Here is a 230,686-nt window from a genome sequence, read left to right on the forward strand (position 1 = left end):
GGGGGGGGGGGGGATGCCGGTTGCTTTCAGGCAGACGTTTTACACGCCCCGGCACACATAATTCGGCAGTTTGGCGCAGAGCCCCGAGAATCTTTTCCCTCTGTTTTGTGCTCGCTTTGGTATCCGTGCTTTTTATTTCCGGCGGTCTTGCCCGCGCCTCGCAGTCGTATTGGGATTTTTCCGGCAACGGCTACGTGACCGAAAACAGCATGTTTGTGGGGGACGCCATTCACCGCGTGGACATTTTGGAACCGACAGTGAGCGATGAATGGGTTGGCGGCGAGAAAAAGCGCAAAGTGACGTGGAAGATTTACTTTAACAATCAGGATGTGATCAAAAAATACCGGGACCAGGTAAACGCCGGTGAAAATCCCGGGAATCTGCCCGAAAACGGCCAGGCATGGGGTGGGCGTTTTGATTTTTTCGTGATGCTTCCCAGAGCCGTAGACGACAGGCTGACGCGGATTTACCGTGAAACAACAAAAAGACGCGCCAAAAATATTTGGCCGGGAGGAAGACTTAAAGTAGTACACGAGTTCTACTGGGATAAAATCGAGGAGGACCGCCCGGGTATGGATATGGGCGGGTTTAACGGAAGTAATACCCGGTGGACGAGCATACCCGGCGATGGCGACTATGAGAGCATGTGGAGCGAAGCTATGGGCGGTAACTCCAACGGCTGCAATGCCCTGAACGCGGGAGAAGACAAAAAAGAACACTACCCGGACAGACCCGATTCGGAAAATCCTTTGATAAACCACTACATCCAAAGGCCGACGGAAGGCAGCGACGGTTTCTACACGGCGTGCGAACTGAGAAAGTGGAAAGCCGAGGGGCATTTCGGCAGAATCCTTAAATCCTGGGAAAAGGGAGACTACACCGTCGGTTTTATGTGGGAAATCAGCGCGTACACAGACAAAAACGTCGATCCCACAAAGCTTCCTCTGATCGCGGGCATTAAATCGAACGGAAAAACGGGCTACGCCGTCTTCGGCCCCTACGACACCGACGGCGACGGCATCACCGATTACGACGAATTCACATACCGCACAAACCCGAAAAAGGGCAACGATTTCCACAATATGTCTATCGACGATGCAATGCCGCTCACGCCGAGCACGTCGAAGGGATTTTTCCCCAAGGGGAAATGGGAAGGAGATTCCTCGCAGGGATCTTTCCAATACGATAAAGACGCCAAAGGCAGACTTGTGCCCTCCGGCCTGCATCCCCCGGGGCTGAAATTCAGGATGCGTGTGCCAAACAACGGCAGCGACAGCGGCGAATGGAAAACGCTGCTTGCCGACAGAGGCTACTATGACTGGAATAAGTATTACGGTGCGCCGATAACGATCCAAAAGCGCGATCTGCTCACGGGCGCACTGGGCCCGGAGCAGCCGTTAAAAGATGTTGTGCTGCACACCGACCGAAAACCGGCGAAATTGGAGCCCGGCCATGCGTGGGTGGATCTGCGCACCGGGGATGTGCAGTTTAACCCGAAGAAAGACCAGTTGGGAAAGATTCGTTTCCACCTGAATCTGCTTTATCCAAAACCGCAGGATTATAACTGTGCGGCGCGGCAGTTTATCCAAAACTCCGAGGCGGAATTCGATGTCTGGCCGATGTCGCACTATTTCAAACCCAAATATGACGAGACGTCCGTGCCGGCGGGAGATACGAAGCTTTCCGCTCTGCCGTACAACGAGCTTGACCGCAGCAGAGCGTTTCCGCCCAACACTTCTTTCGTCAACAGGCAGTATCAGGATCCGAAAACGAAGCGTCCCAAGGGTGAACAGGCCCTGACCTGGACGCAGGTGCGGATCGGAGATCTGCACAACGGAAAAGTTGAATTTGCCCCCTATTCGTGGCTGCGCGGCAAAAACAGGACGCCCGTGGTCGTCACCTATCCGGACGGATCTTCCTCCGAAGACCCGTATTCGGGCAACAGGGGCGAGCCGGTGTATGCGCCCGTAAACGTGACGGGAAAACAGCCGGGGAACAACGATCTGAATCTGGTGCTGCACAGCGGAAGCGGTCCGCGAAATGCGCAGGTGGGAGGCCCACTGCACATGGACGGCGATACGTTCACGCTGAACGCCGCCACCGGGAAGCCGATAGATCCGTTTGTGGTGCCCGATTCGTGGTCCACGCTGGGCCTGGGAAAAATCAGCCTGCGCACGCTGTGCAAAGAGGCGAGAACGAATAAAGTGGAAACGGGCGGGATCAACGGTATGCGCCTGGACCAAGAGCTTCAGTGGGAGCACGCCCCGGAGGACGCTATCCGAACGTGCAAAGCCGGCGGAAACTGCGAGCGCGACAAATATCTCTATCACGACGAGAGAAACACCACGGAGCGTTCGCGTGCGCTGTTCAGCGGCACACCCACGGAAACCGGCGATTACGAGTGCACGGTGTATGCGCTGAAGCCGCCGGCCCTGGCTGCTTTCGATCTTGTTGCCGGGCCGAACGTGAAAAACAAGAACTACGACGTCTCTATTTTGCCCGCCGCTCAAAAAGGCATATTGTGGCAGTCGAAGAAGATCAGAATCAAAGTGCACACGATGGCTTACTTCTATAATCCGCAGTGGGATTCCACCACGGTGAAAGCCGGGGAGTCTGCTCTTTCCCCGAAGCCGAAAAGCGTGCAGACCCGCTGGGGCGACGGCAAAATCGGCGATTTGCCGCCGGGAACAAAGTTTGAATTCGGAAAATACGGCAAATACGGTGCCGATCCGCTGCCCTGGGCGTATTTTGAAGACGGCAGCGACGGTAAAACGCCGGGAAAGACCGGCGACGGCAGAATAACGTTCCGTCCCGATAAATGGATGGATGCCCTTGGCGCTCAGACGCCCGTGATTGTGCGCTACCCGGACGGTTCGAGCTCTCTCGATCCGGATTCGGGCAACGGCGGAAATGCGATTTATGCGCCCGTAACGGTGACGCGTGATAATCCGGGCAAAGGCGATCTGCATCTGCAGCTATATGAAAACGATTCTTTTAAGTCGTTGGACACCCGGCAGGGGATAAACGTAATAGAGGGAATTGCGCTGATCGACAGGCCGTTTATCGACTCGTGGTCTGTGAATCTGCGCGGAAAAATTTCGCTGCGGATGCTTTGCACACCCAAGGGCAAAAATGCCTGGGGCGAAAAAGTGAACGGTCTGACGTTGGCGAATGTGCACGCATGGGATCATGCGGACCGCGGAGAGCAGGAGAAGTGCCGGGCGGACAGGCGCAAGTGCAATCCGGGCAAATATCTGTATGACGGTTACGTGCCCGGGGGAAACAGCGCGAACACCATGGAGCGCACGCAGGGCATTATTGACGGCACTCCCCGGCAGTCGGGTGACTACAGCTGCTCGGTGTATGCGCTGAAGCCCGGTGCGGAGAAGAAGTTTAACGAGTTTATCGCCCGAAAAACGGGCGGACAGCCGGCGGGAAATGAATTTTCGGGCATGACGCAGGGTATCGACTGGGACCGTTCCACTTTCCCCGTGCGCGTGGTGAAGAAATTCGACCTTCCGCGCACCGGCGGCATGGGCTGGAATGTGTGGCTGGGAATCTTTGTGGCAGGCTCAACGGCCTGTCTGGCAATAGCGGTTTGCGCGCGGCGCATGAAAGAATGCGGAGGAGGACGAAACTAATCAACAATCTGCACGTTTTCGTGCCGTGCGTTCCGCAGGGGGACGGAACGGCAAATAGCAAAAAGAAAAACATACAATACAAATACGGTTACAAGTTATAAATAGGAGAGAACAATGAGAAATCCAAAGCGGATCGGGGCTGCGTGCCTCACTGCTCTCGGTTTGGTGTTCGTCGGCCTGGCGGGAGTGAACGCCGCGGCTGCCGATGCCGAAAAAGCTCCCTGGGATTTGGGCGCTCAGGCGAACACCAAAAAGGGCTCGATTAAAATTCTGAAGAAAAAGGACGGCGATACCGCAAAAGCCGTTGCCGGCGCGGAGTTCACCGTTACGCAGGTGACACAGATCGACGGCGCGAGTTTCGATCTGACCAAGCGCGCAGACTGGAGCAAAGTTGCGAAAAAGGTGACGGTGCTCAACGCGCACACGGAAAAGCTCACCGCTAATGCTCCCGCAAAGCCTGATATCGCCCTCGGTACGTCGACGGCGCAGACGACCAACGGTCAGGGCATAGCCGAGTTTAAGAATCTTGCCATCGGCCTGTACAAGGTTGAGGAAACGAAAGTTCCCCAGGGCTACGACAGCGACATCGTTCCGTTCTACGTCACGATTCCGCAGATCACGGGCAAAGACGCGGCTGCTGCCACTTATAAATACAATGTGGAGGTAACGCCGAAGAACAAGGATATTACTTCGAATATCTCCAAGGATCAGAATAGCGGTGCGGTTGTAGGTGCGGGAGATACCATCACCTACACAATCAAAGCGAATGTAAACAAGTCGAACATGAGCGGCGACAATAAAAAAGATGTAAAGGCTGAAGATATTCAGGGATACGCGATTTTCGACGATGCGCAGGAAGCCGCATATACCAAAATCGAGGCCGGCAACGTGAAAAGTGTGAAGATGGGTCAGACTACTTTCACACCTGATACCGACTATAAAGTTGATATTCAGGCTAAAGATGACAGTGATGCGAACAAAAAGACTATTGAGGCCGGGCGTAAGCGTGTTCTGGTTACATTCACCGATAGCGGTCTGACTAAACTGCTGCCGGGAATCAACAAGACAACTCCCGATAAAGTGGAAGTAACGCTTGAATTCCAGCTGAAAGAGGGAAATACGACCAAGATTCAGAACAAGTACGGTTTCATCCCGGGCAAAGGCAAGAACGAACCGCCGAAACCGCCGGTAATTCCGAACACTTCCACGGATCTTGATGTGGCAAAGTTTAAGATTAAGAAGATCGATCCGAACGGCGATCAGGTGCTGCAGAACGCCAAGTTCAAGCTGTTTGCAACCGAAGATGCGGCAAAGAAGTGTGCCGCCGATCATGCGCAGTGCACCGGAGCTTCCGCTTTTGGTGAAAAAAACGACCGGCGCAGACGGTTTGACGCCTGAATACAGCGCAAAAGCCGGCGAGAAATTCTGGGCAGTGGAAACACAGGCTCCGAGCAATGACTACACGCCGTACAACCATCCGATTGAGGTTAAAATCGACAAGACGGATAACAAGCACATGCAGAATGGCGTCTATATCCTCACCGTGGAGAACATCGCCAAGGCGGACGTTGACGGTAAGTGGTTTAACCTGCCGAAGACGGGTGCTGCCGGGATCTTCATCTTTGCCGTTCTCGGTGTCGTATTCGTGGGCGCGGGCACGGTAATGGCTCTGCGTCGGCGCAACGGCAGGGAAGAGGAAAAGTAACGGATATTTGCACGCCGACCATCGGATAAGTGCATTAAACACCGAAACCAAAGCGCGGATGCGCATACCTGCCTGCTTAGCGGCAGACAGGGCGCGTCCGCGCTGCGCCGTTTTCGGCAGAAACCGTTTAACATTATTGGAGAGAAAGGGGCACAGTGATCGCACGGCTGAAACGCATCAGAATAAATCCGCTGCTGGTGATTATGCTCGGAATTCTTTCTCTCCTCTGGCCCGTCACGTCCACGCTGTGGAATAACTGGCAGGCAAAAGTAGATGCGAAAGTTTACGAAAAAAAAGTTACGGCACAGACGCGCGAAGTGCGCGAACGCCATCTGAGCGAAGCGCGCGAATACAACCGCAAACGCGATGGCTTCCTGCCCAAAGATCCCTACAGCGGCACAACGCCGCACGACAGCCCGCTCTACCGCGAATATCTGCGTGTGCTTTCCACGCCCGAAGGGCCGATGGGCGTGGTGAAAATTCCGAAGATCAACGTGGATCTTCCTTTCTGGCACGGCACCGACTACGACACTTTGCAGCGCGCAGCCGGCCATCTGTTTGAATCCGATCTGCCCGTCGGCGGGAAAAACCGCCATGCGGTAATCACCGCCCACACAGGACTTGCCTTTTCCACCATGTTCGACCAGCTTACGGAGATGAAGCGGGGAGACATGTTTTACATCTATGTGCAGGACGAAACGATGCAGTATCGCGTGGTGGAGATCAACGTGATCGAGCCCCACGATATCCGTCTGCTTCAGCGCCGCCCGGGGCGCGACCTCGTCACGCTCGTCACCTGCACGCCATACGGAATCAATTCCCATCGCCTGCTCGTCACCGGGGAGCGTGTTCTGCCCGATCCTTCCGGTCCTCCGGGATCCGGTTTCCAGTGGACCTGGTGGATGACGCTTTTCTCTTTCGGAATTGCAATGTCGCTTCTGATTCTGCTGCTTCTGGCCTTTGGCAGACGAAGGGAAAAGGATGATCCGCACGTGCCCCGGCACAGATATCAGGCACCGCAGTCTTCTTCCGCCGGTGCGAACGGGTCCGCGCGGGCGCAGTCTTTCTCCGCCGAAGATGCGCATTCTCCTTCCGGCGGGGAGGGCGTTCTTCCCTTCTGCGGCGAAGCATCCGGAGGCGGCAGTGGAACTGAGTGAAGCCTGGCTGCGCGTATTGGAAAAACAGCGCGAAATCAGGAGGCAGGGGAACCGGCAGGGAAAATTTTCCAAAGCCACTGCGGCTTTGCTGCGCCGCGGGTATGAAGAAAAGCGTGAATTTTGGAATAGCGGCGTATTTCCCGGCGTCTGCGAAAGAGAAGAAACGTTTGCCACGCGCCACGCAGATGTGCCGTGCAGATGGTTTATTCCCTCTTCGTGCCCCGATCCGTCTGTGCCGATAGTGTATTTTCACGGCGGCAGCTATGCGGTGGGAAGCACGCGCACGCACCGCCGTTTTCTTGCCTCTCTGTGCGAATCCCTGAAAATGAACGTGCTGAGCGTGGACTATGCTCTATCTCCCGATGCGCGCTATCCCGTGGCGCTGGAGCAGATCGCAGACGTGCTCACGCAGCTGTGTGCCGCGCCCGATGCCGGTTCTTCCGCGCCTGCCGGCCGCGTCTCTTCGCCTGCCGGCCGCGTTTTCCCGCCCGTCGGTGCGCGGCCCCCGTCTGCATCCGTTTCTGCGGTTGTGCCTGCCGGGGACTCTGCCGGCGCAAACCTGGCGCTCGCGGCCGCTTTGTATGCGCATAATATGTCTTTGCCGGTGAATGTGCGGGCCCTGCTTCTGTTTTACGGGGGATACGGGTTTTCCGCCGAATCCCCGGATTCCCTTTCGGATGCGGATCTGCAGTATCTGTATTGGTATCTGTGCGGGCGGGAAGTGCTTCTTCCCGGAGTTCTCGAGCCTGACCGCCCTGCGGGGTCTGCGCCTGCCTCCGCCGTGGCGCCCGCGGCTGCCTCCGGCGCCGACTCTTCTTCCCCGTCCCCCGATCTGCCGTCCCCCGATCTGCCGTCCCTCGCCCTGCCGTCCGCCGGGCCTCTCCACGCACGGCGCAGAGCAGAGGTCTGCAGCCGGATAAATGCCGTCGGCGCGCCTTATATGCGTCTGTGCCGGCAGAGCTTCCCCGCTTCGTTTGCGCCGGCACTGATTGTCTGCGCGCAGGCGGATCCGCTGTGCCAAAATTCCCTGCGGCTCTTTCGTCTCCTGCGCTCCTGCGGTGTATCCGCCCGATACTATTGCCAAAAAGGCGTGGGGCACGAATATCTGCAATACGGGAAGTGGCTGCCGGAAGTGATGCAGACCATTGCGGAATGTAAAAAATTCCTGACGGATTCTTGATCTCCGTCTTTTTTCGGGCTAGAGTTACTCTTTGACGAAAAAAATAGATCTGTTGTAAAAGTAGGTTGTCGAAATACGCAGGTCTTCGGCAGAGAGAATCGGCCCGCCGCAGAAAACATCTGCTGCCATGTGTCTCTGTGCCTTTGAATTCCGAAAGGATACCGATTTGAAACAGAGCATAAAACGCCCGTTGCACACACTCGCGGCGATGATTCTCTTTCTGCTTTTGGGACTGGGCGTATTTGCCGCCCTCGCCGTCTCGGCTGCCGCGCCCAAAGGTGCGCTCGTAAATGCCGACACCGCAGCCGCCGTCTCCGGGAAAACACTGAAACTCGGTGACGAAGTGGTAAAAGGCATGATGGCAGACCGCAATATCTCATGGGAAACTGTTGGCGCAAAAGAAGCCGAACGCGGACTGAAGAACGGCACATACACGGCATCGGTCACGATTCCCGCCGATTTCACCGCCAAAGCCGCCTCGTTCACCACAAACGACGCCTCGCGTACCCGCCAGGCAATGCTGCGGATAAAAGTCGGAAAGAACGCCACTCTTGCCGACGGCCTTGTGGCGCAGATGGTTAATTCCGCCGCCGTGGATTCCGTAAATTCCGCTCTCACGTCTGCCTACCTCGACGGTGTGATGCTCGGTTTCGGCAAAATCGGAGATTCGATGGCGTTGGTTGCCCAAGGTGCGGGGAAAATTGCCGACGGTGCCGGGGAGCTGAACGGCGGCCTGGAAAAAGCCTCCGCGGGCGGAACCAAACTGAGCGGGGGACTTTCCCGTCTGCTCGACGGTTCCGGGCGTCTGCTCGAGGGCACGGATAAGCTTTCTGCCGGTGCGCAGAGTCTTGCAGGCGGCACGCAGCGTCTTTTTGCCGGCGTGGATAAACTGGCCGCCGGTTCCGGGCGTCTGCTTGAGGGCGCGGATAAGCTTTCTGCCGGTGCGCAGAGTCTTGCGGGCGGCAGCGCAAAGCTTTCCGCCGGGTCCAAGGCGCTTGAATCGGGAATCGGCTCACTGGCTTCGGGCGCGGACCGGCTGTATCGGGGAATGTTCTACGGAGAAACGGGCAGCGACCCTGCGCGCGGGCTGCTCGGTGCGGTGGCAGGATTTGTGGACGGCGTGGACAGGGTATACACAGCCGGCGGAAAACTGCGTGAGTCGATGGTAAAGACTTCGGCGCTGTTCGGTGCGGCGTCGGCGGCTCCCGTGACCGATCCGTCTACCGGGCGGCTCATTCCCGCACTGCAAAAAGGCGCCCCGGTTGCAGGGCCGCAAAATCCCGCGCAGCAGCCTCTGCGTCTGCTGCAGGTTGCGTTAAACGGGCAGAAAGCCGCGCATGGCGTAAACGGATTTTTCAATGACCCGGCGGCTGCGGCGGCAGTAAAAGGAATGTGTGCAAAGCTGTATCCCGCACAGGCCCCCGGTGGCCAGGCTTCCCCGGCCCCCGGCAGTGCAGCGGGCAACCCGGCCGGCAACGCTGCCTCTCCGGCTGTTCCCGGCAGCGCGGGCGCGTCCCCGTCCGCCTCCGGAACGCCGTCCGCCTCCGGAGCGGCCGCCTTAAATGCCGCGCGGGCGCGGTGTGAAGCCGGTTTGGGCGAATTTGCGGCGTCAATGTTTGCCACCGGATTCCAAAAAGGACTGGGCTCGGCGGCCGGCGCGCTAAACAACGCAAAGCGCGACGGAATGAATCCCGCGCAGATCGGCGACCTGCAGGCGATGGCGGCGCACGATGCGCGCACGCCCGATCCCCTCGCCCGGCAGATGACCCTCACCAACGGTTTGGATCTGCTGCGGCACAGTCTGGGAAGCCAAATTTTGGACGGTCCGCACAGTGCCGCGCCCGGAGACCGCGCACAGGCGCTTTCGCTGGTGGATGCCGTTGCACGAATGGCCGTGGGCACTTCCGGGCTGAAAGCCGGATTTGACGGATACACCAAACAGCTCGGCGCGGGAATGCCGATCGCCGGAGATTCGGTGCCTTTCCTGAAAGGCTGGAATCCGGCGGATAAAAGTGCGTGGAAATATGATTCGGCGCGTGCGGCAATGCCGTTCGTGGACGACGCGCACCGGGTGCGCTTTACTGCGGTAACGGGTGCCGACTGCGCCGGCGGAAGGCCGTGCCCGGGCGTGCGGCAGGGTGCTGCGGCTTTGGCGGTGGGTGCGGATAAACTTGCTGGTGACGGCGGAGCTCCGGCGCTGAGCCGCGGTGCGCGGCAGCTGGCAGAAGGAGCAGCCCGGCTTGCGGGCAAGAACGGTGTTTCCGCATTGCGGCAGGGTGCTGCGGCTTTGGCTGCGGGTGCGGATAAACTTGCCGGTGACGGCGGCGCTCCGGCGCTGAGCCGGGGTGCGCGCCGGCTGCGGGACGGAATCAGGGCCGCCGGGAGCGGCGCCGGCGAGCTTTCCGCCGGATTGGAGAAACTGAGCGCCGGGTCGGGCAGACTTTCTGCCGGTGCGGATAAGCTGGCAGGCGAAGTGGATAAAGGCAAAGACAAAATTCCGCATTTTACCGCTTCCGACAGGTCTGTTATCGGCAAGGCAGGGGCCGTTCCCGTGCGCAAGCAGGCGGTTGTGAAACCCGGTGAGGCGGCTTTGGCAGGAGTCGTGTTTGCGGTTCTTCTGTGGTGCCTGGGATTGCTGGGCGCAATGTCTGCCGGCAGTGTTTACGGGATCGGTGCCGTAGGTGTGTTTGGCGCGGTGCTTGGAGGAATCGGCGCGGGTGCGGCACATCTTTCACCTGCCGGGTGGTTCGGTTTAATTGTGCTCGGCGCGCTGGTCGGTGTGTCTTTTGCCTGCCTGGGCAAGGCTCTGATCGGCCGGCTCGGCAAGCCGGGGTGGGCGGTTGCCCTTGCGCTGCCGGTTGTTACGGGTGTGCTGGGTATTACCGCCGGTGTGCACTCCGGGGTGCGTGCCGTGGGACTCTTCTCCCCGCTTGAACTGGGGGCGGCGGCGCTGCGCGCGGCGATGACCGGCGGCTCTGTGACCATGCCGCTTCTTGGGGTGCTCGCTTTCGGAGTTCTCGGTGTGCTGGTATTTTCCCTGCGGAGGCGGGAAGCATAAGGCAGTGGGCCGCGGGTTTCCCGCGGCCCCGGCTGTCCAGTGGCCTCGGCTGTCCGGTGGTCCCATTTCCCCTGTTTTCCGGCGGTCTGTCCATTTCGGGCAACCAAATGGTCTTATGTTGGCGTATATGTACACATCTTTCCTCCGGGTTGCCCGAAATGTCCGGATTTTCGGCAGATCTGGGGCAGACCGGGGGGGGGGCAGTCGCTGCGGGCGTGCACACTTGTCGGCTGCCGACAATGTTTATAAGATTTATTCCGGATAGAGAGAAACTTATGTGACCCTAAAGAGGTGTGCATGAAATACGTGTATCTGACATTTGGTTTTGCCGCCCTCGGCCTCGCCGCTCTTGGGGTTTTTCTCCCGCTTCTCCCAACCACGCCTTTTCTGCTTTTGGCGGCGTTCTGCTTTGCCCGCAGCTCGCAGCGCTGGTACGACTACCTCATGAATCATCGGATTTTCGGCAGATACCTGCGAAATTATCAGGCCGGGGAAATGACTTCCGGCAATAAGGCTTTCACTCTGACTGTGATGTGGGCGGGGATGTCGGTGTGCGCGTGGTTTATGCGCAAACGCCTGCACGTGGTGATAATTCTCGCCGTTATCGCAGTTTGCGTCACTGCCCATCTGCTTATGCTGAGCCGTCCGGGTCGGGGAAGAAAGCGTGCCGGAAAGGGCCGGCGCCGCACACCGCCTTCTCTGCGGGAGGAATCGGAATTTCGGTGAGTGGCGCGATATATTGAATACGCACGTGCCGGCGCGCGGCGAAAATTGGCGGCGGGGCAAAACAGCGGTCGGAGAATCGGCTGATCTTTCGGGAAGCAGGCTGAAAGGCAGGCTGAAAGGGCCGGTCAAAAGAGAGAGCCGAAAGGCCGTAATGTGATACGCCTTTTTTGCCCGGAAAGCGAAGATATACACTGATAGGGCAACCTAGGTTGTAAAAAATCTGCGCGTAGTATATTTATACGCAGATGCGGAATAGTTATGTGCCTGATCGGGGCCGCAGCCCCGGCGCGTGCATAAATGTTCTTTTCAGAATAAATATATGTAGATATCGAATGGGAGGAACGGCAATGGAACAGCTTGCCACGGCTATTACGACGGTTGCGGACGCAATCACTCTGTATGGCACAATCTGGTTTCTAATCGGTACGGGTCTGTTCCTCACCTGGCGTACCCGGGCGGTGCAGATCCGGCTTTTTGCCCACATGATCAGGGTTGTGCTTGGTTCGCGTGCCGGGTCTGAAGGCGGGATTTCCTCTTTCCAGGCTTTCTGTATTTCGCTTGCGGCGCGTGTGGGGATCGGAAACGTGTTCGGCGTGGCGGCGGCGCTGCTCGTCGGCGGTCCCGGGGCAATTTTCTGGATGTGGATCGTGGCTCTTGTGGGGATGGCTACCGCATTTTTTGAAGCGGTGCTGGCGCAGCTGTTTAAGGTTCCGGCCGGCGACGGCACGTTCCGCGGCGGTCCGGCCTATTATATCGGCATCGGAATGAGGGCAAAGCCGCTGGCGGTTGTATTCTCGCTGATTACGGTTGTTACCTGCGCGGTGGTAATCACCTCCGTGCAGTCCAACGCCATTGCTTCCACCATGATGAGCTCGGCAGACACCAATCCTACCGTTACTGCCGCCCTTTTGTTTGCCTTTTCCGCACCCGTGATTCTGGGCGGAATACGTTCGGTGGCGCGTGTGACCGAAATCATGGCGCCGATTATGGCACTCATCTACGTGGGAATGGTGGCTGTGATTATCGTGCTGAACATCGGTGAGTTTCCGCGTGTAATCGGAGATATTTTCAGTTCCGCCTTTTCCGTGCGTCCGCTCGTCGGCGGTCTCGGCGGAGGAATCCTGGCAGCGGTAATCAACGGTATAAAACGTGGCCTGTTCTCCAATGAGGCAGGTCAGGGAACCGCTCCGAACGCGGCGGCCACGGCGACGGTGTCCCATCCCGTTTCCCAGGGTCTGATCCAATCTCTGGGTGTGTTTGTCGATACGATTATCGTCTGTACGGCCACCGCGTTTGTGATTCTTGTGGCGGGACCGGAAGTATGGACGGCACAGGGCGTCAATCCGGCAAACCTGACCACGCTTGCCGTGGTGCACGGTCTTGGGCACTGGGCCTCGGTTCCGATGGCGGTAATGATTTTCGTACTTGCGTTTTCTTCGATTATTGCCGCGTATGTGTATTCGGAAGTTAATCTGTATTTCGTTACGCCGAGCAGAATCGGCACCTGGGCAGTGCGTGTGGTCTCGATTTTCTCGATTGTGATGGGTGCGGTTGTCAGCCTCAATGTGGTGTGGGCGACTGTGGACATCGCAATGGCAATTATGACGATCACCAATCTTGTGGCTCTGATTTTGCTGTCGAAATGGGGTTTGGCTGCTCTGCGCGACTATGAGCGTCAGCGGAAAGCCGGCGTTGCCGAGCCTGTTTTTGTGGCGGCGAAAGCAGATCTGCCCGGTGAACTGAATACGGGCGTCTGGTGATTTGACGGCGGTTAGAATATCCGCCAATCCACGGGCGCGGCTCCCTGCTCTGCGAGCAGGGAGTTTGCGCGCGAAAACGGTTTTGAGCCGAAGAATCCGCGCTGTGCGGACAGCGGGGAGGGGTGCGCCGATTCTATTACGGGTGTGTTTCCCAGAAGCGGTTTCAGCTCCTGTGCCTGTCTGCCCCAAAGAATTGCAACCAGAGGCAGACCGCGCGCCGCAAGCTGCTTTATGGCGTGTGAAGTGATCTGCTCCCATCCTTTTCCCCGATGCGAGGCGGGTGCCCCGGGGCGGACGGTGAGCACTCTGTTCAGCAGCATTACGCCCTGCTCGCACCATGAACTGAGATCGCCGTGTGCGGGAGGCGTGATTCCCAGATCGTCGTGCAGCTCCCGGTATATATTTGCAAGCGAGCGCGGAAGAGGCGACACGTCCCGCGCAACGGAGAACGACAGGCCGACCGGGTGTGCGGGCGTGGGGTATGGATCCTGCCCGACAATCAGCACTTTTACGCGTTTCATCGGGTAGGTGAATGCTTTTAGGACGTCGGTGCCGGCGGGCAGGTAGTCTCGGTGCGCGGCAAGTTCGGCACGCAGAAAATCTCCCATCTGCGCGATTTGCGGCGCTACGGGAGCGAGTGCGGCTGCCCAATCGGGGTCGATCAGTTTTTCCAGGGGCTGTCTGTGCATATTTTTATGTTACTCGGTTTTTTGGGCGGTCTGCGGGTGATTTGCGGGCCGGGCGCGGCCGCCGGCGGGCTGTGCAGGTGTGCGGTAACTTCGGCGCCGGACGAAGACGCGAGGGGCTTTGGCGTGCCATGGCCGGAGACTGCCGGAGAAGAGCGCACAGGAAACGAAAATCCTGTGGAGCGGGTGTCTATGATGAAAACATGAAACTGAAAGATATCAGAGATGAAGACGTTATCGGGTTTGAACGCAGATGGGCGCGTGTATTTGATCCGCGCGCGGCAAAAATAACACGGAATGAGGATATTCGCAGAACTTTCGGTATTGCGCCGGGCCGTTACTATCTTTTTCTTGCCTCCCGGCTGAAAAGCGAAAGTTTTTTCCGTCTCGATCCGGTATTGGCAGACAGGCTGAAAAGGCTGTGTAATAATCAGGGAAAGGAGCGTCAGCGTATCTAATTTTGCAAAATAAGTGTAGGCTGTGTTTGTGACTAACAACCAGAATTATTTTGATGAATTTGACCGCCTCGCGCAGGAACGACGGATTCGGGGCACGCACCGCAAACCGACCCGCTTCGGCAGGTGGTTCTTCGGCATATTGGTTTTGGCTGTAATTGCGGTTGTGGCCGGAATTCTGATCGGGAACTGGGTCAGTGCGGGAAATTCCGACAGTAAGACGGTTTCCGTGCGGCACCAGGAAACGAAGCAGAAGCCCGACACCGATAAAGATACGGATAAGAACACGGATGAAAACGGCAAAGCCGAAAAATCCGGCCGGAATAGCGATGCCGACGGTGAAAAGTCCGCAGACGGAGAAGTTGCGCATGCGGGTGACATGGATAAGAATTCCGATGGCGGAAAGGAAGCCGACGCCGCGCAGTCTGCGCAGCAGCAGGCCGACCGGCAGAAGGAAGAACAGGATCGGCAGGTTAAAGCCGCCCGCGGAACTGTGAGCGTGAGAATTCTCAACGGCACGAAGGTTAAGGGGCTTGCCGCCGACAAAGCAAAAGCTCTGGCGGGTTTGGGATACAGAAACGTCAGGGCAGACAATTACCGTTTTGCTTCGCCTGCGGAATCGACCGTGTACTACCGCGATCCGTCTAAAGAGGCAGTGGCAAAAGAAATTGCCGAAAAGCTGAATATCCGGGTGGTTACGCTTAATGCGGGTGCTGTTTCTGCCGGCACCGATGTTGTGGCGGTTGTGCGCTCTCGCTAAGGGTGTTCCCCATGCGGGAATGATGCGGGCACGCACAGGCCGGGTTTCCCAGGTGTGAGTCCCTCCTTTCTGTCTCTGCTTTTTCCCTCCGGAGGGGAGCCGATAATCATTCCCGTGGGGGGCGATAATCAGCTTGCGGTGAACAAAACGGCGAATATCTTTCGCCGCCTTGCACTCTCGGGCTGAGAGTGCCAGAATCTTATTAGCACTCGAAGGATAAGAGTGATAAAACATTGCCGATGAGGCAGGCTCTTCAGGCGTGACGTGAACGTCTGTTTCCTGCCGTCCGTCGCGGGCATTGGCATTAACCGTCTCCAAACAGGAGGAATGAAGAACGCATGAGTAAGATCATTGCTTTTGATGAAGAAGCACGCCGGGGTATGGAGCGCGGGCTTGATACGCTCGCCAATGTGGTGAAAGTTACACTCGGGCCGAAAGGCAGAAACGTCGTTTTGGAAAAGAAGTGGGGTTCTCCCACAATCACCAACGACGGTGTGTCCATTGCCAAGGAAATCGATCTTGAAGAGCCTTTTGAAAAGATCGGCGCGGAACTCGTTAAGGAAGTTGCGAAGAAGACCGACGATGTCGCCGGCGACGGTACCACCACCGCAACGGTGCTGGCACAGGCATTGGTGAAGGAAGGTCTGCGCAACGTGGTAGCGGGCGCAAACCCGATTGCCCTGCGCAAGGGAATTGATTCCGCAGTGGATGCGGTTGTGAAGCAGCTGCTGAAGAACGCCAAAGAAGTTGAAACGAAGGCTGAGATTGCCGCTACCGCAGCCATTTCCGCCGGAGATCCGGAGATCGGCGAACTGATCGCCGAGGCTCTCGACAAGGTCGGTAAAGAAGGCGTTGTCACCGTTGAAGAGTCCAATACTTTCGGCACGCAGCTGGAACTGACCGAAGGTATGTGCTTCGACAAGGGCTACCTGTCTCCTTACTTCGTCACCGACACCGAGCGTCAGGAAGCGGTTCTTGAAGATGCCTACGTGCTTCTTGTGGAATCGAAGATTTCCAACGTGAAGGATATGCTTCCGCTGCTTGAAAAGGTTATGCAGACGGGTAAGCCGCTGGTTGTCATCGCCGAAGACGTTGAAGGCGAAGCGCTTGCAACACTCGTGGTGAACAAGATCCGCGGTACTTTCAAGTCTGCCGCCGTAAAGGCTCCGGGCTTCGGCGACCGCCGCAAGGAAACACTTCAGGATATGGCAATTCTGACCGGCGGACAGGTTATTTCCGAAACCGTCGGCCTGAAGCTGGAAACTGCCGAAATCGATATGCTCGGCAAGGCGCGTAAGGTGGTTCTGACCAAGGACACCACCACAATTGTGGACGGAGCCGGTTCGGCAGAAGAGATAGCCGCCCGCGTGGCAGTGATCAAGAACCAGATCGAGAATTCCACTTCCGATTACGACCGCGAGAAGCTGCAGGAACGTCTGGCGAAGCTCGCCGGCGGCGTAGCCGTGATTAAGTCCGGAGCCGCCACCGAAACCGAGCTGAAAGAGCGCAAGCACCGCATCGAAGACGCCGTGCGCAACGCCAAAGCTGCCGTGGAAGAAGGTATTGTGGCCGGCGGAGGCGTAGCCCTGCTGCAGGCAGTGGATACCGCATTTGACGGTCTTGATCTTGAAGGCGACGAAGTTACCGGTGCGGCAATCGTGCGTGTTGCGGCAGCTGCTCCGCTGAAGCAGATCGCGGAAAATGCCGGCCTTGAAGGCGGAGTTGTGGCGGAGAAGGTACGCTCTCTGCCCTCCGGTCACGGTTTGAACGCGGCAACGGGCGAGTATGAGGATCTGCTTGCCGCAGGCGTGAACGACCCGGTTAAGGTAACCCGTTCCGCGCTGCAGAACGCCGCGTCTATTGCAGGACTGTTCCTTACCACAGAAGCTGTTGTGGCGGATAAGCCCGAACCCCCGGCTGCTGCTCCTGCCGCCGGCGGAGAAGACATGGGCGGAATGTACTGAGTTTTCACTGCAGTTTCCGACCGGCGAAAGACCGCAGAACCGATTGGCTCTGCGGTCTTTTGCGTGCGCGGAGAAAGCGTATCCGTACTGCGGGAAAGCCTATCCGTACTGCAAAAACATATCTGCACGCAGGTCTGCACGCAGGGATGATACGAATGCCTGCGGGTAATGGAGAAACCCGGATTCAACGTATATTCACGCAGGGGGATGCGCATACCGGATCGCGGCGCGTGCGCCGGCAGTTCTCCTTTTCCCCTCTCTTTCCCGGTGACTCTGCCCCCCCCGCGGCACCGCTGTGATATTTCATGCCAAATATCCCTCTCCGCCGGTGTTAAATGAAAAACACCGGCCGATGATTTACATTTAAAAGGTGACTTTGAAAAAACATTGCGGAAAAGAAACGCGTATCGTTTTCTCCGGTCGGGCGCTGATCACCGGGGGGACTTCCGGCATGGGGTATGAGTTTGCCAAACAGCTTGCCCGGCGCGGGCTGGACATCGTCCTCGTGGCCCGCAACGAAGAGCGGCTGCGGAAAACGGCTGCGGAACTGGCGGAGCAATACGGCGTTGAATGTACTTTTCTGAGCGCGGATCTGGCATCTGACGCCGGTGTGGCCGCCGTGAAAGAACGTCTTGTCTGTGCGGAAAATCCGATCACCGTGTTTGTGAACAACGCCGGCGGCGGGCTTTACGCCAAGATCGCATCAAAAGATTTCACCGAGATAAAGAATGCGCTGCAGGTGATGGGCACGGCACCGATGGAGCTGGGCGGCGCGGCGGCTGCCGTAATGAAAGAACGAAACGCTGGAGTCATCATCTCTACCGCTTCCGTTGCTTCTCTTGTGCCGATGGGTGCGTATGCGGCGATCAAGGCGCTGCTGCGTTATTGGTCCGAATCCCTTGCCAATGAGCTGCACGGCACGAACGTGCATGTTGTCACTTTTCTTCCCGGATGGGTACACACGGAATTTCATGCCCGTACGGGCGTGTCGAACGCGTCCATTCCCAAATGGGTGTGGATGAATGCCGCAGATGTGGTCGGCGAAACACTTGCGGCGGCGGAAGCGGGCAAAGAAGTCATTATTCCCTCCCGAAAATTTAAGGTAATCGCGTTTTTTGCAAAACACATGCCGCGAAGCGTTGTATGTGCGGCGGTAAGAAAACTGAACCGGGGGAGAAGATGAGCGCGGAACACACGGATCCGGTGCGCCCGTATCACGACCGAAAACGGCGCGTGGCGCGCAGAATAATCCGAACCCTGATCACGCGTCCGGCGGTAAAAACCGCAGTGCGCACCCGCGTGCTTGGAACGGAAAACGTTTCCCGCCTGAAGGGCGCGTATATCGTGGTCGCAAACCATTCCTCGCATTTGGACGCGCCGACGGTGTTTTCGCTTCTGCCCAAAGAAATGACGGAAAAACTCGCTTCCGGCGCGGCGGCCGACTATTTTTACAAACGGAAAGCAATATCCGCCCTGACTTCGATGTTTTTTAACACATACCCGATTGCGCGCAAAAACGGCGCCGGCAAATCCGTGGCTGTGCCGCCGGGGATGAGCGGCAGACTGCTCGAATCGGGCGTGCCTATTCTGGTATTCCCCGAAGGAACGCGCTCCCGGAGCGGAAAACCGGGCGAATTCAGACCCGGCACCGCCGCACTGGCACTTAAACTGCGGATTCCGATTGTTCCGCTCGCACTTATCGGCTGCGCGGACGCCATGCCGGTGGGGACCGTTTTCCCCAAGTTCGGCAGAAAACCCGTTACGCTGCGGATCGGGGAGCCAATGTGGGGGAACGACGGGGAAACCGCGGCGGATTTTATGGGGCGCATTAAAGCGAGAATTGAATCCATGCTTGCTTTGGGGCACGCGTAATTTCGCATACGCTCTGCGCGCGCCTGCTGCGGGGATATCGGCGAGTCCGGCCCATCGGCAGACAACCGCCGGAGCCGGCACTTGCGGCGTTAACCGAAAATCCGGGGCGTTAGCAGGGTTCGCCCTGCTTTGGGGAGGAGACCGGAGTTGGTGAGGAGACCGAAGAAGCATCAGGAGAAACGCCGGAACCGCCTGGGGAGCCATCGGAAGCACTGCCCGCAGCGCCGCTTTCGTTCTTCGTCGATACTTCGTAGTTCTGGGAAATAATTGTCGCCTGCAGTTCGGAAGGCAGTTCACTGGGCAGATGACCTTCGGAAACGCTGCGCTCGCGCGCTTTTGCCGTCGCGCATTTCAATACCGAGGGAAATACGAGACGCACGGTAAGACCCCCGCCCGGAGTGTCTTTTACCGTGGCAGTGCCTCCGTGGGCGGCAGTGATGGCGGCAACAATTGCCAGGCCAAGACCGGAGCCGCCGGAGTCGCGCGAACGCGAAGAATCGGTGCGGAAGAAACGTTCGAAGATGCGTTCCCTGTCTTCGGGTCTGATTCCCGGACCGTGATCGCGCACCTCAATTACCGCCTCTCCGGCATTTTCCGGGTTGATTCCCACGGCCACTTCCACGGGAGTTTTTTCGGGAGTGTGCGTGAGCACGTTGGAAAGCAGATTCGTGATGAGCTGGGTGATCCGGTCGTGATCGGCGTTGAGCACAATCGGCAGGAGTTCCTCTCCGTCCGGCGGGATCACGTTTGCGTGTCTGTCCGGGGCACGGATAAGAAAATCGGCCACCGCGTTCATCGCCGTGGAGACCAGTTCCACCTGTGTGAATTTCAGCTGTCTGCCTTCGTCCAGGCGGGCAAGCTGGAGAAGGTCTTCCACGAGAGACGCCATCCGGGAGGCTTCGGATTCAATGCGGGCGAAGGCGTGGGCCGTTCGGTTTTCCGGCACGCCGCCCAGCCGGTAGAGCTCGGCATATCCGCGCACGGTTGCCAAAGGCGTGCGCAGCTCGTGGGAAGCGTCAGAAACGAAGCGGCGCATATGCTTTTCGGAAAGTTTTTTCGCCTCAAAAGAGGCTTCGATGGTCTTGAGCATTTCGTTGATGGAATCGCCAAGCATTCCGATTTCCGAATCGTCGGATCCGCAATGCGGCACACGCACGGAAAGATCCCCCGCGGCAACCGTGTGCGTAACCTGCTCGATATCGCGCAGCCGGCGCAGAGACAGCTGTACCAGGGCAAAAGCGATAATTGCCCCCACAACCACGATAACGAGCGAGAGAACGGTCATCACGCGCACAACGTTGGCGGTTGTGGTGGATACGGATATCAGCGGATGGGCAATTACGGCGGTTCCCAGATGAAGACCGGAAATCTGGGAAACGAGCTGCACGGTGATCACGCGCCAGGGCACTTCGGGTTTTGTGCCGGTGACGGTGTGCGGGGTGCCCTCTATTTTCCGCGCCAGCAGCCGGGGGTGTCTCGGTGTCCCATAAATCTCGCTGACCTGCGGTTTTATTACTTCAATTGCTTTGGAATCGTTCAAGTCGAGATAAAAATAAAATTCGGAGGGAAGTACCTGCGTCTGCGAACCGTTGATAAACTGGTTCACTGTCTGCGAGGCGAGGAGTTTTCCCGACGACGTGAGAGATTTGTCTACTTCGTCAATCATATACGTGCGCAGAGTTACGCCCACAAGGGCAATAATGCCCAGAATTACCGCTCCGAGCAGCCCGAGGAAAACGAGCACCAGTTTCCACGAAAGAGTCTGATAAAATTTCGGCCTGTGGATACCCGTTTCCGCGCCCGGGGGAGGCGGGGTGTTTTTCGTCTGCCGTCCGTTTTTATTTTCGTAAAACATACCCGATTCCGCGTTTGGTGTGGATTAGGGGAATCAGTTCCGCGGCCTCTTTCGGGTCGGTGATTCCCAGTGCTTCCGGGGAGTCTATCTTTCTGCGCAGATAGGAAATATAGGATTCAACGATCGACATTTCGCCATTCCATGCGTAATCCCAGACATGATCGAGAATCTGAATTTTCGTGACCACCCGCTCTTTGTTGTCCATCAGATAGCGCAGCAGCTTAAATTCGGTGGGCGAGAGATCCACCTGCCTTCCGGCGCGCGTGACTTCGTATGAATCCTCGTTCAGTTCCAGGTCCAGATAGCGGATAACCGATCCTTCGGCGCCTGCCGAATGCGTCCTGCGCAAAACGGCACGGATGCGGGCGATTACTTCCTCAAGTGAGAAAGGTTTCGTAATGTAGTCGTCCCCGCCGACGGTTAGCCCCTGGATTTTGTCCTGCAGGTCGTCTTTTGCGGTTAAAAACAGGACGGGCAGGGAATCTTCGCGGGCGCGCAGCCGGCGCAGCACCTCAAATCCGTCCATATCGGGAAGCATGATATCGAGCACGACTATGTCTGCCGCAAACCCGGCTTCTGTTTCGAGTGCCTGCCTGCCGTTTTCTGCCGTTTCGACTTCGAATCCGGCAAATTTCAGCGATACGGACAGCAATTCGCGGATATTGGGTTCGTCGTCGACCACAAGGATCCGCGCTTCGGCATGGGGTTTTTCGTTCATGATCCGATTATTCTGCTCTCTTCCGGGAATTATCCGGGAAACGCTGGGAAAGGCTTGGGGTGCGCCGCTCTTTTCCGGGTCTCAGATGTACCGATAGGGGTCGAAATCTGCGATATCTACGGGGGAAACCCGCGACAGAGGCACGTTAAACGCATCTACGTCGTATTCCAAATCGATTATCTTCAGCCCTCTGTTTTCCAATTCGGCGAGCGGCATTGCCAGATATTCGCGGAAGCAGAGGATTGCCGCTTCGTGTCCGGCGTCCAGCAGGTCGGTGATCTGCTCCAGATAATCTACGTCATGCGAAGCAAGAATGACTTTTGCCCCGGGGCGCTCTTTCGCAATTGCTTCCAGCGTGCGCTGAATTCCGAGGTCTACAATTTTCAGTTCCGGATTTTCCGAGGTGAGAAGGATGGGCGTCCATCCGATGGCCAGCAGTGCCTGCACGAAAGTATTTGCCGTGCGCTGCGAGGAATTGATAAAAAACAGTCCGGTGTGCGTTGTTTCCTCCGCCTTTTCCCCGGCCGGTTCTTCGGCGCGGGAAGCCGGGGCGGACTGCCCTTCCGGCTTCGTTTCTTCTGCGGGCGGCTGTCCGTCCGCCGGGTGTTCGATGTGGGGGTGTTCGTCTCCGGCCGCGTTTTCCTCTTGCTCCCCGGGCCGGTTCTTTTCCCGGTGTTCTTCCGCCCAGGGATCGTATTTCAGCACGCGGTCCCAGCGCGGGCGTTCTTCGGCGCGGGGGAAGCGTTTCAGGATATTGACCCCGAGCGTGGCGTCTATATTTTCGCCGTCTACAAGCAGATAGATTACATCCATGTTTCGTTGCGTCCAATCTTTAAAAATAAATGCCGGTTTCGTCCGATTTAATTTTTCTGCCTATGATTATAGGGTATTGCGGCGCGGGATTCGGCCGGTTCAGCTTTTAGGATAAGCGGATATTTTCCGTATGGGCGGGGTGTTCGCCCGCCGTTTCGGCGCCGGAAAAAACGGGGGAGGATCCCGGTATAATAAAATGCGAACGTAATCTGTGGGATGAAATGTGCTACCATTCATAAAACCACAGGGGAATCCTGGCAATGAAACGGCCGGCGCACGGCTGCCGGCATGAAACGGAGAGAAAAGTGCCTACTGGGAAAGTAAAGTTCTTTGACGAGAAAAAGGGCTTTGGTTTTATTCTTGGCGACGACGGATCGCAGGTGTATCTGCCCGCCGGCGCCGTCCCGCTTGGCGTACGTCTGCATCCCGGGACGCGTGTGGAATACGGTGTCGGTCAGACGCGCAGAGGGGAAGCCGCCCTTTCGCTGTCTGTGATCCGAAAGGAAAAATCGCTTGCCGAGCAGGCAAGACGCAGTCCGGAAGAGATTATTCCGCTGATTGAGGATTTAATTCTGATTTTGGACCGCGCAACGAATATGCTGCGCCGCGGGCGTTACCCGGAAGGCGGTCCGCGTATTGCCCGCGCCCTGCGGACTTTGGCCGATGATTTCGATGTCTGAACAGAGAATTAAACCGGGTCCGTGCCCGGCGAGGGAAAAAGTGCTGGCGGCGGCGAAGGATGTGGCGAAAGCGGCACTGCTTGAGGTAACGCCGGCTTCGAATGTGGGCCGGCACGCCGGTTTTGTTTACGAAGGCGAACGTCTTGTAACGCACGTGTTTGAGTGTCTGAAACCGGGGTACCGCGGATGGTACTGGACGGTAACGCTTACGCGTGCCGTGCGAAAAACACACGTTACCGTGAATGAAGTGCTGCTGCGTCCCGGGCAGGACGCCCTGCTTGCCCCGCAGTGGATTCCGTGGGCGGACAGGCTCCGGCCGGAAGACGTCGGTCCTTCAGACCGTCTTCCCTATAGGCAAAATGATCCGAATCTGACGCAGAACAGCGACCCGGCACTGATGACGTCCATGGAGGCAACCGATTCCGATGCGGATGCGGTACAGCAGTGGGAACCCGGGCTGGGCAGAACGCGGGTGCTGTCTGAAGAAGGCAGGTCCAAAGCATACAGACGCTGGTACCGTTCGGATGCCGGACCGCGCAACCAGGCAACGCGCGATGCCGAAGAACACTGTTCCACGTGCGGATATCTCGTAAAAATGGCAGGTTCGGCACGGCAGGTGTTTGGCGCGTGCGCAAATGAGTGGTCACCCTTCGACGGGCGGGTTGTGTCGCTGGATCACGGCTGCGGAGCGCATTCGGAAACAGACGTGCACAAAGCACCCTCGCTGTGGGAGCATAATCCGCCCGTGGTGGACGAACTCGGAGTCGATTATCTGACCCGCACGCCGCAGTGCTGAGTGTGTGGAAATAAGCAGGGAAAGACGTCGGAATTGAAGCGGATACTGGGACGTGTGCGCGATTACCGCTGGGGATCGGAAGATGTGATTCCGCATTTTTTCGGTCTGCGGAGTGTGCAAAAGCCGATTGCCGAAGTCTGGTTCGGCGCGCATCCGGCAGCGCCTTCGCCGATCTGTGCGCAGCCCGGCGCGCAGATCGCGAAAGAATTGGCAGTCTGTGAATCCCGGCTGAAAAACGACCGTGATCCGGAAGATTGCCCGGCAGGGGCGCCGTTTTCGCTGCGGGACTATATCGCCGCCGATCCGCAGGCCGTTTTGGGAAGTTATGCCGTTTCCCAGTTTGGCGGGCGTCTGCCGTTTCTGCTGAAGCTGATTGCCCCGCGCAAACCGCTGTCTTTGCAGGTCCATCCCACTGCGGAACAGGCGTTGGCCGGGTATGCGCGCGAGAATGATTTGGGTATCCCCAAAGACTCCCCGTACCGCACCTATCGGGACCGCAACCATAAACCGGAGCTTGTTTATGCGCTTTCGCGTTTTGAAGGACTGGTCGGTTTCCGTTCCCCGCGCCGGATTTTGGGTGTGCTTGAGGATCTTGACACGGCTGTTGCGAAAAAACTGATTCGGATTATTTCCCGCACTCCGGGGCATCGGGGCGTGCAGGCGGCGTTTAACTATCTTCTTTCGGAGGAGACGCGCCCGGGCGAAGAGCAGATCGCGGAGCTGATTTTTGCCTGCGCCGCCCGCGACCCGCGCATTTCTCCCTCTCCGCGCGCCGACGCCATTGTGACCAGACTGGCGCGCTATTACCCGGAAGACCCCGGGGTAATCTGTTCGCTGCTGCTGAATCCGGTCACCCTGGATCCCGGGGAGGCACTTTTTATCCCCGTGGGCACGATTCATGCCTATCTTTCCGGGTTCGGCGTGGAGGTGATGGCGAATTCGGACAATGTGCTGCGGGCGGGTCTGACGCAAAAACACATGGATCTGCCGGAGCTGATAAACGTGGCCGATACCGTGGCGGCGCCTCCGATTCGGATTGCGCCGGAAAAAATGAGTGCCGTGCAGAAAACTTTTTATGCTCCCGTAGACGACTTCGAGCTTTCCGTTGTGCAGATAGCGCCGGGAGACGGAGTGTGCGGCTTGCGCGGGTGCGGGCCGCGTATTCTTCTCGGCTTGGAAGGCGAACTGGGTTTTGCCTGCAGCGGCGGCCGTTTTGAGCTGCGCAAAGGGCAGGCGGTTTTTCTGGGTACGGACGACGGTGCGGCGGAGGTTGGCGGCTTCGGAATCTGCGCCCAGGTCGGAGTGCCCTAAGCGCGGATACGCAAAAGCTGCGCCCCGGCAGGGGCGGATGAGACGCGCCCGGCAGAGGGCGGGATACAAAGCGATATAAAAGCGGACGGCAAAAACGGGAAAGTCTGTTGCCGCAACCAAAAATCCCCACCCTTCCAAAATGTGGACGTTTTTCGTCTGTAACGTGAGAATTTATTGAAAAATATGCAGGAAATGAGAAACTTAATTAAGTGATGAACACTGATGGGACTGCCCCGGTAAAGCAGAAAAATACAGATAATTCTTTCTCCGCACGGCTTGATTCCGTTTGCCGTCTTTCCGAACGCGGCTCCAACGTCCGCGCCGAAATTCGCGGCGGACTGGTCACGTTTCTTTCCATGGTTTATATCCTGGTCTTAAATCCGATTATTCTTTCCGGACCCGATTCGACCGGAGCCTATCTGGGAGGCGGGTCGGCTCCCAATATCCCCGCCATCGCCGCGGGAACGGCTTTGGTGGCCGGAATTATGACAATTCTGATGGGCGCGGTGGCCAACTTTCCGATGGCGCTTGCCGCAGGTCTGGGACTGAACTCAATCGTTGCCTATTCTCTGGTGCAGCTGCCCGGAATGACCTGGGCAGACGGAATGGGAATTATCGTTATCGAAGGTATCGTGATCGTTCTGCTCGTGCTGACGGGACTGCGGGAAGCAATTTTCAGGGCTATTCCGAAATTCCTGCGGGTAGCCATTTCCGTGGGAATCGGCCTGTTTATCTCGCTGATCGGATTTTCCAATGCCGGCCTGGTCAAAGGCAATAAGGAAGGCCCCACGCTGCTTAATTTCGGCACCGGCGGGTCTATCGACAGCATCCCCGTGCTCGTATTTATTCTCGGCCTGTTCCTGACGCTGATTCTGATGGCGCGCAGAATTCCCGGCGCAATTCTGATCGGAATTGTTTCTTCCACCGTGCTTGCCTTTATCGTGGAAGCCGTGGCGAAGCTGGGGCCGAAAATGGTAAACGGGGAAGTGGCCAATGCCGGCGGCTGGCTGGGATCGGTGCCCGCATTCGGCGGGAAATTGGTGCAGATCCCCGGTTTCTCCACGTTGGGGCAGTTCTCGGTCACCGGTCCGTTCCATAAACTGGGCGTGCTTGCCGTCGCCGTTCTTGCCTTTACGATTATGCTTGCCGATTTCTTCGACACAATGGGAACCATGGTGGCTGTGGCGTCGGAAGGAAAACTCCTTGACGAACAGGGCAATCCTCCGCGCACCCGCTCCATTCTGCTCGTCGATTCCCTCGCCGCGATTGCCGGCGGTATGGGCGGTGTTTCCTCCAACACCTGCTTCGTGGAATCCACCTCGGGCGTGGCGGACGGCGCCCGTACCGGTCTGGCTTCCGTGACCACGGGAATCGCTTTCCTGCTTTCCACGTTCTTCGCCCCGCTGGTGGCTCTTGTGCCGAGTGAAGCCGCTGCTCCCGCACTGGTTGCGGTGGGTGTGCTGATGATGCAGCAGGCAGCCGAAATCAAATGGAGCGATTTTGCCGTGGCGGTGCCCTCGTTCCTGGTTATCGCCTTTATGCCCTTCGGTTTTTCGATCACCGTGGGAATCGGTGTCGGCTTCATCGCCTATCCGATTATGGAAACGGTGGTGGGGAGAATCAAGAAGGTTCATCCTCTCATGTGGGTTGTTGCGGTGCTGTTTGTGATCTATTTTGCGATGGGTCCGATTCAGGCGCTGCTGCTGAAGTAGCGCGGTTTTACGCCACGTTTTCCTAATTTTGTGCGCGGACGGCCGGGTCCGCTGCCGGATTTTCGGATTTGGCAGCGGGCCCGGCGTCCGCGATAAACGTATGTTTTTGCTTGTGTAATTGGCTTTTGTGCCCGAAATTATTTGGATGGGTTAAAATAACAGTGTCTGTTGCGTGGAATGGGGTGCGTTATGAGTGGTTTGATTGATACTTCGGAGATGTATCTGAAGACGATTTACGAGCTGGAAGAAGAAGGTATTCCCGCGCTGCGGGCGCGGATAGTGGAAAGGCTGGGGCAGTCCGGGCCGACCGTTTCGGAAACGGTTGCGCGAATGGAGCGTGACGGTCTGCTGAAACTGGACAGCGGCCGGCGGATCAGGTTTACGAAAAAAGGCCGGGCGCTGGCCGGAAGAGTGATGCGCCGGCATCGTATTGCCGAGCGTCTTCTCACCGATATTATCGGCATACCCCTGCCCGACGTGCACGACGAAGCGTGCAGATGGGAACACGTGATTTCCGACGAAGTTGCCGAGCGGATTGCCGCGGTGCTCAATAATCCGCAGCACGACCCGTACGGAAATAAAATTCCCGCCGCCGACGACACGTTCGACGAAGTGAAAGACGCATATTCCCTGGGACTTTCCGATTTGGAAACCGCGGTAAAGGATGCCGCGCCGGGCACGGAGTTTACTTTTGTGCAGATTGCCGAACCGCTGCAGCTCGACCGGGAACGGATTGCGTTCTTCCGGGAGACGGGTTTTCTGCCGGGCGTAAAATTTAAGTTTAGGGACGCCGGGGAACAGGCGATTGTGCTGGAGACGGACGGCGGCAGCCTGTCTCTGCCTTATGCCGTGGCGGCAAAAGTGTTTGTGCGCTGAGTTTCGCCGGCAGCTGCCCGCTGCCGAAAGGCGGTGCGCAACTGTGCGGGGAGGGCTGCGGGGCGGCGAAAAAAACAGGGAAGAAGATCCGTTTTGCGGAAGTGACCAAAAGCATTGTTATGAAACTGTAACATTTCGTGATGTAGATGTTATACTTAACTGTGTTGAATCGGATACGCGCTTTGCGTATCGTCCCGACAGATGTTTTTGGAGTGAAAATATGGCAGGACGTCATCTTAAGCCCGGACAGGCGCCGAAACTGATCTCGCGCACAGGCTTTAAGGGGGTCGCGGGAGCTTCCGTTGCCGGTACGGTGCTGGGCGTTGCAATGCCCGCATTCGCCGCTCCGCAGCCACAGGCCCCGGCGGGTGTCGAAGTTTCCGCTTCCACGGTGCGGATTGCCGATACCGCAAAGTCTTTCTCCACTCCCAAGGTTTCGATCCGTACCGCGCTGGGCTCGGATCCGGCAGGTTTCTCTCTGCCGGCGGTAAATGTGAAGGCCGAAGCGGCACCTGCAGCGCCCGCTCCCGCTGCGCAGCCGGCTCCCGCCGCCCGCACCGACGCTGCCGCGCCTGTCGCCCGTAATGTTCCCGCGGCGAAGACCGCGCCCGCTCCCGCTCCTGTGCCCGCTTCCGGAAGAGGAGCGGCAATTGCCGCTTTTGCCGGGCGTTTCAGCGGAGTTGCCTACGTTTCCGGCGGCGAAACGCCGGCCGGGTGGGACTGCTCCGGATTCACGAAATATGTATTTGCGCAGTTTGGCGTGAATCTTGCGCACAAGGCTTCCGCACAGCGCTCCGCCGGCACGGTGGTATCCGCTTCGCAGGCGCAGCCGGGCGATTTGGTTTGGTGGCCGGGGCACATCGGAATTTATCTCGGGGGCGGGAAGCATATCGCCGCCCGCCGGCCCGGAGTCGGAACCGTTATCGGCAGTGTTTACGGCAATCCGCAGTATATCCGGGTTATGTAAAACGTAAAATTGTGTATTTCGCATCTTTCCCCTGCCGCTGCCGTGCGGCAGGGGAAATGTGTTTCCGCCCTGTTTTCGTTTTTCCCGCACTTCGCGGTATGTAAAATTATCTATTTTTCGTAACTTGTGTCACAATAAATCTGAGGAGAGGATTTGTTATGGCACACGAAAATGTTGTTGTGGTTGGCGTAGACGGCACGCCCGCTTCGCAGGCTGCTTTGGAGTGGGGATTTAACCAGGCAAAAGCGCGCGGTGCCGAACTGCGCCTGGTGTGTGTATATGAGCTGCCCTCATATGCGGCACACAGTTTGGCCCTGGGTGTTCCGGATATTGTGGCGGAAGGGAAGCTCCTCTACGAATCGGCAGAAAAAATGATCCTTGACCTGGTAGGCAAATATCAGAACAAAGGCGTAAACGTAACCTGGTCCCTGCTTCAGGGAGATCCTTCGGAAGAAATGGTGGAACTGTCGAAAACGGTTGCGCTGCTGGTGGTGGGCGGCCGCGAAAATTGGCGCGGCCGGATTGCCGACAGAATTCTGCGCACGGTTTCTTCCGCGCTGCCTGCCTATTCGCATTGCCCGACGGTCGTCGTGCCCCAAGACAGCTATCGCGACGATCTGCCGATCCGCCGTGTGGTGGTGGGCGTTGACGGTTCGGAGGCGGCAAAAACGGCACTGCAGCGCGCGGTGTGGGAGGCGGACCGCCATCACGCAACACTGGACATTGTAAGCAGCGTGAACGTGGACGCCGTTTCCTGGGTGCCGCAGTTTTCCCTTTCCAAAGAGTTTTTCGACGACGTATATCTCGGGATAAAGAACCAACTGGCAGAGGTGGACGAAGGCCGGGACATAAAAACTTCCATTACCGTGACGCAGGGAAATCCAATTACCACGCTCATCAAATTTTCCGAAGATGCCGATCTTCTGGTGCTGGGCACCCGCGGCCGCGGCGGATTTGCCGGGCTGCTTCTCGGCTCCACCTCACAGTCGGTGTTGGAGCAGGCAAAGTGTCCCGTGTTTATAGTGCCCAAACGCGTGGGACGCGCCGACGACGAAGGCCCGAAAAAAGAGGCCTGATTTCCGTTTTCGGTCTGCGGTTATGCAATTTGCCCGTCATCGGCTAAAGTAGGTACGTGTCCGCCCTCGTAGCTCAGGGGATAGAGCACCGCTCTCCTAAAGCGGGTGTCGGCCGTTCGAATCGGCTCGAGGGCACAGATCCGGCGGAGTATTTTGCCGCCGGTTTGCCCACAGCGGTCTTTTTCGGACATCTTCGGCGGGGGACTTTCACTTTGGAACTGAGATAAAGTACCGTGGAATTGTGAGTTCTTTTTTTCGTCGTAAAGCAAAAAACAGGGATCCGCAGCCGGATACGCGGGATAATGCCGCCCCGCAGCGGGAGACTGCCGCACCGCAGACCGTGCCGGATGTGTGGGATTCTCTGCCGGCCCTGCCCAAAGCAGAGGTAAAGGAAACACACGCCGTGCCCGCACACCGTGAGGCGGACGGCCCGGCGCAGTCCGTGGGCGCGTCTGTGGCAGAAAAGGACGCACCGCAGAGCGAGCCCAAAGAACGCAGAAGCGTAAAACCTTCGCGCGAAAATTTACTGAAAGCGGCTTACGGCGAATGGCACGAAACGCTGTCCCGTCTCGCACAAAACGACGAGAAACGGGCCGCCGGCGCGCGCTATGCCGGGCAGATTGAACTCACGCACGCCCACCCCAGCGGAACTGCGAGATTCTACTCGCATATGCCCACCAAGCTTTCTTCGCTGATCCGTGAACCCCGTCTGTATATGCGGGCAAAAGAGCAGCTTATGCGGCTGCATGAAATGATTTTGCAGACCGGGGAGGAGCACGGATATGCCCCGGTGTCGCTGTCCGCGGGCCGTTTTGTGTGGACGGAGCTGCCTGAAATATCGGACTCCAACACCGAGTGGCGCGAAACATACGATGCCACGGGTGAGCTGCGGCTTGACTTTACGCAGGTGCATGAGAATATGGCGGCCGAAATCCGGGAAGAAGATTCGGCTGCGCCAAAGGATCCCGGGCAGGAGCGCCCCCTGAAAGAAGCGGTTGAACGCAGCGCGCCGGCTCTGTTCAGACGGGTAAAAATAAATTTCCTTGCCGACGGCGACGCGCTGCTGCAGCTTTCCCTGCAGGCATATATCAATCCGACGGTGCTGAAGGCTTTGCGGGTAAACGGCATTTCCGAAGATCAGCTGATCCGCGTGCGTCAGCTGGCTCACCGCTCGCGCGGCATTGAAGAGACGGTAAATATGCTGGCCACGCTGGGGCGGGCATATCTGCCCGGATTCCGCTGCGAAGAGCAGAATGTGCTGGGCTGTTTCTATTCACCGGCCCGGAGTATGCTCTCCGATTTGGAGGCTGTGCGCGGCTATGTGCACGGATCGGGAATTTTGGCCGCGGTGGCGGGAGACGAAGAATGCAGAAAAGTTTCAAAAACACCGATCCCGCCCGGACTGGACGAAGACCGTGCCCCGGAAGCGGAACGCGGCGTGGGCGATCATGATGTGGCCGAACTTGATGTGGTGGAAGCCGTTGCTTCGGGGCGCTCGCTGGTGATAGATGCCGTTCCGGGCACGGAAAGGATTTCCACGGTGGCTTCGGTGCTTGCCGACGCGGCCGCTTCGGGAAAATCCGTGCTGTATGTGCCCGCAAAGGCCTCCCAGGCAAAAGCTCTGCATCGGGCTTTGGACCGTCTTGGCGTCGGGGAAACAGTGCTTGATTTTACCGACACGGAATCGGTGCCGCTGCAGCTGCGCAAGGGTCTGCGCCTGCCGCGTGCGGAATTTGATGCCGAAAAGACACTGGAAAATCGGGAGAAGCTGACGCAGGTACGCGCCAAGCTCCGGAATTTCATGAACGACCTGCACAATGAAGACCCACAGTGGGGAACCTCGGTTTATGCCCTGCTGGAGAAGCTGGCGTCTTTAACCGGCGGCGGAAAACAGGCGGGAACGCGGATTCGTTTTGACGCCTCCGTTTTGCATAAACTGAAGGACGGAGGATACGGGCAGATCCGCAGTCTCCTGCGCGAAGCCCGGGAACTGGGAGTTTTGGAAGAACGGTATCTCAGCTCCGCCTGGGCAGATTCTCCCATCTCCGATCCTGTGGAAGGCGCGAAGGCCGTTGAGCGCGCCCGGGCAGTCGGCTCCACCATGCTGCCGGCGGCAATCTCCCAGGCCACGCGCACTGCGATGAGCGTCGGGCTGACGCAGCCTCTGAATCTGAAAGAATGGTTCGAGCAGCTGACTGTGCTCGACGGAGTGGCGGAGAGTCTGGATATATTTCTGCCCAAAATTTTTGAAAATTCCGTGCGGCCGCTGATCGCGGCAACCGCCACGAAAGAATGGCGCGATGCGCACAATATGCAGATGCGCGGCAGCGAGCGGCGTGAATACCGGCGCGAGTTGGAAGAGCTGCTGCGCGCGGGGGCGGCTCCCGAAGATATCCACACGGAGCTGCTGAAAGTTGAGGAACGCCGCAATATCTGGTGTAAATTTGCCGTGGACGGCAGATGGCCGGTTCTGCCCGAGGGAATGGTGCAGATTCGTGCCACGCGCGCGGATCTGCAGCGGGAATTGGAGTGTCTGGCGCGTGAAACCGGGAAAACGGACTTTTTCACGCTCCCGTTTAACGATCTGGAACGCCGTCTGCGGGCGTTGGTCGACGATGCTCCGCACATGGACTCCCTGCCCCGGAGGAATGCGGTGCTGGCAGCGGTAAAATCGGCCGGTCTGATGCCTCTGATGAAGGATCTGCAAAGCAGAAACGTGCCCGTTGCGGATACGGACGCCGAATTTGATCTGGCGCTGACCTCCTCGATTTTTGAGCAGATTCTCGCAAAATCGCAGATTTTGGCCAGTTTGGGGCCGAAAGACGTGTCGGATCTGCTCTCTGAGTGGAAGAAGCTGGATCTTGCCCAGGTGCAGTCTCTCGCCGGTCCCGTGATGTCGGCGGTAATCGGCAATGCCCGGCGGGTAATGCAGATGCACAGGGAAGACACCCTGAAGCTGGATGCCCTGCTGGCCAGATATTCGGTGGCCGCACTGCGCGATGTGATTGCCACGTATCCGCGTCTGGTGCAGTGCGCGCGTCCGATCTGGATTGTGCCTTCCGTGCTTGTGGCCGATTACGTGCCTCCCATGCCGTGGGTCGATCTGGTTATTTTGGATACGGCGGAGAATACGGAAACCGCCTGTGTTGTTCCGACTCTGCTGCGCGGCAGACAGATTGTGGTTGTCGGCGATATCCGCCGCTGCGGGGTGAAGACGGGGAATTTTACCGGGAAAGAAAACGATACTCTCGCCCTGCGTGCCTTTGCCGATGTGCTGCCCGTGGCAGAACTGCCGACCTACCGCGTAAAGCAGGATGAACTGACCGTGAAATCGCTGGCCGCATACGGATATGCCGGGGTGTATCATTCGGTTCCGGCAAGTCCGCGCAGACACAGAACGGTGCTGCGGGTTGTGGACGGCAGGGGAGTGCCGACGCACGGCAGCGAAGGTGCCGTGGAGGCGCCGCAGGCGGAAGTGGATGCCGTGACGGAAGCGGTGAAAAAATATGCCCGGGAGGGAAACACGGATTCGCTGGCTGTAGTGACCGTCTCCGAACTTCATGCGCGCCGGATCCGCGAAGCGCTGCAGTCTTCCCGCGCCGAATCGGGGGAATTGGACCGTTTCATGCGCGCGGAAGGATATGAGCCGTTTACGGTTATCGATATTGGCCAAACGGCGGGAATTCGTCGCGACCGTATTATTTTCACGCCCGGTTTCGGGAAAACGGTGCATGGCAGAGTGCTGCACTCTTTTGGGAAGCTGCACACCGACGCCGGTTTCCTCGGTCTTTTGGATGCTATTGAAATGCCCCGCAAGTCGATGACCATCATCAGCTCGCTTGACGCGGGAGACATTGATATTTCGCGGGTGGCAACAGCCGGTCCGCAGCTGCTGGCAAAGATTTTGGATACGGCGGGCGGAGATACGGTGTCCCGGGCGGAATTTTCCGCCGAGCCTCCGGGGGCGCTGCTCGGTGATCTGGCGCGGCGTCTGCAGGCGGCAGGTTTGCGTGTCGGATTTAATTACGGCTGCGGGGATCAGGTGCGTATTCCTCTGGTTGTGGGCGATGATTCCATTCCCGGTACGTGGGCGGTTGCCGTGCTGACCGATGATGCGCAGTATGTGGCGCAGGAGTCGCTGCGCCGCCGCGACCGCTATCTCGTGGATGCCTTCACGGACCGCGGCTGGTTGGTTTATCAGACGTACTCGACTTCGCTGTTTATTGATCCGGCAGGCCGGGCGGCGGAAATTGAGAAACTGGTGCGTTCGGCGCAGAGCGGATCCGGGGAGGAAAAGCATTTGCCGAACGGCGGAAGGCCGGATGCGCGGGCTCCGCACTCCAGAGAAGAGCGGGGAAAGCGTCCGGATTTTACCGCGGGTCTGCCTCTTTCCGCTTACCGTGACGAACAGCTGGACGCCATTTTGCTGTGGATTGCCTCCGACCGCGTCCGACGCTCGGAAGAAGAACTGGTGGCTGCGCTGTATGAGCAGCTGAATCCGGCGGAAAGGAATGCGCAGACGGATGCCGTGCTGACAAACGCCGTGCGCAGATCGGGTCTTGCCGGAGAGAAACATGAGTGAAGCGCGCCGTGAAAAAAACAGATCCCGGCGGGTGGTGGCGCTGTCCAGGATTGATCGGGAACGCCTGGCCCGCGGGGAGATTTCCACGCCCGAAGAGGCTGTGCACAATACGGATGCCCCGGCTGTCTACCCGGAAAAAGGCAGTACCCCGCTGCGTGCCGTACGGAAAAAAAAGAAAACGGTTTCGCCGGGATTTACCCCCCACGAGCTGGACATACTCTCTGAAGTGCCGCCGCATTTCGGAAAGCTGTAAAATCTGACCAAAGCCCGGAGTCTGCTTTTCGGATGCATTATTTCCCCGCTGCGCTCCGGGATTTCGCGCTCCGGCCGGCGCGGAGAACGGCCCGAAGCGGCGTGGTGCCCCGCACGCCCAGTACGGCATTGAGATCTTTGGTTTTTACCGCCACATAGAAGACATTCTGTGAGGCGCTGTCGCCGAAGAACGGATGTTTTTCTTTTTTGCCGCTTTTTCCCATGATTATTGCTTCTTCTGCCAGCAGCAGCGCTCCGCGCGGAGAGGTATTTTCCGCGTTTTCCCTTTCCGCCGGCTGCCGGGAAGTTTTGTCTTTCCTGCCGCTGTCCGCTTCGGCCGTGTCTTCTTCCGTTTCCGCGGGAAGTTTTTCTCCGGGAAGATTTGCCGGGGCATAGATGTCGATTCTGTTTCCCGGAGCGGCGATTTCTTCCGGCAGTCCGAAATCCAAAGATACGGACGTGACAGCCGTGCCCGGGGGAGCCGCACGCAAAAATTTTTCATTTAGCAGCTGCGAGCGGGTAATCGGCAGACCTTTGGGGATCGCTGCGGCAACGGTGGCGCCGGCCAGTTTTTCGGCGTTGGTGAAATACCCTTCGGGAACGGCGTCTTTCCGGATATTTACCTGCTGCACGGAGGAGTCGGACAGAGATTCCCCGGCTGTCAGATCCGTTGCCGCCACGAGGATTTTTTCGGTCTGCGGATTCAGTTCGCCTGCCGCGGAGAGAATACTCTGCACAAGAAAGGCGAAAAGAATCATCCACAGCACCCTGCGCCAGCGCCACAGCGCTGCCCGCCATTTTCCTTTAATACGGTAGCTGCGTGATATCTCATGGGGATGTTTGTCCGATTCCTGCAAATCTATCAGCATATTTTCATTATCCGCACCCGGGAATGCGCATAATTAAGACCCGGAAAAATGTGGATAAACTCCCCGCAAACGCCTGCTGTGGGCAAAAGCTGCACTGCCCGGCGCGGAGCCGAATCTCCGGACGCGTGCCTAAACGGCGGTTTTCTCCGCCCGTGTGGGAAGAATGGCATACGGCACGGGCACATCCATGTCGTCCTGGGGAAGATGAAAATCCACAAACTCTCCGGGGAAGACCATGGCTCCGACAGCAGTATCCGGACGGATACACTTCAGGGCGCGGTCGTACCAGCCCCCGCCCTGCCCCAGTCTTTCCCCGAAACGGGAGACCAGAAGCGCGGGGATAATCATTGCGTCCACTTCGGATAAAATGTCGTTGTCGAATGCGGCTCCGCCCGGTTCAGGGGGTCTGCCCGGAGCAAGCTGAACCAAATCGTCGAGTCCCCGGAAATATCCCCACGAGCGCGTCAGACCCGGCCCGAGCTTAGGCAGCAGGAGTGTTTTTCCCGCGTCGGCAAGCGCTTTGCACAGCCCATACGTGGGCGGCTCGCCGGAAGTGGAAACGAAACAGGTTACCGTATGTGCCCCCGCGGTAAAATCAAGTACCGTTTTTTGCCACTGAAGTGCCAAACGGGATTTTTCCTGTGCGCAGCGTTGTCTGCGATACTGCCTGCACTGCGCCCGGAGCTGCTGCTTTGCATCTTCCGGGGGAAGAGCGCCGATATTCGGATACTTCACCGCGTCACCTGACATACTTCAATTATGGCATTTTTTGTCTGTAAATTCCGCTTCTGTACTCTCCCGGCGCAACCGCGCTTTTTCCGGTCTGCCGTTAACGGGAGGGGCCGCGGGTGCGGACAGTATATGCGCAGCCGCGCTTTATACGTTTGCGTGCGGGGCGTTATCCGAAAAATCCCCTCCCGGCCGGGAGCCCCGGCGGAGTTTATCGCGGGCGGGGATGCCGCGGATTTTTCTCCGGCCGGGATTGCGGCACCGCCTGCAGCCCTAACATGGCCGCAATTTTCCCCGTGCGCGCCCGGGAGCTATTTTTTACGGTAATGAACGGATATGATTTGAATTGGAGACAAGCGAAAGGTGATTATGAAAACCGTTGCGGAGTATAAGAATGCGTGTTTGCAGGTTTCCCAGCCGCTTCCCGTCTTTAATGTGACACTGATGGGCGCGGTGGGCTGTATGCTTGCCGACGATGTGCGCTCGCTTGTGGATCTGCCGCAGAGAAGCTGTGCGGCAAAAACGGGTTATGCGGTGCGTGCGGAAGATACTCTGGGAGCATCGGGGGTGAATCCGGTGCGCCTGATGCTGGAAAGCACGCAGGCGGAAAAAAACGGTACCGGTCTGCCGCTGCAGGCGCGTCACGCGATGAGAATTGAAGCGGGGGTGCCGCTGCCCCCGGGTGCGGACGCGGTGCTTTCCACCGTCTATGCAGGCTCGGAAAAAGGCGAGATCGCAATTATCGGGGAAGCGGAACCCGGGCTGAATGTGCACGCCAGGGCGCAGGATATTGCGGCCGGTCAGGTAATTTTGCGCGCAGGGATCCGGATCGGATCGCGGCAGGTGGCAGTACTTTCTTCGGCGGGCCAGTATTCCGTGCCCGTACACCCAAAACCGCGCGTGGTGGTGATGTCGGTAGGCGACGAGCTGCTCGCGCCGGGCAAACCGATTGAAGCGGGTAAAATTTACGACGCCAATTCCCATGCGCTGCTTGCGGCGGCAACCGATGCGGGGGCGGAGGTATTCCGTGTGGGGCCTGTTTCCGACAATCCTGCCGTTTTGCGGGAAAGTCTGGAAGATCAGCTGGTGCGCGCCGATATTATCATCACCACCGGGGGATTGGTGAAAGACGGGCATGATTCGCTGTGCGAAGTTCTGGAAGATTTTGAAACGGTTGATTTTGATTCTGTGGCCATGTCTCCCGGTGAACGGCTCGGTGTGGGAAAGATATCCGACACAACCATTTTCTGTCTGCCCGGGGAACCGGTAGCCGCGCTGATCTGTTTCGAAATTTTTATTCGTCCGGCATTGCGGAAAATGGCAGGTTATATGCACACAGAACGGCGCGTGCTGCCTGCCCGGATGGTGAGCGGATGGGAATCTCCCGAAGGGCTGCAGGAGTTTGTGCCGGCAAAAGTAGGCGGAAATCCGAGCCGGGGATATACGGCGGAGCCCGTGTGCACTGTGGGAAATTCGTTCCTTTCCGGTCTTTCGCGGGCAAACTGTCTGATTGCGATTCCCGCCGACACAGAGTTGGTGCAGGCGGGAGAAACGGTTGAATGCGTGGTTCTCGACCGCTGACGGCGTTTCGTCTGTGCCTTGTGTGAACAGTGTGAAAGCGTGACGAAATAGTTACGGTTTACTTTACAACACACCGATTCTGATGTCACTGAAAGTCTCTCCGGTTCTATATTTTTAAGGTGTGGGCGGAGAAGGATTGGCAGTTGCGGTTTTTGTGCTCCTCCTGCTTGCATATCTGATTCCGGCTCTGTTCCGCCGACGTGCGGTGATGAACGAAGCCTCGGTGGATGAAAGATTCTCGCAGGAGCTGCATCTGATACGGATACAACCCCGCTTTTCCCTATCCGCGGATCCCCACCGCGGCAGAATTTACAGGATGAGGCGCAACGTGAGTAAAACACAGTTTAAGTCGGATGAAACTACGGAACGGACTTTCGACGTGCGCGCGGTTTCCCGCGCCCGCGCCCGCGCCCGGGGAAGAATTGCCGCCCGGAATATGCTTCAGCGGCGTTTTCTTGTGTGCGGAGCGGTATTTCTTGTATTGGTTGCGGCGACCTGGATTGTATTTGCGGCAGGAGCCGCCGGTCTTGCCGTTCCGGCTGCGGGGACCGTGCTGGCGGCGGCATACGGCGGATTTTTCCACAGAATGCTGGGCAAATGGAGCCTTGAAAACAAACGTGACATCGAAAACATCGCCCGGGCGACCGACATCCTGGAATCCGGCAGGGCGGTAAAATTCTCCGAAAAGAAGGCTTCTTCCGCCTCGCGTGCTGCTGTGCAGGCAGAAAAGACGGCGGAACGAAAAACGGAAACCGTTTCCGCGAAAAATACGGACGCCGGCAAAAATCGGGAAGCCGGCGGGAAATTGCAGGCGAAGACGGCGCACACATACCTGTCGGCCGCCGCATCGGCAGATCGCAGTGCGGGTACGGCTGCGCATACGGAACGGAAAAACGAAACCGCCCCGGCCGTGTCGGAAAAGAAAGAAAAATCCATTCGGCCTGCGGCTGCATATGCGCTCGCTTTCCCCCCGGGGGAAAACTCCGCGTCTGCCTCTTCGGCTATGCCCGCTTATACGCTGAAACCCGAAATTACCCGGCGTACGGTTAAGCCCTACACCGCGCCGGAAACCGAAACCGCGCCGGTGCCATACCGGCCGAAACGGGTAGGGGAACAGCTGGGGGCGGAGAAACACTCTGCGGCAAATCCGGCGCCGGAAATGACCGGTGAAGAAGAACTGCGCACCGACGTACTCGGTTCCGGTTCCGCTTTGGACACCCTTCTGGCCCGCCGCCGCGCCTGCTGATGACATCCCTGATTCTGCTGCATGGGGCAAGTCAGACTCCGCTTGCCTGGCGGAAAACAGCCGACCGTCTGCCGTCGGTCTGGGCGGTTGCCGCGCCTTTGCTGCACGGCAGAAACAATACAGCGAATATGCTGCATGCCGCGGAGACGGAAGTGGCGGGAATATATGCTCCCGGTGAGAGAATCGTGATAGCTGCGGAAGAGGCTGCGCCTGTGGCACTGGAATTGGCGGCAAAAGGAGGTGCGGCGGGAGTACTGCTCACCGAGCCGGTATTCCGCGTGGGGAAAACCGCGCAGGTGGCGGCGTTGTGCGCCGGGCTGTTCCGGCCGCGGAAAAATTCAGACCGCGAAAGGGAATATGCCACCCGGGAGGAAAAAATTTCCTATCTGCGCGCTATTGCGCAGTCTATGCGCTCAGCCGGGAAAGGGCGGGACTGCGCGGAAAAATATATGCGGGCATGCATGGAAAAAGGGGTATCGGTCCGGATTCTGTGCGCCCGGAAAAAGCGCGGTGCCGTGCGGGAAGGACGCAGAATGGCACGGCGGTTTCCCCGGGTGGAGTACTTCACAATTGCCGGGGCAAAAAGCGGATGGAACGCCTATGCTCCTGCGCAGTACGCGGCAAATATCGTGGAATTTGCGGAAAAAATTACGGCAGAGTAATGCCGTTTTCCGCTTTTGCCGATCCTGTGTTAATATGGATGAGCTGAGGGGCATTGGCGCAGTTGGTAGCGCGCATCGTTCGCAATGATGAGGTCAGGGGTTCGAATCCCCTATGCTCCACAAAATACCCGCGCCCGGCGCGGGTATTCTTATTTCAGGCGGTTTTGCGCGCGGTTTTACCGTTTTGTTTTCGGGGCGGATATCTTTTGAGCCGGGTGAACACAGAAACAGCTGCGGCAATTAATGGCATTCCAAAAACGGGCGAAAGTTCCCGGAAGGGGCAAATTCACGGATAGGGAACGGCACACGATCTGAAGCGGTATTCACATACATGGAATCTGCCGGCACATAATTTTTCTTTTTCTTTTGTGTCTGAAAAGTATGTTGGCGTCGATACCTTAAAAACTATACCGTTGTGTGCAACAGGCATAACGAAGATAAATCGGAAAGACGGAAACCGCAAAACTCCCCGGAAGCAGATAAATTCTTCTTTCGGGGAGTTTTGTGTATAGCACGTGAGAATATGCACGACCGGTGTATTTAACGGTTAGGAGAGAGGAGTAAACCGGCAAATACTAAGGTCTATCAGTTTTTGATCCGATATTGTTGCAGGCGGTCAGTTTCGACTTTCCGCCTGCAGCAAGGTGTTTATTTCATACGTGCCAAGGGTTCGGAAACTTCTCCGGTAGTGGCATCGCGCCAGGCTTCCAGAAGTCTCAGGAACGCTGTGGCTCCCGGATCCTGGAGTCCGATTGAACGGTCCTGCAGCCAGGAAGCCCGTCCGCGGCGTGATTGTAAATTACGTGTTTCCACTACGGCTGCTGCGGCGGCTGTGATGACTGCTTCCATGGCGTCACCGTCCGCAGGGCAGTCGCGGAGAGCGTCGCATGCGGGAACAATGGCATCAAGGATAGTTTTGTCGCCTACCTTGCTCTTTCCGCGTTGAGCGATGCTGTCGGCAGCGGCGCGTATGAATGCTTCGGCGTCAGATCGCGAAATTTCTTCTTTATCATTCCAGATTTTCGATCCTGCCAAAAGCCCTCCTGCAACAAGTGCAGCCATGGTGGATGGATTCGCATTGGCGAAAGCTTTTGCACAGACTCGGGTCACCTGAGCCGGTTTCTGGTTGGAATCGGCTGACTCAAGCATTCCGATGACTGCATTTGCGCCGGCTGAAACTGTGATACCAAGATCGCCGTCACCAAGTACCTGATCAAGATCCCGTAATTCGTCGGCGGAGTTAACGAGCAGGTTCAGGGCTTTTTTGATAGTTGAGATAAGTTCGGGAGTTTTCATTAGCGTTCCTTTTGTTCGAAGAAGGGTGAGTAGGCAGGTGCGTCAAGAAGCTCAAGGAGCTCATCGTCGAGCTTGAGGAGAGAAATAGAAGCTCCCGCCATTTCCAAACTGGTTGCGTATTCGCCAATATAGTTACGTTCAATTACAACGCCTTTGGCGGTAAGCTGCTTATGTACCCGACGGTACAGGATATAGAGTTCCTCCAGGGGAGTTGCACCCAGACCGTTTACAAGGACGGCTACCCGATCACCTGAAGTGATTTCAAGGTCGGCAGCGGTCGCCTCGAGAATCTCATCAGCAATCTCATCGGCCGTGCGGAGCGGTTCCCGGCGAATGCCCGGTTCTCCGTGAATGCCGATTCCCATTTCCATCTCACCGTCAGGTAAGGTGAAACTCGGTTCACCCGTGGTGGGAAGAATTGTGGGTGAAAGCCCGACGCCCATAGTTGCGGTCCGAGATACGGTTTTTTCTGCTACTTCGGCGACAGCCTCAAGATCATCGCCCCGTTCGGCCGCTGCGCCGGCGATTTTGTATGCAAAGAAAATTCCTGCAACGCCACGACGGTCTTTCGCTTTTTCTTTAGGCTGAGAGGCAACGTCGTCTCTGCCGAGCACGGTTTTAATTTCAATATCGTCCAGTTCTGCCAAATCCGTGGCAAGGTCAAAGTTAAAGACGTCTCCGCCGTAGTTCCCGTAAAGGAACAGCACGCCCTTGCCGCTGTCTACGGCTTTAGCTGCTTCGTAGCATTGCTGTGAGGACGGTGAAGAGAAAACATTACCGATGGCTACGCCTGAGCAAAGCCCCTTACCGATGTATCCTTTGAAAAGCGGAAGATGGCCCGAGCCGCCACCCGCGACAATTCCGACCTGTCCGGCAACCGGTGCGTCTGCGCGTACGAGAATACGCGGATCGTCACCCGGAGTCTTGAGGTCGTTCGGTGCAGACAAAAGAATACCTTCGACCATTTCATCGACAAAATTATTTGGGTCATTAATAATCTTTTTCATGATAATCCTTTACGTTAGAAGGGGAATTAAACTTTTTTAGGGGTAGATTTACGTAAAATTTTCCTCCAGTCTATTTTTTCTATAACCAGTACGACAATCAGGATGACGCCTTGGGCGATCGCGTATTGGAATGGTGACAGACGCATTGCGGTAAAGCCCGAACGAACAATTTGCAAGGTGAGCGCCGCAAGGAAAACTCCGAATACCGTTGCGTAACCGCCCGCCGGATTGGTTCCTCCAAGCACCGCAATCACAATAACAAGCAGAACGTACGAGACACCGTAATCTGCCGAAGCGGTCGGATTTCGCGCGATAAAGATAACTCCTGCCAAAGCACCGATAAAACCGGTAAGCACATAGCTTCGCATCAGCAGACTGCTTGATTTAATTCCGGAATATCTTGCGGCAACCGGATTTGCACCCTGCAGCTCAAGACGTAAACCCAGCGGAGTGCGATTGAGTAAGAATCCCACGACCAGAGCAACTGCCAGGAATACAAAGAATAATGTAGGTATTCCCGCAACTGCGCTGACGCCGAAAGCCGTCAATGCGCCCGGTGAACCATAAAGCGTTTTCCCGCCGGTCCATACCACTGCAATGCCGTTGAAGATCTGCATTGTTCCCAACGTTGCCAAAATCGGCGTAACACCAATTTTGGCAATAAGAAACCCATTGACGGTGCCGGCTGCGACACCGACCAAAATGCCGAGCAGAATAATGAGAATACCAAAATTCTCAGCCATAGCCGGATTGCTGCCCGATACTGCGGTGAACGTTGTCGAAATTGTGATCGCAGTGAGGTTTGCAATGGCAACAAGGGAAAGATCAATACCGCCGGTTACCATGGAAATCATCATTGCAATCGAAAGAAGTCCGATCTCCGGCACTGCCAGAGCCATATTCTGTATGTTGACTATGGAGAGGAACGTTTCGGGATTTGCGATCGCAAATACGACAAAGGTTCCAATCAGCAGCAACAGCATTTGGGATGTGGATCTGGTCATGCGGAATGTCGAGTGAAATCTCTTTGTTGACCTGCCGACCTTTTCGTTTAGCGACGAAAACTTATCTGTTTGATCTTTAACTTCTGTTGTCATTTCACTGTCTCTTCCTGAATAAAGCCAACCTGCTTCTGTGCACGTTTAGCCGATATAGCCTGAATACTGACGCCCACAATCAGGAGGACACCCACAGCGGCACGCTGCCACGCGCTGGGTACGCCCACGAGAATAAGGGAATTATTGATGAGCTGCACAAGCAGCACACCAAGAACGGTGCCTTTGACCGATCCGTATCCGCCAAAGATGGATGCACCGCCCAGGACAACAGCGGCGATAATATCCAGCTCCCCTCCGATGAGTTCTTTCGGGCTGGCAGAACGGCCCATGACCATGTAGATGACACCGCCTATTGCAGCCATGACACCTGCTATAACATAAACCCGCATCTGAACACTTTTGACATTAATTCCCGCACGGCGTGCAGATTCCTCATCACCGCCGATGGCATAGACAAACCGTCCGAACATTGTTCTGTTCAGAAGCCAGCTGACTACTGCCGTTAATACTATCGCCGGAATAATCATGACATGGAGCAAAGCAACACCATTGGCCGTTGGAAGCGTTACGAGATTGACCGTGGAGGCTTTTGCCATTCCCACGGGAAGATCGGCAATGTAACGCGAGCCGACATAGGTCATGAGGACGCCTTGGAAAATGCCCTGTGTGCCCAGAGTGACAATAAGCGTCGGAAGTCGGAATTTGGAAATAATGTAACCGTTGATGAGCCCGAGAAGAGTTCCAAGAACCATCGCAAACAGGAAAGAACAGATAAGGCCGAAATCCTTTGCGAAGTTTAATTGCACAGTTACTGTCGTATAGGCGGAAAAGACTGCAATCGCCGCAAAAGATACATCGATTCCGCCTGAGATGATAACCAGCAAAACCCCAAGGGCAAAGATTAACGGAACAATTGAAGATCTGATAATCGCGAAAAGCGTAGAGACCTGTAGAAAATCCCTGCTCACAAGCGACATTACCACGATGAGGATGATAAGAACCGCGAGAAGGATCCCCTCGTTATTCTGTCCCTTTAATTTCGACAGGAATGGAGTTTTCCCTGTCTGTGCCAATTGCTTTTTCATGCAACTACCCGCTCTCTGATTGCTTCAACCGTTACTTCGTCATCCGCCAGCTCAGCGGTAATGCGTCCTGCCGTCGTAATAAATACTCGGTTACAGCACGCAACCAGCTCCGGGGCGTCGTCGGAAATAATGATGATCGCGATCCCGTTTTCCGCCTGTTCACGTAAGATTTGAAGAATCTCGGCCTTGGATCCGATGTCCACACCGACTGTCGGACCATTGAGAATCAAAACCTTTGGTTTGCGGGCAAGCCACTTCGCCACAACAACACGCTGTGCATTCCCGCCCGAAAGAGAGCGGACGGGTGCCGCGACGTTTGGAGCTTTAATCTTTAAGGATTTAAAGTGTCGGTCAATCGTTTCACGTATATCTTTTTTCCGAAGAGTTCCGGTTTTTGATGTGTGCCGGTCGATTGACGCCGCGATCACATTGTCGGAAATCGGTTTATCAAGGAAAAGTCCTTCGGTGAGCCGGTCTTCCGGAACATATCCGATCTGGGCTTTGAGTGAATCCTCAATCGAGTTGATTTTTACCTGTTTTCCGTCAATCAGAATTTCTCCGGAGTTGTGGGACAGGATACCAAACAAAGCTTCCGCTATTTCGGAACGCCCGGATCCGAGAAGGCCTGTAAAACCGACAATCTCTCCGGCGCGCACGTCAAAAGAAATATCCGTGAGCATACCCGGCGACGATAATCCCCGTACCTGCAGCATCGGTTTGCCTTCTTTGGGAGAAACAATATGACGTGAAACGTCGAGGGCTTTACCTGTCATGTACTCGGCAATTTTCTTATCGTCGAAATCTTCGATAGCGCTTTCGATTATGTTCTTTCCGGACCTCATGATAGAAATTCGGGAAGCAATTTGGGTTACTTCGTCGAGTTTGTGCGAGACAAATACTAAAGCAACTCCCTGAGAGCGCAGATTTTCGACCACCGCAAACAGTCTTTCTACCTCATTTTGTGTCAATGCGGTTGTCGGCTCGTCCATGATGAGCAGCCGGGCATCCGAACACAATGCTCTGCAAATTGCCGTTAACTGGCGATCCGCAACGGATAGTGATTCCACTTTGGCGTCAAGATCGAGATGGATTTTCAAACTGCCGATAACTTTTTTGGCACGTGCACGCGCTGACGACAGATTAAAAATTTTTCTGCGCTTCGATATCGAACGGGTTGCAACAATGTTTTCCGCAACCGAAAGGTTTGGAAAAAGCGAGAAGTCCTGGTAGATCACCTGGATTCCCAGTTCCATTGCTTCGAGCGGTGTCAGTCTGCCATAGGAATGGCCCGCGACAACGATTTGTCCGCTGTCGGGTGACAAGACTCCGGAAATCACTTTAATGAGAGTTGATTTTCCGCATCCGTTCTCGCCGGCCAAACACAGCACTTCACCGGATTTAACTTTCAGCGAGACGCCGGCAAGTGCAGTGACTCCGTCGAAAGTTTTTACTATATCTTTTGCTTCCAAAAAATAAGAAGTGTCGGATTGAGTTGGAGTGTCCATTTATACACCTCCCAGTGAGGTTGCGGGCCGAAGTAATATCTCGGATTGTCTTCGGCCCGCAACCGATTGGTTAACATCTAGAAATTAAACTGTTTGGCTGCCTTGGCATCTGCCTCAATTGCGGCATCGCCAACCCAAACATTGTCGTAACCTTTGAGTTTCTTAAGTGAGTGGTACCCCTCGATACCCAAGTCGTCGCCCGGCTTAATGGTCTTGCCACTTGCCAGACGTTTGGCAATTTCGAGCTGGGCTTTACCCGCAAGTGCCGGATCCCAGAAGAAAATCTTGTCGATAGAGCCGTTGGCCAGGTATTTCGAGGATGCCGACGGAATGGAGGTTCCCATCACGCATACTTTATCCTGAAGACCGGCCTCTTCAACCGCGCGCGCAATTCCGGGAACGTCATTACCCGCCGACCCCTGGAATGCTTTGATATCCGGGTACTTGCCCAGAATTTCCTTAGCTTTCTCGTACGCGGCAGTTTCATTGTCGGTACTTTCTATAGGAGTCTCAACCCGTTGCATACCCGGGAAGTTCTTCGTCTGATACTTGTATGCTGCTTCAACCCATTCCATATGTGTTTTGGCTGTCAGACCGCCGACGAATTGGACATACTTACCTTTTCCGCCGGTGCATTGTCCAATGTTTTTCATGATCCGTTCGCCGTAGCTTACGTTGTCGAAAGCTTCAATATCGATATCGACATTCTTAATTCCTGTGGCTTCGTGCGAAACTACAGGAATACCCTGCTGTTTGGCCTGTGCCAATACAGCTGACAGGGCTTCCGGAGAATTGGGGACCACCGTGATGGCGGCAGGTTTTTGCGCAATCAGATCTTGGATCACCTGGATTTGTTTCTCGGGACTGACATCGTCGCCGCCTTCGGTACGGGTATCGTAACCATTTTCTTTACCCCACTCGACGACGCCTTCGTCCATGCGGTCAAACCAAGCTATACCTTTCACTTTAACTACGGTAACCATCGTTTTATTTTTCGAGGCTCCGGAGCCTGCATTCCCTCCGGTTTTGCCTCCGGCTCCACCAACCGAGCTGCAAGCGGACAAGAGCAGGCTGCCCGTGGCGAGTATTGCGAGACATGTACGGATTTTCATGTGCACCTCCTAATTTTTGCGGAATCACCGGATTCCGATCGGTCATACCGTTATGACCTCAATATATGCGCGCACCATTGCGCGTAGTTGTTATACTACAACACATTATTGCCCGATTCCACCTTTTTTCTGCGCGATTTCGTGCAATTGATAGTTGTTTTCATGTAGAATAATTGACGTAATACATTTTTGTGTTGCCGGAATGAGTATATATTTGCGATGTTTCGCTTCGATGATGTAGTAACATATTCTGTTGAGGAACGGTAAAATTGTAGGCAGGATGTACTAAGGTCGAACCTGACATCTAACATCTATTTTGAGGGGGCTCAATGGCTCGTCGGGACCAGATCCTGCGAATTCTTCAAGACGCAGGTTTCCAGTCAGTCGTTTCACTCGCAAAACGCTTTCATGTTAATGTCTCGACGATTCGCCGTGATCTTGACTGGCTTTCCGAGCAGGGTGCGGTGCAGCGAACCCACGGAGGGGCACTCCCCATAGCAGATGATTCTGATGAAGACACTTCCGTTTCCCACCTGCGAGATAAGCGTGCTATCGGAGCAGCAATGGCCGAACGGCTTCTCGAGGGACAAACCGTATTCATTGATACGGGAAGTACATGTCTTGAAGTTGCAAAGGCGTTGCATCACAGATCGCTGACAGTTGTTACCCACGATCTTTTGGTTGGGATGGAAATACTTAAGAAGCCGTCACTTAACCTGGTTTTTGTCGGCGGTGATCTTTTGCCCATGAAAACCCATATGTGGGGGCCTATTGCGGTGGATCAGCTGGATAGAATCCGGGTCAATGTAGCCGTTTTTGGGGCCAGTTCGGTGATGGAGAGCGGTGTTTACGGAAATTCCAGTTACAATCTGGAGCTTCTGAGAAAAATTCGTTCGATTGCATCGGAAGCGTTTTTTGTTGCGGATTCAACTAAATTTGGGCGCGAAGCTCTCTATAAAGTTCTTGGTCTGGAGAGTTTCACAGCCGGTGTTACGGATATTCTCATGGATCCGCTTAAGGCTGCTTCCTATCCGATACCGCTTATTCGGGCACTGTTCCCGGTCCGGGATGAGAAAAAGAATCTATCCGAGAATTAGATTTGGATTGGACAGTAGCCTGTGTTTTACGGAAAAAATAAATCCTCCGTGCCGGCTCCCGCGCAGGTACCCCAACAGAGCCGATGAAATCCGCGGAAAAGATTCCGATGCGCGCGGTGATGGAGGCGCTTTCGCGCGCAATTCCCGATCCGGGTGTCTGGTGGCCTGCCGACACCCGTTTTGAGATGATTGCGGGCGCAGTGCTGACGCAAAATACTTCCTGGGCAGGCGCGGAAAAAGCGGTCGGGAATCTGAAAAAGGCGGATCTGCTTACCGTGCGCAATTTATCGGCGGCGGATCCCGAGCTGATCCGGCAGGCGATTGTGCCCTGCGGTTATTGGCGCACAAAAACACTTTATCTGAAAGAAATATGTGCGTGGTTTGCGGAGAATGACGCAGCGGCCCCCGCAATGGACGATGCCTCGCTGCGTGCGTCTTTGCTGGGTGTGCGCGGCGTAGGCGAGGAAACGGCCGATGATATTATTCTGTATGCGTACAGGCGCGGCACTTTTATTTATGACGCTTATGCGCGTCGGATGCTTCGGGCTGTCGGCTGGGGAGAATATAAAACTTATGCGCAGGCGCGGCGGAGTGCGGACAGCGCAATCCGGGGCGAGCGTTTCACGGTAGAAGAGTATTCCGTGCTGCACGGCCTGATTGTGCAGGCGGGAAAGGATGCGCGAAAAGCGGGCGGATGGGATGCATACCGCCGCTCGGTGCTTTGTCTGTAGCCAAAAAGGATCGATGCGGCAGCGCGCGTCTTCCCTTTGGAAAGTAACGGTTTTATGTTTCTGCGGCGAGAAAACCGTAGGCGGCTTTCTTTCCGGCTTGGATATCCAGAAAATGATGCGTATGCATTCCCACTTCTTCCGCGCCGGGGAGATTGTGCGCGGTGTCGTCAAAAAACATCACATCCTGCGCGGCGGCGTGCAGTTCTTTGCAGGCGTAGCGAAAAACTTCCGGATTTGGCTTGGCAAAACCGATTTCGCAGGAAAACATACAGGGCGAAAAATCATGCAGCCACGGATGCGTCGGGCGGATAAAAGCCAGCAGGTCAGCCGGGATATTAGACAGAAGGGCGGGCTGAATTCCCTCGCTGCGCAGCTTCAGGAGCCACTGTACCATTGTGTCGTTCTGTCTGCTCCACGAAGCGCAGTCCGCTTCCAGGAAGGCCTGTACGCTGTCGAATTCCGCGCCCAGTTCCGCGCCTACCCGCCGCAGATATTCCGCCGCCGAAATCATACCGGTATCGTAGGGGTAGCGTACTTTGCGGTACGCACGCCAAAAGTCTTTCCCGCAGATTCCCTGTTCTTTCAGATGCAAAACGCGCTCAATATTTTCCCTTGATTCGGGAGTCTGTGTTTTCATGAACAGACCGTAGAGATCAAAGAGCAGCCGGCGCATAATTTTCTCCTTCGGGGAACAGGCCTGCGAGCATGGAAATAATCGTGTGCGAAACGCGCCTGAAATCTTCCCCGCCGTCGAGAAGTTTCATTCCCGTCTCCAGCAGAGCCCGGTTGATCTGCGCGTTTATCCGTGCGTTCTCCGGTTCCACTTCAAGCCAGAGCCGGGCGATGCGCATTCCGAGTTCGCGGTGAAAATGGGCTACGGCGTCGGAAGAAAAATTTTTGTGCCGGTTTCCGAAGCGCATCACGGAAATCAGCCAGGAGTGACCGGTATTTTGCGACATTTCCAGGCTTGCCAAAGTCAGATCGAGTATCTGCCGGCGCGCATCGGATTTTTCGTCCACACGTTTGTCGATTGCCTCTTTCCACTGCGGAAGATAGCGTTCCAGCACGTGGATCCGCAGGTCGTCGACGGATTGCACGTAACGGTAAATGGAATTGCGGGCAATTCCCGCATATTTTGCCACTTCGCCGGCGGTAAGTGCGGAGGGGCCGGATTCGCGCAGCACTTTTTCTGCGGCATCCACCAGTGTGTTAAACATTTTCTCGTGATGTTCTTTGACTGTTGCTGCCGAAATTTTGGGCATATTTCTTCCCTCCGGGTGTCTCTAAGCGGTATTTTAGCCGCAATCATGTTATTTAACCAGTCCCGTAAAACTGTTCTTTGGCGAAAAACCTGCCAGAATAGAAGTATGGATTTTATGGATTGGGCGTTGGGCGAGGCCCGGGAACACGCACTGCTGCGGGACGCGGTGATTACTTCGCACGGAGACACGCTGGAGATTCTGCTCGGCGACGGGCGCGCATTCGGTTTTCGTCCCGGGGCGCTGATAGATGGGCGTGCCCCGCTGCGGGTTCGCGAAGAGCTGCTGCGCCGTCTGCTGGAAATCGGTGTGCGCAACGCGGAGTTTCCCGCCCGCGCGGAACACACGTCTGCCGCGGAACATACACCGGACGGGGAACGCCGGTCCGCGGAGGAACCGGAAGCGGAAACGGAAGAGGGGTCTTTCACCCCCGGCGACTATTTTTCCCCCGATGAACAGGCGTTCCTTCCCCTGGTGCGCGGCGCGGATTATTTTCTTTCTTCGCATGACGATTCGGATTCCTATGTGTATGTGCCGCTCACGGATTTTATTGCGGTGGGAGTGGTGCCTGCCCAAGACAGGCCCGGCGTGGAAAATTCCGCCGCGCTGCCTGCCCGCCCGCCGCAGCCGCTGCGCTATGCACAGTTGGAAGAAGGCGGCGGTGAGGTGCGCGAAATTTTACTGCAGGCGCTCAACACGCTCAGGCGCCGAACGAATTCCTACCATCATTCCGTAGACCTGGGAGTGACGACGGCGGGCGGCGCAAAGATTATGGTATTTCTGCAGCCTGAAGGGTATGAACTGAGCTGGTTCTGCGACGTGGAAACGGCAGAGCAGGTCAAAATCCGTGCGGAGGAAGAAAACAGCGACGACATCGTGCTTTTCGTGCCGGTGTCGAATACGAAACTTTATGTTGTGTTCGCCGCAGACCCGCATTTAAACGATTTTTTCCGGCTGCTTCTGGAACAGCGTGAAAGCCCGGAGGCGGTATATCCGCTGCCGTACACGCTTGCCGCGGACGGTTGGCAGGAGTGGGTTCCCCTTCCCGGAACGCCGCTTGCGGAAACGTTGGGCGCCCTGCGTAACAGCTTTCGCAAAAAAATTTATGACGTGCAGGCCCGGCAGATGCACAGGTGGGGTGATTTCGGGGCGGTAAAAGATTTTGAAGAACGGGTACTGGAAGACGGAGAACGCGTGTCAAACACGGTGTGGAGTTCTCTTGACGGAGTTGGATCCATACCGGAGACGGATTTTATCACCTTTGTGCGCGAGGCTTCCCCCCATCCGTGGGAGGACGGGAAGACAGCGAGAATTTCGCTGCGGCTGACGGTGGCCCGGGAGGTATGGCCCGACGGATTTGCGGCCGATTCCAATTTTTGGCCTCCGCGCTGGAAAGTAACGGGTTTCCCGGACGAAGAAGAGCTGGAGAAACTGAAACGGGCGGCCACGCGTCGTTTTTAGCGCAGCCGCCCGTAAAAAAGGGGTTGTTTTTACTCTCCGTCGTCGCTGTGTGCCCGTTTCCCCAAACGGATTTTGACGGAGCGTCCCTGCGAAATTTCGTCCGCCTCTTTCGCCAGTTCCGGCGAATCGGTGCCGAATGTGCCTTTTGCCATGCGGTTCACAAGGATTGCGATTGCGCCGTCGCCGGTCACATTGGCCGCGGTACCGAAGGAGTCGGCAGCCACGTACATGGCCACCATAATTGCATACATCGGATCGCTGAATGCGAGAATGCTCTGCAGCACACCCTGGGCGGCGGTGATTGCCCCGCCCGGAACTCCGGGAGCGGCAACCATTGTGATCCCGAGCATAAAAATGAATCCCACCATCGCACCCGCGTTGGTTGGGATTCCCATCATATGCTGTAACGCCAAAGCAAAAGCCGTAATCTTAATAGCCGATCCGGCTAGGTGGATCGTGGCGCAAAGAGGAATAACGAAGTCGGCGACTTCGGGCGATACACGGTTGTTGCGTGCGCAGCGAATCGTAATCGGAATCGTGGCTGCCGACGAAGCGGTTCCCAAAGCGGTGGCGTAGGCTTCGCGCATTCCCCACAGTGCGGAAAACGGATTTCGTTTGCTTACGATTCCCGCAAGAGTGTACTGCAGCACAAGCATGACCACGGTGAGCACGAAGGCAAATACGAAAATCTTTGCCATTGCCACGAGCACGTGCGCGAACTGCCCCGACTTCGACATATTTAGGAAAATGCCGAAAATATGCAGCGGCAGAAACGGAACGATGGCTTTCATGATTACCAGCATTACCAGTTCGCGGAATTCACGGAAAACATGCATCATTTTTTCCGCGCGTACCGCCGACATTCCCAAACCGAGCACGAATGCCAGAATCAGTGCCGTCGTTACCCCGAAAACCGGAGGCATGGTAAATGATTTGTCCATGATTGAGGCGACTGCGTTTTCCGGAGTTGCCAGATCGGGCACTTTTTGCCCGCTCAGAAGGGAAGGATAGAGAAGAGAGGAAATACCCCATGTGCCAAAACCTGCAACAAGCGTGGATGAGTATGCGATGCCCACTGTGATCAGTAACCATTTGCCGCCGGATCGGCCCAGCTCGAAGATTGCCGGTGTGACCAAGCCAACGATGATTAACGGAACTACGAAGGAAAGGAACTTTCCAAAGACGTCGTTAAAGGTTGCGAAAGGCATAATTGCCCAATTTGGCAAGAATTGCCCTAACAGCGCACCCAAAAATATAGCGATGACAACCCAAAACAAGAGGGTCTTCGTCATCCTCGCCCAAATACCGGGGCGGTCTGATTGCGTGTTTGCCATGATAGGTCTTCCTGTTTATATCTCAGCCGGATACGGACATATCCGGCTTGGGTAAAGTTAGCTTAAAGCGAAATATGCGGCTATATATAAACAGTCTCAGAATCCGGGACGGAAAAATAAAATCTTTTGCTTACCGTAGACTATCTCTTTTTTGCGTAGAATCTGCCCAGCGTTTCTTCCCTGAATTCTTCGTATCTGTCTTCCAGGATTGCTTTGCGGATTCCCTCCGCCAGCTGCACCGTGAAGTATTCGTTGTGGATCGTGGCCAGGGTGTATGTAATCATTTCCTTCGCTTTGAATCCGTGGTGCAGATAGGCTTTCGTGTAATGTGTGCACGTGTAGCATTCGCAGCCTTCCACAACGGGGGTGAAGCTGCGTTTAAATTCCGCGCGTGTGACGTTGAACCGCCCGTCGGGAGAGTAGATGGCGCCGTTTCGCGCCACACGCGAGGGATTTACGCAGTCGAAAGTATCGGCACCGTTTTCGACCGCGCGGAACAGATCGTCGGGTTCGGAAATTCCCAGCAGGTGGCGTGCCCGGTTTTCGGGCAGTTCTTCGCACACCCAGCCGACGATCGTTCCCAGTCTGTATTTTTCCAGCGCCCCGCCGATACCGAAGCCGTCGAATTGCTGCCCGTCAATTTCCATTGAGCCCAGGTCGCGCGCTGCCTTTCGGCGCAAATCTTCGTACTGTGCTCCCTGGATCACCCCAAAGAGCTGCTGATACGGTTTATCGGCGCGCGAGTGGGTAAGCTCTTTGTGCGCGCGCAGACACCGCTGTGCCCAGCGCCGGGTACGTTCCAGAGATTCTTCCTGGTATGCCCGTGTATTCATCAGAGTGGTCAGTTCGTCGAAAGCGAAGATAATATCCGCGCCCAATTCATGCTGGATCCGCATCGAGATCTCGGGTGTGAAACGGTGCCGGACCCCGTTGAGGTGGGAGCGGAACCAGACGCCGTCGTCGTCCACGTTTGCCAGGCGTTCTTTTCCCCGTGCAACAGCGTTGTCGTCAGCCGGTTTTCCCGCAAATTCCTGCGAAAGAATTTTTTTGAATCCCGATCCGAGGCTCATCACCTGGAATCCGCCGGAATCCGTATACGTGGGCCGCTGCCAGTTCATGAATTTTCCCAGGCCGCCGGCTTCGTCGAGCACATCGGAACCGGGCTGAAGATACAGATGGTATGCGTTGGCCAGAACCGCCTGTGCGCCCGTTTGGGCAATCGATTCGGGAAGCACGGCTTTCACGCTTGCTTTCGTTCCGACGGGGATGAACGCCGGCGTGAGAATATCCCCGTGGGGTGTATGGATCACGCCTGCCCGTCCCAGATGTCCCGTGCGGGAGACGAGTCTCTTCTGTATTTCAAAAGTCATTTTTTACCTGCTGTTTTATAGGTTATTTCATGCGCTTTTACCCACCGGATAACGGCGTAGGTCAAAGGAAGCAAAACCACTTCCACACCTACTTTATACAGGAAACCGACCACTGTCAGGTTTGCGATGGTGGCGGCCGTGCTGACGCCGATCCACGCCACGACGCAGAAAATGACGGAATCCACGAATTCTCCGGCTACCGTGGAACCGATAAGGCGCACCCACAGCCTGTTTTCCCCGAACCGGGCCTTGATTTTTACCAGCACCCAGGAGTTTAGGATCTGTCCGCACAGATAGCCGAGCAGGGAAGCGGCAACAAAACGCGGCACAACGCCGAGCACTGCCTCAAACGCCGCCTGATCGGTGTAGCTTTCGTGCGCGGGAGCCAAAATGATCAGCCAAAAGACGATCGAGGCCAGCAGGGCAATGATAAAACCGAGCACGATTGCGCGGCGGGCTTTGGCAAAACCGTACACTTCGGAGAGGACGTCGCCGATGATATAGGTGAGGGGGAAAAGGATCGCCCCGCCGTCGAATACCAGCGGGCCGAGAGCGATCAGCTTCGTGGCGCCGATATTGGAAAGCAGAAGAAAAGCCACGAAACAGACGGCGAAAATGTCATACATTGAATGTTGGGGTTTGGCTGCGTGCGTCATTTGGATACTCCTGTGCCGGGGTGTCAGATAGTCAAATCCGCTTGGCGCTGCCACCACCAGGCGCGAAGGCGAAAAGTCGCACTCCGTGGAGCAGATCGCTCAAACTCCGCCACTCAGTGTACGTGGAAAAGGATTTTTAGGCAAACTCCGGATGGCGTGCCAGGTAATCCCGGGCAAAAGAACAGACGGGAACGACTTTGTTTTCTCCCAGGCTGCGTTCGTATTCGACGGCCGCGCGCACGAGGCTGCCTCCCACTCCCTGTCCGCGAAATTCCCGCCGTACCTGCACCGAAGTGATCATCAGCTCGTTGCCGTAAATTTCGTATGTGAGGTAGCCTGCCGTTTCGCCGTTTTCTTCTCTGACAACCCATTGGCTGTGCTGCGCCTCATGCGTTGGCGTAAAACGTCCGTGAGCCGTGTTCCGGCCGATACTGTCCATATTCTTCTCCGTTTCCGATCTATCTGCACATTACGCGAATCACCGGGGAATTGTCGAACGGGGAGAGTTCTTGGGTGAGGGTTATTTTTTCTCCCTTCGACGTTCCCAGCGTCTGCCCCGGTATCAGGTAGGAACTGCCCGTGATCAGGTAGTTGGCGATGTCGGCGAGCAGCAGATAGACTTCGTCCGCGCTTTGCGCTGAATCGCGCACTTCCAAATCCAGATGCCCGAAAAGCGGCAGGCCGAGGGTTCTGCCGTAGGTCAGTCCGGCATTCTGGGTGCGGATATTGACCCACAGCGGCAGCGGAACCTGACCGGCGGTCAGGCTTTCCGACATTTCCGCAACCATCTGCGGCGGCTGTACGACGCCCAGTTCGTAGCGGAAAATTCCGACGGCCGCCTCTTCACGCATAAGCGCATCGGAAAGCTGTGTAAGCAGAATATGAGCGGAAACCATGCGTTTGCGGCGCCTGATTTCGCCGCCGGAGATCTCCGATACCTGCTGTTCGCCGGCGAGTGTGCCTTCGGCGGCGGCTTTGCCCGGTGCGTAAAGCGTGATCGGGATGTGGAACGTGTGTGCGGGCAGCGTGCCTCTGTCGGGCTGCAGGGGATAGTTCAGGGGAGTCATCATTGCCTGCACGCCCTGCGAGGAAAAATGCAGCAGTCTGCCCGCGATCAGCTGCGGGTGGGCCGGATCCGGCTCAACGGTCTGCCATTTTCCTTCCACATTCAGCGACCAGAGAGTGTTTAGGCGGGCCACGGCGGCATCGATATCTATCGGTGCCTTAAACAGTGCCACGGCGGAAAAAAATTCCGGTGCCGGGGGGTGAATTGCCGAAATCCCAAGATCTTCCATAGCTGTAAGTTTATCCGAGGAACGCCCTGCGGGGAAACGTTTCTCTGTGCCCGGGGCGGTGTTCCGCAGCCGGCCGGAGAAAAGAGAGATGCGAAACGCCCGCCTGCAGCCGTCCGCCTGCCACGCGGCGCAAAAAGACACCGCCCCGCAGCGGGAGAGGCTGCGGGGCGGAGGGGAGAGGTTTTTACATCATTTTGTCTTCAAAGCCCTTCAGCGAAGGATTCATCAGGTTTTTGTCGCTGAGAATTTCGTCGAGGAACTTTTCGTCCAAGAGACCGTGGGCAAGCACCAGTTCGCGCACCGACTTTCCGGTGGCGGCGGCTTCCCTGCCGATCATGTCTCCTGCATGGTGGCCGATAAACGGATTCAGGTAGGTGATGATGCCGATGGAATTGTGCACGAAAGCGCGGCAGACGTCCTCGTTGGCGGTGATGTCTTCCACGCACTTCTCGCGCAGTGTCTTTGCGGCGTTAGTGAGAATCTTCAGGGATTCAAACATTGCCTGGGCCGCGGCCGGTTCCATTACGTTCAGTTCGAGCTGTCCGGCTTCGGCGGCAAAGGAGACGGTGACGTCGTTGCCGAAGACCTTGAAGCAGACCTGGTTGGTGACTTCCGGAATGACCGGATTGACTTTTGCCGGCATGATGGAGGAGCCTGCCGCACGTTCGGGAAGATTGATTTCATGCAGACCGCAGCGCGGACCGGAGCCGAGCAGACGCAGATCGTTGCAGATCTTGGAGAGCTTTACCGCCAGCTGTTTCAGTGCTCCGTGGGCGCTGACGTAGGATGCCTGGTCGCTTGTGGCGGCAATCAGGTCTTCGGCGCCGACGATATTCAGACCCGTAACGTCGGCAAGGGCTTTCGTGACCGCCCGGGTAAAACCGTCCGGGGTGTTCAGCTCGGTGCCGATGGCGGTAGCGCCGAGATTGACTTCCAGCAGTCCTTCGGCTGCGCGGCGGAGATTGGGAAGTTCCTGTTTAATCCAGTTTGCGTATCCGGTGAATTCGCTTCCCAGGCTCATCGGTACGGCGTCCTGCAGCTGTGTGCGTCCCATCTTCAGGACGTCTTTAAATTCTTCGCCTTTGCGCGCAAAGGATTCCGCCAGGCGTTCAAACTCTTCGGTGAGTCTGACCATGCCGGCGTGGAAACCGAGTTTCAGGCCCGTCGGATATGCGTCATTGGTGGACTGGCTCATGTTTACGTCGTCGTTCGGATTGATAACGGCGTAATCTCCCTTTTTCTTTCCCAAATGCTCAAGGGCAATGTTGGCAATTACCTCGTTGGTGTTCATGTTGACCGAGGTGCCCGCGCCGCCCTGGAAAAGATCAATCGGGAACTGGTCCATGCACCGGCCTTCGTTCAGAATCCGGTCGCATGCCCAGACGATGGCGTCGCGTTTTTCCTTCGTCAGCGCGCCGCATTCGCAGTTGGCGATGGCGGTGGCTTTCTTGGTGTATACCATGCCTCTGATAAAATCGGGGGTGTCACGCAGTGTGACACCCGAAATCTGATAGTTTTCCATGGCACGCTGTGTGTGAATGCCATAGTAGTTGTTGTTGGAAATTTCCATCGTTCCCAGAAGGTCTTCCTCGGAACGGGTAGCCGGCGAACATGCTGTATTGGATTTATCCCCCACGGCAATTCTCTTCTTTCTGTTGTTTTCCTGATCTTTCAATTCCTTCGGGGGTGGTTTCTTTTTCTCCTCTTAGCAGGGGTTTTACGAAACCGTCCCGTTGTTTTCATTATGCACCAAAGAGGTGCAAAACACTATTTCCCTATCGCGGCAAAAACAGTCTTCTACGTGCGGAATTTTCGAAAATGGCGGCTGTGCGGGGAAAATCTCCCTTTTGTTGAATTATTCGATAGAAAATTGAAATTGTGTGCAGAAACCGGACTTCCTCCGGTTACGTTTTTTCAACTTTTCGCAGAGGTTTTACGGCGCACTATTCGGTAACGGAAAATGATTACGGTTGCGGACCGGCGGTAAAAATTACGTCCCTTTTCCGCGCCCGTACCGGCGGACGCCGGAAACCCGGTACGTAAAATCCGGGCAGGGGAAACGCGTTTTTAATTCGCCTGCGGAAAATTTTCAGCAAAAGAGAAGGAAGAATATGCTCGTTGCGTTACAGATTTTTATCGTGATCGCAGCAATCGTGCTTGGGGCGCGGATCGGCTCAATCGGAATCGGTTTTGCCGGCGGCCTGGGCGTGCTGCTCCTGGGGCTGTGCGGGGTTCCGGTCAGCAAAGACGGGATTCCTTTTGACGTAGTGGGAATCATTATGTCGGTGATCGCGGCAATCTCGGCCATGCAGCTGGCGGGAGGATTGGATTATTTGGTTCACGTTGCGGAAAGAGTTCTGCGCAAAAATCCGAAGCACGTCACCTATCTTGCTCCCGTGGTTACCTATCTGATGACGCTGCTTGCGGGAACCGGGCACACGGCCTTTTCCACACTGCCCGTTATTGCCGAAGTGGCAAAGGAGGGCCATGTGCGTCCTTCACGGCCGCTGTCCGTGGCCGTGGTCGCCTCCCAGATGGCAATTACCGCATCGCCCATTTCCGCGGCGGTGGTTTTTATGGCTTCGCTGATGGAACCGCGCGGCGTGGGCTATATCCAGCTGCTTGCGGTTTTGATTCCCGCCACTTTTCTTTCCATTTTCCCCACGGCTTTTCTCGCCAACCGTCTGGGCAGGGAACTGGACGAAGATCCGGTGTATCTCGAACGGCTGAAGAAAGGACTGGTGGCTCCGCCCAAGAATCACATGGGCAAATACGCCCCTACGCGGGAAAGCAGGCTGTCGGTGCTGATTTTCCTTGTCTCCATCGTTCTGGTGATGGTTTATGCCACTTTGATTTCCGATCAGCTCGGAATTATCTCCAATCCCACGCTGCCGCGAAATGAGGCGATTATGTCGCTCATGCTCGGCTCGGCGGCAATAATCATCGTGGTTTGCAGGCTGAAAGGCAGCGAGGTGCTCAACACGCAGGTGTTCAGATCGGGAATGTCGGCAGCTGTCTGCGTGATGGGTGTGGCGTGGCTCGGAACTTCGCTGATTAATCACTATATCGAACAGATCAAAGGTTTCTCCGGGGAACTGCTTGCAGGCTGTCCGTGGCTGCTCGCGGTGGTGCTGTTCCTTGCGGCGTCGCTTCTCTATTCGCAGGCGGGCACGACCAAGGCGCTGATGCCCGCGGCGCTGGCGGTCGGCGTCAGCCCCCTGACCGCAGTCGCCTCTTTTACCGCTGTTTCTTCGCTGTTTGTTCTGCCTACCTATCCGACGCTGCTCGCGGCGGTGGAGATGGACGATACCGGCTCGACACGGATCGGCAAATACGTATTTGACCATCCGTTCCTGATCCCGGGCGTGGTGTGCATTGCAATTTCCGTGGTGCTCGGTTTCCTTTTCGGAACGGTTATTCTCTAAGGCAGGTCTGTAAGGCAGGGAAACGCAGGGCATAAAAAGACAGTAGGTAAAAAACAGGTCCCGGCGGACAGATCCGCCGGGACCGAAAACGTTTTTAAACAGCTGTTACTTCAGCTTCCAGGATGCGGCATCTTTGTCCGAAAAGAGTCCGCCCCGGTACTGTGCTTTGATGCTGTCTTCCTTAAGAGGCACTTTCCCGGTGACTGTGCCTCCCGGATTCAGCTCTCCGCTTTGAAGCATTTTGGATCTGTCTTCAAACAGTGCAAATTCGGCATCGCTGACTGCTCCGTCTGTGTTTGTGGACTTCCAGTCAAACGAATTGAAGTCTGTTTTTTCTTTTCCGCCGTTCTTATAGGTGACCGTAATCAGGGTGTACGTTTTTTTGCCCATATCTTTGGCGGTTTCCACGGCATCCACCGACACCGTCAGCCCATTTTCCAGCGTTACCGCTTTGCCGACGGCCAGATCCTGCGTCGCTGCGGCATCCTTTTCTTTTCCGTCGTCTTTTTTGTCTGCCTTCTTTGCGTCCTTATCCGCGGCAGACTGCGAGTCGGAAACCTTTGCGGCCTTCGGCCCCGAGGTGGCTTCGTCGAAGGCTTTCGAGAAGAGGCTTTGTGTGAAGAGCGTAATTACAATGGAAAGGATGCACAGGATCAGGCCGGCTACTGCGACGCCTTTTCCCGACAGGTTCTTCTTTTTGATTCTCAGTATTGCCACGACGCCGAAGATTAACCCGATTATGCCGGCTACTGCGGAAAGGTTGTTGATAATCGGAATCCAGCAAATAATAATCGCCAATATGCCCAAAATGAGCGACACGATTCCCGCGGCACTGCTGTGCTGCGGCGCGGACATGGGTGTGTTGGTGTTCTCCATGAAAACTCGTTTCCGGTAGTGCACTTAATAAGTGTATGTCTGTCGATTTACGGTCGGTCCGCCCGCTTCCGCATAAAACGTGCGCAGAGGCAAAGCGGATCTGCTTTTCAGTTTCCGCCGGGGGGGGGAACTGTCAAGTGTTTTCGCCGAATCGGATACGAAACGGCGCGGCCGGCGTTTTCTTTTCTCCGGCGCCGGCGGGTAAACTCATCATGCTCCCGTTTTAATTCCGCGCCGCTGCCGGGATTAAAACCACCCGAATGACAATTGGCGGTCTCCTTGAACATTTCTTCTTCGATGCGAAATTACGGCGCATGCAGCTTTCTGCTGGTATTTGGGGCAGTTGCCGTATGGTGGTCTTTTTTTCAGATCTGGCTTACCGTTCCCGCCGGCGGTCTGCGCCTGTCCGGGACGCAGGTGGGCACGGTATTTTCCGTCAACGGTCTGATGCTCACCGCCGTCATCGTATTTTACGGAATTATGCAGGACTGCCTTCGCTTTCGCCGGCACCTCCTCTTTATTTCCGCTGTGTGTACGATGCTGATCGGGCCTTTCGTCACTTTTGTTTACCGCCCGCTGCTGGAACACTGTTTTCTCTTCGGTGTGCTGCTCGGTTCGGTGGAAATCGCGGCGGGTTTTGTGGGTGCAACCGCCCTGTATGAAGCCTATTTCGCGCGGCTGGCAATAAAATACGGTTTTGAATACGGCCATGCGCGCGTGGGCGGTTCGCTGGGCTTTGCTCTGGGAACGCTCGCGGCGGGCGTGCTTTTTACGGTCCGTCCGCTTCTGATTTTCTGGGCGGGGTCTTTTTTGGGGATGTGTCTGCTGCTGACACAGATTTTTTGGAAAACAGAGCCCGATCCGGCGCGAAATATGCACCCCGGTTCCCGCTCCCCGGGCGTGCTGCGGACGCTGCGCTCCCTGCGCGCCGAAATGGCCGCGTCCGCGCGGGATGCGAATTTTTGGGCACTGACCGCGTTTGTGGTTTTCGGCTGGACTGTGTATCAGGTGTTTGAATCGCAGATGTTTCCGGGGTTTTACGTCTCCCTGTTTTCCTCCCATGCCCGCGGCCAGATCATGTTCAGCGCCCTGATCGCGGTGCAGACACTGATTGAAACGTCGCTGATGGTGCCCGCTGCGGCGATCATCAGGCGGATCGGCGTAAAGACGTCAATGGTTTTTTCCGCTCTTGTAATGACGGTTCCTCTTTTGGGCAGTGCGCTGGGTGCGGATCCGGCAACGGTGGCCGCGCTGAAACTGTTTCACGGTGTGTTTGTGCCCTTTGCCCTGCTCTCTATCGTGAAATATGTATCGCTCCATTTTTCCGCCGCGCTGAGTTCCACGATTTATCTCACGGGGTTTTACGTGGCGTATTTTCTTGCGACCGCTCTTTTCTCCGGACCGTTGGGATATTTACGCGACATCTGCGGGTACCGCATTACGTTTGCCCTAATGGCGGCAGTTATTTTAGCTGACGTGCTGTTTTCCGTAAAGATTCTGAAAAAGGACGGGACCGGCGCGGCGGCCGGAAAATAATTTCGCGTCCGTTTTGTGTTAGAAACGACTCAAAGCGTTGAAATTGTTATTAAGAAAGATTATCTTTATACCTAGTTCGGTATGCCGAACCTAAGGGAGTTCGGTCTCACGATATACGGGATACACATCTTCTTTAACGAGAGACTTACTTCTGCAATTCGATGGAGCAACACTCCCGATCAAGAAATGTTTATACACGGTTAAGGAAAATAATGAATCGCAAGTTAAATGCAGTAGTTGCGATCGCTGCCCTCGCCGCCACATCGGCGTCGCTTGCAGGGTGCAGCAATGCAAAAGATGCAGGCAAGGCCTCCAAGGACGCGAAAGCCAACGTGGTCAAGGTTGTTGCGACAACCACCCAGATCTGTGATTACGTAACGCAGATCGCCACCGACAAGTCCGCGGACGCAACCCTGGCATTCACCAAGATGGATTCCGCAGGCAAGGTAACCCACACCGGTGCCAAGCCCGACAAGGCGAAGTCCGAAATTAACCTCACGTGTCTGCTGGCGCCCAACGCGAGCGCACACGAGCACGAGATGACCACCGCACAGGCCAAGGCACTTGCCTCCGCAGACGTGATGCTCGTCTCGGGTGTGGATCTCGAGCACTTCCTGGATTCCGCGGTTGAGTCCACAGGGTTCAAGGGTACAATGGGCGTCACCTCCGGTATCCTCACCGCTGCCGAAGTTACCGATGAAAAGTCCGAGCTGGACAAGGAAAAGAAGCTTCCGTACAAGGTTGACCGCGGTGTGGAAAAGGTAAAGGTTGAGAAGTGGCCTTTCCCGCCCGAGCCGGGTGAGAGCGAACCGGAGTTCAAGTATGATCCGCACATCTGGACCAGCCCGCAGAATGCCGCTATCCAGGTGCGTAACATCGGCGCAATCCTGAACAAGGTTTCGCCCGAAAACAAGGAGCTGTTCACCAAGCACGTAAAGCGCTACTCGGCAGCGATCGACGATCTGGATAAGTGGGTCAAGGAAGCCATCAACTCCATTCCGAAGGAGCACCGAGTCCTGTTCACCTCGCACGATGCATTCGGTTACTTCTCCAAGACCTACGGAATTAACTTCATCGGTGCGGCGCTGTCCGACTTCAACGAGCAGCAGGACGCCACGGCAAGCCACATTCAGAAGGCTGCCGATGAGGTGAAGAAGTCCGGTGCGTTGGCACTCTTTGCCGAAAACTCCAACAACTCCAAGTCCATCGAGGCTGTGGCCAAGGCTGCGGGAGTGAAGGCGATTATCGGCGAGGACGCCCTTTACGGCGATTCCCTCGGACCGGTCGGTTCGGAAGGCGAAACCTACACGGGTTCGATTCTGCACAACGTGACCGTAATTGTGAACGCATGGTCCGGAAAGCTTCCTCCGGTTCCCGGTTCACTGAAGTAAATGGTTTTGTGAGGTCAGGACGAGAAGATGCGGGAACAGTTCGTAGCGCGGTTTGAAAAAGCGGATTTCGGCTACCAGGGTAAATCGGTTCTCACCGGCGTAGATTTTACGATTCACCCGGGCGAGGCAATAGCACTGATCGGACCGAACGGTTCGGGCAAAACTACGCTGTTGCGGGGAATGCTGAAAGCCACGGAACTGCTTGGGGGCACAATGGAGCTAGTCGCCTCCAGTATCGGATATGTGCCGCAGTCTGCAAATCTTGACCTCACCTTTCCCATCAGCGCGAAAAAAGTTGTGGAGATGGGAGTTTACAGAGAGCTGAAGCCGTTTGGGCGCATAAGCCGTTCGCAGCGCAAAAGGGTGGAGGACGCCCTTGAGCGTGTAAGTATGAACGAGCGGGCGTCCAAACGCTTCGGTACTCTCTCCGGAGGGCAGCGGCAGCGCATTCTGCTTGCCAGAGCGCTGGTTGCCGACCCCCAGCTGGTCCTGCTTGACGAGCCGTTCAACGGCCTGGACGAACCGAATCGTCAAAAACTGCTTGAAATTATTGCGGAAATGAAAAAAGACGGTGTTGCCGTTGTCGCTTCCACACATGATCTGTCTTTGGCGCGCGAAACCTGCGATACGGCAGTGCTGCTTGCCGGGCGGCAGATAGCCTGCGGGCCCGTGACGGATGTGCTGGATGACGATACAGTGGCCTTCGTGTATGGAGATACAAGTGTTAACCGAGCTAGTTGAGCATTTACGGATTCTGCTTTCCGGAGTGTTCGGTTTTCAGACCCTCAGCTCCGAAATTTTCCTTTTCCGCCCATTTGTGCTGCTTGTGGTGCTGGGTGTGGCCGGCGGTCTCGTAAGCGTGATCGTAAACCTGCATCAGCTTGAATTTAATGCCGAGACGACAGTGCACGCGATTTTCCCGGGCATCGTGGCCGGTGCCGTTTTTTGGGGGATTGAGGCGATTAATGCCGGTGCCGTGGTTGTGGGCGTGTGCGTGACCGCTGCCCTGACCTGGAACAGCTGGCGGAAAACGGCGGCCAGTGCGCGCGCTGCCGGCCATGCGGGCTCGGAAGCCGGTACTGCCGTCATTCTGACCTCGTTCTTCTCCGTGGGCGTGGTGCTGTCTTTGAAAAAGGGCGATATGTCCGGTCAGCTGGAAGCCCTGATGTTTGGGCGGCTGCTGGAAGTGACCGACTCGCGGATGGCACAGTCCGTTCTGGCCTGCATAGTGGCAGTGGTGCTGCTTGCCCTGACCTGGCGGCGGCAGGTCTTCGTGGCTTTCGACCGGGACGGCGCAAAAGCCGCGGGTGTAAATATGCTTTTGATTGATTTGGTCGCAAATGTGGCAATTACTGCGGTAGTGATTGCCGGTTCTTCGGCAGTGGGCACTCTGCTGGTAATCGGATACCTGATCGTGCCCGGAGCCACCGGCAAAATCCTTGCGCGCAGCGTGCGCGGAATGTGCCTGATTGCCGTGGGCATGGGAGTCGTTGGCGGATATATAGGCATGGTGTTGATGAACGTGCAGAGCTCGCATCCCATTTCCCCGCAGGGCGCAGTGGCGCTGAGCGTGGTCGGAATCTTCTTCGTGGCGCTGATCATTAAGCGTCTGTGCGCAAGAATCCAAGAAGCAGTTGCGAAGAAACGGCCGCAGATATCTTCCCCGGTTTCCGAAAAGGTGGCGTGAGCATGCTCAATATCCTGATTTACCCAATCGCCGAAATTGCAGTGATCGGTATTTTGAGCGGTATTGTGGGCGTTTTGGCTCTGCTGCGCTCGCGTATCTTCTTCGCCGAATCGATAAGCCATGCCACTTTCCCGGGTGCCGTGGTCGGTGTTGTGATAGCCGCGATGATACTCAGCAAAGCGGGAAGCAAAGACCAGGCGGTACTGTCTTTCTGGCTGTTTGTCGGCGCTGCGGTAATGTGTATTCTGCTGACGGTAATAATGCACTGGCTGGCGAAAATTCCCGAGCTGTCCTCGCAGGCATCGGCCGGAATCGTGCTCACTTTCGGTTTTGCCCTGGGTTACTTCCTGAATAAGTGGTGCAGTCCGCTGCCGCTGAATATCGAAAGCTTTTTAACCGGATCGCTGATGCACGTAAATCTGGCAGATGTTGCAGCCGCGCTCGTGGTGCTGGTGTTTGTTCTGGCGGTGCTTCTCGCTTTCGGAAAGAAGCTGATTTTCTACAGTTTTGACGAAGACGGATTTGCCGCTTCGGGGCAGAGCTGCGCGTTTGCCGAAATGCTGATTCTGACGATGGTTGTGGCCACGATTGTGGTTATGATTCCCGCTGTGGGAACTATCCTTTCGATTGCGCTGCTTGCCGCGCCGGCCGCATGTATGAAGTCTTTTGTCGGTTCCGTGGGATCGTTCTTCGTTGCCGCGCCGATCGTCGGTGTGCTGATCGGTCTTGTCGGTTTGGCGGCGGCGGTTTCTTTCAATCTTTCTCCGGGCGGCACGGTGGCGGTGTGCGCCGGCGTGTTTTATTTCGCGGCACTGTTCCTCGGGCGCAAAAGGTAAGCTAAACAGCGGAAGGTAAGCTAAACGGCGGGCGGATGTGCCCGCCGTTTTTATGCCCGGAATTTAATTTCCGCATACGCCCAATTTCGCTTTTATATAACCGGCCGGGCAGCGCAAAAGGTTCGGAGCGCGTAAATCAAGACGTGCTCCGAACCTTTTGCGTGCGTGTTTTGCATTGCCTGTGCGCTGCGAAGTTTATGCGCGGTTTCTTTTCCCGAAGGGAAAAGGGGAAGCGGGCGGCGTTTTACGGCCGCGGGGCACAGGCAGATTTACAGTACGAGGGCGGCAACCCATCCTGCCAGCAGCAACGGGATGTTGAAGTGCAGGAAAGTCGGGATCACGGAGTCTTTGATGTGGTCATGCTGCCCATCGGCATTCAGACCTGCCGTCGGTCCCAGAGTGGAATCGGAGGCAGGAGAGCCCGCGTCGCCCAATGCGCCCGCCGTGCCGATGATGGACACGGTCGCAAGGGTAGAAAAACCGAGAGACATACACAGAGGCACATAAATAGTGGTGATAATGGGCAGTGTTGAGAACGAAGACCCGATTCCCATGGTCACAATCAGTCCCACCAGCAGCATGGCAAATGCCGCAGCGGCCTTGTTTCCCGCAAACATATGCGCAGCTGCCTGCACAAGCGGTTTCACGCTGCCGGTTGCGTTCATCACGGAGGCAAAGCCCTGAGCGGTGATCATAATGAAGCCGATCAGAGACATCATCTTCATCCCCTGGGTGAAGACGTCGTCCGCCTTTCTCCACCGAATTGCGCCGGTGAGCATAAATATGGACAGGCCCACCAAAGAAGCTACGAGCAGACCGTCCGCTTTGAATCCGAGAGACTGCATTACCAGCTGAATTGCAAAAGTGGCCACAATTGCCACCAGCGCAATAATGATTCTGTAGCGGGAGATGGGACCTGCCACGGAGGCGTTTTCCGCAGTTGCGGTGTCTCCCGGAGTGCTTTCGGCAATTGGGCGCGCGCCGTATCTGCGCGGTCTGCGGTAAGAGAAAAAGATGGCGATGAGCAGCCCGGCAAGCATTCCCAGGGCGGGAATCCCCATCGCTTTCATAACGTTTACGCCGCTTACGTCCAGTCCTGCCTTCTGAATGTTTGCAAGCAGAATGTCATGCAGGAATACCGATCCGAAGCCAATCGGCAGATACATATAGGTGGTTACGAGACCGAAAGTGATAATACAGGTTACCATGCGCCTGTCGATATTCAGCCGGTTGAAGACCGTCAGCAGCGGCGGAATAAGCAGCGGAATGAACGCAATATGCACGGGAATCAGATTCTGGCTGGCGACGGCCATCAGCAGGATGCAAAAAAGCATTCCCCATTTTGTCACCGCTGTGACCAGGGAATGCCTGCCTTTGGAATCGGAATCTCCGTTTTCTTTCTCCATTCTCGCCACAAGAGTGTTGGCGAGCAGTTGGGGAAGACCCGAATTTGCCACCGCCATCGCAAAAGCGCCGAGCAAAGCGTAACTGAGGGCAATTTTTGCGCCTCCCGTCAGGCCTTCCTGAAAGGCGAGCATAGTCCCGTCAAATCCCAGACCGCCCGTAAGGCCTCCGACAAGAGCTCCGATGAACAGAGCCATAACTACGTGTACCCGGGCCACGGCGAGCACAAGCATTACAATAACTGCAACCAAAACTGCGTTCATGTGGGTAAGACTAATGCAACTTCCCCCATCTTTCCACTCTTCGCGCCGGGGATTGTTCCAATTCACTTTAATTGGGGGTATTTTGGCGTTTTGTGGGGGAGGGAGGGACAGGCGCGGAGGGCGGCGGGGCGGTTTTGCACAGGTTTCGAGACGGGTATCGGCGCGGATTTTTTGTAAGGGGCGGGTTTGGAGGATCAAAAAGACGGGAGGGGATTTCTTTTCCTCCGCTTGGGAAGCGGGTGAAAAACGGAATATAATTATATGGTATCCCGCAAGGTCAGATTCTCTGCGGCGCGTGGGATAAGTGTTTGGGTGACGGAAGAATTATGTCTGTATTGGATGAAATGATTTTGGCGGCGGCCAAAGAAGAATCGGCGACGGGCGATATTGCCGTTTTCGCCGATCCGCATTTGGAACTGTCCGGATATGCCGTGCGGGAACTGCGGGAAAACGCGGATTTGCGTCTGTTTGTCGGTGCCCGGGATGTGCGGCAGGCTTTCGACACACTTCAGATGGCCGATGAGGCCGGCGTAAGCGAACGCGTATTTGTGGCGGGCTACCAAAGCGAGATTCAGCTTGACATCTTTTTTGACGACGCGCGCAGCGGATTTGGCGGAGTTATGAAACCTGCGCAAATCACGGCTGCGCTCACGCACCTGCCTAAAAGTCTGGAAGAGCTGAGATACTTTGCGCAGTGTGCGGCTTACCGCGCCCCGCAGCCGCTCTCTGCCGCAGATTCTTTCGGTGCGCACGCTGCGGCGCCCTCACCGGTGATGGTTGTGGGAGCAAACAACAAACATCTGGAGCGTTCGCACAGCGCGCTGCTGGGAAGATATTTTGCGTCCGTCCGCGCCGGGCGGGGAAAGGGAAAATTCCGGTGCCTTACCGCCCGCCTGCCGCGTGAGGACGTTGCGCCTTATGCTCCCTCTGCGCACAAAGTGCGGTTTCCCGCAGTGGAGAGGGAATGTACGCTTTTCGCCGTGGGCGGGGTGTTTTCGGGAGCAAAGCCGGATCCGGGCGGAAAATTGCTTGTGGATACCGCTCTCAAAGATTTGCGCACCGGGGGTTTTGCCGACGCTTCGTTTACCGCTGTCGATTTGGGATGCGGAAACGGGCTGGCGTCTTTGGCGTTGACCACGGCATTTCCGAAAGCGTTTGTGCATGCCGTGGATATCGCCGCCGATGCCGTGTGCAGCACGCATTTGACCTGTCTGTCTGCGATTTTGGAGAAGCGTTTTAAAGTGCGCTGGGATGACGCCGGGCAAAGTCTTCCTGCGGGTGAGGCCGATACCGTACTGCTGAATCCCCCGTTTCACCGCGGGCGTGCAGTGGATCCGACACTGGTCAATAACCTGCTGGCAGGGGCTGCGCGGCTGCTGAAGCCCGGCGGAATTTTATATTTTGTGCACAACAGCTGTCTGCGCTACCGTCCGCTGACGGAAAAAATCGGCATGGTAAGCGAGCTGGCCAGAAATCCGAAATTTACCGTACTGCGGGTAATACGAAAATAGCGGCACTGTGCGGTGACGGAGGCCGACGTGCCGCCATCGACAAAGCGGATAAGATCAAATTTTTGTCAGTTTACATTCCATTTGTCGGGTGTGTCTATAAAATGGGCGAATTGTCGAAACATGCTCCGAGGAGGGCAGCTTTGTCGTTATTCTTATCGGCGATAACCTCAGTTTCTGTCCACTTCCCGCTCATCCTCCCATATTTGATTTCTGAGATAAGAAGCTGTTGAAAACAAGGAAGCAGCCTGACAAAGTTGCCACCCAAAATTACATGGTCTACATCAATAATATTAAGTGTGTCGGCAATAGCTCGGCCCAGCGTAGTAGCAGCATTGTCTATTGCGCTTACAGCTGTGGGTACGCCTGCGTTGAAGGAATCAATTAAATCGTCCAGCGTGGATGCGATTGGCATTCCTGCTCTGCGAAACAAGGCGTCCTGTCCGGCGTATTGCTCAAGGCATACGTTCGCTCCGCAGCCGCATTTGGGGCCGGCTGGATCAACACAGATATGCCCGATCTCTCCGGCCCAGGAGTGTTTTCCACCAAATATTTCGCCGTTCAGTACAATCGCCGATCCAATACCCACTTCACTGGAAATGTATAAAAAACAGTGTTTTTGTTTTGTTTTCCCGGGCGGTCGAAAATTTGGGCATACGCAGCTGAATTTGCCTCGTTGTGCAGTATAAGATTGCCGAAAGTGGGAAGAAGCTTAAGGAAATGCATAGGTGAAATATTTTTCCACCCTAAATTGGGGGCGGTTACGATAATTTTTTGGATGTTGTCCACAAGGCCGGTTTGCCAAAATTAAACCGCTGCTTCCGTGAGAATGAAAGGTAATATTTGATGAATTCCGTACTATCTGACGGTACGGGGCAAAATGCAGGACCAAGGCGACAGATAAAAGCGGCCTCTTCCAATGAGATGCGTGCCCGTCGTCTTGGCCTTGTGTTAGCGACTCCGGCTTTGGTGTATATAGTTGTTTTTCTTCTTTTCCCGCTGATATATAACCTGTATCTGAGTATTACGGATGCGAATGGCGGAAATCTTATTTCCGGCGATATGAAATTCAACAGTTTTCATAATTATTCAGTTGTATTGCATGATTTCAATTTCTGGGAAGCATTGCTGCTTTCTGTTATTTTTACGGTTGTATGTTTGATTTTTCAGTATCTGATCGGATTCGGATTAGCCATTTTTTTCCGCAAGCCATTTCCGGGCAACGGAGTTATACGTGCTCTTCTGCTTGTAGGTTGGATTTTGCCTCCTGTGGTGACGGGAACAATTTTTAAATGGATGTTTGATTCTGATTATGGTGTGATTAATTATTTCCTATTGACCCTGGGAATTATTAATGAGCCGATAAAATGGCTGACAGTTGGATTTTCAGCAATGACAGCTGTAATTGTTGCAAATTTATGGATTGGTATTCCGTTTAATATGCTGCTTTTGCTGTCCGGTTTACATACAATTGACGATACTTTATATGAAGCTGCAGCTGTGGATGGAGCTTCGGCGTGGAAACAATTTACCATGATTACTTTTCCTCTAATGAAACCCGTAAGCATATCAGTGCTTTTATTGGGTGTGATTAATACATATAAAGTGTTTGATCTAATTTATACGATGACTAAGGGAGGGCCGGTAAATTCTACTACGACTTTACCTATTTATTCCTATCTCGAGACATTTAAAATATTTAATTTTGGAAATGGTGCAGCTGCTTCTACTCTTACGCTAATTCTTCCGCTTTTGTTGTCGTGGTTTTATGTGCGCAGTTTAAATGAGGAGGATGTTAAATGAAAATTATTGTTGATCAAAATAAAATTTTGCAGCATAAATATAAAACGCGACGCAGGATTAAAAGCCTATTCGCGTGGTGTATCGCGGTAATTTATCTTTTTCCAGTGTATTGGATGATTAACACTTCGCTTAAAACCGGTCACGAAATGTTTGATTCTCCTCCTACATTTTTCCCCACAATTTATATTTCGGATCATATAAAGCGGCTTTTACGGGAAACTATGGTATTTGGACTGCTTTATGGAATTCTGCAGTAATTGCTTTGTCTGTTTTGGTGCTGACTCTCGTAATTGCTGTACCGGTGTCTTATGCGGTAGCCAGAATGCGTGGAGTGGTCACAACGTCTATGATGGTAATGCTTACCGTCGTGCAATTGCTTCCCGCTATTGCGATTTCCATTCCCATGTTTGTGATGTTTAGACAAGTGGAGCTTATTAATACATATATTTCTATTATCATTGCCGATGTATCGGTCACATTGCCTTTTGCCGTGATTTTGCTGCGCCCGTATTTCAGGCAATTTCCTTATGAGGTAGAAGAGGCTGCCAAACTTGATGGGCTTGGTCCGGTGAAAACAATATTAAAAATTATCATTCCGACTATTCGTCCCGGAATTATTATGATTTCTTCTTTTGCTTTTTTGATGGCTTGGGGTGAATTTACTTTTGCGCTGACACTTTCCACAAGACAGGAAATACAGCCACTGACAGTTGCTCTGAATCGTCTTATTGGGCAGTATGGTACCAATTGGAATGATTTGATGGCAGTTGCTACTATTATCGCTTTACCGGTTTTAATTATTTTTATTGCTTTGCAACGTTATATTGTGGCCGGTTTGGCAGGTGGCGCTACAAAAGGATAAAAATGTTTAAGTGCGATCATGTAAAGGGCAATTGAATGTTAAGTAATTTTGACAGGACGGTAAACCGTCTTGGCACATATTCTGCGACTTGGGATTGTATAGCCCGTAAGTATGGAGAAGATATTATTTCTCTTGGTGTCGCCGAAATGGAATTCGAAACCTGTCCTGATGTGAAAAAAGCTATTTTAAGCGCAGCTGATCGCGGAATTTACAGTTATACGGAAATTTTTCCGGAATTTGGAGAATCTTGTGTGAGCTGGTTTTCACGTCGGCACAGATGGGATTTCAGTTCTAAAGAAGTGCTGTTTGCCCCACGGATTATACAACTTACGGCGGCTGTGTTTAATCATCTTTTCAGAAAGGCGAAGGTTGCCACTTTTAGTCCTTACTACGCGCCAATTATTCACGTAATAGCATCTTCCGGGGCGAAGCTAAGAAAAGTTTCGCTACGTAATGATAATGGTATGAGCCGGTGGTGTTTTGATAAAAAGAAGCTTGCCGACGCGTTTGCGGACGCTGATGTTTTTGTTCTGACAAATCCCCATAATCCAACAGGCAGAGTGTGGACTTACGATGAGCTGATGGAAATTGCCAAGTTGGCAGAAAAGCATGATGTTATGCTTTTTTCTGATGATATTCACTGCGATATTTTACGCTCTGATATGAAGTGGATTCCTGTTGCGGGAGTAGTAGCGGAAAATAATCTTAATGTAAAGGTAATTACGTGTGTATCTCCTGCAAAGAGTTTTAATATTGCGGGTATTGAAACTGCCGCCGCAATTGTCAACGATAAGGAATTGTATAAAAATGTAGCAATTTCTTTGGAGAAAACAGGAATTTTCAATCCAAATTATTTTGCGTTACCTGCCGCAATTGCGGCGTGGAGCAGTGATGGAATATGGTTAAATGAGCTAAATAGGTATCTTTCCGATAATCTCTCTTATACTGTGGAAAGATTTACGGGTAAAACGTCGGATTTTACCTGCTATGTTCCCGAAGCTACCTATTTACTTTGGATTGCGGCTTTCGATTTTCTGAAAAAGAAGAACTATCGCGAATTTCCCGGCGTCTACAATGGAGTTTCTGTAAGTCCTGGTAAGTATTATGGAAAAGAATGGTCGGAGTATTTTAGACTTAGTGTCGGCCTTCCGCGAAAAACATTGGATTTAGCTATAAACCGAATCACAGAGAGTCTATGAGTGTTTTGGGAATAGGGTGTGCATCCTGTCAAAGTTCGGTTTGCCTGTAACCGAGTTGCCGTGAAATATTGTCTGCCACTTCTTTCACTACCGGAACCAGTTCTATTACTTCCGACATGCTTTTTTCCAGTGAAAGCGTGGTTATGGAAACCGCGTGGCTCACAGTACCCAAGTGATTGTATATCGGCAGGGCAATGCAGCGAATTCCGGGAACATTTTCTTCGTCGTCTTTGGCCCAGCCCAAATTTCTTACTTCCTGTATTTCCGTGAGCAGTTTGCCATAGGAGGTAATGGTTCGCGGCGTGTGCTCGGCCAGCCCGGTTTCGCGTACATATTTGGCAATGAAAGTATTTTCTTCCTGTGCCAAGAAACATTTTCCGATGGCGGTACTGTGCAGGGGAAGTTTGTCTCCGATGCGTGAAGGTATACGGTAAGGTGTATCGCATTCCTGAATGGTGACGTATATTGCTTCTTTTCCGTTGCGTGCCCCGATATGAACCTGACAATTGATATCTTTAGCCAATTTGCTTATGAAAGGTTTCGCTTTTTCGGAAATGTCAATTTGTTTAAAGGCATTTCCTGCCAGTGACAGAACGGCCGGCCCCGCATAGTAGTTTCCGTTTGTGCTTAAGGTGAGAAATTCGTGCCTAATTAACGTCTGAAGCAGGCGGTGTACGCTTGATTTTGCCAGACCCGTGGAAGATACAATATCTGTAAAACGCGGATGGGACAGTGCTGAACGCAGAACAATAAGTGTTTTGTCCGCGGCGGTAGGGGCTGTGTTCATCGGGAGCCTTTCGGGTGTTGAAACACTAATGAACTATTATTATTGTACAGAGCTTCTGTATCGCAACATATGATTTTGCTAAGTTAAGGTTTTCTGTGTGCCGTTGACGGATATGGACAGTTATGCAAGTTAGATATTTTGTTTTTCGCGGGGGATTTTCTCTGCAGTCAACCTGACGGAGGGGATATCTGTGGATATTGCCGCAGACGTAACGCCACAGTGATATGACTTGTGTCACAATTATATAAGGGGGTCTATTATTTCTCTTCGTATGGAACTAGGGTTCATAGTGTGGAACTTCCACAATTCGGAATTGGAAAACAAAGGAGTATTCTTATGAGCAGAATTGTTGGGATCGATACTTACGATTTCCGTTTTCCCACATCCAACACACTTTCGGGATCGGATGCAATGAATCCGGATCCCGATTATTCGTCTGCGTACGTTAAAATCTCAACTGATGCGGATGACGGCATTACGGGCGTCGGTTTCGTTTTCACTATCGGCAGAGGCAATGACGTGGTGTGCGCGGCAATGAAGTCGATGGCGCACACGCTGATCGGACGTGATGTCGAGCAGCTGCTCGACAATATGCGTTTGGCCTGGGACCTGCTGGTTCACGATTCGCAGCTTCGTTGGCTTGGTCCCGAAAAGGGTGTTGAACACATGGCCATCGGGGCGCTTTTATCTGCATTGTGGGACATAAAGGCAAAACGTGCAGGACTGCCGCTTTGGCGTCTGCTTGCGGAAATGGATCCCGAAGAACTGGTTGCTACACTTGATTTTCGCTATCTGTCGGATGCCCTGCGGCCGGAAGAAGCCGTTGATTTTCTTCGGGACGGACAAAAGGGGAAAGAAGAGCGCATAGCAAATCTTCTTGCATGCGGGTATCCGGGATACTCCACAGCGCCGGGATGGCTTGGGTATTCTGATGAAAAAATGGTTTCTTTGTGCAAGGAAGAGACAGAAAAGAAAGGTTTCAAATTAGTTAAATTAAAAGTTGGCCGAAAAATTGAAGACGATATCAGGAGGCTCGGCCTTGCCAGAGACGCTATTGGCTCCGATGTGCGTCTTGCGGTGGATGCAAATCAGGTTTGGGACGTGCCTACCGCGATTTCGTGGATCAATAATTTCCATGATTTTGATTTATCGTGGGTGGAGGAACCTACGTCTCCGGATGATGTAATCGGACATTCCACCATTGCGCGAGCTATTAATCCCATTCCGGTTGCAACGGGCGAGCATTTGCAGAACCGTATCATGTTTAAACAGTATCTGCAGATGAACGCATTCTCGATTATGCAGGTAGACGCAACGCGTGTAGCCGGTCCGCAGGAAGTTATAATTGAATATCTGTTGGCAAAGAAATTTAATAAACCTGTGTGCCCGCACGCCGGGGGAGTTGGTCTTTGTGAAGCCGTGGCGCATTTTGCGATGTTTGATTATGTTGCATTGTCCGGGACTGTGGAAAACAGACTAATTGAATATGTGGATAATCAGCATGAACATTTCGTTAATCCAACCGTTATCAAAAACGGTAATTATATGCCGCAGCTTGCTCCCGGTAACGGAGCGGAAATGACGCAGGCTACCGCAGAAAAATACCTGTACCGCGGATGATCTTTTAAAATTTCTGCTGCCGCCTGCGCCGCGTTTGGGATATTTGCAGATTGATCTGCTCCAACCGTGGTTTGCAGGCGACAGCGGATTATGTGTAATCACCTCAGTTAAGGACCAAAGAGATGAATACTTCCTTATTATGTATCAAACAAACGATATTTACTAATGCGCTTTTGGCAGCCGACAAATCTCCAAAAGTAAGTCTTAACCCAACAGCCTTACTTGTCAGCATCGTTCTTGGTGTAATTATTCTCATTTTGCTTGTCAGCTGGGTAAAAATTCACCCTTTTGTTTCGATTATGATTGCGGCATTAATTACGGGGATCGGATCCGGATTCGGATTGATGAGCACGGTGCAGGCATTTTTGGACGGTTTTGGAGATACGACAAAATCTGTTGGAATATTGGTTGGTATCGGAGCGATGCTCGGTGCCGTTCTTATGATTACAGGTGCTACCGGTGTTCTCGTAGATGTACTGGTATCGAAATCTTCTCGGAAAATGCTGCCGTGGACAATGGCGTTAATCGGTTCGTTAATCGGACTTCCCCTATTTTTTGATGTCGGTTTAATTATTATGGCGCCTGTAATCATTATGGTTACCAAAAAATCGAAGATGCCGTTGATGATGATTGCCATGCCGGCTTTATCCGGTTTGTGCGCAATGCAGGCATTGGTTCCCCCGCATCCCGGTCCGACTGCCGCTCTGCAGGCGTTTAGCAACGGATCAATGGGGCTGACTATGGGTATGGGAATACTTTTGGCTATTCCGTTGGTAATAATCTGCGGGCCTTTGTTTGCAAAATATGCCACAAAAATTGTTCCCGGAGGGGCTCCCGATACTTTTGCCATGGCAGACAGGATAGGAAATGAGTACGAGGGGCGTAAACCTTCTTTTATTCTGTCGCTGTTCTGTGTTGCAATGCCGGCGATTCTGCTGCTCGTTACTTCTATAGTGATGATGATTAAGCCGGAACTGAGGAAATCCGATGCAATAGGTGCCCAAATACTGCAGTTCATCGGCAATCCCGAGGTTGCTCTTCTTATATCGTTGGTATTTTCCGTTCTGGTACTTTTTGCGACGACACGTTTCCCTTGGGAAAAACTGAATGCCGAGGCGGGAAAAGCACTTGGGCCTATTGCCGGCATCGTGTTTATTCTCGGTGCCGGAGGAGGGTTTAAGAATTTACTCATTGACACCGGCATCGGAGATATGATTACCGAGTTTGTGCGAAATACCGATATTTCAATTTTATTGGTTGCATGGGTTATTGCCGTGTTTGTGCGTGTCGCAACGGGATCTTCCACAGTGTCGGCAATTACAACAGCAGGTATTCTTGCTCCTACGGCAGAAGCTCTTGCCTATAATCAGATTCAGATCGGACTGGTTGTGCTGGCTATCGGAGCCGGATCTTTTATTTTCTCTTTCGTGAACGATGCCGGGCTGTGGTTGGTGAAAGAATACTTTGGGTTTACGTTGCCCGAAATGTTTAAAACTTGGACAGTAATGACCTGTCTCATCTCTTTCATCGGTCTTGTTTTGGTTTACTGTCTGGGGTTGGTTCTGATGTAGTGAGCGGAAAAGCAAGTAAGAATTGCAGTGCGGGGCCGACATACCGTTGGCCCCGCACAGAGCGGTGAAATAAAGGAAAAGGTAGGAATGAGCAGCGAAAAGAAACAGAAAGAAAAGATGTTTTCGGGGATTTACACGCCTTCTGTCACAATTATTGACCAATCGGGGAATATAGATTACGAATCAATGACGAAGCACGTAAATAATCTGATTGACGCAGGAATAAACGGAATACTGTTTTTTGGTTCAATAGGAGAATTTTTTTCTTTTTCTCCTACCGAAAAAGCAGATTTTCTCCGTTATATCTCCGCAGAGACAGCGGGAAGAGTGAAAGTGCTGGCCGGGATCGGCGCAGCGGGGATGAAAGAAGTACTGGATAATGCCTCTGCCGCAGAAAAGGCAGGTGTGGACGGAGTAGTGTGTCTGCCGCCGTTTTATTTCGGGCATTCGGCCGGGCGTGCGCATGATTTTTATGGCTGCCTGTGTTCGCATACCAATCTGCCGATCATGCTTTATAATTTTCCGGAACGCACAGGCGCGGATCTTACTCCCGAACTGGTAGCTGAGCTTGCTGCCAAACATAAAAATATTGTGGGCATCAAGGATACCGTAGACAGCCAGAGCCACGCCCGTAGGATTGTTTCACTGGTAAAGCAGGTGCGTCCTGATTTTTCCGTGTTGTCGGGGTTTGATGAGTATTATTTGGGAAACAGGATTTGCGGTGGCGACGGAGTCCTCTCCGGTCTGACAAATATAATTCCGGAGGTTTTTGTACGGATGCACAGAGCGTATAATCAGGGGAATTATGCTGTGTGTCAAAATGCGTTGGCAGAAATTATGCGCGTGGCCTCCCTTTATGAGATAGGCGATTTGTTTATTTCGGGAATAAAAGAGGGCGTGCGTGTCAGGGGCATTTCCTGTTCTTCGGCCATGCGTGCTCCGGCAACTGAGCTGACGGAGAAAGAAAAGGCAGAGGTGGCGGCTGTTCTTGCCCCATATCTGTAAGGCACGTTTTTGCATCTTTCGGAACGCAAATGGGATTCTGTGCATCGGTTCGGCTGGTGAAACAGTGAATGCGGTGTCACAATTGTTCTGTAATTTGTTGTCATGCCGGTTATGGCGGGAAGTTTCTTCTCACGGAATGATGTAAGTAGGTTTCAATGTCCGAAACTAAGACGGCTGTAATGCGGGACAAGTCTGATGCGGGATACGGCAAAGCACTGAAAAACCGACATATCCAGATGATTGCCATCGGTGGATCCATCGGTACGGGACTGTTCCTCGGAGCCGGCGGAAGGCTTTCGCAGGGCGGTCCCGCTTTGGCGGTTTCATACGCGCTGTGCGGATTTTTTGCCCTGATTATGGTGCGCGCATTGGGCGAGCTGACCGTACACCGTCCGTCTTCGGGTGCATTTGTGTCTTATGCCCGCGAATTTCTTGGGGAAAAGGCGGCTTACGTTACCGGATGGCTGTTTTTTCTGGACTGGTCCGTTACGGTGATGGCCGATATTACGGCGGTAGCCCTTTATCTGCGGTACTGGGCATTTTTTGATTCCGTACCCCAGTGGGTGCTCGCCACGGCTGCGCTCGCGGTTGTGTTTACCCTCAATGTGTTCAGCGTAAAATTTTTCGGCGAGTTTGAATTCTGGTTTGCGGCAATAAAAATCTTCGCAATTCTTTCTTTCATGGTTATCGCGATTTGGGCGATTCTCAGCGGTGCTGCTGTGGGGAACGAAACGGCGGGTCTGCATAATCTGGTGAATCACGGCGGATTTTTCCCGATGGGCGTGCTGCCGATGTTTACGCTGTCTTTGGGTGTGATTTTTGCTTTCGGCGGTACCGAAATGGTGGGCGTGGCTGCCGGCGAGGCTTCCGAAGCCGGGGAAGTGCTCCCCAAAGCGATTAATTCCATGATTTTCCGCATCGCTTTTTTCTATGTCGGCTCGGTAATTCTCATGACGCTGGTTCTCCCATGGACCGCGTACAGCGCCAACGAATCCCCGTTTGTGACGTTCTTCGCCGGAATCGGAATTCCGCACGCCGGCGACATCATGCAGGTAGTGGTGCTTACCGCCGCACTTTCTTCGCTGAACGCCGGCCTGTATGCCACCGGGCGCACCCTCCGTTCGCTTGCCGTGGCGGGAGAGGCGCCGAAAATCGCCTCCAGACTGAACAAACACAGAGTTCCGGTAGGCGGTATCTCGATTACCGCGCTGTTGGGGCTGGTCGGAGTGCTGATTAACTATGCGTATCCTACCCGGGCATTTGAAATTGTGATGAACCTTGCTGCGATCGGAATTGCCGGAACCTGGATTTCCGTTCTCGTTTCCCATTGGTCTTTTGTGTATAAATCCCGCCGTGGGGGAACCGCCCGCCCCGGATACCGTCTGCCTTTTGCTCCCTGGTCAAATCTGGCGGCGATTATTTTCTTCGCCGGCGTGATCGTCTCCATGGCTTTTGACGGCGGGGGCATCGGCAGGCAGACCCTGTTTCTGTTTGCCGCAGTGGCTGTGGCAATGGTGATCGGGTGGTTTGCGGTACGCAACCGTATCGATCCCGATCTGATGGATTCTCTGCTTGAGGGGGAAAACGAATCCCTTCCGTCTGCGGCGCAGGAGTGAAAATGCGAATTCAGGTGATTTATACCGGCGGAACCATAGGCATGGAACCTTCTGCGCAAGGATTGGTTCCCGGGGAAAACAGCGCCGCTTTCGCCGCCTGGTTTGGGGAACTCTGCGCGGAATTTTCCGCAGGGACGGATATTCGTTTTTCCCGGCTGCCGACGTTGATTGATTCTTCCAATGCGACGCCTTTGGATTGGCAGCGGATTCTGGACGCCATTTCCGCCGCGCCTGCCGATGCCTATGTGGTTTTGCACGGCACCGACACGATGAGCTATACGGCGGCAGCACTTTCCTATGCGCGCGCGGGCAACGACACTCCCGTGATACTCACCGGCGCCCAGCTTCCCTACAATGCGCCCGGATCGGATGCGGGCAAGAATGTGTTTGGCGCGCTGAAGGCGGCAAACACATCCCGCACGCGCGGTGTATGCCTCTATTTCGGCAACTGTCTGCTGGCGGGAAACAGAAGCACAAAAATTTCCTCCATGGGTTTTGACGGTTTTGACACTCCTTTGGTGTATCCGCTGGCTACCGCGGGAGTTCCGTGGCGGTGGGCGGAAAGTACGGCCAAGCCGCTTTCCGCCTCCTCTCCGGTGCCGCTGCCGTGGGGGAAACCGGCTCCCTACCGGTGTCATGACGTTATAATTTTGGATTTGGCTCCCGGAATGAGTGTGCAGCGGCTGCAAAAGATGCTGACTCCTCCGCCCGAAGCCCTGATTATCCGCGCTTTCGGAGTGGGAAACTGCCCTTCGGCCGAACCGGGTTTTGTGCAGGTGCTCGCCGACCTGTGTGCCGCAGATATCCCGGTGGTTGTTTCCTCCCAGTGCCAGTCGGCCGACGTTACCCTAAAGGCATACGAAACAGGGCAGGTTCTGGCAAATGCCGGCTGTGTCGGCTCTGCCGACATGACCTTGGAAGCAACCTATGCCAAACTTGTTTTTCTGCTTTCACAGGGTCTGAGCGGCAGAGAAATCCGCAGTTGGATGACGCGGTCTGTGTGCGGGGAACTGTCTTAGCTCCGTGCTTTGCCCGGTCTTCCGCCTTTCACGCCGCTCCGTTTGGGGAGATGTGAAAGGCGGAGCGGAATCAGTGATGGACCACCACGGTTGTGCCCTGCGGAGCCCAGTCGTAAAGCCACTTTGCGTGGGGAACCGGTGTGTTTACGCAGCCATGGGAAGCCTGGAATCCCCAGGAGTGCCACCACGGCGCGCCGTGGATCGCGTAGCTTCCCTTGAAGAACATATTCCACGGCACATCTTTGGTCAGATAGGGCGTGCCGTCTGGACCCGTTCCGCGCATATCCTGCTTCGCGGTCTTATGCCAGATTTTAAAAGTACCCTCCGCGGTGGGTGTTCTGTTCGTTCCCGTCACCACGGTGATTGGGCCGCGCACTACCGTTGTGCCCTCGTAAGCCGTCATTTTGAATGTGGACAGATTCACGTCAATCCATTTTTCGCCGGCGGTCGGCTGGTATGCCAGCTGTTTTCCGTCCGGGGATGTTTCGATTATCCGGTCTTCCCACTGCAGCTCGCCGGTTTTGGTTTTCACTTCCGCAGTGGCGCCGTTATTCTTTTCCAGCTGTTCAATAATTATTTTTACAACTTCGTCGCTGTTGGTTACGTGCACCTCGGGCACCGCTTTTTTGATGATGCGTATGACTACGCCGTCTTTGTCCACAGCGCGCACGCCTTTTGTGCTGCCGTGGCTGATTTCCGAAGTCTTGGCGGAAATCCACTCCTTCACTTTGTCCCGGTTAAAAGATACGTCCTTTTGGTTTATGCTGACCCACGGTATTTTTTCTTCTTTCGTGGGGGAGATGGTGTCTTCGCCCACGCGCAGCCGCACCTCGGCGGAAAGAAGCCTGTTCGCCTCGTTCGCGGCACGGCTGAATTCCTGTGCCTGCCGCTGCGGATTTATCTCTTTGACCTGCAGGGGGAAAGAAAGTGATTTCTGTGCGGCGGCAAGTTTGCGGGCTCCGGCTTCAATGTCCTGCGGGTCGACGCCCCGGCCCGGTTTTCCCTCCGTAACCGTGAATTTTCCGTTTACGGCGGAGACTGCGGGTTCGCGTACCCGGTCCTTCACCGTGGAAACAATAATTTTATCCGCAAACCGCTGCGTTTTTTCCGCGTCGGCAACCAGCAGGGGCGCAGTCGTGTCGGAAGTGAACAGACCGGTGAGATACCGTATCGGTGACCGCCCGGAGGCAAACGCCAGATCCGCGGTTTTCCGCGCGTCCAGGGTGTAGCCCATATCGGCAAGTGTTGCCTGGGTCTGCCGGATTCCCTCGCCGCTGAAAGTGACCTTTTCCGTCTGCGCGGATTTCTCCAGTTCGGCGCAAATCTGCGCCCGCGTCATGCCCGTTACGCTTACGTTTCCTATTTTTGTGCCGGGAAGCGCCCGCGCGCTCAGAGCAAAAAACAGCACGTAGGCAACAAAGGCAGCCGCCAAAATTCCGAGGGCAGCGCATAAACAAACAACGGTTTTCTTTCTTTTCGTCATTTTGTCTTCCGGGTAAAGGATTGTTATTCGGGGCAGACGGCTTCCGGCCTGCACCTATCCCAGTTTAACCCAACTTTTGGGGGCGGAACGAAAAATAATCCGCTTTCGTTCCCGGATGTGACCGTTATTGCTCTTCGGGTGTGGGATTCGTCTCCGCGTATGCCCGTACGTTTTCTTTTTCGTCTTTTTCCGCGCCAATGCGTCTGCGTTCAGCCGCAATCAGATTCTGCCGGGCGGCCGCGGCCGTTTCGGACTGTGCGGCGAAATCGCCGAATTGCGCGGTTTTCTCCTGCAGCATCCGATGGATACGGGCATCGATTCCGGTTTCCGAAATAAGCCGGAATACCTGCACGGATTCCGCCCGTCCCATGCGGTGCGCGCGGGCAACGGCCTGCCATTCCACGGTCGGTTTAAGCTGGGGTTCGCAGATAATCACCACGCCTGCCGCCTGGATATTGAGCCCGACTCCGCCCGCATTGATCTGCGCCAGAAGAATTTGCGCTTCATCTTTTTGCGTAAAATCATCCACCATCCGCTGCCTTTTCTCCGCATCCACCGCTCCGCTCAGCACGCCGACGGCGGTGGGGAAAGCTCTGTGCAGCAGGGAAAGCGTCTGCAAAAAATAGGAATAAATCAGTACTTTCCGTCCATTTGCCGCAGCTTCTTCGGTGATCTGCCTGATTCGCGCGAGTTTTACCGAATCGGGATCGCACAGCGCGGCCCGGCGCATGGCCATGAAATTACCGTCCTTCACCGCGGCTTCGTAAATTTCACGGTCCTGTGCGCCCAGCGGCAGCCATTCTTCGTATTCCAGCAGTTCGGGCAGCTCGGCAAGCACATCTTCCTGTCTGCGGCGCAGATAAACGGGCGCGATCTGGGCGCGGAAACTGCGCGGAAGAGTGGAAGCGCGCAGTGCGAGCCCCGGCTGAATATAGCGAATCAGCGTCCGAAATTCCTCGGTTCTGTTTTCCATCGGAGTTCCGGTGAGCAGTGCCGCGTAGCGCGCATTGTTCAGGATGAATCCCGTTCTGCGGGCACGTTTGGTTTCGGGATTCTTAATATAATGCGCCTCGTCGATTACCGCGCAGTCCAAAGAGGCATGTTTCGGCAGAAAACTCCCTTCAAACAGGGGCAGAAACCATCCGAGGGTTTCGTAGGTGGTGACGGCGACACCGCCTTTCTCCATCCACTGCCGCGCCTGCTCCTCCCGCCGCGTTCCGTGCAGACTCAGGCCGTTGAGGGAAGTTTTTCCTTCGATCTCGCGCAGCCAGTTCGTAACCACTGCCGCCGGGCAGACAACCAGTGTGTGTGCCGTTTTCCGCCCGTGCAGATGTGCGGCTGCGGCAAGTGCTTCCACGGTTTTCCCCAGTCCCATTTCGTCACCGAGGATTACCTTTCCCTGAGTCAGAATAAACTGCGCCCCGAAACGCTGGTATCCGCGCAGGTTGGCTTTCAGAGCGTCGGTATTCAGTGCGGTGGACTGCACTTTTTGGGCGATCTGCAGGGGAAGATCGCCGCGGATTTTCTTCGCGTCCGAGGTGAGAATCCCCAATTCCGCCAGCTGCGCGTAAAAATGCGCGGGATTTTTGCGAAATTGCGTCTTTAGGGTCTCGTCCCCGATTTTCTCCCTCCGTTCGCGCACGTCCGCGGCAATCCGGGAATAATTCCGGGCAAGATCGCGGCACTCTCCGAGCAGATCGAGAAAACTGCGGGCAGTGGCGGAGCGTCCGATAACGATTAAATGCCGGGCATGAAACGTGAGCTGGTAACTGCGCGGTTTGATGCCTGCGGCAAAGCTGAGCGCGGATCTGTGCCCGACCGCTTCCCGAAGCGTATCCCACCTGTACACCGCGCGCAGAAGTTCCGTTTCGCTGCGGTCCAAACTCTCCGGCCGCAGGCGTACGGGCGTTTGTGTAAATACATCCCTTTTCAGCGCATGCAGTGCCGCACTGAGATTTTCCGCGGTGGCGGAGCCGATACCGGGCAGTGAGCGGATTTTTCCCCCGAGGGCATATAACTCTCCGACCGTGTTAATCCCCAGATCTGCGATTTTCCCCAGTTTCAGGCGTTCGCTGCCCGCGTCTTTCAGCCTGTTCAGCGGCATGTCGCGCAGGCGGTCAAGCGTCAGACGTTCCCGCAGCGCCTCGGCGGCATTCACGCATTCTTCCCGGCAACGCTGCAGTTCATGGGTTATTTCGGAAAGTTTGGAGATAATTTTGTAAAAATCCTGAAACTGCGGCCGGGAAAGATTCAGCGCGTCGATTCCCTCTTCGCTGTCCTCAGCGGAAAACAGTGCGGCGAGAGCGAATTTTGGGTTCAGCGCATCGGCAGGATCCGCGGGAGGGGGCGTGCGGCGCAGATTTTCAAAATCTACCGCCTGTGCGTCAAAACCGATCTGTCTGCCGCGCGCGCACAGCCTGCGGAGAAAATCGGCCGCTATTTCCCCCTGCCGCAGTGCCCGCTGCGGGGGCGCAAAATCCGCGCCGGTGCCGGCTTCCGCGTGCTGCCTGCGGATGCTGCGGCGCACTTCGGGCAGCACGCCGGCGTCCCTGTATGCGCGTGCCCCGCTTTCGCAAAGAATTTCCGTAAATGCCGCCGTGCGCGAATCCGGTGCGGTGATCTGCCGCAGTCTTGCCCTGGCGGTGAGCAGAACGGAAGCCGAATCCGGCAGCGGCAGCAGCGTCCAGCGCGGCTCGGAGTGGGGAAGACTGACCGCTGTTTCGGCAAGTCTGCGTCCCGCGAGACGGCTTTCGCGTAAAATCTGCATGCGTAGGCTGCGGTAGGCGGCAGTGGCTTCCAGCCATTGTCCGACCTGCCCGTAGACGTCCAAAAAATCGTCTTCGCCCGTATTTCGGCTTTTGTTCATCCTCTTTATTATAAAAGATAAAATATCCCTCCGGGCGGCCGTTATTTCCCGGTTCCGCTTTTTTGCGCCACAATAGGTGTATGGCAGAAGATACGCACCGCGCCGGCCGCGGATGGCCGGAATTGGACCGGCGGGGCAGACAGGCACTTGCCGCTCTTATTCCCGATCCGCGGACTCTGTGCGCCGCCGGAGGAAAAGCGGCTGAATACAGACAGCAGTACGCCGCGCTGACGGGCTCGCCGATCGGCTCCCTTCCGCTGACGCAGCCCGGCGCCGTTCCCGCTCTTTTTACCCGGGCACGTGCGGCAGGGCGGAAGTGGGACGCCTTGGGTTTTCGCGAACGGCGGCGGATTATTCTGCGTTTCACGGATCTGCTGCTTGCCCTGCGCGATCCGCTTCTCGATCTTCTGCAGTGGGAAAACGGCAAAGACCGCGGCAGTGCTTTTGAGGAATACTACGACGCAGTTCAAAACTGCCTGTTTTATGCGCGGCGGGCACACAGAATTTTGCGTGCGCGAAAAGTTCCCGGGGCAATACCGCTTTTGACGTCCGTTACCGTGCGGTATCGAGCCAAAGGGGCCGTGGGAATAATCTCTCCCTGGAATTACCCGCTTTCGCTGGCGTTTTCCGATGCCGTGGCGGCACTGATGGCCGGCAACGCGGTAGTGCTGAAGCCGGATTCGCTTACTCCGTATTCGGCTTTGGCCGTAAAATCCCTTCTTTTGCGGGCAGGTCTTCCGCGGGACGTGTTTTCGGTGGCAGTAGGTTCCGGGCGTGCCCTCGGGGCGGCATTTGCCGCGAATGCGGATTATCTGATGTTTACCGGTTCGACTGCCGTCGGCCGCAGTGCCGCCGCAGCCGCGGGAGAAAATCTGATCGGTGTTTCCGCCGAGCTGGGCGGGAAAAACGCAATGATTGTGCGCGCCGACGCACCCGCCGCGCGCGCGGCAAAAAGCGCCGTAAAAGCCTGTTTTTCCTCTTCGGGGCAGCTGTGCGTCTCGGTGGAACGGATCTATGTGCACGAAAATATCTGGGATACCTTTGTGCCCGCTTTCCTTGCAGCCGTGAAGACGATGAAAACCGGTGTGTCGATGGATTGGGATACGGATATGGGGCCGCTGATATCCGAAAAACAGATGCGGAAGGTAAATGCGCATGTGCGTGACGCGCTGTCCAAAGGGGCAACCGTTCTTGCCGGAGGGATTGCGGATCCGAAAAATTCCGGGCGCATCTTCCCTCCGACCGTTTTAACCGGCGTAACGCGGGAGATGGATCTGTTTGCGCAGGAAACTTTCGGCCCCGTGGTTGCCCTTTACCGCGTTGGCGGCGACAGTGAGGCGGTAGAGCTGGCAAATGCCGTACGATACGGATTAAACAGCGTGATTTGGACCGGCGATTTCGCGGCAGGCCGGGCGCTGGCGAAAAAATTGGAAACCGGTTTGGTGAATATCAACGACGGCTATGCCGCCGCATGGGGTTCCGTGCATGCGCCTTTGGGAGGAATGAAGGACTCGGGTCTTTCCTACCGCCACGGCAGGGAAGGGATAGTGAAATACACCGACATCCAGACGGTGGCCGCGCAGAAACTGATGACCGTTTCGCCTCCCCCGCATGTCGGAGAAAAAATGTGGGCGGCCGGTCTGACGGCATATGCGCGGATCAGAAGAAAATTTGGAATCTGAAAAGAGGAAACGGGCATGATTTATCTGGCAGGGACACCGTTGGGAAACGATGGGGACGCTTCGCCGCGCCTACGGCAGATACTGGCCGAAGCCGATCTGATTGCGGCGGAGGATACAAGGCGTCTGCTGAATCTGGCTTCCAGGCTGGGGGTGGAACTTCATGCGCCGGTAACCGCCTACCACGATCATAACGAACAGGAAAAAGCCCGGGATCTGGTGGAGGCGGCGCGGTCGGGAAAAACCGTGGTGGTACTGAGCGATGCCGGAATGCCGGCGGTTTCCGATCCGGGATACAGGATTGCGCATTTGGCTGCCGGGCAGGGTGTGCCCCTGACGGTGGTGCCGGGCCCTTCCGCCGTGCTGACCGCGCTTGTGATTTCCGGGCTGGCCACCGACAGATTTGTTTTTGAGGGATTTTTGCCCCGCAGGGACGGTGAACTGGAATCGGAGCTGGAGACGCTGAAAAAAGAACCGCGGACAATGGTGTTTTTTGAATCTCCGCGCCGAATTGCGCGCGTTTTGGGGAAAATGGCAGACGCCTTCGGCCCGGGGCGGAAAGCCGCAGTCTGCCGGGAACTGACGAAAATCCATGAAGAAGTGGTCCGGGGAACGCTGGAAGAGCTGCGGGAATGGGCCCGCGGTGGTCCGCTGGGGGAAATAGCCGTAGTTGTGGCGGGAGCCGGGGAAACCGAGGGTATCTCCGCTCCCGCGGCACAGGTTGCGGAACTCGTTGAGTTGGGCCTGAGCCTCAAAGATGCGGTGAAATATGTTGCGAAACGGGAGAACGTGCGGAAAAATGCGCTCTACCGGGCGTGTCTGGAAGCTTAGCCCCCGATCTTTGCGGTGTCGTTTCAGTGCCGGAAACCGCCCCCGGGTTTGAAATCAATATCGGAAAAATCGAAATCGGACTCGTCGGCATCTGCGGAAAAATCGTATTCTTCTTCTTCCGGCAAAAGATCGATTCCGTATTCGGCCGGATCAAAGCCGTCTTCGGACCCGGGTATTTCGGGCACGCGGTCTTCGGCTCCTGCCGCGCTTTGCGTTTTCGGTGCCGGGCTGTCATATTCTTCTTCTGCGGGATGAGGATCTTCCGCCATGGGAAAAGACTCCCATTGCGTTTCGCCGCTGCCGTCCCAGACGGCGTCGTTTTCGTCCCGGTCTCCGTCGTCCCAGACGGCGTCGTTTTCGTCCCAGCCGCAGTCGTCGTGCAGGGCATTTGCGCGCCCGGCACGGCCCGTGCCGTAATCCTGCGCGGAGTCGTAATCGGGGTCGTAACCGGAGTCGCAGTCTTCGTCCCACAGATCAATTCTTCCGCCGCCGTTTTGTCTGCCGTGCGCAATTTCGTCGGGCAGCGCGCCGTCGTCTCCCGGATCGTAAAAACCGAATGCTTCCGCGGAGGGGATCTGCTCCACGCCTGCCTCGTCCATTTCCCTCCGCGCCGCGATTCCCGTCTCCTCCGATACGGGTACGGTCAGGTCGCTGAACACGCGCACATGCCATCCGGCGCGCAGGGCGTCCAACGCGGTTTCTTTCACGCAGTGCGATTCGGCGATTCCCACTACATCCACTTCCTGAATGTCGTGCGCGCGCAGAATTTCTTCCAGCGTTTCGCCTTCCGCATTGTGCCCTTCAAATCCGGAATAGGCCGCCCGGTATTCTCCCTTTTTGACTGCGTCATCCGTCTGCAGGGCGGCAATTTCTTCGTGCAGCTCCGCTTCCGGTGTGCCCGCCACGCCGTGCGGAGGCCAGGAATCGATAAAGTCCGGCTCGTCGGAGAAATGCTCTCCCGGATCTATGTGCCAGTCCTGTGTGGTCACGATAAGTTCGTATTCGTGGGCGTTTTTTGTGACAAAATCGGCTATTTTGTGTGCCGTTTCGTTGCCGCCCGCCACGCCGAGCGCGCCTCCTTCGCAGAACGTCGGCTGTACGTCAACAATAATCAGGGCGCGTCTTTCGGTTTCCACTGTTCCTCCAACCAAATATTTATGGGAATAATCGCAGACGAAACCGGATTCTCCCATTTTGGAACGGAAATCGGAAAAGGACGGCCCGCCTGGGACAATTCTAGTCCGTCCGGGCAAAAACATAAATTTTTTTTCGCAATCCCGGGGAAAATTTCTCCCAAAGCGGCAAAACGCCGTAACCTAGTAGTATGTCTAAGATTCTTTCTGCAGTTGCCTGGCCGTATGCAAACGGCCCGCGTCACATCGGTCACGTTGCCGGATTCGGCGTCCCCTCGGATGTATTCTCCCGTTACATGCGTATGGCGGGGCATGACGTGCTGATGGTTTCGGGTACCGACGAGCATGGTACGCCGATCATGGTGGCGGCGGACCGGGAGGGAGTGACGCCCGGGCAGCTGGCCGACAGGAACAATCGGATTATTGTGGAAGATCTTGTGAATCTTGGCCTGTCCTATGATCTGTTTACCCGCACAACCACCGAAAATCATCAGCGTGTGGTGCAGGAGCTGTTTGTCGGCTGCCGCGACAACGGATATCTGAAAGTGCAGGATACCCCGGTGGCGATTGACCCGAAAACGGGCAATACCCTTCCCGACCGTTACATCGAGGGCACCTGCCCGCTGTGCGGGGCGCAGGGCGCGCGCGGAGACCAATGCGACAGCTGCGGCAATCAGCTTGATCCCCAGGATCTGCTGAATCCCGTTTCGAAAGTTTCCGGCCTTACGCCCGAATTTAAAACTACGCAGCATTATTTTCTGGATCTTCCCGCGCTCGCCGACAGGCTCGGGCAGTGGCTGGACGAGGTGGAGAAATCGGGCAAATGGCGTCCGAATGTAATTTCTTTTTCCAAGCACCTTCTGGAGGATGTGCGTCCGCGGGCCATGAGCCGCGACATTACCTGGGGAATTCCGATTCCGGGTTGGGAAGACCGGCCCAATAAACGGCTCTATGTGTGGTTTGACGCCGTGATCGGCTACCTTTCCGCATCCGTGGAGTGGGCACGCCGCCGCAGTCTTGCCGGTCGGGGAGACGCAGAGGACTGGAAGATGTGGTGGACCGATCCGCAGGCTCTTTCCTATTACTTTATGGGCAAAGACAATATCGTTTTTCATTCCCAGATCTGGCCGGCCGAACTGCTGGCATATAACGGGGAGGGTGCGTACGGGGGAACGCCGCACAGGTTCGGAAAGCTGAATCTGCCCACGCAGGTGGTGGCCTCGGAGTTTCTGACGATGGAAGGCAAAAAGTTTTCTTCCTCAAAGTCGGTTGTGATCTATGTGCGCGACGTTCTTTCCCGCTACCGGCCGGATGCTCTGCGGTATTTCATTTCCATTGCGGGTCCGGAGACTTCGGATTCCGATTTCACGTGGGAAGAGTTTGTCCGCCGAAACAATTCCGAGCTGGTTGCCGGATGGGGCAATCTGGTGAACCGGACTGCGGCGATGATTGCGAAGAACTTCGGTGAAATACCGCCTGCGCAGGAACGGGAAGATGTTGACCGGGAGCTGCTCGATGAGGTGGCAGCCGGATTTTCCGTGGTGGGGAAACTGATTGAAAATCACAGGCAGCGGGCCGCGCTGGGCGAAATTATGCGTCTGGTGGGGGAAGCCAATGCGTATGTGTCGCGCACGGAACCCTTTAAGATGAAAGATGAATCCATGCGTTCCCGGCTGGGCACGGTGCTCAATACGCTGATTCAGGCAGTATCGGATCTGAACACGATGATGAGTGTTTTCCTGCCCCATTCTTCCAATACAATCGATCTGATTTTGGGCGGCAGCGGCGATATTGCGCCCATGCCGCAGATGGTGGAAACAACGGATTTGGATACGGGCCATCCCTATCCGATCATCACCGGCGACTATACGAATGTGCGGCGGTGGGAGCGCCGCTGCGTTGTGCCCGGAACTCCGATTTCCAAACCGAAGCCCGTGTTCCAAAAACTGGATGACGACGTGGCGGCCCGGGAGCTGGAGCGTCTGGAAGCGGACCGGGGATGAAAGACGGTTCGGAAAACAGAGCATGAGCCGGCATAAAAAGCGTTTTTTCCCCGAGCCGGATATTCCGTTGGCGGTTCCGACGGTGGACAACCATACGCATATCTCTCCCGATCCCGTGCCCGCGGAGGATGTGCGGCGGGAGGATACCGCTTCCGGCGGGGACGGCGAAAGCGGGCAGGGCGCTTCCAAATCCGCGGCGGATTCTGCCGGGCTGTGCCCTCCTCTGGCAGTGGACACTCTGCGTTCGATGATGCGCCGCTGCGGAGTGCGTGCGGCGGTCACTTCGGGATGCGAAATTCCTGCATACGGTTTTACGCTCGATTTGGCCCGCAGGTATCCGGAGTTTTGGGCGGCTCTTGCCGTGCACCCCAATGAGGCAGCGCTGCACGCGGGAGTGAGCGAAATTTCGCCGGACGGCATGACGCACGCTTTGCAGGAACATCACCGGCGTTATTCTTTGGAAGAAGCAATTTCCCTTACCGCCGGTTTATGCGCGGACAGGAATGTGGTGGCGGTAGGGGAAACCGGTCTGGACTATTTCCGCACGGGCGAAGCGGGGGCTGCCGCGCAGAAGGAGTCGTTTCGCGCGCATCTGGCGCTGGCGAAAGAGCTGGACAAGCCGCTGCAGATCCATGACCGCGACGCACATTCCGATGTGGTTGAGATTCTGCTGAAGGACGGCGCGCCCCGGCGGACCGTCTTTCACTGTTTTTCGGGCGACGTTACGCTGGCCGAAATCTGCGCGGAACACGGCTGGTATGCCTCTTTTTCCGGGAATCTGACCTATAAGGCGAACACGGATCTGCGCCGGGCGCTGCAGGCGCTGCCCGCGCACCTGATTCTTGCGGAGACGGATGCCCCGTATCTGACGCCGGAGCCCTACCGGGGGCATCCCAATGCCGTATGGGCCGTAGCGTACACGGTTCGTTTTCAGGCCCGGCTGCGCAATATGGATACCGACCGCTGGTGCGGCGTGCTGAACCAAAATGTGTCCCGGGTGTATGGAATCTGAGCGCGGAAATGTAATCCGGCTCATGATTATTTGCCATTTATAACATTTTGATTACAATTGATTACAGAAAGTTACCGTTTGGTTCGGTGCCGGCGCCCTGCGTCTTTCCGGGCCAAAGGTAAAAAGGGAAACCGGTATCCGCCGGTTCCGGCAACAGGAGATATTTTGGGTAAGCACAGTGCTTTGGCGGGTTCAGCTCCGTTTGTGATGAATCTTGACGCTCAGCCGAAACCGGGGTCGCGACGCGCACTGCGTATGGCGCAGCGTGCCGCCCGGGCGCAGAAAACCGCTGCCCTGCCGAATCCCGGCAGCGTGTCTGCGGTGCGGGCCCGTGTGGTACTGCCGGAAAACCGCAACGTATATGCCGAATATATGAACGAAAATCTGCTGGTTTCCCAGATTGAGCTGCACACGCCGCCGCGCGCACCGAAACTGTTCAGCCGTTCGCGCACGCTTGTGGCGGCAATTGTGGCGGCCACTTCCGGCCTGAGCGTGGCGGCAATGGCAGCCACTGCCGAAAATCCGTCCTCCGGTTCCCCTTCCGCTTTCGGCAGGAACGTCTCCGCTCCGGTTGTGGAAAAGATCAGCTACACCGTAACCGCAGACGGAAAGACCCGTTCCCTGGAAGGAATGTCCACGCTCACCGTGGCCGACGCGCTGGCGGCGGCAAAAATCAGACTGGACGCGGACGACGAAGTTTCCCTTGCCCTTGATTCGCGCGTGAAGGACGGCGCGTCCATTAAAGTGGTCCGTGTTTCGGCGCAGACGAAGACCGAGGATTACGCCGAGGACTATACGGTAAAAGAAGAAAGTGATCCCACGCTGGCAAAGGGCGAGCGCAGAGTAGTTACCAAAGGCGTCAGAGGCGAAGGCAGACGCACGGTAAAAATTGTTTTGCGTGACGGCAGGGAAGTCTCGCGGCAGATTCTGGCCGAAGCCGTATCCACGCCGCGGACAGACGAAATCGTGAAAGTGGGAACGAAAGAGACAGGCGCTCTGCCCGCTCCTGTCGCGGCTGCGGCCGATTCCGCACCCGTGCCTGCCGGTTCGGCACGCGATATTGCCCGCTCGATGCTTGCCTCATACGGTTGGGGAGCGGATCAGTTTGCGTATCTCGACCGGCTTTGGCAGCGTGAGTCGCATTGGAACCACACTGCGTCCAACCGCAGCTCCGGTGCCTACGGAATTCCCCAGGCCCTTCCGGGAAGTAAGATGGCTTCCGCCGGAAGCGACTGGCGCACAAACCCGGCCACACAGATTCGCTGGGGACTGGGTTATATTAAGGGCCGTTACGGATCCCCCGCCGCTGCCTGGGCCCATTCGCAAAGCACGGGCTGGTATTAAAATTCGGCGTAAATAGCTATAGTGGGTTTATGACTGACGAAACATTTTCCGCTGCCGATACGGAAAATCCGCCGTCCCCCACACTGCTCGGACCGACGCAGATACGCGCGATTGCCGCGGAACTCGGTGTGTCTCCGACGAAAACCCTGGGGCAGAATTTTGTGCACGATCCGGGCACGGTAAGACGGATTGTGCGCGAAGCACGGATTTCCCCCGGCAGCGCGGTAACGGAAGTGGGCCCCGGACTGGGCTCGCTCACGCTGGCTATTTTGGAAGCGGGAGCATTTTGTTCCGCCGTGGAAATAGATCCCGTTCTGGCCGGACGCCTTCGCGCGACGGTGAAAGAATATATGCCGGGTGCGGAAGAAAACTTTGCCGTGAAAAACTGTGACGCAATGACGGTCAAAAACGCCGCGGACCTGGCCGAGCCTCCCGGCTGGGGAAAACTGCATGCGCCGCATTCTTTTTCCCCCGCATACCTGGTGGCCAACCTGCCCTACAACGTTGCCGTGCCGATTCTGCTTACGTTTCTTTCCCGGCTGCCTTCCCTGGTTGGAGGAACCGTGATGGTGCAGGCGGAAGTGGCAGACCGGCTGGCGGCGCACAGAGGATCGAAAACCTACGGAATCCCATCCGTAAAAGCGGCATGGTATGCCGACGTGCGCCGGGGAATGAAAATTTCCCGCAATGTGTTTTGGCCGGTGCCGAATGTGGATTCGGCGCTCGTGCATTTCACCTGTCACGCGCCCTGTGCGGATGTGCCCCGGGAGCGTGTGTTTTCGATTGTGGATGCGGCTTTTGCCCAGCGGCGCAAAACTCTGCGCGCCGCTCTTTCCCCCTGGGCGGGAAACGCCCGCCGGGCGGAACTCATTTTGCGTCAGGCAGGCATTGATCCTGCCCTGCGCGGAGAAAAACTGTCGGTGGAGGATTTTGCGCAAATTGCCCGGGTATCTTTGGATCCGCGCTTCGAAACGCAATCCGCGGCGGGGTAAAATTGGGCAGAGACGAAAGATGGGATGAAGATGGAATATGTTTCCGCCTGCGCCCCGGGCAAAATAAACCTTGCCCTGCGGGTCGGGCAACGCCGGCCGGACGGTTTTCATGATTTGGACACCGTTTTCGAGGCAGTGGATATTTTTGACGATGTGCAGGTATATGCGGCGGACGGACTGTCCCTGTCTGTTACGGGGTTGGGTGCGGATCTGCCCACGGACTCCTCAAACATCGTAATCAGAGCCGCAAAGCTGCTGCAGGAAAGGTTCGGCGTGCGCGGCGGGGCAAAAATCGAGCTGACGAAGCGGATCCCGGTCGCCGGCGGAATGGCCGGTGGGTCTGCCGATGCCGCGGCTGCGCTGACAGCTCTGAATGAACTGTGGGAACTGGGTCTGTCCGCCTCCGAACTGCGCGCGCTTGGCGCGGAATTGGGATCGGATGTTCCCTTTGCGTTGCTGGGCGGGATTGCGCACGGCACGGGAAGAGGGGAAAAACTGACTGCGCTGCGCCCCGGGGCGCTGCACGGGTGGGTTATTCTTGCCAATCCGGAGGGACTGTCCACGCCCGAGGTATTTCGTGCATTTGACCGGCAGCAATACGGGCCTGAGTGCCGTGCGCAGTTTCCGGGCGCACAAAATACCGGCGCGGACCGGCCCGCCGACACGAAAGAGCTGCGCCGTGCCGTGCAGGGAGAGGATTTGGCGGCTGTGGGTGCGCAGATGAAAAACGATCTGCTGCGCCCGGCTCTGTCTCTCCGTCCGGATCTGGCAGATATTTTCCGGAAGATCGGAGATGAGGGCTACGGCAGTATTCTTTCGGGATCCGGGGCTTCGGTTGCCGTTCTTGTGTCTGCGCAGCGGCTGCACACCCATACTGCCGATCTGCGCAGGCGGTTCCCCGGTCTCCGTGTATTTTCGGCAGCGGGTCCGGCGGCGGGCGCACACATAAAACGGAGTCGGTAGTGGCACATATTCTCAGCCTTGAAAATGTGTCGGTTACGCTCGGATCGCGTCCGATTTTGGGGGATGTGAACCTTTCGCTGGAAGACGGGTCGCGCGTTGGAGTGGTGGGTCCGAACGGCGGCGGAAAATCAACTCTGCTTGCGCTTCTTCTGCGTCGCATTCCAAGTGATACCGGCAGGGTGACATGCGCAAACGGAACACGTTTTTCATATCTTTCCCAGCATGACACGTTTGATCCCGATATAACCGCCGAGTATGCGATTCACGGGGATAAAGCAAAATATCTGTGGGCTTCGGACGCCTCCGTCCGAAATATCCATGCCGTGCTGCTGCCGGATGTGCCGCTGCGGCGCAAAGTCTGCGAACTTTCGGGCGGTCAGCGGCGCAGAGTGGCATTGGCTGCGGCACTGTGTGCCCCGGCGGATGTGCTTGTTCTCGACGAGCCGACCAACCATCTCGATATTGAGGGGATAGCGGGTTTGGCGCGTCTTTTGCGGGAACGTTTTTCGGGCGGAAAAGGCGCACTTGTGACCGTTACGCACGACAGGTGGTTTTTGGACGCCGTGTGCGCGCAGATGTGGGAAGTAATTCCGGGCAATGACGGACCGGGAGGCGTAAATCCGCAGCCGGGATCGGTGCAGACCTATGAGGGCGGTTACGCGGCATATATTTTACAGCGCGCCGAACGTGCGCGGCTGGCACGGGCCGCGGAGGCGAAACGAAACAATTTACTGCGCAAAGAACTGGCCTGGCTGCGCCGCGGCGCGCCGGCGCGCACCTCAAAACCGCGTTTTCGGATTGAGGCGGCGAATGCGCTGATTGCCGCCGAACCTCCGCCCCGGGACACCGTTGCGCTTACGCAGATGGCAACCGCGCGTTTGGGAAAAGACGTCATCGATCTGATTAATGTTGATTTTGCGTGGAAAAACGGAGCGGAACCTGTTTTGCGCGATGTTACGCTGCGCCTTGCGCCCGGGCAGCGGATCGGAATTTTGGGAAAGAACGGCGCGGGTAAATCCTCGCTTCTGGACTTGCTGGCGGGAACGGCAAAACCCGGAAAAGGAAAAGTGAAACGGGGCAAAACCGTACGCTGTGCCGTGCTTTCGCAGGATGTAAAAGAGTTGGACGAGGCCGGCGGGCGCCGTGTTACGGAGGCGATAAGCGACATAGCCGCACGTGTTACTGTGGGAAAACGTGAGGTAACCGCTTCCCGGCTGGCGGAGCGCCTGGGGTTTACGCGCGAACGCGCCCTGACGCGCGTGGCGGAACTGTCGGGCGGGGAACGCCGCAGGCTGCAGTTTTTACGGCTGCTGATGGGCGAACCGAATGTGCTGCTGCTTGATGAGCCGACCAATGATCTGGATACCGATACGCTGGCGGCGATCGAGGATCTGCTGGATTCCTGGCCGGGCACACTTATTGTTGTTTCTCACGACCGCTATCTTCTGGAGAGAGTGACGGACCGGCAAATTGCGGTGATCGGGCACAGGGTGCGCGATCTGCCCGGGGGAGTGGAAGAATATCTGGAGCTGAGTCGGGCGGCGGAGGAAAGCGCCGCCGATGCCGGCGCCCCTGCCGCGCCGAATTTTGAAAAATCCGCGCAGGGGAACAGCAGTGCCGCGCGGGCGCGTGCGGCGCAGAAAACCATGAACCGCGTGGAAAAGCAGATGGAAAAAACCAGGGAAAAGCGCGACGGGCTTGCCCTGCGGCAGACGGAACAGGCGATGAACGGGAATTACGGGGATTTGGCCCGGTTGGGGAAGGAAATCTCCGGGCTGGACGAAGTACTTGCCCGTCTGGAAGAAGAATGGCTGAAAGCCGGCGAAGAATTCGAGCGTTACAGCCCCTCCCGGTAATTCCCGGATTCCCGGCGTCCGCCGCATCCGGAGAGTCTGCCTGCGGTCAGCGTTTCCTCAGGGCTTTGAGAATCGGAATCCGCTGCCCGGTATGGAGTACCGAATTTTCGTAGATCTTTCCGGCGACTGCGGAGATAAGCGGGATTGCCGCTATTCCCGCCGCGATCGCCACCGCGCTTTGCCACAGCGCAACCGTGCCGTAGACCTGCCGTATCGGCATCATAAACGAAGAGAATCCGGGAATGAGGGAAAGAATCTCCGTGACCGGACTGTGCGGAAAATTGGGGATAAAGAACATCGATATATAGAAGGGGATCAGTAAGGCGAAAGTGACGATCATGGTCACCGATCCCAGATCTTCCTGCCGGGAAGCGGTGGCGGCCAAACCGCCGGTGAGGGAAACAAAGATGAAGAATCCGATCACTACCCAAATCAGCATGGAGGCAATGGGGGAAATGCCGATATTTGCCTGCAGGCCCGCGATATGAACGGATACGGACAGTGCCGCCACGTAAAGGACTACCTGGAGCAGCACAAACGATCCGATTCCGAGCACTTTTCCCAAAAGAAGCGTCCGCGGGCGAACCGAAGAGAGCAGAATTTCAACCACGCGCGAGGACTTTTCTTCCACAACACCGGCGGAAACGGTTCCCACACCCGTCATGATCGCAAAAAACATAAGCATCAGCACGATTATGGCTGCGGTGAAACTGACCGGGTTCAGGTCTTTTGCGGTTTCGGAATCCGCAACCGCAACTATCTGCGGATTGCCCGCCCGTGCAATACGCTGCTGCTGTTCGGGTGCCATCTGGCCGATAATTTTTGTGGCTGTGTAGCTCATCAGCCCTTTTTTCAGGAGATCCACGGTTTTTTCGTCCGCTTCTCCGTACTCGTATATTTTCGGTTCGTCGGCTGTGCCGGCAATCGCGAGCCGTGCGGGACGGTCTTTTTCGGTCTGTGCGCCAAGCCACCGGCCGGGATCCGCATTTGGGGGAATATCTTCTGTCCGCAAAAACGGCAGCTGCGCCAAAAGCGGTTTCATGCCCGAAAATTCACTGCCCAAACCCACGGTTTGGGTGGCGGCCGGCAGCGGTCCGTTTTGCCTCCCGCCGCTCCCGCCGCTGAGAAAATACTTTCCCGCGACGCCAAAAACCAGGATCAGAATCAGGATTACCGCAGTTGAAATCTTTTGCCCCCGGTTTCCGGCCAGTGCCCGAAATTCACGCAGAATAATGTGCTTCAGCATTGCTTATTTCCTTCCGATAAATCCGAGGAGGCCTTTTCGTGCCGGTTTTTTCTCCGGCTTCGTATCTGTGCCGGGAACGGAGACGATATTTGAAAACAGTTCGTTCAGGTGCGGGCGGTAACGTGAAAAACCGTGCACGGGCGCAAGATCCAGCATTGCGTGCAGCAGGGTCTGATCGTCAAATCCCTGCGGCAAAGTGATGCGGAATGTATGCCCGCCGTGCGGTTTTACGTCTTTAAGGCCAAGGGTAAGAAGCGCTTCGCGCACGCTGTGCGCATCCGCGGAAGTGGTGACGTCGTAAATCGGGAACGGCGTTTCGCGCAGGGAATCGATGTCCCCCTCGGACACCGTTTTTCCCAGGGAGCAGATGCCGATTCTGTCGCACAGCCGTTCCACAAGATCCAGCTGGTGGGACGAGAAAATAACGGTGGTTCCCTCCCGGGCTTTTTCCCGCAGTATCGAGCCCATTGTGTCTACGGCGAGCGGATCCAGGCCCGAAAACGGTTCGTCGAGAACAAGAAAATCGGGATTGTGGACCAGGGCCGCGCACAGCTGCACACGCTGCTGGTTGCCCAGAGACAGATTCTGCACGCGGTCGTTTCTTCTGTGGGCCACTCCCAGCCGTTCCGTCCAGTGCAGAACAGCTTTCCGGGCCTCCGCCGAAGACAGTCCCTGCAGCTTGGCCAGATACTCCAGCTGCGGCTGCACTTTCATCCGCGGGTAAAGTCCGCGTTCCTCGGGCATATAGCCGAAACGGGTGCGGAGGGAAAAATCCAGTTCCCTGCCGTCGAGGCTGACTTTTCCCGAGTCGGCTTTCAAAACTCCGAGGATGATCCGCATGGTCGTTGTTTTGCCTGCCCCGTTCGATCCGACAAATCCGAATATTTCCCCGGCGTTGGCGGTAAAATCCATTCCCCGCAGTGCCTGCACACTGCCAAACGATTTATACAGATTTTCCACGGTTAAAGACATGGCATTCCTTCCGCACAGGTAATTTCGGACAGCTTCCCACCATTCTACCGGATCCCCCCCCCGTAAAAACACAAACCGGCAATCCGGCGGCGCGGAGTGCCTCTCCGGCAGTGAAAAATAACGTTTGGGAGGCCACATTTTTCGGGTAGAATGGAAAAGGCTTTGTGTTTCCCGGCACAATAGTCGAGTGGTCCGCCATGGTGTAATGGCAACACAGCGGTCTTTGGAACCGTTATTCTAGGTTCGAATCCTAGTGGCGGAGCAGTTTACAGGTAAGAGTTTTCGGAGGGCTTGTGACTGATTCATTGACTCTTTCTGCCGTTATCGTCCTGGCCGCGGGCAAAGGCACCCGTGTAGGATCACACACACCGAAAGTTCTGCTGGAAATGTGCGGACGTACGCTTGTGGGGCACGTAAACGATGCGATATCGGATCTGCACCCACGGCACACCGTATTTGTGGTCCGTCACGAACGCGAGCGCGTTGTCCGGCATCTGCGTTCGATTAATCCGCAGGCTCTGATTGCGGATCAGGATGAAATAAAAGGTACGGGACGGGCCGCGTGGTGCGGTCTGCGTTCGCTTCCGCAGGATCTGACCGGCCCGGTTCTTGTTATTGCGGCAGACAGCCCGATGTTTACCCCGGCCACGCTTCGCCGGCTGCTGAAGGCACACTGCGCTGCGGCGGAGCGGCCAAACGCCGTCACCGTGCTTTCCGTGCGTTTGGATAATCCGTTCGGATACGGGCGGATTCTGCGCCGGCCGGGTTCTTCCGCCGGTATCGCTGACGGGCCGATCTGCGGGGTTGTGGAAGAAAAAGACGCCACCGAAGAGCAGCGGCGGATAACCGAGGTAAACACCTCAACCTATATTTTCGACGCCGATTTTCTGCGCAGCGAACTTTCCTCCCTGGGCACGGACAATGCCCAGGGTGAAGTTTATCTGACCGATATGGTCGCCGCGGCGGCGGATTCGGGTAAACCGATCGGTTCCTATGTGCTCACCGACAGCGTGCAGGCGGAGGGAGTAAACGATCTTGTGCAGCTTGCCCGTCTGCGTAAAGTGAAAAATATGCGTATTTTGCAGGGGCTGATGCGCTCCGGCGTGTCGGTAACCGATCCGGATTCCACGTATGTTGATGTGGACGTCACCGTGGGCGCGGATGCCGTTATCGAACCGGGCACGGTCCTTCGCGGCGGCAGCGAAATTGCCCCCTATGCCACGGTCGGTCCGAATACGCAGCTGATAAACGCAAAAATAGGCGCGTACGCATCCGTGCCGCAGTGTTTCGTGGAAAATGCCGAAGTTATGCCGCACGAACATCTGCCGGCATTTACGGTCCGAAAAGGATGAAACACACCGGGTTTTGACTGCAGTCCATAAAAACAGAGCACAGGGAAGGGCACACAATGACGGGTATTCACAGCAACGGTAGGAAACATCTGGTTCTTGCCTCGGGGCGGGCGCACCCCCAACTTGCGGTTGCGGTGGCGAAAGAATTGGGAATCGAACTGCTTCCGACCACGATTTACGATTTTGCAAATTCGGAAATTTATGTGCGCTTCGACGAATCCGTGCGCGGCACGGACGTCTTTATCATGCAGTCGATCACCAACCCCGTGAATAAATGGATCATGGAAGCGCTGATTATGGTGGACGCGGCAAAGCGTGCCTCGGCAAAGCGGATCACGGTGGTTATGCCCTCCTACCCGTATGCCCGTCAGGACAAGAAGCATAAGGGGCGCGAACCGATCTCCGCCCGGCTGATGGCCGATCTGTTTAAAACGGCCGGTGCGGACAGAATCATGTCGGTGGATCTGCACGCCGCGCAGACGCAGGGATTCTTCGACGGTCCGGTGGATCACCTGTGGGCAATGCCGACTCTGGTGGAGTACGTGCGCACGCGGATCGATCCCGCTGCGGCGGTGATTGTTTCCCCCGACGCGGGAAGAATCAAGGTTGCCGAGCAGTGGGGAAAACGTCTGGGCGGTCTGCCTTTGGCCTTTGTGCACAAGACGCGCGATATTTCCCGTCCGAATATGGCAGTTGCGAACCGTGTGGTCGGAGACGTTGCCGGGCGTACCGCGGTAATCGTGGACGATCTGATTGATACCGCCGGCACTATCGTGGGTGCGATCCGTGTGGTTTTGGACGCCGGGGCGAAGAATGTGATCGTGGCGGCGACGCACGGTGTGCTCTCCGATCCGGCGGTGAAACGTCTCAGCGAATCCGGCGCCTGCGAGATTATCGTAACCGACACGATTCCCATCGGCTCGGAGAAACGTTTCCCGCAGCTGACGGTGCTGCCCATCGCGCCGGTTTTGGCGCACGCGATAGAAGAAGTGTTTAACGACGGTTCGGTTACCTCGCTGTTCGACGGCGCATTTTGAGATTTTCGGGCGCGGAAATCTCCGGATATTTGCGCAATTGGGCACAAAATCCGAAAAAAGAAGGCGAACGGCTCCGCCGGCGGATAGAATTATCTTTGCCTCGGCGAGGGAACAGCGCAGAGCGGCCGCGTACTTCCGTCGGCTGCCGGTCTGCGGGTAGCGGCTTGAAAGACAGCCGGTATGTTCCGTAATCGACGCGGTGTCTGTGTTCGGTTTTCCGGGCGTGGCCTCCGTTCGGGGCAGTAAACGTACAGGAAAAAGGAGAACTGATGGCAGACATCGTAAAAGCCGAAATGCGCGAATCCTTTGGCAAGGGCGCCTCGCGTCAGCTGCGCCGCGCAAACCGCACACCCGCCGTACTTTACGGCCTGGGCAGGGAACCGCGCCACATTCATTTTGACGCCCATGAGATCTACATGGAAGTGCGCGGAAACGCAAATGCACTGGTGAAAATCGAAGTTGCCGGCAAAGAGCAGCTTGCTTTGGTGAAAGACATTCAGCGCAATCCGCTGAGCAGAGCGATCGAGCACATTGATTTCCTGCGTGTGAAAGCCGATCAGAAGGTTGAAGTTGAAGTCAGCGTGGTTCTGGAAGGCGAGCCCGTGGCGGGTGCGGTGGCTTCGCTTGAGCTGATGACCCTGCCGGTATTTGCGCCGGCAACGGAGATTCCCGAGCACGTGACGGTAAACGTGGAAGGCGCCGAAGACGGTCACACCGTCCGCGTGGCGGATCTGAAGCTCCCGCAGCACGTGGAAGCAGCCGTGGAACCCGATACGGTTGTGGTGGCGGTTACCGTTCCGCAGGTGGATGTGCCTGAAGACGAAACTGCCGAAACCGAGCAGCCCGCGGCAGCCGAAGCCGCACAGCCCGCGGCGGAATAATAAACCGGCAGCGTTAAATTCGGTTTTTGGAAAAGGGCGGTCTGTGCGCAGGTGCGGGCCGCCCTTTTCCGTTTTGCGGATTTATGTGTTTAATCGGGAGCGGCAGACGTTTTTGATCGGGCACGGATAAGGGATGGAGATATGTTTACGGTGGTCGGCCTGGGCAACCCGGGTCCCAAATATGAGCAGACCCGGCATAATATCGGGCAAACGGTAATCGGGGAACTGACCGCGCTCGCGGGCACGGCTCTTCAGTCCCACAGGCAGTCGAATACGCGGGCAGTCTCGGTCCGCTGCGGCGCGGCCGGCGGGCACGCCGCGGAGCAGGCGATCCTGGCCGTAACGAATTCCTACATGAACACTTCCGGCACCCCGGTCGCCGCGCTGCTGCGTTATTTTCACTGCGCACCGGAAACTCTGCTTGTGATTCACGACGATCTGGATCTTCCCTTCGGCGTGCTGAAGCTGAAACGCGGCGGCGGCGAGGGCGGCCACAACGGGCTGCGCTCAATTACGCAGGCCCTGGGCACAAAAAATTATCTTCGTCTGCGCTTCGGAATCGGACGTCCGCCGGGGCGCCGGGATCCGGCGGATTTTGTGCTGTCGCGGTTTACGAAAGAAGAAGCCGCAGATCTGCCGCTGCTGGTGGACAGAGCCGCGCATGCGGTGGAGGATGTTTTGCAAAACGGTTTGGAACAGGCGCAGATGCGTCTTCATACGCACTGATTCTACAGTTGGCCGCGTGCGGCCCCGGTTTAAGGAAATGAATGGATTTATCCCCGCTCCTTGGTGAGCTTGGCACGGCAGATAAAATTTTGGATCCGGAAGCGGGCAGATACCGCGATCTGTCTCTGCCCGAGGGAGCAGCAGTGCCCCTTGCCGCACAGCTGTGCTCCCACACGGATCTGCAGCTGATTGTAACGCCTTCGGGGCACGAAGCCGAAGAGTTCGCCGACCGGCTGAAGTATTTTCTTCCGCCGTCCGCGGCGGAAGTGTTTCCCGCATGGGAAACACTTCCGCATGAGCGTCTCTCTCCGCGTGCGGATACGGTTGCCCGGCGTCTTTCCGTGCTGCACCGTCTTGCCCACCCGGAGGAATATCCGCCGCTGAAAGCGGTGGTTATGCCCGTGCGTGCCCTGCTGCAGCCGATTGCGGAAAATCTGGGCCGTCTGCGCCCGGTAATACTTAGGGCAGGGATGCACACCGAGATTGAAATACTGACCGAACAGCTTACGGCGGCGGCATATACGCGCACGGACATGGTCGGAGCGCGCGGGCAGTTTGCCGTCCGCGGCGGGATTGTGGATATTTTCCCCCCGACGGAGCCGCATCCGCTGCGGGTTGAATTTTTTGGCGACGAAGTGGAGGAGATCCGTGCTTTTTCGGTTGCGGACCAGCGCAGCCTGCACAGAAGTGAAGTCCTTCGCGCTCCTGCCTGCCGCGAACTTCTGCTTACCGACGAAGTGCGTGCCCGCGCCGCCTCCCGTTTGGCCGATTTTCCCGGCGCGGCGGAAATGCTGGACAAAATCGCGAACGGGATTCCCGCGGAAGGAATGGAGTCGCTGCTCCCCATTCTGGTGCCGAAGATGGAGTGTGTGCTGGAGGAATTTCCCCAAAGCGCGCGGGTGGTGTTTGTCTGCCCGGAAAGGATCGAAACACACGCCGAATCCCTTTCCCAAACCACAGCGGAATTTCTCGCCGCCGCCTGGTCAAACGCGGCAGCCGGCGGGGAAGTTCCGCTGGAAGTCACCCGGGCTTCTTTTCTTACTTTGCCGCAGGTGCGGGAACTGATCGGGGCCCGGGGACGCAGCCTGTGGACCATGTGCGCACTGCGGGGCGAAAATACGGAAGATACCGGTCTGAGGGAAACGCCGGATTTTGCCGGCCGCACGGAGCAGGCTTTCGCTTTCCTGCGGGAGCTGACCCGCGGGCTGTGGAAAATCGTGCTGTTTGCGCAGAGTGCGGGTTCGGCGGAAAGACTTTTGGAGCAGCTTGGAGAATCCGATGTGCCCGCCCGGATTATGCGTACGCCGGAAGAGGGAATAAAACCCGGTGTGGTGTGCATCGTCACCGCTTCGCTGCCCGGCGGGTTTATGGCGGAATCCAAAAAAATTGCCGTGTTTTCGGCACAGGATATCCTGCACCGCGTGCGCCGGGGCCCCGGATCGCGCGGAAAAACGGCAATGCCCGCAAGAAGGGGAAAGACGGTGGATCCACTGTCGCTTAAACCGGGCGACTATGTGGTTCACGAGCGCCACGGCATCGGCAGATTTGTGAAACTTGTGAAGCGCAGCGTAGGGGGAGTAAACGGTACGCAGCGCGAGTATGTGGTGCTTGAATACGCCTCCGGCAGGAGAAAAGGCGTGCCTGACGAGCTGTGGGTTCCCACGGACCAGCTGTATCTGGTATCCAAATATGTGGGAGGAGACAAACCCGCCTTAAATAAAATGGGCGGCTCGGACTGGGCAAAAACGAAGTCAAAAGCCCGGGCGGCGGTAAAACAGATCGCAAAGGAGCTGATCCGTCTTTATGCCCGGCGCAGAGCCACGCGCGGCCACGCTTTCGGCCCCGACACACCCTGGCAGCGCGAGTTGGAAGATGCGTTTGAATTTACCGAAACGCCCGATCAGATTGCCACGGTTGAAGAGGTAAAAAAGGATATGGAGTCTCCCGAGCCCATGGACAGGCTGATTTCGGGCGATGTGGGGTACGGAAAAACGGAAATTGCCGTGCGCGCGGCTTTCAAAGCGGTGCAGGACGGGAAACAGGTTGCGGTTCTGGTTCCCACCACGCTGCTCGTGCAGCAGCATCTGGAGACGTTCCGGGAGCGTTTTGCCGGTTTCCCCGTTACCGTGGAAGGTCTTTCGCGGTTTCAGACGCAGAAGGAAACCCGGGCGGTAAAAGAGGGAACGGCCTGCGGCAAAATCGATGTTGTGATCGGAACCCATAAACTGATTACGGGTGAAGTGCGGTTTAAGGATTTGGGCCTGGTAATCATAGACGAAGAGCAGCGTTTCGGTGTGGAGCACAAGGAAACACTGAAGCAGATGTATCCTGCGGTGGATGTGCTGGCAATGAGTGCCACGCCGATCCCGCGCACCCTGGAAATGGCGGTCACGGGAATCCGGCAGATGTCTACGCTGGCCACACCGCCGGAAGAACGGCATCCGGTTTTGACATACGTGGGCGTGCAGGACGGGAAACAGATTGCCGCGGCGGTGAAACGCGAGCTGCTGCGCGACGGACAGGTATTTTATATTCATAACCGCACGGAAACAATTGCCCGTGCGGCCGAAAACCTTTCCCGGATGATTCCCGGGGCGCGGATTGGCATCGCCCACGGAAAAATGAGCGAACAGCAGCTTGAAACCGTGATCGGGCAGTTTTGGGAGAAAGAAATAGACGTTCTGGTATGTACCACGATTGTGGAAACGGGACTGGATATTTCAAATGCGAATACGCTGATTGTGGAAGATGCCCGGAAATTGGGTCTGTCGCAGCTCCATCAGCTTCGCGGACGCGTGGGGCGCGGACGCGAACGCGCATATGCCTATTTTCTGTATCCGCCGGGAAAAGTAATGACGGAAACAGCGATCGAGCGTCTGCGCACAATCGCCGCACACACCGAACTCGGTGCGGGAATACAGGTGGCGCTGAAGGATCTGGAAATTCGCGGCGCGGGCAATCTTCTGGGCGGAGAGCAGTCCGGGCATATAGCCGGCGTCGGTTTTGATCTTTATATCCGGATGGTTTCCGAAGCCGTGGCAAAACTGACCGGTCAGACTCCGCAGACGGAGACGGAAAGCGGCGATGTACGCATCGAGCTGCCCGTGGATGCTTTTGTTCCGGCGTCCTGGGTGGCTTCGGAGCGGCTGCGCCTGGAAATTTACACAAAAATTTCCGCCGCGCAAAACGATTGCGCGCGCGCGGACATCGCCGCCGAGCTGACCGACCGTTACGGCCCTCTGCCCCGGGAGGTAGAGCGTCTGCTGCGGATCTCAAAACTGCGGGAGACGGCCCGGGCTGCGGGAATCGGGGAAATCGCGGTGTTTGGAAACACTTTGCGGCTTTCTCCCGTGCAGCTGAGCGATTTTCGCCTGGTGAGGCTGAAACGTCTTTACCCGAAATCTCTGCCGAAACCGGCGATCCGCGCCCTTGCCGTGCCGCTGAGGGAGGCGGGAAATGCGCTGAGCGCTTCGGCGTGCGGCACGCCGATAAACGAAGAACTGCTTGATTTCACGGAAAAACTTATTTATGCGGTTTTTATTGCGGAATAATCCATCCGTCGGAAAAGGAGAAATCGACGTACTGCCCCACGTGAAAAGAGCGTTTTGAGCATGAAACGAGAGTGCCGAATACCGTTTCGATGTGGTAAATGCGCCCCCAGCGGTGAAATACGGAGGAGATGACGTTTCCCGTCTGCCCGACAACCTGCTTTTCCGCAGTCCGGCCGAGCAGAACGCGGGCAGGTGCGATACACGCCAGACCCGGTCCGCGAAATTCCTGTGCGCAGGGGAAAGTGAAGCGCCGTTCCCCGATATGTGCCACGCCCAGAAAATCGGGAGCCGGGAGAAAATCCGCCGCGTGCCCGGCGCCCTCCGTGCGGCGCACGTCGATTACCGTGCAGGAAAGGATATTGGAAATTCCCAGCAGCCGGGCCACTTCTTTGCAGTTCGGGCGGTAATAAACGGATTCGGGGGCGCCTTCCTGCAAAATGGTACGGTTGCCCAAAACCGCCACCCGGTCGGAGACGGACAGCGCGTCGTCGATATCGTGCGTAACGTAGACGGTCGGAATTTTGAACCTCCTGATCTGCGTGACCAAATCGATATGGATTTGGGTGCGGACGTTCTGTTCCAGATGCGCCAGCGGCTCGTCGAGCAGCAGAGCCTGCGGATTGCTCACCAGAGCCCGGGCAAGGGCCACACGCTGTTTCTGCCCGCCGGAGAGCGTGTTCGCGTTTCGCTGCGCAAGATCGGTGATTCGCAGTCCGGAAAGTGCCAGATCCGTCAGATACCGCCGCCGGGGAAGGGGAACCGCGGGGTCGTCGATTCCAAATTCGATATTTTCCCGTACGCTGCGGTCAAAGAGGGTAGGATTTTGAAAAACGAGGCGGGTTCCGCGTCTGTGCAGCGGAATTTTCGTCACGTCTTTTTCTCCGATTTTTACCGTTCCGTGCAGCGGAGGCAAAATACCGGCAACAGCCTGCAGCAGTGTGCTTTTTCCGCTCCCCGAGGGGCCGAGAAGGCAGAGAATCTCGCCCGCCCGGACGGCAAGATTCAGATGTTTCAAAACAAATTTTCCGTTTGCGGCGGAAAAATCACTCAGTTCGATACCCATGAAGTTTCCTTAAAAATACGCTGTTGACGGCCATAATTCCGATTCCGAGAATAAACTGTGCGCAGCCGGCTGACAGGCATCCGGCAAAAAGAACGGCACAATCCATTCCCGAATCGGCGAAAGACACAACGGTGGGGGCAATGAGCTGCCACTGGGCGGGCTGGAGCGAAATTCCGGGCGCGGTCTGCGTGACAATGATTGCTCCGATCATGCTGGACACGGCGAGCAGCGGCGCACGCATTTCGTGCACCGCCAAAAAGAATACGCGCAGCCGCGGCGCCCCGAGATTTTCCGTCACGGCGGTATAGGTGCGCACCCCACGTCGGAAAAACAGGCACCCGAAATAGCTGAGCGGCAGTGTGAGCAGCAAATATGCGAAACATACTCCCAGAATTCCGCGCACCGCCCAATCTGCTCCGAGGTATCTGAGAAATGTCGGGATGAAAGCGGATTCGTGCCTGTAATAGTACAGATTGGAAAATATCGGCCCGCCGAAAGTGAAGCCGATCAGGAGCACGGCAACAAAAAGGGCATTGACTGTTTTTCTGTGCCGCAGACGTTTTACCGCCAGGGCAAACCCCAGCAAAACGGATACCGGAGCCACGGACACTGCCACTGTCAGGGAGTGGAACAGCCGGCGGATGAGTTCCCGGGCGATTTCCGTATGCAGATCGGATGCGAGATTCGCCAGCGCAATCAGATACAGAAGAAACAGGCACAGGATCCACGCTGCGCAGAAAACGGACAGTGCGCGGCGTAAAGCGGAAAAATAACTCCCTGTGCCCGATCTGTGCGGCGAAAGCGCTATCTCGGTGGTGATATGGGGGAAAACGCGGTTTATTCCGACGGCGTAGATTCCGATTGCCGCAATAACGCACAGCAGCACGGTGCGGGTTACGCCCAGGCTGCCCGGAAGGGGACTGAAGATGATATTCGCGATCCGTGCGGCGGCGGAGCCGAAAGCGCTGTTGGCCGAGGAGTCGGCGGCGGCCCATATCAGGCAGGCAGACAGGCTCAGCGGGAACGCCGGTGCAAACCGGGGAAGAAACAGAGTGCGGAATGTTTCCTTCGGGGAATGGCCGAGACCGGCGAAGGCAACGATTTGCGTATCGCTTACCTGCGAGAAACACAGCAAATGGACCAACAGCGCGATCGGGACGGAAGAAACGGTGAGCGTGAGCCTGAGAAGCGAATCGGAATATGGCGTAAGACCGGGGAAAACATGAAACAGGGCGGTGGCCCAGGCGGCGGAGGGGACGCTCAGGGGCAGGCACAGCAGGATACCGACCGTCCGGCGGTATTTGGCAAAACGTGCGCCCAGGCCCAAAATTGCCCCCAGTATCGTGGCCGCCAGTGCGGCGGGCACGGAAACTGCCGCGGTTTGGAGGAGTACCGCGCCGGGGGCGGGGGCATAAACGGCGTCTGCGAATTTTTTTACGAAGTATTCGCGCCGTTCCACGGATATGTTTGGTTTCCGCACGAGTATGGGGACCTGCAGCGAATCGAGTTTGGACGCGAGGTTCTGCGGAAGTTTAACGGAGGTGGGGTTTTGCCGCTCGATGGAAGAAACCAGATCCTGTGCCCCGTCGGAGATTACGAAGCGGAGAAAATCTCTGCCCATTTTTTCTTTTCCGCCTTTGAGCAGTGCGGCGGCACCTATCTCGTATGCCGTCCCGTCCGCGGGGTAGGTGGTGCGCAGCGTCGGCCCGCCGGGGTTTGTTTTTGCGTTTCGGGATTGGCAGTAGGGGGCGAATGTGACGGCTACGTCCGCCCGCCCGTTTTCTATCAGTTGGGCAAGATGCGTGCCGGAAAAAATATATTTGGCGGTGTTTTTGTGCAGCCGCCGAAAATAGGATACGAACTGCCCGTCCGGGAAACGGTTTCCCAGCGCGCTGACCATTGTGCCGGCCGTCCCGCTGGAAAGAGGGGAAGGAAGAATGATTTTGCGGCGGTAGCGTCTGTCTGTCAGGTCATTCCAGTTCTGCGGGGCACGCACTGCGCTGCTGCTGCAAAATGCGAGTATTCCCCCGTATGTGCCGATCCAATACGGGTCCTGAAATTTTTTCGGAATCGTGTGCGAAGTCAGTCCGTGGGGGACGAGCAGCCCTTTGTCTGCGGCGGTCACATATGCCTCCGCCGGACCTCCGATCCAGACGTCAAATTCCGGGATCCGGCTGCCGTGCTCCAGTTTTGCCAGTGCGGCGGATGTGGGAAGACGGAATATGTTTGCTTTTATTCCCGTCTGTTTTTCGTAGCGCTCCGCAAGGGCCTTGCAGGAGCGCAGATTGTTTGAGCACAGCACGGACAGTTTGGGCGTCTGATCCAAAGTTTTCGGAAACACTGCCGCAAATACGGAAAGCAGCAGCAGAGCCAGAGCCGTTTTCGGTATCAGCGAACGCATCCAAAGAGATCCCACGTTTATCAGTGTAGTGGATTTTTGCTCTCATGCGCCGTGTATTTTTCCCGGGGAGCGGGATATGGAAAGAGTGTGGCGGATTCTTCAAAATCCGCCACACTCTTTCCATATCCCGCAGGCTGCCCGGAAGGATTACCGTTCCGTTTCGCCCGCTCTTTCCCGTGCCCGGGCTTCCATCATTCTGCGTTCGTCTTTTCCGACGGTCCACATCAGAATCAGCGACAGCACAACCACGATCAGGAGCACGCCGTAAGTCACGTTCCATCCGAAGCTGTGGATGAGAATTCCCACGCCCGTGGAAGCAAGTGTTGCGCCCAGGAGGTAGCCGAACAGACCGGTGAAGCCCGCTGCCGTGCCGGCAACGTTTCGCGGGGAAAGATCGATGGCCTGCAGGCCGATCAGCATTACCGGGCCGTAAATCAGTCCGCCGATGATCGCGATCAGGAGGTAGAAGATCCACAGCGGGGCAGTTGCCGGAAGCATCCAGTAAATGAAAATCGCAACTCCGACTCCCGCGAGGAAGAGCAGACCGGCTCCGGAGCGCCAGCCTTTAAATATTTTGTCGGACACGAGTCCGCAAAGCAGAGTGCCGATAATTCCCGCCAGCTCATAAATGGCGAATCCGATGATGCCGTCTTTAATGTCTACGCCCTGAACTTCTTCCGTAAGATACACGGGAATCCAGCTCAGCACGCCGTAGCGGAGAGTGTAGACGAATACGTTGGTTACTGCCAGAAGCACGATCACGCGGTCGGTGAGCACGTGCTTAAACAGCATTTCGCTCCACTTTCCTTTTTCTTCGTCGCTTGCCTCGACTTTTGCCGGATCGTTGCGGTATTCCTCAATCGGGGGGAGACCCACCGCTTCCGGACGGTCGCGAATCAGTATCAGTGCAATCAGGGCCACTACCAGGGCAACGATTGCCGGCGCCCAAAATGCGGGTGTCCAGTCCGCATCCGACTTTGAGAAGTGCGACAGCGCCCAGGCGGAGATGAGTCCCACGCCCGCGCCGCCCACGTTATGGGCGCAGTTCCAGATCGAGGTCATCCATCCGCGTTCGGTGGTGGAGAACCAGTGCACGAGCACGCGTCCCGAGGGAGGCCAGCCCATGCCCTGGAACCAGCCGTTCAAAAACATAACGGTGGCAAACACGCCCACACTTGCGGAAATCGCCGGAACGAAGGCGATCAGCAGATTCATGATTGCCGACAGCGCCAGCCCCAGAGGCATAAAGTAGCGCGCATTTGCCCGGTCGGAAAGCATTGCCATGAAGAATTTCGACAGTCCGTAAGAAAAGAGAACCGCGTTGGCCACGATTCCGATTCCCACGGTGTTGAGGATGTCATGTTCCTTCAGAATTGCCGAAACGATGGAAACATTGTTTCGGATAAGGTAAAAGCCCGCATAGCCGATAAAAATACCGAGGAATACCTGCAGCCGAAGACTTTTGTAAAGCGAATTCACTTTTTCTTTTGCGACCGGCGCGGCCTTTGGCGGTGCCGAAAGAAAACCGAGAGAGTGTGATGATTGTTCCATGTTGTTACCCGAGATCTTCTCTGAACTCCAGTCCCGCCGCAGCGCAGTGCCGCGCGGGAAATTACATCTCCATTATGGGACTATGGTCGGTAACATGGTCCCGTCTTTTGGTAACGTTTGGTAACACGCTGTTACTTTGGCGTATTATCCCGGCATATTTTTGGCATTTAGCCGTCTTTTTCGCTTTCCGCCGCCGGCTTTGGGAGCGCCTGCGGCAGCTGCAGGGAATATCCTATTCCGCGTCTGGATTCGATGCGGCAGTCGGTTCCGACGAGTTCCATCTTTTTCCGCAGCCTGTAGACGGTGGTTTTCAGCATCTCCCGCCCGCCCCTGAGATTGGCTGTCTTCCACACTTCGGCAATCAGCGTGCGCGCGGGAACGGTCTTCCCCGCGTTGTCTGCCAGCAGCGCCAGCAGCCGCACTTCGGTAAGACTTTCGGTGAGCGGCAGACCTTTCCAGGAGGCCACCCCGCGCAGCTGATCCAGATGCAGATCGCCCAGACTGAGCTGTCCCAGCGTATCGTGGGGCCGGCTGCGCCGCACGATTGCCTGTGCGCGCAGTGCAAGTTCGCGGGGGCTGAAAGGTTTCGTAACGTAGTCGTCCGCGCCTGCCTCCAGGCCGGTAATCCGCTGTTCTTCTTCTCCCAGAGCGGTCAGCAGGATAATCGGGGTATGGTTGGAAATGCCGCGTATTTTCCGCGTCAGTTCCACGCCGGACATCCCGGGCATCAGTATGTCCGCCACGATCAGCTGGTAGGTCTGTGTCTGCAGAAAATCCCATGCCCGAATCGGATCGGATGTCGAGTCGCAGTTAAATCCCTGCGTTTCGAGGGCGAATGTGACGATCGAAAGCATCTGGCGCTCGTCGTCCACTACCAGTGCGCGGGGTTTGGCCAGCAAAGTCATTTCTCCGTATCCTCTTCTCCCCGGGGCAGCAGCACGTGGAAGGAAGTGCCTTTTCCGGGCATTGAATCGATCAGGATTCTGCCTCCGTGCGCGTCCGTAATCCGTTTGGCAACCATCATTCCTATTCCCGTGCCCGGTCTGCGCCCGGAACCGGTTGTGAACGGAGCGAAAATCTGATCGTATTCGGCCGGATCGATTCCCGTGCCCGTATCGGAAACAATTATATGCGTTCCCCCGTTTTCCCCGGCGGTGATCCGTACCGTAACGGATGTTTTCGGCGTGTGCTGCGTTTCCCCGCCGCAGATCCCGGCCGTTGGCGGGGCGGAATGCCGCAGTGCGTTGTTAATCAGGTTCCATACCAGCTGCCGCAGAAGCTGCGGATCGGCATAAATCTGCAGAATTCCCCCCGGGCAGTCCACAAGAATCGGCGTATCGGAAGTATGGCGCAGCTCGCGGGCGGCCGTGCCGACAATTTCGCGCACGTCGACGAGCTGCCTGCGGATTCGCAGCGGTTTGCCGGGATTGGCTCCGAGCAGAAAATTTTCGGCGATATTTACCACCTGATTTGAATTTTCGGTGATTGTCCGCACGAACTGTTTCTGCCGCGCATTCAGTTCCCCCGCCATTCCCTCGGCCAGAAGTTCCGCCGCGCCGGTAATCAGTGCCAGGGGGGTGCGTATTTCGTGTGAAATTATGGCCGGCCGGTAACGCCCGGCAGCGGCAAGGGCGCGCAGTTTTTTGTTTTTCCTCCGCTCCCTGAGCCACAGCGCCGCGCATATGCCGCAGCACAGCGCAGCTGCGGACACTACGGAGATATACAGTGCGGACGATGCCATAAACCCATCTTATCCCGATTCGGAAATATCTGTTGTTTTATACGGCGAAACAGAGGAGAATTTAAGTTGCCTACGCCGAAGGCGAAAAGGCCGAACGTCCGACGTCCGCCGCATTTTTCGCGGTAGAATCAGAGACGAAGTATTTCAAACAAGAGAAGGAGTCCCCGTGGCTGTCATTGAAGCCGTAAACTCGCGTGAAATTCTCGATTCGCGCGGAAACCCGACCGTAGAGGTTGAGGTAGTACTCGAAGATGGTACATTCGCCCGCGCCGGTGTTCCCTCAGGTGCATCGACGGGTGCTTTTGAGGCAGTGGAACGCCGTGACGGAGACAGCTCCCGTTTCGGCGGCAAGGGCGTGCAGGATGCGGTTGAGGCCGTGACCGAGATTATCGAACCGGAAATTATCGGCTTTGAAGCCGACGAGCAGCGTGCCATTGACCAGACCCTGATTGATCTGGACGGCACGAAGAATAAAGGCAAACTGGGCGCAAATGCGATTCTTGGCGTGTCGCTGGCCGTGGCGAAGGCAGCCGCGGAATCTGCCGGACTTCCGCTGTACAGGTACCTGGGCGGGCCGAATGCACACGTTCTGCCGGTTCCGATGATGAACATCCTCAACGGCGGTTCCCATGCGGATTCCAATGTTGACATTCAGGAATTTATGATTGCCCCGATCGGCGCCCCCTCTTTCAAAGAGTCGGTTCGCTGGGGTGCGGAGGTTTACCACTGCCTGAAGTCGGTGCTGAAGGAGCGCGGTCTGAGCACCGGTCTCGGAGACGAAGGCGGTTTCGCCCCGAATCTTGATTCCAATGCCGCCGCTCTGGATCTGATCTGCGAGGCAATCGAAAAAGCGGGTCTGAAGCCCGGTGCGGACGTGGCGCTTGCACTGGACGTGGCATCCACGGAATTCTTTGAAAACGGTGCCTACAATTTTGAGGGCGGCCCGAAGACCACGGAATTCATGGATGAGTATTACACAAAGCTGATCTCCGACTATCCGCTGGTTTCCATCGAGGATCCTCTTTCGGAAGACGAGTGGGACGCATGGAAGGCTCTCACCGCTTCGATCGGCGACAGGGTGCAGCTGGTCGGCGATGATTTCTTTGTGACCAATCCTGAGCGTCTGGCCAAGGGTATTGCGATGAACGCAGCGAATGCCCTGCTGGTGAAGGTAAATCAGATCGGTTCGCTCACCGAGACGCTGCAGGCAGTGGAAGAGGCACACCGTGCGGGATACAGGACGATGACCTCCCACCGTTCCGGTGAAACGGAAGATACCACTATTGCCGATCTGGCGGTGGCGACGAATTCCGGTCAGATCAAGACCGGCGCCCCTGCCCGCGGCGAGCGCGTGAATAAGTACAATCAGCTTCTGCGGATTGAAGACGAGCTCGGAGACGACGCAGTATATGCGGGTCGTTCGGCATTTCCGCGTTTCAAAAAGTAACTGACACGTTTCTTTTTTCGGAGGGAGCCGGCATTCGGCTCCCTCCTTTTCCGTTTCCGCGCAGTTCCCCTCCGCGGCGTTCGCGCAGCCGCGGCGCCCACACGGGTGCGCGAACGCCGACCGGAGAGCCTAAACGAAAAAATGCCGTTTGGCCTTAAACTGTTAGCATGAGTGTGCGCAGACCGAATCAGTGGAGTCCAAAGGGACGCTTTGACGGCGCACATCCAAAATCTTCCGCTTCCCGAAAAACGGCACCTTCCGTGCGGGCGTCCGGCGAAACGTCCGGTGAAACGCCCGGCAAAATATCTTCCGGGCAGTCGGCCGTTCCGTCCGCAGGGAAAAGAAAAAAGCCCGCCGGGCGCGGCGCTGCGGGGGCAGGAACGCATTTTTGGAAACGAAGCCGCATTTTTTCCCCACGGAGGAAAACAGCAGATCCTTCCGCTGCGAAAACAGGGGAAAATCCGGAAAAGGGAAACGGTGTTTTTCAAACCGACTGGGCTGCGGTGATTAACGGTACGGACCGTACGCGCAGATTTTCCCTGCGTCTGGTGGCTGTTCTCAGTTCGGTGATGCTTGCCGTGGTGATTGTGTCCAATCCGCTGCGCTCCTATATTTCCCAACAGGAGGAAAAGCGGTCTTTGGCGGCGGCCCTGGAATCGGGAAAAGAGCGCCTGTCCCGGATGAAGCAGGAAGAAAAACTGTGGAAAGACCCGGATTTTGTGCGTGCGCAGGCGCGCCGGCGGCTGGGATACGTGCTGCCCGGGCAGACGCTGTATTTGGTAGACGGTGAAGCCCTGAAAGGAAAAGAGTCCAAATACTTTAGGCAGGTCCGCCGGATAAACGAAGAACGCCGGGCGGCAACACCGTTTTATCTGACCGTGTGGGAAACACTGACGCTCAGCGGGAAAACGAAGGTGGGGGAGAATCCGCAGCACACTCCGCTGATCCGGCAGAAACGGCCGGCGAAAGAGCCGAAACGCGCACTTCCTGCAGGCAAAGCGCGGCAGACATCGGATAAAACACCGAAGAAATAAAGGGAAACAGGAGGGCGTGGTGAAAGAGCCGAAACGGAGTGTCGGTTTGGAACTTCTGCGGCAGGTAGCGGAAAACGCAACGGAAATTCTGCCTGCCGACATTGACATTTTAACTGCCCAGCTGGGGCGCGAACCGCGCGGATTGGTGGGAATCGGGGCCCGCTGTGCCTGCGGCGTTCCGGCGGTGACGGTGACGTATCCGCGTCTGCCGGACGGGTCCCCGTTTCCCACACTGTTCTACCTTTCTTTGCCGTGGGCCGTAAAAGCGGTGTCGCGTATTGAAAGTGCGGGAGAAATGGCGCAGATGAACGAGCGTCTGGGCTGCGAACCGGATTTGGCGCAGTCCTATGCCGGGGCGCATCTGATCTACGTGAAGCGGAGAAACCTGCTGGAAGAGATTCCGCAAATCGGAGGTAAATCAGCCGGAGGGATGCCCGACCGGGTGAAATGTCTGCACGCGCTGGCTGCATATGCGCTCGCGGCCGGAAAAGGAATCTGCCGTTTCGGCGACGAAGTGCTGGAGCGTATCGGCTGGGATCCGGATCGGTGCCGCTGCGCCCGGTCTTAGTTTCCCGTTTGGGGTGGATGCCTGCCAAATGTGAGAACTTTCAAAAGCCGGCAATGGAATTTTTGTGGACCTGCGTGGCACAGTGGTGAGTATGAAAGTTGCGGGCATTGACTGTGGTACTAATTCCCTGCGCCTTTTGGTTGCGCAGGCGGTTCCCCGGGCCGGGGGAAACGGACTGCGGCTGCGCGAAACCGTGCGGCGCATGGAAGTTGTGCGTCTGGGTGCGGGTGTGGACCGTACGGGGAAATTTAACGGGGAAGCTCTTGCCCGGACTCTGCGCACGGTTTCGCACTACGCCCGGATCTGTGAGGGCGAAGGCGTGGAATCGATTCGTTTTGCGGCGACTTCGGCCACGCGCGATGCGGAAAACAGGCAGTGCTTTATTGACGGGGTAAAGGAGCGTCTGGGGGTGTGCCCGCAGGTTCTTTCCGGAAAACAGGAAGCGGAAATGTCTTTTGCGGGTGCCGTTTCGCCGCTCGATACGCAAATGTTTCGTTCCGAACTGCTGGCGGTGGATCTGGGCGGAGGTTCCACCGAATTGGCGCTCGGCACGCCGGGGGGAAGACTGCTGGAGAGTTTTTCCATGAATGTTGGGTGTGTGCGAATGCATGAACGCCATCTGCACGCCGATCCTCCGACGGAAGAGGAGATTGCCGCTGCGCGCAGGGATGTGCGTCTGGCATTGGACGAAGCGGAAAAATACGTGGATTTAAGCCGCGGCAGATCTGTGCTCGGTCTGGCGGGAACGGTGACCACGGTTACTGCCCGGGCTCTGGGATTAAAATCTTACGATCCGCAGAAAATCCACGGCACATTTTTGACTGTGCCCCGGATAGATGAAGTCTGCAATTGGTTTATCGGCTCAAATGCTTCCATGCGCGCGGCAGAAGGATATCTGCACCCGGGAAGGGCGGATGTAATTGCCTCCGGAGCGCTTGTATGGCAGGAGATTGTGCGCCGTATCGATCTGCGCATAAAAGAAAAAGGCGGAGAGCTTGGCGGAGTTTTCACCTCCGAACACGATATTCTTGACGGACTGGCGCTGTGGGCGGCACGCGAACCAAACCCGCCGTGCCTGTGAGCGCGGCGGGCAGGAATTAAGGTTCGGCAAAATCTTTTGCGCCCGCCGGCGCGCGGCGGAAATTCATGCCGTCTTCAAAGATCCGTGCCGTTCCCGTCCCCGAAGACGGGTGAAAATCAGTCGGTAGGCGGGGCGGAGGAGTGGATCTCCGTGCGCGAAGAAAATCTCGTACGGTACTTTGCCCGCATTTTTACGGCCGTTCCGCCCAGTATTACGGATATTGCCGTTCCCACAATCACGGCAACGCGTGCGTGTGCCTCCACGGGTGCCTCCGGAGGGAATGAAAGTGTGGCAATCAGCAGCGAAACCGTAAAACCGATTCCCGCGACCAAAGAAATGGGCAGAATATCCATAATCCCGATGGATCTTTCGAGACGCAGCCCGAAAAGTCTGATCATAACCAGTACGCCGAGCGTGATGCCCAGCATTTTGCCCAGGGGGAGACCGAGATAAACACCCAGGGCAACGGAGTCGGCGAACATCTTTTCAAACCCGCCGGCGTCCACCACGTCTACGCCCGCGGCAAAAAACGCAAATACGGGCAGCACGAACCCTGCCGAATAAAATCCGATTTTCTCTGTGAAAACTTCGGTCAGCGGGTGGGGTTCGTGTCTCTTCTGAATAGCCGGGACCGTCATCCCCAGGGCCACGCCCGCAATGGTGGCGTGTATCCCCGACAGATGCATTAAATACCATGCCACGATCCCCACAGGCCAGAGCAGGTATGGGCGGAGAATACGTTTCTGCACGAGACATCCGAATACGGCGATCACGGCCAGTGCGCCGAGCAGAGCGTAGAAGTTCAGATCGGTGGCAAAGAATACGGCGATCAGAATGATTCCCAGCAGGTCGTCCACCACGGCAAGCGTCATTAAAAATGTTCTTGCCGCAGGGGGAAGTCCTTTCCCGAACAGCCCCAAAACAGCCAGCGCAAATGCGATGTCGGTAGCTACGGGAATTGCCCATCCGCCGTATTCCGTCGATCCGGTAAGCAGCTGAATCAATGTATAAACCAAAATCGGGCCCGCCATGCCGCATACGGCGGCGAGAATGGGGACCAGTGCTTTGCGCACGTCACGCAGGGAACCGATTGCGAATTCCTGTTTCAGTTCCAGGCCGACGGTGAAAAAGAACACGGCGAGCAGGCCGTCGGCCGCCCACTCGGACAAAGGCAGATAAAGGTGCAGTGCGTGCGGGCCGAAAGACAGGGAAGAAAAATCCCCGTATGCCCCGCGCACGCTCCGAATCGGAAAATTTGCCCATATAAGGGCGATAACGGCGCCGGTAATGAGTACAAGCCCGGCAACCGTCTCGTTTTTCAGTACGCGCCGATACCTCTGCATTACGGTTGGCTTTTTTGCCATATTGACCACTTCCGGGATATGCCTGTTTTTGCTTAACTTTTATCTTCCGGATTATTGTATAAAATTTTTCTCCGCCGAATTTTATGCTTACATAATATGGAATGCGGGGTTTGTAAATGGCTGCCGATGACGGGTATGATGGATATGTTTCTTTGTCTTTGAAACGCCCCCTTAGCCCAATCGGCAGAGGCAGCAGACTTAAAATCTGTCCAGTGTGAGTTCGAGTCTCACAGGGGGCACCGACTCGGAGCGTGGCGGCTTTCTCTGCCGCCGCGCGAAAAAGAGGCGGGCGGAATATGCGCTGCGCCGAATTAAATCCCGCTTTGGCCAAACGCATATCCCGCCCGTAAACCGCCTTTCCGGACTGCTTTCCTTCAGACGTCCTTTCTCCGGTAGCGTACCCAGCCGATCACCAGAATTACCGCGACGTAGGCAAGGAAAATACACAGGGCAGTCTGCGGCGCGCAGTCGGGCGTCTGCAACGTTTCCTTTATTTCCTCCAATTGGCCGGCGGGAGCCGAAGAAACGGCGTAGTTAATGAGATTCCCGGGGAAAAACGGGGGAAGCGTATCCCGCAGCAGTTTAAGCGGAATAATCTGCAGGATACTGAGCAAAAATATCAGGGAGAATCCCAAAGCGAGTGCCCCGGCAGTGGAACGCAGCAGATAGCCCAGACCGAGCGTGAAAAGCTGCGCACCGATTCCCGCCAAAAGCAGACAGAGGAATGCCCGTGCGTCCGCGGAGGAAAAAGGAGCGGTTTTCGCAGCCGTAATATATACCACGGCGGAACATACCGCTTCCAGGATGATTCCGACACCCAGCGCCCAGAGCGCGGAAGCCAGGGTCTTTGCCAGGAAATTTCGCGTACGCGAAGGGTCGGCAAGGTTGGTGGTGCGTATCGTGTTGAAAGTGTATTCGGAAGTTACGGCGCCGACTCCCATAATCAGGAAAAATATGACGGGGATATTCCATCCGTCGGTGATCATGCCGAAATGCCGGATGCCGGCAGCCGAATGTTTCACAACCAAGGCACATATTCCCGCATAGAAAATCACGGCAAGCACTGTGCTGACTGTGATAATGCGCTGTGTGCAAAGTTTCAGGAATTCACTGTGCAGAGACCTGAAAAACGTTATCTTATAATTCTGCGTCTGTGCCATTATCGCGTCCCTTCCGCGGCGGTGCCGTTTCCCGTCTCCGGGGTGTTTCCGTTCTTTTCCGTGTTTCCGGCCACTCTGTAGTCCATGCTGTTTTCCGTCAGTTCCATGAACACATCTTCCAAAGAAGAATGGGATTCGCTCAGTTCGTGAATCTCCAGGTTCCTTGCATACAGCAGTTTTCCGATTTCGCTGCGCTGTGCGCCCCGGATTTCGATCCATCCCTGCGGATACCCCTCCGCAGGCTGCCTAAACTCCGGTTCGTATCCCGCCTGCGCGATTGCCTGTAGAATCTGTGTCGGATTCGGGCCTTCCACTTTAACGGAAGTATGTGCGCGCGACTGCGTGAAAGCAGAAATAGGCCCCTGCGCAATCAGTTTCCCTTTTCCGATAATCACCAGATCGTCTGCCGTAACGGACATTTCGCTCATCAGGTGGGAAGAGATGAATACCGTACGTCCCTCGGCGGCAAAACTGCGCGCCAGTTCGCGCACCCAGCGCACGCCGTCGGGATCCAGGCCGTTTACCGGTTCGTCGAACATAAGCACTTTCGGATCTCCCAGAAGGGCGGAGGCAATTCCCAGTCTCTGCCCCATGCCCAGAGAAAATCCCTTCAGCTTTTTCTTTGCCGCCGATGCGATGCCCGTCATCTCCAATACTTCGTCGACGCGTTTGCGCGAAATTCCGTTTCCGGCGGCAATGATCCGCAGATGCTGCCGCGCCGTGCGGCCCGGGTGAAATGCCTTTCCGTCCAAAAGCGCGCCTACCTCGCACAGCGGAGCCTTCATCTCCCGGTAGGGTTTTCCGTCAAAAAGAACATTCCCGGAGGTGGGCTGGTCAAGACCGAGCATACAGCGCATGGTTGTGGATTTTCCGGAGCCGTTCGGCCCGAGAAAACCCGTCACCGCGCCGGGGCGGAGCGTGAAGGAAAGATCGTCCACGGCAACTTTTTTGCCGTATTTCTTCGTCAGATGCTCAACTGTGATCATAAAATAAATCCTTAAAATCAGCGAGAATATGTGTGCTTGTCATTCAGTATAAAATGCGCTGTGCGGGCAGGCTTTGCGTCTGCGGGACTATTTTCCGTTCGCTCAGGGGATACTGCGGAATGATGAAAAGAAAATACCTTTAAGATAAAATCAATACGGATAATGCGTATGGTATCGCTTAAAACAGAGCGAAAGGAAAGAAAACAGATGTCGAATCCGATTATGGAGAAGAATCCGTATTTTAAGAATGCGGGAATGCGCCCGAATCAAATGGGGCAGACCACGGAATACGGTTTTGACTATGTCGGCCGGTATTCCCCGCAGGGATATCGGGAAGCGCAGGCGGATTATGCCGCGCCCGCAGGCACAATGACTTATGCGAATGCGATGAACAGAACGGCAGTTTTGCTGGGGGTAACGCTCCTGTCCGGAATTGTGACGGCCACGCTGTTCCCGCTTTCCGCGCTGCCGCCGATTGCCGTTTTCGGTTCCCTGGCCGCCTTCGCAGCCGGGATCGTAATTGCGCTCCGCCGGGTAATCGCCGCGCCTCTTGCGGTGGGGTATGCGGTTTTGGAAGGCGTATCGCTCGGTGCCCTGACCCGGTACGTGGACGTTTTTCTCCCCGGTGTGGCACTGCAGGCGGTGATCGCGACTGCGATTATCGTCGGCGTCACGCTTGCCCTGCATTACAGCGGAGCGGTGCGCACAACGCCGCGCGGAATGAAGATTGCCCTGGCGGCCGTGTTTGGAGCCGTTATTTTCAGTTTTGTGAATATGGGATTCATGTGGTTTGGAAAAACCAATATGCGCACGGATATTACGGTGATGGGTCTTCCGCTGGGCGTCGTGATCGGCGTTGTGATGCTTCTTGTTGCCGCCTATATTCTGATCGGCGACTTTGAGGCCGTGCAGTATGCGGTGGAAAACCGTGCCCCGGAGAATTTCGGCTGGACGTGTGCGGTCGGAATCGTGATGACCATCCTCTGGATTTATGTCGAGGTGCTGCGTCTGGTAATGATTCTTGCCGACAACCGCTGATAGAACGCGGCGCGGCAGCGCCGCGCAGTCCTAAATGACGGTGGGGAGGAGAACCCGAACGGGTTCTCCTCCCCACCGTCATGTGCGGCGTAACCGCCTCTGTTTTCGGATTTTCAGCGGTAGCGGTGATCGTCGTCGGCGCCGATGATGTCTACCACAAACACAAGCACGTCCGTGCCCGAAATACCGGCCCGGGGATTTCCGTTTTCTCCGTAGCCTTTGCTCGGAGGGATGGAAATAAGCAGCCGGCTTCCCACCTGCTTACCGACGATTGCCTGATCCCATCCCTGAATAACCATTCCCACGCCGATTGGAAAACGCGTCGGTTTGCCGCGGAAATACGAAGAATCAAAAATTTCCCCGTTCCAAATCTGTCCGTGGTAGTTTACTTCTACTTCCTGCCCTGCCTGCACCACAGGGCCGTTGCCCTCTTGCAGTACCTCTACGCGCAGACCTTTCGGCGCGGGTGCATCGGGGAATGTCAGCTCGGGTGCTTCCCCAAATTTTCCGCTGACGGAGGGGAGTAATACTTCCATTGTTTTACCTCATTTTCTGATCTTGCATTCATTAGTTTAGATGAACCGGTCCCGCTCCCGGAAGTGGGCAGGCGATTCCCGAAGCGGAGTGGCAGCGGTATCCGTCGGGATTTTTTTCCAGATAACGCTGATGCTTTTCTTCTGCCGGGTAAAACGGGAAGTGCGCCGCATCGTGCAGTTGCGTAACGATACGCCCTTTTCCGTGGGCGGAAAGAACTTTCCCGTAGGCGGCAATCATAGTTTTCGCCGTGTTTTTCTGCTCTTCCGTGGTGTGGAAAATCGCACTGCGGTACTGCGTACCGATGTCCCCGCCCTGTCTGTTGAGGGATGTGGGATCATGGCATTCGAAAAATGTCTGCAAAATTTTCGCGGTATCCGTCCGCTGCGGATCGAATACCACTTTTACCGTTTCCGTGTGTCCGGTAGTGCCCGTGCAGACCTGCGGATACGTCGGATTTTCCGTATGTCCGCCCATGAATCCCACGGCGGTGCCCGATACGCCCGGCATTTTTGCGTATATTTCCTCCACGCCCCAGAAACATCCCGCCGCGAGATAAATGACGGCGCGCCGCTCGCGCCCGTTTCCGCTCCCGCATTCGCACCCGTGTGTTTCACCGGCCATATTTTCCTCCTCTGTGCCGCCTTTGCCCCGGCTGTTCCCTTAAATTGGCAAAAAGAGAGCCGCGGGATTATATTCCTGCAGCTCTCTTTGGTAAATACTGCTTTTTCAGAAAGGTTTGATACTTTTCACTTCCACCCGGAATTCTTTTCCGTTCGGTGCGATATATGAAGTTTTGTCTCCCACCTTCAGACCCATAATAGCCGAGCCCAGAGGCGCGGATTCGGGGTAGACGGCAATATCCATATCCGCCGCGGCCTCGCGGGAACCGAGAGTGAATGTTTTTTCGTTTCCGTTCACTTCCGCGGTGATTTTCAGTCCGGGTGCGACGACGTCGGCGACGGTGGGTTTTTCCCCTACTTCGGCGTGCTCCAACAGATATGTGAGCTGCTGAATGCGCCCTTCCATCTTGGACTGTTCCTCGCGCGCGGCATGGTATCCGCCGTTTTCGCTGAGGTCGCCCTCGGAACGTGCCGCTTCGATACGCTCCACGATTTCGCTTCGTCCGGTGGTCTTGAGCTGTTCGAGCTCGGCAGACAGACGTTCGAAACTTTCTTTGGAAAGCCATGTTGTTTCGCTCATTTGTTGCTCCTAGTCATGTGTTGCCGCCGGGTGGCGACACTGCCTTTGCGCTCCCAATAACAAGAATACACGTGCATTCCACACGTGCTTTTTACAAGTGGAAACAATACCACGGCAGGAAAGAATTAACAATCGAAAATTATTTCCCTCCGGTGCGCGTATCCGTTTTGGCGGGGAATACGGGCGGAAAGCGGACGGTCCGCCGCCCGTACGTTTGCTCAGCGGACGAACAGTGCGAGCCAGATGGCCACGGCGTGGCAGGCGAAGCCCGCCACTGTGCCCGAGTGGAAAAATTCGTGGAAACCAAAGTATCTGGGCCAGGGATTGGGCCAGCGCAGTGCGTAGAACAGGGCGCCGACCGTGTAGCACATGCCTCCGGCCACAAGCAGCCAGACGATTGCCGGATTGCCGTTTCTCCAGAACGAGGGCAGGAACCACACCGCCACCCAGCCGAGAGCGATGTATATGGTTACATACAGCCAGCGGGGTGCCTCAATCCAAAATATGTGCATAAAAATTCCCGCCACGGTGCCGCCCCAGACAATAGCCAGCACGGTGGCGGCCTGCCGGGGAGTGAGCAGCATTACGGAAAGGGGAGTATAGGTGCCTGCAATCAGAAGGAAGATGTTTGCGTGGTCTGCCCGGCGGAGCACCGCTTTCACCGCAGGCGGCCAGTTTCCGATATGGTATGTGGCGGAAATTCCAAACAGAAGCAGTGCCGCCATTCCGTAGATGAGAATACCGACCCGCTGGGCGGCGCTGCCCGCAAGAACCGTCAGTACAACGGTGTTTGCCAGAGTAAGCGGGGCGGTTACGAGATGAATCCAGCCGCGCAGTTTCGTTTTCCGAAATCCGGCATTAAACATTTTGGTGGCTGTCTTTGGCATATGCACGGCTGTTCCTTCCCGAAATAACTGACTGCTACCAGTATCGCACTGCATGCATCCAATGGAAAAGTTTTGCGTTTTTTCCAAAAAACCATTTAACCGGCGGGTATTTTCCCCGGTTTCGGATTCTCGCGCCAAATGCGTTTTCTTTCGCCGCACGGTATACTGATCCGTATTACTGCTGTCGGCGTGCGGTTAACCATGCGGAGGAAAGAAAATGGGCGGCTGGAATTTTCTCTACCGGCTTTACGAGCGCGGTCTGCTCAGAGGATTGGAGGACGCTTCCCTTCCGCGGCACGTGGGCATTATTTTGGACGGCAACCGCCGCTGGGCAAAATCTTTGGGCGTGGCCGCGTCCTCGGGGCACCGCAAAGGCGCGGATCATGTGCGTGAGGTCTTGGGCTGGTGTGAGGAAACAGGGATTGAAATCGTAACTCTGTGGCTGCTTTCCACGGAGAATCTTTCGCGTGCAAAAGACGAACTGAACGAACTGCTCGATATTATTGCGCGCCTGACGGAGTCTCTGGCGGCGGCAAAACGCTGGCGGCTGCGCGTGATGGGCGACCTGGGACTGCTCCCGCCTCCGCTTGCGCGGCGCATAGCGGGCGCGTGCCGCAGCACTGCCGAAATCGGGGGAATGACGGTAAACGTGGCAATCGGTTATGGCGGCAGACAGGAAATCACCAGTGCCGTGCGTGGGTATCTGACGGAAAAAGCCATGCAGGGAGCCACTCTTGAGCAGGTTATCGAATCGGTTTCGATCTCGGATATTACCGATCATATGTATACCAGCGGGCAGCCGGATCCGGATCTGATTATCCGCACTTCGGGGGAGCAGCGGATGAGCGGTTTTATGCTCTGGCAGACTGTGCACACCGAATTTTATTTTTGCGAAACATACTGGCCCGATTTCCGCCGGACCGATTTTCTGCGTGCGCTGCGCGACTATTCGCTGCGTGAACGGCGTCGGGGGAGATAGCCCGGCGCGTACGGTTCTGTTTCGCGGCGCTCCGGAAACGGGCCGGCCTCGCGTGTACCGTTACAGTGCCCCTACGGAGTATTTTTCCGAATAGGCGGCGATTTCTTTCCGGGTGGGCGGATTTGCCCCGCGTCTGGTGACGGTGATGCCGGCTGCGGTGGCGCAGTATGAACCCAGGGAGACCAGCGCGGCTTTGGAGATGCGCAGCAGGCCTTTTACGTCTTCCGCGCCGAGCATGGAGATTCTGCCCAGACCGTCGATCAGCGCGGACATCAGCGAATCTCCGGCCCCGACTGTGTCTACCACTGTCGCTTTTGCTGCGGGAATGGTCATTTCGTGCTGTCGGGTGAAGAGACGCAGACCGTCTTTCCCGGCGGTAACGACTACGAGCAAAACCCCGGCGTCCAAAAGCTCCCGCGCGGTTTCGGACGCCGGTCTGTTGCCGTAGAGTGCCGAAAGGTCTTCCGCCGAAGCTTTGAAAATATGAATCAGCGGCAGCAGGGATGTGATTTCCGCGCGCATTTTTGCAGGTGATCCGGTTACCTGCAGGCGGACGTTCGGATCGTAGGAAATGCTTGCGCTGCCGCGGTAAAATTCAAGCCATTCTTTTACGGCGGTATTGCCGGGTTTCAGGTGCGCACCCAGCGATCCGAAATGAAGATGAGCGGGCGCGTTTGCGAGAAGTTTTTCGCGGGAGCGGGAATCCTGCGGGGGATGGGGATAGGAAGAGACGATCCGGAAATCATAGTTTGCCGAACCGTCGCCGCGCAGCGTTGCCGTGGCTGTCGAGGTCGGTTCGCCGGTGACCGAGCCGGGCATAAGCGTTACGCCTGCCTGCCTGCAGTGGGCGATTATTTTTTCCCCGAAAGCGTCGCTGCCGATCCGTGTGAGCAGCTGTGTTTTCCGTCCCAGGCGGGCCAGTCCCACGGCCACGTTCAGGGGAGAGCCGCCGGGACTGCTTACCGTTTCGGTGCTTTCTTCCCCCGAAGTGGCGCTGCCGGGGACGTGAATTCCGGAGAAAATGTCGAGAAGCGCCTCGCCGATCACCAAAACAGTCATCGGTTTGACTCCTCTGTTGTCTGTGATTCGCCGGAAAGAGGCAGTCCGGAGGTGTTTTTCAGTCCGTCTGTCTGCACAAGCCGGGCGGTCTGTTCCTGTGCCGCGGCGAGCCGTTCCTGCGCGCCTGCCAGGCAGGTTTCGCAGCGGCGGGCAAGTGCCTCGCCCAGTTCCCACAGCGTGACCGACTCTTCAAGTTCGGTGTTTCCCTGTTCCAGGCGGGATACGATTTCAACTAGTTTTGCGCGGGCTTCCTCATAGCTTAAATGGGCTACTTTGGCGTCCAAATCGGCGGCTGTGGGGGTCGCCTGCTCCTGTGTGTCTGTCATCGCCTCTCCCCGAAGTTGGCTGAAATTTATCTCCGGCGTCTATGAACGTATATCGGAGACAGAAATTTCCAATTGTACCGTTCCGTCTGCAACGATTGCTTCCAGTGTCTTATTTGATTCTATATCGTTAATGGAACGAATCAATTTCTTATTTCTGTTACGTAGAATACTGTAGCCTCTGTTCAGCGTCGATTGTGGGGATAAAGTCCGCAGTCGCTGCAAAAGTGCTTCCGACTGTGACGTTTCCAATTTTATTTTTTGCGCGGTATCGCTCCGCAGTGCCCTGTGCAGGGCGGTAAGATCATTTTGCCGCAGCGTCAGCATTTCCCCGGGCCGGGAAAGTACGGGTTTTTCCCGCATAAACCGCAGCTGCGAGCGCTGTTCGCCAATCAGATACCGCAGGTGTTTCCTGCCGCGCATAAGTGCGTTCTTAATCCCCTCGCGTTCTTCCTCCATGGACGGGACGATCCGTTTGGCGGCGTCGGTCGGAGTGGAGGCGCGCACGTCGGCGACGAAATCCAGCACGGGGGTATCTGCCTCGTGTCCGATTGCGGAAACGATGGGCGTCTTTGCGGCGGCTGCGGCGCGGAGCAGTTTTTCCTCGGAAAAGGGGAGCAGATCTTCCACGGATCCTCCGCCCCGGGCAAATACAATCACATCGACATCGGGTATCCGTTCCAGTTCGTGCAGTGCGCCGAGCATTTCGTCTACGGCGCGCCCGCCCTGGATCTGTACTTCGCGGATTTCAAAGTCTGCGCCCGCCCAGCGTTTTCGGGCGTTGACGACGACGTCGCGTTTTGCATCCGTGTTTCTCCCGCAGATCAGTCCGATTTTCCGGGGCAGAAAAGGCAGGGGTTTCTTTCGGGAAGCGTCGAACAGCCCTTCGGCGCGCAGTTTTGCTTTCAGCTGTTCGATGCGTGCCAGGATATCGCCCGTTCCTACGGGACGGATCTCGTCGGCCATAAGCGTAAGTGAGCCGTTCCCCTTCCAAAAATCGGGTTTGGCGCAGATTATTATCCGTGCTCCGGAAGTGAGTGCGAAACGCAGGTTGTGGGTAAAAATTTTCACGGTCATGGCGGCCGGCTCGTTTAGGTCGGAGAGCGTGAAGTACTGAATTTTTGCCCCGGGGCGCGGATTGTATGTGATCACTTCTCCCTCAACCCAGATGCGAGACATCCGGGCCACGTATTCTTCGATTTTTGCCGAGAGCAGGTGCAGGGGCCACGGATTTTCGGGTGTGGTCTGCGCGGCAGTCGGCGGAAGATGCGCGGGAACGGGAACGGTTGAGCGTGATGTGTCCATACACAGATTGTGGCACGTTTTGCCGTTTTGCGCCCGGGAAGGAGCGGGGGTATGTTTCGCCGGAATGCGGGAGAAAATTCGCAGCGGTGTTTTCCTGCGGGGTGCGTTACAATAGTCGGGTGAGGATAAATACGGCAAACGATCCGGTGTCGCTGGCAGGAGCTGCCGCTTTTCCGGCGGATGTGCCCGCGCATTCTTCGCAGGCGGGGAAAAAGATCCTGCTTGCCACGCCCCGCGGTTACTGCGCCGGCGTGGACCGTGCGGTGGATGCCGTGGAAAAGGCTTTGGAACTGTACGGTGCGCCGGTCTATGTGCGTAAAGAAATTGTGCACAATAAATTTGTGGTAGAAACGCTCAGTAAGCGCGGAGCCGTGTTCGTCAACGAAACAGACGAGGTTCCCGTGGGCGCACGGGTGGTGTTTTCCGCCCACGGAGTTTCGCCCCTGGTTCACCGGCAGGCCGAAGCGCGGCAGCTGCTCACGATTGACGCCACGTGTCCGCTGGTGACGAAGGTGCACAAGCAGGCGGTGCGGTTCGCCAAGGAAGATTACGATATTTTGCTGATCGGCCACAGCGGCCACGAAGAGGTTGAGGGCACGCAGGGCGAGGCGCCGGGGCATATTCAGGTGGTGAACGGCCCGGAAGACGTCCGGGCAGTAAAAGTGCGTGATCCGCATAAAGTGGTGTGGATTTCCCAGACCACTCTTTCCGTGGCGGAGACGATGAAAACCGTGCGGCTGCTGCGGGAAAAATTTCCGTATCTGGAAGATCCCCCCTCGGATGATATCTGCTACGCCACACAGAACCGTCAGGGCGCGGTGAAAGTGATGGCCCAAACGGCGGACGTGGTGATCGTGGTCGGCTCGGCCAATTCCTCAAATTCCGTACGTTTGGTGGAGGTGGCTTTGGAAGCCGGTGCCGGGCATGCGTACCGGGTGGACAAAGCCGATGAGATTGATCTGTCCTGGCTGCGCGGAGCGGAGACGGTCGGCGTGACTTCCGGGGCGTCCGTGCCCGAAATTCTTGTGCGCGATGTGGTTGCGCTGCTGAAAAGAGAAGGTTTCACGGACGTGGAGAATGTGGCGACCGTACGCGAAGATGTGCGTTTTTCCCTGCCAAAAAATTTGCGCGCGGATCTGAAGGCGACCGGAGCACAGGTAGACCGCCCGCACCGTCCCCGCGACCGAAATGTGGAAGTTTCCAATGCGCGGGCAAAGCACGGTCTGTCCAATTCGGATTCCTAGGCTTTTGCCGCCGGGCGGTTTTCCGCTTCCGAGAGTGCGGTTCTCCGCGGAGCGCTGTTTTACGGATTTGTCTGCGGTATTTCGTCTGCGGTAAACGGGCGGACCGCAGTTCCCGTCTGCAGCTGCGAAAGACCTTCGTTCAGTTCCTTTTTCTCCGTATGCAGCGATTTAAACTCGCGGGCGGTAACGAGCAGTCTGGTTTCCACCGAGGCTACGGTTTTGTTGTAGTTTGAGACCGCATTTTGCAGATTTTTCCCCAGAGACTGCAGATGTCCGCTGACTGTGGCCAGTCTGTCGACCAGGCTCTGCCCGAAAGAGACGATCCGTTCCGCTTCTCCCGCAGCTGCAGCCGAAGACCAGACTGAGGCAACGCTGCGCAGCAGGGCAAGCAGCGAACCCGGTGTGGCGGGTATGATTCCCTGCCTGAAAGCATTTTCCAGCAAAGCCGGGTCTGCCTCCAGCGCCCCGGAAAGAAGAGATTCGGCAGGCAGGAACAGAACCGTGATCTGCGGTGAATGCGGAAAATCCCCCGGATAGTTGCGTTTTGCCAAATCGTGAATGTGTTTTGCCAGGTCTTTGGCGTGCCGGGCAAGCAGGTATTCCTTTGTTTCGGATCTGTCTTTCGCCGTTTCGGGGGCGCAGTGCGCGGCAAAGCGCGTTCTGTCTGCGCCCGGCGCATCGCCGATTTTCAAAAGTGCCGTGAGGGGTGCTTTCGCGTCGATCGCTATTTTTCCTCCTCCGGGAAGTGAGATTACGGCGTCGGGGCGGTTTTCCGCGGTGGTGGCGCTCTGCAGCTCAAAATCCACGTGTTCGAGCATTCCCGCGGCTTCGATAATTCTTTTCAGCTGCACTTCGCCCCACATTCCGCGCGCGGAAACGGAATGCAGGGCAGAATTCAGCGAGTTGGCGGTGTGTGCAAGTTCGCTTTGGATTCTGGCGTCCTGTTCCAGCCGGGTAAACATTTTTGCCGCGGTGGCGGCATTGTTTCTTTCCATCTGCCCTACCTGGATATGCATATCGGAAAGCTCTTTCCGCAACGGTGCCAGAGCCTGCATTACCGCATTTTCCCGCAGACGGTTCTGCTGTGTTTCTTCGTGGAACCGGGCAAGCTGCAGGGCCTCTCCTTCTGCCTGTGCGGCGGCGCTGCGGGCGGTGAGCAGCTGTTCGGTGAGGTCTGCGATTTGCGCCCGGGAGCGTGTCCGGGAGTATTCGTATCCGAACACGCTCCCGGCCAAAGCGCAGACAACGGCGAAAATAACTGTAAACAACGGAGAAAGATTCATACTTAAAGAATACCCGCCGCCTCCGCGGATTTTTTCTGTCCGTTTCCGTTTTGCCCGGCCGGGGTTTTGCGGCAGATTCCCGCGTGTGTATGCGGGTGTGTATGCGGATATTTTCGGGTATGTCTGCGTGTGTATATGCGGGGTTTATGCGCGGGGAACCGGCCGTGCGGGCAGGAAAACCGGGCGGGCGGAGCGGAAAAGAAAACCCGAAAAATTAGCTCCGCGGCAAAAATCCCACTAAACTGGATCTGTGGCTTTGACAATTGGAATCGCAGGACTGCCCAATGTGGGCAAATCAACGTTATTTAATGCTTTAACCCGCGCGACTGTGCTCGCCGCAAACTATCCTTTTGCGACGATTGAGCCGAATGTGGGGATAGTTCCGCTGCCCGACCGGCGTTTGGACAAACTGGCGGAAATGTTTCACAGTAAAAAGACTGTGCCCGCCACGGTCAGTTTTGTCGATATTGCGGGGATTGTGCGCGGAGCTTCCGAGGGTGAGGGCCTGGGGAACCAGTTTCTGGCCAATATCCGTGAAGCGGACGCGATTTGCCAGGTAACTCGGGCGTTCTCGGATCCGGACGTGACGCACGTAGACGGAAAAGTGGATCCTGCCTCGGATATTGAAACGATCACCACGGAGCTTGTGCTGGCCGATATCCAGACGCTGGAGAAACAGATTCCCCGGCTGCAAAAAGAAGTTACGGGAAAGAAAATCGGCAAAGAGGTGCTCGAAACGGCACGCGGCGCGCTCGCTGTTTTGGAAGAGGGGAAAACGCTTTATGCCCACGGAAAAGATCTCGATCCGGACATACTCAGGTCGTTCCAGCTGATGACGGCAAAGCCGTTTATTTATGTGTTTAATACCGACGACGAGGGTCTTGCCGACGAAGACATGCGCCGCCGGCTGCGCGAACTGGTTGCCCCCGCGGAGGCTATTTTCCTGGATGCGAAATTTGAATCCGAACTCGCAGAGCTGGAAGAAGACGAAGCCCGGGAGATGCTGCGTGAAACGGGCCAGAAAGAATCCGGCCTGGATCAGCTGGCGCGCGCGGGATTTGCCACTTTGGGCCTGCAGACCTATCTGACGGCGGGGGAGAAGGAATCGCGTGCCTGGACAATCCGCCGGGGATGGACCGCTCCGCAGGCTGCGGGGGTTATTCATACCGATTTTGAACGCGGTTTCATCAAAGCCGAAATTGTTTCCTACGACGATCTGATTGCCTACGGCTCGCCGGCCGAATGCCGGGCGCACGGGAAAGTGCGGATGGAAGGCAAAGACTATGTGATGCAGGACGGCGACGTGGTGGAATTCCGCTTTAACGTGTAGCTGGGACTATAGTCCGGCGTCACTAACATAGATTATCCGGAACGGCAACATTTTATTATTCTTGTCACTCCCGTTTTGAGCGCGGGGCCCTAACCTGCGCTTATGTGCGGATCCACTGACCCGCGGGGATCAGGGGGGTTTATTAGGGCACCCTAAAAAGTTACTATGTTTCTACTCTGTTAAAACACATATGAGGAGATGAACATGACTTTTTCCTGGTCTCGGGCGCTTAGGCGCACAGTATGCGCCACTGTCTGCGCGGCATTTCTGGGAGCCGGTCTCGGCGCATGCGGAACCGATGCGGACAGGGGTGGCGCTTCGGATCTTCGGAAGACGTCCAAAACACAGGGAATGCGGTTTACGGACATCGTCGGACGGGACGTGTCGCTTAAAGAAAAACCAAAACGCGTCATTTTGGGCGAAGGGCGTTCCGTGTTTGCCACCGGTATTTTGGACCGGAAACACCCGCTGAGAAATGTGGTTGCCCTGGGATCGGACCTGAAAGAAAACGTGCCCGATTACATGGCGGAATTTGAAAAAGTAAATCCCGAAGTAAAAAATCTTCCCGAATTGGGCGGATTTATGAAGGGGGACGTGACGGTGGAAAATCTGATCGCTCTCAAACCCGATCTGACGCTTCTGTCTCTCGATGAATACGAGGCGGGCAGGAAAACGGGTCTGACGGAGCGGATGGAGCAGGCCAAACTGACCTTCGCCGTCACTGATTTCAGGGCAAAACCCCTGGAAAACACCACTAAATCCATGGATATTTTCGGAGCCGTATTTGGCAGGGAAAAGGAAGCAAAAGCTTTTAACGCCGATTGGCGCCGCACGGTTGAACTGGTGAAAAAACGTTCGGAAAAAATTGATCCCGGCAAACGGCCCGGCGTCTTTGTGTGGCGTGCCGCCGGTCTTTCCGACTGCTGCCAATCATGGAACAACTCAAATATTTCACAGCTTGTAAATACGGCCGGCGGAAAGAATCTCGGTGATTCCGTTATCGGAGGAGAATCGGGAGCGGTGACGCCGGAGAAAGTGATCGCCGAAAATCCGAAACATATTATTGCCACCGGCGGGGAATGGTCGGCAAAACGCAATAAAGAGGGAAATCCGGTAGGGTATGCCGCCCTTGGCTACCGCATATCTCCCGCACAGGCACAGGACACCGTAAACAGACTGCCCGGCGTGCAGCCCGGTTTTGCTGCGCTGGATGCCGTGCGCAACGGTAATCTGCACGGTCTGTGGCATCAGTTTTACAACAGCCCGTTTAACTATCTGGCACTGCTGCAGATTGCTTCCTGGCTTCATCCGGATCTGTATGCCGATCTGAATGCGGAACAGGAATGGCTGAAAGCGCAGAAGAAGTATTCTCCGGTTTCCGGAGAAGGTGTATTCTTCAGTACCAATAACCCGACGCAGGAGAAGTAGTTCCTGTGGGCTGTTCGGAACTGATTGCGCAGCACAGGCGCATAACATTCAGAAAGACTGTGACTGTGCTTGTGCTGTGCCTCATAGCTTCCTGCGCATTTGCGCTCAGCATGGCTGTCGGAGCGGTCCCCCTGGGCGTGGGGGAAGTAGTCCGCGGGATTTTTCATCCGGGTGCTCTTGACGAACGCACATATACGATTCTGTGGGAACTGCGTCTGCCGATGGCGGTAATGGCCCTGCTGATTGGGATGTCTCTTTCTCTGGCAGGTGCCCAGATGCAGACTATTTTGGGCAATCCCCTGGCTGAGCCGTTTACGCTGGGTATTTCTGCGGCGGCGGCATTCGGCGCCGCAACTGCCATTGTTTTACAGCTGCCGGCTGCCGCCGGAGGCCGGCAGTTTGGTCCCGCGCTTGCCGCATGGACCGTCGCCGCAGCCGCTACCGTGCTGATTGCGGTTGCCGCCGTGCTGCGCGGGGCGAAAGCGGAAACAATGGTTCTGCTGGGTATCGGGCTGGTGTTTTTCTTTCAGGCGCTGCTGGCTTTGATTCAGTACCGCGCTTCCGCCGAGGCGCTGTCGCAGATCGTGTACTGGTCTATGGGGTCGATGACGCGTGCGAATTGGACGGCGAACGCCGTTCTGGCCGCAGTTCTGTTTGCCGTTGTTCCTGTTCTGGGTGCGCAGTCGCGCAATCTTACCGCCCTTCGGCTGGGGGATGGGCGGGCTGCCGCAATGGGAATTAACACTTCCCGGCTGCGGATCACCGTATTGATACTGGTATCTCTGCTGGCGGCGACCACGGTTGCGTTTGCCGGAATTATCGGATTTGTGGGTTTGGTGGGTCCGCACATTGCGCGCATGCTTGTGGGGGAGGACCAGCGGTATTTTATTCCCGCCGCCATGGCCTGCGGGGCAGCCGTAATGTGCTGTTCGCACGCGCTGAGTCTGACGGTGAAACCCGGTTTGGCGATTCCGATCGGGATTGTGACCGCTCTTTTGGGCGTGCCGTTTTTCGTGACGATTGTAATGATAAGGAGGCGTGCACAGTGGAGCTGACGATCGAGGACCTGGCGGCAGGATACGGACGGCATACGGTTCTTGACGGCGTGAATGTCCGGCCGATGAAAGGCGGCAGACTGGTGGGTGTTCTCGGCACCAATGCCTGCGGTAAAACGACGCTGATCAAAACCGTGGCGGGAATCCACCGCCGGCGCAGAGGGCTGGTTCGGCTGCGCATCGGGGGAAATTCTGTGGATTTGAAGAAGCACCGCAGACAGATTGGATATGTGCCGCAGGATTTGCCGCATACTGCCGCGCTGCGTGTTTTCGAGGCAGTGCTGATTACCGCCCGACGGGAAGCAGAGGGAGATCCCGTTGGGCGGACGGCGGAAATTCTGCACGCTTTGGAAATGGACACCTACGCGCAGAGTTTTCTGTCGGATATCTCGGGAGGTCAGCGGCAGATGACGGCGTTGGCGCAGATGATGGTGGGCAAGCCGGCTCTGATGCTTCTTGATGAGCCGACTTCGGCACTGGATCTTTCCCGTCGGATTTTTGTGTTGGATGCCGTGCGGGAAAAGGCACGCAGGGAAAACAGCCTGGCTTTGGCGGCGCTGCATGACATTAACCTGGCGGCGGCGATGTGCGACGAGCTGATTGTACTTTCCGCCGGCCGTGTTCTTGTGCAGGGTTCTCCCGCGCAGGTGCTTACGCCGCAGGTGTTGCGCAGCGTTTACGGTGTGGAAGCGGATGTGCTGCGGAACCGCTCCGCGCCCGTGGTGGCGGCCTATGCGCTGAGTAAAAGCAAATGTGCGGCGCCTCACGGAAAATCATCGTAGATTAGTGATAGTATCGCTATATGGCTATGAATTACTGTGATGCGGATGCGTTGGCAACGGTTTTCCATGCCCTGAGCGAGCCGACGCGTCTGACCATATTAAGACATCTCTCCCGCGGAGAGCATCGTGTATGCGATTTGGTAAAACATTTGGATCTGGCACAGTCCACCGTCAGCAAACATTTGCTCTGTCTGCAAAACTGCGGTTTGGTGGAATGCCGCGCAGAAGGACGGGCGTCCTGGTTTTCGCTCGTAAACTGCGAAAAATTAGGCGCGGTTATCCGTGCCGCAATGGAGATGCTGAAAGAGTCTGACCGGATTCTGTCTTTCCGGGCACATCAGCGTAAAGACGAAGAAGGTAAATTATCATGACACACGTTCACGAACGGCATCACCATGAACACCGGCACGCATCGCGCAGACGTTTGGCGATTGCTTTCGGAATTACGTTCTGCATTGTGCTTGCACAGCTTATCGGCAGCGCGCTGACAGGAAGCCTGGCGTTGCTTACGGATACCGCCCATGCGGCAGTGGATGCTTCCAACCTGCTGTTTGCACTGTTTGCGGCGAGTCTTGCGCTTCGTCCGGCCTCGGACAGGAAAACATGGGGATATGCGCGTGTGGAAGTTCTGGCGGCTCTGGCGCAGTCTCTGCTGCTGATCTGCGTGGGTGTGTATGCGGCCATTGAGGGGATTGAGCGTTTCTCCGCGCCCCCGCACGTTCATTCCGGAGGTCTGTTGGTGTTCGGTATCGTGGGTCTGTGCGCGAATGCGGCCTCAATGCTGGTGCTGATGGGGGAAAAAGAATCGAATCTGAACCTCAAAGCCGCATTTCTGCACGTCCTGAATGACGCTCTCGGTTCCGTGGGCGTGATCGTGGCGGCGGTTGTGATCCGCTTTACCGGTTTTTATCAGGCGGACGCGATTGCCGGCCTGTTTATCGCCTGCCTGATTGTTCCCCGGGCATTTGTTCTTCTGTACGAAACGGTGCAGATTCTTCTGGAAAGCACACCGAAAGAAGTAGATCTGGAAGAGGTGCGCAGGCACCTGATGAACGTGCATCACGTAAAAGACGTCCACGATCTGCACGCTTCAAAAATCGGCAGCGATCTGCCGATTCTCTCGGTGCATGTGGTGTTGGAAAAACACTGTTTCGAATCCGCCCATGCGCTGCAGATCCTGCGTGACGTGCAGGACTGTCTCAGCACGCATTTCCCGGTGTCATTTTTGCATTCCACGATTCAGCTTGAAGACGCCGAGCTGCACGCGCGCGAGAAAAAAGAAGTGATTCACGGATAGGCGGTTTGGGAATCAGTTTTGAAAAACCCGGCTGCCGCGCGTTTGCGGCAACCGGGTTTGCCTTCGCAGCCGGATGCACGGAAACGGATTATCCTATCTTCCCGAAGAAACGGACCGTCCCACTTCCCGTTCGTTGGACTCTTCCGTCATTTCCTGCAGCACACGGGAAATACGCGGAGAAGTGACCTGCGTCTGTGCCGGATCGGCGTAAAGCAGATCGCCCAGAATCTTCGACACATACTCCAGATCTTTGTCTCCCCGTCCGGAAAGATTGACCAGAATATTGATTTCTTCGCCGGTCTCTTCCGCATGCTCGGCCATCTTCAGCGCATATGCCAGGGCGTGGGAGCTTTCCAAAGCCGGAATTATGCCCTCGTAGCGCGAAAGCAGACGGAATGCCTGCAACGCTTCGGCGTCGGAAATTCCCACATACTGCGCGCGTTTTGAATCCATCAGGAAAGCGTGCTCCGGCCCGACACCGGGGTAGTCCAGGCCGGCGGAAACGGAATAGGATTCGCGCACATTTCCTTCGCTGTCCTGCAGCACGAAAGACCTGCTGCCGTGCAGAATGCCCACCTTTCCCCGGTTCAGGGGAGCGCCGTGTTTTCCGGTGTCCAGCCCTTCCCCGGCCGGTTCCACGCCGATCAGACGCACTTTTTCGTTCCCCGGCTGATCTTCCAGATACTGCGCAAACGCGCCGATTGCGTTGGAACCTCCGCCCACGGCGGCGACTACCGCGTCGGGAAGCCGTCCCGTCTGTTTCAGCATCTGCTGCCTGGATTCCTTGGAAATTACGGCCTGGAAATGCCGGACCAAAGTGGGGAACGGGTGCGGGCCGCAGGCCGATCCGAGCACATAGTGGGTGGTGGACAGGTGCTGAATCCAGTCTCCGAGCCCAACGTTGATCGCGTCCGACATGGAACCGCCGTCACTGCTGGTAACGGGCACAACGGTTGCCCCCATCAGCCGCATTCTCTGCACATTCGGGTGTTGGCGTGCCACGTCGTGCGCTCCCATGTAAATGGTGCATTCCATACCCATCAGTGCGGCAACCATTGCGGTTGCCGTTCCGTGCTGGCCTGCGCCCGTTTCGGCAACCAGGCGTGTTTTCCCCAGCCGCTTTGCGATCAGTGCCTGTGCCAGTACCTGATTTCCTTTATGTGCCCCGCCGTGTGCCAAATCTTCACGCTTCAGGAAAATACGCGCTTTTCCGCGCCCTTTGCCCGCGAGGGGAAGATTCGCGCACTCTGTGACGGGTGTTGGTCTGCCCAGGTAGTTAGCCTGCAAAGAGGCAAGTTCCCGTACGAATTCGGGGTCGTTGACAGCCTCGGCGTAAGCCGCTTCCAGCTCGTCGAGTACGGGCAGAAGCTGTTCGGGTACGTACTGGCCGCCGTATTCGCCGAAAAATGCGGGGAGAAGCGTGTTGCGTTTTTCTATCGGGGGAACTGTCTGTGCGGTGTTCATTGTTGCTGTCCTTTCGGGAATTGATTTGCTTTAATGTCCGAACGGCATTCTCGAAAGGGGTAAACCGGAAAACAAAACGGCCCGCGGCTTTCGGGAAGCCTCGCGGACCGGAAAAAAGGTTGACTGATATGCGGCCCGCGTTATGCGAGCCACCACCGGAAAAGATTCTGCGTCAACATGTTTTTATCAGAGCACAAAATAATTCGTGACGCAAATCCGAAAACGGCCTATTCCAGAATCCGGACCGAGAACGGGTATCGGTACAGGTGTCCGGCGGAAGCGGCACGAATCGCCCGAATGTGGTGCAAAAGCATAAGAACGAGATAGGAAATCCAGCAGAGGGCGGCAAGGGGAATGCCGATTATTGTGACGAAGCACACCCATCCAAAGGCGTACAGCAGCCACATTGCGATGTTGAAATTAAATGATCCGGCTGCCGCCCGGCGGACATACGGGTCGGATTTTATCAGCCAAATCACCAGGGGGCCGATCAGGGCGAGCCACCCTGCGGTGCAGATCATTGCCACAAGGGCGGATGCGTGTGCGCACACCGCCCACTTGCGCTGCGCGGGCGTGGTAACCGGTTCGCCGTCTTCGCGATACCACTGTGCAAACGATTCTTCCATACGCACATTATCGGATACGGCAGCCGGCCGTGCAATCCGTTCCTCCTACCGCGTACGCGGCCTCCCGGTTTTCTCCGGGCCCGGCTGTCCGCCGTCTGCCCCGTAAACGGATCCGATCCAAAAGACGGGGAGCGGACATTGTGAAATGTCTTAATAAATATCCGTAAAACTGTTATTTTCGGGAGAATCGGTGCGAAACTGGAGACGTTAAAGAGCGGTGTGGTTTTGCATCGAAAGACGCAAAGGTGTTGTGATGGAAAAATGGAAACCCGGTAAAGGTGTGGTAGAGTTCCCCTCCGGTCGGCGGATTCGCGGCCGTTCATGGCGTCTGCCCGTGGAGCAGAACGCCACCGTTTCCGTCATTCTGACCACAGCGGCGCCGGGCGAATTTTCGACGCACAGCATATTCGCGGGCAATCCGCGGCGGATTATGATTGACTGGCCGGATTACCGGCTTCCCCGGCGCACGGCACAGGCCGCCGAGCAGCTTTACGGGGCATGGCAGATGGCGGATTCCGAATTGGTGGAGATTACCTGCCGCGGCGGTGTCGGGCGGACGGGCACGGCGCTGGCCATGATTGCCATGTTTGAGGGAATGTCGGCCTGCGAGGCAATCGACTTTGTGCGCAGCCACTACAACGAGCAGTCGGTGCAGTCACATGCGCAGCGCGGATTTATCATGGATTTTTCGTTTTCCCCCAGAACGAACGAGAACTGCGCTTAACCACGGAAAAATCCGTAAACCGGTATCTTTTTGTGCCGATAGTGTAAACTTTAACGACAGGCGGAAAATATCCGCACGTATGTCGGACTGTGAAAAGGAAGTTTCAGATGCCCGTTTCCGGGAAGGAAAACTCAGGCCGGGAGCAGAAAGTGCGGGATAACCTGCGTGCTCTTGACGTTGCGAGCCTGGAAATTGAGCGCTACGGAGTGCATCCGGACCAGTTTATCGAATGGTACGGTCCCGAAGGCGGGAAAGTGGTGTGCTTTGTGCACGGAGGTTTTTTTCACGAAGACGGCACACTCAGCTATCTCCGTCCGGCCGCCTTTGCTCTGGGAGAGGCCGGGTACCGGGTTGCGCTCGTGGAATACAGACGGATAGCGGGCAATACTTCGGCAACAATGGAGGATATGTCGGTGCTCACGCGCCACAGGCGGCTGCGCGGCGCGACATGGCTGGGACATTCCGCAGGTTCCATTCCGGTGCTTAACGTACTGTTTGACCCGGATCTTGCGCCTTCGCACGCGGTGGTGCTGGCCCCTATTTTTGATCTGCGGCGCGACGTGGAGGAGTTTAAGGACACGGCAAAAAGCGATCTGGCGCGCTGGGTGGGCGGATCGCCGCAGCAGGTTCCGAACGCCTATGCTGATTTTGACCCGGCCGTTGCCTATGCACGTCTCGGCGCGGACGGATTTTCTTCGCGCGGATACCGCTTGGACGTGATTCACGGCGCACTTGACGAAACCATTCCCGTGCAGCGCAGCCGGGATTTGGCCGCGGAACCGTTTAATGTGGCGATTGTGGCGGAAGCCAACCACAACGACGTAATCTGTCCGGGGCACGACGCCTGGATTTTGCTTCTCGGCGCACTGGGCTAAACTGGAATCATGTTAGATTTATACGGTGTCGGTGCCCCCGAGTATGCAAAAGAATTTGCGCAGTTTATTTCCTCTTCCCCAACTTCCTACCATGCCGTGCGGGAAATAGTTTCCGTGCTGCGGACGGCAGGTTTTCGGGAGCAGGACGAACGCAGCCCGTGGGAGGGTTTGGACGCCGGGTACGTGCGGCGCGCGGGTGCGGTAATTGCCTGGCAGCTGCCGCGGAAAACAGAGGAAATCACCGGTTTTCGGATCGTGGGTTCGCACACCGATTCCCCGGCATTTCGGCTCAAGCCCAACCCGAACAGCGCCGCCGAGGGGTTCTCGCAGGCGAATGTGGAAGTTTACGGCGGTCCGCTGCTTAATTCGTGGCTTAACCGCGATCTGGGTTTGGCCGGCGTACTGGTGACGGAGGAAGGCGAAACGCGTCTTGTGCGCACGCCGCCGATTCTGACGATCCCCCAGACGGCACCGCACCTGGACCGCCCGGCCAATAATACCCTTCCGGAACTTTCCGCGCAGCGCGACTGCCATCCGATATGGGCGCTGGGCAGGGAAGACGTATTTGACTTTCTCTGTGCCCGGGCGGATTTGGATCCCCGCAAAACGGTGGGATTCGACATATTTACCTACGATACCCAGTCTCCTGCGCTTTTCGGCGGACCTGCGGGCACGGATTTTCTTTCCGCCTCCCGGCAGGACAATCTGACTTCGGTGTTTGCCGCACTGCAGGCCTTTGTGAACCTGCGTGCCGCTTCACCGCGGGAGGATGCGCCGCAGTGCGCGGGAAACGACATTTCTGTTTTTGCCGCTTTCGACCACGAGGAGATCGGTTCGGCAAGTTTCTCCGGCGCCCACGGACCTTTTCTGCGGCAGGTGCTGAAGAGGATCTCGCTTTCCCTTGGCGCGCACGGCGATGAACAGCTCGTTCTTCTGGCCAATTCCTCCTGTCTGTCTGCCGACGCCGGGCACAGCGTAAGTCCGAATAAGCCGCATTTACACGATCCGGACCATCATCCCGTACTGGGTGCCGGTCCGCTGCTGAAAATAAATGCGGATCAGCGTTACGCAACCGAGTCCCGGGGATCGGCTCTCTGGCACCGTGCCTGCACTCTTGCGGGGCAGCGGTATCAGAAATTCGTGTCGAACAACGACGTTCCCTGCGGTTCTACGATCGGTCCGGCAACCGCGCGGCAGCTCGGAATTGTGACCGTCGACGTGGGAGCGCCTCTGCTGTCTATGCATTCGGTGCGGGAAATCTCTTCCCCGGCGGATCTGCTGGCCCTGGCAAAGATATTGTCCGCCTATTACAGAGGCGCATAGTGGGCGGCGCGTGTTTTGCGCAGGTGTCGTTTAATCCCGCCCGTTCCCTGGACCGTGCCGCGGTTATGCATCCGCAGCGTCCTTCGGTTCACTACGGCGGGCAGCATTGGACGGTGCGCGAATCGGCACTTATAACGCGTGCCTTGGCTGTTTTCCTGCAGCGTCAGGGGATAGGGACCGGCGACCGGGTGGCGGTTATTGCCCGTAATTCCCCGTATCACCTGTTTCTGCACGTGGCGTGTGCGCGAATCGGCGCCGTCACGGTTCCTGTCTCGCACCGTCTTTCGGGCGCCGAGCTGGAACGTCTGTTTGCGGTGTGCCGTCCGAAAATGGCGGTGGCCGATCCGGAGACGGTGAACGCGAATCTGATTCTGCGCGCCTATGCGTCTTCCGTGCAGGATCTGCGGCTGTGCGTGATAGACAACGATCCGCAGGCCCGGCAGACCGATCCCCTCCCGGCGCGGCGGTTTATTCCGATCAGCGCGGCAGATGAGTATCTGCAGACTGCGGAGAAGGAATTTTCCGCCTCTTTCATGACGGCGGACTCGCCCGGTTCAGTGCTGAACCGCGGCAGTTATCCGGAAGGTCTGGGAGCCATCCTTTTCACTTCGGCTTCTACGGGAAATGCGAAAGCGGTCGGTCTGACGCACGAACAGATGTGGTGGGGTTCGCAGAATTTCCGCGACGGATTTGAGTATTCCGTGGCGGACACGGAGCTGGTGACGGCTCCGCTGACGCACATCGGCGGTTTTAACGGAACCACAATGGATCTGTTTAGCAGCGGCGGCACGGTGGTGATTGTGCGCGAATTCGACCCCGGCACGGTTTTGGAGTCTCTGCAGAAGTATCGGGTGGCGATGATGTTCGGAGTGCCGACGATATATGCGGCACTGATGAACCATCCCGATTTTCCGCACACCGACCTTTCTTCTTTCCGGCTTGCGCTGATCGGCGGTGCGGTCTGTGCGCCGGCACTGCTGCGCAGAATGCGCGCCCACGGTCTGCGTCCGGTGAACGTGTGGGGAATGACGGAAACCTCCGGTTCCGGTTTCTGTCTTTCCGCAGACGATCCCGGCCTTGGCTCTGTCGGGCGGCCTTTTGCGCATATTCAGGCGCGTTTGGTTGATCCGGGCACGGGTCTGGATTCTTCGCGCGGGGAGGGTGAACTGGCTTTGCGCGGACCGAGCGTGATTACGCGTTACTGGCAGGATCCGCAGGCGACGGCGGAGCTTATTCCGGACGGCTGGCTGCGCACGGGGGATCTGGCACGTCTGGACGGGCGGGGTATGCTCTGGATTGTCGGCAGGGTACACAATGTGATCAATACCGGCGGGGAAAAGGTCTCGCCCGAGGAAGTGACGCAGGTGCTTTCGGCAATGCCCGGTCTCAGCGATGTGGCCGTGTTTGGCGTTCCCGATTCCAAATGGGGAGAAAAAGTGGTCTGCGCGGCGGTAATGCGCTGCGGGTGCGCACCTGTGTCGCAGGAAGACGTTTATGCTTTTCTGGATTCGAAAATAGCTCACTACAAAATTCCCAAGCAGGTTCTGTGCCTGGAAGAGCTGCCGCTGACGGCAAACGGAAAAGTTGATTTTGCCCGGCTGCGCGAGGTGTTTGCGCGCCTTTAGCCGGTCGCTCTATGCGCATCCCGTTTCGCGGCAGGGCGTATGTGTTTTTCTCTCCCGGCCGCGCATACGGTAAAGAACCGAGGATGCTTCCTGGCGTGAAACCAGATCTCCGTTTCCGATGCCTGCCAGATGCGGCGGAATGGGACGGTTTCTTGCTTTCATCGCCCGCGCCCAGAGAGTGCCCGAGCGGTAGGAAGAGCGGACGAGCGGTCCGGCCATAATTCCGGCAAATCCGATGCCGTAACCGATTTTGGTCAGTTCGACGAATTCTCCCGGCTTCACCCACCGGTCGATTGGGTGGTGCAGAGGCGAGGGGCGCAGGTACTGGGTGAGCGTGAGAATATCGCATCCCGCTTCGTGCAGATCTTCCATGGCGGAGATAACCTCGTCAAACGTTTCGCCCATTCCCAGAATCAGATTTGATTTTGTGAGCAGACCGTTTTCCGAAGCAAAGGTGATTAGGTCCAAAGAGCGTTCGTAGCGGAACGCGGGGCGGATCTTCTTAAAAATTCTGGGCACGGTTTCCAAATTATGCGCCAGCACTTCCGGGCGGGAGTCAAATACCTGCTGCAGTGCGGGTGCTCCTCCGCGCATGTCGTCGATCAGCAGCTCCACGCCCGTATGCGGAGACAGCTCGTGGATCCGGCGGCACGTTTCGGCATAGAGCCAGGAGGCGCCGTCCGGCAGATCGTCGCGCGTTACTCCCGTAACCGTGCTGTAATTTAGGTTCATGTCGCGGATCTGTTCCGCTATGCGCCGCGGTTCGTCGCGGTCATACTGTGTGGGGCGTCCGGTTTTGATAAAGCAGAAGTCGCAGCGTCTGGTGCAGATGTCCCCGCCGATGAGAAATGACGCTTCCCGATCCTGCCAGCATTCGTAGATATTGGGACAGTTGGCTTCGGCGCAGACGGTGTGCAGGGATGCCCCCTGCACACGCCGGCGCATGTCCTCGTATTCTTTTCCCACGCCTGCCGTCGTTTTAATCCAGGCCGGTTTGGTTTCGATCGGGGTTTGCAGATTCTGTTTTTCGACTCTCAGCAGTTTTCTGCCGTCGGGGTTTACCCGCGCGGATGTGTTCATGATGTCTGTTCTCCGGTGTTTTGCCGCTGTTCCGTCTTCTGCGCGGAGGGGAGGCGGGGGATGCCGATTTTCGGCAGGTGTGCCGCTTTTTCTCTCTCCTCTTCTATGCGGGCGAGATATTTTTCCTCTCTGAGGGGCGTGAGTGCCCCGTCTTTGCGCGCAGGGGGAATGAATTGGGCGTAGGCTTCGGCAAGTGCGGGCAGAAGAAGGGCGGCTGCCTGCGGGAGAGTGTAGCGTGCGCAGGGCAGATTTTCTTTCTCCCCGATTTGTGCCAGCGAAGTCACGCCGGCGTCCGCCAGTCCGCAGGGAATTACACGCATAAATTTTGCCAGGTCGGTGAATACGTTGAAGGCCATTCCGTGCATCGTGGTGTCCCGGGAGAATTTGATTCCTATTGCGCACAGTTTGCGGTCGATATCGCCTCTGCGTTTCACCCACACTCCGGAGCGGCCCGCTATGGCCGAGGTTTCCACGCCGATCGTGCGCAGTGCGCGAATCATTGCCGATTCCGTGGCGCGCACGAATTTCACTGCGTCTGCCGGTGGGTTTATTTTGATAATCGGATATATCACAAGCTGTCCGGGACCATGGTAGGTAACCGATCCGCCGCGGTCCATCCGGATTACCGCAACGGTGGGGTCCGGGATGTCGGCGGGCTTTGTGCGCCTGCCTGCCGTGTAGGTGTCGGACGCTTCCCACACAATGAACGTATCGGGGTGGGACGTTGTACTCACAAGGCGGTGGATATACCGCTGAATTGCGTCAACGTCCAAATAGGGCAAAGGTCCCTGAGGGAGTAGGTTTAGGATGTGCACACGTTAAGACTAACGCGCTTTTTTTCTCCCCGCGACTTCAGGGGTGCGAAATTTTCCGTGTTTTGCGCAACAGGCGGAAAATGGGTTTGATCTGAGAAATATATCACAGATAAATTGCATATTTTTACACAAACAAGCATAAAAAACAACAGAGGCGAACTGCCGTTTTTCGGCTGTTTTAAAGGGAAAAGTGATTTTTATCCGAATGGGCGCAGAGGCTTTCTCACATAGCGATACGTAATGTGCGTTCCCTGCGGGATTTACTATAGACTCTTCCCCAAGATAACCCGTGTATCAATGGGATATTGATCCGCAGGAGACAATCCCGCGGTTAAACACCCGATTCCTTCAGATGGGGGGAGAGATGAAAAATCTACGCAAATTTGCCGCGGCGGCGATGGTTCTGCCGTTTGCCCTTACGGCATGTTCCTCGGACAAGACCGAGACAAAGTCTGCCGCCAAGACAGACGCCGTAATTACGGCAAACAGTTCCGAGCCGCAGAATCCGCTTGTTCCGGCGAATACGAACGAGGTCGGCGGCGGCAGTATTGTGGACGTCGCATTTGCGGGTCTGCAGTATTATGACGAGAAGGGCGAAGCGAAGCCCGACGTTGCCGAGTCTATTGAGACGAAAGACAACCAAAAATACACCGTTAAGATCAAGAAGAACCAGAAGTTCTCCGACGGGTCCCCGCTTACCGCGTCTTCCTTCGTCGACGCCTGGAACCAGGCCGTGAAGCAGAACATGAACAACGCCTCGTTCTTTGAGAGCATCAAGGGATACGGGGAGGCACTGGCCGATGCCGAGAAAGCCGTGAACGAAAAGAGGCCCTCCGGTGTCGGGGAAGTGAATATGTCCGGCCTGAAAGTGGTAGACGACACAACCTTTACCGTTGAACTGGAGCAGCCCGAATCCGATTTCCCGCTCCGCCTGGGATATTCCGCATTCTTCCCGCTTCCGAAGTCCGGTCTGGGCGATCCGGCAACCGTTGCCAAGTATGGCGAACAGCCGGTGTCGAACGGTCCGTACATGGTAAAGAAAGGCTCGTGGGAGCACAACGTAAAGATCGACCTTGTGCCCAATCCGAAGTACAACGGTCCGCGCAAGGTGAAGAACGGCGGTCTGACGCTGAAGTTCTACGCCGGCTTGGATGCCGCGTACAATGATCTGCTTGCGGGTAATCTTGATGTGCTCGACGCGGTGCCCGATTCCGCATTCGGCACATTTGAGAAGGATCTCGCCGGCCGTTCGGTAAACAAGGCCTCGGCAATTTTCCAGAGCTTTACCCTGCCGGCAAACCTGGAGCATTTCCAGGGTGAAGAAGGAAAGCTGCGCAAGCAGGCAATTTCGATGGCAATTAACCGCGGGGAAATCACAAAGACCATCTTCAAGGGAACCCGTACCCCCGCAACCGACTTCGTCTCTCCCGTGATCCCCGGGCATAACGGCAAACTCAAGGGGAACGAAGTGCTGAAGTTCAACCCGAAGAAAGCAAAGGAACTGTGGGCGAAGGCGGATGCGATCAAGCCGTGGTCCGGTTCGTTTGCCATTGCATATAATTCCGACGGAGGCCACCAGGCATGGGTGGACGCGGTTGCGAATTCGGTTAAGAACGTACTGGGAATCGACGCCAAGGGTGCGCCTTACGCAGATTTCAAGTCACTGCGCGACGACGTCACAAACCGCAAGATCAAGACCGGTTTCCGTACCGGCTGGCAGGCCGATTACCCGAGCCCGTTTAACTTCCTCGGTCCGCTCTATGCGACGAAGGGAAGCGCAAACGACGGCGATTACTCCAATCCGAAGTTTGATGCCCTGCTGAAGAAAGTGCTCAACACTTCCGACTCGGCGGCGGTCAACAAGCTCTACGATCAGGCCCAGGAGATGCTGTTGACGGATCTGCCGGCATTCCCGCTGTGGTATTCGAACGTAGCGGGCGGCTGGGCCGACGGCGTGAAGAACGTAAAGTTCAACTGGAAGTCGAAGCCGATTTACGAAGAGATCACAAAGTAATTGGTACTTTAGGCTCTGTTTTCTTTGTAAGTAAAAGAATTGAGGCTTGAATACGGCTTGTGTTCAGGCCTCAATTCTATATTTACCTTTTTTTGGGTAAACTTAGACTAAAACATTAAAAATACAAGGAGGCTCCGATGTTGCATTATATCGGGCGCAGGCTTCTGCAGATTATCCCGGTTTTAATCGGAGCCACTCTGCTGATTTATGCGCTGGTGTTTCTGATGCCCGGCGATCCGATCCAGGCACTGGGCGGAGACCGCGGACTGTCTGAAGCTGCCGCCAATGCCCTGCGCAAACGCTATAATCTTGACCGGCCCTTTATTGTGCAGTATCTGCTGTATCTCAAGGGCGTGCTCTCGCTGGACTTCGGACTGACGTTCAGCGGACGCGAAGTGACCGAAGTGATGGCGTCCGCATTCCCCGTCACGATCAAACTGGCATTTATGGCTTTATTTTTTGAAGGCGTATTCGGCGTTCTGTTCGGCACTGTTGCCGGGCTCAAGCGCGGAGGCGTATTTGACGCCACCGTTCTGGTCGTCTCGCTGTTTGTGATTGCCGTTCCCACGTTTGTGATCGGATTTGTAATGCAGTTCCTGATCGGTGTAAAACTGGGGTGGCTGCCCACCACCGTGGGCGGGAATGCCACATTCACGAGTCTGCTGATGCCCGCGGTTGTGCTGGGTGCCGTGTCTTTCGCCTATGTGCTTCGCCTTACGCGCCAGTCCGTGTCGGAAACGCTTCTTGCCGACCATGTGCGCACGGCATACGCCAAAGGTCTGTCGCGCAGGAGAGTTATTACGAACCATGTGCTGCGCAATTCCCTGATTCCCGTCGCCACATTTCTCGGCGCCGATTTGGGCGCACTGATGGGCGGGGCGATTGTGACCGAAGGAATTTTTGCGATTAACGGCGTCGGCGGAAACATCTATCAGGCCATCGTAAAAGGCGAACCTGCCACCGTGGTTTCTTTTACCACGGTGCTCGTGCTGGTCTACATTTTTGCCAATCTGCTTGTGGATTTGCTTTACGCCCTGCTTGATCCGCGAATCCGTTACGAGTAGAGGAAAAGGGGCACAGAAACATGAGAAAAGACAATCTGATTTATCCGGGGCAGGAGCATTTCGTATCGGACACGGACGAAACCGGTCTGGGCGCCGTGGATGCCGTATCCGATGATTCGCTGCCCGCATCGATGTGGGGGGAAGCGTGGAAATACCTACGCCGGCGTGTGCTGTTTTGGGTCGCGGGAGTAATTATTCTCCTTGCTTTGGCCCTGGCGGCGTTTCCCTCGCTGTTCACATCCGTAAATCCGAAATTCTGCGAACTGTCCCACTCCCTGGCGTCTCCCACGGTGAGCCATCCTTTCGGTTTTGACCGGCAGGGATGCGATATTTTTGCGCGTACGGTTTACGGCGCACGGGCCTCGGTAAGCGTGGGAATCCTTACCACTGCGGCAGTCGTTCTTATCGGCGGGCTGCTCGGCACCCTGGCAGGGTATTTCGGCGGAATTGCGGACGCGGTTCTTTCGCGGCTGACGGATATTATTTTCGCGGTACCTTTTTTGCTGGCGGGAATCGTCGTAATGCAGATGTTCCACGACAACAGAACCACTTTTACCGTGGTGCTTGTGCTGGCGGTGTTCGGATGGCCTTCGATTGCCCGGATCACGCGCGGCGCGGTAATGCAGACCAAAACGGAAGAGTTCGTGACGGCGGCACAGGCTTTGGGCGAAAGCCGGCTGCGTATTATCCTGCGGCATATTGTGCCCAATGCGGCCGCGCCGATGATTGTGTACGCCACGGTGGCGTTGGGAACGTTTATCGTGGCAGAGGCCACGCTGTCGTTTCTCGGTGTCGGTCTGCCGGCAGACATAGTTTCGTGGGGCGGGGATATTTCGCGTGCACAGGTATCGCTGCGCGTGCAGCCGGCAGTGCTCTTCTACCCGGCCGGAGCGCTCGCGCTGACGGTGCTCAGCTTTATTATGATGGGCGATGTCGTACGCGATGCGCTCGATCCGAAGATGAGGAAACGGTAAAACAATGGCAACACAGACACAGAGCAATGAAATAAAACCGTTACTGGAAGTTTCCGATCTGGAAGTGGCATTCAAAAGCTCCACGGGAATGGTCCCGGCCGTGAGGAAAGTAAACCTTACCGTTTACCCCGGGCAGTCGGTGGCAATTGTGGGGGAATCCGGTTCGGGCAAATCCACCGTGGCAAACGCGATTATCGGACTGCTTCCCGGCACCGGAAAAACAGTCGGCGGCTCAATAAAGCTTGAAGGTACCGAGCTCGTGGGAAAAACGGAAAAAGAAATGGAATCGGTGCGGGGATCGAAGATCGGTCTGATCCCCCAAGATCCGATGTCCAATCTGAATCCGGTGTGGAAAATCGGCCGCCAGGTGCGCGAGGCGCTGGACGCTAACGGCGTCGGTGCAAAAAAAGAGCGGATGGAGCGGGTAAACAGGCTTCTCTCGGAAGCCGGTCTGCCGGACGTGGAGCGCGTGGCAAAACAGTATCCGCACGAGTTTTCCGGGGGAATGCGCCAGCGGGCACTGATTGCGATCGGTCTGGCGGCACACCCGAAGCTGCTGATTGCCGATGAGCCCACATCCGCATTGGATGTAACGGTGCAGCGTAAAATTCTTGACCATCTCGACACGCTGACCGCGGAATTGGGCACGGCGGTGCTGTTTATTACCCACGATCTGGGCCTCGCCGCGGAACGTGCCTCGCATCTGGTGGTTATGCACCGGGGGCGTGTGGTTGAATCCGGTCCCGCGCTGGATATTCTGCGCAATCCGGAACACCCCTACACGCAGCGTCTCGTGGCAGCCGCGCCTTCCCTGGCTTCGGCGAGGATTGAATCGGCGCACAAGGCGGGTATCTCCGTGGCTCCCGACGAGCTTCTGGGTGCGGGACTGGGCTCCGGTTCGCATGAAATCGCCGCGGAAGTGCGTCATCTGCACAAAACTTTCAAGGTGCGCGGAGGAAGGGGAAAAACCTTTAAGGCGCTCGATGATGTTTCTTTCAGTCTGCGGCGCGGCACAACGCTTGCGGTTGTGGGGGAATCCGGTTCGGGCAAATCCACGGCGGCCAATATCCTTCTCGGCCTGCTTGCGCCGGATGAGCGCGAAGAGAGCAAAGTTATTTTCGACGGGCATGATGTTTCCGCTATGTCCGCCAAAGAACGTTTTGCCCTCCGGCGGCAGCTGCAGGTTGTTTTCCAAAATCCGTACGGTTCGCTCGATCCGATGTTTTCCGTATATTCGGTGATTGAAGAACCGCTGGTTGTGCACGGGGAAGGGAACAGAAAGGAACGCGGGGAGCGGGTTGCGCAGCTGCTGGACCTGGTGGCTCTGCCGCGTTCGGCGATGAGGAGATACCCCAATGAGCTTTCGGGCGGACAGCGTCAGCGTGTCGCCATTGCCCGGGCTCTGGCGCTGCGTCCCCGGGTGTTGGTGCTCGACGAGGCAGTCAGCGCTCTTGATGTGCTGGTGCAGAATCAGATTCTGCACCTGTTAAACGATATCCAGGCGCAGATGAATCTCAGCTATCTGTTTATCACCCACGATTTGGCGGTGGTGCGTCAGATTGCGGACGACGTCGTAGTGATGCAGAAAGGGAAAGTCGTGGAATCCGGCGCGGCGGACGATATCTTCGCCCGTCCGCAGATGGACTATACGAAAAATCTCATCGATTCGATTCCCGGCGGCAACCTGTTTATCGGCGGCGATATCCGATAGTGTACTTTCTGCCTCTTTTATCGCCGGAAATCTAAAAATCCGGGCCGGTACCCCTAAAATAAAATGGGTATCGGCCCGGATTTGTGTAAGAAAAGAAATGGTCTGAATTTATGGAAACACGTTCTGATTTACGTAATGTGGCAATCGTGGCGCACGTCGACCACGGAAAAACCACTTTGGTTGACGGTATGCTCTGGCAGGGAGGAGCTTTCGACCGGCGCGCCACCGTGGAAAAAACCGGGGAACGGGTAATGGATTCCGGCGATTTGGAACGTGAAAAGGGCATTACGATTCTGGCAAAGAATACCGCCATCACTTACACCGGCCCGTCCGCGGCGGAATTCGGGGCGCCGCAGGGCGTCGTCATCAATGTGATAGATACACCCGGGCACGCGGATTTTTCCGGGGAAGTGGAGCGCGGGCTGTCGATGGTGGACGGTGTGGTGCTGCTGGTGGACGCATCCGAAGGCCCTCTTCCGCAGACGCGTTTTGTGCTGCGCAAAGCCCTGGAGGCAAATCTGCCGGTGATTCCCGTAATCAACAAAGTGGACCGTCCCGACGCGCGGATCAGCGAAGTGGTGGAGGAAACCCAGGATCTGCTGATTAATCTGGCGGCGGACATCGAAGACGCGGAGAATCTCGATCTGGACCGGATCCTGGAAATACCGACCATTTTTGCGGCCGCGAAAGCCGGGTACGCCGATACCGTGCAGCCGGCGGACGGGCAGCTGCCGCAGAACAGAGACCTGGAGCCGCTGTTCAGAGCAATTTTGAAATATATTCCCGCTCCGCACTATGAGCCGCAGGAGCCTCTTGTGGCGCAGGTTACGAATCTGGACGCTTCGCCGTTTCTCGGGCGTCTTGCGCTGCTGAGAATATACTCCGGCACGCTGCACAAAAATTCGTGGGTGGGCCTGATGGACGGCCCCGGGGGAGAGATCGAGCGCGTGCACGTCACCGAACTGCTGCGCACCGAAGGTCTGGAACGCAAACCCGCCCTCACCGCCGGGCCCGGAGATATTGTGGCCATTGCGGGTATTGCGCATATCACGATCGGTGAGTCCCTCGTGGATTTGGAAGATCCGCGCCCGCGTCCGCCAATTCATATTGACGACCCCGCGATTTCGATGACGATCGGAATCAATACCTCTCCTTTGGCAGGAAAGGTCAAGGGGCACAAACTTACCGCCCGTCAGGTGCGCGACCGTCTGATGCAGGAGCTCGTGGGCAATGTTTCGATCAGAGTGCTGCCCACGGACCGCCCCGACGCCTGGGAAGTGCAGGACCGCGGCGAACTTGCGCTCGCTATTTTGGTTGAGACCATGCGCCGTGAGGGATTTGAGCTTACCGTGGGCAAGCCGCAGGTCGTGAAGAAAATAAAAGACGGTGTGGTGTACGAGCCGTGGGAGTCGGCCACGATTGATGTGCCCGAGGAATACCTGGGTGCGGTCACGCAGCTCATGGCGGCACGTAAAGGGCAGATGGAAACGATGTCGAACCACGGAACCGGCTGGATCCGGATGGAGTTTCTTGTTCCCTCCCGGGGAATGATCGGCTTTCGTACCAAGTTCCTGACGCAGACCCGGGGGACCGGGATTGCCGCTTCCATTTCCGCAGGCTACAAGCCGTGGGCGGGTGAAATTGAATCGCGGACCACCGGTTCTCTGGTCTCGGACCGCTCCGGGCAGATTACGGCATTTTCCCTGCAGCGCCTGGAAGATCGGGGCACATTTTTTGTGAAGCCCGGCGAGGAAACATACGAGGGGCAGGTTGTGGGGGAAAATCCGCGCAACGAAGATATGGACGTAAACATCGTCAAAGCCAAAGAAATGACGAATATGCGTTCGGCAACTGCCGACGTATTTGAGACTCTGCAGGCTTCGCGCACGCTCACACTGGAAGAGTGTATTGAATTCGCCGCAGACGACGAATGCCTGGAAGTTACCCCGGAAACCGTGCGGATCCGAAAGGTTATTTTGGACTCTCTGACACGCGGAAGGGCTGCGGCGCGCAGAAAGCGCGAAGCGAGGAGCGAAAAGTGAGCAGACTCTTTTTCGGTGCCGCGGCGGGCGCGGTGGCCGGAATTTTGGGTGTGATCGTGCATGCGGGGCCGGTAAACCATGAATGGTGTGGCCCGATAATGGCAGTTCTGCTGGTGGTCTGCGGCTCCTGGTTCAGCTGCGAAACCGGCACGCCCAAAGCGGGGGTGGTGTATGCCTGCGTGTGTTTCGCCGTCACTTTTGTGCTGTTTTTCTATCCCCCCGGGAACGACGTCACAGCATTGGAAAACAGTTTCAATTCCCGCCTGTGGCTGTATACCGTAGGCTTGGCGGCACTGTTTCCCCCGGCTGCGGCATATTGTTTCCGCGCGGTCCGCAGGCATGGGAATTCCCGAAACTGAATGTGTAACATATACTCGTAGATATATACCCAGAGAAGGACAAGAAATTCGATGACCTATATTATTGCGTTGCCGTGTGTTGATGTGAAAGATCGGGCGTGTGTTGACGAATGCCCGGTGGACTGTATTTACGAAGGGGAACGCACTTTATATATTCATCCCGACGAATGTGTGGACTGCGGCGCCTGCGAGCCGGTATGTCCGACGGAGGCAATCTACTACGAAGACGATCTGCCCGAGGAATGGTCGGTATATGCCGATGTGAACGCCGAATTTTTCGACGGGATCGGATCTCCCGGCGGTGCGTCGAAGATGGGCGTGATTCCCAAAGACCATCCCTACATTAAAGATCTGCCCCCGCAGAACTGAGGCGGAAACGGGTCTGCGCCTTAAGTTTTCAGTCCCACAGATCGGTGAGCGAAATTCCGATCTGTGCCAGAAGAGTTCGCAAAAGCGGCAGAGACAGACCGATTATGCCGTGGCAGTCGCCCTCGGTTCTTTCGATAAAGGGCCCTCCCCGGCCTTCGAGCGTGAAGGATCCGGCGACTTCGAGCGGTTCGCCCGTGGCAATATAGGCATCGATTTCCCGATCGGTGAAATCGGCAAAATACACGGACGCCTGCGATACGCCTTCGGCGCGTTTTCCCGTTTTCAGATCCGCAACGCAGTGCCCCGTGTAAAGCTGCCCCGATTTTCCGCTCATTGCCCGCAGACGTTCCCGGGCGACGGCCGGGGTATGCGGCTTTCCCAATATCTCTCCGTTGAAATAAAACATGGAATCGCACCCGATTACGACGCGCGGGTGACACGCACGGGGATCTGCCGCCTTTTCCCGCGTTACCCGCCGGATAACGTTTTCGGTTTTGGCTGTGGCCAGGATCTGCACCCGGGATGCGGCGGGCAGGGAAGAGCCGGCCCGTTCTGCCTCCGCTTCGGCTTTTTGCAGCAGCGCTTCTTCGTCCACGTCCGAGACGATCCGCAGCGGAGTGATTCCGGCGTTTTTCAGGAGTCTGCAGCGTGCCGGGGATTGGGATGCGAGAATAACTTTTGCCATTTTTCTTCCTGGGATGTGGGCGGACACCTTCGCTTATACCGACTTTAGCAGGTTAAATCGAAATAACAATAGTTATCGGCGGAAGAAATGTGTTATTCTGTTCTGTGTGACTCTAGGCACAGGATCTGAAATGGGTGGGCGGCAGAAAATGGTGGAAAAGCACGTTTTGCGCCTGCTTGGCGGAGAAGAAAAATACGACGCGTATGAGCTTGCCGCACTGTTGGGCACGGATGTGGAATTTGTGCAGAAATTCTGGCGTGCCATGGGATTCCCCGTGATTCGCAAACCCGATACGAAGGTGTTTACCGACTATGATCTGGATGTGATGCGCGCACATCTGCGAATGAGAGACAGCGGCCTTGCCGATATGGATACTCTGAATTCTCTGATCCGTGCCCAGTCGCACCTGGCAGACAGAATGGTGCTCTGGCAGCACGAGGCCCTTGTGCAGGAATTTATCGGACGCTACGGTGTGGACGACGTCACCGCACGCTCCATGGTTTTGGAGCGTATCGACGATTACGAAGAATTTTTGGTATATCAGATGAAGTATGCCTGGCGCCGGCATTTGGCGTCGCTGCTGCGGCGCTCGGAAACGGAGTTGGAGGAGCGCAGCGGCGTTTTTGAAGACCGTCTTATGCTGCGCCGTGCTTTTGGCTTTGTCGATCTGGTTTCCTTTACGCACCGCTCCGGCGAACTTTCTCCCCATGCGCTGGTCGATTTCATTCAGACTTTCGAGTTCACCTGCCGCGACGTAATTTCCACCTATGGTGCCCGGGTGGTGAAAATGGTGGGGGACGCGGTACTTTACATTGCCGACGATCTGGATACCGGGATCACGGTGGTGGACGGCATTGTGCGGGCCCTGCGCGCGAATCCGCAGATGCCCGATGTGCGCGCCTCGCTTGTCTGGGGCGGGGTTGTTTCGCGTTTCGGGGATATTTTCGGGCCGAAAGTAAATCTCGCCTCGCGTCTGTGCAATGTGGCTCCGGTGAACGGTATTCTGGTCGACATACAGACTGCCCGGGCACTGCAGGCCCTGGACGGCGAAAAGTATCGGGTGGAACGGTATGAAATTCCGGAGCTGCAGGGAATCGGCGCGATCGAAGCGGCAAAAGTGGAATTATTGCATTCTTGAAGAATTCTTTACTAAAATTATGACATAGTGTCGCATCAGCGGCTGTATTGTGTGTCGAGAAGGTAAATATGACGAACGTTCTCCTTGTGGAAGACGACAGGGCAATTGCCGATCCCCTTGTGCGTGCGCTTGCCCGTGAGGGGTATGCCGTTTCGCAGGCGGATACGGGCGAATCTGCTTTGCGGCAGATGGCGCACGGGTTGGATCTGGTGATATTGGATTTGGGTCTGCCCGATATCGACGGTTTGGATGTGGCGCGAAAAACGCGGCAGCTCGGTTTTGAATTTCCGATTCTGATTCTGACCGCCCGTGCCGAAGAAGTCGATATGGTGGTGGGACTGGATGCCGGCGCCGACGACTATGTGACGAAACCTTTCCGCCTGGCCGAACTGTTGGCCCGGGTGCGTGCCCTGCTGCGCCGCGGCGGGGGAAAATCCCCGTCCGACAAACCTCTTGCGGCGCAGGATGTGCAGGTAGACCCGCAGGCACACCGCGTTTTTGTGGGAGAAAAGGAAATACGGCTTACCGGTAAGGAATTTGATCTGCTTGCCGCGCTGCTGCGTTCCGCCGGTGAGGCCGTGCCGCGCGACCGGCTGCTGCGGGAGGTGTGGGGAAGCGAAAAAGATATCGCCACCAAGAAATTGGATATGCATATATCCTGGCTGCGCCGAAAACTGGGTGACGACGTTGCCAAACCGCATTACATCACGACCGTGCGGGGTCTCGGATTCCGTTTTGAAGTGTAGCGTGACCGGGTGCGGCGGCGTGCGATTCGGCTGATTTCGGCAGCGGTTCTTCTCACAGTGCTGTTTGTGGGGATTCCCACGCTTGCGCTGATGCTTTCGAATATGTGGTCGGAAGCGCAGACGCAGCTGGAAGCGCGGGCAAAAACCGTTGCCCTGAGTATTGACGCATACGGCAGCCGGGGAGTGCCGGTCGATACGCGGATATTGGAGCATTACGCTCCGGCGTCCGATTCGTATCCGATGCATATTTCGTATCGGACGGATACGGGAAAGGTGTATACCGCGGGAGCGCAGGCCGGCGGCGGTCTGCTTTCCGCCGCGCAGCACACGTATTTTGGCGGCACGGTAACGGTGTCCATGCCGCGCAGCGTACTTTTGGCCCGCTCTTTTTGGCTGATTTTCACTGCTGCCTGTTTGTTTCTTGCGGCCTACGGAGTGGGGATTGCCGTTGCGCTGCGCCAGTCGCGAAGAATTTCCGCGCCCCTGATTTATCTCGCGGCCTCTGCCGAACAGGTGGGTGCGGGGCAGGTACGTCCAAAAATAAAGCGTTCCGGAATCGAGGAAATTGATCTGGTAAGTCAGGAACTGGAACGGACGGCCGACCGGGTTGCCGGCAGAATTGCCGCCGAGCGCCAGTTTGCCGCCGCCGCCGCGCATCAGCTGCGCACCCCTTTGACGGCTTTAAGTATGCGTGTGGAAGAAATTCAGTATCTGAGCGAAAACGAAGCGGTGAGCGAAGAAGCGGAAAAAGCTTTGGAGCAGACGGAACGGCTTTCGGGCGTGATTGACGATCTGATGGCAAATTCGCGCCGGCAGACGCTGGGAAATATGGAGGCGATCACTCCCGATGATATTTTCCATCAGCAGAGTGACGAATGGGACAATATCTTTGCTTCTGCGGGGCGCGGGATTAAATTCAAAATCGAAACCGACGCGGTGGTGTTGGCAACGCCCGGCGCAGTGGCCCAGATTCTGGCGACCCTGATTGAGAACTCGCTGAAATACGGTGCGGGCACGACGCTGGTCAAAGCGGGAAAATCGGCGCAGACGGTGGTGATTAAGGTCAGCGACGAGGGAGAAGGCGTGAGCGGGGAAATTGCGCCCGTAATTTTTCAGCGCGGATTTTCCACCGGCGGCTCCACGGGAATCGGCCTGGCCGTGGCGAAGGAACTGGCGGAAAATTTGGGCGGACGCCTGGAACTGACCAGACAGAAGCCGGCGGAGTTCACTTTGACGCTGAAAGCGATTCCCGCATCTTTGGATCCGCATCTTCTGGTGCCGCAGGGCGCCGTTTACAGTGCCGGAATCCGCAGGCACCGGCGTTAAAACGCACGGCACCGGCAAAAGATAAATTTCCGGCGGCGCGATTCCCGCCGCCCTTAGTGCCGGGCGCGGACAGTGAGGGTTTTGTATTTCTCCGGCGTGGCCTCGCCTTTGGCAAGGTCGGCCCAGAAACGCTCTATCGTGTTCGGATCAAGGCGGACGGTTGATCCCACTCCGCCCGGAAAATAGCTGAGGCTGGAGATCGGAGGCGTGCCGATCTGCCCCTGCGGCCCGAGAGCCTCTTTCAGTGTCAGGCCCGCATTCAGCACCGTACGCAGAGAATCGTTGGTGTCGACGGTGAGAATTTCGGCTCCTGCCAATACCAGCCGGCGCTGGCCCGGCGGATTTAAAAACATCCGGGGCGAAACGGCTTTGCGCAAAATTGCGGAAATGACCTGCTGTTGGCGCTGTGTGCGGCCGATGTCGCCAAGCGGATCCTTATAGCGCATCCGGGAAAAAGCCAGAGCGCCCTTTCCGTCGGTGTCGTGGCAGCCGGCTTTCCAGTTCATCCCGGAGTAGGGGTCGTTCACATCGCGTCCGTAACACAGGTTTATGCCGCCGACCGCATCCGTGAGAGCCACCACGCCGTCCATGCCGATCTGCAGATAGTGGTCAATTTTCATTCCCGTCAGTTTTTCCACCGTTTGGACCAGAAGCATCGGGCCGCCGGCGGCGAAAGAAGAATTGATTTTGTTTTTTCTGTGGCCGGGAATTTCCACGTAAGAATCTCTGGGCAGCGAAAGCAGGGTTACTTTTCCGTTGTCCGCTTTATGCAGAAGCATAATCGAATCGGAGCGTTCGTTGGGCGTGCCGTCGGCAACGGCGGTCCCGCGCTTATCCGAACCGACAATAAGATACGTTTCGCCGGCGGTGTCGGGCGCGTCGCTGAGCGCGGCGGTATGCCCCAAAGAGGTACTTCCCAGCCAATACAGATAAACACACCATCCCACTGCAAGAAGCAGGAGGAATATAACCGTGCCCAGGATTTTTCTGCCCGGATGCCGCTTTTTTCCCGCCAATGCCCGCCGAATGCCGCGGTTATTTTCCCGTCCTTCGGGAGAAAATGCGGCCGGCGTGCCGGGTGCGTGCATTTCCCCGTGCATTTCGGGGGGAAAACTGCGCGGCGCAAAATTGGCGGAATAGGACGGATCGCGCACCCCATTTTCCCCGCTTTCCGGGAATACGGGATAAACGGGTGCCTCCGCGCTCTCTTTTCCGCCGACTATTTTCGCTCCCTCACGGCTTGGCCTCCTGCGTGTGCCGCGGGGAAGAAAGACCGGCGGATCGGTATCCTCACGGCCGTTCACTGCCGCTGCCTATTCTGTTTTTTGCCGGCCGGGGAAGTGTCTTTGTTTTGCCGGTCTCTGTTTCGGTTTTCGGTGTCGGATATCCTGCTGCCGTCGGCATTCTGCGGATTTTTTATTTCTTCGGGAATCGGTTTGTCGCGGCGCAGCGAATCCCATACGAGTTTTGCGTTCTCCGCGGGAATCACCCGGTTGCCGAGAGGAACAAAGGGCATGGTGACAAAATTAAGATCCGACTGTTTTATATGGCGCATGGAGTATAAAAATCCGCTCAGCCAGTCGAAATCCCCCAGGCCCTGCGACGTGTCCAGATTTTTGCTGATTGCCTTCACGATTTTGTAGAAACCGGGCAAATCCGAGAAAAGATTCATATGCGAGACCTTATGAAATACTTTTCCCACAAATTCCTGCTGCCGCCCGATACGGGAGATATCCGATCCGTCTCCCAGGGATTTGCGGGCCCGCGTAAAGGCCAATGCCTGTCCGCCGTCCAAAACATGGCATCCCGCGGGAATATCCAGACCCGCATAGCGGTCGCGGACTCTCTCGTCGAAACACATCTCCACGCCGCCGATGGCATTGACCACGTCCTGGAAAGAAACGAAATCCAAAACCACATAGCCGTCAATCAGCACGTCGGTAAGTTTCTCCACGGTCTGCAGGGTGCAGGTGGCTGCGGCATTGACGTCGCCGCCGGCACCGCCGATCATAAACGCGCTGTTGAAGATGGCACCGGTTCGGGCGGGCGTGTGTCTGCCGTTGGGCAGGGTGCAGGAGGGAATATCCACGAGCGTGTCGCGCGGGATGGAAACAACGTCCACGCGTTTGCGGTTTGCGCTGATATGGGCAAGCATTGCCGTATCGGAGCGCATTCCCTCCACGCCGTCCCTGAAAGAGCCGGCGTTTTTCCCCGAGCGGCTGTCTGACCCAAGAAGCAGGATGTTTATCGGCTGACCTTCTTTTTGGTCCAGCGGCACCGCGGTGGACGGGCGTGCGTTGTTGATCAGAGACGTGAAGTCGTGCTGCCTGATATTTCCCTGAAGATGGCGGTAAATCGTGGCAAATGCGGATACGGCGCACAAAAGCAGACAGAGAAGAGTTACCGCCCCGCCGCGGATTATTTTCCGGGTGGCGGAAAGAAGCTGCCTGTGGCCGGGTATTGCCGGGGATTCACGAATAAACACATAGAACATTCTACTGTCTGTTTCCCTAAAATAAGGATATTTGGGATTTTTCTTCCAACTGTGAACTATTTGGCATTTCTTCGCCCGTCCGCCGGGCCTTCGCCGCCCGGGGCATATTCTTCAGCCGGCGGCGAAGGGCGCCCGGCGGGATCCGCACCGTGCGCGCCGTTTTCTTTATTCCTTACGCGCAGCAGGCTGCGCAGGTCCTCCGTTGCCGAAAGAACCGTGCCGGCAAAAATCAGAATACAGCACACAATTTCTTTTCCCGTCGGAAAGGAAAACATCCACAGCGAGGTATATATCAGTGCCCATGCGCAGTAGGAGATGTTCAGTGCCGTCGCTTTTGCCGCGCCCACAAGGCTGATGGCTCTGTAATAGAAAAGATAGGAGGCAACGCCCGCCGCGGCCGCGGCTGCCACAAGCAGTGTCGGTGCGGCGGTAACCGCTTTCCCGACAAATGGGAATCCGCCCGTCGCCGGAATAACGGCGCAGGCATATACGGCCGTGCCGGTAACTTCGCGGATGCACAGGGCGGTTTCGCAGTCCAGTTCTTCGGTTCCGCGCAGACTCCAGGCCAAAAAAACGGCTTCCGAGCCCCAGCCGAAGACGCATATCAGTGCCCCCGCAATACCGATTGCCGCATTGCCTCCCGGGCCTGCGGCCGTGCCCGATGTTCCGATTGCAATAATCCCGCCCAGTGCCGCAAGAAGAGCGGCGCCGCGGATAAGGGAAAATGATTCCCTGAGAAACACAACCGCCAGAAAAGTGCCGCAGGCGGGATAAAAAGCCGAGATAATTGCGGTGTGTGCGGCTCCGATATTGTTAATTGCGGCCAGATAGCCGCTCATGCCGATCGGGCCTCCGAGCAGTGCGCCGATCATAACGGCACGTGCGCCGCGCGTTTTCAGGGCACGCGGAAGCAGACGCATTTTTCCCCGCACGGTAAGGAAAACAATCAGAATCAGCGAACAGATCAAATCGTGCATAAAAGCCGAACAGAGGGAAGCCTGCGGCGAATCGGAAAACGGGGAGAAGGCAAATGCCAGTCCCAGAATGAATGTGTCCAGTCCCCAGAGTGCGCCGCTGAAAAATCCGTTTTTCATTAATGCTCCTTTGTGTTCAGGGCACTTTGCCTATGCCTGTTTTGCGGTCGGTGTGTCCGCGTCCTGCCACACGGGCGCGACACCTGTTTTGTACCACCGGAGAATTTTGGGCGCGTAGCGTTCGGCGTAGCTGAAATAGGTGTAGAGCCATTCGTCTACTTTTTCGCCTTCGGATTCTTTGACGAGCGACCAGACGTACCAGCACCATCCGGCAAAGACTACGTATGCCCAGAAATGCCGGCGTTCTTTTTCCTCCGCGGCGCGCCCGAAATAATAGTCGATACACGCATTGGCGCGGGTTTCGTCCAGACTGCAGCAGACGCAGAAAGTGCCGAAGTCCCCGGCGATATCGGACATCCCCGCATATTCCCAGTCGATCAGGTTAAGGGTGTCGTGCACGTCGAGAAGAAAATTGTGCGTAAAGAAGTCGTTGTGGGAGATACGGAGCGGAAATCCGTCCGCATCCGCAAAGGCTTTCAGTTCCGCAACCTGTTTTTTCAGTTCGGCGTAGCCGGGGATGTCTATCTTTTTGCGTTCGCCCAGAATTTTTTCGTAGCGCAGGCTTTCCCGATAAAAATCAAATTCCCGGGGGAGAACCGCCCCGCTTTCGTGCAGCTTTCTGCACATCTGCATGGCGCGGCGCAGATGCCCGGCGTTGTTTGCGTCCAAAGAGCGGGCATTGGGAATGAAACGCGATATTTTCCATCCTTTTTCTTCATCCTCGTAAATGAACGTGCTGTCCAGCCCCAGGTCGCGTGCCGTGCGCAGAGCCGTGTTTTCGCTTTTGCGGTCGATCATTCTGTCGGTTCCCGCTCCCGGATGGCGGTAGACGTATTCTTTTCCGTTTACCGTAAAATGGCAGGAAAGGTTCGTCAGGCCCTGTTTAAGCGGAAAAAATCCGCCGATTTCCTCTTTTTTGCAGCGGAGTACGGCGCAGATGTTGTCGAATATCTCCGAATCCACATTTTTCATAAAATCCGGATCGAAGTTGCGCAGCTCATCCGGGGAGTCAAACTCTTTTATCACGTCGCTGCCGTAGAGGCGGGCAGTCATGTTCAGTTCTTTGATATGCTCGACGTAAATCTGTTCCCAGAGCTTGGGCGCGGTTTCCGGTCTGTGGTAGACGTTTTCCAGAATTTCCGTGAATTTTTTGGAGAAAGCGCGGTCGAAATAGACGTGTCCGAGCATGATTTCGCAGTCCCGTCCCCCGATTTCGACTTTGGTGATCCGCCGCCGCGGCCCGCAGGTGACGCACCATTCGCCGGTTTCTCCCTCTACGTGCTGCACTGCGTAGAAAGCTCCGTAAACGTAATGTTCGAACGGATTTTCCGTGAAATAGTTGTCGGAAGAGCAGATGTAGGTGTTGCCGAGTTTTTCGCGTACCAGGTAAAGCGTGGAGTTGTTGTTGCGGACAGCGTATTCGCAGTTGACGGCGATTTTTACCCCGTAGCGGGCAGCCAGATAAAAGAAGTATTCTTTTTTGTACCCCACGACGACGGTGATATCGGTGATGCCCGCGGCGTGCAGCTGTCTGATCTGCCGTTCGATCAGCACTTCGCCGCGCACGCGCAGCAGTCCTTTGGGCAGCTCATAGGAGATCGGGGCGAAACGCGAGGAAAGTCCGGCCGCCATGATCACCGCGTTCTGCACTTCGTAGGGCTTAAGCGCCTCCATTGCGGCTTCGGTGATCCGGTTTCCGCCAATATATCCGCGTTTTTTCGCTTCGCCGAGGGCAGCATTCACGCTCCCCAAAGACAGACCCGTGGCTTCGCACAGCTGCCGCTGTGTGGCCGGTTTGTTGCTCTGTGCCAGTTCGCGCAGAACGGAAAAGAGTGGGTGGCTGAGATTCATTGCGGCTCCCTGTGAACGGAAATAACGGCAGAGACCGTTCGCAAATCCGCGTTAGAAGCAGAAAATTGAACGTTCAATTTTTATTATATTCAATAAAATACTGAACGCAAGTGTTTGGGAAACAAAATTATGTGATCTGCGCCCGGCGCGCGGAATGTGCCAGACCAAAGGACGCAATAACGAAAAACAGCAGGAAAACTATCAGCATCGAAGCGTCGTACAAAACAGCCGCGCCGAACATCCCGCGGCTTTTTACGATACCGCGGAAGAAATAGGCAAATGCCGCCGCCGCGGCATAGACGGGGAAAATGTATTTCTGCCTGCGCATAGTTACAATCGCATAATAGAAAATAATTCCCAAAGCGTTAAACAGTCCGCCGAGCAGCAGAATCAGCAGTTCGGCCCGGTATCTGCCCAGATCCGTTCCGTACAGAGCCCCGAGCAGTTCGACTCCCCAAAGCCGGGCGACAATCAGCGTAACCGCAGCCGCCGCCGTAACCGAAAAGATACCTTTGCCGACGATGCTGCGGAAACGGGTTAAATTGCGCTGCGTAAACGTCACCGCCATTTCGGTCAGAAGAGGTTTAAACACAAATCCGCTCAGCAGATTAATCACCAGAGAGGGCATAAACAAAATCGCATACACCGCCTGCGCTTCGCGCGACAGATACAGATCGATCGCATATCGGGGGGCATTTGTCAGATACACAAGCAGAAACGAACCGACAAAAAGCGGCAGGCACGCCCAAAATATTCCCGCCATGGGCCGGAGGGCAAAGGAGGGAACCGGGGCCGCGAAGCGCCGCGCATAAGGGATATTCGCAAAGAAAAAAACGGCGAAAGAAACTATGCACGCTGCGAGGCACGATACCGTAAGATTTCCCGTACACACCGCGCACAGGCAGAACACGGCCAGCTGCGCAAGAAGCCGGAAAAAGAACGCACGCCCTGCCAGATCCAAGCGCCCGTGCTGCTGAAACATTCCGTGAAAGACGTCTTCGAAAGCGTCAAAGACTTTCATGATTACGATCAGCGCAACGGTGATCGCCTCGCCGGTGAATCCGTTGTCGCAGAACGTATACCCGGCAACACACAGAAGCATAATCAGACAGCTGAAATAACGTGCGCCGAGATAGGCGGCAAAACTGAAACGTTCCCCGGTGTCGGTAGCCTGAAACGAACGGATCTCAAAATGCCCGATCACCTGAAACTGCTGCGAAAGGGCAAATGCAATGGAAAACAGTCCCGCTTCGTAAACACCCAAAACACGGGCGATCACGAGCACAAACAATGCGCTCGAAAGCGCATTCATCGCGCTGGCAAGGGTATTCCAAAAATAATTTCGTTTCAGCTGCGCACTGCTCTGTTCAATCTGCAAGGAACGGCCTTTCTGCCTGTGGGTGCGGAAAACTATTCGCCCGCGGCCGGGGCGCCGTAACCGCCGAAATCGAGCCGCGAAGGATAGTGGTTTTTCCTCTGTTCCTTAGGCGGCAGCTGCATATAGTCGCCAAAACCGCGGGTCAGCAGGGTGTCATATTCTTTTGGCAGGCTCACGGTAATATTTTCAAAAGGGACACGCAGCGGCGGATAGGCTTCGCCGCGGGTGACAGCCCAGGCAAACGGATTGCGGTCCATGAAATCAACATAGACGTCCGTGTTTTCGTTTTCCGCCATGCGCGCGGTTTTCTCCCACAGCCGGTGCAGCAGGGACGGGGATACGTGCAGCACTTTCATTGCCGTATAAGCCAGGCGGCAGATACCGGATATCACACCGCCCAGAGGGGAAGGCACGTTTATATGCGGACGGGGAGTGCCGCGCAGAAACACGAGACGCGCCAGCAGCCAGGCAAGACGTTTTTGCAGCGCAAAACGTATTGGATTCGATGCGGGCCTGTCCAGGGCGAATACTCCGATTCCGATCGGATAGCGGAAAGGGCAGCCGTCGAATTCCTCGGGCACGCAAAGCGTGCCGCGCAGTGAAAAATTGGCGTTGCAGGCAGGGAAATGCGGTGTGTTCCGTCCGCTGAAAATTGCGTATTCGCCGCCCATTACCTTCGGTGCCGCGCGCATGAAGCGTTCGTAGTCTTCCCTGAACATCGCGACATCGACATCGTCGTCCCAGGGCACAAAACCGTGATGCCGCACCGCGCCGATGGCGGTGCCGCCGTAGACGAAATAATCGATTTTCAGCTCCGCGCAGATTCTGTCGAATTCTCCCAGAATCCCTGTTGTGACCAGCTGCAGTCTGCGCAGTTCATCCGGTTTGTACTGCCTGTAAGCCATTGAGTCATCTCGCAATCAATATCGGAACCCGAAATATGCCAAAATACCGTGGGGCGGGATTTGCCGAGTGTACCGCCCGCAGCTCCACACGGCTATATTAGTATAGCGTGTATCGGAACAACGAACTTAAGGCGGGAAGAAGTGTTTAGGGAAAACGGGCACACATTTGTGATCTGCGCATACCGGGAAAGTGAGTATCTGGAAGAATGCATCCGCTCTTTGCGCGCGCAGAGCAGAAAAAGCCGGATAGCGGCGGTCACGTCCACGCCCAATGCGCATATCGAAAACCTGTGCAAAAAATACGGGGTCGATCTGCACGTAAACAACACAGACAGGCACGGTATCGACGGTGACTGGAATTTTGCGCTGAGTATTGCGCGCACGCCGCTGGTAACCATCGCCCACCAGGACGATGTGTACCGCCCGCGGTATACGGAGAATATGCTGGCCTGCATGAACGCCGCAAAAAATCCGCTGCTGTATTTCTGCAACTACTGCGAGCTGCGCGACGGAAAGCAAATGCGAAGCAATATGCTTCTGCGGGTCAAACGGCTGCTCCTGCTGCCGCTGCGTCTGCATCTTCCGGGCTCTCTTCGGGCGGTGAAACGCCTGACGCTTGCTTTCGGCAATCCGATCTGCTGCCCTTCGTGTACTTTTTATCTCCCCGCCCTGCGCCTGCCTCTGTTTGAACCCGGATTCGAAACCGATCTGGACTGGCAGGCGTGGGAAAAGCTGAGCCGTGTGCCCGGGGCGTTTACCTACTGCCCCGAAGTGCTGATGTGCCACCGGATCCATGCGGAATCGGAAACTTCGCGCCTGATAGAAAACAGCGTGCGCACGAAAGAAGATCTGGCCATGTTTGCGAAATTCTGGCCGCTGCCGGTTGCCAAAATGCTCAACCGGTTCTATGTCGGGGCACAGAAAAGCAATCGGCTTTAGACGCGGGGTATTTGGCGGACACGAAAAATCCTGCCGGGCGAAGGCGGCGGGCGCGCGGCGCATCCGCCGGATATTTTTCCCGGACGCCGGATTACAGTAAACTCAAAAGCAGCAGTGAACGATGTTGAAGAGGTCGGTTTGAAACTACGTATTGCAACGGTGGCATTTAATCCCGGCACGGAGATCGAGACGATGGTCCGCAGCATTTCCGCCGGTTTGGGGCAGCTCGCCACAGACAGCGATTTTTGCTGCGACACGGTTATTGTGAATAACGGGCGGGAATCCTCCGTTTTGGACGCCCTGCGCAGACGCTGCGGCGTGCGGATCGTCAGTGCCGAAACCAATCTGGGATACGGGCGGGCAATCAATCTGGCGGCACGGGATTTTGCGGGCGACTGGCTGCTGATCGTAAATCCGGATGTCGAATTTAAGCCGGGTGCAATTGCCACGCTGCTTGCGCACGCTCTGCGTCACAGCAGGGGGGCCGTATTCGGACCGAAAATTCTGACACCCGAGGGGCAGACCTACCCTTCCGCACGGCGTTTTCCGCGCATCGTTTCGGGCATGGGCCATGCACTGCTGGGCACGCTCTGGCCCGCAAACCCCTTTACGCGGCATTACCAAAACCTGCTCCGCACAGACAGAGACACGCGCACGGACTGGCTTTCCGGGGCGTGCCTGCTGGTGCGGATGGACGTATTTCGCGAGGTGGGCGGATTTGATCCGGGCTATTTCATGTTTTTTGAAGACACACAGCTCGGAGAGGACGTTGCCGCGCACGGATGGGAATCGGTTTATGTGCCTGCCGCCGTGGTCTGTCACGATCAGGGAAAATCATGGCGCAGCAGACCCAGGGAAATGCTGTATGCACATCACGCATCGGCGCTGCGGTATCTCGGTAGAGTGTACAGCCGTCCGTGGCAGTTTCCGCTGCGCGTGCTGTTTGCGCTGGGACTGAAACTGAGGGTTTTGATTTTAACCGAAATGAAATGTGCGCCGGGCGGAAAACGGCGGAAAATCGGTGTTTATTTAAGGAGAAACAATGAAAATTCGTGAACTGAAAGTGCCGGGTGCGTTTGAGATTACGCCGGTGCTGCATCCGGACGCGCGCGGAGTGTTTCTGGAGGCATACAAGGCCGCGGAATTGGAGAAGGCTCTCGGTCACGCGCTGGATCTGAAACAGGCCAATACTTCCGTTTCCTCCGCCGGTGTGGTGCGCGGAATCCATTTTGCCGATGTGCCGCCGAGCCAGGCGAAATACGTGATGTGTGCCCGCGGCGCGGTATTGGATATCGCCGTGGACATCAGGGTCGGATCCCCGACTTTCGGTGTCTGGGATTCGGTGCTGCTGGACGACGTTCACCGCCGTGCCATTTATCTTGCCGAAGGTCTGGGCCACGCATTCATGGCACTGGAAGATGATTCGACGGTGGTTTATCTGTGTTCGGAGGGATACAACCCCGGGCGCGAACACGGCATTTCCCCGCTGGACCCGACGGTGGGGATCGTCTTTCCCACGGTCACTCCCGCAGGAAAACCGATTAAACCCCTGCTGAGCGAGAAAGACACCGCCGCGCCCACGCTGAATGAAGCCCGGGAGAAGGGTCTGCTTCCCGTATGGGAAGAATGCCTTGGCTATTACGCGCAGCTGAACGGGAAGTAAACAGGCCCTGCGCAGCTGTCCGGCAAAAGTTTTCCCCGCAGACCGCCCGGTCTGCGGGGAAAAGTATTTTCGGCAGCGTACCCTTTACTGCCCGTTGGCGCGGTAGCGCGCCTCCACTTCCTCTTTCTGTGCCCGCCACCACGCTTCGTTGTCGCGGTACCACTTAATAGTCTGCCGCAGACCGTCGCGGAAATCGGTGTAATGCGGATGCCAGCCCAGTTCCTCAACCAGTTTTGTGTTGTCGATGGCATAGCGCTGGTCGTGCCCCGGCCGGTCGTTCACGTGTTCAAAATCATTCGGGTCAAGACCGAATTCTTCCAAAATCATCTTCGTGACCTGCAGATTGCTGAGTTCGCCGTTGGCGCCGATCAGGTATGTTTCCCCGATGCGTCCCCTGTTGATAATGTCCCACACGGCGGTGTTGTGGTCGAGCACGTGAATCCAGTCCCGGATCTGCTCGCCCGTGCCGTAAATACGCGGCCTGATCCCGTCCATCAGGTTGGTGACGGTGCGCGGAATAAACTTTTCGATGTGCTGATACGGGCCGTAATTATTCGAGCAGTTGGAAATCGTGGCGGCGATTCCGAAAGAACGTACCCATGCCCGTACGAGATGGTCGGAGCTTGCCTTGGAAGCCGAGTACGGAGAAGACGGAATGTAGGGGTCGCCCGGCTTAAATTTGCGTTTTTCCCCGATTTTCAGGTCTCCGTAAACTTCGTCGGTCGAAATGTGGTGCAGACGGGTGCCGTGTTTGCGCACGGCTTCCAGCAGCGTGAAAGTGCCGACGATGTTGGATTTGATAAAGGGCCAGGGGCCTTTGAGGGAATTGTCGTTGTGCGACTCGGCCGCGAAATGTACCACGACGTCGGCTTCTCCCACCAGCGGCTCCACGGTGTCGTAATCGGCAACGTCCCCCTGAACCAGCTTTACCCGCTCCAGACCCGCAATCGAATTTTTATTTCCCGCATACGTGAGCTTGTCTAAAACGGTGACTTCGGCGTCGGGCATGGTCTGCACCGTCGTATGCACGAAATTGGCGCCGATAAAGCCGGCTCCGCCGGTGACCAAAACTTTCATTTAAACTCCTTTATTGTTTCGGACTAAACGGTACTTGCGGGCAAACCGGCCGGAGAAAACAAAACCGGTGCGCAACATCCCCAACCAGTCTAGCGCAATGCGCCGCTTTTGTCGGTGATGCCGTCGGCAATTCCGCGAAGCACGAAGCGGCGGCGCTCGCGGCTGTTATCTGCAAAAATAGAGTTGTAAAGGGAAAATTTGAGCAGCCAGAACAGATAACCGATTTTCCAGTGGCGGTTAAGCAGTCCCGATTTAACCAAAAGAAGGGTGTTTCTGGTGAGATAGTAGCACCGAAATGGTTTATGCAGATGGGCGGGCTGCCGGCGCAGCGGTATTTTTCGCGTGCCTTCGCCGAGAGTATGGGGCAAAACGGTATCCGCGGCCACAAATGTGCGGTAGTGTTTCTTCCGTGCGCGCAGACACCACTCCAGATCCACGTGGTCGATGAAATAAGATTCATTCATCAAACCGACCGTCTTCAGGGCAGAAACGGGGATCAGGCATCCGGAGGCGAGAAGAAAAGCGGTTTCCACGGTGTCGTGCGCGAACGCTTCGGCCGGGGCGCGGCGCGGACCCCATTTTGTGCTTACGTAAACGAGATCGTCCCCGTGTCTGTGGCTGTCTTTGATGTGCGGGCCCACGGCGCCCGGCAGGTCCCGGCCAAAGCGTGCTTTTTCTTTTTCGCGGAAATAGCAGCGCAGGAGACGGGAGATCAGATCAGGGTAGGGCAGGGAATCCTGGTCGGAAAGAAGAACGAAATCGGCGCCGGCGGCGATTGCTTTTTTGATTCCGACATTCTGCGCGTAGGCAATTCCCATATTTTTCGCCAGCCGCACTATTTCCGTGTTGCGGTTTTGTTCCCCGTTTTTCAGATTTGCGAAATTTTCCGGCCGGGAGGCGTTGTCTACCACCGTTACCTTCGTGCTCTGCGCGCTGAGCACGGAGATCAGTTTCCCTATCCCGGCAGAGGGGTTGTAGGTCACGATTATGCAGTGAACCTTCTGCTGCGGGGCGTCTTCGCTTTGGATTTCTTTCATAATACATAATAATATATGTGAACGTTGCAATTATGTGGCAGACTTACTTTGTCTGCATGTAAGGCTGAAGACAATTGGGTACTCTGACGGCACCTATCATGCGGTGAGGAGCGTTATGAAAAATAACAGTACCGGCGGTATGGATACTGTGAACGGGCACGGTGCGGACTGCGGAAAAGATGCCTTCGCCGTCAAAGGCAAAATTCCGCTGCAGGATATCAGACCGAAGATGTCGCCGGCACGGCAGTGGAACCTGATTCTGAATTTTTCGGGGCGCGACCTAAAAGCAAAATTCAACGGTACCTTGCTCGGATGGCTCTGGTCTTTGGTTGTTCCCCTGTCAACACTGATTATTTACTCACTGGTGTTCTCCGTTGTTTTCAGAATGCAGCCGCCGGCTTTGGGAAACGGCAGAGAGGGAATCTTTGCCATCTGGCTTTTCGCAGGGCTGATTATGTGGTCTTTCTTCTCTTCGTCGATAAACGGGGGAATGAATGCGCTCACTTCCTCCGGCGGACTTCTCTCAAAAATCTATTTTCCCGCCTATGCGCCCGTGCTGGGCTCCGGTTTGGCCGTCGGGATTCAGTCCCTTATCGAAGTGGGCATTTTGATGGCTGCTTTTATTGTGGTTGCCAATATCGGATGGACGTGGCTCCTTGCCCTGCCGGCGCTGATGTTTTTTGTGATTTTCACGCAGTCGCTGGCGGTGATCCTGGCAATTTTAAACATATTTGCCCGCGATCTGGCGCATTTGGTGAACGTTGCCCTGCAGCTGCTGTTTTACATGACGCCCATCATCTATTCCCCCGAGTTTCTGCCGCAGTCCTGGAAAGGCATTCCCCTGCGCGCCATAATCGAAGCCAATCCGTTGGCGGAGTTTGTGACTTTATTCAGAAATAATGTTTATGATTTGACTGTGGGAGATGCGCGCCGGTGGGTGGCGGCAGTGCTTTGGTCACTGGCGATGTATGCCCTGAGTGTATTGGTATTTAAGAAATACGGCGGAGATTTGGCGGAGCAGATTTAATGGCGGATACAGCAATTTCGGTGCGGAACGTAACAAAGTATTTTACCGTACACACAGAATCCCGGTCCACGGTCAAAGAACGTTTTGTGCGCGGCGGATCTTTGGGAAAGCACACTTTTAAGGCCCTGGATAATGTGAGTTTCGACATTCCGCGCGGTTCGACGTTCGGTCTTGTCGGCCACAACGGTTCCGGCAAATCCACGATGCTGAAAATACTGGCCGGCGTTTACCGCGCCACGGAAGGCCGCGTAAAAGTGGACGGCCGGGTATCGGCACTTCTGGAACTGGGCGCGGGTTTTCACGGGGAACTTACGGGCAGGGAAAATGTCTATCTCAACGGCGCAATTTTGGGCTTAAGCAAGAAAGAAATCAATTACCGGATCGATAAAATTATTGAGTTTGCCGATATCGGGGATTTTATCGACGCCCCGGTGAAAATCTATTCTTCCGGGATGACGGTCCGTCTGGGGTTCGCGGTTGCCGTTACGCTCGATCCGGAAATTCTGATCGTAGACGAGATAATTGCGGTCGGGGATGAGGATTTTCAGCGCAAATGCTTCGATTACCTTTTTGACCTGCGGAAAAAGGGAACCACCATCGCATTGGTCACGCATTCCCTCGGACTGGCTTCCCAGCTCTGCGACGGGGCAGTGTGGCTCGACGGCGGAAAGGCGCGGATGTCCGGTGAGGTAAACGCAGTCATCGACGGATATCTCTCGCAGGTAAACAAAATAGAATTTCAGCGCAGGGAAACTGCCGGCGCCGTCCCCGCCGCGGATGCCAAGTTTGCTTCCAGACAGGGATCCGGGGAAGTGCGGGTTTCCGGCGTGGAAATACTGACCGGCGATGCGCGCCCGACGCCTTTTGCCTACACGGGGGAAAGCCATATTCTCCGCATTTACGTGGAATGCGGAAAAGCGGTTTCCAATGTGGAAGTCGGTTTGGGCTTCATCACCGAAGGGGGAGTGTTTCTGGCAGGGCCGAATTCCGTGGCGTCTTCCGAACTGCGTTATTCTTTTTCGCCCGGGAAGGGCTATATCGACTACCGTTTGGATCCTTTGGATATTCTTCCCGGGAATTATTACATCACGACGGCGCTCACGGACTCGGGGCACACATACGATTATGCCGACCGGGAAACATCACTGATCGTGCGCGCAAAGGAAACAGTGCGCGAGCCCGGTCTGATGCGGATGCACGGGCACTGGTCGGAACTTACGGAGCAGGGGAAGTGAAAGAATGAGGATGGAGGAAGAAGAGATCCGTCTTTTGCGCGCAACCGTGACGGAGCAGCGCCGGCAGCTGCGTCGGCTAAGCCGGGAGCTGGATAAAAAAGACGAAGAGATCGGCGTTCTGAAAGAAAAACTGATTATTGCCACGGATCAGGTGTTGGAAATGCGCAGCTCCCCTTCGTGGAAAATTACCCGTCCCCTGCGTCTGATAAGAATGATGAGACGATGAACGGCATTTTCGGCGCCGGCCGTGCGGAAAAACACGCACGCTTCCTCTCCCGTTTTTTCCGCCGTCCCGTTTCCCGTCCCCTCGTTTTGGAGACGGCTCCCGGGCTGCGGATCGAAAAAGGGGATGTTTCCCGCCTTGCGGCATATGACCGGATTGCGCTGGTGGCCGGTTATTCCCAAACGGAACGGCAGTCGCGCTCAACGTTTGCCTATCTTAACGAATTGGCAGAATCCGGTTTCGGCGTACTGTATATCAGCACCTGCGAAAGTGCGAAGCCGTTGGAGTTTGCGCGCCCTCTGCCCGACTGCGTGCTGATCGCCCGCCGGCCGAACGTCGGATACGATTTCGGCTCCTGGGCCGTGGCCCTGCACGCGTATCCCGATCTGGCGCGTAAACCGTATGTGCTGCTGACCAACGATTCCATGCTGGGTCCGTTTGCGCCTCTTTCCGATCTTCTGGGAAACGCGTGCCGTACCCTGCGTGCCGATGTGCTGGCGGCTACGATGTCGAAGCAGATCGTGACACATCTGCAGAGCTTTTTCCTTCTGTTTCGCGGCGGGATACTGGCCGATCCGCAGCTGGGAATGTTCTTTGCACGGGTGCGCAGGGAAGCGGCAAAAGAAGATGTGGTAAAACACTACGAGTTGGAGCTGATGCGGATTTTGAATTATCTGGGCTATTCTTTCAGCGTTCTTTATCCGCCGGGGATGCTCGGCTGCGGTTCGCAGAATCCGACTCTGGCGTCCTGGAAGCGTCTTTTGGACGAAGGATGGCCGTTTGTGAAAAAAACAATTCTGCGCGAACCGCAGTGCGCCGCGGACGGAAAAGACGTGGCGCGGACCGTGGCGCGGAAATTCCATACCGATATCAATGAGTGGGTGTAAAATGCGGAAAATCACGAAAGCGGGCGTAAAGCGGCGTCTGGGGATGTACGGGATGCGCGGACGTTTGGCCCTGGCGGAAATGATTGAGACCGGGGATTTTCCCGGGCGGGGGAGAAATACGCCCGTTACCGATTTTCGCAGGTGGGTGAGGAGTTTTGACGGCAGACGCGATGAGGGATTCCCGCAGGAGTGGCGCACGGACAGGCGTTTGCCTTTCGCAAACCCCGCCCGCGTGGCTGTGGTGATGCACGTCTTTTATCCGGAGCTTGTGGACGAGATTGTTTCTTATCTGGAGAACATCCCGGTGGAATTTGATCTTCTGGTCACCAATTCTTCGGGCCGGGAAATTTCCGCAGACCGTTTTCGCTGCCGTTCGGGGAAACTGAACAATGTGGCGGTGCTGAAAGCCGATAACCACGGGCGCGATATCTTCCCCCTGGTGCAGCTGGTGAATGCGGGATTTCTGGATCCCTACGAGCTGCTGATCAAAGTCCATACCAAAAAAAGTGCCTGGCGCGCCGGGCACGCCGCGCTTGCCGGCGACGGCGAGTCCTGGAAACGGGAGCTGCTCGGCGGATTACTGGGCAGCAAAGAACGCGTAACCGAAATTTTGCAGGCGTTTGCCTGCGATCCGCATCTGGGAATGCTCACGGTTGAGGGAAACATTGTGGGCGCGGAGCATTGGGGCGGAGACCGGAGAAACGTTGCCGAACTGCTGAAGCGGCTGCAAATGACGCCGGGCAATCCGAAGGATCTGCAGTTTCCCGCCGGGTCGATGTATGTGGCACGCGGTTTTGCCGTGCAGGGCCTGCGGGCACTGTGCCTGAATAAAGAGGACTTTGAGAGCGAAGCAGGCCAGATAGACGGAACGACGGCTCATGCGCTTGAGCGGATGATGGGAATTTTAACCCTGGAGGCGGGTCTGAAACTTGGCGACACCTCGGATCTGCGCCCGGCGGAGGACGATTCGTGGAAGCGTTTCGCGCTTAATGCCGAACGGGTATCCCGCGCCGTCACAGTTCCGTTCTATCTGCCGCAGTTCCATCCCAACCGGGAAAATGACCGCTGGTGGGGAAAAGGCTTTACGGAATGGACAAACGTCACCCGGGCAAAACCCGTATTTTTGGGACACCACCAACCGGGTCTGCCCTCCGAACTTGGCTATTACGATCTGCGTCTGGACAGCGTGCGCGACGCGCAGCAGTCTTTGGCGGCTGAACACGGCATTGCCGGGTTTATGTATTATTACTACTGGTTTTCGGGGAAAAGACTGCTGAATCTGCCGATTGAAAGACTGCGCTCCTCGGATACCGAAACGCCGTTTTGCTTTATGTGGGCGAACGAAAACTGGACGCGCAGCTGGGACGGGCGTGACGCGGATGTGATTATGGGTCAGGACTATTCGGCCGTGCCCGCGGAGGAATTTATCGACGATATTCTCGAATTCCTGCTTGACCGGCGTTATCTTCGGCTCAACGGGAAGGCGGTGCTGGCGGTGTACCGCCCCGCGCAGATTCCCGATTTTGCCGGCGTGGTTGCACGCTGGCGGGAGAAGGCGCGTGCGGCGGGGGCCGGTGAACTGCTGATTCTCGCCGTGGAAGTGGCAAAGCAGTTTGACGGTCTGGGAGCCGGCTGGGATGAGCCCGGTGTGGACGGAACACTGATGTTTCCGCCGCATAATCTGACGTGGGACGGTGTTTCGATGCAGAAAATGCGCCCGGACAGGCGTTTCCGGGGGCGTTTTCTGAGCTACCGCAAAATTGCCGCCCGCGCAATCCGAAAAATTTGGGCGCTGGATCCGAGGCAGTATCCGGGAGTCATGGTCAATTTTGACAATACCGCGCGCAGGCAGTGGAAATCGGATATTTGGTGGGGGTCAAATCCCTATACGTTCCACCGGTGGCTGCTTGCGTGTGTGGATTCCGTGGCAGACCGGGATGCGGCGGACCGGCTTGTGTTTGTCAATGCCTGGAACGAATGGGCCGAGGGCGCCGTTTTGGAGCCCACCGCGCGTTACGGAAGAACCTATCTGCAGGCCGTGCGTAACGTGCTGTGGTCTTGATTTCAACATTTTGGGGACGGAAAAAGGGGAAAGCGATGCATCCGGTGAAAACCAAATATACGAAGTACGTGTACGCTCTGGGGCTGATCTGCGTTTTCCTTTCCGGTCTGGCGTGGGTGCTGGCATCTCCCATCGGCGGATCGCCTGACGACGACTACCACATGGGATCGATTTGGTGCCCGCGGGGAACGGATACCTGTGAGACGAAAATCGTCCGCGGGCAGCCGGAGAAAATGGTTCCCGAGCCCGTGGCGCGCGCATCTTCGTGCCATGCTTTCCATCCGGAGCGGTCGGGAGAGTGTACAAACCGCTACCGCGACGGGGTAAAGGCGCCCACCGCACGTTACGACAGAGGCACATATCCGCCCGGATATTACCGTTTTCAGCATCTTTTTGTGCGCCCCGACGTCGGCACTTCCGTGCTGCTGATGCGCACGGTCAATCTGCTGATCGCGGTGGCTCTGCTGGGAACGCTTGCCGTTACGGTTCCTTCCCGGTTCCGCGAACATTATCTGCTTGCGATGCTGGTTTCCTGGATTCCGATGGGGTGGTATTTTATTGCTTCGATCAATCCCAGCTCGTGGGCGATTGTGGGTGTTTTCGTTTATGCTGCGGCACTGTTTTCCTCGCTGTGGGGCACAGGGAAAATGCGGTGGGTCAATTTGGCATTGGCGCTGCCCGGCGCGGTGCTCGCAGTCACTTCGCGCGGCGATTCCGCATTTTATCTTTTCGTGGTGACGCTGGCGCTTGTTTTTGCCGTTCCCCGAAAAAGATGGAAACTGCCGCACGTGGTTTTGGGCGCGGTGCTGAGCGTCGCCGGCGTGCTGATTATGTTTTCCGCCGGCCAGTCCACAACCGTGGTCAAAGGATCGGTGCAGCACAATGCGGACTTTTTTAAAACTCTGCGGCAGTCGCTGCTGTTTTTCGGCGAGTATTTTGCCGGTTTTTTTGGCAGGAACCGCGGGCCGGGCTGGTTTGACGTTTCGTTGGACGGCCCGGTGACGATTTACGCGCTGATCCTTTTCGGAGCCGTTTTGCTGACCGCGATCAGGTCCGGTTCCCTGCGGAAATGGCTTTCCGCGGCGGTTGTCCTGGGCACGATATTTGCGGTGCCGATGATGTCCGTGCTCAAAGGAATGACCGCCCATTACATCATGTATCAGCCGCGCTATATGCTTCCTTTGCTGGCTGTGCTGATGTTTTTGCTGCTTGCGGGCAAAGCACGGGAAAAAATTATTTTTTCGCCGGTGCAGCTCGGTTTCCTCTTCTTCGGTTTCGCGCTGGTTCATGCTCTCAGCCTGCGTCTGACGCTGTGGCGTTACGTTTCCGGCCTCGACAACGTCTATACCGTGCCGTTTAATCTGGACGCGAACATCAGATGGTGGTGGAATATCCCGGTTTCTCCCTTCCGGGTGTGGATCATCTCTTCGCTGCTGTTTGCGGCCGCGCTGTGTCTCTTTGCCGCCGTTTTGCGCGTGTCGGGCGCACAGCCGAAACAGGGTGGGCAAACAGGTGCGGAAACGGATCCCCGGTGTGCCCCCACCGCTTTGAAAGAGCCGGTATCTGCGCTGCCGGCAGCCGAAATTTCCGCGGCGGAAAATCCGCCGGCCTGTTAATCTCCTGCCGGCCGGCGCAGCGCCGCCCTCACCGCTTTGACCGTCCGGGTTCCGATTTGGGCGAAAATCAGGGAGAGGAAGCACGCCGGTACAATATTCAGCCACAGGGGCATTGCCCCGCCTTGCGGAAAGTGGCGGGAGAAGAAAAATACCAGAGCCTGCTGCACGGGGAAACCCCAGAGGAAAATTCCGTATGAGTAATCCTGTTTTGCGCTGAAAGAATCGAAAATATGTTTCGTTCCCCATCCGAACCAGAAGCAGAGGTAGGGAAAGAACACCAGCATTGCGGCCAGGTCGTATCCGAAGGAGCAGCCGAGGAAAAAGCAGACTCCGGATACCGCGGCTATCAGGGGAGAAAGCGGTATGCGGTCGCGGAAAACCCAGATCTCCATTCCCAGGCAGAACTCCAGTACCGCGCGTACCGCGCTGAGCATGAAGCCGCCGCCGAAAACGGCGTAGAGACACGCTGCCGCGATCAGGACGGCGAAAAGAAAAAGCATTATCCGTCTGCCGAAGCCGGTGATTTTGAATACGGCAAAGCAGAACAGATAGCATACGAACTGAACCGACAGTACCCATAAAGAGCCGTTGACCACGTCCGGATAGGGATTTGCCCCAAATACGCCGGGCAGCGTATGTATCGGAAACAGAACGCAGTTAAGCAGATAACGGTAGGTTTGGGGAGAGGAAAAATATGCGGCCGGAGTGAGATCGCTTATAAACACACCTGCCAGAATTACGCACAGACAGACGCATAGGGCAAGTTCGGGGAAAATGCGCAAAACGCGGCGGCGGAAGAATTCGCTGAATTTCCGGTGCCGTTCGCAGCTTTTCGCAATAAGGAAACCGCTGTACAGAAAGAATACCGCCACGGCAATCCCGCCTACGCTCAGGCGGTTGCCGCTTACCCTGTCAAACCATGTGCCGGGGTTGTCCGGGCCCTGCGTAATGCTGAAAGAATGGGAAAAAATCACGCCCAGCGCGGCGAGAACGCGAATCAGATTGAGATTGTTGTGCCTCCCGTGGAGACACCGGGAAAGTTTCTTCGTGTTGCGGGAAAAATATGTGCCCATTGCCCTGTTTCGCTGTCTTCGTTCGGATCTTTCTTTGCCCCGGCGGCGGTCAGCCCTCTGCGGGCCGCTCTGTTTTATTTTCCAGTTCTTCGACCCGGTTTTTGAGCAGAGCGATTTCTTCCGTCAGCCGGCGGTTTGTTTCCTTGTTTTTTGAAAGATCAATGCTGAATTGCAGGCAGATCAGCAGCAGAAAAATTCCCGCCAGGAAAAAGCCCAAATTCAGCGGAACAATGACCCCCGCCATTTGCGACAGCCTGCGCAGCGTGTTGGGAAAAACGGAAATTATCAGCACGGCGGCGCCGATCACCGTCCACCAGTGGGCGTAGCGTTCCTTCATGTGGTAGGTGCGCAGACTGCGGAAAATCAAAACAAATACAATCAGCGAAAAAACTATGCCCAGATAATAAGTGCTATTCATGTATGGTCCTATGTGTTTTGCGCGTAACCGCAATTGCCAATGCGAATACCGCTCTGAACAGGTATTTTGCGGACTGGTACGGATTATGTGAGGGTGTGCCGCCCATGCGTTTGCGCATCTTTACGGGCACTTCGGCAATTTTTGCCCCGGAGCGGGAGGCAATCACCAGAGACTCCAATGTGTCGCCCAGATACTCCGCCGGAAAATCCGTGGCAAAAAGGGCAATCAGGGGTTTGGAGGCAAGCTTGAAACCGGAAGTGGTGTCGGTAAGCTTCGTTTTGCAGATATGCGACAGCGTTTTGGATAAGACTTTCATGGCCCATTTTCTCGGTCCGTGCACGTCGTATCCCGTTTCCTGCGCAAAGCGCGATCCGATTACCAGGTCAAGACCGTCTTCCGTTGCTTTTCGGATCATCGCCGGGATATTGCGCGCATCATGCTGACCGTCTGCGTCCACCTGCACGGCCCAGTCGAAATCATGCCGGCGGGCGTATAAATAGCCTGCCCGCATTGCGCCGCCGACGCCCAGATTTACCGGCAGGTCGAGCAGCTGTACGCCCTGTGAACGCGCAACCTGCGCCGTGTTGTCCTCGGATCCGTCCGAAACAACAAGTATCGTGCTTTGCGGCAGGTGCCCCCGGATTTCCGCGCATACGGCAGCCAGAGATTTTTCTTCGTTATAAGCAGGGATGATTACCAGTACTTTTTCTTTCAAAAAAACTCCTTTACGCATTGAAAGCCCGTATGCGGGTGCGGGCTATGCCCGGGCGGAGGCGGGATCCTCCGGCACAAGCACGGTATCTGCCGCCGCGTGCCATCTTTCCCGCCAGTCTCCGATCGGTTCGATACCGATTTTACGCAGTTCGCCGTGGGCAAGTGCGGAAAAGGAGGGGCGCTTTGCGGGCCTGTCGAATGCGGCGGCGGTGGTTTCCAGAACCATTGACGGGTCTTTCCCCACTGCCTTCATGATTTCTTTGGTGAATCCGTTCCAGGAAGTCTTTCCGCAGCTGGTGCCGTGGTAAATCCCGGTCGGCGCTTTGGCCTGTGCCAGGCGCACAATCAGATCGGCCAGATCCACGGTCCATGTGGGCTGCCCCACTTCGTCCGTTACGACTTTTAGCGTATCATGGCTCTGCGCCAGCCGAACCATCGTCTTTGGGAAACAGTTCCCGAATCTGCCGTAAAGCCATGCGGTGCGTACGATCAGATAGTCTTTTGTGTAGGTCTGCACCGCCCATTCTCCCGCGGCTTTTGTGCGCCCGTAGGCGGAGAGGGGATCGGGGGCGTCGTATTCGTTCCAGGGCGTTGTGCCGTCTCCGCGAAATACGTAATCGGTGGAAACCTGTATCAGCCGCGCGCCCGTTTGCGCGCATCTGCGCGCCAGATTCGCTGCTCCCGTGGCATTGACCCGAAAAGCTGTGCCTTCGTTTTCCTCGGCGGGATCAACGGCGGTGAAAGCCGCACAGTTAACGACTATGTCCTGCCCGGGCGTGAGCGCGCCCTGTACGGACGCGGCATCCGTAATGTCGATATCGCCCAGATCCAGGGCCGTTATTTCGTATCCCTCCCGCTTCACACGGGTAATCAGATCCGTTCCCAGCATTCCTTTGGCGCCGACAATTGTCCACTTCATATATTTCACTTCCTGTTTTGCTTTTACCCGGTTTTCGGCCGGAAAATTTTTATTTTCCCTGACTCAAAATACGCAGCAGATACTCGCCGTAGCCGGATTTGCGCAGCGGCTCGGCTCTCCGGGCGAGACCTTCGTCGTCGATGAAGCCCATGCGCCAGGCGACTTCTTCGGGGCAGCCGATCTTCAGGCCCTGGCGTGCTTCGACCGTGCGCACAAACGATGTTGCGTCCGCAAGGGAAGCAAACGTGCCCGTATCGAGCCAGGCGGTTCCGCGCGGCAGGACTTCCACGGCAAGTTTTCCGGCTTCCAGATAGGCTTTGTTGATATCCGTGATTTCATATTCCCCGCGCGGTGAGGGGCGCAGATTTTTTGCGATTTCCACGACGTTGTTGTCGTAAAAATACAGGCCCGGCACGGCATAATCCGATTTCGGGTGCTGCGGTTTTTCTTCGATGGAAAGTGCGCGCATATTGCTGTCGAATTCAACTACGCCGTAACGCCGGGGATCGTTTACGTGGTAGGCGAACACCGCGCCGCCGTCGGGGTTCGTGTGCCGGCGCAGTCTTGTGCCCATCCCGGGGCCGTAGAAGATGTTGTCGCCCAGGACGAGGGCCGCCGCCTCATTGCCGATGTGCTCCGCGCCGAGCACGAAAGCCTGTGCGAGACCGTTGGGTGTTTCCTGCGTGACGTAACTTAAATTTACGCCCAGTGCGGAGCCGTCGCCGAGCAGACGCCGGAACTGGTCCCGGTCGTGCACAGTGGTGATAACCAGAATGTCCTGAATTCCGGCGAGCATCAGGGTGGTCATCGGATAATAGACCATCGGTTTGTCGTATACCGGCACGAGCTGTTTGGAAATCGCCTTTGTGATCGGGTGTAAACGGGTGCCGGATCCCCCGGCGAGAATAATTCCGCGCATTGACTGCTCCTTTTAAAACGTCTAAGGGAAATTATATCATTTGTGCGGTTTTCTCTTTAACCGGGGAGAGATGAATTATCATAGAAACATGGCACATATACACAGGCGCGTTGTTCCCGTTATTGCCGCTTTCTTTTTGCTGCTTGGCTCTGTTGCGTACGCAGACACGGAACCGGCAGGTTCAGGCTCCGGCTTGGCGGCAGCCGGGCAGGCAGATGCAGGCGGCAGCCAAGCCGGAGCCGCGGACAATCCCCCTGCGGCGAATCGGGCAGCGGGGAATTGGGTTCATTCCCCAATCGGAAAATGGTGGTGGCGAAATGCCGACGGTTCGTACCCGAAATCGGGCACTGCCCTTATTGGCGGAGTCGAGTACTGTTTTGACGATTTCGGCTATATGCGTACCGGTTGGGTGCATGCCGGTGACGGTTGGCGTTTTTACGGTGATTCCGGTGGGCGTGCCGTTGGTTGGGTGAAGCCCGGGCGGTATTGGTATTATGTGGATCCTGNTTCGGGTGTGATGGTTACCGGTGATCGCGTAATCGATGGAAAGAAATATCATTTTGCGTCTTCCGGTGCGTGGATCGTATATGAGGTTTCGCCATGGTTTCTTCAGCCAACGTCGTCAATTACCCCTCTGGGCCGGGCCACGAACACACTTACTCCGGGAATGAACGGCACGAAGGTTTTGATTGTGCAAAAACGTCTGGGAATTTGGAATCCCCGGAAGATAGCAACCGCAGATGCCGCTTTTCTCCGGGCAGTGAGAAATTTTCAGAGCCGTGTGGGTCTGCCCGCGACGGGTATTGTGGACGAACGCACATGGAATGCTCTGGGTACCGGTTACAGTTGGTACGCGGATCAGTATCAGGCGACTCCGGTTTCTCTTGAGGCAACGCGGGAGGAACGAATTGAGGCAATGGTCGGTTATGCTTACGCCCAGCTCGGTTCGTCCTATACTTGGGGTGGCGCGGGCCCCTACAGTCTCGGTTTTGACTGCTCCGGTTTGGCACTGCAGGCGATTTACGCGGGAGGAATGGATCCGCAGCCGATTAACGTGATAAAACATGCATGGCCGACTTACCGCACGTCGCAGGAGCTGTTCCGTTACCCATACTTTATGCATGTTCCCATTTCCCGGCGGCAGCGCGGGGATCTGATTTTCTACACGGACAACTCGGGTACAATCACCCATGTGGCGATTTATATCGGCGGCGATCTGGTGATCCATACCGATTGGATGGGCCGTCCGGCGCGTATTGACACTTACACCACAAGCTACGGGTGGGGGCGCACGGTGAAAACCGTTGTGCGTCCCTTCCCGTGAGACGGTGATGCAGATGGGAAAAGAATATTCTTTGCGGCGTATGGGAAAAATAAGAGCTGCGCTGTGCGTTGCGCTCATAGTCTCTTTAACCGGGATCGGTGCCTGCGCCGGAAACACTGCGGACAGGGAAAAACAGGGTGGGGAAACTTCTGTGAGCCGGGAACCGAACGTGAAACGGAAAGCGAAAGATCCTTTCCTTGTGATGCCCGAAAAGCATGCGCCGAATAAGGCATGCGCAAAAATAGACGCAATGCTTTCCGATTTTGTCTCCGGCAGTGCCATCGGGAAAGAATACCGTGCATTCATTGAAAAAGGAACGGATACGCGTGAGATTTGGTCCAAGGCAGCCCGGGAATTTCTCCGTCAGTACGGTGAGAAGCTGAAACATATTGCCGAAGCGGATAAAAATGGCGCTTCTGCCCTGCACGCGCTGCGGGTATATACGGAAATAGACGAAAAAATAATCAGCGGGAAACTGCCGGAATTCGAAGATGGGGCCAAAGCGGAGGAAGATATCAAACAGGGACGTGAGCCGCAGCAGAATCCGCAGTATGTAAAGGCTGTTGCGGATCAGGACTCGGCCCGTGCGACTCTGACGCGATGTCTGCCCCATTGGCCGGTAGTGTTTTAGTTTCAGCCCGCGCCGCGTTGCCGCACGGCAGGTACGGAACTGCCGGCGGAGAATAATGGCGCGCGGACATTTCGGGCAACGGTTTGGCCGGATGCTGCCGTATATGCATACATCGGTCCGTTTCGTTGCCCGATTTGCACGCTTCGGCGTTTACAGAAGGATCTGTGCGTTTTCCTCGGCGGCAATACGCGCGACTTGCGCTTCGCCGCAGTCGGCGAAAACCGCCCGCTGCCCGGCAGAGACGGTTCGCAGAAAAAATCCAAGGCAGAAAGGCAAAGATGTGCGCCGGTGCAGGCGCGCCGCGGATACCAGAAGCGTGCCGTGCGCCTCATTCGCCTCATTTTCCGACGGCAGGTCATATCCGCCCCGGGCAGCTGCCGTGAAAGACTCTTCTGCCGGGGAAAGATCTTCGGGTTCCCGGGTAAGCAGATCGGGCTGCGCGGGAACTTCGGCGCCCGCGTCAATAATTTCCCCGACTCCCGGAAGTGGTCCGAGCAGGTCCGCATTCCATGCCGGTTCCAGACTTTCCGTGTTCAGCGCCAGCAGTACGGCAGGCAGATTCAGGTCGTAGAGTTCTTCCAGGTGCGCCACACTGCCGCTGATGATCACGGTGTCTTCGGTGGGGTTTACCGCCTGTTCGTCGGTCAGGTCCAAAAAATCCTCTTCGCAGCCAAGAAAACGCAGTTTGGCACCGCAGGAAAAAGCGGCCGCACTCCAGAGCAGCGACTTCCAGTGCAGAGGAAGATCCATGATTACTTCCCCGCCTTTTTCGAGACTTATTTCGTCGCGCAGAAAATTAACGGTTTTTGCCAGGTGGTTCATGCACACTTTCCCCGACAGCTCAATGCGTTCACGTTCTCCGTACCACGTCAGGGCCGGAGAGGTGCCAAGAGCCCGGAGTCTGTCAAATACTAATCTGGGTTGCGGAATTTTCGTCATACACAACTCAATTTACTCCATCGCCTTGACTTTTTGGGTATTACACACGTGTAATTTATGTAGCAAATATTTTTGGAAGAGGTGTATTATGCGGCAAGAGGTTTCCGACCTGCCGGTGTCGGCGGGCATGGGCAGAATCGCTGCCGTTCCCTCACCTTCTTCCGCAGATCCGCAGGCACCTTCCCAATCTGACCGGACGGCCCGGTCTCTGATGGAAGGGATATTCAATCTGGGATACGGCACTTCGGCACCCGAAGATCTGTCCTGGATGGAAGACGCGCTGTGCGCACAGACAGATCCCGATATTTTTTATCCCGAAAAGGGCGGATCAACCGCGCCTGCCACTTCTATCTGCCGGGGCTGCGGCGTGCGTGCGCAGTGTTTGGAATATGCGATCCGCAACGATATTCGTCACGGCATTTGGGGCGGCACTTCCGACAACGACCGAAAGCGGATTTCGCGCGAGCGTAAGTTTGCCAGGGGCGGACGGGGTTAAAATCCAAATTCGCAGGAAGGAGAGGTAGGTTGCGGATCCTTCATAATCGGGTTGCCGCGGTTGTGGCGGCAGTGAACGGCGATGCTTCCCGGCTTCCCGAAACTTTGCGCGCAGTGGCAAAGCAGACGCTCAGGCCGCAGAGAGTATTGGTTTTTTGCCCCGCGGATTCGAAAGTTTATGCCGATTTGTCCGCGCTCTGCGCCGAACTGGCCACAGCGGAAACGGAATTTGTGCTGTGCGGGGAGGATACGGAAAACGGAGCGGAGAATTCCGAAGCAGGAAAAAAAGATCCGAAATCGGCCGGCTTTGCCTCCGCAGTGGACGCACTTCTGCGAAAAGACGCACAGCTTGAACGGGAGCGGAACGAAAATGCCGGCGGAGAAACCGAAAACATCGGCCGGCAGGGCGAAAACATCGGCAGTCGGGCCGCATCCGGCGGGAAACACGGCGAAAACGCCAAAGGAAATGAAGACGGTTCCCTGCGCAGTGCCCGGGCAGGGTCCTGGTATTGGATTTTGCATCCCGATTCTGCTCCGATGTCTTCGGCGCTGGCTCTGCAGATGCGTCTGGGAGAACAGTCCGCACGCATAGGGATTGTCGGCGCCAAGCAGATTTCCTGGGATCCTAACCCCGACGGATCATATAATCTTCTGGAAGCGGGAATTTGTGCCACGCGTTTTGCCCGGCGCGTTCCCGAAGTTGCCGACGGCGAACGCGACCAGGGGCAGTACAATATGCGAACCGACGTGCTGGCGGTAGGAACGGCGGGAATGCTGATTCGTGCGGAAGTTTATTCTCTGCTGGGCGGATTCGACAAAAACCTGTCTGCCTTCGGCGCCGGCCTGGAGTATTCGCGCCGGGCGCGCAAAGCGGGCTTCCGCGTAACGGTGGCTTCCCGGGCTCGGATAAGGCACTGCCGCCTTTCTCTTACGCATTCGCCGGCTTCTTTGCAGGCACGCCGTTTTGCCCGGATTTACAATGCTTTGCTTGCCGCCCCCGCGCCGCTGCTCTTCTTCCTGTGGCTTTGGTATTTGGCAGCGGGTATTTTCCGCTCTCTGCGCAGCCTCGTATTGCGCGATTTACGCGGTGCGTGTGCGCAAATCGGGACTGTGGCAAAAACGGCCGGCATTTGGGGTGCCGTTGCCGCTGCCCGCGCCCGCAATGCCAAAACGGCGGACCCGGGCAGGGGGGAAAATTCACTGCGCCTGTCGGAATCCACCCTCCGCGATGTTTGGAGAGCGCGGCATGAACTGCGCAGATCCCGCAAAGAAGCGGAAAAAATGCGTTTCCGTCCCGACCCGCTGACCGCCCTTGAATTGGAGCGGAAAGCTTTGAAATCCCGGCGCGGACTGTTTGTGACGCTCGTTGTCTCCCTGTTGGTAACGGCCGCGCTTTTTATGCACTTTTTTGCCCGGGGAGTACTGGTGGGAGGTCCGCTGGCAGATGATTCGGCAACTGCCGGGGTCCTGTGGCACGACATTTTACAGCCGTGGGCTGCCCACGGAGACGGTCTGCCCGGCACATCCGACCCTCTTTGGCTGATGTATCTGCCGTTCCTCATTCCCGGAATTCCTTTCCGTCTTACTCTGGGGGCATTGCTTACGGCTACGCTGTATCTGTCCGTGGCTGTCGGTGCGGTATCGGCATATCTGGCAGCGGGCCGGTTTACCGGTTTTTGGGGACTGCGTTTTGCCGCCGCTCTTCTTTGGATCACTGCTCCCCCGTATCTTGCCGCGCTCGCAGAGGGCAGGGTGCCCGCCGTGATCGTGCACTGTCTGCTGCCTCTTTTGCTTGCGGCACTTTCCGGTGCGCTGCGCTCCCGTCCGGCAATGCCGGCGGCGTCCGCATTTCTGTTTGCCGTTTTGAGTGCCGCCGCGCCGATATTTCTTCTGTTTGCGGCAGTTTTGGCCGTGTCGTTTGTGTGCGCGAAACGCAGGCTGCGTTTTCTGTGGATGGTGCTTCCTTCGTTGGCCGTTCTTTTGCCGCAGCTGATAAAACTGAACCGGAAAACCGTGCTGCCGTATTTTTTCAGTACGCCGGGCAGGCCGTGGCCGACCGGGGCAACGCTGCGTGAAATCGCCACCGGGCTGCCGGAATTCGGCTTCGGGTTTTCCCTTCCGCAGTTTCTGCCGTTTCTGGCATTGGCCGTGCTTGCCGCGCAGGCGGTATTTGCCCTGTTCAGCGAGGTGCACGCTGTTGCGGTGCGTATGGCGTGGGCAGTGGGGATCCTCGGGTTTGTGTTGGCGCCCGCCGCCCGTATGGTAACGGTGGCCCGGGTCAGCTTTGACGGGGGAAATCTGAGGCAGGTTAGCGGATGGTACGGAATTTATCATTCGCTTTCCTGGCTGGCACTGGCTGTTGCCGTCACCTGTGCCCTGGATTCCCTTTTGCGGCGGATGCGGATCAAATCCTTTGGTCCGACGCATCTTCTCGGGCTGCTTCTGCTGCTTTCCGTGCCGGTTTCGGCAGCCGTTTTCGCACTGACGTGGGCACGCGGGAACATGCATTCCATGCAGAGTCTGCTGCAGGCAAAACCCGAGCGGGTGATTCCCGCAATTGCGGAGAATAATATGGCTTCTCCCGCGAAATCGCGCACACTGGTGCTTTATCCCACGTCGGCGGGGATCAGAACGGAAACATGGAGAAACGGGGGAGTGCAGATGCACGAACTGTCCGTTCCGGGAAATCTGCGGACGCTGTTTGGCGACGATCCGGCGGATACCGATCTGAAAGAAACGGTGGCCGCGGCGGCGGCAAGCTCTTCTTCCGCGGCGGAGGGGCTGGCGCGGCACGGAATTTCGGTGCTGCTTCTTCCGCCGGCGGAATCTTCGCCGCAGATACCGCAGAATGCCCCGGCGCGCGCGCATCTGATGGCTGCGCTTTCTGCGACGCCCGGGCTGACCTACGTCACCGAAAACGAAACCGGTGCATTTTGGAGAGTTACGCCCGTTTCGCAGCGCTTCGTTGTTTCGCGTGCGTATCTGGCAGATTCTGCGGGGAAATACGTCTCCCCGCTGCCGTCGCGCGATTACCGGGTCGGCACGGAGGCGGATACGAAGAATGCGGAGCTGCTTTTGCTGGCAGAGCGTGCCGACAGCGGATGGAAAGCACAGTTTGCGGGGAAAACGCCGGAGCCGCTGAAACAGAAACCAAACGGATGGCAGCAGGGATGGAAGATCCCCTCCGGAAAGCGGGGAACGCTGCGGATAACGTATGTTTCGCCTCTGCACGACGGTTTACTCGCCCTGCAGATTCTGGCCGTGACGGCCGCGGCGCTCTTAATGCTTCCGCTATGCGTGCGGAAGAAGGGAAGCGATGATGAAGATTAGTTACGGTATCTCTGCCCTCGCCCTGCCGGCACTGGCTGTGGCGGTGGGCGTCGGAGCGAATTTTCTTCCCGATTCCGCACAGCCCAAATTAAAGGTGGCAGCGGTGACGGCGGACGGACGTGCATACCTGGGCTGTATGGGGGGCGCGGAATCTGCGGTGCAGCAGCCGGCGGAAGTATTGGGCGAAGCGAACCGGGTTTCCGGCGGAGCGGGTGTGTTTCTGCACGGCGGCGCGGTGCACGGCGGACTTTGGATGCCTCTCTCGGGCGCACATGACGCACGGGCCGTAACCGATCCTGTGCCTGCGGACAATTTTGTTTCTTCCTCTGCCCTTTCGCAGCCGCAGTTACTGGGAATTCTGCGTCTTGACCGCCGCGGTTCGGCTGACATGGCCGCGGCCGGGTATTCGGCACACCGCGCGGTGGGAGGGGATCTGCGCGGAATCGCCAACAGCACGTGCTCCTGGCAGACGGATTCCGCGTGGTTCGTTGCCTCGGAAACCAAGGTCGGCACGGCAAACCGGCTGGTGGTGATAAATCCGGCGGCCAATCCGATTACGGTGCGTCTGAATGCCTACGGGTCCGCAGGGAAGCTCAGTCTGGGGTCTGCGCAGGATATCACCGTTCCCGCCGGCGGTATGAAGAAAATCATGCTGGACGGTCTTATCCCGGAAGATGGGCGGATTGCTTTCGAAGTTACGTCGCAGACCGGTTTTTTCACTGCGCAGCTGCAGACTCTCCGGCTGGACGGCGTAACTGCCCGGGGAGTGGATTTTGTCAAACCCTCTGTCGCGGGGACCGATATTTATCTGCCGGGACTGTTTTTGCCCGCCGCCGAGGAAAAGCATACGGATCTGCCCGGACTGCCCGCGGAAAAAGAGGACGGTTCTTCGCGCCCGGCAGATTCCCGCTATCGGGCGGTTTTGCGAATTGTGAACCCGGGCGGCAAAAAACAGACCGTGAGGGTATCTGTTCTTTCCGGGCAGGGAATGCATCCGCTGCCCGGCAGCCCGCAAACGGAAATAGCGGCGAAAAGCGTGCTTGATCTGAGCCTGAAAGATCTGCAGGCCGGAGACTACGCTCTGCGCATCGAGTCGCAGACTCCGATTTCGGCGGGTGTGGAACTGGCGGCCGATTCGGCAGATGCGGGAACGGATATAGCCAGAATTTCCGCTGTGCAGCCGGTCAGAAAGGGAATGGCCGGTTTTGGTGTGGGAAGTGCCCGGCTGATAGTTTCTGCCGCCGAACCGGCGCGGGTGAAATGGACGGCTTTCTCCGCATCCGGGGAAAAACTGAAAACCGGAACTCTGGAAGCAGACTCCGGCGCGGGAGCAGATCTGCCGCAGGGCAGTGCCTATGTCCGGGTTGACTCGGAAACGGAGGTGTATGCCGGTGTTGCGCTGCGCGATGATTTGGGCAACGGCCCGGGAGTTGACTGGGTGCCCGTGATTCCCGGGGTGGGAGAAAACGGGAAGATCAGGATCAGCACCGTAAACTGATTTAACGTTTCTTTCCGCTCTGCCGCGCAGACTGTATGCGGTAGTCGACCGCCGCGGCCGTTTCCCCCAATGCCGAAGCGATCTGGCCGGCTACGATTGAGTGCAGAAAATCGGTAAACGACGGCTCTTCCCTCGCGGCGCGGATAATCGGAATCCGGTAGAACAGAATTCTTCCGTGGATTTTTGCCGGGCGTTCAAAAGGCAGGAATCTGCCCAACGGAATACCGTCTTCCCAGGGGGCGGGATCGTTTTGGGGTACATCGGTTACCGCAAAATCATATTTTTCCAGCCGTTTTCCCAGATGCCGTGAGAATTTTGCCAATTCCCACGAGAGAAAAGCGTCAAAAACTTCCGGACGTGTTTTCCCGGCCGGTGCATTTTCGGGGAAAAGCGGGCCGCGCAGGCCCCGGCCGTGAATATCGCGCCGGCGCAGGATACGCGGGGAGGTTCTGCATCTTGTCATATTTTCAGTGTATCCTTAACATTGACGCTGTAAAGCGCGGACCGTGTTTATGATATACCGGCCGTAGGCGAAACGGAGAGACGGAAGGAGACGGCGGTGCCACCGATCAGGAAATGCTCCCGGGGAAACTGCTCCCTTCCTGCCGTTGCCACAATGACTTACGGATATCGGGAGGCGACTGCCGTGATCGGCCCGCTTTCCCCGGTTCCCCAACCCGGAACTTTTGATCTGTGCGCGGATCATGCCCGCTCGGTAACGGTTCCCGTGGGATGGCAGATGGTCAGGCTGGTAACAGATTTTGCCCCCGCGCCTCCTTCCGCGGATGATTTGACTGCCCTGGCGGAAGCAATCCGTGCGGCATCGGAAAAAGAGGTTCCCGCTCCGAAGCCTGCCGTGCGCGATATCCGCAGACGCTCGGATCTGCCTGCGGCCGCGGATCTTGATTTTTCCCCCGTGCGTCCCAGGCTGCATATCGTACCCGATACGGGCGCGAAAGAGGACTGAAAGGGAAGTAAAGATTTCCCGCCTACTGCCGCACGTACGGCAGCACGGAAAGGCGTTTTTCCAGGCGCCGGCGGCGTATTTCGGATTTTTCGTTTTTCTCCGTTTCCGTTTTGCGGCGCAGAGCCAGAAGTGCCTGCAGAAAGTCTTCCGCGGGCGTGCCCGGGGGCGGCGCGGGCGAAACAAATTTTTCCGCCGTTGCCGCCAAAAGAAGTGCCTGTGAACGGCGTATGTGCGGCGCAAGACTGCTGCGGGTGCGGAAATGGTTTAGAATGTGCAGCTGCAGCGGTTCCGCAAGGGGCCGGGTCTGTGCCGCCGCCGCCCATGGCTCCAATGCCCCGGGCACGTCAAATGCGGGAATTTTCAGCGTGCCTTTGGGCCATTTTACTGCGTAGGTGCCGGATAGCAGATCGCCCATGCGCCTGGCTCTGCGTGTACACGCAAGGGAAATAAAAGCAGGCACGCCTGCCATAAGCCAGATTTCGCTGATCCCGACCAGCGAACGCAAAATGTTTTGCCGAATGGTTACGGCACCTGCGTCCCCGCTCACAATCCGGTATCCCAAGAGCCGTTTCCCCGGGGAAAATCCTTTTGTGACGATTCCGATCAGGGCCGGCACAACGCAAATCCATATCAGAGTATTGATAATGTATGCGCTTACTTCCGTCGCGCGCGAGAACGGGATATTCGAGATTACATAGTCCAGATAAAGCATCGGAACAGCGAAGCAGACCAGATCGATGGCCCCCGAAATAAGACGGGAAAAAACCGTGGCCGGCGGCAGTTCCAGCGCCACCGCCTCGCCCGTGATGATTTCCGCGGCAGAGTGCCATGTTTTGGCAGGCTCCGCGTATTTTTCCCCCGGTGTGCTTCGCATGCTGTCTTTCATATCTACCATATTAACCGAAACTGCTATTTACGCGGTTTTATGGCAAAGTGGGAGAGTGGATGTTTACGCATATGTGAAAACGCGTATGCCGGATTGGGACCGGCTTTCGCAGCTGACCGGAAAACGTGTGTCAGACGGCAGGGAATGTGATGAATTTTACCGTCTCTACCTGCAAACTTCCTCGGATTTGGCAAAAATCCGTTCCCGGGCGCCCGATCCGCAGACCGTCCTGTTTCTTTCCGCCGTTCTTGCCCGGGCCAGGGTGCGGATAACCACTGAAGTGATGTCGGTGAAGGATGCATTGGCCCGCTTTCTTCTCCGGACGCTTCCTCTTTCCGTGTATCGGCTCAGATGGCTCACGCTTGCGGTGGCACTGTCTTTCCTTGCCGTGTCCGCTGCCGCTTTTCTTACCTATGTTTTTTGCCCGCAGCTGCTTTCCGAGCTGGGTACGCCGCATACGCTGGACGAATATGCGCGGCATGCTTTTAAGTCGTATTATTCCGTTTATTCGAATTCCGAATTTGCGGCAATGGTCTGGACGAATAACGCACTTATTGCCGTTTCCGCGATAGTCGGCGGTTTCACGGGAATTGTGCCCGTGTCGGTGCTGTGGACAAATGCCGTGGCAATCGGGCAGGCGGGTGCGATTATGCATTCGCGCGGGGCTTTGGATGTATTTTTCGGGCTTATTTTGCCTCACGGGATACCGGAACTGTGTGCGGTCTTCGTTGCCGGAGCCGCAGGGCTGAAAATATTTTGGGTTTTGGCCGTGCCCGGGAATATGCCGCGCGCCGCCGCGCTCGGAAAAGAAGGCAGGCAGACGCTTTTAACTGTATTTGCACTGACCGGACTGCTGTTTTTGGCGGGGATGACGGAAGGGTTTGTGACGCCTTCCGCCCTTCCGTGGGCAGTAAAAATGCTGTGCGGTTTCTTTATCTTTGTTCTTTTCTGGTGTTGGGTGACCGTATTTGGGCGAAGGGCGTGCAAAGCGGAGGAAAGTGCCGATATTTCGCAGGCGGGGCCGGAAGCATCCGTCGAATACGCCTAAGTGTCCGCGCGCCGCATGCGTTACAGTTTTCCGCCCGCTTTCAGTTTCAGATATGTGTCGGCGATTTTCGCGGGCAGAGTCTGTGGGCTGCCTGCCGTCACCGTTACGTTCCGGGACTTCAGCCAGCGCCGGATTTCCGCCTCTTCCAGCCCGGTCCGCAGGGAAGCGGCTTCGCGGTAAATCCCGGTTTCCGCCGGCCCGTTTCCCGCAGCGGAATGCCTGAGCGTGCCGATGACGATTCTGTGCCGTTTGAGCAGCGTAATGGCTTCCTCCAGTCCTGAGGAAAGAGCGCCGGTGCCCGGCTTGGTGAGGATAACAATTAAGGCAGGGCGGCGAAACAGCCGCCGAATCCGTTCCGCGCCCAAAATCCAGTCGGTCTGCGTCGGAGTGGGCTCGATATCGGCCAGAATTGCCCCCAGCGTGTGAATGGCGCCGAATCCGGCAAGTTTCACGGCTTCGGCCCGGATTGTTTCTCCCAGTGTAAAGACGCTTACTTTGTCGCCCGCTTTGCCGGCGAGTGCCGAGAGAAGAAATATGCTCTCCAGATAGGCGTCAAAAGCCGGATACCGTCCGTGGCGCATCGCCCCGGCCCGTCCCGTATCGGCCAGAATCACGATATTTCGGTCCCGCTGCGGCCGCCATGTGCGTACGACGGTTTTTCTCAGACGTGCCGTTGAACGCCAGTCAATGGCACGCACGTCGTCACCGGGAACGTATTCGCGCAGGGAATCAAATTCCGTGCCCTGTCCGCGGCGCAGGAGCAGTGTCTGCCCTTCGATTTCCCGCAGCTGCCGTATTTTTTCCGGGAGCAGGCGGCGGGAAAGAAACGGCGGCAGTGCGAGAAGTTTTTGCCCGGTGGGGAATGTTTTCTGTCTGCCGGCGAGCCGCAGCGGGCCGCAGCTGCGGACGGTCAGATGCGCCGATTTGCGCATGCCGCGTCTTACGGGTGTTATCTGCGCACTGAACTGTGCCGTTTCCCCGGGAAGCAGGGTAAAGGAGAAAATCTGCCGGGAACTTTGCACGGACGGGGGCCACACATCGCGTACCGCGCCGCGGAAGGTACGTTTTCCGCCGTTGCCGACCGTGAGCTTCTGCGTTACCGGCGTGCGCACGGCTGCGCTATTCGCCGCCGTGCGGGTTATCCGCAGGCTTTGCGGTTTTGCGGCGAGCAAAACGTCGCAGAGGCAACAGCAGAGGAGACAGAGGTGAAAGACTGCCATATTGTGCACGCTGTGCGTGGCAACGGCGATGGGAATTCCGGCAAGGGACCACAGAACTGCAGGCAGACGGATATACATCAGCGGGGAACCGGGACCGTGTTGAGGATTCCGTCGAGTATCGAGTGGGCGGTGAGCCCGTCGAGTTCCGCTTCCGTTCCCGGAATCAGACGGTGCGTGAGAACGGAAGGCGCAAGAATTTTGATGTCGTCGGGGAGCACGTAGCTGCGTCCGTCCAACCATGCCCGCGCCCGGGCGGCCTGCAGCATGCAGACCGTTCCGCGGGGTGAAACTCCCAGTTCCAGAGAGCCCGAAGTCCGTGTGGCCATCACGATTTCCACAATGTAGTCAAGCAGACTTTCGTGAATTTCCACATCGCGCACTTCTTCGGCGGCCCGCAGCACATCCTGCGCGTCGGCAACCGAATTCAGATTGACGCCCGACAGATCGGCCGGGCGGAAACCGGTAGCATGGCGGCGCAGAAGTTCGCTTTCGGTTTCCCGTGCGGGCAGCGGAATTTCGACTTTCAGCAGGAATCTGTCGAGCTGGGCCTCGGGAAGATTATAGGTGCCTTCATATTCGATTGGGTTTTGGGTGGCCGCAACCATAAACGGTTTTTCCAGGGGGTAGCACTTTCCGTCTGCCGTTACCTGTGATTCTGCCATGGCTTCAAGCAGGGCGGCCTGCGTTTTCGGGGGAGTGCGGTTGATTTCGTCGGCGAGGAGCAGATTTGTGAATACGGGTCCTTTGCGGAATTCAAACCGTGCTTCGCCGCTGTGGTAGATCACCGACCCGGTTAAATCCCCGGGCATCAGATCGGGCGTGAACTGAACGCGTGCGAAATTCAGATTTATCACCCGGGCCAGAGTTTTTACCAGCAGTGTTTTCGCAGTTCCCGGCACTCCTTCGAGGAGTACGTGGCCGCCTGTCAGCAGCCCGATAAGCAGGGCGGATATGGCTTCGTCCCCGCGGACCACTACTTTTGCCGCTTCCGCGCGAATCTGTCTGAATTTTTGCTGCATCTGCGTGATTTCTTCGCCCGTATCGCAGAACTCGGAAAACGAATTCATTTCATCTCCTCTTCCCATTTCCGCAGCTGCTCCTGCAGCTGTTTCAATTCTTTTTCGCCCGGGATGTCTTTCCCGAATAAAATATTATCCGTTTCTTCCGTGCTGCAGTGCACAGCTGCGGAAACTGCCTTCACGATCTGCGCGCGGTCCATGTTTTTCCGCAGTCCGAGGCGTGTTTCGTGCCGGAGAAGAAAACTGCTGCGCAGAATTTCTGCCAGATACGGAAAATCCCGGCTCTGCGCATACAGTTTTGCCCTGCCTACCGCGGCTTCGCCTGCCGGGACGGTTACGGGCAGCGGTTCGGGAACGGGTTTGCCGAATCTCCGTCCGCGGTATACGAAATACCACAGCGCGCACATTGCCGCCGCAGAGAAAAACATCTCCATCCATGCGGGTTCCCGCCCTTCGGCAGGCGTGTTTTCCGGTGTCCGGGGGCGGTAGTTTTCCACCCAAAACAGCCTGTTGTGCCGTCCCAGTTTGCGCAGTGCGAAAACCGCGTTGCCTTTTTGGGGAAGAAATTGGTTGGTCAGTATCTTCCCGCCCGTAAAAACGGAAATGTGCGGATTGGTTTTTGAAGTGGCCCACGCAAATCCGTCTCCGTGCGAAAAACACACGGACAGCCGGCCGGGCGGGGCGGTTTCCTCCCCGTTTTTGTCTGCCGTCAGCAATGCGTCCACAGACATCAGGGAACCGGCGGCTTTGGCGTCGGGGTCCGCGCATTTGGCGGCGAGGGGAGAGTCATATTTGCGCTGCCGCACATACAGCGGAAATCCCCACTCGGGCAGAGACAGATTTCTTCTGTGGGCCAGAATAATCACATCCGCCTCCGAATGGGCGAGCTGTTCCCTTTCCTCTGCGTCAAGCGCATCGGGGTCGGTGACCAGCACTGTCGTGCCCTCGGCTGCCCGCTGCAGCGTTTCCGCATCGGTGGTGTGAATCACCGATACACCCCGGCTGCGCAGAACGGAGACAACGGCTGCGCTTCCCCGGGGGAGTGCGGAGTCGGGTGCGTAAGTGTTCGGGTCCGCGTCCCGGGAAAACAGCATTCCCACCATTACGGACAGAACGGCAAGGAGAACGCAGAGCAAAGAAACAGAAAACGTTTTGTGTGCGCCGGCTGTATCTGCGTGTGTCTTCATCCGGTCCGCTCCGCGGGCAGCGTGAGGGGTTTCAGCGTCAGTTCGGTGACGATCGTCATGAATTGGCAGCTGAGCGCTACGGCATCGTTGTCGGCATGCCGGTAGCCGAAGAATATCCGGTTAAACCGCAGGGCGTTTTCCGCAAACAGTTTCTCTCTGCCCACTGCCCGGACCGCCAGCCGGGCGGCTTCCAAAGCGGTAATTCCGGGGAGAACCGAAATTACGTGCTGTTCTTCGAGGTAACGGATAACGCCGCGGTAGCGTTCAATCACGGCCAGATCGGGGTTTTTGTTTTCCAAAGCGGCGTCGGCCGCGCGAAACAGCTCCCCGGATCCGCGCGCGTCGGAGAAAAGTGCGGGATGCGCCGGCGCGTGCTCAGATATCTTCCTGTGTTTTTTCCATACGGTGCCGTATCTGAAAGCGAAAAACGCAAACAGGACAAATACCGCGGCGGTGAGCAGGATGACGAAAGCCGAAAAAGTGCCGGATTCGCCGGAGAAAGTGCGGACAACCCGCTGTATGAGAGAAGCAAGCCACGATTCGAGCAGTTCCGCCAGGGACGTGCTTCGGCGGTATTTTAGTTTCGCCAGCTCGGCACTGACCCAGGACAGTGCCTCATCTCCATCGGGCTGCAGGGCGCAGGGATAAAACATGGTTCTCAGTCTCCGGAAAACAGCTGCTGCTGAAAATTTTCCCTGCGGAAACGCATATTCACATAAATCAGATTGTTCAGCACGGTCATGTACGGGACGAGTATGGCCGATATAAGCAGGAACACAACGGAGGAGGCAATAACGCCCCCGATTCCCAGACCGTTTGTGCCGTCGATAAGGGACGCCACCGAGATCACGCCCACTGCCGAGGCGACACCGGCGACAATAGTGATCAGAACTGTGCTGAGCAGCATAACCGCGAACAGATAGCGGATGCTTTTGCGCGTGAGCACCCAGGCGCGGGATATCGCCCCGAATACCGTTGTTTCCTCGGCAACGAGTGCACAGGAGGCGGTCATTAACCGCAGGTAAAGAACACCCTCCGCGGCCAGTACGGCGATCCCCGCAAGGACGGAGAGCGCAACGGATATCCCGGATTGGCCGAATACGGAAAACACGCCGCCGATTGTCAGTGCGGCGCACGCCGCAACGAGGATCAGGAAAAACAGCATTATGAAGAAGATCACGGCTGTGAGCGCAACAATGCGCAGAATCAGTTTCCCGCACCCCGGCTTAACCGCCTGCCAGGTTTGTCTCAGACCCATTTTTCTGCCGCGAACCGAAGCCAGCGTGACTTTGGTTGAGGCAATGGAAGTGAGCGCAAGTTCCAGAATTCCGAATATGACCGAAATTATGAAAGAAACACCGAAAAATCCGGCGACGGACGAGAGCAGTATTCCTGCGGCAGAATCGGGGTCGCCCAGTGCTTCGATTACGGACAGGGACGAAGACTCGCCCAGGACGGCGAGCAGAATCTCGGAAACGACGGTGCAGACCAGGGAAACCAGCAGAGGAAAAACAATAAAGGCCACGGGATTGAATTTCAGCAGCCGCAGGACGCAGTCCAGGGTTTCCGTGATACTCAGCTCCCTGAGCGGGATAACGCCGGGCCGTGCGGGGATGTAGGCGAACGCGGACGGGGACGGCTTTCCGTACTGCCCGTATCCGTTTCCCTGCGGCTGTTCGCCGCCCGAGCCGTTCAATAAAATCTCCTCCACAAAAATCCTCCTCGCCGCGGGCTGTTTCCCTCCCTACAATGATAACCAAAAAAGAACGGATTTTTATCATGCCCCGGTATGGATAATTTTGCCGGCTGTGTTAATTCCGCCCGCTGCCGGCGCCGGGATCGGGCAGAGAAAGACTGCCGCTTTTGCGGCGGTGCGTCCGCGCTGTTCCCTTGCGCGCGGGAAAAAGCTATGTAAACTTAAAACAGTTGATAAAGTGCGTACGGCGGTGAAAAATGAATCAGCATATCTTGGTGGTGGACGACGATCCGGGTATCGCGGAAATGGTGGCGATTCTCCTCGAGTCCGAAGGCTATCGCGCAACCGTATGCGCAAACGGCGCAAACGTGGTGCCGGTATTCCGTTCCGAAGGTGCGGATTTGGTGCTGTTGGACGTAATGCTTCCCGGACTGGACGGCGTATCCGTGTGCAGGCTGCTGCGTGAGGAATCGGATGTGCCGATTGTGATGATGAGCGCAAAAACGGATTCCGTGGATGTTATCGCCGGTCTTGAGGCAGGCGCCGACGATTACGTGACCAAACCGTTTGACAACTCCATTCTTCTGGCGCGGGTAAAGGCGCGTCTGCGCCGCCAGGAACCGGAATCGGAGATTCTGCGGATCGGAGATCTGACCATCGATCTCGGCGCGCACGAAGTGCGGCGCGAAAATCGGCTTCTGCATCTGACTCCGCTGGAATTTGAGCTGCTGACTGTTTTGGCGCGCAAGCCGTTTCAGGTGTTTTCCCGCGAAGAACTGCTGGAAATTGTGTGGGGCTACCGCCACAGTGCCGATACGCGCCTGGTGAACGTCCATATTCAGCGTCTGCGGGCAAAAGTTGAACAGGATCCGGAAAATCCGCAGGTCGTTCTGACTGTGCGCGGTGTAGGATATCGGGCGGGAGCCGTGCGCGGGTGAATATGCACACCGGGCAGAAGCGGGAGCATCCTGCCGACGGTGAAAATCCCTCGGTTTTCAGCCGTATTTTGGAGTTTTTCGACAGGATAATCGAAACGTGGTATTCCTCGCTTCGGATCCGCGTTGCCCTCAGCATTGTGGTCGGCGGTCTGCTGGTGGCGGGAATTATCGGAATCACAGTGGTGTCCACAATCAGGAATTCCGTTTTTGACCAGGCCGTCAGTGCATATGTGGAGCATTTCGCGGGGGAAGAGAAAGTGGTGCAGGAAAAATTTTCCGCAGCCGTTTCCCCGACAGCCGGGCAGACCCAGCAGGTGGCCAATGAATTCGTCTCTTCGATGTACGACCCGAACAGAGGGTTGTTGGGCGCCGCTCTGATCAGGGCAAACGGGCAGAACACAATCGGAAAAATCGTTGAGCCCACAACCGCTTCGGCCACCGCAATCAGATCTTTGGTTTCCGAAAAGCTGCGCAGTGCGGTTTCCCGTTCGGACAGGCTGGCGTGGCAGTCGGTCGCGGCAAAAATGCCTGACGGCTCCGTTGTGCCGGGAATCGTGGTGGGCACATCCGTGCAGATTCCGAACTCGGGCACGTATCATCTGTTTGCGCTGTATTCTCTGGCGAATCAGAACAAACTGCTGCAAACCACCGTGCGCGCGCTGCTTATCGGCCTGATTGTGTTTGCTTTTGGGATTGCCCTGCTCACATATCTTATTCTGCGGATGGTGCTGCGCCCGGTGCGGGAGGCTTCGCACAATGCGCGCCGCCTTGCCAAAGGGGAATTCGACGTGCGGATGGATGTTTCCGGAACGGATGAACTTGCCCGGCTGGGAACCTCGTTCAACCGGATGGCGGCCTCGCTTGAGGATCAGTTCACCAAACTGGAACGGATGTCTGCGATTCAGACCAATTTTGTGTCGGCGGTTTCGCATGAACTGCGCTCGCCGGTGACCACTATCAGAATGGCGGGACAGCTGCTCTACGATAAACGCGACGAACTGCCCGGTGCGCTGAAACGGAGTGCGGAGCTGCAGCATGCGCAGGTGAAAAATCTGGATTCGATGCTTTCCGACCTGCTGGAAATATCCCGTTACGACGCCGGCGCGATGGCGTTGGTCACCGAACGCGTTCAGGTTGCGCAGATTGTGGAGAACGTGCTGGTTTCTCTTCGGCCTCTGGCACTGGACAACGGTGTTGTGCCGACGCTGGAGGTAAGCGGAGATACCACGGCCGAGGTGGAGCCGCGCCGCGTGGAACGCGTAATTCGGAATCTGGCGGTTAATGCCCTGGAGCACGCCGAGGGAAAACCGGTGCGGATTCGGGTGGTGGCAAACGATTCCGCGGTGGCGGTGGAAGTGGCGGATCACGGAATCGGGCTTTCCGCCGATCAGGCGGCGCACGTATTCGACCGTTTCTGGCGGGCCGACACTTCCCGTGTGCGCAAAACGGGCGGGACCGGCCTGGGGCTGACAATTGCCCGGGAGGACGCAAATATCCACGGCGGTACGCTGGAGGCCGGCGGGGAACCCGGCGTGGGTGCGGTATTCCTGTTTACCGTTCCGAAGATGGCAGGGGCGGTATTTACTCCGCCTTTGGAGCTGAAAGTGCCGCAGCCTTATTCCCCGGAGGGAGACGGCGCGCTCCCCGGGGCGGAAAATGCGGCGCAGACCGACGGTTTTGGGGAAAACGGAACGCAGGCTGCTGCGGGAAACGGAAGTGATGATGAAGGCGATTAGATTTTTTGTCTGTCTCTTTGCTACTGCCGTGCTGTCCGCCTGTACGGGTCTGCCGCGTGCGGGAGAGGTAGTGACGGTCCGGCGCGGGGGACAGCTCTCCGGGGGAATAGCGCTGAATCCGAAAGGCCCGACTCCGGGAGCCTCGGCACAGGAGGTTGTGCATTCGTTTCTGCGGGCCGCTTCCGTGGGGCTGACAGATGATTTTGCCACGGCGCGGCAGTTCCTCACGAAACAGGCTTCGCAGGAATGGAACCCTTTGGCTTCGGTGGGAATATATCCCGACTCGCAGAGCCAGACCGCTTCGCAGACGCCGACAGGCGCGTTTCGTGTTTCGGTTTCCGCTTTGGCTGCTTTGGACCGGGAGGGGAAGCTGTCTTCGGCGGATTCGGGCGCCACGGTTTCACAGGAGTTTTCCCTGATCCGCGACGGCAAAGGGGAGTGGCGGATCGGTGCGCTGAGCGACGGAATTGCGATGCCCAAGGCGCTGTTTGATTCGCTTTACCGGCGCACGCCGCTTTATTTTTCCACTTTTAACGACAAATACCTGCTGCCCGAAGTGCGCTGGTTTCCGCGGCAGGGCGGAATTGTGAATTTGGCAAAGGCATTGGTCAAAGGGCCGGGAGAAAATTTTTCCGGTGTGGCAAGAAGCGCTGTTCCGGAAAACACCGAAGTTCTGAATGCCGATGTGGACGGAAAAACCGGACGGGCGAAAATAAACCTCTCGGCGGGCGCGGCCTCGCTGTCCGATTCGGAAATCGGAGTGCTGAAAGCGCAGTTTGCGTATTCGGTTGCGGAAGCCGGCCTGGCGCAGAGCGTGGAGCTGACGGTGAACGGAACGGTGCTGGGCGGAGAGGCGCCGGAGGAACTGTCTTCCTATACCGATCCCGGCGGGGACCCGGTGGTTTTGCGCGACGGTGTTCCCGTGAAGATTACGCAAAACGGGAAGGGGAAAACTCTTTTCCCGGAAGAAAGCGTCAAACCCCTGCAGCTGACGGATCTTGCGCTCGGATACGGCGATCCGCCGCTGGGTGCGGGTGTGGGACAGGGCGGAACGCAGCTGTCGCTGCTGGATTTTGCGAAGAAAAAGGTTACCTCCGTGGCTTCGGGGAACCATATTCTGACTCCGTCTTTTGACCGCGCGGGATGGATGTGGTGGAGCGAGAGCAAAACGGAAGGAAAGATAAATCTTTTTAATCCCTCTTCCGGCTCGCGCACGGTGCTGAATCTTCCGCAGATCGGCGACGGAACGGCGCAGGGGCTGAAAGTTTCGCGCGAAGGATCCCGTCTGGTAGCCGCAGTGCGCAAAGACGACGGACTGTACTGCTATCTTGTGGGGATTTTACGCGACGGTTCGGGCAGGCCGACAGGTTTTTCCAAACCCGTAAGGATTGCGCAGGCCGTTACCGAGCTGAAAGACATGGTCTGGATCGGCGATACCCGGCTGGTTTTTCTCGCCAAAGCGGATAACGACACGGGATTCGGGCTTTACGAGGAAGAAGTGGGGGGTTTTCTCAATCCGCTCCCGGCAGTGGGCAATCCCCTCCGGGTGGCCGGCGGAAAGGGTAAAGATTCGCTGGTGGTGCTGAACAGTTCTTCCGATCTGTTCGGGTATTCTTCCGGTGTGTGGCGTAAATTTGCCTCAGGCGTAACTTCCCCGGCTTTTCCCGGCTGAGTGCGCTTCCCGCCGTCCGGTGCGGATGGGAATCCCGATTCGGCGCGGCCTGCGTCCCCGCCTGTACGGACGCGAAGTGCGGTGTGTGCTTTTTTCCGCAAAGACGGCCCGCACTGCCCTTTTCCACAGATGCCGGCTTCCGCTTCCCGCGCAAAATTCGGATTTGGATATGCTTTTTCCGTGACGGAGATTTTCGGTGCGGGGTTGGATCTTATTTTCCCGCAATACTGTGCGGGCTGCGGGGCGTGGGGTGCGCAGCTGTGCCGGGCATGCCTGGATGCGCTGCGCGGAGAATGGGAAGAAGTGTCTGCGGGGGCGGTATATCTGCAGGTGTTTGATCCTGCCGGCGAAGAGTATATGCCCGCTTTTCCCGTGTTTTCTCTTCATCCCCATACCGGTACGGCGCAGAAAACAATGGCGGCGTGGAAGCATGCCTCCCTTGCCGCTCTCGACCGTTCCCTGCTTGATCTGTGGCAGATGCGTCTGGTCTCCTTAAGGGATATGCCCGGGATGGAGACGGCGGGAGCGTGCGTGGCGGTGAATGCCCCCTCCGGTTTCCGCCGCCGCCATCGGGGGCAGTTAATTGCGGCAAAACTGGCTTCTGCCGCGGCAGAAGTGTTTGGGTGCGGTTACTGTGACGCGCTGCGCACAAAATTTTCCCCGGGGGATCTGCGCCCGGTCCGCCCGCATTATTCCGTGGCGGGGAAAAACGAGCGTCTGGCAAAAGGGGAGCGGATAAAATGTGTAAAAAATTTAGCCGGCAGAGAAGTTCTGCTTTTTGACGATGTCCTGACGACCGGGGCAACGATGCTTGGCTGTGCGCGCGTTTTGGCGGAAAACGGCGCCTGCGTGCGTGCGGGGATCACGTTTTCCCACCGCGGGACAACAGGGCATTTTGGTGCCGGGGGTCACATTTAGGTGTTGGATCGGGTTATAATAAAGACGGAAGCCGGGAATGCGGGCGAGGAAGCGGCGGTGTTTTCGGTTTCGTGAAGAAATACGGACGGACGTCCGCGGCGCATGGACTGCGCAGCGGGAATTGCGCCCGGACAGGGTTCGTCCGCCAAGCGCGCAGACAGGGGGTCACCGTGGAATTTGTAGTAAAAGCCCGGAATTCGGAAGTGTCCGAGGGATTTAGGAAGCATGTGGAGGAAAAGCTGGCCAAGATCGGGCAGTTTGCCCCGCGCGCGCAGAGAGTGGATGTGGAAATTACGCATGAGTCCAACCCCGCGCAGGCAGAAACGTGTGAAAAAATTGAGATTACCGTCCGCGACAAAGGGCCTGTTGTGCGGGCGGAGGCTTCGGCATCCGACCGCTACGGAGCGCTCGATCTGGCGTCCCGGAAATTAACGGAGCAGCTGCGCCGGGCGCACGAAAGGCGCAAGGACCACCGCCGCGGCCGAAAAGCAGATGTAGAGAGCACGAATCTGGACTTTGCCGCAATTTTGAAATCGTTTGATGCGCCCGCCAAAGAATCCTGCGCCGAAGAGAAGGCTGCGCTGCCGACAAAGCCGGGTGAGGCGGTGGAAACGCAGCTGGGAGATTCTCCGGTTGTGGTCAGGCAAAAGCTGTATGAGGCCAAGCCGATGACGGTTGACCAGGCGCTGTATGAAATGGAATTGGTCGGCCATCCTTTCTTCCTGTTTGTTGACAGTGAAACGAAGCAGCCCTGTGCCGCCTACCGCCGTCACGGGTGGACGTACGGTGTGATCCGTCTGGATGCCGTCACCGGTGATTTCGGTCCCGGAGAGCAGTAAGGGCGGAAAGCCGGATTCGGTTCATGCGGGGCAGGTGACGAATTCGTCACCTGCCCCGCATGCTATTCCGGGAAACGTGCCCGGGCAGGTAAGATTTAAGGCGGTAAACACACGAAGGAGAAACAATTGAGCGGTCGTCCCTTGCAAGTCGCCGTAATCGGCGCAGGTCCTGCGGGAATTTATGCCTCTGACATTCTGTCTAAATCGGATTTGGACGTAAGCATTGACCTATACGAAAAACTGCCCGCGCCCTACGGTCTGGTACGTTACGGCGTAGCTCCCGACCATCCGCGGATCAAACAGATCATCAAAGCCCTTTACAATATCCTGAAACGCGGGGATATCCGCCTGGTGGGAAATGTGGAAGTGGGCAAAGACGTTTCCTTTGCCGAACTGCACGAGCATTACGACGCGATTATTATCGCCACCGGCGCGGACCGGGACCGTCCTTTGAATATCCCCGGCGCGCAGCTGCCGGAAGTCTACGGCGCCTCGCAGTTCGTCTACTGGTACGACGGCCATCCCGACCATAAGCGGACATGGCCGCTGAACGCGAAGGAAGTTGCCGTGATCGGCGTGGGAAATGTGGCTCTGGATATTTCCCGGATGCTTACCAAACATCCGGACGATCTGATGGTGACCGAAATTCCGGAAAATGTGGAGCAGGGTCTGCGCCGTTCCCCGATCACGGATGTGCACGTTTTCGGGCGCAGGGGGCCGGCACAGGTGAAGTTTACGCCGATGGAGCTGCGTGAACTCGGCGAGGTTCCCGATGTGGACATCATCGTCTACGAAGAGGACTATCAGTACGACGAAGCTTCCGAAGAAGCGGTCAACTCCTCGAAAATGAAGCGCCAGGTGGTCAATATCCTAACCGATTATCTGCTTGACCAGGCTGAGGAAAAAACGGCGTCGCGGCGTATTCATCTGCATATGCTGCAGCAGCCGGCAAAGATCCTGGGTGAGAAACACGTTGAGGGAATCCGCATGGAACGCACGGCGCTGCAGGGAGACGGATCGGTGAAAGGCACGGGAGAATTTATCGATTATCCGGTGCAGGCGGTGTACCGCGCAGTGGGATATTTCTCTTCGCCGATCCCGGGTGCTCCGTTTGACGAAAAACGCGGTATTGTGCCCAACAGCGGCGGACGGGTGACCGACGGTCCCGACGGGGAAGTGCTTACGGGAATGTATGCCACGGGCTGGATTAAGCGCGGGCCTGTCGGCCTGATCGGTTCCACAAAATCCGACGCCCAGGAGACGGTAAACAATCTCGTTGCCGACTTTAATGCCGGTCTGCTTCATGCCACCACCAATCAGCTTGGGTGGCACGCAATGGAGAATCTGCTTAACGGACGGGGTGTGCGCTTTACTACCTGGAAAGGCTGGGAGCTGCTGGAAGCGTATGAGAAAGAGCTGGGTGCGAAGGCAGGGCGCGAGCGGATCAAGGTTGTTGAGCGCGAGACGATGACTGCCATTTCCCGCGGCGAAAAGCATGACGGGAAGCTGTACTGAAAGCGTTGGCGGTGCGGGGTGCGGGGATCTGTATCCCGCACCCCGCATTTGGTTTTGCGTCCCGCACCGCGCAGCACACCGCCGCAGGGGATTAACGGTAATTCGTAAACTGCAGTTCTATGTCCTGCTGCGCATTTTTGAGCATGGAAATGATTTGCTGCAGCGTATCTCTGGACTTGGATGACACCCGTATTTCGTCTCCCTGAATCTGTGTTTTTACGCCTTTCGGATATTTTTCGCGGATGAGCTGCGTGATTTTTTTCGCGTGCTCTTTGTCGATTCCCTCTTTCATTTCTCCGGCAAGCCTGTATTCCTTTCCTCCGGCTTTCGGCACCCCCTCGCCTGTGTCCAGCTGTTTCAGGGATATTCCGCGCCGGATAAGTTTGGACTGCAGAACATCGAGAACCGCCAGCACGCGTTCGGGAGTGTTGGCGCCCATCGTAATCGCAGTGCCGTTCAGTTTCACGTACGCTCCCACGTTTTTAAAGTCGTAGCGGGTGGCGATCTCCTTTGCGGCCTGGTTTACCGCGTTGTCCACTTCCTGAAGATCGTATTTTGACACAATATCGAATGATGAATCCGCCATGATATTCTTCCCTTCGGCTGTCGGTGTTGCATCTGAAAAACCGTTTCCCAAAATGTGATGAGAAATGCACCGCAAAATATGTTACCGGATTTGACATACCGCCCACCCAACCTGCTAGTCTCAATAGGCGTGGATGAATCACTTCGTGGTTCTCTTCCGGGCGGGTTGACCGAGCGGCCAATGGTAGCTGACTGTAAATCAGCCGGGTTTCCCTACGGGGGTTCGAATCCCTCACCCGCCACTGAATCTTTTTTCGCAGCGGCAGCGGCGGAAAGGTTTTTCTTGGTGATCAGACTCACTGAGAGGGCAAAATAAAAGAGGTTGGGTTTTCCGGCGCTGTTTGGTAAGCTAGCCACTGTTGCCCCGATAGCTCAGTCGGCAGAGCGTCTCCATGGTAAGGAGAAGGTCAAGGGTTCGATTCCCTTTCGGGGCTCCGATCATTTTTGTGCCGTCCGGCGTGCCGGCCGGCGCGGGAATGACGTGAGGCGGGGTAGCTCAGTTGGTCAGAGCGCACGACTCATAATCGTGAGGTCGCGGGTTCAAACCCCGCCCCCGCTACTGATGTCCAATGAAGCAACCGCTTCTCCAACCAGACCGAATGTGAGGAATATACCGTGGCCGGCAAAGCTCAGGATGTTCGCCCTAAAATCACCCTCGCCTGCGAGGTTTGCAAGGAGCGAAACTACATCACAAAGAAGAATCGGCGCAATACGCCCGACCGTCTCGAACTGAAGAAGTTCTGCCCCAAGTGCAACCTGTCCCGGGTGCACCGCGAGACCCGTTAATCTCGCCGGAAGCGACTTCATGATGGCTTGTGCATTTTATGCACAGGCCATTTTTGTTCTAACATATAAAATATGTTTTGCCCGATTCCCGAAGACACAGAGCCCACAGAAACGATTCCGCCCGTACAGGGCACGAGATATGTGCCCGAAGCCCGTGCGCTCGCACAAATGACGACAATCGGAGTCGGCGGATCCGTAACGAAAACGGTAAATGCGGACTCCGCCGCGGAGCTTACGGAAGCGGTAAGCGAAGCGGACAGGGAGGGCACCGAGTGTCTGATAGTCGGGGGAGGATCCAATATCCTGGCTGCGGACGCCGATTTTCCCGGTCCGGTGATTCACGATCAGCGCTCTTCGATTGAGATTCTGGCAGACGACGGCTGCTCGGGGGCGCGTTTTCGCGTGGCGGGAGGAACGCCGTGGGATGCCGTCGTTGCGTTCTCCGTTGAGCACGGCTGGATGGGACTGGAGGGTCTCTCCGGTATCCCGGGCACGGCAGGTGCGGCGCCCGTGCAGAATATCGGTGCCTACGGGCAGGATGTTTCGGCAGCGGTGGCTGCGGTGCGGACTTTTGACCGTAAAACCGGGCTGCAGAAAACTTTCTTTCTTTCCGATATGCGCTTCGGATACCGTTCCTCAATTCTGAAAGAATCCATTTTGAGCGGGCGTTGGGGAAATTCGCCGCGCTGGATCGTGCTTGACGTGGAATTCCATCTCCGCCGGGCGACGCTGGGATCTCCGATTCGCTACAAACAGCTGGCGCAGAAATTGGATACGCGGATTGGGCAGCGTGTGCCCGCCGCCGATGTGCGCCGGGCCGTTCTTGAGCTGCGCGCGGCAAAAGGCATGGTATTAAACGATGCGGACAGAGACACCTATTCCCTGGGTTCGTTTTTCACCAATCCCGTGCTCACCGAAGAGCAGGCCCGGCTGCTTCCCCCGGATGCGCCCCGGTTTAAGGTGGGGGATTCGACAGCGGTAAATCAGATCGGCGCCGCCGCTCCGGCCGTGCCCGGTTTGGTAAAGACCTCCGCTGCCTGGCTGATCGATCATGCGGGTTTCGCCCCCGGATTTTCACTCACCGCCGCGGCCTCGCTTTCCACAAAGCATACTTTGGCCCTGACCAACCGGGGAAATGCGAAAGCGGCGGATATTATGGCGCTTGCCCGGCATATTGCAGACGGCGTGGCGGCTAAATTCGGAGTGAATCTCGTGCCCGAGCCGGTTCTGGTCGGTCTGCGGTGGAACTAGGGCAGAGGTGCGAATCGCTTTTATCCGCTCCGCTGCCGGGCGCTGCCAGCCAGGCGTCTATTTCGCGGTGCCATGCGTCTTTATCCGTATCCGAGGCCAGTGAAGCGGACACGGAACAGTGAGCCAGCCGGGCCAGCAGGGAGTCGGAAAATCCCAAAGCGCGTGCATTTTCGTACTGCGCGGTGAGACGCGAAAGGAACAGCAGCGGATCGTCGGCACCAAGGGCAACTTTTATTCCCGCATCCAGCAAAGTACGCAGGGGAATATCGTGCAGCCCGGGGTATACGCCGAGAGATATATTTGATGCCGGGCAGACTTCCAGCGCAATATCGTTTTCCGCAATCAGATCAAGCAGAGCCGGATCCTCGGCCGCACGCACGCCGTGTCCGAGGCGGGCAGGATGCAGACTGCGGATAACTTCCCGGATATGCCCGGGGCCGAGCAGCTCTCCGCCGTGCGGAAGCGAGGCCAAACCTGCTCTGCGCGCAATTGCAAACGCGTGTTCCCAATTCGCCGTTGTGCCGCGCCGTTCGTCGTTGGACAGTCCGAAGCCGACTACTTCCCCCGCTCCCGTGCCGGCGTGCTTTGCTGCCAGGCGTGCCAGGATACAGGCGTCCAGGGGGTGGTGCAGACGCGAGGCGGCAACAACAACCGCCACCTGCACTCCGGTGTCACGCGAAGCCGCCTTTGCCTCGTCGAGTACGATCTCCAAAGCGGGCGTGATTCCCCCGACAAACGGAGCGTAGGAAGTGGGATCAATCTGAATTTCCAGACGGCGTGAGCCTTCCGCGCGTTCGTCCTGCGCCGCTTCGCGGATAATTCTGCGCATGGTCCGCTCGCTGCGAACCACTTTGCGCGCGGCATCGTAGGCGCGCTGAAAACGAAACCAGCCCCGCTGATCCGCCGGAACCTGCAGGGCAACGTTGTCGGTCAGCCCCTCCGGCAGACGTATTCCCTGCTCCGAAGCGAGATCCTGCAGCGTGGAGACTCTCATTGATCCCGTGAAATGCAGATGCAGATGTGTTTTTGGCAGAGCCCGTAAATCTCGCATAGACCCATTGTGCCGGTCCGGGGGAAAAAATCACAGCCGCACCGGATTGCGAAAAAACGTGCGCAGATGCGGCGCGGGCAAAGAAAAAGTGGAAAAACAGACGAAAACTTTCTATAAAAGTGGTATGGAAAGAACTGAACGCGCTGCACGCGAAGAGGCGGAAATTACACTTCTTACGGGTGCGAAAGCCGGAGAAATGCTCCGTTTTGCGTATTCCGGGGAAGGTCTGGTGCGTTCATGGTCGGTATACCGCGTACATCACCGGCCGGGAGCGGGAGTATCGGTTGGCTACCGTGTGATAATCGACGAAAAACAGCCCTTTAAGCGCAGCGACCTCTATATTTTGGCTTCGACGGCGCGTATCGGCGACGAACAGCTCTCCGCCGCCGCGGGAAAACGCCTCAGACTCGGGGAAACAAAAGTAAACCTGTGGAAATATCCTTTTGACCCGGAACTGCCGGCTCTGCCCGTGGCCTGCGATACCGGGAAGATGTCGCGTTATTTGGGCTATGCGGTGGATTTGGAGCTGCTCGGATACCGCCCCACGCGCCGCGCCGTGGTGAAGGCAGCCGCTGTCGGCACACCGCATAATTCACCGCTCTACCTGAAGGTTTTGCGCCCCCGGGCAGGCAAGGAGCTTGAGGAACGCCTGAATGCCGTGCGCCGGGCGGGCATTCCCGGGCCGCAGATTCATTCTTCCGTGAGGGGAATGGTGGTAACGGAATCCGTCAGGGGCGTGCCGCTGTCAAAACTCTTCGCCGCGGCGTGTATGCAGGTAAGCGGGGTAAGAAAACTTTCACGCGCGGAATTTGCCCTGACCCGCCGCAGCCTGGCCGATACCCTTGACGCTCTGCCGGAACTGATTTTGGGGAAAAAGCGTCTGCCGGCATGGGCCGAGCGCTGCGACTATTATGCGGACGCTGCCGCGGCGGCGCTTCCCGGCCATGCGGGGGAATGCAGACAGGCGGCGGAGGATATCAGGTATCTTCTTTCCCGGGCGGACATGGGCCGCCCTGTGCCCGTGCACGGGGATTTCTACGAGGCAAATGTGTATGTGGATCCCCAAACCGGTCTGGTATCCGGAATTCTGGATCTGGATTCGCTGAGCGTCGGCTACCGCGTACATGACTGGGGATGTCTGTTGGGCCATATGTCGGTTCTGCCGGGGATCTCCGCCGACGCATACGCATTTGTGCCGCAGCTTACGGACGACTGGTTTGCCGAAATCCGGAGAGAAACCGATCCGTGCGCCCTGTGTGCTTCGGCGGCGGGTGTGGTACTCTCCCTGGTTTCCGATTCGCGCAGAAAAAGCGTTCCCCGAAACCGACAGGCGCTAAACCGGCTGCGGACCGCGCAGAAATGGATTGCCCGGGGATACGGAATGCTCTGAAACCGTATTGAAACTACACTTCGGCGCGGGCAAACAGACGCTGCAGCCGTTCGGCTCCCTCAGCCAGATCTTCGTCCGAAAGGGCATAGCTGAAACGCAGATATCCCGGCGCGCCGAAGGCTTCTCCCGGTACGGTTGCGACCAGTGCGGCATCGAGAATAAGCGCGGCGAGTTCGGCGCTGCTGCGCGCCGTGCGCACCGAACCGTCCGGCATGGGAATGTTTTTCCCCAGCAGGCGGGACACGTCCGGGAAAATGTAGAATGCGCCCTTAGGCTCGGTCACGGCAAAACCGTTCACACCGCGCAGCATTTCCGTGATTTTTATCCGTCTGCGGTTAAAAATCCCGCGCATCCGCTCTGCCGTGGCGGTGCCGTCGCCGAGCGCGGCAAGCGCAGCCCTCTGCGATACGTTTGACACATTTGATGTGATATGCGACTGGAAATTAGCCGCCTGCGTAATCACGTCCTGCGGGCCGTACATCCATCCCACGCGCCAGCCCGTCATGGCGTAGGTTTTTGCCACGCCGTTTACCGCGATGGTCCGGTCTGCCAGCTGCGGCACTTCCCGCAGAATATAGGACCGGTCGCAGCCGTAAACGAAATGCTCGTAGATTTCGTCGGTAATGACCCAGATTCCGTTCCGCAGTGCCCACTGCCCGATCCGGCGGATCTCTTCCGCGCAGTATACGGCTCCCGTCGGGTTCGCCGGCGAACAGAGCAGAAGTGCTTTGGTGCGTTCGGTCAAAGCGGCATCAAGCTGCTGCGTGCTCACTTTGTATCCCTGCTGCCCGCCTGCAAACACGGGTACGGGCACACCTGCGCACAGACGGATCGCCTCCGGGTATGTGGTCCAATACGGAGCGGGCAGAATTACTTCGTCCCCGTCGGAAATGATCGCCGCAAAAGCCTGAAATACCGCCTGTTTTCCGCCATTGGTCACGATCACGCAGGAAGGGTCGATCCGCACACCGGAATCGCGCAGTGTTTTGGCCGCGATTGCCTCTTTCAGCTCGGGCAGTCCCGAAGCCGGGGTGTATTTGTGGTTTCGGGGGTCCTTGGCGGCCGCCGCAGCCGCTTCCGTGATGAAATCCGGTGTGGGGAAGTTCGGTTCCCCGGCGGCAAAACCGATCACCGGCCTGCCCGCGGCCCGCAGTGCTTTTGCTTTTGCGTCCACCGCCAGCGTGGCTGAGGGGTGCAGTGCGCCGAGCCTTTTTGAAACGCGTTCCAAATGCTTTGTGTTACCCATAGTCTCCAGTCTGGCATGATGCCGGATTGGCTTCAAACCGCCTTTGCTGTGCGGACACGGGGGCAGGAGTGAGAATTAGAGCACGGTTGGGAACGGAAAACTGGACGTCGCAGCGCGGTTTTGATTATGCTTGATCGGGTCGCGCCTGTTTTTTGCGGGGTTTGAAAATCACCGTCGGTGTGACGAAAATAAAATCTGAATTCGGCCTGTCGGTTTTATAACTGGTATTGTGCCGGCAATTCAGGCATAATGATTACTGCTGTGCAACAGATAGGGTAGTGGCGCAATTGGTAGCGCACCGGTCTCCAAAACCGGCGGTTGTGGGTTCGAGTCCCTCCTGCCCTGCCGGAAGAAGCGGCCCGCGTGGGCCGTTTTCCGCATTGCGACCGCAGACAACTGAGAGGATATTTGAAGTGAACGAAACCGCTTCGGCTGCGAAGCGCGGTAAATCCGCAAACGCGAAGCAGAATATCTTTGCGCGCATGATCGTATTCTTTAAAGAAGTGCTTGCCGAGTTTAAGAAGGTGCAGCGCCCCACGGGTGAAGAACTGTGGAGTATGTTCCTGACGGTGCTGGGCTTCCTGGTTGTCGTAATGGTCTTTGTGGGGCTGGTAGATGTGGTGTTCAGCCAGCTTGTGTTCCGTATATTCGGATAAGCGAAACGGAAACCGCAGCTATTAAAGTGAGGAACGAGAAGTATGTCTGACCAAGCTCAGGGAACCGAAAACAGCGGACTGTTTTCCGATGCCGCGCAGCCTGCGGTAAATGCAGCCGCGGAGGAAGCCGTGCGCAATCCGGCGCCGTCCGCCGAGCCTTCCGATGTCCCCGCGCAGGAGCAGCCTGCGGCCTGTGAAGCCGCCAAAGACGCATCCGGGGCGGACGCAGAGCCCGAAGTCATCACGGAAGAGGTTGTACGCGCGCGGCTGAAGGGTCTGCCGGGACGCTGGTATGTGCTTCACACCTACACGGGATACGAAAAACGGATCAAGCAGGATATCGAGACCCGAATCCATTCCATGAATATGGAAGACTACATTTTCCAAATCGAAGTTCCGATGGAAGAAGTGATCGAGGTAAAGAAGGGGCAAAACAGGCTCACTTCCCGGGTGCGGATTCCCGGATACGTTCTGATTCGGATGAAGCTTACCGACGATTCGTGGCAGGTTGTGCAGGACACCAACGGCGTGACCGGATTTGTGGGCAACGGCAGGAATCCCGTGGCCCTGACGCCGGACGAAGTGGTGGGTATGCTCACTCCCGTGATTCAGCAGGCCGCGGCGAAAGAAGCGATTGCCGCCGGAAAGCCGGTTACGGCAGGTGCGCCGAAGCTGGTCACCGCCTATGAAGTTGGCGAAACCGTGACGCTCACAACCGAGCCCTGGATCGGAATGCCGGCCACGATTTCGCAGGTTGACGCGGTAAATCAGAGACTTACCGTGCTTATGACACTTGTCGGCCAGGAAACCCCGGTCGATTTGTCCTTCGATCAGGTGAAAAAGATGGACTGACGGAGTTATCCGTTTCCGTCTGCCACCGGTTGTGGGACGCCGTCACTTTTGCCATGTGACGGTTCGCTAGAGAAAAAGGATCAATAAATGCCACCTAAGAAGAAGAAGGTTGCAGGCCTGATCAAGTTACAGATTCAGGCGGGAGCCGCCAATCCGGCTCCTCCGGTTGGCCCGGCTTTGGGTCAGCACGGTGTAAACATCATGGAATTCTGCACCGCATATAATGCCGCTACCGAGTCCATGCGCGGAAACGTTGTGCCGGTGGAAATTACGGTGTATGAAGACCGGACGTTTACTTTCGTCACCAAGACTCCGCCGGCGGCGGATTTGCTGAAGAAGGCAGCGGGAATCAAAAAGGGTTCCGGCGTGCCGCAGGCAAACAAGGTCGGTCATGTGACGGCGGATCAGCTGCGGGAAATCGCCAAGACGAAGCAGCCCGATCTGAATGCGAACGATATTGACAATGCCGCCCGCATTATTGCCGGTACTGCCCGCTCGATGGGAATTACCACCGACGAAATTTAATTAGGTACCCGAAAAAACAGGTACGATACCGCGAGGGTATCCGTGGCAGGACCATGAGCCGGTTCGGAGACCACGACTGCTAAATTTAAGGAGAAGCAGAATGGCAAAGCGCTCAAAGAAATACAACAAGGCTGCCGAGCTGATTCAGGACGGGGAGTTTTATTCCGTCGAAGAAGCCGTAGACCTTGCATTGAAAACGTCCGTGACGAAGTTTGCATCCACTGTGGAAGCGGTGTTCCGTCTCGGTGTTGATCCGCGTAAGGCCGATCAGGCTGTGCGCGGCACGGTTTCGCTGCCGCACGGTACGGGTAAGACTGCCCGTGTTATCGTGTTTGCCACCGGTGACCGTGCCCAGCAGGCATTGGCCGCAGGTGCCGACGAAGTCGGTGACGATGAGCTTATCGCGAAGGTGGCCGGCGGATGGACGGACTTCGATTCGGCCGTTGCAACCCCGGATATGATGGGCAAAGTGGGCCGTTTGGGCCGCGTGCTCGGTCCGCGCGGTCTGATGCCGAATCCGAAGACGGGTACGGTTACGATGGATGTGGCCAAGGCCGTATCCGACATTAAGGGCGGACGGATTGAGTTCCGTGTGGACAAGCACGGAAATCTGCCTTTTATTGTGGGGAATACCGATTTTTCGGCAGAACAGCTGGCCGATAATTTCAATGCGGCACTTGCGGAGATTCTGCGTCTGAAGCCTTCTTCGGCAAAGGGACGCTATCTTCTGAAGGGAACCGTTTCCACCACAATGGGTCCGGGAATTCCGTTAGACGTCGCAAAGCTTGCGAAGTAAAATAAGTGGGGCTGCCGATGCGGCCCCACTTTTATATGCAAATTTGGATCCGAAAGCGCAGGACGGCATGAAAAGTTTGGTGATTGGCATTGCGGGCGGAACCGGCAGCGGCAAAACAACGATCACGCAGGCGATTAAGGACCGGTTTCGCGGACACGTGGCCGTGATCTATCACGACAATTACTATGCCCGCCAGGATCACCTCTCCTATGAGGAGCGTACGCACACAAATTACGATGCGCCCGAAGCGTTCGACAACGACCTCATCATTGCACAGCTGGAACAGCTGATTCGCGGAGAGGCAATCGAGTCTCCCGTCTATGATTTTGCCGTGCATAACCGTTCGGAGGAAACGATTCGCATCGAGCCGGCCCCGGTAATTATCGTAGAGGGGATTTTAATTTTCGCGCAGCCCGCCCTGCGCCGGCTTTTCGATCTGAAACTTTTTGTAGACACCGATGCCGATGTGCGTATTCTGCGCCGGCTGCAGCGCGATGTTGCCGAACGGGGGCGTTCCATCGATTCGGTGCAGGAGCAGTATCTGAATACGGTGAAACCGATGCATGAGCTGTACGTCGAGCCGTCCAAACGGTATGCGGATCTGATAATCCCCGAAGGCGGGAAAAATATAGTGGCCAAGGAGATGATTTTCCACCGCGTGCAGAATCAGCTCGACAACCGCTGTTTTTAAGAGACGTCTCTCACGCCTGCGCTTTTTCGGTTTGCTTCCGAGTGCGTCCTCGGATATGATGTCTCTTGCCAAAGACCGCAGGTCGCCCGTTGCCAACGGGGTGAATTTCGAGACGAAGCCGGCGCAGGTGCGAATTGAATAAAACATATCTGTTTTACCCTCGTGCCCTGTGCCCGGGGGTCGTTTTGTGTTCCGATCTCTGCGGCAGTTATTCGGAAGGAGGTCCAATGGCAAGGACCGACAAGTCCGCAGCGATCGCGGAGCTTACGGAGGATTTCCGCAACTCCTCGGCCGTTATTGTGACTGAGTATCGCGGTCTGACCGTAGCCGACATGATGACTTTGCGTCGGGCTATGGGGCAGGAAGCGAAATACACGGTTGCAAAAAACACTCTCGCACGGATTGCGGCCAAAGACGCGGGTATTGAGAATCTTGATGCCTCGCTGAAAGGGCCGACCGCCATTGCGTTTGTGACCGGTGATATTGCCACCGCAGCCAAGGCAATCAGGGATTTCGCCAAAGAAAACGAGAAGCTCGTCGTAAAGGGCGGACTCCTCGAAGGTGCTGTTCTTGATGCCGCAGGTGTGCAAAAGCTCGCCGATCTCGAATCCCGCGAGGTGCTTTTGGCCAAGACTGCCGGAGCTCTCAAAGCTTCGCTCTACCGTGCTGCATCTACTATTCAGGCGCCAATCGTCAAGACTGTGCGCACCATCGACGCCCTGCGCGCGAAGCAGGAAGAGGCTGCTGCCTAAAGGCATCGGCAAAAACACATATATTAAATGCCTCGCGTAGGCACAGGAAGGAAGGCCAATCATGGCTAAGCTTACCGCTGAAGAACTCATTGAAGCTTTTAAGGAGCTCACTCTTGTTGAGCTGAACGACTTCGTAAAGAAGTTTGAGGAAGAATTTGATGTGGAGGCCGCCGCTCCGGTTGCGGTTGCCGCCGCCGTTCCGGGTGCTGCCGCCGAAGCCGCGGCAGAAGAGGAAAAGACCGAATTTGATGTTGTGATCGAGTCCGCAGGTGACAAGAAGATTGCAGTGATTAAGGAAGTCCGTGCCCTCACTCCGCTCGGCCTGAAGGAAGCCAAGGATCTTGTTGACGGAGCTCCGTCCACCGTTCTTGAAGGTGTGAACAAGGAAACCGCCGATAAGGCCAAGGAAGCTCTTGAAGGCGCCGGCGCAACGGTTACCCTGAAGTAAATCGGCAGACGAAAAGTAAGCCTGACGGGTCGGACCTTCGGTCCGGCCCGTTTTATTTTCCCCTTCGCACGGAGGCGGACATTTCGGGCAATCAGACGGCTCTATGTTCCCGTACAAGGGCACATAGAGCCGTTCTATTGCCCGAAACGGTCTTATGCGAAAGAGGATGCGGATGTGAAACGGTGTGGATGCTTGCGCCTGCGGATATAATATGTAAAAGTTATTGCACCGGATGTTTTCCGGTAAATAAAGATCTTGGTATATCGATGAAACCGGGACGCAGACCCAATCCCGGACCTTCGAGGGTTGCCCGGACGTATAGGTGTCGTGACCTCTTCCACATTGGCAGGGGGTAGATTTTTCCACCCTTTTTTGGTAGCGTTGAACATTGCGTGTTATGTGTTTTTGTATACCTTGTTTTTACGGCCGGAATGTTGCGTAAATCATCGTTTTGGCGTGAAGCGGGATATGATACCGCTTTGGCACGCACACATAATTTCGCCTTACTGGAACCCGGGGAAGGAATATCCTTTGGCTGCTTCGCGCACCTCGATGCTTAATGTAGAAAATGGTCGGCTTAAGACCAATCGTGTATCATTTGCCAAGCTCACGGAACCTATGACGGTTCCCGATCTGCTGAGCCTGCAAGTTGATTCCTATGGATGGTTAGTTGGTTCGGATGCCTGGAGGGCTGCCCATCCCGATGAAAAAACCGGTCTGGAAGAGATTTTCGATGAAATCTCGCCGATTGAAAATACTGCCCGGACAATGGGACTGGTGCTTTCCAATCCTTATCTGGAAGAAGAAAAGGCCCCGATAAACGAGTGCCGGGACAAAGACATGACTTATTCCGCCCCGCTCTATGTGACGGCCGAATTTCAGAATTACGAAACGGGGGAAATTAAGTCCCAGACCACCTTTATCGGTGATTTTCCGCTGATGACCCCGCAGGGCACATTCATCGTAAACGGTACCGAACGTGTTGTGGTCTCGCAGCTGGTGCGTTCCCCGGGCGTGTATTTTGAGCGCACGGCAGACAAAACCTCCGATAAATACATCTACGGCACGAAGATTATTCCCTCGCGCGGCGCATGGCTGGAATTTGAAATCGACAAAAAAGACGCTGTCGGAGTGCGGATAGACCGCAAGCGCAAGCAGTCCGTAACCGTATTTTTGAAAGCGCTGGGGATGACGGAGTCGGAAATCCGCGAAACGTTTGCCGATTATCCGGTGCTGATCGAGACGCTTGAAAAAGACACCGTCGAAACGCAGGAGGAAGCTCTCCAGGATCTTTACCGCAAGCTGCGTCCGGGCGAGCCGCCGACCGCGGAAGCCGGACGGAATCTGCTGCGTAATTTCTATTTCAACGGCAAACGCTACGACCTGACAAAAGTCGGACGCTACAAGATCAACAAGAAGCTGGGCACGGCGATTGATGCCACAGTGCGCCGGCTGACGCTGGAAGATATCACGAACACGCTGCGTTATCTGCTGGCACTGCATGCGGGAGAGGCGCAGGTTGCGATCAACCCGGAGCGTCCCGTGGCCGTTGAAACCGACGATATCGACCATTTCGGAAACCGCCGTATCCGCGCGGTGGGGGAGCTGATCCAAAACCAGGTGCGTACGGGTCTTTCGCGTCTGGACCGCATGGTTCGCGAAAGAATGACCACGCAGGAAGCGGAGGCAATTACGCCCTCGTCTCTGATCAATATCCGTCCGATTGTGGCGGCGATCAAAGAATTCTTCGGCACTTCCCAGCTTTCCCAGTTCATGGATCAGAATAATCCGCTGGCCGGTCTGACGCACAAGCGTCGGCTTTCGGCCCTCGGCCCCGGAGGTCTTTCGCGCGACAGGGCGTCGATGGAAGTACGCGACGTGCATCCGACGCACTACGGCAGAATGTGCCCGATCGAAACACCTGAAGGTCCGAACATCGGTCTGATCGGCTCTCTCGCCACTTTCGGCAGAATCAATGCCTTCGGTTTCATCGAAACACCCTATCGGAAAGTCGTAAACGGCGTGATCACCGATGAAATCGAATATCTGGATGCCGCGGACGAAGACCATTACGCCGTGGCGCAGGCTTCGGCTGCCGTCGACGAAAACGGCAGACTCACCGACCATGAGGTTTTGGTCCGTCTGCCGGGCGGCGAACCGGCGCTTGTCAGCCCGCAGGAAGTCGGCTATATGGACGTTTCGGCACGTCAGATGTGTTCTTTGGGTACGGCGATGATTCCGTTCCTGGAACATGACGACGCAAACCGCGCACTGATGGGTGCCAATATGCAGCGCCAGGCAGTGCCGCTGCTGCGTCCGACCGCTCCGCTGGTCGGAACGGGAATGGAAGTGCGGGCCGCGGTGGACGGCGGAGACGCGATGGTGGCCCGGGCGCCCGGCGTGGTTCTGGAAGTTTCCGCAGACGCCGTGCACGTGGAAGAAGACGACGGTACGCATTACGTTTACCACCTGACGAAGTTTGCCCGTTCCAATCCGGGCAACTGCACCAACCAGCGGGTTGCGGTCTCGGCCGGGGACCGTGTGGAAAAAGGTTCGCTGATTGCCGACGGTCCGGCAACGGACGGCGGTGAGCTTGCTCTGGGGCAGAATCTTCTCGTTGCCTTTATGGCCTGGAACGGATACAACTACGAGGATGCCATTGTCCTTTCGCAGCGGTGCCAGTCCGAAGATCTGCTGACTTCCATTCATATTGAAGAGCATGAAGTCGATGCCCGCGATACGAAGCTCGGACCGGAAGAGATTACCCGCGACATTCCGAATGTGTCGGAAGAAATGCTTTCGCATCTCGACGAGCGCGGTATTATCCGGATCGGCGCGGAAGTGAAGGCCGGCGATATTCTCGTAGGCAAGATCACCCCGAAGGGCGAAACGGAACTGACTTTCGAAGAACGCTTCCTGCGCGCGATTTTCGGTGAAAAAGCGAAGGACGTGCGCGACACTTCGCTGCGCGTACCGCACGGCGAATCCGGAATCGTGATCGGCGTCAAGGAATTTACCAGCGAAAATCATGATGAACTCGCCGCGGATATCCGCCAGACGGTGCGTGTGTATATCGCGCAGCGGCGAAAGATTACGATTGGCGACAAGATGGCGGGCCGTCACGGCAATAAGGGCGTGATCTCCCGGATTCTGCCGATTGAGGATATGCCGTTTATGGAAGACGGAACTCCGATGGACATCGTGCTCAATCCTCTGGGCGTGCCTTCGCGAATGAACCTCGGCCAGGTATTTGAGCTGCATTTGGGCTGGATCGCCGCCCAGGGCTGGGACGCATCCCGGGCACGTGAGAACGGCGAGGAATGGGCTGTGCGGCTGCCCGAAAATGCGGTCTCCACGCAGGGACGGCAGACGGTGGCCACCCCGGTGTTTGACGGCGTTCTGTCCGACGAACTGAACGGTCTGCTTGCAAATACGCTGCCGAACCGCAACGGCGACCGCCTTGTGGACGAAAACGGAAAAGCGCGTCTGTTTGACGGCCGTACGGGAGAACCGTTCCCCGAACCGGTATCCGTCGGATACATGTATATGCTCAAGCTGCACCATTTGGTGGACGATAAGATTCATGCCCGTTCCACGGGTCCGTACTCGATGGTGACGCAGCAGCCTTTGGGCGGTAAAGCACAGTTCGGCGGACAGCGTTTCGGCGAGATGGAAGTTTGGGCCCTGGAGGCATACGGTGCGGCGCATACACTGCAGGAAATGCTCACGATTAAATCCGACGATACGGTCGGACGCGTGAAAGTGTATGAGGCAATCGTAAAGGGCGACAACGTGCCCGAACCGGGAATCCCGGAGTCTTTCCGTGTGCTCGTGCAGGAAATGCGTTCTCTGTGTCTGAATGTGGAGGCATTGGATGCCCAGGGAACGCCTGTTTCGCTGCAGGATGCCGATGAGGACGCGTTCCGCACGCCGCAGCTGGCCGGTGTAAAGACGGGCCTTGAAGATCTGACAACAGGTGCCGAGTTTTAGCTCGGCGGCGGTATCCGCGAAAGCTACAGCGCCCGCTTGCGCGGATACCGTGAAAGAAACAAAGAAATAAAACCCGGCGTAATAAGACTTTGGAAGTAGGAATCTTGCTCGACGTTAATCTCTTCGATCAGCTCCACATCTCGCTGGCGACATCCGATGAAATCCGTTCATGGTCGCACGGAACGGTAACCCGTCCGGAAACAATCAATTACCGTACTCTGAAACCGGAGAAAGACGGTCTTTTCGGGGAGCAGATTTTCGGTCCGACCCGTGACTGGGAATGTGCCTGCGGAAAGTACAAGCGTCCGCGTTTTAAGGGTATTGTGTGCGAACGCTGCGGCGTGGAAGTGACACGTTCAAAGGTCAGGCGTGAACGGATGGGGCACATTGAACTTGCCGCTCCCGTCACGCATATCTGGTATTTCAAGGGTGTGCCCAGCCGTCTGGGATATCTGCTGGATATTGCGCCCAAAGATCTCGAAAAAGTGATTTATTTTGCCGCATATATGGTTACCGAGGTCGACGAAAAACGCCGCCACGACGATCTGCCGACTCTGACTGCGGAATACGAACTGGAGCGGAAGAATCTGGAATCCGAAGCCCGCTCTGCCGTGGAAAAGACGCTGAAGGACGAAGAAGCGGCCCTGAAGGAAGCCGAAGGGCAGAGCGCGGCGGCAAAGAACAGGATAAAGCGCAACTGCGAGGCAGAGACGCGCAGAGTCCGCCGCCGTTACGAGGAGGAACTGGCCGGGCTGCAGACGATATGGGATAAGTTCACCAAACTTAAAGTCGGCGATCTCGAAGGCGACGAGGAAATCTACCGTGAGATGGTGCTGCGCTGGGGAGACTATTTTTCCGCCTGCCGCGGTGCCGAAGCGGTGCAGAAGCGTCTGCGTTCTTTTGATCTGCAGGCGGAGCACGATGCTCTGGTTGAGCAGATAGAAAACGGGACGGCGCAGCGCAAGACGCGGGCATTGAAGCGGATTAAAGTGGTAAATGCCTTCCTTCACTCGGGGACGAAACCGGAAGCCATGGTTCTTGACGCGCTTCCCGTGATTCCCCCGGATCTGCGGCCGATGGTGCAGCTTGACGGCGGGCGTTTCGCCAACTCCGATCTTAATGATCTGTACCGTCACGTTATCAACCGGAACAACCGTTTAAAGCGCATGATCGAATCGAACGTGCCGGAAATTATGGTGAACAACGAAAAGCGGATGCTGCAGGAAGCTGTGGACGCGCTCTTCGACAACGGCCGCCGCGGCCGCCCGGTACAGGGAGCGGGCAACCGTCCGCTGAAATCCATTTCCCATATGCTCAAGGGCAAGCAGGGACGGTTTAGGCAGAATCTGCTGGGAAAGCGCGTGGATTATTCCGGGCGTTCGGTGATCGTGGTCGGGCCGGATCTGCACCTGCATCAGTGCGGTCTGCCCAAGACGATGGCGCTGGAGCTGTACAAGCCCTTCGTGCAGAAGCGGCTTGTGGATCTGGAGCTGGCAAAGAATATCAAGGCGGCAAAACGCCTTATCGAACGGCAGCACGATTCCGTGTTTGACGTGCTGGAAGAGGTAATTCGGGAGCATCCGGTACTTCTTAACCGCGCGCCCACCCTGCACCGTCTGGGAATTCAGGCCTTTGAGCCGAAGCTGATCGAAGGCAAGGCAATCCGTCTGCATCCCCTTGTGTGCTCCGCATTCAACGCGGACTTTGACGGCGACCAGATGGCGGTGCATCTGCCGCTGTCTGTGGAAGCCCAGGCTGAGGCGCGTATTTTGATGCTTTCCTCAAACAATATCCTCAAGCCTTCCGACGGCCGCCCGGTGACGGTTCCTTCGCAGGATATGATTATCGGACTGTACCATCTGACGATGCTGCGCGAAGGCGGCGACGGCGAAGGGCGTTATTTCTCTTCCCTGAACGAAGCGCAGATGGCCTGTGATTTGGGGGAGCTGGATCTGAATTCTCTGGTTCATATCCGTTTCCGTGCCGATGAGATTATTCTTCCCCGCGACTGGAAGGCTCCGGAGGGATACACCGAAGGCGATCCCGTAATTCTCGAAACCTCTCTGGGCAGGGCGCTGTTCAACGAAGCGCTGCCGACGCGTTTCCCGTATGTAAATACGGTAGTGGACAAGAAAGTCCTCGGTAAACTGGTGAATGAGCTGGCTGAGCGGTATACGAAGGTGGAAGTGGGCGCTTCGCTCGACGCGCTGAAGGATACCGGGTTCTACTGGGGCGGACGTTCCGGGGTGACGATTGCCGTTTCCGATGTGAAGGTGCCGGAAAACAAGGCCGAAATTTTGGAGGCCGCCGAAAAGCGCGCCGCACAGATTGAGCAGGAATACCAGGAAGGTAATATCCGCGACGAAGACCGCCGCCGCGACCTGGTGGAACTGTGGACGGAAGTAACCGACAAAGTCGCCGATGAAATGCGCGACCAGTTCGACTACTGGAACAACATCAATCAGATGGTCTCTTCGGGTGCGCGCGGCAACTGGATGCAGATCCGTCAGGTAGCGGGTATGCGCGGTCTGGTTGCGGATCCGAACGGCGAGATCATTCCGCGCCCGATTAAATCCAACTACCGCGAGGGCCTGTCCGCGCTTGAGTACTTCACCGCCACGCACGGTGCGCGCAAGGGACTGGCGGACACGGCTCTGCGTACCGCGGAATCCGGATATCTTACGCGGCGTCTTGTGGACGTGGCGCAGGACGTGATCGTCTCCGAGGCGGACTGCGGCACGAAACGCGGTCTGCGCAAGCAGATTATCGTTACCGACGAGTTCGGGAACAAGACGCGCTCGGAGGATATCGAAAATTCCGTTTATACGCGTACATTGGCGAAAGATGCGGTGGATGCGCAGGGCAACGTAATTGTTGCCGCCGGCACCGATATCGGCGATGTGGCTTTGGAACAGATGATTGAAGCCGGAATTGAAGAAATTACGGTGCGTTCCGTTCTTACCTGTGCTTCGCGTGTGGGAACCTGCGCGATGTGCTACGGACGGTCCCTGGCTACCGGCAAGCTGGTGGATATCGGCGAGGCCGTGGGCATTGTCTCCGCGCAGTCGATCGGCGAACCGGGTACGCAGCTGACAATGCGTACGTTCCATACCGGCGGCGCGGCTTCCGCAGAGGATATTACACAGGGTCTGCCGCGTGTGCAGGAACTGTTTGAAGGCCGTACGCCGAAGGGCGAGGCTCCTCTGGCCGAGGCCGCCGGACGCCTGGAAGTGGAAGACATGGAGCGTTCCCGCCGCCTGATTATCAAGCGCGACGACGGCGACGAGGATCTCGTTTACTTTGCCGCAAAGCGGGCGAAACTTCTTGTTCCCGAGGGAAGCCATGTGGAAGTGGGACAGCAGCTGGTGGAGGGTCTGATTGACCCGAAGAAGGTGCTGCGTATTTCGGGGCGCCGGGCCGCGCAGCTGCACCTGGTTTCCGAAGTACAGCACGTGTACCGCTCCCAGGGTGTGGAAATCCACGACAAGCATATTGAAGTTATTGTGCGCCAGATGCTGCGCCGCGTGACTGTGCTGGAGGCGGGAACGACGAACCTTCTTCCCGGTGAGCTGGTAGATGTCTCGGTCTTTGAGGACGCAAACCGCAGGGCGATGGCGGAAGGCGGCAAACCGGCATCCGGCCGTCCGGAACTGATGGGAATCACGAAGGCTTCGCTGGCCACCGATTCCTGGCTTTCGGCGGCGTCTTTCCAGGAGACCACGAAGGTGCTGACGGAGGCGGCTCTGAATGCGAAGTCGGATCCGCTGGCCGGTCTGAAGGAAAACGTAATTCTCGGAAAGCTGATTCCGGCGGGTACCGGTCTGGAAACGATCCGTGACGTGAAGGTGGAGCCGACACCTGCGGCCCGCAGCGAATACGAAAAGCTGAACAATATCATTTCCCATGATTTGGAAGGCTTTGACGATGTTTACGGGTATAACGGATTCGATGAATACGATTCGTCGGTCGGATACGGCTTCGGACTGAATTTCTGAGCGTAACGGCAAAGCGGGGAGGGAAAGCGTTTTCCTCCCCGCCGTCCGTCTCCGGCAGTGCCGTGTATGCGCAGGCTCCGTTTTGCGTTCTTTTTTCGGGAATGTGCCTGATGCCACGCTCCATTTTTGGCCCATTCTTTGACGTATATATATTTTAGCCATTAATCTTAACATTGGTGCCCGTTTCGGCATTCTTTAAGTTGCCTGTCCGACTCCGCAGATCGGGTTGCAGTGAGATGCGCAAACCGTCGGATAAAGAATGACGAACGAAGAGGAAGAACGGTGTCTTCCTCACCGTAAGGCCTGACCACCCGGTTTCGGCAGGCGGGCAGTGTAACTACAATCGCAATAGTTAAACAGGAGAAATAGTGCCAACTATTCAACAGCTGGTCCGTAAGGGGCGCAGCACCAAGGTGAGTCACTCCAATACCCCTGCGCTCAAAAAGAGCCCGCAGCGCCGCGGAGTGTGCACGCGTGTTTATACCACAACCCCGAAGAAGCCTAATTCGGCTCTGCGGAAGGTTGCCCGTGTCCGTCTTTCCTCAGGCATTGAGGTGTCGGCATACATTCCGGGTGAAGGCCACAATCTGCAGGAGCACTCGATTGTGCTCGTGCGCGGCGGCCGTGTGAAGGATCTTCCCGGCGTTCGTTACCACATCGTCCGCGGTGCGCTTGACACACAGGGCGTGAAGAACCGTGCCCAGGCCCGTTCCAAGTACGGTGCGAAGAAGGAGAAGAAGTAATGCCACGTAAAGGACCAGCACGCAAGCGTCCCCTGATTGCGGATCCGGTTCACGGATCGACTCTCGTTACGCAGCTTATTAACCGCGTTCTTGTAGACGGAAAGAAGTCGGTTGCCGAACGTATCGTTTACGGTGCGCTGGATGCCGTGGGGGAGAAGACGAAGCAGGAACCGCTTTCGGTTTTGAAGCGCGCACTTGAAAACATCCGTCCGCAGCTGGAAGTGAAATCCCGCCGTGTAGGCGGCGCCACCTACCAGGTGCCGGTGGAAGTCAAGGCAGGGCGCGCAAATACTCTCGCACTCCGCTGGCTTGTCGACTTCTCCCGTCAGCGCCGTGAGAAAACGATGCTCGAACGTCTTCAGAATGAGATCATGGATGCCGCAAACGGATTGGGCGCATCCGTGAAGCGCCGTGAAGACATGCACCGCATGGCCGAATCGAACCGTGCCTTCGCGCACTACCGCTGGTAAAATAAGGCTGTCCGCCGCGGCGGCCTGTGAGTAAAAAGAAGAGAGTCTGATTAATGGCACAGGAAGTGCTTTCCGACCTGCGAAAGGTCCGCAATATTGGAATCATGGCGCACATTGACGCCGGGAAAACCACCGTCACTGAGCGTATTCTGTTCTACACCGGCATCAACTACAAAATCGGCGAAACCCACGACGGCGCTTCGACCACCGACTGGATGGAGCAGGAGAAAGAGCGCGGTATTACCATTACCTCCGCTGCCGTAACCTGTTTCTGGAAGGGGCGTCAGATTAACATCATCGATACCCCCGGACACGTGGATTTCACCGTTGAGGTGGAGCGTTCCCTGCGTGTGCTCGACGGTGCCGTTGCCGTGTTTGACGGCAAGGAGGGCGTGGAGCCGCAGTCCGAAACGGTTTGGCGTCAGGCAGACAAGTACAACGTCCCGCGTATCTGCTTCATCAACAAGATGGACAAGATGGGTGCGGATTTCTATTTCTCGGTGAAGACGATCCAAGACCGTCTGCATGCCACACCGCTGGTGATGGCGCTGCCGATCGGTGCCGAATCCGAGCTTTCCGGGATTATTGATCTGCTGAAGATGAAGGCGATCCGTTTCCCCGCGGAAGACGAAAAGGGAAACAAAACTCTCGGAGCGGTCGTAGTCGAAGAAGAAATCCCGGCCGATATGCAGGCAAAGGCGGAGGAATACCGCGCGGCTCTGGTGGAGCGCGTGGCGGAAACCGACGATGCCCTGCTGGAAAAGTTCTTTAACGGCGATGAGATCACCGTCGACGAGCTGAAGGCCGCAATCCGCAAGATGACGATTGCCGGCGATGCCTACCCGGTGTACTGCGGTTCGGCATACAAGAATATCGGCGTGCAGCCGATGCTTGATGCCGTTGTCGATTTCCTTCCTTCCCCTCTGGATATTGAGGCCGTAAAAGGAACCGACCCGAAGGACGAAACGGTTGAACTGACGCGTGAGGCGACCGAAAAGGATCCCTTCTCGGCCCTTGCGTTCAAGATTGCCGTGCATCCGTTCTACGGACGTCTTACCTACATTCGTGTCTACTCCGGTAAAGTCGAGGCAGGTTCGCCCGTTCTGAACTCCACAAAAGGGAAGAAAGAGCGGATCGGCAAGATTTTCCAGATGCATTCGAATAAGGAAAATCCGGTGGAGGTGGCCCACGCCGGGCACATCTACGCCGTAATCGGTCTGAAAGAGACCACAACAGGCGATACCCTCTGCGATCAGGCGCATCCGATTTCACTCGAATCGATGACCTTCCCCGATCCCGTGATTCACGTGGCGATTGAGCCAAAGTCGAAAGGGGATCAGGAAAAGCTGAGTATCGCTATCCAGAAACTTGCAGAAGAAGATCCGACCTTCACTGTGCATCTTGATGAGGAAACGGGCCAGACCGTTATCGGCGGTATGGGCGAGCTTCATCTTGATATTCTCGTTGACCGCATGCGCCGCGAATTTAAAGTGGAGGCAAATGTTGGTGCGCCAATGGTTGCCTACCGCGAAACGATCCGCAAGGCGGTGCCGAACGTGGAATATACGCACAAGAAGCAGACGGGTGGTTCCGGACAGTTTGCGAAGGTACTTGTGTCCTTCGAGCCGCTTGCGGAAAACGAGGAAGGAAACACCTACGAGTTCGTCGATGCCGTTACAGGCGGCCGTGTTCCGCGCGAATACATTCCGTCTGTTGATGCCGGCATTCAGGCGGCGATGGAAAACGGCGTTTTGGCAGGATTCCCGATGGTCGGCGTAAAAGCCACCCTCGAGGACGGCGCATACCACGACGTCGATTCTTCTGAAATGGCGTTCAAGATCGCCGGCCAGATGGTTTTCCGTGAAGGCGCAAAGCGTGCCAACCCGGTAATCCTTGAACCGGTGATGGACGTTGAAGTTCGTACTCCGGAAGAGTACATGGGCGATGTAATCGGTGATCTTAATTCCCGCCGTGGGCAGATTGCTTCTATGGAAGACGCCACAGGTGTTAAGATTGTCCGTGCAAACGTTCCGCTTTCAGAAATGTTCGGATATGTCGGCGATCTGCGTTCAAAGACGCAGGGCCGTGCGGTATATACGATGCAGTTCTCGAAGTATCAAGAGGTTCCGAAGGCTGTTGCCGACGAAATCATTCAAAAGACCCGTGGCGAGTGAGCCAACAGGTTAAATTTACAAATTATAATTCAACCAGTAGGATTTCACTTAGCCGTAGATTAACTGCCGGATGCAGTTAATCTGACAAGCTGAAAGACACTACCCGAGTCCCAGGAGGGCACAAGTGGCCAAGGCCAAGTATGATAAGTCCAAGCCGCATATGAATATCGGCACCATCGGTCACGTCGATCACGGAAAGACGACGATTACCGCTGCAATTACCAAAGTACTTTCCGAGAAGTACCCCGATCTGAACGAGTACACCCCGTTCGATCAGGTAGACAACGCTCCCGAAGAGCGCGAGCGTGGTATTACCATTAACGTTTCCCACGTTGAGTACCAGACCGAGAAGCGTCACTACGCACACGTAGACGCCCCCGGCCACGCCGACTACATCAAGAACATGATTACCGGTGCCGCACAGATGGACGGCGCAATCCTCGTGGTTGCAGCCACCGACGGTGCGATGGCACAGACGAAGGAACACGTTCTTCTTGCACGCCAGGTTGGCGTGCCGGAGATCATCGTTGCGCTGAACAAGTGCGACATGGTTGACGATCCGGAAATGCTCGAGCTCGTCGAAATGGAAGTTCGCGACCTGCTTACCGCCAACGGTTACGACGGCGACAACACCCCGGTAATCCAGGTTTCCGGTTACCAGGCACTGCAGGGCGACGAGAAGTGGGTAAAGTCCATTGAGGAACTGATGGATGCGGTAGACAACTACTTCTCCGATCCGGTCCGCGATCTCGACAAGCCGTTCCTGATGCCGATCGAAGACGTATTCACGATTTCCGGCCGCGGCACCGTTGTGACCGGCCGTGTGGAGCGTGGCGTTCTGAACCTGAACGAGGAAGTCGAAATTCTCGGTATCCGTGAGCCACAGAAGACCACCGTTACCGGTATTGAAATGTTCCACAAGTCGATGGACCACGCCGACGCCGGCGAAAACTGCGGTCTCCTTCTGCGCGGTACCAAGCGTGACGAAGTTGAGCGCGGTCAGGTTGTGGCAAAGCCCGGTTCGATCACTCCGCACACGAACTTCGAAGCTCAGGTTTACGTGCTGAAGAAGGAAGAAGGCGGACGTCACAACCCGTTCTTCTCCAACTACCGTCCGCAGTTCTACTTCCGTACGACTGACGTGACCGGTGTGATCACCCTTCCCGAAGGCACCGAAATGGTTATGCCCGGCGATAACACCGAGATGACCGTTGAGCTGATTCAGCCCATCGCCATGGAAGAGGGCCTCGGCTTCGCAATCCGCGAAGGCGGACACACTGTCGGTTCAGGCCGTGTGACAAAGATTATTAAGTAATAATCGCCTGTTTTTCCCAAAGGGGGTTCTGCCCAACGGCAGAACCCCCTTTGCCGTTTTCGGCGGTATCCGAAAAAGCATACGTCCGCCGGCCGCAATACAGTGCAGTGCACCACCAAAATTACTTTGAACTTGCCGGGTGGGGGAAAAGTTTGCAATACTGTAAAAGTTGCTCGACAAAGGTTCGAGTTAAGAACTTGGCCGAAGTTGCAAAAGCACTTTGGTAACAAAAAGGTTCACCGAAAATCGTATAGGGCTTGCTGTATGTGTTCTCTCACGCGACACGCCCGAATGCGGGGTTCGGTGTCCGTGGTATAGAGAGGGAGACGACGCCATGGCGGGACAGAAAATCCGCATCCGTCTGAAGTCTTATGACCATGAGGTCATCGACAGTGCAGCGAAAAAGCTCGTCGACGAAGTTACCCGTACCGGAGCGTCGGTTGTGGGACCGGTGCCGTTACCGACCGAGAAAAATGTTTTCACGGTTATTCGCTCGCCCCACAAGTATAAAGACAGTCGCGAACAGTTTGAGATGCGTACGCATAAGCGACTAATCGACATTGTCGATCCGACTCTGAAGACAATTGACACCCTGCGTCGGCTGGATCTTCCGGCAGATGTCAGTGTAGAGATCAAGCTCTGAGGTAACGCATTATGGTAAAGAATATCCAAGCAGCCGACCCGAAGCCCGTAAAGGCTCTGCTCGGCACCAAGCTCGGCATGACCCAGGTATGGGATGAGAATGCAAATTTGATTCCGGTTACGGTTGTGCGTGTTGGAAAGAACGTAGTCACTCAGGTTCGTACAACTGAGGTAGACGGTTATGAAGCACTCCAGATTGCATCCGGAGAGCTGAAGAAGAAGCACGTGACGAAGCCTCTCGCAGGTCATTTTGCAAAAGCGGGCGTGGAACCGCGCCGTCACGTTGCCGAAATTCGTACGCCTGACGCCCGGGAATACACTCTTGGCCAGGAACTTGGTGTAGACACCTTCGAAGCCGGACAGCATATCGATGTTGTCGGCAAATCCAAGGGCAAAGGTTTTGCCGGCGTGATGAAACGCCACGGATTTGCCGGCGTGTCCGCTTCGCACGGCGCGCACCGCAATCACCGTAAGCCGGGTTCGGTCGGTGCCTGCTCCACGCCTTCGCGCGTATTCAGAGGAATGCGGATGGCGGGAAGAATGGGCAATGCCCGCGTCACCACACAGAACCTCACGATCCATGCCATCGATACCGAAAACGATCTGATTCTCGTTAAAGGTGCCATCCCCGGCAACAGGGGCGGCGTGGTCGTACTTCGTACTGCCGTGAAGGGAGCCTGATAAATATGGCAGACTTCAAGGTTGATGTAATTGATTTCGCAGGGGAAAAGGCGGGGAGCGTCACGCTTCCGGGAGCGCTTTTCGATCTCGAAGCGAATGTGGCACTGATTCACCAGGTAGTGACGGCGCAGCTTGCCGCTGCCCGGCAGGGAACGCACAAAGCCAAAACCCGCGGCGAAGTACGCGGCGGCGGCGCCAAGCCGTTCAAGCAGAAGGGTACCGGCCGGGCACGTCAGGGCTCGATCCGTGCGCCTCATTTCACCGGCGGCGGTATTGTGCACGGTCCCACGCCGCGCGACTACTCGCAGCGCACCCCGAAGAAAATGATTGCCGCGGCTTTGCGTCAGTCGCTTTCCGACAGGGCACGCAACGGACGTGTGCACGTGGTGAAGGGATTTGTGGAAGGCGATACACCGTCTACCAAGACCGCTCTGACTCTGCTCAATGGGGTAACTGCCGGGCGCAAAGCGCTTGCCGTGCTCAGCCGCGCAGAAGACACAAATGTTCTTTCTCTGCGTAACGTCCCCGAAGTTCATCTGCTTTACGTAGATCAGCTGAATTCCTACGACGTACTCGTTGCCGACGACGTAATCTTTACCGAACCGGCTTTCGCGGCTTGGATCAGTGCCAACACCAAGGAGGAGACGAAGTGAGCGAGTCCAGTGCAGTATTCATGAACAAAGATCCGCGTGACATCATTCTCAGACCGCTGGCGTCCGAGAAGGCAACGCGTCTTGAAGATGAAGGTAAATACACGTTCTTCGTACGTCCCGACGCAAACAAGACCGAAATCAAACTCGCAATCGAGAAAATTTTCGGAGTGAAGGTTGCGTCCGTAAACACGATGAATCGTGCAGGTAAGACC

199 protein-coding genes, 8 tRNA genes and 1 pseudogene (1 of these 208 cut by a window edge) are annotated in these 230,686 nt (G+C 56.5%); 134 read left to right on the forward strand and 74 right to left on the reverse strand.

Annotation, left to right across the window (positions count from 1 at the left end; all coding sequences use genetic code 11):
- Positions 1-107: 107 nt before the first annotated feature.
- The 8 genes from HMPREF1631_RS02605 to HMPREF1631_RS02635 all read left to right on the forward strand — a co-directional run bounded on the left by HMPREF1631_RS02605 (position 108) and on the right by HMPREF1631_RS02635 (position 13,227).
- On the forward strand, positions 108-3,641 hold the full coding sequence (locus HMPREF1631_RS02605; RefSeq protein WP_156956197.1) for a Rib/alpha-like domain-containing protein: 3,534 nt from the start codon (positions 108-110) through the stop codon (positions 3,639-3,641).
- A 114-nt stretch (positions 3,642-3,755) separates the two neighbouring features.
- The gene (locus HMPREF1631_RS07090) at positions 3,756-5,039 is read left to right on the forward strand and encodes a SpaH/EbpB family LPXTG-anchored major pilin (protein WP_052046985.1); all 1,284 of its coding nucleotides are present in this window, start codon (positions 3,756-3,758) and stop codon (positions 5,037-5,039) included.
- On the forward strand, positions 5,002-5,346 hold the full coding sequence (locus HMPREF1631_RS06765) for an LPXTG cell wall anchor domain-containing protein (protein WP_198017355.1): 345 nt from the start codon (positions 5,002-5,004) through the stop codon (positions 5,344-5,346). The genes HMPREF1631_RS07090 and HMPREF1631_RS06765 overlap by 38 nt, the downstream gene beginning before the upstream one ends.
- 155 nt (positions 5,347-5,501) lie before the next feature.
- Positions 5,502-6,503 carry a class C sortase gene (locus HMPREF1631_RS02615; protein WP_052046987.1) on the forward strand — a complete coding sequence of 334 codons (1,002 nt, stop codon included), beginning with the start codon at positions 5,502-5,504 and terminating at the stop codon, positions 6,501-6,503.
- Entirely contained in the window at positions 6,490-7,683 is a 1,194-nt protein-coding gene (locus tag HMPREF1631_RS02620) for an alpha/beta hydrolase fold domain-containing protein (protein ID WP_034232152.1), read from the forward strand. The genes HMPREF1631_RS02615 and HMPREF1631_RS02620 overlap by 14 nt, the downstream gene beginning before the upstream one ends.
- Positions 7,684-7,849: 166 nt before the next feature.
- Entirely contained in the window at positions 7,850-10,741 is a 2,892-nt protein-coding gene (locus HMPREF1631_RS02625; RefSeq protein ID WP_198017356.1) for a hypothetical protein, read from the forward strand.
- A gap of 297 nt (positions 10,742-11,038) precedes the next feature.
- Positions 11,039-11,467: a YbaN family protein gene (locus HMPREF1631_RS02630; protein ID WP_084707352.1), complete on the forward strand. Its 429-nt coding sequence runs from the start codon at positions 11,039-11,041 to the stop codon at positions 11,465-11,467.
- 347 nt (positions 11,468-11,814) lie between these two features.
- Positions 11,815-13,227, forward strand: a complete 1,413-nt coding sequence (locus tag HMPREF1631_RS02635; protein ID WP_034232158.1) for a sodium:alanine symporter family protein — start codon at positions 11,815-11,817, stop codon at positions 13,225-13,227.
- Positions 13,228-13,238: 11 nt separating this feature from the next.
- Here the strand turns inward: HMPREF1631_RS02635 and HMPREF1631_RS02640 are convergent, their stop codons facing one another.
- On the reverse strand, positions 13,239-13,916 hold the full coding sequence (locus tag HMPREF1631_RS02640) for a uracil-DNA glycosylase (protein ID WP_034232161.1): 678 nt from the start codon (positions 13,914-13,916) through the stop codon (positions 13,239-13,241).
- Between HMPREF1631_RS02640 and HMPREF1631_RS07160 the strand changes: the two genes are divergently transcribed.
- The 6 genes from HMPREF1631_RS07160 to HMPREF1631_RS02675 all read left to right on the forward strand — a co-directional run bounded on the left by HMPREF1631_RS07160 (position 13,911) and on the right by HMPREF1631_RS02675 (position 18,964).
- A complete protein-coding gene (locus HMPREF1631_RS07160) occupies positions 13,911-14,120 on the forward strand; it encodes a hypothetical protein (protein WP_034232164.1) in 210 nt (69 codons plus the stop codon). The genes HMPREF1631_RS02640 and HMPREF1631_RS07160 overlap by 6 nt on opposite strands.
- On the forward strand, positions 14,117-14,371 hold the full coding sequence (locus tag HMPREF1631_RS02650; RefSeq protein WP_034232168.1) for a DUF3263 domain-containing protein: 255 nt from the start codon (positions 14,117-14,119) through the stop codon (positions 14,369-14,371). The genes HMPREF1631_RS07160 and HMPREF1631_RS02650 overlap by 4 nt, the downstream gene beginning before the upstream one ends.
- Before the next feature lie 28 nt (positions 14,372-14,399).
- Entirely contained in the window at positions 14,400-15,128 is a 729-nt protein-coding gene (locus HMPREF1631_RS02655) for a LytR C-terminal domain-containing protein (RefSeq protein WP_156956199.1), read from the forward strand.
- Between the two features lie 338 nt (positions 15,129-15,466).
- Positions 15,467-17,092, forward strand: a complete 1,626-nt coding sequence (gene groL, locus HMPREF1631_RS02660) for a chaperonin GroEL (RefSeq protein WP_034232173.1) — start codon at positions 15,467-15,469, stop codon at positions 17,090-17,092.
- Between the two features lie 370 nt (positions 17,093-17,462).
- Positions 17,463-18,275: an SDR family oxidoreductase gene (locus HMPREF1631_RS02670; RefSeq protein WP_084707356.1), complete on the forward strand. Its 813-nt coding sequence runs from the start codon at positions 17,463-17,465 to the stop codon at positions 18,273-18,275.
- Positions 18,272-18,964 (forward strand): 1-acyl-sn-glycerol-3-phosphate acyltransferase, encoded by a 693-nt coding sequence (locus HMPREF1631_RS02675; protein WP_034232179.1) that lies wholly within the window; start codon positions 18,272-18,274, stop codon positions 18,962-18,964. The genes HMPREF1631_RS02670 and HMPREF1631_RS02675 overlap by 4 nt, the downstream gene beginning before the upstream one ends.
- 109 nt (positions 18,965-19,073) lie before the next feature.
- On the opposite strand, the gene HMPREF1631_RS02680 is transcribed toward HMPREF1631_RS02675, so the two are convergent.
- The 3 genes from HMPREF1631_RS02680 to HMPREF1631_RS07215 form a co-directional block, all read right to left on the reverse strand.
- Positions 19,074-20,819, reverse strand: coding sequence for a cell wall metabolism sensor histidine kinase WalK (locus HMPREF1631_RS02680; RefSeq protein WP_052046988.1), 1,746 nt, complete (start codon positions 20,817-20,819; stop codon positions 19,074-19,076).
- A complete protein-coding gene (locus tag HMPREF1631_RS02685; protein ID WP_034232183.1) occupies positions 20,803-21,537 on the reverse strand; it encodes a response regulator transcription factor in 735 nt (244 codons plus the stop codon). Before HMPREF1631_RS02685 ends, HMPREF1631_RS02680 begins: the two co-directional genes overlap by 17 nt.
- 81 nt (positions 21,538-21,618) lie before the next feature.
- Entirely contained in the window at positions 21,619-22,350 is a 732-nt protein-coding gene (locus HMPREF1631_RS07215; protein WP_034232186.1) for a hypothetical protein, read from the reverse strand.
- A 305-nt stretch (positions 22,351-22,655) separates the two neighbouring features.
- Between HMPREF1631_RS07215 and HMPREF1631_RS02695 the strand changes: the two genes are divergently transcribed.
- The 10 genes from HMPREF1631_RS02695 to HMPREF1631_RS02740 all read left to right on the forward strand — a co-directional run bounded on the left by HMPREF1631_RS02695 (position 22,656) and on the right by HMPREF1631_RS02740 (position 34,603).
- Positions 22,656-23,030 carry a cold-shock protein gene (locus HMPREF1631_RS02695; RefSeq protein ID WP_034232706.1) on the forward strand — a complete coding sequence of 125 codons (375 nt, stop codon included), beginning with the start codon at positions 22,656-22,658 and terminating at the stop codon, positions 23,028-23,030.
- Positions 23,023-23,826: a DUF3027 domain-containing protein gene (locus HMPREF1631_RS02700; RefSeq protein ID WP_034232189.1), complete on the forward strand. Its 804-nt coding sequence runs from the start codon at positions 23,023-23,025 to the stop codon at positions 23,824-23,826. The genes HMPREF1631_RS02695 and HMPREF1631_RS02700 overlap by 8 nt, the downstream gene beginning before the upstream one ends.
- 33 nt (positions 23,827-23,859) lie before the next feature.
- Positions 23,860-25,137: a mannose-6-phosphate isomerase, class I gene (manA, locus tag HMPREF1631_RS02705; protein WP_034232708.1), complete on the forward strand. Its 1,278-nt coding sequence runs from the start codon at positions 23,860-23,862 to the stop codon at positions 25,135-25,137.
- Between the two features lie 212 nt (positions 25,138-25,349).
- A complete protein-coding gene (locus HMPREF1631_RS02710; protein ID WP_034232192.1) occupies positions 25,350-26,849 on the forward strand; it encodes an NCS2 family permease in 1,500 nt (499 codons plus the stop codon).
- Between the two features lie 189 nt (positions 26,850-27,038).
- Positions 27,039-27,725 carry a metal-dependent transcriptional regulator gene (locus HMPREF1631_RS02715; RefSeq protein WP_034232195.1) on the forward strand — a complete coding sequence of 229 codons (687 nt, stop codon included), beginning with the start codon at positions 27,039-27,041 and terminating at the stop codon, positions 27,723-27,725.
- A 220-nt stretch (positions 27,726-27,945) separates the two neighbouring features.
- Positions 27,946-28,692, forward strand: coding sequence for a C40 family peptidase (locus HMPREF1631_RS06770; protein ID WP_232215407.1), 747 nt, complete (start codon positions 27,946-27,948; stop codon positions 28,690-28,692).
- A gap of 158 nt (positions 28,693-28,850) precedes the next feature.
- On the forward strand, positions 28,851-29,768 hold the full coding sequence (locus HMPREF1631_RS02725; protein ID WP_034232198.1) for a universal stress protein: 918 nt from the start codon (positions 28,851-28,853) through the stop codon (positions 29,766-29,768).
- A gap of 62 nt (positions 29,769-29,830) precedes the next feature.
- Positions 29,831-29,903: transfer RNA gene (locus tag HMPREF1631_RS02730), tRNA-Arg, on the forward strand.
- A 106-nt stretch (positions 29,904-30,009) separates the two neighbouring features.
- Complete coding sequence (locus HMPREF1631_RS06965) at positions 30,010-34,350, forward strand: hypothetical protein (protein WP_084707362.1); 4,341 nt, start codon at positions 30,010-30,012, stop codon at positions 34,348-34,350.
- Entirely contained in the window at positions 34,343-34,603 is a 261-nt protein-coding gene (locus HMPREF1631_RS02740; RefSeq protein WP_034232204.1) for a hypothetical protein, read from the forward strand. The genes HMPREF1631_RS06965 and HMPREF1631_RS02740 overlap by 8 nt, the downstream gene beginning before the upstream one ends.
- Positions 34,604-34,640: 37 nt before the next feature.
- Here HMPREF1631_RS02740 and HMPREF1631_RS02745 read toward each other — a convergent pair whose 3' ends face one another.
- Together HMPREF1631_RS02745 and HMPREF1631_RS02750 are read right to left on the reverse strand one after the other, a co-directional pair.
- Positions 34,641-35,471 carry an SAF domain-containing protein gene (locus HMPREF1631_RS02745; protein WP_034232207.1) on the reverse strand — a complete coding sequence of 277 codons (831 nt, stop codon included), beginning with the start codon at positions 35,469-35,471 and terminating at the stop codon, positions 34,641-34,643.
- A 129-nt stretch (positions 35,472-35,600) separates the two neighbouring features.
- Complete coding sequence (locus HMPREF1631_RS02750; protein ID WP_034232211.1) at positions 35,601-36,221, reverse strand: 5-formyltetrahydrofolate cyclo-ligase; 621 nt, start codon at positions 36,219-36,221, stop codon at positions 35,601-35,603.
- 348 nt (positions 36,222-36,569) lie between these two features.
- Between HMPREF1631_RS02750 and glp the strand changes: the two genes are divergently transcribed.
- From glp to HMPREF1631_RS02775, 4 genes are all read left to right on the forward strand, one after another.
- Positions 36,570-37,781, forward strand: coding sequence for a gephyrin-like molybdotransferase Glp (glp, locus tag HMPREF1631_RS02760; protein ID WP_034232217.1), 1,212 nt, complete (start codon positions 36,570-36,572; stop codon positions 37,779-37,781).
- A 136-nt stretch (positions 37,782-37,917) separates the two neighbouring features.
- Positions 37,918-39,027: a DUF6667 domain-containing protein gene (locus HMPREF1631_RS02765; RefSeq protein WP_034232219.1), complete on the forward strand. Its 1,110-nt coding sequence runs from the start codon at positions 37,918-37,920 to the stop codon at positions 39,025-39,027.
- Entirely contained in the window at positions 39,027-39,689 is a 663-nt protein-coding gene (locus HMPREF1631_RS02770) for a hypothetical protein (RefSeq protein WP_034232222.1), read from the forward strand. The genes HMPREF1631_RS02765 and HMPREF1631_RS02770 overlap by 1 nt, the downstream gene beginning before the upstream one ends.
- 47 nt (positions 39,690-39,736) lie before the next feature.
- Positions 39,737-39,809 (forward strand) — tRNA-Ala (locus HMPREF1631_RS02775).
- A 528-nt stretch (positions 39,810-40,337) separates the two neighbouring features.
- On the opposite strand, the gene HMPREF1631_RS02780 is transcribed toward HMPREF1631_RS02775, so the two are convergent.
- From HMPREF1631_RS02780 to HMPREF1631_RS02805, 6 genes are all read right to left on the reverse strand, one after another.
- A complete protein-coding gene (locus tag HMPREF1631_RS02780) occupies positions 40,338-40,985 on the reverse strand; it encodes a DAK2 domain-containing protein (protein WP_034232225.1) in 648 nt (215 codons plus the stop codon).
- Positions 40,985-41,992 carry a dihydroxyacetone kinase subunit DhaK gene (locus HMPREF1631_RS02785; protein WP_232215408.1) on the reverse strand — a complete coding sequence of 336 codons (1,008 nt, stop codon included), beginning with the start codon at positions 41,990-41,992 and terminating at the stop codon, positions 40,985-40,987. The genes HMPREF1631_RS02780 and HMPREF1631_RS02785 overlap by 1 nt, the downstream gene beginning before the upstream one ends.
- A 26-nt stretch (positions 41,993-42,018) precedes the next feature.
- Entirely contained in the window at positions 42,019-43,089 is a 1,071-nt protein-coding gene (locus tag HMPREF1631_RS02790; RefSeq protein ID WP_232215409.1) for an ABC transporter permease, read from the reverse strand.
- A complete protein-coding gene (locus tag HMPREF1631_RS02795) occupies positions 43,086-44,135 on the reverse strand; it encodes an ABC transporter permease (protein WP_052046992.1) in 1,050 nt (349 codons plus the stop codon). The genes HMPREF1631_RS02790 and HMPREF1631_RS02795 overlap by 4 nt, the downstream gene beginning before the upstream one ends.
- Positions 44,132-45,640, reverse strand: coding sequence for a sugar ABC transporter ATP-binding protein (locus HMPREF1631_RS02800; RefSeq protein WP_052046993.1), 1,509 nt, complete (start codon positions 45,638-45,640; stop codon positions 44,132-44,134). Before HMPREF1631_RS02800 ends, HMPREF1631_RS02795 begins: the two co-directional genes overlap by 4 nt.
- 77 nt (positions 45,641-45,717) lie before the next feature.
- Positions 45,718-46,752: a substrate-binding domain-containing protein gene (locus HMPREF1631_RS02805; protein WP_034232233.1), complete on the reverse strand. Its 1,035-nt coding sequence runs from the start codon at positions 46,750-46,752 to the stop codon at positions 45,718-45,720.
- A gap of 329 nt (positions 46,753-47,081) precedes the next feature.
- On the opposite strand from HMPREF1631_RS02805, the gene HMPREF1631_RS02810 reads away from it, so the two are divergent.
- Both HMPREF1631_RS02810 and HMPREF1631_RS02815 read left to right on the forward strand, forming a co-directional pair.
- Complete coding sequence (locus HMPREF1631_RS02810) at positions 47,082-47,849, forward strand: DeoR/GlpR family DNA-binding transcription regulator (protein ID WP_052046994.1); 768 nt, start codon at positions 47,082-47,084, stop codon at positions 47,847-47,849.
- 83 nt (positions 47,850-47,932) lie between these two features.
- Positions 47,933-48,580 carry an endonuclease III domain-containing protein gene (locus HMPREF1631_RS02815; protein WP_034232235.1) on the forward strand — a complete coding sequence of 216 codons (648 nt, stop codon included), beginning with the start codon at positions 47,933-47,935 and terminating at the stop codon, positions 48,578-48,580.
- Positions 48,581-48,632: 52 nt separating this feature from the next.
- On the opposite strand, the gene HMPREF1631_RS02820 is transcribed toward HMPREF1631_RS02815, so the two are convergent.
- Both HMPREF1631_RS02820 and HMPREF1631_RS02825 read right to left on the reverse strand, forming a co-directional pair.
- A complete protein-coding gene (locus tag HMPREF1631_RS02820; protein WP_052046995.1) occupies positions 48,633-49,253 on the reverse strand; it encodes an HAD-IA family hydrolase in 621 nt (206 codons plus the stop codon).
- Positions 49,234-49,842, reverse strand: a complete 609-nt coding sequence (locus HMPREF1631_RS02825; RefSeq protein ID WP_052046996.1) for a TetR/AcrR family transcriptional regulator — start codon at positions 49,840-49,842, stop codon at positions 49,234-49,236. Before HMPREF1631_RS02825 ends, HMPREF1631_RS02820 begins: the two co-directional genes overlap by 20 nt.
- A gap of 105 nt (positions 49,843-49,947) precedes the next feature.
- On the opposite strand from HMPREF1631_RS02825, the gene HMPREF1631_RS02830 reads away from it, so the two are divergent.
- On the forward strand, positions 49,948-51,300 hold the full coding sequence (locus HMPREF1631_RS02830; RefSeq protein WP_034232238.1) for a hypothetical protein: 1,353 nt from the start codon (positions 49,948-49,950) through the stop codon (positions 51,298-51,300).
- Between the two features lie 29 nt (positions 51,301-51,329).
- Here the strand turns inward: HMPREF1631_RS02830 and HMPREF1631_RS02835 are convergent, their stop codons facing one another.
- From HMPREF1631_RS02835 to aspA, 6 genes are all read right to left on the reverse strand, one after another.
- A complete protein-coding gene (locus HMPREF1631_RS02835) occupies positions 51,330-52,634 on the reverse strand; it encodes a dicarboxylate/amino acid:cation symporter (RefSeq protein ID WP_052046997.1) in 1,305 nt (434 codons plus the stop codon).
- Between the two features lie 140 nt (positions 52,635-52,774).
- Positions 52,775-54,004, reverse strand: coding sequence for a tRNA guanosine(34) transglycosylase Tgt (gene tgt, locus HMPREF1631_RS02840; RefSeq protein WP_034232240.1), 1,230 nt, complete (start codon positions 54,002-54,004; stop codon positions 52,775-52,777).
- Positions 54,001-54,660 carry a queuosine precursor transporter gene (locus tag HMPREF1631_RS02845; RefSeq protein WP_034232242.1) on the reverse strand — a complete coding sequence of 220 codons (660 nt, stop codon included), beginning with the start codon at positions 54,658-54,660 and terminating at the stop codon, positions 54,001-54,003. Before HMPREF1631_RS02845 ends, tgt begins: the two co-directional genes overlap by 4 nt.
- Before the next feature lie 136 nt (positions 54,661-54,796).
- Positions 54,797-55,099, reverse strand: coding sequence for a GNAT family N-acetyltransferase (locus tag HMPREF1631_RS02850; protein WP_052046998.1), 303 nt, complete (start codon positions 55,097-55,099; stop codon positions 54,797-54,799).
- Between the two features lie 19 nt (positions 55,100-55,118).
- Positions 55,119-55,955 (reverse strand): DUF4261 domain-containing protein, encoded by an 837-nt coding sequence (locus tag HMPREF1631_RS02855; protein WP_156956201.1) that lies wholly within the window; start codon positions 55,953-55,955, stop codon positions 55,119-55,121.
- Between the two features lie 184 nt (positions 55,956-56,139).
- Entirely contained in the window at positions 56,140-57,525 is a 1,386-nt protein-coding gene (gene aspA, locus HMPREF1631_RS02860) for an aspartate ammonia-lyase (protein WP_052047065.1), read from the reverse strand.
- A 541-nt stretch (positions 57,526-58,066) separates the two neighbouring features.
- Between aspA and HMPREF1631_RS02865 the strand changes: the two genes are divergently transcribed.
- Complete coding sequence (locus HMPREF1631_RS02865; RefSeq protein WP_034232727.1) at positions 58,067-59,380, forward strand: anaerobic C4-dicarboxylate transporter; 1,314 nt, start codon at positions 58,067-58,069, stop codon at positions 59,378-59,380.
- A gap of 105 nt (positions 59,381-59,485) precedes the next feature.
- Here the strand turns inward: HMPREF1631_RS02865 and HMPREF1631_RS02870 are convergent, their stop codons facing one another.
- Positions 59,486-60,256, reverse strand: coding sequence for a DUF4190 domain-containing protein (locus HMPREF1631_RS02870; protein ID WP_084707364.1), 771 nt, complete (start codon positions 60,254-60,256; stop codon positions 59,486-59,488).
- Positions 60,257-60,535: 279 nt separating this feature from the next.
- Between HMPREF1631_RS02870 and HMPREF1631_RS02875 the strand changes: the two genes are divergently transcribed.
- The 5 genes from HMPREF1631_RS02875 to HMPREF1631_RS02895 all read left to right on the forward strand — a co-directional run bounded on the left by HMPREF1631_RS02875 (position 60,536) and on the right by HMPREF1631_RS02895 (position 65,706).
- Entirely contained in the window at positions 60,536-61,792 is a 1,257-nt protein-coding gene (locus HMPREF1631_RS02875) for an oligosaccharide MFS transporter (RefSeq protein WP_156956202.1), read from the forward strand.
- Positions 61,793-62,004: 212 nt separating this feature from the next.
- Positions 62,005-63,183: a metal ABC transporter substrate-binding protein gene (locus HMPREF1631_RS02880; protein WP_034232251.1), complete on the forward strand. Its 1,179-nt coding sequence runs from the start codon at positions 62,005-62,007 to the stop codon at positions 63,181-63,183.
- A gap of 27 nt (positions 63,184-63,210) precedes the next feature.
- Complete coding sequence (locus HMPREF1631_RS02885; RefSeq protein ID WP_034232254.1) at positions 63,211-63,924, forward strand: metal ABC transporter ATP-binding protein; 714 nt, start codon at positions 63,211-63,213, stop codon at positions 63,922-63,924.
- Positions 63,893-64,870 (forward strand): metal ABC transporter permease, encoded by a 978-nt coding sequence (locus tag HMPREF1631_RS02890; RefSeq protein WP_156956203.1) that lies wholly within the window; start codon positions 63,893-63,895, stop codon positions 64,868-64,870. Before HMPREF1631_RS02885 ends, HMPREF1631_RS02890 begins: the two co-directional genes overlap by 32 nt.
- A gap of 2 nt (positions 64,871-64,872) precedes the next feature.
- Positions 64,873-65,706 (forward strand): metal ABC transporter permease, encoded by an 834-nt coding sequence (locus HMPREF1631_RS02895; RefSeq protein ID WP_034232257.1) that lies wholly within the window; start codon positions 64,873-64,875, stop codon positions 65,704-65,706.
- A 269-nt stretch (positions 65,707-65,975) separates the two neighbouring features.
- Here HMPREF1631_RS02895 and HMPREF1631_RS02900 read toward each other — a convergent pair whose 3' ends face one another.
- Positions 65,976-67,373, reverse strand: coding sequence for a Na+/H+ antiporter family protein (locus HMPREF1631_RS02900; RefSeq protein WP_034232260.1), 1,398 nt, complete (start codon positions 67,371-67,373; stop codon positions 65,976-65,978).
- 326 nt (positions 67,374-67,699) lie between these two features.
- Between HMPREF1631_RS02900 and HMPREF1631_RS06775 the strand changes: the two genes are divergently transcribed.
- A complete protein-coding gene (locus HMPREF1631_RS06775) occupies positions 67,700-68,884 on the forward strand; it encodes a class I SAM-dependent methyltransferase (protein WP_052047000.1) in 1,185 nt (394 codons plus the stop codon).
- Positions 68,885-68,978: 94 nt separating this feature from the next.
- Here HMPREF1631_RS06775 and HMPREF1631_RS06970 read toward each other — a convergent pair.
- Positions 68,979-69,500: pseudogene (locus HMPREF1631_RS06970) on the reverse strand (ROK family protein); the annotation flags it as partial.
- 305 nt (positions 69,501-69,805) lie between these two features.
- On the opposite strand from HMPREF1631_RS06970, the gene HMPREF1631_RS02920 reads away from it, so the two are divergent.
- The 3 genes from HMPREF1631_RS02920 (at position 69,806) to HMPREF1631_RS02930 (ending at position 72,745) form a co-directional block, all read left to right on the forward strand.
- On the forward strand, positions 69,806-70,684 hold the full coding sequence (locus HMPREF1631_RS02920) for a carbohydrate ABC transporter permease (protein WP_052047001.1): 879 nt from the start codon (positions 69,806-69,808) through the stop codon (positions 70,682-70,684).
- A 262-nt stretch (positions 70,685-70,946) separates the two neighbouring features.
- Positions 70,947-71,546 carry a carbohydrate ABC transporter permease gene (locus HMPREF1631_RS02925; protein ID WP_232215411.1) on the forward strand — a complete coding sequence of 200 codons (600 nt, stop codon included), beginning with the start codon at positions 70,947-70,949 and terminating at the stop codon, positions 71,544-71,546.
- 35 nt (positions 71,547-71,581) lie between these two features.
- Positions 71,582-72,745 carry a MalY/PatB family protein gene (locus HMPREF1631_RS02930; protein ID WP_034232269.1) on the forward strand — a complete coding sequence of 388 codons (1,164 nt, stop codon included), beginning with the start codon at positions 71,582-71,584 and terminating at the stop codon, positions 72,743-72,745.
- Between the two features lie 28 nt (positions 72,746-72,773).
- On the opposite strand, the gene HMPREF1631_RS02935 is transcribed toward HMPREF1631_RS02930, so the two are convergent.
- A complete protein-coding gene (locus HMPREF1631_RS02935; protein WP_034232272.1) occupies positions 72,774-73,532 on the reverse strand; it encodes an IclR family transcriptional regulator in 759 nt (252 codons plus the stop codon).
- Positions 73,533-73,868: 336 nt separating this feature from the next.
- On the opposite strand from HMPREF1631_RS02935, the gene HMPREF1631_RS02940 reads away from it, so the two are divergent.
- The 5 genes from HMPREF1631_RS02940 (at position 73,869) to HMPREF1631_RS02960 (ending at position 80,363) form a co-directional block, all read left to right on the forward strand.
- Positions 73,869-75,152 (forward strand): enolase C-terminal domain-like protein, encoded by a 1,284-nt coding sequence (locus HMPREF1631_RS02940; protein ID WP_034232275.1) that lies wholly within the window; start codon positions 73,869-73,871, stop codon positions 75,150-75,152.
- Between the two features lie 173 nt (positions 75,153-75,325).
- Complete coding sequence (locus HMPREF1631_RS02945; protein WP_232215412.1) at positions 75,326-76,723, forward strand: GntP family permease; 1,398 nt, start codon at positions 75,326-75,328, stop codon at positions 76,721-76,723.
- Between the two features lie 87 nt (positions 76,724-76,810).
- Positions 76,811-77,728 (forward strand): dihydrodipicolinate synthase family protein, encoded by a 918-nt coding sequence (locus HMPREF1631_RS02950; RefSeq protein WP_232215413.1) that lies wholly within the window; start codon positions 76,811-76,813, stop codon positions 77,726-77,728.
- 155 nt (positions 77,729-77,883) lie between these two features.
- Positions 77,884-79,344 carry an amino acid permease gene (locus tag HMPREF1631_RS02955; protein WP_034232276.1) on the forward strand — a complete coding sequence of 487 codons (1,461 nt, stop codon included), beginning with the start codon at positions 77,884-77,886 and terminating at the stop codon, positions 79,342-79,344.
- Positions 79,345-79,346: 2 nt separating this feature from the next.
- Positions 79,347-80,363, forward strand: a complete 1,017-nt coding sequence (locus HMPREF1631_RS02960) for an asparaginase (protein WP_034232741.1) — start codon at positions 79,347-79,349, stop codon at positions 80,361-80,363.
- 70 nt (positions 80,364-80,433) lie between these two features.
- Here the strand turns inward: HMPREF1631_RS02960 and HMPREF1631_RS02965 are convergent, their stop codons facing one another.
- Both HMPREF1631_RS02965 and HMPREF1631_RS02970 read right to left on the reverse strand, forming a co-directional pair.
- Positions 80,434-81,846 (reverse strand): L,D-transpeptidase family protein, encoded by a 1,413-nt coding sequence (locus tag HMPREF1631_RS02965; RefSeq protein ID WP_156956204.1) that lies wholly within the window; start codon positions 81,844-81,846, stop codon positions 80,434-80,436.
- 124 nt (positions 81,847-81,970) lie between these two features.
- On the reverse strand, positions 81,971-84,712 hold the full coding sequence (locus HMPREF1631_RS02970) for a DEAD/DEAH box helicase (RefSeq protein WP_156956205.1): 2,742 nt from the start codon (positions 84,710-84,712) through the stop codon (positions 81,971-81,973).
- Between the two features lie 80 nt (positions 84,713-84,792).
- On the opposite strand from HMPREF1631_RS02970, the gene HMPREF1631_RS02975 reads away from it, so the two are divergent.
- Together HMPREF1631_RS02975 and rsmI are read left to right on the forward strand one after the other, a co-directional pair.
- On the forward strand, positions 84,793-86,394 hold the full coding sequence (locus HMPREF1631_RS02975; RefSeq protein WP_052047005.1) for a succinic semialdehyde dehydrogenase: 1,602 nt from the start codon (positions 84,793-84,795) through the stop codon (positions 86,392-86,394).
- A 15-nt stretch (positions 86,395-86,409) separates the two neighbouring features.
- Positions 86,410-87,222: a 16S rRNA (cytidine(1402)-2'-O)-methyltransferase gene (rsmI, locus tag HMPREF1631_RS02980; RefSeq protein ID WP_034232282.1), complete on the forward strand. Its 813-nt coding sequence runs from the start codon at positions 86,410-86,412 to the stop codon at positions 87,220-87,222.
- A 23-nt stretch (positions 87,223-87,245) separates the two neighbouring features.
- Here the strand turns inward: rsmI and HMPREF1631_RS02985 are convergent, their stop codons facing one another.
- A complete protein-coding gene (locus tag HMPREF1631_RS02985) occupies positions 87,246-88,358 on the reverse strand; it encodes an isochorismatase family protein (RefSeq protein WP_034232284.1) in 1,113 nt (370 codons plus the stop codon).
- 188 nt (positions 88,359-88,546) lie between these two features.
- Between HMPREF1631_RS02985 and metG the strand changes: the two genes are divergently transcribed.
- The 6 genes from metG to HMPREF1631_RS03020 all read left to right on the forward strand — a co-directional run bounded on the left by metG (position 88,547) and on the right by HMPREF1631_RS03020 (position 96,525).
- Complete coding sequence (gene metG / locus HMPREF1631_RS02995) at positions 88,547-90,358, forward strand: methionine--tRNA ligase (RefSeq protein ID WP_034232290.1); 1,812 nt, start codon at positions 88,547-88,549, stop codon at positions 90,356-90,358.
- A 22-nt stretch (positions 90,359-90,380) separates the two neighbouring features.
- Positions 90,381-91,370, forward strand: coding sequence for a TatD family hydrolase (locus HMPREF1631_RS03000; RefSeq protein WP_034232293.1), 990 nt, complete (start codon positions 90,381-90,383; stop codon positions 91,368-91,370).
- A 165-nt stretch (positions 91,371-91,535) separates the two neighbouring features.
- Positions 91,536-92,714: a G5 domain-containing protein gene (locus HMPREF1631_RS07220; protein ID WP_156956206.1), complete on the forward strand. Its 1,179-nt coding sequence runs from the start codon at positions 91,536-91,538 to the stop codon at positions 92,712-92,714.
- Between the two features lie 29 nt (positions 92,715-92,743).
- Positions 92,744-93,706 (forward strand): 16S rRNA (adenine(1518)-N(6)/adenine(1519)-N(6))-dimethyltransferase RsmA, encoded by a 963-nt coding sequence (gene rsmA / locus HMPREF1631_RS03010; RefSeq protein WP_198017358.1) that lies wholly within the window; start codon positions 92,744-92,746, stop codon positions 93,704-93,706.
- 30 nt (positions 93,707-93,736) lie between these two features.
- Entirely contained in the window at positions 93,737-94,669 is a 933-nt protein-coding gene (locus HMPREF1631_RS03015) for a 4-(cytidine 5'-diphospho)-2-C-methyl-D-erythritol kinase (RefSeq protein ID WP_232215414.1), read from the forward strand.
- Positions 94,669-96,525, forward strand: a complete 1,857-nt coding sequence (locus HMPREF1631_RS03020) for an ABC-F family ATP-binding cassette domain-containing protein (RefSeq protein ID WP_034232299.1) — start codon at positions 94,669-94,671, stop codon at positions 96,523-96,525. Before HMPREF1631_RS03015 ends, HMPREF1631_RS03020 begins: the two co-directional genes overlap by 1 nt.
- 46 nt (positions 96,526-96,571) lie before the next feature.
- On the opposite strand, the gene HMPREF1631_RS06780 is transcribed toward HMPREF1631_RS03020, so the two are convergent.
- Both HMPREF1631_RS06780 and HMPREF1631_RS03030 read right to left on the reverse strand, forming a co-directional pair.
- Positions 96,572-97,771 carry an ABC transporter permease gene (locus HMPREF1631_RS06780; protein ID WP_052047007.1) on the reverse strand — a complete coding sequence of 400 codons (1,200 nt, stop codon included), beginning with the start codon at positions 97,769-97,771 and terminating at the stop codon, positions 96,572-96,574.
- Positions 97,772-97,774: 3 nt separating this feature from the next.
- Entirely contained in the window at positions 97,775-98,743 is a 969-nt protein-coding gene (locus HMPREF1631_RS03030; RefSeq protein WP_034232302.1) for an ABC transporter ATP-binding protein, read from the reverse strand.
- A 191-nt stretch (positions 98,744-98,934) separates the two neighbouring features.
- On the opposite strand from HMPREF1631_RS03030, the gene HMPREF1631_RS03035 reads away from it, so the two are divergent.
- From HMPREF1631_RS03035 to mfd, 6 genes are all read left to right on the forward strand, one after another.
- Positions 98,935-99,005, forward strand: a tRNA-Gln gene (locus HMPREF1631_RS03035).
- A gap of 31 nt (positions 99,006-99,036) precedes the next feature.
- Complete coding sequence (locus HMPREF1631_RS03040) at positions 99,037-100,095, forward strand: NTP transferase domain-containing protein (protein ID WP_034232305.1); 1,059 nt, start codon at positions 99,037-99,039, stop codon at positions 100,093-100,095.
- Between the two features lie 56 nt (positions 100,096-100,151).
- Positions 100,152-101,132 (forward strand): ribose-phosphate diphosphokinase, encoded by a 981-nt coding sequence (locus HMPREF1631_RS03045; RefSeq protein WP_034232308.1) that lies wholly within the window; start codon positions 100,152-100,154, stop codon positions 101,130-101,132.
- A gap of 269 nt (positions 101,133-101,401) precedes the next feature.
- Entirely contained in the window at positions 101,402-102,013 is a 612-nt protein-coding gene (locus HMPREF1631_RS03050; protein ID WP_034232311.1) for a 50S ribosomal protein L25/general stress protein Ctc, read from the forward strand.
- A 141-nt stretch (positions 102,014-102,154) separates the two neighbouring features.
- On the forward strand, positions 102,155-102,739 hold the full coding sequence (pth, locus tag HMPREF1631_RS03055) for an aminoacyl-tRNA hydrolase (RefSeq protein ID WP_034232314.1): 585 nt from the start codon (positions 102,155-102,157) through the stop codon (positions 102,737-102,739).
- A 41-nt stretch (positions 102,740-102,780) separates the two neighbouring features.
- Positions 102,781-106,290: a transcription-repair coupling factor gene (gene mfd, locus HMPREF1631_RS03060; RefSeq protein WP_034232330.1), complete on the forward strand. Its 3,510-nt coding sequence runs from the start codon at positions 102,781-102,783 to the stop codon at positions 106,288-106,290.
- On the opposite strand, the gene HMPREF1631_RS03065 is transcribed toward mfd, so the two are convergent.
- The 5 genes from HMPREF1631_RS03065 to HMPREF1631_RS03085 all read right to left on the reverse strand — a co-directional run bounded on the left by HMPREF1631_RS03065 (position 106,277) and on the right by HMPREF1631_RS03085 (position 113,046).
- Complete coding sequence (locus HMPREF1631_RS03065) at positions 106,277-107,353, reverse strand: ABC transporter ATP-binding protein (RefSeq protein WP_052047008.1); 1,077 nt, start codon at positions 107,351-107,353, stop codon at positions 106,277-106,279. The two genes, mfd and HMPREF1631_RS03065, sit on opposite strands and share 14 nt — an antisense overlap.
- The gene (locus tag HMPREF1631_RS03070) at positions 107,334-109,769 is read right to left on the reverse strand and encodes an extracellular solute-binding protein (protein WP_156956207.1); all 2,436 of its coding nucleotides are present in this window, start codon (positions 109,767-109,769) and stop codon (positions 107,334-107,336) included. The genes HMPREF1631_RS03065 and HMPREF1631_RS03070 overlap by 20 nt, the downstream gene beginning before the upstream one ends.
- 132 nt (positions 109,770-109,901) lie before the next feature.
- Positions 109,902-111,305 carry an MFS transporter gene (locus tag HMPREF1631_RS03075; RefSeq protein ID WP_156956208.1) on the reverse strand — a complete coding sequence of 468 codons (1,404 nt, stop codon included), beginning with the start codon at positions 111,303-111,305 and terminating at the stop codon, positions 109,902-109,904.
- Between the two features lie 167 nt (positions 111,306-111,472).
- Complete coding sequence (locus tag HMPREF1631_RS03080) at positions 111,473-112,210, reverse strand: response regulator transcription factor (protein WP_034232337.1); 738 nt, start codon at positions 112,208-112,210, stop codon at positions 111,473-111,475.
- Positions 112,207-113,046: a sensor histidine kinase KdpD gene (locus HMPREF1631_RS03085; RefSeq protein ID WP_034232340.1), complete on the reverse strand. Its 840-nt coding sequence runs from the start codon at positions 113,044-113,046 to the stop codon at positions 112,207-112,209. The genes HMPREF1631_RS03080 and HMPREF1631_RS03085 overlap by 4 nt, the downstream gene beginning before the upstream one ends.
- Positions 113,047-113,212: 166 nt before the next feature.
- Between HMPREF1631_RS03085 and eno the strand changes: the two genes are divergently transcribed.
- The 4 genes from eno (at position 113,213) to HMPREF1631_RS03110 (ending at position 117,176) form a co-directional block, all read left to right on the forward strand.
- Positions 113,213-114,493, forward strand: coding sequence for a phosphopyruvate hydratase (gene eno, locus HMPREF1631_RS03090; protein ID WP_034232343.1), 1,281 nt, complete (start codon positions 113,213-113,215; stop codon positions 114,491-114,493).
- A 167-nt stretch (positions 114,494-114,660) separates the two neighbouring features.
- The gene (locus tag HMPREF1631_RS06975; RefSeq protein ID WP_084707372.1) at positions 114,661-115,527 is read left to right on the forward strand and encodes a septum formation initiator family protein; all 867 of its coding nucleotides are present in this window, start codon (positions 114,661-114,663) and stop codon (positions 115,525-115,527) included.
- A 19-nt stretch (positions 115,528-115,546) separates the two neighbouring features.
- The gene (locus HMPREF1631_RS03105; RefSeq protein ID WP_084707418.1) at positions 115,547-116,095 is read left to right on the forward strand and encodes a DUF501 domain-containing protein; all 549 of its coding nucleotides are present in this window, start codon (positions 115,547-115,549) and stop codon (positions 116,093-116,095) included.
- 64 nt (positions 116,096-116,159) lie between these two features.
- Positions 116,160-117,176, forward strand: coding sequence for an exopolyphosphatase (locus tag HMPREF1631_RS03110; protein ID WP_369794723.1), 1,017 nt, complete (start codon positions 116,160-116,162; stop codon positions 117,174-117,176).
- A gap of 116 nt (positions 117,177-117,292) precedes the next feature.
- Here HMPREF1631_RS03110 and nhaA read toward each other — a convergent pair whose 3' ends face one another.
- Positions 117,293-118,540 carry a Na+/H+ antiporter NhaA gene (gene nhaA, locus HMPREF1631_RS03115; RefSeq protein ID WP_052047010.1) on the reverse strand — a complete coding sequence of 416 codons (1,248 nt, stop codon included), beginning with the start codon at positions 118,538-118,540 and terminating at the stop codon, positions 117,293-117,295.
- A 165-nt stretch (positions 118,541-118,705) separates the two neighbouring features.
- Here nhaA and HMPREF1631_RS03120 point away from each other — a divergent pair.
- Positions 118,706-118,779, forward strand: a tRNA-Leu gene (locus HMPREF1631_RS03120).
- Between the two features lie 135 nt (positions 118,780-118,914).
- Here the strand turns inward: HMPREF1631_RS03120 and HMPREF1631_RS03125 are convergent.
- Both HMPREF1631_RS03125 and HMPREF1631_RS03130 read right to left on the reverse strand, forming a co-directional pair.
- On the reverse strand, positions 118,915-119,700 hold the full coding sequence (locus tag HMPREF1631_RS03125; protein ID WP_034232351.1) for an ABC transporter permease subunit: 786 nt from the start codon (positions 119,698-119,700) through the stop codon (positions 118,915-118,917).
- The gene (locus tag HMPREF1631_RS03130; protein ID WP_084707374.1) at positions 119,700-120,686 is read right to left on the reverse strand and encodes an ABC transporter ATP-binding protein; all 987 of its coding nucleotides are present in this window, start codon (positions 120,684-120,686) and stop codon (positions 119,700-119,702) included. Before HMPREF1631_RS03130 ends, HMPREF1631_RS03125 begins: the two co-directional genes overlap by 1 nt.
- Positions 120,687-120,893: 207 nt before the next feature.
- On the opposite strand from HMPREF1631_RS03130, the gene HMPREF1631_RS03135 reads away from it, so the two are divergent.
- Entirely contained in the window at positions 120,894-121,724 is an 831-nt protein-coding gene (locus tag HMPREF1631_RS03135) for a Bax inhibitor-1/YccA family protein (RefSeq protein ID WP_052047011.1), read from the forward strand.
- Between the two features lie 113 nt (positions 121,725-121,837).
- On the opposite strand, the gene HMPREF1631_RS03140 is transcribed toward HMPREF1631_RS03135, so the two are convergent.
- The 4 genes from HMPREF1631_RS03140 to HMPREF1631_RS03155 all read right to left on the reverse strand — a co-directional run bounded on the left by HMPREF1631_RS03140 (position 121,838) and on the right by HMPREF1631_RS03155 (position 124,348).
- Positions 121,838-122,260: an FKBP-type peptidyl-prolyl cis-trans isomerase gene (locus HMPREF1631_RS03140; protein WP_034232354.1), complete on the reverse strand. Its 423-nt coding sequence runs from the start codon at positions 122,258-122,260 to the stop codon at positions 121,838-121,840.
- A 31-nt stretch (positions 122,261-122,291) separates the two neighbouring features.
- On the reverse strand, positions 122,292-122,882 hold the full coding sequence (gene msrA, locus HMPREF1631_RS03145; protein WP_034232357.1) for a peptide-methionine (S)-S-oxide reductase MsrA: 591 nt from the start codon (positions 122,880-122,882) through the stop codon (positions 122,292-122,294).
- Between the two features lie 105 nt (positions 122,883-122,987).
- Complete coding sequence (gene greA, locus HMPREF1631_RS03150) at positions 122,988-123,461, reverse strand: transcription elongation factor GreA (protein WP_034232360.1); 474 nt, start codon at positions 123,459-123,461, stop codon at positions 122,988-122,990.
- A 218-nt stretch (positions 123,462-123,679) separates the two neighbouring features.
- Positions 123,680-124,348: a hemolysin III family protein gene (locus HMPREF1631_RS03155; protein WP_198017359.1), complete on the reverse strand. Its 669-nt coding sequence runs from the start codon at positions 124,346-124,348 to the stop codon at positions 123,680-123,682.
- Between the two features lie 217 nt (positions 124,349-124,565).
- Between HMPREF1631_RS03155 and HMPREF1631_RS03160 the strand changes: the two genes are divergently transcribed.
- A complete protein-coding gene (locus HMPREF1631_RS03160; RefSeq protein ID WP_034232366.1) occupies positions 124,566-125,327 on the forward strand; it encodes an isoprenyl transferase in 762 nt (253 codons plus the stop codon).
- 60 nt (positions 125,328-125,387) lie between these two features.
- Here HMPREF1631_RS03160 and HMPREF1631_RS03165 read toward each other — a convergent pair whose 3' ends face one another.
- From HMPREF1631_RS03165 to xseA, 3 genes are read right to left on the reverse strand one after another with little or no spacing between them, the layout of a single operon-like run.
- Positions 125,388-126,386 (reverse strand): carbohydrate kinase, encoded by a 999-nt coding sequence (locus HMPREF1631_RS03165; protein WP_052047012.1) that lies wholly within the window; start codon positions 126,384-126,386, stop codon positions 125,388-125,390.
- Positions 126,383-126,712 carry an exodeoxyribonuclease VII small subunit gene (locus HMPREF1631_RS06790; RefSeq protein ID WP_052047013.1) on the reverse strand — a complete coding sequence of 110 codons (330 nt, stop codon included), beginning with the start codon at positions 126,710-126,712 and terminating at the stop codon, positions 126,383-126,385. The genes HMPREF1631_RS03165 and HMPREF1631_RS06790 overlap by 4 nt, the downstream gene beginning before the upstream one ends.
- 39 nt (positions 126,713-126,751) lie before the next feature.
- Positions 126,752-128,014: an exodeoxyribonuclease VII large subunit gene (xseA, locus tag HMPREF1631_RS03175; RefSeq protein WP_034232369.1), complete on the reverse strand. Its 1,263-nt coding sequence runs from the start codon at positions 128,012-128,014 to the stop codon at positions 126,752-126,754.
- A gap of 152 nt (positions 128,015-128,166) precedes the next feature.
- On the opposite strand from xseA, the gene HMPREF1631_RS03180 reads away from it, so the two are divergent.
- Entirely contained in the window at positions 128,167-129,258 is a 1,092-nt protein-coding gene (locus HMPREF1631_RS03180; protein ID WP_052047071.1) for a 4-hydroxy-3-methylbut-2-enyl diphosphate reductase, read from the forward strand.
- A 59-nt stretch (positions 129,259-129,317) separates the two neighbouring features.
- Here the strand turns inward: HMPREF1631_RS03180 and HMPREF1631_RS03185 are convergent, their stop codons facing one another.
- Entirely contained in the window at positions 129,318-130,541 is a 1,224-nt protein-coding gene (locus tag HMPREF1631_RS03185; protein ID WP_034232372.1) for a DNA recombination protein RmuC, read from the reverse strand.
- A 250-nt stretch (positions 130,542-130,791) separates the two neighbouring features.
- Here HMPREF1631_RS03185 and ychF point away from each other — a divergent pair, with 250 nt between their 5' ends.
- From ychF to HMPREF1631_RS03215, 6 genes are all read left to right on the forward strand, one after another.
- The gene (gene ychF / locus HMPREF1631_RS03190) at positions 130,792-131,871 is read left to right on the forward strand and encodes a redox-regulated ATPase YchF (protein WP_034232375.1); all 1,080 of its coding nucleotides are present in this window, start codon (positions 130,792-130,794) and stop codon (positions 131,869-131,871) included.
- A 204-nt stretch (positions 131,872-132,075) separates the two neighbouring features.
- Positions 132,076-133,299 (forward strand): ABC transporter substrate-binding protein, encoded by a 1,224-nt coding sequence (locus HMPREF1631_RS03195; RefSeq protein ID WP_034232378.1) that lies wholly within the window; start codon positions 132,076-132,078, stop codon positions 133,297-133,299.
- 5 nt (positions 133,300-133,304) lie between these two features.
- Entirely contained in the window at positions 133,305-134,354 is a 1,050-nt protein-coding gene (locus HMPREF1631_RS03200; protein ID WP_034232381.1) for an iron ABC transporter permease, read from the forward strand.
- Complete coding sequence (locus HMPREF1631_RS03205) at positions 134,345-135,136, forward strand: ABC transporter ATP-binding protein (protein WP_034232384.1); 792 nt, start codon at positions 134,345-134,347, stop codon at positions 135,134-135,136. Before HMPREF1631_RS03200 ends, HMPREF1631_RS03205 begins: the two co-directional genes overlap by 10 nt.
- Before the next feature lie 20 nt (positions 135,137-135,156).
- The gene (locus HMPREF1631_RS03210) at positions 135,157-135,507 is read left to right on the forward strand and encodes a helix-turn-helix transcriptional regulator (RefSeq protein ID WP_034232388.1); all 351 of its coding nucleotides are present in this window, start codon (positions 135,157-135,159) and stop codon (positions 135,505-135,507) included.
- Positions 135,504-136,433 (forward strand): cation diffusion facilitator family transporter, encoded by a 930-nt coding sequence (locus HMPREF1631_RS03215; protein WP_034232391.1) that lies wholly within the window; start codon positions 135,504-135,506, stop codon positions 136,431-136,433. Before HMPREF1631_RS03210 ends, HMPREF1631_RS03215 begins: the two co-directional genes overlap by 4 nt.
- A 93-nt stretch (positions 136,434-136,526) precedes the next feature.
- On the opposite strand, the gene trpB is transcribed toward HMPREF1631_RS03215, so the two are convergent.
- Positions 136,527-137,897: a tryptophan synthase subunit beta gene (gene trpB, locus HMPREF1631_RS03220; protein ID WP_052047014.1), complete on the reverse strand. Its 1,371-nt coding sequence runs from the start codon at positions 137,895-137,897 to the stop codon at positions 136,527-136,529.
- A gap of 227 nt (positions 137,898-138,124) precedes the next feature.
- Positions 138,125-138,523: a DUF4870 domain-containing protein gene (locus HMPREF1631_RS03225; RefSeq protein ID WP_156956209.1), complete on the reverse strand. Its 399-nt coding sequence runs from the start codon at positions 138,521-138,523 to the stop codon at positions 138,125-138,127.
- Positions 138,524-138,776: 253 nt separating this feature from the next.
- Here HMPREF1631_RS03225 and HMPREF1631_RS03230 point away from each other — a divergent pair, with 253 nt between their 5' ends.
- The 4 genes from HMPREF1631_RS03230 to HMPREF1631_RS03245 all read left to right on the forward strand — a co-directional run bounded on the left by HMPREF1631_RS03230 (position 138,777) and on the right by HMPREF1631_RS03245 (position 143,070).
- Positions 138,777-139,247 (forward strand): protein-tyrosine phosphatase family protein, encoded by a 471-nt coding sequence (locus tag HMPREF1631_RS03230; RefSeq protein ID WP_156956210.1) that lies wholly within the window; start codon positions 138,777-138,779, stop codon positions 139,245-139,247.
- Between the two features lie 107 nt (positions 139,248-139,354).
- On the forward strand, positions 139,355-140,122 hold the full coding sequence (locus tag HMPREF1631_RS06795) for a hypothetical protein (protein WP_156956211.1): 768 nt from the start codon (positions 139,355-139,357) through the stop codon (positions 140,120-140,122).
- A 9-nt stretch (positions 140,123-140,131) separates the two neighbouring features.
- Positions 140,132-141,445, forward strand: a complete 1,314-nt coding sequence (locus HMPREF1631_RS03240; RefSeq protein WP_034232397.1) for a M18 family aminopeptidase — start codon at positions 140,132-140,134, stop codon at positions 141,443-141,445.
- Positions 141,445-143,070, forward strand: a complete 1,626-nt coding sequence (locus tag HMPREF1631_RS03245) for a class I adenylate-forming enzyme family protein (RefSeq protein ID WP_034232400.1) — start codon at positions 141,445-141,447, stop codon at positions 143,068-143,070. The genes HMPREF1631_RS03240 and HMPREF1631_RS03245 overlap by 1 nt, the downstream gene beginning before the upstream one ends.
- Before the next feature lie 9 nt (positions 143,071-143,079).
- Here HMPREF1631_RS03245 and HMPREF1631_RS03250 read toward each other — a convergent pair whose 3' ends face one another.
- Both HMPREF1631_RS03250 and lipB read right to left on the reverse strand, forming a co-directional pair.
- The gene (locus HMPREF1631_RS03250; protein WP_034232403.1) at positions 143,080-144,150 is read right to left on the reverse strand and encodes a lipoyl synthase; all 1,071 of its coding nucleotides are present in this window, start codon (positions 144,148-144,150) and stop codon (positions 143,080-143,082) included.
- The gene (gene lipB, locus HMPREF1631_RS03255; RefSeq protein WP_084707380.1) at positions 144,147-144,965 is read right to left on the reverse strand and encodes a lipoyl(octanoyl) transferase LipB; all 819 of its coding nucleotides are present in this window, start codon (positions 144,963-144,965) and stop codon (positions 144,147-144,149) included. Before lipB ends, HMPREF1631_RS03250 begins: the two co-directional genes overlap by 4 nt.
- Before the next feature lie 364 nt (positions 144,966-145,329).
- Between lipB and HMPREF1631_RS03260 the strand changes: the two genes are divergently transcribed.
- The 7 genes from HMPREF1631_RS03260 to fdxA all read left to right on the forward strand — a co-directional run bounded on the left by HMPREF1631_RS03260 (position 145,330) and on the right by fdxA (position 153,498).
- Positions 145,330-146,979, forward strand: a complete 1,650-nt coding sequence (locus HMPREF1631_RS03260) for an ABC transporter substrate-binding protein (RefSeq protein WP_156956212.1) — start codon at positions 145,330-145,332, stop codon at positions 146,977-146,979.
- Between the two features lie 137 nt (positions 146,980-147,116).
- Positions 147,117-148,043 (forward strand): ABC transporter permease, encoded by a 927-nt coding sequence (locus HMPREF1631_RS03265; protein ID WP_034232409.1) that lies wholly within the window; start codon positions 147,117-147,119, stop codon positions 148,041-148,043.
- A 20-nt stretch (positions 148,044-148,063) separates the two neighbouring features.
- Entirely contained in the window at positions 148,064-149,017 is a 954-nt protein-coding gene (locus HMPREF1631_RS03270; protein ID WP_034232413.1) for an ABC transporter permease, read from the forward strand.
- 4 nt (positions 149,018-149,021) lie between these two features.
- Entirely contained in the window at positions 149,022-150,728 is a 1,707-nt protein-coding gene (locus tag HMPREF1631_RS03275; RefSeq protein WP_034232417.1) for an ABC transporter ATP-binding protein, read from the forward strand.
- 110 nt (positions 150,729-150,838) lie between these two features.
- On the forward strand, positions 150,839-152,770 hold the full coding sequence (gene typA / locus HMPREF1631_RS03280) for a translational GTPase TypA (RefSeq protein ID WP_034232420.1): 1,932 nt from the start codon (positions 150,839-150,841) through the stop codon (positions 152,768-152,770).
- Positions 152,767-153,129 (forward strand): hypothetical protein, encoded by a 363-nt coding sequence (locus HMPREF1631_RS03285; protein ID WP_034232421.1) that lies wholly within the window; start codon positions 152,767-152,769, stop codon positions 153,127-153,129. The genes typA and HMPREF1631_RS03285 overlap by 4 nt, the downstream gene beginning before the upstream one ends.
- Before the next feature lie 51 nt (positions 153,130-153,180).
- The gene (gene fdxA, locus HMPREF1631_RS03290; RefSeq protein WP_034232424.1) at positions 153,181-153,498 is read left to right on the forward strand and encodes a ferredoxin; all 318 of its coding nucleotides are present in this window, start codon (positions 153,181-153,183) and stop codon (positions 153,496-153,498) included.
- Positions 153,499-153,526: 28 nt separating this feature from the next.
- On the opposite strand, the gene HMPREF1631_RS03295 is transcribed toward fdxA, so the two are convergent.
- Positions 153,527-154,183 (reverse strand): nucleoside triphosphate pyrophosphatase, encoded by a 657-nt coding sequence (locus HMPREF1631_RS03295; RefSeq protein WP_034232427.1) that lies wholly within the window; start codon positions 154,181-154,183, stop codon positions 153,527-153,529.
- A 130-nt stretch (positions 154,184-154,313) separates the two neighbouring features.
- On the opposite strand from HMPREF1631_RS03295, the gene HMPREF1631_RS03300 reads away from it, so the two are divergent.
- The 3 genes from HMPREF1631_RS03300 to HMPREF1631_RS03310 all read left to right on the forward strand — a co-directional run bounded on the left by HMPREF1631_RS03300 (position 154,314) and on the right by HMPREF1631_RS03310 (position 157,393).
- On the forward strand, positions 154,314-155,321 hold the full coding sequence (locus HMPREF1631_RS03300; protein WP_034232430.1) for an adenylate/guanylate cyclase domain-containing protein: 1,008 nt from the start codon (positions 154,314-154,316) through the stop codon (positions 155,319-155,321).
- A 68-nt stretch (positions 155,322-155,389) separates the two neighbouring features.
- A complete protein-coding gene (locus tag HMPREF1631_RS03305) occupies positions 155,390-156,067 on the forward strand; it encodes a response regulator transcription factor (RefSeq protein ID WP_034232433.1) in 678 nt (225 codons plus the stop codon).
- A gap of 9 nt (positions 156,068-156,076) precedes the next feature.
- Entirely contained in the window at positions 156,077-157,393 is a 1,317-nt protein-coding gene (locus HMPREF1631_RS03310) for an ATP-binding protein (RefSeq protein WP_034232436.1), read from the forward strand.
- Positions 157,394-157,446: 53 nt separating this feature from the next.
- Here HMPREF1631_RS03310 and HMPREF1631_RS03315 read toward each other — a convergent pair whose 3' ends face one another.
- The 6 genes from HMPREF1631_RS03315 to HMPREF1631_RS03340 form a co-directional block, all read right to left on the reverse strand.
- The gene (locus HMPREF1631_RS03315) at positions 157,447-158,697 is read right to left on the reverse strand and encodes an LCP family protein (RefSeq protein ID WP_156956213.1); all 1,251 of its coding nucleotides are present in this window, start codon (positions 158,695-158,697) and stop codon (positions 157,447-157,449) included.
- Positions 158,694-159,878, reverse strand: coding sequence for an LCP family protein (locus HMPREF1631_RS03320; protein WP_198017360.1), 1,185 nt, complete (start codon positions 159,876-159,878; stop codon positions 158,694-158,696). Before HMPREF1631_RS03320 ends, HMPREF1631_RS03315 begins: the two co-directional genes overlap by 4 nt.
- Before the next feature lie 65 nt (positions 159,879-159,943).
- Positions 159,944-160,981: a DMT family transporter gene (locus HMPREF1631_RS03325; protein WP_084707382.1), complete on the reverse strand. Its 1,038-nt coding sequence runs from the start codon at positions 160,979-160,981 to the stop codon at positions 159,944-159,946.
- A gap of 30 nt (positions 160,982-161,011) precedes the next feature.
- Positions 161,012-162,832: a phosphotransferase gene (locus tag HMPREF1631_RS03330; RefSeq protein ID WP_034232439.1), complete on the reverse strand. Its 1,821-nt coding sequence runs from the start codon at positions 162,830-162,832 to the stop codon at positions 161,012-161,014.
- A 127-nt stretch (positions 162,833-162,959) separates the two neighbouring features.
- Complete coding sequence (locus HMPREF1631_RS03335; protein ID WP_034232440.1) at positions 162,960-164,210, reverse strand: lipopolysaccharide biosynthesis protein; 1,251 nt, start codon at positions 164,208-164,210, stop codon at positions 162,960-162,962.
- A 32-nt stretch (positions 164,211-164,242) separates the two neighbouring features.
- Positions 164,243-165,115, reverse strand: coding sequence for a phosphorylcholine transferase LicD (locus tag HMPREF1631_RS03340; protein ID WP_034232442.1), 873 nt, complete (start codon positions 165,113-165,115; stop codon positions 164,243-164,245).
- A gap of 141 nt (positions 165,116-165,256) precedes the next feature.
- On the opposite strand from HMPREF1631_RS03340, the gene HMPREF1631_RS03345 reads away from it, so the two are divergent.
- From HMPREF1631_RS03345 to HMPREF1631_RS03355, 3 genes are all read left to right on the forward strand, one after another.
- Positions 165,257-166,054, forward strand: a complete 798-nt coding sequence (locus HMPREF1631_RS03345) for a glycosyltransferase (protein ID WP_034232445.1) — start codon at positions 165,257-165,259, stop codon at positions 166,052-166,054.
- Between the two features lie 114 nt (positions 166,055-166,168).
- Positions 166,169-167,110 carry a glycosyltransferase family 2 protein gene (locus tag HMPREF1631_RS03350; protein WP_052047019.1) on the forward strand — a complete coding sequence of 314 codons (942 nt, stop codon included), beginning with the start codon at positions 166,169-166,171 and terminating at the stop codon, positions 167,108-167,110.
- Positions 167,097-167,717, forward strand: a complete 621-nt coding sequence (locus tag HMPREF1631_RS03355) for a dTDP-4-dehydrorhamnose 3,5-epimerase family protein (protein ID WP_034232447.1) — start codon at positions 167,097-167,099, stop codon at positions 167,715-167,717. Before HMPREF1631_RS03350 ends, HMPREF1631_RS03355 begins: the two co-directional genes overlap by 14 nt.
- A gap of 84 nt (positions 167,718-167,801) precedes the next feature.
- Here HMPREF1631_RS03355 and rfbB read toward each other — a convergent pair whose 3' ends face one another.
- Positions 167,802-168,794: a dTDP-glucose 4,6-dehydratase gene (gene rfbB / locus HMPREF1631_RS03360; protein ID WP_034232449.1), complete on the reverse strand. Its 993-nt coding sequence runs from the start codon at positions 168,792-168,794 to the stop codon at positions 167,802-167,804.
- Between the two features lie 89 nt (positions 168,795-168,883).
- Positions 168,884-169,831, reverse strand: a complete 948-nt coding sequence (locus HMPREF1631_RS03365; protein ID WP_052047020.1) for a glycosyltransferase family 2 protein — start codon at positions 169,829-169,831, stop codon at positions 168,884-168,886.
- 115 nt (positions 169,832-169,946) lie between these two features.
- Between HMPREF1631_RS03365 and HMPREF1631_RS03370 the strand changes: the two genes are divergently transcribed.
- Genes HMPREF1631_RS03370 through HMPREF1631_RS03395 form a run of 6 tightly spaced genes read left to right on the forward strand, consistent with a single transcriptional unit; the run spans position 169,947 to position 176,881 of the window.
- Positions 169,947-170,858, forward strand: coding sequence for an ABC transporter permease (locus HMPREF1631_RS03370; RefSeq protein WP_232215416.1), 912 nt, complete (start codon positions 169,947-169,949; stop codon positions 170,856-170,858).
- A complete protein-coding gene (locus HMPREF1631_RS03375; RefSeq protein ID WP_034232451.1) occupies positions 170,858-172,093 on the forward strand; it encodes an ABC transporter ATP-binding protein in 1,236 nt (411 codons plus the stop codon). The genes HMPREF1631_RS03370 and HMPREF1631_RS03375 overlap by 1 nt, the downstream gene beginning before the upstream one ends.
- A 4-nt stretch (positions 172,094-172,097) precedes the next feature.
- On the forward strand, positions 172,098-172,319 hold the full coding sequence (locus tag HMPREF1631_RS03380) for a hypothetical protein (protein ID WP_156956214.1): 222 nt from the start codon (positions 172,098-172,100) through the stop codon (positions 172,317-172,319).
- Entirely contained in the window at positions 172,316-173,203 is an 888-nt protein-coding gene (locus HMPREF1631_RS03385) for a rhamnan synthesis F family protein (RefSeq protein WP_052047021.1), read from the forward strand. Before HMPREF1631_RS03380 ends, HMPREF1631_RS03385 begins: the two co-directional genes overlap by 4 nt.
- 1 nt (position 173,204) lies before the next feature.
- A complete protein-coding gene (locus HMPREF1631_RS03390; RefSeq protein ID WP_084707384.1) occupies positions 173,205-175,265 on the forward strand; it encodes a glycoside hydrolase family 99-like domain-containing protein in 2,061 nt (686 codons plus the stop codon).
- 35 nt (positions 175,266-175,300) lie between these two features.
- The gene (locus HMPREF1631_RS03395) at positions 175,301-176,881 is read left to right on the forward strand and encodes a DUF2142 domain-containing protein (protein ID WP_052047022.1); all 1,581 of its coding nucleotides are present in this window, start codon (positions 175,301-175,303) and stop codon (positions 176,879-176,881) included.
- Here the strand turns inward: HMPREF1631_RS03395 and HMPREF1631_RS03400 are convergent.
- The 5 genes from HMPREF1631_RS03400 to rfbA are packed head-to-tail and all read right to left on the reverse strand — an operon-like array spanning position 176,878 to position 180,924.
- The gene (locus tag HMPREF1631_RS03400) at positions 176,878-177,954 is read right to left on the reverse strand and encodes an acyltransferase (protein WP_052047023.1); all 1,077 of its coding nucleotides are present in this window, start codon (positions 177,952-177,954) and stop codon (positions 176,878-176,880) included. The genes HMPREF1631_RS03395 and HMPREF1631_RS03400 overlap by 4 nt on opposite strands.
- A 49-nt stretch (positions 177,955-178,003) precedes the next feature.
- Positions 178,004-178,372 (reverse strand): DUF2304 domain-containing protein, encoded by a 369-nt coding sequence (locus HMPREF1631_RS03405; RefSeq protein ID WP_034232455.1) that lies wholly within the window; start codon positions 178,370-178,372, stop codon positions 178,004-178,006.
- On the reverse strand, positions 178,365-179,087 hold the full coding sequence (locus HMPREF1631_RS03410) for a glycosyltransferase family 2 protein (RefSeq protein WP_232215417.1): 723 nt from the start codon (positions 179,085-179,087) through the stop codon (positions 178,365-178,367). The genes HMPREF1631_RS03405 and HMPREF1631_RS03410 overlap by 8 nt, the downstream gene beginning before the upstream one ends.
- Positions 179,088-179,129: 42 nt before the next feature.
- A complete protein-coding gene (gene rfbD / locus HMPREF1631_RS03415) occupies positions 179,130-180,005 on the reverse strand; it encodes a dTDP-4-dehydrorhamnose reductase (RefSeq protein ID WP_034232458.1) in 876 nt (291 codons plus the stop codon).
- A 49-nt stretch (positions 180,006-180,054) separates the two neighbouring features.
- The gene (gene rfbA, locus HMPREF1631_RS03420; RefSeq protein ID WP_034232460.1) at positions 180,055-180,924 is read right to left on the reverse strand and encodes a glucose-1-phosphate thymidylyltransferase RfbA; all 870 of its coding nucleotides are present in this window, start codon (positions 180,922-180,924) and stop codon (positions 180,055-180,057) included.
- A gap of 88 nt (positions 180,925-181,012) precedes the next feature.
- Between rfbA and HMPREF1631_RS07285 the strand changes: the two genes are divergently transcribed.
- A complete protein-coding gene (locus HMPREF1631_RS07285; protein WP_052047024.1) occupies positions 181,013-182,248 on the forward strand; it encodes an NlpC/P60 family protein in 1,236 nt (411 codons plus the stop codon).
- Between the two features lie 40 nt (positions 182,249-182,288).
- Positions 182,289-182,879 carry a hypothetical protein gene (locus HMPREF1631_RS06800; protein ID WP_198017361.1) on the forward strand — a complete coding sequence of 197 codons (591 nt, stop codon included), beginning with the start codon at positions 182,289-182,291 and terminating at the stop codon, positions 182,877-182,879.
- A gap of 150 nt (positions 182,880-183,029) precedes the next feature.
- Here the strand turns inward: HMPREF1631_RS06800 and HMPREF1631_RS06805 are convergent, their stop codons facing one another.
- The gene (locus tag HMPREF1631_RS06805; protein WP_052047026.1) at positions 183,030-183,818 is read right to left on the reverse strand and encodes a TIGR03089 family protein; all 789 of its coding nucleotides are present in this window, start codon (positions 183,816-183,818) and stop codon (positions 183,030-183,032) included.
- A gap of 211 nt (positions 183,819-184,029) precedes the next feature.
- Here HMPREF1631_RS06805 and HMPREF1631_RS03440 point away from each other — a divergent pair, with 211 nt between their 5' ends.
- From HMPREF1631_RS03440 to HMPREF1631_RS03450, 3 genes are read left to right on the forward strand one after another with little or no spacing between them, the layout of a single operon-like run.
- On the forward strand, positions 184,030-184,314 hold the full coding sequence (locus HMPREF1631_RS03440) for a WhiB family transcriptional regulator (RefSeq protein ID WP_034232803.1): 285 nt from the start codon (positions 184,030-184,032) through the stop codon (positions 184,312-184,314).
- 29 nt (positions 184,315-184,343) lie between these two features.
- The gene (locus HMPREF1631_RS03445) at positions 184,344-187,643 is read left to right on the forward strand and encodes a glycosyltransferase (protein ID WP_034232462.1); all 3,300 of its coding nucleotides are present in this window, start codon (positions 184,344-184,346) and stop codon (positions 187,641-187,643) included.
- Positions 187,630-189,141 (forward strand): DUF5719 family protein, encoded by a 1,512-nt coding sequence (locus tag HMPREF1631_RS03450; protein WP_034232464.1) that lies wholly within the window; start codon positions 187,630-187,632, stop codon positions 189,139-189,141. The genes HMPREF1631_RS03445 and HMPREF1631_RS03450 overlap by 14 nt, the downstream gene beginning before the upstream one ends.
- 1 nt (position 189,142) lies before the next feature.
- On the opposite strand, the gene HMPREF1631_RS03455 is transcribed toward HMPREF1631_RS03450, so the two are convergent.
- A complete protein-coding gene (locus HMPREF1631_RS03455; protein ID WP_052047027.1) occupies positions 189,143-189,604 on the reverse strand; it encodes a metallopeptidase family protein in 462 nt (153 codons plus the stop codon).
- 96 nt (positions 189,605-189,700) lie between these two features.
- On the opposite strand from HMPREF1631_RS03455, the gene HMPREF1631_RS06980 reads away from it, so the two are divergent.
- Positions 189,701-190,108, forward strand: a complete 408-nt coding sequence (locus HMPREF1631_RS06980; protein WP_084707388.1) for a DUF3499 domain-containing protein — start codon at positions 189,701-189,703, stop codon at positions 190,106-190,108.
- Positions 190,109-190,130: 22 nt separating this feature from the next.
- Here the strand turns inward: HMPREF1631_RS06980 and HMPREF1631_RS03465 are convergent, their stop codons facing one another.
- A complete protein-coding gene (locus HMPREF1631_RS03465) occupies positions 190,131-190,994 on the reverse strand; it encodes an RDD family protein (protein WP_198017362.1) in 864 nt (287 codons plus the stop codon).
- 55 nt (positions 190,995-191,049) lie between these two features.
- Between HMPREF1631_RS03465 and HMPREF1631_RS03470 the strand changes: the two genes are divergently transcribed.
- Positions 191,050-192,042 carry a stage II sporulation protein M gene (locus HMPREF1631_RS03470; protein WP_052047028.1) on the forward strand — a complete coding sequence of 331 codons (993 nt, stop codon included), beginning with the start codon at positions 191,050-191,052 and terminating at the stop codon, positions 192,040-192,042.
- Between the two features lie 20 nt (positions 192,043-192,062).
- On the opposite strand, the gene HMPREF1631_RS03475 is transcribed toward HMPREF1631_RS03470, so the two are convergent.
- From HMPREF1631_RS03475 to HMPREF1631_RS03495, 5 genes are read right to left on the reverse strand one after another with little or no spacing between them, the layout of a single operon-like run.
- Positions 192,063-193,340, reverse strand: a complete 1,278-nt coding sequence (locus HMPREF1631_RS03475) for a DUF58 domain-containing protein (protein ID WP_034232467.1) — start codon at positions 193,338-193,340, stop codon at positions 192,063-192,065.
- Positions 193,340-194,329, reverse strand: a complete 990-nt coding sequence (locus tag HMPREF1631_RS03480; RefSeq protein WP_232215418.1) for a MoxR family ATPase — start codon at positions 194,327-194,329, stop codon at positions 193,340-193,342. The genes HMPREF1631_RS03475 and HMPREF1631_RS03480 overlap by 1 nt, the downstream gene beginning before the upstream one ends.
- Complete coding sequence (locus HMPREF1631_RS03485) at positions 194,326-195,468, reverse strand: DUF4350 domain-containing protein (protein WP_034232469.1); 1,143 nt, start codon at positions 195,466-195,468, stop codon at positions 194,326-194,328. Before HMPREF1631_RS03485 ends, HMPREF1631_RS03480 begins: the two co-directional genes overlap by 4 nt.
- Entirely contained in the window at positions 195,465-196,121 is a 657-nt protein-coding gene (locus HMPREF1631_RS03490; protein ID WP_034232471.1) for a hypothetical protein, read from the reverse strand. Before HMPREF1631_RS03490 ends, HMPREF1631_RS03485 begins: the two co-directional genes overlap by 4 nt.
- Positions 196,122-196,126: 5 nt before the next feature.
- On the reverse strand, positions 196,127-197,179 hold the full coding sequence (locus HMPREF1631_RS03495; RefSeq protein ID WP_034232473.1) for a hypothetical protein: 1,053 nt from the start codon (positions 197,177-197,179) through the stop codon (positions 196,127-196,129).
- Between the two features lie 242 nt (positions 197,180-197,421).
- On the opposite strand from HMPREF1631_RS03495, the gene mtrA reads away from it, so the two are divergent.
- The 6 genes from mtrA (at position 197,422) to HMPREF1631_RS03525 (ending at position 204,782) form a co-directional block, all read left to right on the forward strand.
- Complete coding sequence (gene mtrA, locus HMPREF1631_RS03500) at positions 197,422-198,102, forward strand: MtrAB system response regulator MtrA (protein WP_034232475.1); 681 nt, start codon at positions 197,422-197,424, stop codon at positions 198,100-198,102.
- Positions 198,103-198,104: 2 nt separating this feature from the next.
- Positions 198,105-199,838 carry an MtrAB system histidine kinase MtrB gene (gene mtrB / locus HMPREF1631_RS03505; protein WP_052047031.1) on the forward strand — a complete coding sequence of 578 codons (1,734 nt, stop codon included), beginning with the start codon at positions 198,105-198,107 and terminating at the stop codon, positions 199,836-199,838.
- Complete coding sequence (locus HMPREF1631_RS03510) at positions 199,759-201,510, forward strand: LpqB family beta-propeller domain-containing protein (protein WP_034232477.1); 1,752 nt, start codon at positions 199,759-199,761, stop codon at positions 201,508-201,510. The genes mtrB and HMPREF1631_RS03510 overlap by 80 nt, the downstream gene beginning before the upstream one ends.
- Positions 201,511-201,690: 180 nt before the next feature.
- A complete protein-coding gene (locus HMPREF1631_RS03515; protein WP_232215419.1) occupies positions 201,691-202,428 on the forward strand; it encodes a ComF family protein in 738 nt (245 codons plus the stop codon).
- A 170-nt stretch (positions 202,429-202,598) separates the two neighbouring features.
- Positions 202,599-203,267, forward strand: coding sequence for a ribosome hibernation-promoting factor, HPF/YfiA family (hpf, locus tag HMPREF1631_RS03520; RefSeq protein WP_034232820.1), 669 nt, complete (start codon positions 202,599-202,601; stop codon positions 203,265-203,267).
- 126 nt (positions 203,268-203,393) lie between these two features.
- Positions 203,394-204,782, forward strand: coding sequence for an FAD-dependent oxidoreductase (locus tag HMPREF1631_RS03525; protein WP_034232481.1), 1,389 nt, complete (start codon positions 203,394-203,396; stop codon positions 204,780-204,782).
- 91 nt (positions 204,783-204,873) lie between these two features.
- Here HMPREF1631_RS03525 and HMPREF1631_RS03530 read toward each other — a convergent pair whose 3' ends face one another.
- Positions 204,874-205,368, reverse strand: coding sequence for a YajQ family cyclic di-GMP-binding protein (locus tag HMPREF1631_RS03530; protein WP_198017364.1), 495 nt, complete (start codon positions 205,366-205,368; stop codon positions 204,874-204,876).
- A gap of 159 nt (positions 205,369-205,527) precedes the next feature.
- Here HMPREF1631_RS03530 and HMPREF1631_RS03535 point away from each other — a divergent pair.
- From HMPREF1631_RS03535 to HMPREF1631_RS03555, 5 genes are all read left to right on the forward strand, one after another.
- A tRNA-Tyr gene (locus tag HMPREF1631_RS03535) sits at positions 205,528-205,609 on the forward strand.
- A gap of 119 nt (positions 205,610-205,728) precedes the next feature.
- Positions 205,729-205,801, forward strand: a tRNA-Thr gene (locus HMPREF1631_RS03540).
- Between the two features lie 51 nt (positions 205,802-205,852).
- Positions 205,853-205,926 (forward strand) — tRNA-Met (locus HMPREF1631_RS03545).
- Positions 205,927-205,982: 56 nt separating this feature from the next.
- On the forward strand, positions 205,983-206,153 hold the full coding sequence (gene rpmG / locus HMPREF1631_RS03550; RefSeq protein WP_034232483.1) for a 50S ribosomal protein L33: 171 nt from the start codon (positions 205,983-205,985) through the stop codon (positions 206,151-206,153).
- 72 nt (positions 206,154-206,225) lie between these two features.
- Complete coding sequence (locus HMPREF1631_RS03555; RefSeq protein ID WP_034232485.1) at positions 206,226-207,404, forward strand: UDP-N-acetylmuramate dehydrogenase; 1,179 nt, start codon at positions 206,226-206,228, stop codon at positions 207,402-207,404.
- Here HMPREF1631_RS03555 and HMPREF1631_RS03560 read toward each other — a convergent pair.
- On the reverse strand, positions 207,346-208,455 hold the full coding sequence (locus tag HMPREF1631_RS03560) for an adenosine deaminase (RefSeq protein ID WP_084707394.1): 1,110 nt from the start codon (positions 208,453-208,455) through the stop codon (positions 207,346-207,348). The two genes, HMPREF1631_RS03555 and HMPREF1631_RS03560, sit on opposite strands and share 59 nt — an antisense overlap.
- Before the next feature lie 124 nt (positions 208,456-208,579).
- Between HMPREF1631_RS03560 and HMPREF1631_RS03565 the strand changes: the two genes are divergently transcribed.
- Complete coding sequence (locus tag HMPREF1631_RS03565; protein WP_034232824.1) at positions 208,580-209,845, forward strand: phosphotransferase; 1,266 nt, start codon at positions 208,580-208,582, stop codon at positions 209,843-209,845.
- A gap of 13 nt (positions 209,846-209,858) precedes the next feature.
- Here the strand turns inward: HMPREF1631_RS03565 and HMPREF1631_RS03570 are convergent, their stop codons facing one another.
- Positions 209,859-211,091: a pyridoxal phosphate-dependent aminotransferase gene (locus HMPREF1631_RS03570; RefSeq protein WP_034232487.1), complete on the reverse strand. Its 1,233-nt coding sequence runs from the start codon at positions 211,089-211,091 to the stop codon at positions 209,859-209,861.
- A gap of 272 nt (positions 211,092-211,363) precedes the next feature.
- Between HMPREF1631_RS03570 and HMPREF1631_RS03575 the strand changes: the two genes are divergently transcribed.
- The 18 genes from HMPREF1631_RS03575 to rplW all read left to right on the forward strand — a co-directional run.
- Positions 211,364-211,436 (forward strand) — tRNA-Trp (locus HMPREF1631_RS03575).
- A gap of 68 nt (positions 211,437-211,504) precedes the next feature.
- Complete coding sequence (gene secE / locus HMPREF1631_RS03580; RefSeq protein ID WP_034232489.1) at positions 211,505-211,747, forward strand: preprotein translocase subunit SecE; 243 nt, start codon at positions 211,505-211,507, stop codon at positions 211,745-211,747.
- Between the two features lie 42 nt (positions 211,748-211,789).
- A complete protein-coding gene (nusG, locus tag HMPREF1631_RS03585; RefSeq protein ID WP_034232490.1) occupies positions 211,790-212,599 on the forward strand; it encodes a transcription termination/antitermination protein NusG in 810 nt (269 codons plus the stop codon).
- Between the two features lie 87 nt (positions 212,600-212,686).
- The gene (rplK, locus tag HMPREF1631_RS03590; protein WP_034232492.1) at positions 212,687-213,124 is read left to right on the forward strand and encodes a 50S ribosomal protein L11; all 438 of its coding nucleotides are present in this window, start codon (positions 212,687-212,689) and stop codon (positions 213,122-213,124) included.
- Between the two features lie 100 nt (positions 213,125-213,224).
- On the forward strand, positions 213,225-213,920 hold the full coding sequence (gene rplA, locus HMPREF1631_RS03595; RefSeq protein ID WP_034232494.1) for a 50S ribosomal protein L1: 696 nt from the start codon (positions 213,225-213,227) through the stop codon (positions 213,918-213,920).
- 67 nt (positions 213,921-213,987) lie between these two features.
- The gene (gene udk / locus HMPREF1631_RS03600; RefSeq protein ID WP_034232496.1) at positions 213,988-214,611 is read left to right on the forward strand and encodes a uridine kinase; all 624 of its coding nucleotides are present in this window, start codon (positions 213,988-213,990) and stop codon (positions 214,609-214,611) included.
- Between the two features lie 227 nt (positions 214,612-214,838).
- Positions 214,839-215,363 (forward strand): 50S ribosomal protein L10, encoded by a 525-nt coding sequence (gene rplJ, locus HMPREF1631_RS03605; protein WP_034232498.1) that lies wholly within the window; start codon positions 214,839-214,841, stop codon positions 215,361-215,363.
- Positions 215,364-215,424: 61 nt separating this feature from the next.
- On the forward strand, positions 215,425-215,811 hold the full coding sequence (rplL, locus tag HMPREF1631_RS03610; protein ID WP_034232499.1) for a 50S ribosomal protein L7/L12: 387 nt from the start codon (positions 215,425-215,427) through the stop codon (positions 215,809-215,811).
- A 552-nt stretch (positions 215,812-216,363) separates the two neighbouring features.
- Positions 216,364-219,801: a DNA-directed RNA polymerase subunit beta gene (gene rpoB, locus HMPREF1631_RS03615; RefSeq protein WP_156956227.1), complete on the forward strand. Its 3,438-nt coding sequence runs from the start codon at positions 216,364-216,366 to the stop codon at positions 219,799-219,801.
- A 104-nt stretch (positions 219,802-219,905) separates the two neighbouring features.
- Positions 219,906-223,796 carry a DNA-directed RNA polymerase subunit beta' gene (locus tag HMPREF1631_RS03620; protein ID WP_034232501.1) on the forward strand — a complete coding sequence of 1,297 codons (3,891 nt, stop codon included), beginning with the start codon at positions 219,906-219,908 and terminating at the stop codon, positions 223,794-223,796.
- 368 nt (positions 223,797-224,164) lie between these two features.
- Positions 224,165-224,539 carry a 30S ribosomal protein S12 gene (gene rpsL / locus HMPREF1631_RS03625; protein WP_034232503.1) on the forward strand — a complete coding sequence of 125 codons (375 nt, stop codon included), beginning with the start codon at positions 224,165-224,167 and terminating at the stop codon, positions 224,537-224,539.
- The gene (gene rpsG / locus HMPREF1631_RS03630) at positions 224,539-225,009 is read left to right on the forward strand and encodes a 30S ribosomal protein S7 (protein WP_034232505.1); all 471 of its coding nucleotides are present in this window, start codon (positions 224,539-224,541) and stop codon (positions 225,007-225,009) included. Before rpsL ends, rpsG begins: the two co-directional genes overlap by 1 nt.
- A gap of 53 nt (positions 225,010-225,062) precedes the next feature.
- Complete coding sequence (gene fusA / locus HMPREF1631_RS03635) at positions 225,063-227,183, forward strand: elongation factor G (RefSeq protein WP_034232507.1); 2,121 nt, start codon at positions 225,063-225,065, stop codon at positions 227,181-227,183.
- 124 nt (positions 227,184-227,307) lie between these two features.
- On the forward strand, positions 227,308-228,498 hold the full coding sequence (gene tuf / locus HMPREF1631_RS03640) for an elongation factor Tu (protein WP_034232509.1): 1,191 nt from the start codon (positions 227,308-227,310) through the stop codon (positions 228,496-228,498).
- 334 nt (positions 228,499-228,832) lie between these two features.
- Positions 228,833-229,141 (forward strand): 30S ribosomal protein S10, encoded by a 309-nt coding sequence (gene rpsJ, locus HMPREF1631_RS03645; RefSeq protein WP_034232511.1) that lies wholly within the window; start codon positions 228,833-228,835, stop codon positions 229,139-229,141.
- Positions 229,142-229,152: 11 nt separating this feature from the next.
- A complete protein-coding gene (gene rplC, locus HMPREF1631_RS03650) occupies positions 229,153-229,821 on the forward strand; it encodes a 50S ribosomal protein L3 (protein WP_034232513.1) in 669 nt (222 codons plus the stop codon).
- Between the two features lie 5 nt (positions 229,822-229,826).
- Positions 229,827-230,474, forward strand: a complete 648-nt coding sequence (rplD, locus tag HMPREF1631_RS03655) for a 50S ribosomal protein L4 (RefSeq protein WP_034232515.1) — start codon at positions 229,827-229,829, stop codon at positions 230,472-230,474.
- A gap of 20 nt (positions 230,475-230,494) precedes the next feature.
- Positions 230,495-230,686 carry the 5' portion of a 50S ribosomal protein L23 gene (rplW, locus tag HMPREF1631_RS03660; RefSeq protein ID WP_198017370.1) on the forward strand. Its footprint extends 102 nt past the window's final position, so the window shows 192 of its 294 coding nt (coding positions 1-192); the start codon lies at positions 230,495-230,497; the stop codon falls past the right edge of the window.

The sequence above is a fragment of the Arcanobacterium sp. S3PF19 genome (genome assembly GCF_000758825.1).
Taxonomy (GTDB): Bacteria; Actinomycetota; Actinomycetes; order Actinomycetales; family Actinomycetaceae; genus Arcanobacterium_A.

Bases quoted from the DNA above. Each gene is read 5' to 3' on its own strand.
- HMPREF1631_RS02865 (WP_034232727.1), top strand. From the start codon at position 58,067: ATGCTCGTTGCGTTACAGATTTTTATCGTGATCGCAGCAATCGTGCTT.
- HMPREF1631_RS03330 (WP_034232439.1), bottom strand. From the start codon at position 162,832: ATGAATCTCAGCCACCCACTCTTTTCCGTTCTGCGCGAACTGGCACAG.
- HMPREF1631_RS03380 (WP_156956214.1), top strand. From the start codon at position 172,098: ATGAGGATGGAGGAAGAAGAGATCCGTCTTTTGCGCGCAACCGTGACG.
- HMPREF1631_RS03355 (WP_034232447.1), top strand. From the start codon at position 167,097: ATGAAAATTCGTGAACTGAAAGTGCCGGGTGCGTTTGAGATTACGCCG.
- HMPREF1631_RS03275 (WP_034232417.1), top strand. From the start codon at position 149,022: ATGGCAACACAGACACAGAGCAATGAAATAAAACCGTTACTGGAAGTT.
- HMPREF1631_RS06975 (WP_084707372.1), top strand. From the start codon at position 114,661: ATGAGTGTGCGCAGACCGAATCAGTGGAGTCCAAAGGGACGCTTTGAC.
- rsmA (WP_198017358.1), top strand. From the start codon at position 92,744: ATGACTGACGAAACATTTTCCGCTGCCGATACGGAAAATCCGCCGTCC.
- HMPREF1631_RS03230 (WP_156956210.1), top strand. From the start codon at position 138,777: ATGGAAAAATGGAAACCCGGTAAAGGTGTGGTAGAGTTCCCCTCCGGT.
- xseA (WP_034232369.1), bottom strand. From the start codon at position 128,014: ATGGACACATCACGCTCAACCGTTCCCGTTCCCGCGCATCTTCCGCCG.
- HMPREF1631_RS02835 (WP_052046997.1), bottom strand. From the start codon at position 52,634: ATGGCAAACACGCAATCAGACCGCCCCGGTATTTGGGCGAGGATGACG.
- HMPREF1631_RS02940 (WP_034232275.1), top strand. From the start codon at position 73,869: ATGAGCAGAATTGTTGGGATCGATACTTACGATTTCCGTTTTCCCACA.
- HMPREF1631_RS02890 (WP_156956203.1), top strand. From the start codon at position 63,893: ATGGAGATACAAGTGTTAACCGAGCTAGTTGAGCATTTACGGATTCTG.
- HMPREF1631_RS03530 (WP_198017364.1), bottom strand. From the start codon at position 205,368: ATGGCGGATTCATCATTCGATATTGTGTCAAAATACGATCTTCAGGAA.
- HMPREF1631_RS02825 (WP_052046996.1), bottom strand. From the start codon at position 49,842: ATGCCCAAAATTTCGGCAGCAACAGTCAAAGAACATCACGAGAAAATG.
- glp (WP_034232217.1), top strand. From the start codon at position 36,570: ATGAAAACCGTTGCGGAGTATAAGAATGCGTGTTTGCAGGTTTCCCAG.
- HMPREF1631_RS02675 (WP_034232179.1), top strand. From the start codon at position 18,272: ATGAGCGCGGAACACACGGATCCGGTGCGCCCGTATCACGACCGAAAA.
- HMPREF1631_RS03015 (WP_232215414.1), top strand. From the start codon at position 93,737: ATGGAATATGTTTCCGCCTGCGCCCCGGGCAAAATAAACCTTGCCCTG.
- HMPREF1631_RS03395 (WP_052047022.1), top strand. From the start codon at position 175,301: ATGCATCCGGTGAAAACCAAATATACGAAGTACGTGTACGCTCTGGGG.
- HMPREF1631_RS03000 (WP_034232293.1), top strand. From the start codon at position 90,381: ATGAGCCGGCATAAAAAGCGTTTTTTCCCCGAGCCGGATATTCCGTTG.
- HMPREF1631_RS03260 (WP_156956212.1), top strand. From the start codon at position 145,330: ATGAAAAATCTACGCAAATTTGCCGCGGCGGCGATGGTTCTGCCGTTT.
- HMPREF1631_RS02710 (WP_034232192.1), top strand. From the start codon at position 25,350: ATGAACACTGATGGGACTGCCCCGGTAAAGCAGAAAAATACAGATAAT.
- HMPREF1631_RS07215 (WP_034232186.1), bottom strand. From the start codon at position 22,350: ATGGATGTAATCTATCTGCTTGTAGACGGCGAAAATATAGACGCCACG.
- HMPREF1631_RS03130 (WP_084707374.1), bottom strand. From the start codon at position 120,686: ATGATCACAGTTGAGCATCTGACGAAGAAATACGGCAAAAAAGTTGCC.
- HMPREF1631_RS02960 (WP_034232741.1), top strand. From the start codon at position 79,347: ATGCGAATTCAGGTGATTTATACCGGCGGAACCATAGGCATGGAACCT.
- HMPREF1631_RS06800 (WP_198017361.1), top strand. From the start codon at position 182,289: ATGGGAAAAATAAGAGCTGCGCTGTGCGTTGCGCTCATAGTCTCTTTA.
- udk (WP_034232496.1), top strand. From the start codon at position 213,988: ATGAAAAGTTTGGTGATTGGCATTGCGGGCGGAACCGGCAGCGGCAAA.
- HMPREF1631_RS02725 (WP_034232198.1), top strand. From the start codon at position 28,851: ATGGCACACGAAAATGTTGTTGTGGTTGGCGTAGACGGCACGCCCGCT.
- HMPREF1631_RS03405 (WP_034232455.1), bottom strand. From the start codon at position 178,372: ATGAATAGCACTTATTATCTGGGCATAGTTTTTTCGCTGATTGTATTT.
- HMPREF1631_RS03240 (WP_034232397.1), top strand. From the start codon at position 140,132: ATGTTAGATTTATACGGTGTCGGTGCCCCCGAGTATGCAAAAGAATTT.
- HMPREF1631_RS03465 (WP_198017362.1), bottom strand. From the start codon at position 190,994: ATGAAAGACAGCATGCGAAGCACACCGGGGGAAAAATACGCGGAGCCT.
- HMPREF1631_RS03215 (WP_034232391.1), top strand. From the start codon at position 135,504: ATGACACACGTTCACGAACGGCATCACCATGAACACCGGCACGCATCG.
- HMPREF1631_RS02930 (WP_034232269.1), top strand. From the start codon at position 71,582: ATGTTAAGTAATTTTGACAGGACGGTAAACCGTCTTGGCACATATTCT.
- nusG (WP_034232490.1), top strand. From the start codon at position 211,790: ATGTCTGACCAAGCTCAGGGAACCGAAAACAGCGGACTGTTTTCCGAT.
- HMPREF1631_RS03365 (WP_052047020.1), bottom strand. From the start codon at position 169,831: ATGAAAGAAATCCAAAGCGAAGACGCCCCGCAGCAGAAGGTTCACTGC.
- HMPREF1631_RS03030 (WP_034232302.1), bottom strand. From the start codon at position 98,743: ATGTCTTTAACCGTGGAAAATCTGTATAAATCGTTTGGCAGTGTGCAG.
- HMPREF1631_RS03225 (WP_156956209.1), bottom strand. From the start codon at position 138,523: ATGGAAGAATCGTTTGCACAGTGGTATCGCGAAGACGGCGAACCGGTT.
- HMPREF1631_RS03045 (WP_034232308.1), top strand. From the start codon at position 100,152: ATGACGGGTATTCACAGCAACGGTAGGAAACATCTGGTTCTTGCCTCG.
- HMPREF1631_RS02745 (WP_034232207.1), bottom strand. From the start codon at position 35,471: ATGCTGATAGATTTGCAGGAATCGGACAAACATCCCCATGAGATATCA.
- msrA (WP_034232357.1), bottom strand. From the start codon at position 122,882: ATGGCCGGTGAAACACACGGGTGCGAATGCGGGAGCGGAAACGGGCGC.
- aspA (WP_052047065.1), bottom strand. From the start codon at position 57,525: ATGGAAATTTCCAACAACAACTACTATGGCATTCACACACAGCGTGCC.
- HMPREF1631_RS02965 (WP_156956204.1), bottom strand. From the start codon at position 81,846: ATGACGAAAAGAAAGAAAACCGTTGTTTGTTTATGCGCTGCCCTCGGA.
- HMPREF1631_RS06790 (WP_052047013.1), bottom strand. From the start codon at position 126,712: ATGACAGACACACAGGAGCAGGCGACCCCCACAGCCGCCGATTTGGAC.
- HMPREF1631_RS06805 (WP_052047026.1), bottom strand. From the start codon at position 183,818: ATGACGAAAATTCCGCAACCCAGATTAGTATTTGACAGACTCCGGGCT.
- rpoB (WP_156956227.1), top strand. From the start codon at position 216,364: ATGCTTAATGTAGAAAATGGTCGGCTTAAGACCAATCGTGTATCATTT.
- HMPREF1631_RS02770 (WP_034232222.1), top strand. From the start codon at position 39,027: ATGACATCCCTGATTCTGCTGCATGGGGCAAGTCAGACTCCGCTTGCC.
- HMPREF1631_RS02880 (WP_034232251.1), top strand. From the start codon at position 62,005: ATGAATCGCAAGTTAAATGCAGTAGTTGCGATCGCTGCCCTCGCCGCC.
- rplC (WP_034232513.1), top strand. From the start codon at position 229,153: ATGGTAAAGAATATCCAAGCAGCCGACCCGAAGCCCGTAAAGGCTCTG.
- HMPREF1631_RS02900 (WP_034232260.1), bottom strand. From the start codon at position 67,373: ATGAACGCAGTTTTGGTTGCAGTTATTGTAATGCTTGTGCTCGCCGTG.
- HMPREF1631_RS02810 (WP_052046994.1), top strand. From the start codon at position 47,082: ATGGCTCGTCGGGACCAGATCCTGCGAATTCTTCAAGACGCAGGTTTC.
- HMPREF1631_RS03555 (WP_034232485.1), top strand. From the start codon at position 206,226: ATGTTTTGCCCGATTCCCGAAGACACAGAGCCCACAGAAACGATTCCG.
- HMPREF1631_RS03340 (WP_034232442.1), bottom strand. From the start codon at position 165,115: ATGGCTTACAGGCAGTACAAACCGGATGAACTGCGCAGACTGCAGCTG.
- HMPREF1631_RS03510 (WP_034232477.1), top strand. From the start codon at position 199,759: ATGCGGCGCAGACCGACGGTTTTGGGGAAAACGGAACGCAGGCTGCTG.
- HMPREF1631_RS06775 (WP_052047000.1), top strand. From the start codon at position 67,700: ATGTCTGTATTGGATGAAATGATTTTGGCGGCGGCCAAAGAAGAATCG.
- greA (WP_034232360.1), bottom strand. From the start codon at position 123,461: ATGAGCGAAACAACATGGCTTTCCAAAGAAAGTTTCGAACGTCTGTCT.
- HMPREF1631_RS03075 (WP_156956208.1), bottom strand. From the start codon at position 111,305: ATGGAACAATCATCACACTCTCTCGGTTTTCTTTCGGCACCGCCAAAG.
- HMPREF1631_RS06770 (WP_232215407.1), top strand. From the start codon at position 27,946: ATGGCAGGACGTCATCTTAAGCCCGGACAGGCGCCGAAACTGATCTCG.
- HMPREF1631_RS03390 (WP_084707384.1), top strand. From the start codon at position 173,205: ATGCGGAAAATCACGAAAGCGGGCGTAAAGCGGCGTCTGGGGATGTAC.
- HMPREF1631_RS02805 (WP_034232233.1), bottom strand. From the start codon at position 46,752: ATGAAAATCCGTACATGTCTCGCAATACTCGCCACGGGCAGCCTGCTC.
- HMPREF1631_RS03125 (WP_034232351.1), bottom strand. From the start codon at position 119,700: ATGGCACAGACGCAGAATTATAAGATAACGTTTTTCAGGTCTCTGCAC.
- mtrB (WP_052047031.1), top strand. From the start codon at position 198,105: ATGCACACCGGGCAGAAGCGGGAGCATCCTGCCGACGGTGAAAATCCC.
- rplL (WP_034232499.1), top strand. From the start codon at position 215,425: ATGGCTAAGCTTACCGCTGAAGAACTCATTGAAGCTTTTAAGGAGCTC.
- rfbB (WP_034232449.1), bottom strand. From the start codon at position 168,794: ATGAAAGTTTTGGTCACCGGCGGAGCCGGCTTTATCGGCGCCAATTTC.
- HMPREF1631_RS02935 (WP_034232272.1), bottom strand. From the start codon at position 73,532: ATGAACACAGCCCCTACCGCCGCGGACAAAACACTTATTGTTCTGCGT.
- HMPREF1631_RS02970 (WP_156956205.1), bottom strand. From the start codon at position 84,712: ATGAACAAAAGCCGAAATACGGGCGAAGACGATTTTTTGGACGTCTAC.
- HMPREF1631_RS03325 (WP_084707382.1), bottom strand. From the start codon at position 160,981: ATGAAAAACGGATTTTTCAGCGGCGCACTCTGGGGACTGGACACATTC.
- HMPREF1631_RS02750 (WP_034232211.1), bottom strand. From the start codon at position 36,221: ATGTCAGGTGACGCGGTGAAGTATCCGAATATCGGCGCTCTTCCCCCG.
- HMPREF1631_RS03375 (WP_034232451.1), top strand. From the start codon at position 170,858: ATGGCGGATACAGCAATTTCGGTGCGGAACGTAACAAAGTATTTTACC.
- HMPREF1631_RS02845 (WP_034232242.1), bottom strand. From the start codon at position 54,660: ATGACGCACGCAGCCAAACCCCAACATTCAATGTATGACATTTTCGCC.
- fusA (WP_034232507.1), top strand. From the start codon at position 225,063: ATGGCACAGGAAGTGCTTTCCGACCTGCGAAAGGTCCGCAATATTGGA.
- rsmI (WP_034232282.1), top strand. From the start codon at position 86,410: ATGATTTATCTGGCAGGGACACCGTTGGGAAACGATGGGGACGCTTCG.
- HMPREF1631_RS03490 (WP_034232471.1), bottom strand. From the start codon at position 196,121: ATGTTTTATCCCTGCGCCCTGCAGCCCGATGGAGATGAGGCACTGTCC.
- rplJ (WP_034232498.1), top strand. From the start codon at position 214,839: ATGGCAAGGACCGACAAGTCCGCAGCGATCGCGGAGCTTACGGAGGAT.
- nhaA (WP_052047010.1), bottom strand. From the start codon at position 118,540: ATGGCAAAAAAGCCAACCGTAATGCAGAGGTATCGGCGCGTACTGAAA.
- HMPREF1631_RS02815 (WP_034232235.1), top strand. From the start codon at position 47,933: ATGAAATCCGCGGAAAAGATTCCGATGCGCGCGGTGATGGAGGCGCTT.
- HMPREF1631_RS02635 (WP_034232158.1), top strand. From the start codon at position 11,815: ATGGAACAGCTTGCCACGGCTATTACGACGGTTGCGGACGCAATCACT.
- HMPREF1631_RS03300 (WP_034232430.1), top strand. From the start codon at position 154,314: ATGGGTGGGCGGCAGAAAATGGTGGAAAAGCACGTTTTGCGCCTGCTT.
- HMPREF1631_RS02785 (WP_232215408.1), bottom strand. From the start codon at position 41,992: ATGAAAAAGATTATTAATGACCCAAATAATTTTGTCGATGAAATGGTC.
- HMPREF1631_RS02630 (WP_084707352.1), top strand. From the start codon at position 11,039: ATGAAATACGTGTATCTGACATTTGGTTTTGCCGCCCTCGGCCTCGCC.
- HMPREF1631_RS02680 (WP_052046988.1), bottom strand. From the start codon at position 20,819: ATGTTTTACGAAAATAAAAACGGACGGCAGACGAAAAACACCCCGCCT.
- HMPREF1631_RS03295 (WP_034232427.1), bottom strand. From the start codon at position 154,183: ATGGCAAAAGTTATTCTCGCATCCCAATCCCCGGCACGCTGCAGACTC.
- mtrA (WP_034232475.1), top strand. From the start codon at position 197,422: ATGAATCAGCATATCTTGGTGGTGGACGACGATCCGGGTATCGCGGAA.
- rplA (WP_034232494.1), top strand. From the start codon at position 213,225: ATGGCAAAGCGCTCAAAGAAATACAACAAGGCTGCCGAGCTGATTCAG.
- HMPREF1631_RS03270 (WP_034232413.1), top strand. From the start codon at position 148,064: ATGAGAAAAGACAATCTGATTTATCCGGGGCAGGAGCATTTCGTATCG.
- HMPREF1631_RS03485 (WP_034232469.1), bottom strand. From the start codon at position 195,468: ATGAAGACACACGCAGATACAGCCGGCGCACACAAAACGTTTTCTGTT.
- HMPREF1631_RS02870 (WP_084707364.1), bottom strand. From the start codon at position 60,256: ATGGAGAACACCAACACACCCATGTCCGCGCCGCAGCACAGCAGTGCC.
- HMPREF1631_RS03475 (WP_034232467.1), bottom strand. From the start codon at position 193,340: ATGTATATCCGTCTGCCTGCAGTTCTGTGGTCCCTTGCCGGAATTCCC.
- fdxA (WP_034232424.1), top strand. From the start codon at position 153,181: ATGACCTATATTATTGCGTTGCCGTGTGTTGATGTGAAAGATCGGGCG.
- HMPREF1631_RS03560 (WP_084707394.1), bottom strand. From the start codon at position 208,455: ATGCGAGATTTACGGGCTCTGCCAAAAACACATCTGCATCTGCATTTC.
- HMPREF1631_RS02820 (WP_052046995.1), bottom strand. From the start codon at position 49,253: ATGCGCCGGCTGCTCTTTGATCTCTACGGTCTGTTCATGAAAACACAG.
- HMPREF1631_RS02650 (WP_034232168.1), top strand. From the start codon at position 14,117: ATGAAACTGAAAGATATCAGAGATGAAGACGTTATCGGGTTTGAACGC.
- HMPREF1631_RS03210 (WP_034232388.1), top strand. From the start codon at position 135,157: ATGGCTATGAATTACTGTGATGCGGATGCGTTGGCAACGGTTTTCCAT.
- HMPREF1631_RS02975 (WP_052047005.1), top strand. From the start codon at position 84,793: ATGGCAGAAGATACGCACCGCGCCGGCCGCGGATGGCCGGAATTGGAC.
- HMPREF1631_RS02795 (WP_052046992.1), bottom strand. From the start codon at position 44,135: ATGAAAAAGCAATTGGCACAGACAGGGAAAACTCCATTCCTGTCGAAA.
- HMPREF1631_RS03165 (WP_052047012.1), bottom strand. From the start codon at position 126,386: ATGACTGTTTTGGTGATCGGCGAGGCGCTTCTCGACATTTTCTCCGGA.
- rplK (WP_034232492.1), top strand. From the start codon at position 212,687: ATGCCACCTAAGAAGAAGAAGGTTGCAGGCCTGATCAAGTTACAGATT.
- HMPREF1631_RS03480 (WP_232215418.1), bottom strand. From the start codon at position 194,329: ATGAATTCGTTTTCCGAGTTCTGCGATACGGGCGAAGAAATCACGCAG.
- HMPREF1631_RS03400 (WP_052047023.1), bottom strand. From the start codon at position 177,954: ATGGGCACATATTTTTCCCGCAACACGAAGAAACTTTCCCGGTGTCTC.
- rpsJ (WP_034232511.1), top strand. From the start codon at position 228,833: ATGGCGGGACAGAAAATCCGCATCCGTCTGAAGTCTTATGACCATGAG.
- HMPREF1631_RS03265 (WP_034232409.1), top strand. From the start codon at position 147,117: ATGTTGCATTATATCGGGCGCAGGCTTCTGCAGATTATCCCGGTTTTA.
- HMPREF1631_RS03065 (WP_052047008.1), bottom strand. From the start codon at position 107,353: ATGGGTATCGAACTGAGTGATTTTTCCGCCGCAAACGGAAAATTTGTT.
- HMPREF1631_RS03570 (WP_034232487.1), bottom strand. From the start codon at position 211,091: ATGGGTAACACAAAGCATTTGGAACGCGTTTCAAAAAGGCTCGGCGCA.
- HMPREF1631_RS03450 (WP_034232464.1), top strand. From the start codon at position 187,630: ATGATGAAGATTAGTTACGGTATCTCTGCCCTCGCCCTGCCGGCACTG.
- HMPREF1631_RS03050 (WP_034232311.1), top strand. From the start codon at position 101,402: ATGGCAGACATCGTAAAAGCCGAAATGCGCGAATCCTTTGGCAAGGGC.
- HMPREF1631_RS02855 (WP_156956201.1), bottom strand. From the start codon at position 55,955: ATGGAAGATCTTGGGATTTCGGCAATTCACCCCCCGGCACCGGAATTT.
- HMPREF1631_RS03140 (WP_034232354.1), bottom strand. From the start codon at position 122,260: ATGGAAGTATTACTCCCCTCCGTCAGCGGAAAATTTGGGGAAGCACCC.
- HMPREF1631_RS03160 (WP_034232366.1), top strand. From the start codon at position 124,566: ATGGGCGGCTGGAATTTTCTCTACCGGCTTTACGAGCGCGGTCTGCTC.
- rplD (WP_034232515.1), top strand. From the start codon at position 229,827: ATGGCAGACTTCAAGGTTGATGTAATTGATTTCGCAGGGGAAAAGGCG.
- HMPREF1631_RS03565 (WP_034232824.1), top strand. From the start codon at position 208,580: ATGGAAAGAACTGAACGCGCTGCACGCGAAGAGGCGGAAATTACACTT.
- HMPREF1631_RS02950 (WP_232215413.1), top strand. From the start codon at position 76,811: ATGAGCAGCGAAAAGAAACAGAAAGAAAAGATGTTTTCGGGGATTTAC.
- pth (WP_034232314.1), top strand. From the start codon at position 102,155: ATGTTTACGGTGGTCGGCCTGGGCAACCCGGGTCCCAAATATGAGCAG.
- HMPREF1631_RS02920 (WP_052047001.1), top strand. From the start codon at position 69,806: ATGCGTGCCCGTCGTCTTGGCCTTGTGTTAGCGACTCCGGCTTTGGTG.
- HMPREF1631_RS03455 (WP_052047027.1), bottom strand. From the start codon at position 189,604: ATGACAAGATGCAGAACCTCCCCGCGTATCCTGCGCCGGCGCGATATT.
- HMPREF1631_RS02895 (WP_034232257.1), top strand. From the start codon at position 64,873: ATGCTCAATATCCTGATTTACCCAATCGCCGAAATTGCAGTGATCGGT.
- rpsG (WP_034232505.1), top strand. From the start codon at position 224,539: ATGCCACGTAAAGGACCAGCACGCAAGCGTCCCCTGATTGCGGATCCG.
- HMPREF1631_RS03305 (WP_034232433.1), top strand. From the start codon at position 155,390: ATGACGAACGTTCTCCTTGTGGAAGACGACAGGGCAATTGCCGATCCC.
- HMPREF1631_RS02700 (WP_034232189.1), top strand. From the start codon at position 23,023: ATGTCTGAACAGAGAATTAAACCGGGTCCGTGCCCGGCGAGGGAAAAA.
- HMPREF1631_RS07090 (WP_052046985.1), top strand. From the start codon at position 3,756: ATGAGAAATCCAAAGCGGATCGGGGCTGCGTGCCTCACTGCTCTCGGT.
- HMPREF1631_RS02715 (WP_034232195.1), top strand. From the start codon at position 27,039: ATGAGTGGTTTGATTGATACTTCGGAGATGTATCTGAAGACGATTTAC.
- HMPREF1631_RS03185 (WP_034232372.1), bottom strand. From the start codon at position 130,541: ATGAATCTTTCTCCGTTGTTTACAGTTATTTTCGCCGTTGTCTGCGCT.
- HMPREF1631_RS03370 (WP_232215416.1), top strand. From the start codon at position 169,947: ATGAAAAATAACAGTACCGGCGGTATGGATACTGTGAACGGGCACGGT.
- HMPREF1631_RS02955 (WP_034232276.1), top strand. From the start codon at position 77,884: ATGTCCGAAACTAAGACGGCTGTAATGCGGGACAAGTCTGATGCGGGA.
- HMPREF1631_RS02800 (WP_052046993.1), bottom strand. From the start codon at position 45,640: ATGGACACTCCAACTCAATCCGACACTTCTTATTTTTTGGAAGCAAAA.
- groL (WP_034232173.1), top strand. From the start codon at position 15,467: ATGAGTAAGATCATTGCTTTTGATGAAGAAGCACGCCGGGGTATGGAG.
- HMPREF1631_RS02830 (WP_034232238.1), top strand. From the start codon at position 49,948: ATGGATTTTATGGATTGGGCGTTGGGCGAGGCCCGGGAACACGCACTG.
- HMPREF1631_RS02790 (WP_232215409.1), bottom strand. From the start codon at position 43,089: ATGACAACAGAAGTTAAAGATCAAACAGATAAGTTTTCGTCGCTAAAC.
- HMPREF1631_RS03440 (WP_034232803.1), top strand. From the start codon at position 184,030: ATGGAAGGGATATTCAATCTGGGATACGGCACTTCGGCACCCGAAGAT.
- HMPREF1631_RS03135 (WP_052047011.1), top strand. From the start codon at position 120,894: ATGTCGAATCCGATTATGGAGAAGAATCCGTATTTTAAGAATGCGGGA.
- HMPREF1631_RS03085 (WP_034232340.1), bottom strand. From the start codon at position 113,046: ATGGCATCGTCCGCACTGTATATCTCCGTAGTGTCCGCAGCTGCGCTG.
- HMPREF1631_RS02740 (WP_034232204.1), top strand. From the start codon at position 34,343: ATGAGTGAAGCGCGCCGTGAAAAAAACAGATCCCGGCGGGTGGTGGCG.
- HMPREF1631_RS02850 (WP_052046998.1), bottom strand. From the start codon at position 55,099: ATGGACAGTATCGGCCGGAACACGGCTCACGGACGTTTTACGCCAACG.
- HMPREF1631_RS02640 (WP_034232161.1), bottom strand. From the start codon at position 13,916: ATGCACAGACAGCCCCTGGAAAAACTGATCGACCCCGATTGGGCAGCC.
- metG (WP_034232290.1), top strand. From the start codon at position 88,547: ATGTCTAAGATTCTTTCTGCAGTTGCCTGGCCGTATGCAAACGGCCCG.
- HMPREF1631_RS03080 (WP_034232337.1), bottom strand. From the start codon at position 112,210: ATGACTTTGCTGGCCAAACCCCGCGCACTGGTAGTGGACGACGAGCGC.
- HMPREF1631_RS03250 (WP_034232403.1), bottom strand. From the start codon at position 144,150: ATGAACACATCCGCGCGGGTAAACCCCGACGGCAGAAAACTGCTGAGA.
- typA (WP_034232420.1), top strand. From the start codon at position 150,839: ATGGAAACACGTTCTGATTTACGTAATGTGGCAATCGTGGCGCACGTC.
- HMPREF1631_RS06780 (WP_052047007.1), bottom strand. From the start codon at position 97,771: ATGCTGAAGCACATTATTCTGCGTGAATTTCGGGCACTGGCCGGAAAC.
- HMPREF1631_RS03385 (WP_052047021.1), top strand. From the start codon at position 172,316: ATGAACGGCATTTTCGGCGCCGGCCGTGCGGAAAAACACGCACGCTTC.
- tgt (WP_034232240.1), bottom strand. From the start codon at position 54,004: ATGACTTTTGAAATACAGAAGAGACTCGTCTCCCGCACGGGACATCTG.
- rfbD (WP_034232458.1), bottom strand. From the start codon at position 180,005: ATGAAGTGGACAATTGTCGGCGCCAAAGGAATGCTGGGAACGGATCTG.
- HMPREF1631_RS02685 (WP_034232183.1), bottom strand. From the start codon at position 21,537: ATGAACGAAAAACCCCATGCCGAAGCGCGGATCCTTGTGGTCGACGAC.
- HMPREF1631_RS02885 (WP_034232254.1), top strand. From the start codon at position 63,211: ATGCGGGAACAGTTCGTAGCGCGGTTTGAAAAAGCGGATTTCGGCTAC.
- HMPREF1631_RS02780 (WP_034232225.1), bottom strand. From the start codon at position 40,985: ATGAAAACTCCCGAACTTATCTCAACTATCAAAAAAGCCCTGAACCTG.
- HMPREF1631_RS06795 (WP_156956211.1), top strand. From the start codon at position 139,355: ATGCCCGTTTCCGGGAAGGAAAACTCAGGCCGGGAGCAGAAAGTGCGG.
- HMPREF1631_RS03155 (WP_198017359.1), bottom strand. From the start codon at position 124,348: ATGCCAAAGACAGCCACCAAAATGTTTAATGCCGGATTTCGGAAAACG.
- rfbA (WP_034232460.1), bottom strand. From the start codon at position 180,924: ATGCGCGGAATTATTCTCGCCGGGGGATCCGGCACCCGTTTACACCCG.
- mfd (WP_034232330.1), top strand. From the start codon at position 102,781: ATGGATTTATCCCCGCTCCTTGGTGAGCTTGGCACGGCAGATAAAATT.
- HMPREF1631_RS03195 (WP_034232378.1), top strand. From the start codon at position 132,076: ATGACTTTTTCCTGGTCTCGGGCGCTTAGGCGCACAGTATGCGCCACT.
- trpB (WP_052047014.1), bottom strand. From the start codon at position 137,897: ATGAACACCGCACAGACAGTTCCCCCGATAGAAAAACGCAACACGCTT.